The sequence below is a fragment of the Ensifer sp. D2-11 genome, from assembly GCF_054161295.1.
The window spans coordinates 280,582-505,415 of record NZ_CP096435.1 but is presented as its reverse complement, the minus strand read 5'-3'; the positions used below and the strand labels follow the sequence as shown (position 1 = coordinate 505,415).

Sequence of the window (224,834 nt, the reverse complement as noted above, 5' to 3'; positions counted from 1 at the left end):
GTATCATGAAGTGATCCGGCAGGGCGGGGAGTTCATCGAGACCCGGCTGCTGAGTTCCGGCCAGCGAACCAATCCCTGGTTCAACGAGGCAAGCGGCCGCAAGATCAGGCCGGGCGAACTCGTGGCCCTCGATACCGATACGATCGGCTGCTACGGCTACTATTCCGATTTCTCGCGAACCTTCCGCTGCGGTCCTGGCAAGCCGACCCCTTACCAGAAATCGCTCTACCGGATGGCCTACGACCAGGTTCAGCACAATATCGACATCGTCAAGCCGGGCATGGCCTTCCGCGAGATCGCCGAAAAGGCCTGGAAGATACCAGACCGCTTCGTCGATCAGCGTTACACCTCCGTGATGCACGGCGTCGGCATGCACGGCGAGACGCCGTTCATCGCCCATGCGATGGACTACGAGACCTACGGTCGCGATGGACATCTCGTGCCCGGAATGGTCGTCTCGGTGGAAAGCTACATCGGCGAAAAGGGCGGCCGCGAGGGCGTGAAACTCGAAGACGAGATCCTCATCACGGAGAACGGCACGGAGCTCCTGTCGCGCTTTCCCTATGAGGACGAATTCCTGAGCGGGGAGACTTGATGAAGAAACCGTTGCGGATCGACCGTGCGAAAGCCGCCGCCCTTTTTATCGATCTCCAGGAGGAGCATCGCCACGACGAGCGCTATCTCGTCGACGGTTACGATATGGTGCTCGGCAATGCCGCACGCCTTCAGGAGGCGGCCCGCCGAAGCGGCATCCCCGTCTTTCACTGCGCCTATATCGTCGATCTCGCCGACAATCTTCGCCCGTTCCATCCGATCGGACCGGATGGACGTTCCGCCTTTAGCGACAAGGACGATCCGCTCACGGCGATCTGCCCGGAGGTCGCTCCGCTTCCGTCGGAGCGGCTGCTCGTCAAAAACGAAGCGAGCGCCTTCGGCAGGAGCCCATTGATCGGCGAATTGCGGGACGCAGCCGTGGAATGGCTGGTGATCGCCGGCGTCTGGACCGAGGCTTGTGTCGATGCAACGGTAAAGGACGCGATCAACCTTGGGCTGCATGTCTTGCTCGTCAAGGATGCATGCGGCAGCGGCGGCCCTGCGATGCACCAGACCGGCATTCTCAACCTGGCGAACCGGCTCTATGGCGGCGCGGTCGTCGACACCGAAGCCGCTTGCGCCCTTCTGGAAGGAGACACGGTCGAAGCATGGCGGGTCGAGGGATCGGTGCCCCTGCGCTACACTTTCGAGAATGCCGCTAAACTTTACGGCGAACTCTGACGAGCGTTGATAGGGGCACGCATCAGAGCGGAGGGCCGGGTGTCCCGGCGGGATCCCGCTCTGATTTATTGGGATCGGTCACGCGCATGGTTTCAGGTCGGATCGGCCTGAGACATCGTGACCCAGTTTAGGAAAGGCAGGCCGCAACGAATGGAGATCGTACGGTTCATCATCGACAATCTGGACATCATAGGCACGCGGACCATCGAGCACATTTCGATCGTCTTCCTGGCGGTCGGAATTGCGATCGCGACGGCCGTGCCGATCGGGATTGCGATCACGCAGTCGAAGAGCACGGCCGACACCGTTCTCTATCTCGCCTCGATGATGATCACCGTTCCCTCGATTGCGCTGTTCGGCCTGATGATCCCGCTGCTCTCGCCGATCGGGCATGGCATCGGCTATGTCCCGGCGGTCGTAGCCGTCATTCTCTATTCCCAGCTTCCCATCATCCGCAACACCTACACCGCCATCACCAATGTCGATCCGGCGCTTCGGGAGGCTGCGAAAGGGATGGGGATGAGCACTTGGCAACGTCTGCGCCAGGTCGAAATCCCGCTTGCCATTCCGGTCATCATGGCCGGCGTCAGGACTGCCGTCGTCATGAATATCGGCGTAACGGCGATTGCGGCCTATATCGGCGCAGGCGGCCTCGGCACGTTCATCTCGCGCGGCATCAGCCAGTCCGATCCCCGTCAGCTGGTGACGGGGGCGCTGGCGGTCTCGCTGCTTGCGATCGCAGCCGACCTTTTCCTCGCGCTCGTGCAGCGCCTTCTCACGTCTCGCGGTATTCAGGGGGAGGTCACGCCATGATCCGGCTCGAGAATCTGACGAAACACTACGGCCCGGCGCATGCTCCGCTTATTGCGGTCGACAATGTAAGCCTCGACTTACCAACCGGAGAGATCTGCGTGCTGCTCGGTCCCTCGGGATGCGGCAAGACGACGACGATGAAGATGATCAACCGGCTGATCCAGCCCACCAGCGGCAAGGTCTTCATCAACGGCAAGGACACGAGCACCATTGATCCGATCAAGCTGCGGCGGACCATCGGCTATGTGATCCAGCAGATCGGCCTTTTCCCGAACAAGACGATTGAGGAAAATATCTGTGTCGTGCCGGACCTCCTCGGCTGGGATCGCCGCAAGTCGCGCGCCCGCGCCAAAGAGCTCCTCGAGCTTGTCGGCCTCCAGCCCGACCTTTTCCTTAAACGCTACCCGAAGGAACTTTCAGGCGGCCAGCAGCAGCGTGTCGGCGTTCTGCGCGCGCTGGCGGCCGATCCGCCGGTCATGCTGATGGACGAGCCGTTCGGGGCGATCGATCCGATCAACCGCGAAGCCATTCAGGAGGAGTTCCTGAAGATGCAGCGGGAGATTCGCAAGACGATCATCTTCGTCTCGCACGATCTCGACGAAGCGGTGAAGATGGCGGACAAGATCGCGATCTTCCGCAGCGGCAGGCTCGAACAATATGCCGCGCCCGACGAATTGCTCGCCCGTCCCGCCAACAGCTTCATCGAAGACTTCCTCGGCTCGGACCGGGCACTCAAGCGGCTGAGGCTCGTCTCGGTGCGCGACGCCATGGAGACGGGTTTCATCACGGTCCGGAGCGAGGACTCGGTCGAGCATGCGCTCGAGCGCATGCGATCGTCGCGCAGCGCTGCAGTCTTTGTGCTGAACGCCGACGGCGCACCGCAGTCTCTCTTGAGCGAGCAAGTGGCGGAGTTGCGCTCCGGTACCGTGGGCGATCATGCGGAACCGGTAAAGTCTGCCGTCCCGACCACTGGCGATCTTAGGCAGGCCGTATCGATAATGTTCGCCCACGACATGCCGCTGCTGCCCTGCGTTGACGAGAGCGGCCGGATGGCGGGCGTGATGAGCTACCGTTCCATCGTGCACAATCTCGGCCATGGAGCAAAGGCATGAGCGCTCTCGTCAGCCCGGCCGCACCGCAGCAAAGCCGCCGGATAGAGACCGCGCCGTTGATCGTGCTCATCGTGCTGGCCGGAACCGTCGCCTGGCTGTGGTGGAGCGGCATGGCAGAGGAAATCCTCGCCTATTCCGACGACATCTCATATCTCATCGTGCAGCATCTGGAGCTGGTCGCCTGGGCTGGAGGGCTCGCCATCCTTGTGGCCGTACCGGTCGGCATCGTGCTTTCGCGGCCCGCCTTCCGCCTTTTTTCGGAGGCGGTGATGCAGGTCTTCAATATCGGCAGCACCGTGCCGACGCTTGCGATCCTGGCGCTTTCCATGACGCTGCTCGGGATCGGTACGGTGCCCGCGGTCTTCGGTCTCTGGGCGGCCACCCTCCTGCCGATCGTGCGCAACACCTATGCCGGCCTGCGCGCCGTGCCGCCGCACCTTGTGGAGGCCGCAACCGGCATGGGCATGACGCCGGGCCAGGTGCTGTGGCGCGTCGAACTTCCAAACGCCCTCTTCGTGATCTTTGGCGGCATCCGCACCGCGCTCGCGATCTGCGTCGGCTCAGCGCCCTTGGTCTTTCTGATCGGCGCGGGCGGGCTTGGCGAACTGATCTTCACCGGGATCTCGCTGGACGAACTCCCGATGATGATGGCCGGGGCAATTCCCACGGCAATGCTCGCGGTCCTGGTCGATTTCATCGTCGGCCAGATTCAGTACTACCTCGTTCCACGGGGCATCAATCCGCTGCGATAACAAAATGAGAGAGAGGAACTGAAATGAACTTCGCACCGAAAATTGCCAAGACCCTTCTGTCGGCGGCCGCCATCGCGCTCGTCACGACGACCGCCTGGGCCGCCACCCTTACCGTCGGCGGGAAAAACTTCACCGAGCAGCTGATCATCGCAGAGATCACCAAGCAGCTCCTCGAGAGCAAGGGACACACCGTCGACAAGAAGGACGGCATGGGCACGAAGATCGTCCGCGCCGCACTGGAGAACGGCGAGGTCGATCTCTACTGGGAATATACGGGGACGTCGCTCATCACCTTCAACAAGGTGACGGAACGGCTTTCGCCGGAGGAGACTTATAACCGCGTCAAGGAACTCGACGGCGAAAAAGGCCTCGTCTGGCTGGCGCCGTCCGCGGCGAACAACACCTACGCCTATGTCATCAAGCCGGGCAACGCCAAGACGGACGGCATGGAGACGATCTCCGACCTCGCCAAGGCGTATAACGACGGCAAGGATATACTCATGGGCACGACGGCCGAATTTCCGAAGCGTCCGGACGGCCTGATCGGCCTGCAAGAGGTCTACGGCTTCGAGACCGGGCGCGCCAATGTGCGGCCGATGGACCTTGGTCTCGCCTATAATGCGCTGGCCAACGGCGATCTCGACACCATTGCCGCGCAGGCCACCGACGGCCAGATCGCGGCACTCGGCTTGAAGACGCTGAAGGACGACAAGGGCTTCTTCCCCAACTATGCGCTGACCCCGGTCGTCCGCAAGGAAGTGCTCGACGCGAATCCGGATCTCAAGGAAACGCTCGAAGCGGTCTCGAAGAAGCTCGATGACGCCACGATGCAGCGTTTGAACAGCCAGGTCGATGTGGAGAAGAAGACCATCGAAACGGTCGCCGCCGACTATCTGAAGTCGCTCGGCATGTAAAACGCGCCGCATTTATCGACGAACGTCTCGTCCCGCCTGCAGGTTTCCTGCCGGCGGGCGGGAAGGATGCGTGCCGGAGAACCCGGCGCAGATATACCGGCTCGGCCGTGCCGGCCGTCTTTTCGAGGAGCGAGAATGGTCAAAATATCAAGCGTCCGCGTCCGCCCGCTGGTTCTGCCGCTCAAGCAGCCTTACCACTGGTCCTACGGCACCCGCGAATCTTTTGCGGTCAACCTTATCGAGATCGAGGCGGATGACGGCACGGTCGGCATCGGCGAATGCACGGTCGCGCCGGACCAGACCGGTACGGCGGCGATCCTTTATCGCCTCGCCAAACATCTCGTCGGCCATTCGCCTCACGACGTGGCACCGCTCATCGCGCGCATCTTCCACCAGGAATATCTCGGGCATGGCGCCAATATCATGCGGGCGGCCAACCAGATATTTTCCGGCATCGACATGGCCATGTGGGATCTTCAAGGCAAGCTCGCCGGCCTGCCGGTTCACCAGCTGCTTGGGGGCGCTCACCGGAAGGCGGTCGGCTACTTCTATTTCCTGCAGGGCGAAACCGCCGAGGAGCTTGCGCGCGATGCCGCCGTCGGCCACGCCCAGGGCGAGCGGGTCTTCTATCTCAAGGTCGGCCGCGGAGAGAAGCTCGACCTCGAGATCACCGCGGCGGTTCGCCGCGAGATCGGCGATGCGCGCCTGCGCCTCGATGCGAACGAAGGCTGGAGCGTCCATGATGCGATCAACATGTGCCGCAAGCTCGAAAAATACGACATCGAATTCATCGAGCAGCCGACCGTCAGCTGGAGCATTCCGGCCATGGCGCATGTACGCGAAAAAGTCGGTATTCCGATCATTGCGGATCAGGCTGCCTTCACGCTCTACGACGTCTATGAGATATGCCGCCAGCGTGCTGCGGACATGATCTGCATCGGCCCGCGCGAGATCGGCGGCATACAGCCGATGATGAAGGCGGCAGCCGTGGCGGAGGCCGCCGGACTGAAGATCTGCATCCACTCTTCCTTCACCACCGGCATCACCACCTGCGCGGAGCACCATATCGGGCTTGCCATTCCCAATCTCGACGACGGCAACCAGATCATGTGGCAGCTCGTCCAGAAGGATATCGTCTCCTCGCCCGATCTGGCGCCCAAAAAGGGCTGGCTCGATGCCTTCAGGAAGCCCGGACTGGGTTTCCAGCTCTCCGAAGACCTGGTCGCCGAAGGCGAAGGGCGCTACGCGGCAAGCCGATGACGCCGGTCGAGACCTCCCGGGAAGAGATCGAGGCAGTTTGCCTCGAGGCGCTGACGGTCCATGGTGCGGCAGCCGAAAACGCACGCGCCGTGGCGAGCGCGATCGCCACGGCGGAGGCCGACGGCAATCGCGTCTGCGGCCTTTACTACCTGCCGATCTTCTGCGGGCACCTGGCGGTCGGAAAGGTCGATGGAGAAGCCGTTCCTGAGGTGAGGACGTGCGGTGTGACGGTCACGGTCGACGCAAGATCCGGCTTCGCACATCCCGCCATAGCCGCCGGCACGCCGGCCCTGATCGACCTCGCACGCCAGGCGGGCCTCGCGGCAATGGCGGTGCGCAACTCCTATAATTGCCTCGCGCTCGGCCATCACGTCCGGCCCCTTGCCGACGCCGGCCTGATCGGCATCTGCGTTTCGAATGCGCCTGCCTCCGTTGCGCCGCCCGGTGCGACGCGGGCGCTCTTCGGCACGAATCCGCTTGCCTTCGCCGTACCTTCGAAAGAAGGGGCTCCGGCAGTCGTCGTCGATCAGAGCATGAGCGCCGTCACCAAGACGGAGATGATCCTGCGCCGCGATCGCGGCGAGGCAATCCCGATCGGCTGGGCGCAGGACGGGAACGGACAGCCGACGACCGACGCGGCCACCGGGCTGGAAGGTTCGCTGCTGCCCGCCGGCGGTCGCAAGGGCGCCAATGTCGCCCTTCTCGTGGAAATCCTTGCTGGCGCCCTGACCGGTTCGGCCCTCAGCACGGAGGCGAGCGCCTTCGGAAACGACGAGGGTGGGCCGCCGCATGTCGGCCAATTCCTGATCGCCATCGACCCCGGTCACTTCGCCGCCGGTCACTTCTCCGAAGCGATGGATAATCTGGTCGCCTCCCATGAGGCCGCCGGCGTAAGGCTTCCCGGCCACTCCGGACGAAAGCAGCCCGTTTGCGTCGATGCCGATCTCTGGAAGGAGGCCGTTTTGCTTTCGAAGTCGAAGAACCGCCAGGAGCCTGGATCGAGGTAAAAAGTCAGCTCATCATCGATGGGCGGTCGTGTCGGTCTTGCGAAATCGCATACACTGCCATATATTTTGCACAGGAAATATGTTCCTGGATATGACGCACTATGGCTCAGGCTCAAAAGATCCAAAGCGATGGCGGACCGCTGATACTGTCCTACATGGACAAGGGCGGAAAGATCGCGGTTCAGCAGGTCGCGGACGGCTTCGGCATGTCGAAAACGCAACTTGCCGAAACGGCCGGGCTTGCGCGTGAAACGCTCTACCGGCTGGAGCGCAGCCGGGGGACGAAGACGCAGAACCGCCTGCGCGAAATGCTCGAGATCATCAGCCGGGTCACCGACTGGGCGGGCGGCAAGGAGCAGGCAATGGCGTGGTATCGCGCCCAGCCGCTCCCGGCATTCGGCGGGCGAACGGCCGAAGCTCTGGTGAAGGACGGCAAGGCGGCGGCCGTGCGCGATTATCTCGATCACATGGCCCTCGGGGGCTTTGCTTGAGGTTCAGGGGAACCTGCTATCGCGCGCATGACCCTCGCTGGGCTTTCAAACCTGCATCCGGCGAGGGCGCGGCAATAAAGGGCGCGCGCTTCAATCCGAAGGGCGTGAAGACGCTTTACCTTGCACTCAGCATCATGACAGCGGTCAAGGAGGCCAATCAGGGCTTCGCCCATCGTATCGATCCTTGCGTTCTTTGCTCCTACGACATCGATTGCGCTGACATCGCTGATCTTACGACGGAGAGGGGGAGGGCGGAACACGGGGTATCGCTGGAGGAGATGGCCTGCAGCTGGGCGGGCGCGCTTGCCGAAGGGAGGCGTCCGGCTTCCTGGGCCATTTACGACCGTCTCCATCCGCGCGGGACCGCCGGCATCCTGGTTCCGAGTTTCGCACCGGGGAGCGAACCGGGAGACCGGAATCTCGTCCTTTGGACGTGGGGACCGGATCTGCCGCATCGCGTCGACGTGTATGATCCAAGTGGCCGGCTTCCTAGGGATCAGCTCTCCTGGGGTTGAGTGTGGCATTACGCCGGAATTGCGCCGGGGACTTTCCGGTCCATTTCCGGAATGCACGGTGAAAGGCGCTCGGCTCGGAAAAGCCGAGCTCGACGGCAAGCTGGGCCACATTCGTCCGGCCATCAGCGAGGGCTTCCATCGCAAGCGCCCGGCGCAGGTCCTCCTTGATCGATCGATAGGTCTGGCCCTCCTGCTTCAATCTCCGCCGAAGGGTCGGCGCTGCAATCCGCATGCGCGCGGCAAGCGCCTCGAAACCGGGCCAGGCGGATGGAGCCGTGGCATGGAGCCGCTGGCGTATTGCCGCGGACAATCCCGCGTCGTGGCGATAGCGCACGAGAATATTTGCAGGCGCATGCCGGAGGAACTGCTTCAGCGCCCGCTCGTCACGGATGGGCGGCAGTTTCAGGTACTCGGCATCGAAGACAAGCCGCGTCCGGGGCTGATCGAAGTGGACGGGCGCGCCGAAGAAGAGCCGATAATCGGTTCCGGCGGGTGGCGCACTGCAGCGGAAGTCGACCCAGCGGATCGGAAGCCGGCGCCCGATCAGCCAGCAATTGACGCCATGCACGATGATCCAGAAGGTACGGTAGGCGAAGGCGGAGCGCGTCGCCCCGGCGTCCTTCAGGACAATCTGTGCCAGTCCGTTTTCGACGACCAGCTCGCCATGCGGATCCTCGAGGACCACCCTTAGGAAGCGCAGTGCTCGCCGGAGCGCATGTTCGAGCGTCACGGTCGAAAGAATGGCGTGGCACAGCAATGCGAAGCTGCCGGCGCGCATCGGCCGTGCGCCCTCGCCGAAAAACTCGTCATCCATCGCCTGCGCGACCGCATGCCAAAAGGCGCCGTATTGTTCGGCCGGAACTGGCCCGGTGACGATGGATGGCAGGCCGACTTGTGCAAGGAGGGGTCCGGCATCCACTCCGTGGCGCCGGAGGCATTCGAGCGTGTCGTCCATGAAACATGGGGCGATCATCCGGCGTTCCATGGGCGACGGTCCCTTCTCGGCGAATATTGCAAAAGCGATCACATAAGCTGAGCCATTCGGTCATTGCATACCATATTTTTCCTCTGCATCATCCCGGTTGGAAACAGTTGGAGCTGGAGCCTATGCAACTCAAGAGCCGCGTCTTTATCGTCACTGGGGCCAGTTCCGGACTCGGCGCGGCTGTGACGCGCATGCTGGCTCAGGAGGGCGCGACAGTGCTGGGGCTGGACCTGAAGCCGCCACCGGGGGAAGAGCCTGCCGCCGAGCTCGGCGCGGCGGTGCGCTTCCGAAATGCCGACGTGACGAATGAGGCCGACGCCACCGCCGCTCTGGCATTTGCGAAACAGGAATTCGGGCACGTCCACGGTTTGGTGAATTGTGCCGGCACAGCGCCCGGCGAGAAGATTCTCGGCAGGAGCGGCCCGCACGCACTGGACAGTTTCGCCCGCACGGTCGCCGTCAACCTGATCGGGACATTCAACATGATACGGCTTGCCGCCGAGGTCATGTCGCAGGGAGAGCCGGACGCCGACGGCGAGCGGGGGGTGATCGTCAATACCGCCTCTATCGCCGCTTTCGACGGGCAAATCGGCCAGGCCGCCTACGCTGCGTCGAAGGGCGGCGTCGCCGCCCTGACGCTTCCGGCCGCGCGCGAGCTCGCGCGTTTCGGAATTCGCGTCGTCACCATTGCGCCGGGCATCTTCGATACGCCGATGATGGCCGGCATGCCTCAGGATGTTCAGGATGCGCTCGCGGCAAGCGTGCCCTTTCCCCAGCGCCTTGGTCGGGCCGAGGAGTATGCCGCCCTCGTGAAGCATATTTGCGAGAATACGATGCTCAATGGCGAGGTCATCCGCCTCGACGGGGCTTTGCGCATGGCGCCCCGGTAAGCATGGCCATGCAGGGAGGTTCGAATGAACAAGCAGGATCCTGTGGTCATCGTCGGGCAGGCCCGAACCCCGCTTGGCAGTTTCCAAGGTGGGTTGAAGGACCTTTCCGCCGCCGACCTCGGCGCGGCCGCGATTGCCGATGCTCTGAAGCGCGCCGGACTTGCGCCGGATGCGGTCGATGAGGTGATGTTCGGTTGTGTCCTGACCGCGGGACAGGGACAGGCGCCAGCCCGTCAGGCTGCGCTCGGTGCGGGTCTTCCGCCCGGCGTCGGCGCGACCACCGTGAACAAGATGTGTGGTTCGGGCATGAAGGCGGCGATGCTGGCGCATGACCTGATCAAGGCGGAATCGGCCTCGATCGTGGTTGCGGGCGGCATGGAAAGCATGACCAATGCCCCCTATCTGCTCGACCGCGCGCGGCAGGGCTATCGCATCGGGCACCAGAAGGTTCTGGACCACATGTTCCTCGATGGGCTGGAGGATGCCTATGACAAGGGGCGCCTGATGGGCACCTTTGCCGAGGATTGCGCGGAAGCCTATCAATTCACCCGCGGCGCCCAGGATGCGTATGCCATTGCGTCCCTCGAGAAGGCGCAAAAGGCAAGTGCCGACGGCAGCTTTGCGGAGGAGATCGTCCCCTTGAGCATCTCCTCGGGCAAGGGGGAACGGACCGTCAGCCTGGACGAGCAGCCGCAGAAGGCGCGGCTCGACAAGATTCCTTTGTTGAAACCGGCTTTTCGCGACGGCGGCACGATCACGGCCGCGAACGCCTCTTCGATTTCCGACGGGGCGGCGGCGCTGGTGCTGATGCGCCGGTCGGCGGCGGATAAACAGGGCATTGGGCCTCTGGCGATGATCTGCGGTCATGCCACCCATGCGGACGCCCCCAGTCTCTTTCCGACGGCGCCGATCGGAGCGATCAAGACACTCTGCCGGCGCATCGGCTGGGACATCGGCGAGGTAGATCTCTTCGAAATCAACGAGGCCTTTGCCGTCGTGCCGATGGCGGCAATGCGCGAGCTCGGCCTTGATGCGGAAAAGGTGAACGTCCACGGCGGGGCCTGCGCGTTGGGCCATCCAATCGGCGCCTCGGGCGCCCGGGTGATCGTCACGCTCGTCAATGCGCTGCGCCGCCGTGGACTCAGACGCGGCATCGCCTCCGTGTGCATCGGCGGCGGCGAGGCGACCGCAATGGCGGTGGAGATATCGGGCTGATTGGATGACGGGGCGCCCGTGTCGGCCCGGCCACGTGTGGCGGGGTTCACGTTGATCCGGGTTCACCGGCGTCCGGTCGGCTTGCGATCGCTTCTGCCAATGATAAACGTAGGTAACTACCTATATGGAGCTGAGCCGTGAACATTACGAAAAACGGTCCGGTAATCATCACCGACCGCGGCAAGCCTTCCGATGCCCTGGCGACCTATGACGAATTCGGGCGCTTGACCGGCAAGCAACGCAGCCTTGGCGACTCTCTCGCCCTGACCGGCCTGTCGGCAATCGATTTCGTGCTCCACCGCGTCGAGATCTGGCGCCGCGATGTGGACTTGTCTTGAGGTATTTGCTGGACAGCGGGTCGTTTCCAAACTGCGCAACGACGGATATGCCGGTTGATGATGCGGCTGCGGCACGCTGCGGCCACCAGCATGGCCCCGACCCGGCGCAGCAAGGACGAGGTGCTGATTGCAGAGGCTCGCCACCTTGGAGAAAGGTCGAATGACGACAATCACAGTGGACGATGCGCTCGATCGCGCCGGAATCGGCGCCTACCAGCGCCGCCTCATCGCCATATTCGGTCTGGTTTGGGCTGCCGATGCCATGCAGGTGCTGGCGGTTGGCTTCACGGCCGCATCGATCGCCGCCACTTTCGGCCTGACGGTTCCGCAGGCACTGCAGACGGGGACGCTTTTCTTTCTCAGAATGCTGTTCGGCGCCGCGGGCTTCGGCAGGCTCGCGGACCGGATCGGCCGCCGGCGCGTCCTGATCGCCACCGTCCTTTGCGATGCCGTCTTCGGTCTGCTGTCTGTCTTCGCGCAGAACTTTACCGTTTTGCTTCTGCTGCGGTTTCTCACAGGCGCGGCTGTCGGTGGCACACTGCCGGTCGACTACGCGATGATGGCGGAGTTTCTGCCGGCCCGGAATCGCGGCCGCTGGCTGGTCATGCTGGAAGGCTTCTGGGCTGTCGGCACGCTCATCGTGGCGCTCGCCGCATGGGCTGCGAGCCTCGCAGGCGTCGCGGATGCCTGGCGATACATCTTTGCAGTGACGGCGATCCCGGCACTGATCGGCGTCGGCCTGCGTTTCCTTGTGCCGGAATCGCCGCTCTATCTGCTCCGCCTGGGGAAGACGTCCGAGGCGAAGGCCATTGTCGACCAGATCCTCGTGATCAACGGCAAAATGCAACTTGGCGCCGACACATCCCTGGTGTCGCCGCCGCCGGCGGTAAGTGCCGGTATTTTTTCTGCGGATTTGCGCAAGCGCAGTCTGATGATCTTGGCTATCTGGTTTCTGGTCTCGATATCCTATTACGGCGTCTTCACCTGGATGCCTCCGAGGCTCGCAGGCGAGGGCTTCGGCTTCGTTCGAGGCTACGGCTTCCTCGTTGTCTTGGCATTGGCCCAGATCCCCGGCTATGCGCTGGCTGCCTACGGTGTCGAGAAATGGGGCCGCCGGCCGACCCTGATAGGCTTCTGCTTGCTGTCGGCGCTCGGTTGCCTGCTCTTCGTGGCGGCGGAAACGGCCATGCTGATCGGCGTCTCGCTCTTGATCATGAGCTTCGCCCTGCTCGGCACATGGGGTGCGCTTTATGCCTATACGCCGGAACTCTATCCCACCGCATCGCGGGCGACAGGCATGGGCGCGGCAGGCGCCATGGCCCGGCTGGGAGGCTTGCTCGCCCCGTCGCTGATGGGGCTCGTGGTGGCGCAGAGTTTCGGTCTGGCCATAGGCATCTTTGCCGGCCTTCTGCTCGTGGCTGCCGTTGCGGCCTTTCTGATCGACGCCGAGACGCGCCGGGTATCGCTCGCCTGAGATCTCCGCAACGATGTGAGATCTCTTGCGTATCCCAGGATGCCGTTCCTCATGCCCACGGCGGCATCGTGTTGAGGCGGGACCCAAACAAAACGAGGAAGAACGCGATCAAATGGCAACCACGCGTGCTCGCCCGGGGACGCGTCGGCACACAGAGACTTGCTCCCGATTCAGGTACTTTTTATCTTGCCGTTCATTCCATTGGGGTAAAAGCCGCCCTTGCTGGCACCTTCCTTGTCGGAGAGATACACAATGCGTAGGACCTCTTGCGGGGTCCGGGTGAACGCGATCGCATCTGGCGTCGAGGGAACGATGTTGGCCTTGCCATCCACCTGAATGCCTTGATCCTTGTCTTCCGCGCCATCGATTTTGTCCCGGGCGTCGGATACCGCTTGCGCGGCTTTCCAGGCTTCTTCGCCCTTTCGATAAAGGGTGGATCGCGCCATTCCCATGTGGTAGGCCTCGACTGCCAGAATGCCCGCGGCGGCGGCGAGAAAGTCCTTGTTCTTGAGAACGGTGGCTGCTCCGGCATAGGCCTAACGCCAACATCTTCGAATAGCATGCCGCCAAGCACGAAGTTCGTCTCATTACCGAACGGATCAAAGTCCTCGCCGAGCCCCGCCGCTTTCGCAACCGCGGCAAAGCCGGCGTCGAAATCAATGGCCGGCCTCGGCACAGCCTGATCTGCGAGCGTCTTGCGATAGAACCTGACGTGCGCCAGTTCGTTTTCGGCTACCTCCTGCATGAACGCGCCGATTGCAGGGGTATCGAAGGAAACTTGCTTGCCGCCGGTCACCGGGCCGGCGTCAGAACCTGCATCGGAATCATCGATGCCTTTCCCGGTCGTGCCACGCAGATAGTACTCAGCTTCCATGTATTCGAGGTTGAGCGCAAATTGGAATATGTCCTCGTCCTCGATGTCACTCGGCTCGTCGGCCTGCGATATCGAGGGGAAGCCTGCGGTTGAAACGAGGGTCGCCCCGAGGCCAAGCTGTAAAAGGCGACGGCGCGGAAGGAAAATTGAGGGCATTGGACGGATCATGGCTTCCTCCTTGAAGCCCGCCCGGCGTCAGTCTTGGCTCCTCAGGTGCGGGCCAACTCTCTCGAACATTGGACGAGGCGAAATGTTCCGGAACATGCTTGCTGCGCCCCTTATCCGACTTCGTCTCCGGCTTGCGACACATCTCGTCCCCGAGTAGCCGGTTCGAAATCTGCTGTACCGCCGTTCGATAATGCCATAAGATGTCTGCGACAACTATCGGTCGCAGTCGTATGATGATTTAAAATGTGGGGTATGGGAATATTCATGCCGAGTACAAAAAAAGGGGGCGGTCGCCCGTCGCTGTCCTCGCAGGTGGCAGACGCTATAAAGGCGCAGATCGAGGCGGGATACTATGCACCGGGCGACAAGTTGCCGACGGAGCCGGCCTTGATCGACAAGTTCGGCTTCAGTCGGACGGTGGTGAGGGAGGCGATTGCGGCGCTTAGGGCCGACGGTCTGGTGGAGTCGCGGCAGGGGTCGGGCGTCTTCGTGATAGGGCCGCGGCAGAGCGACCCGGGCTTCAAACTTTTCACCGGCGAGACCGACAAGATTTCCGATATCATCGAGGAGCTGGAACTGCGTATCGGTATCGAGGTCGAAGCGGCAGGTCTGGCGGCGGCACGCAGTTCCCCGGCGCAGGAGGCCGAAATCCAGGCTCAGGTCGAGCGCTTTGCCCATCTGGTCGCCGAAGGGAAGCCTACGGACGAGGCGGATTTCCAGTTTCACATGGCTATTGCGACGGCCACCAACAACACCCGCTTCCGCACATTTCTGGAGCATGTGGGGCGCCGCATGATCCCGCGCGTGAAGTTTCGCACGGTCATGGGCGGCGTGGATCCGTTGCCGAGCCGGGACGAGCCCATTCTCCTCGAGCACCGCGAAATCGCCGAGGCGATCCTTGCGCGGGATCCGGACCGGGCTCGGGAGGCGATGCGTCGCCATCTCGTCACCGGGATAAAGCGGTATCGCTCGCTGACGACCTGGCGTCTGAGCGAAAAAACCGACAAGGTCGATTGACTCGTCTTAAAAGTCATCATATGAATTTCCGCGTCTTAAGCTCGCAGCCGGAGGGAATTCATTGTCGCCTGAAGAAATCAAGTCGCGTGTCGGTTCGGGGCTCTTGTCCTTTCCGGTCACTCACTTCACGTCGGACTACAAGCTCAATCTGGAGAGCTACCGGCGTCATGTGGAGTGGCTTTCCGGCTTCGAGGCCGCGGCCCTGTTCGCCGCCGGCGGCACCGGCGAGTTCTTTTCGCTCTCGCCGAACGAAGTGGGCCAGGTCACCCGCGCGGCAAAGGATGTATCGGGCGAGGTGCCGATCATTGCGGGTTGCGGCTATGGCACGTCCCTTGCCGTCGAGACGGCGAAGATCGTCGAGGAGGCGGGTGCCGACGGCATTCTCCTGCTGCCGCACTACCTGACGGAAGCGCCGCAGGAAGGCATCTATGCTCATGTGAAGGCCGTCTGCGATTCGACGGGCCTCGGCGTCATTCTCTACAACCGCGCCAATTCAGTCGCCAATGCCGACACGGTCGCGCGCCTTGCCGAGGCCTGCCCCAACCTGATCGGCTTCAAGGACGGGACCGGCAAGGTGGACCTCGTGCGTCACGTGACGGCCAAGCTCGGCGACCGGCTCTGCTATATCGGCGGCATGCCGACCCATGAGCTCTTCGCGGAAGGCTTCAACGGCGTCGGCGTCACGACCTATTCGTCGGCGGTATTCAATTTCGTGCCGGAACTGGCGCAGCGCTTCTACCGGGCCATGCGGGCCGGCGACAGGGCGGTGATGGAAGGCATTCTTCATACGTTCTTCTTCCCCTTCGCAGCCCTTCGCGACCGCAAGGCCGGCTATCCGGTCTCGATCATCAAGGCGGGCGTCGAGCTTGCCGGTTTTGCGCCCGGCCCGGTTCGCCCGCCCCTGGTCGATCTGACCGGCGAGGAGCGGGAGATCCTGCAGGGACTGATAGAGGCATCGCGCCGCTGAAAAGAAACATCGGGCGGGCGCCAGGAGGATGGCGCCCGCCACTAACGTCGTCGTTCAACTGGGGAGGAGTGCAATGGGAAACAAATCTGTTCGCGTCATCGCGGGCGCAATGGTGGTCGCCGGCTGGACCGGCTATGCCGCTGCGCAAAGTGCTTCGGAAATCAAGATCGTCCTGCCGGAGCAGCCGGCCAATCTTGAGCCATGCGGTACCATCATCACCAATGTCGGTCAGATATTGAGCCGCAACGTGGTCGAGCCGCTGACCATCATCGATCCGAAAAGTGGTCAGCCGACACCCGGTCTTGCGACCGAGTGGAAGCAGACCGATCCGAACACCTGGCAGCTCAAGCTGCGTGAAGGCGTCAAGTTCCAGGACGGAGCCGCCTTCAATGCGGAGGCGGTCAAATTCTCGATCGAGCGGATGACCGGCGGCAAGCTGACCTGCAGCAACATCGCCAAGTTCGGCGATGCCAAGCTGACGGTCACGCCGATCGATGACCAGACGGTCGAGATCAAGTCGGACAAGCCACAGCCTATTCTGCCGACACTGCTCAGCGTGGTCATGATCGTCTCGCCGAACACGCCGGCGGACAAGGCCGTAAACGATCCGGTCGGGACGGGGCCGTTCAAGCTTTCGAGCTTCACACCGCAGACAGTCGTGCTGGAAGCCTTCGACGGCTACTGGGGCGAGAAGCCGGCCATTGCCAAGGCCAGCTATGTCTGGCGTCCGGAGTCCTCGATACGCGCCGCCATGGTGGAGACCGGCGAGGCCGACCTGACGCCGTCCATTGCGATCCAGGATGCGACCAATCCGGAAACGGACTTCGCCTATCTGAACTCCGAAACCACCGCGATCCGCATCGACGCAGGCTTTGCTCCGCTCGACGACGTCCGAATCCGCAAGGCCCTGAATCTCGCGATCGACTGGGATGGTCTCGCGCAGCTCTTCGGCGAGGACGTGCAGCGGGCTTCGCAGATGGTCGTCACCGGCATCAACGGCCACGACGACAAGCTGGCGCCCTGGGCCTTCGATGCCGAAAAGGCGCGTGCGCTCATCGCCGAGGCCAAGGCCGCGGGCGTTCCGGTCGATACCGAAATAGAACTGATCGGCCGCAACGGCATCTACCCCAATGGTACGGAAGCCATGGAAGCCATGATGGCTATGTGGCAGGATGTCGGCCTGAACGTGAAGCTGACGATGCTCGACGTGAACGATTGGCTGCGCTACCTGCAGAAGCCTTTCCCGGAGAGCCGTGGGCCGAACCTGCTGCAGATGATGCACGACAACAACAAGGGTGATGCCGCCTTCACCATTCCGATCTTCTACACGTCGGGCGGAAGCTATTCGACCTTCAACGACGCGGGCCTCGACAAGGAGGTCGCCGATGCCATGGCCGCCACCGGTGAGGACCGTACGACAAAGTTCAAGGCGATCTTCGCGAAGGTGCATGACGATCTCGCGGTCGATATCCCGATGTTCCACATGATCGGCTACACCCGGGTCGGCAGCCGCCTAGAGTGGAAGCCGGACATCACGACCAACAGCGAGATCCCGCTCGCCAATATCGCCCTCAAGGACTGAGTGTCACCATCCGGGCGAGCGCGCGACACATTCGCGCGCTCGCATGAACTGCAAGGGAATCCAGAGGCTCCGCATGATGCTCGGCTATATCGGCCGGCGGGCATATCACAGCGTAATTTCGGTGATCGGCCTGCTGACGCTCGTCTTCTTCCTCACGCGTTTGACCGGCGATCCGTCGGCGCTCTACCTGCCGCTCGATTCAAGTCTCGAGGCGCGCCAGGCCTTCGCCCGCCTGAACGGTCTGGACCAGCCGATTTACGTGCAGTTCTTCCAGTACCTGCAAAACCTCATGTCCCTGGATTTCGGCCAGTCCTTGCGACAGAACCGGTCGGCGATCGAGGTGGCTCTCGAGGCCTTTCCGGCCACGCTGAAGCTCGCTTTGGTCGCGATGACGCTCGCGACCGCTCTGGCCATCGTCGTCGGCGCGCTGGCCGCTGCCCGTCCCGGGAGCCTGTTCGACCGCGTCGCCGGCCTCGTTTCGCTGGCGGGTGCAAGCACCCCCGATTTCTGGATCGCGATCGTCGGCATTCTCGTCTTCGCGGTCGGGCTCGGCATGTTGCCGACGTCGGGTACGGGCACTGCCCTGCACTGGATCATGCCGATCGTCGTGCTGATGCTGCGTCCTTTCGGGCTGCTGGTCCAGGTGGTGCGTGGCACGATGATCTCCGCGCTCGCCTCTCCCTTTATCAAGACCGCCCACGCCAAGGGCATGAAGCGTCGCAAGATCATCTTCGGCCACGCGCTCAGGAACTCGCTGCTGCCGGTGATCACCGTCGCCGGTGACCTGGCGACCGGGTTGATCAACGGTGCTGTCGTCGTCGAGACGATCTTCGGCTGGCCGGGCATCGGCAAGCTGATGATCGATTCGATCATCCAGCGCGATTTTGCGGTGGTGCAATCGACGATCCTCGTCACGGCAATTGCCATCTTCATCGTCAACATCGCGATCGACCTGCTCTACGCAGTGCTCGATCCGCGCATCCGCTACTGAGGAAGGGCGACAATGACCGACTTGGCATTGCCATCCGTAAGATCGCCCGGAGCGCTGCGGCAGCTCGCAATCTATCTCACCCGGGACAAGCTGGCACTCTGCGCAGCCGTATTTCTGCTCGTGCTCATCGTCTGCGTGCTTGTCGGGCCGCTCTTCGTCGGCGAACTCGCCGGCAAGCTCGGGCTCAGGCAACGCAACCTGCCGCCCTTCGCACTGGAGCACGGGTTCATCTACATTCTCGGAGCCGATACGCTCGGGCGGCCGATCCTGGCGCGGCTGATCGTCGGGGCGCAGAACACGCTCGGCATCGCGGCCGCTGCCGTCTTCTGCTCCATGGCTTTAGGCGGCATCCTCGGCCTTGCTGCCGGCTATTCGGAGCGCTGGTATAGCCACGTCATCCTGCGCCTTGCCGATGTGGTGATGAGCTTTCCCTCGCTGCTGCTTGCGCTGATCGTGCTCTATACGCTCGGTCCCAGCATGACGAACCTGGTGATCGTGCTGGCGATTACCCGCATGCCCATCTTCATCCGCACGGCGCGGGCCGAAGTGCTCGAACTGCGCGAACGCATGTTCGTGAGTGCCGCGCGCTCCATGGGCGCGAGTACGGGACGCATCCTGTTCCGGCATATCGCGCCGCTCGTGCTGCCGACGCTGGTGACGATCGCGGCCATCGATTTCGCCACCGTCATTTTGGCCGAATCCTCCTTGAGTTTCCTCGGGCTCGGTATTCAGCCTCCGGATTTCACCTGGGGCGCCATGGTGGCCAACGGCCGCGGTTATCTGAAGACGGCGTGGTGGATCGCATTCTGGCCGGGGCTCGCTATCCTGCTGACGACGCTTTCCTTAAACATTCTCGCCAGCTGGGCCCGGACCGTCGCCGATCCGCTCCAGCGCTGGCGTCTGCAATCGCTGCGAAAGGCCCCGCGATGAACGCGCCGGACAAACCCATACTGCGGATCGACAAACTCACGGTCGACTTCCTGTCTGAAGGCGACCCCGTGCGTGCCGTCGATGACGTTTCGTTCGATGTCTGCCCGGGCGAAACCCTCGTCATCCTGGGCGAGAGCGGATCGGGAAAGAGCGTCAGCACCGGAACGGTCATGGGGCTGATCGATTGCCCGCCGGGCGACATCGTCTCGGGCTCGCTGGTGTTCGACGGCACTGATCTTTCCCGCCTCGATGACGAACGCCGGCGTGAACTGAACGGCCGCCGCATCGCCATGATCTTCCAGGATCCGCTGGCCTATCTCAACCCGGTCTACACGGTCGGCCGGCAGATTGCCGAGGTGTTCGAGAGCCATGGGGAAGGCGAGGGCGCTGCGGTGCGCGACAAGGTCGTTCGGCTGCTCGAGCGGGTCGGAATTCCCGAAGCGGACGAGCGGATCGACTATTACCCGCACCAGTTCTCGGGCGGGCAGAGGCAGCGCGTGATGATCGCCATGGCGATCGCGCTGAAGCCGGACATTCTGATCGCCGACGAGCCGACTACGGCACTCGACGTCAGCGTTCAGGCACAGATCCTGGAACTCCTGCGGGACCTGCAGCGCGAGACCGGCATGGCGCTGATCATGATCACCCACGATCTCGAGGTCGCCGCGGCCATGGCGGATCGGATCATCGTGATGAACGGCGGCAAGGTGGTGGAGAGCGGCAAGGCCGAGGACGTCTTTACCAATCCGAGCCACGCCTATACCCGCCGGCTGATGGCGGCCGTGCCCCATGCCGATGCGCCGAAAGCGCCCCGGAATGCCGCACAAGGCGAGGTCCTGTTGCAGGTCGCCCATTTGAGCAAGCATTACAAGCTGGGGTCCGGCCCGTTCTCGCCCAAGCGGGAGTTCAGGGCCGTGGACGACGTCAGTTTCACGCTTCATCGTGGGGAAACGGTGGGGATCGTTGGCGAGTCCGGTTCGGGTAAATCGAGCATCGCACGCATGCTGCTGAGACTGAATGAGCCGACATCGGGCGCGGCACTCTTTGCCGGCGAGGACATTTTCAAACTCAAAGGCAGGGCGCTCGACGGCTTCCGCCGAAGGGTGCAGATGGTGTTCCAGGACCCGTTCGGGTCGATGAACCCGCGCATGAACGTCCGCTCGATCATTTCCGAACCCTGGGCGATCCACAGGGACATCCTGCCGCGCGAACGCTGGAACGACCGGGTCGTGGAGCTGCTGGAGCTTGTCGGCCTGAAGGCAGAGCATGCTGAACGGCATCCCCACCAGTTTTCGGGCGGGCAGCGGCAACGCATCGCCATTGCCCGGGCGCTCGCCAGCGAACCCGAGCTGATCGTCTGCGACGAGGCGGTTTCAGCGCTCGATGTGTCGATCCAAATGCAGGTCATCGAGCTTCTGGCTGATCTGCGCCGCCGTCTCGGCCTCTCTTATGTCTTCATCACCCACGATTTGCCCATCGTGCGCCAATTCGCCGACCGGATCCTGGTGATGCAGCGCGGCAAGATCGTCGAGGAAAGCGAAACAGAAGCCCTTTTCGCCTCTCCTCGACACGAATACACGCAAGCTCTGCTGCGGGCCGTCCCGCAGCCGAAGTGGTTGCAGCGCGATCCGGCGGTGATTGCCGAGTAGAAAGCTCGAGGCGGCGGGTATTCTTGTCAGTTTCTGCTGGCCTTGACTTCAGGGCGTAGACTGCGGCGCGCCTGAGTTGCTCAAAGAACGTCGGGCAAAACTCATACTGCCAAGCAGTTTCACGCCCTAACGAATTTTTCACTATCGTCTCCTGCAGAATGCCGCGCGCGACCAGTGGATCAATCGACTCCTTTACTGTGTTGCGCGTCATCCCCGTTAATTCCTTGATGTTTGCGAGGGTTAGCCTCTCCCCCCCGCTGGTGCATCATATAGAGCACGGTCATCATTCCTACCTGCTTCAGCCGCGACTGCGGCGTCTCACCTTCGATCGGCTTATCGAGAACTTCCTGCAGCGCGAGCGCGGAAAATTGTTGCTCCTGCAAATCCGGTCTGAGTGTGCTTGCCATCACTCAAACTATCAGGTATTTGATAGTATAATTATTCGTGATTTCGCGAGCTCATCGGCTCCGACGCAAGATCCAGGAACGGTACGGCATTGAGAAGGACCGGGCGCGTCGTGATCTCGATGACTGGAACAATAGCCAAACCTGGTGATTCTCGCCAGGGACCTCCCACTGACTCCCCGCTTGGTGAACTTAGCCCCGAAGGTTGCGTCGAACTTTATGGGTCTCATTGCCATCTTAAAATCACGCCTATGCTGCCGAGCAGACGGGAAAGTCCTGCGACAAACTCGACGCGAGCACTCTGTCCTATGTGGCGCTGAATGCTATCAATATCGTTGGCGTCACATTGCTATGAGGGAAGCTGCTTTGAATGAACCTGCCCACTCCGCCGCCTAGTCCTGAGCGGACCTCCCCAATAGGACTCGAAAGCTATATCAGCGGGACCACGTTGATCAGCGGCGATGGACCAGCGTGGAAAGACGTCTTCGTCCAGATCTTCTCGCGTGATCGCGTTCAACACCCATTCCTGGTTCCCGCCGTCGCGGAGCCCCTTATCGTCTGGGTCGTGTCGGGCAATGCCACCGTTGAGGAACGCGATCTCGGCGGTGAATGGACAGCGAACCGGGTCGGTGTCGGCGATTTCTTCCTGACCCGGTCGCCTGCTCCCTATGAAATGCGATGGCAGGCCGACGGGGATCAGCCATTTCAGGTGATGCACCTCTATGTCTCGGTCACATTGTTCGAAAAGGTGGTGGGAGAGATGCTGGGCAAGCTCGGTGGCAACGTCACCTTGAAGGATGTCTCTGGTGGCCGCGACACGACGATCTCGCGTATCCTGACCCTCCTTCATGGTGAATTGGTCGCGGAAAGCGACGGCAGCGCCCTGTTCGTCGAAGGACTGGCGCAGAGTCTGGCCGTGCATCTCGTGCGACAGTACGTGGTTGCAGATTCCGAGCGGCGCGCCCAAAACGCGTTACCCGGCTCGAAACTGCGGCGGGCGATCGCCTTCATGGCAGCCCAGCTTGATCAGCCATTTGATCTCCGCGGCCTGGCTCATGCGGTCGGTATGAGCGAATTCCATTTCAGCCGACTCTTCAAGAAGGCGACAGGCCTTTCTCCATCGCTCTACTTCATTCGACAGCGGGTGGCCAAGGCCCAGCAGCTTTTGCAGGAAACCGATAAGACGGTCATCGAAATCGGTCTGTCCGTTGGCTATTCGAGTCCCAGCCATTTCGCTCAGATCTTTCGCCGGGAAACCGGCGTATCCCCCAGCCACTATCGCCGCGGCCAAAGTTTTTCGATCTGACGCGTATTCGCGCAAGATCCCGACAGGACGCGCAAACCAGCGGGAGAACGCTCCAGCGCGTGGTCTTAGGTTCCTCCTTGTCAATCGCAACCGCTCCTCCGGAACGGATGGGCGGCAGGACAAGGAGATGAACAATGACAAGCATCACTGGAAAAATCGCACTGGTCACCGGCGCCTCGAGCGGCATTGGTGCGGCAACCGCCCTCAAGCTTGCAGCGGCTGGAGCCAAGGTTGGTATCGCGGCTCGCCGCGCCGACAAGCTGCAGGAGCTCAAGGAAGAGATCGAGGCAAAGGGCGGCGAAGCCATCGTCCTTGAGATGGACGTTGTCGAGCCTGCTTCGATCGAAGCCGGCGTAAAGAAGCTAGTCGACGCCTATGGCTCCATCGACATTCTGGTGAACAATGCCGGTCTCATGCCGCTTTCGGATATCGACCAGTTCAAGGTCGATGAGTGGCATCGAATGGTCGATGTCAACGTGAAGGGCCTCTTGAATACGACAGCGGCTGTTCTGCCGCAGATGATCAAACAGCGCTCCGGTCATATCTTCAACATGTCCTCGATCGCTGGTCGCAAGGTCTTCAAGGGACTGTCGGTCTATTGCGCAACGAAGCACGCGGTAACAGCCTTCTCCGACGGTCTGCGTATGGAGGTTGGTCAAAAGCACAACATCCGCGTCACCTGCGTCCAGCCCGGCGCGGTCGCCACTGAGCTCTACGACCACATTACCGATCCCGACTATCGTCAGCAGATGGACGATCTGGCCAAGCAGATGACCTTCCTTCAGGGCGGCGATATCGGCGACACCATCGTCTTTGCAGCCCAGGCCCCGAGCCATGTCAACGTCGCGGAACTCTTCCTTCTGCCGGTCGAGCAAGCCTGGTAATCGCCCACCCTCTCGGCTTCCTCGCGCATAGCGGGGAGGCCAGCTCAACGGAGTCTAGTGATGAAGGAATTACCCGCTTCTCAGGCGTACCGCTTGTTGGAACCCGGTCCAATCGTTCTGGTGACGACAAGCGACAATGGAACGTCCAACGTCATGACGATGGGCTTCCATATGATGATCCAGCACACGCCGCCCCTCATCGGCTGCGTCATCGGTCCCTGGGATCACAGCTACAACACGATCAGAAAGACCGGTGAATGCGTCATTGCCGTTCCGGCTCGGGACCTTGCCGAGACGGTCGTCGATATCGGCAATTGCTCCGGTGATCGGCTGGATAAGTTCCAGCGCTTTGGTGTGCGAACGCGCCCTGCGAAAGATGTGGCGGCGCCATTGATCGAGGGCTGTCTGGCCAACATCGAATGCCATGTTTCCGATACGAGCCTCGTCGCGAAATACAATCTGTTCGTGCTGGAAGCGAAGAGAATTTGGATCGATGAGCATCGCAAAGAGCGCCGGACCATGCACCACCAAGGGGACGGTACTTTCACCGTCGATGGCGGCATTCTTGATCTGAATGACCGCATGGTGAAGTGGCGCCACTTGCCCTGAGGCGGCTGTAGCCACTGCCGCCAATCCCTAATCATCAACCTTTTAGAGGAGACAGTTATGTCAGCCTTTCTCGTCGTCGATCTCGATATTCATGACCCGGATTCCATCGCCGATTATCGCTCAAAGGCTCTACCACTTGTCGCGAAAGCGGGTGGTCGTCTCATCGCAATTGATGATGCGCCTGTTGGGCTCGAAGGATGGCAGGCCACCAACATGCTCATCATCGAGTTTCCGACCATGGAGGCTGTCCGGCGCCTGTTCGCTTCGCCGGAGTATGCACCGCTAGCACGTCAGCGGCAGGCGGCGGCCGAATCGAGGATCATCGCACTCAATGGCGTGTGAGCCGAACAGCGGGATGCCGACTGGGGAGTCGGCACGTATCACTGCGCTTTGCGATTAATTCGAAGGATGAATGAAATGGCGGAATTGACCAATATAGCGTTCTTCAGCGCAAAACCCGGGCGATCGGAAGAGCTTGGTTTCGAGCTTTTAAGACTCGTGACGCCTTCGCGGCAGGAAGCCGGTTGCCTCCGCTATGAAGTCCATCAGTCAAAGGAGGATTCGGATTCGTGGTTGGTTCTTGAGGATTGGCGACATCCATCCGATTTTGAACTGCATCTGGCGACCGGTTACGTGTCGGCTTTCATGAAAAAAGTCGATGACCTTTGCGTCGAAGAGGTGGAGATCCGCGGCTATCAGCAGCGTTCTCCACAACAGTGCTCTGCATGAGCCCCGTTGACCGTCCCGCATCAAAAACGACGGGCTGGGGCGGCGACAAACAGAAAACGCCCGGAGGTCTGTCCAGGCGTTTTCTTTGCTGGTCAAAGTGGTTAGCGGCGGGCGTCCAAGCTGTAACGTCCAGCGCCGAAAGCGACGACCTGGAGCAGGCCACCGGCCATCGCGACGTTCTTGAAAAAGTGGATGAACTGGTTGAGATCGCCGAGATTATTGTGGAACGTCAGAGCGGTCGCGACACTGAAGAGGGCGAGTCCAAGGGCGACAAGGCGGGTGTAAAAACCAAGGATCAGCGCAATGCCACCAACGACTTCCGTAAGTACCGCTGCGCCGTAGGCGAGCGTCGGGAAAGGCAGGCCGACCATCTGGATATATCCGATTGTACCGACCGGATCCGAAATCTTGCTAAAGCCCGAGAGAACGAAGATTGCGGCGATCAACATGCGGCCGGCGAGCGGCAATGCACCATTGATCAAAGAGGACTGCGAAGGCGTTTGGGCGCGTTGTGCCAGCGTATCGGAATAAGACATTGCCACTCTCCATTGTTTGCTGCGGCGGCCTCCATGACCGCGTCGATGGAGTGAGAGTGACATCGGCGGTCTTGACGAAACAGCTGGATAATATCGGCGATTACGGTCGATGAAATAGAACGAACCCGCAAAGAAAAACCCGCGCTTCTGAGGGCGCGGGCTTTCCGATGTTCACTATGGTGGTGCCTTATATTACCGACAGCAGACCGCCATCAACCAGCAACGCGGTGCCCGTGATGTAGCTGGATAGGTCCGATCCGAGGAAGGCAACCGCGTCGCCGACTTCCGATGGCTGCCCCAGGCGGCGCAAGGGTGTGCGATGGCGAAAGCCCTCGGATGCCTGTGCGATGCCGGGGCTCGTCCGGAGGAGAACCGTGTCGATCGTGCCCGGGGCAACGGCATTGACGCGAATGCCGTCAGGCCCCAGAGCATCAGCGAGCGATTTTGCCATCAGCACGACGCCGCCTTTGCTGGTTGAATAGGCGACGGTGATGCCGGCACCGGCAATTCCGCCCATGCTGGCCATGAGCACGATGCTGCCCTGCTTCCTCAAAGCCTTCATCTGCCGCGCAGCGGCCTGTGTGCCGAAAAGTGGACCGTCCAGGTTGACGGACATCAGCCTGCGGTAATCCTGTTCTGGAACGTCCGCCCCATCGGTCTTGAGGGTGATGCCGGCGTTGGCGACCATTACGTCCACGCCACCAAAAGCCTCGGCGGCTGCAACGAGAGCGTCATTGTCTTCCCTGCGGCTGACATCGGCTTTGACGAACAGTGCTTCGGAGCCACGTCTTCTGACCTCCGACGCCGTCGGCTCTCCGCCCTCTCGTGGTTCCTCTGTCACATCGGAAACAATTACGGCTTCCGCGCCATGTTCGGCAGCGCGGATGGCGATGGCTCTGCCTATGCCGCTTGACGAGCCGGTGACGATAACGACCTTGCCTTTCAGAATATCGCTCATGATCGTGATCCTTCAGAGTTCCGGCACTTTGGGAGCTGACGGCGGCAAGGCTCCGAGTTGCTGCAGCAGGTAGTAGAGGTTGGCCACGCCCCAGTGCTCGATGATACGGCCGTCGCGGATGCGCATGGCGTCGACGGTTTCGAACTTGATCTTGCGGCCGGTCGGCTCGATTCCGAGAACGGGACCATGATGGGTACCGTGGTACGTCTTATAGGTCGTGACGATATCGCCATCGACGGTCTGCCAATGGATCTCGGCATGAAAATCCGGAAACGCGGTTCGAAGAGCCTGGTAGAGCCGCCGCGCGCCCTCCTTGTCAGGAGTGCCGCCCGGCTGAGGCGTATGGTCGAGGAAATCGTCGGCGAAGAGATCGTCGAACAGTTCAAAATTGCCGCCGGATTGCACTTCCATCGTGTTGCGGCGGACGACGGCCATCAGGGCCTCGCGAGAGTCCGACATCATGTACTCCTTTCGTGTGTGTTGAGGGTTTTCAGAATTCGAAGCCACCGATGGTCATCCCGCCATCGACGGTCAGCATGTGTCCCGTAACGTAGCTTGCTGCGTCAGAGCCAAGCCAAAGGGCTGCGGCTGCGATTTCTTCGGGTTTGCCACCGCGCTTTGCGGGGATCGCCTTTCGTGCCAGCTCAGCGAATGCAGGATTCTGAAGACTATTGGCGACCACCATCGGGGTCTCGGTCCAGCCCGGCGCGACAGCGTTCACACGGATGCCATGGGCGGCATTTTCCATGGCCACCACACGGGTGAGGCCCTGCACACCATGTTTGGACGCGGCGTAGGCGCTCATTCCTCCTGGTCCGGTCAGTGCCGCAACCGAGGCAGTGTTGACGATCGCGCCACCACCTGCGGTCTTCATCAGCGGGATCTGGTACTTCATCCCGAGGAATACGCTCTCGAGATTCACCGCAATGACGCGCTGGAAATCCGCGAGTGGATAGTCCTCGATCCGATGTGTCGATCCGGTAATGCCAGCATTGTTGAATGCGAGATCCAATCGGCCGGAAATCTCTGCCACCTGCTCGATCCAGGCGATAACCTGTGCCTCGCTCGATACATCGACTTCTTTGCTGAAAACTTGGCCGGCCTCTTTCCCAAGCACTTTGGCCGTTTCGAACAGCGCATTGGCGTTCAGGTCGGCGATGTGCACCGCGGCACCCTCGCGAGCGAGACCCAGGGCAATCGCGCGGCCAATGCCTGAACCGGCGCCCGTGACGACCGCAACCTTGTTGGCAAGTGATTGAGACATGACTTCTCCTCGCCAGCCGAAGGAGGCTGGCCGGCTTTACTCGTTTGTTTGATGTTGAAAGAACTGGAGAGGATCAGCCGCGTGCGGCAACCAGAGCCGCGGCGGTGCGGGCGACACCCTCGCCCTGGTGGTAGGCGCCGGCGAGGTCAATCTCAGTCGGTTGGCGTGAACCATCGCCGCCGGCAATCGTCGTAGCGCCATAAGGAGCACCGCCCACGATTTCGTCCATGCTCATCTGCCCCTGATGGCTGTAGGGCAGACCGACGATCACCATACCGAAATGCATGAGGTTGGTGATGATCGAAAACAGGGTGGTTTCCTGGCCGCCATGCTGGGTTCCTGTCGAAACAAACGCACCACCAACCTTGCCATTGAGGGCGCCGCGGGCCCAGAGGCCGCCGGCCTGATCGAGGAAGGCTGCCATCTGAGACGACATACGGCCGAAGCGCGTGCCAGTTCCGACGATGATGGCGTCATAGTCGGCCAGCTCCGCCACGGTCGCCACGGGTGCGGCCTGGTTGAGCTTGAAGTGGGCCTTGTCGGCAACTTCGATAGGCACGGTCTCAGGCACTCGCTTGACCGTCACCTCGGCGCCGGTGCTGCGCGCGCCTTCAGCAACCGCGCCGGCCATGGTTTCGATATGGCCATAAGAGGAATAATAAAGAACGAGTACTCTGGTCATTATTTGGTCTCCGTCGGTTGATGATGAACTCGATGGAGACAACTTCCCGTTTTTCGACATTTCGGAATAGACGGATAATCTCTTCTGTTATGTTCGATCAGATTGGCATGTTGCCGCCTGCTAGCCGGTCGCGAGCTTCGGAGAAACAGGCTGGACTGGCCTGGCTCCCTCGACGCCGGGGATGCTCAGCCCGTCTAACCCCAAGGCGTCCGGACCATTGCGACCCGGGCTTCTTTCGACGCGCTGGGTTTCCCAACAATTACGTGGCGACTGCCTTCTTCAGGCCTTGAGCGCTCTAATACGGTGCACGGTGTTCGGCAGTCCATCTGCGTGGCCTAGCGGCTCGAGCGCTACTGACGTCTTAAACTATGAAATCCCGACATTAGGCTTCGTTAGGATGCCCCTTCAGGAGCGGCGATTGCTCCAACGTCTCGATCATGTACTCAATGAAGGCTCGAACCCGATGTGGTAGCGGTCCGCCACCTACATAGATGGCGTGGATCAATTCGAGATCACCTGGATTGCAGGTCTCAAGCAGAGGCACGAGCCTTCCGGCGGCAATATCCGTCGCGACGTGAAACAGTCCCAGCCGGGCGATGCCGGCTCCGGCAAGCACCATCTGCTTCATCGTCTCGCCATTGTTCACGACCAGGCTTCCGGTGACCGGCTGGGCGATCTCCCGGCCCTGCCACAGGAAGGACCAGGACGGGCGTTCGCGGCGAAAGTTAAAGGTCAGACAGTCATGACGATCTAAGTCGGCCGGCGTCGCGGGACTTCCTTTGCGTTCGAGGTAAGAGGGAGCGGCGCATACCACACGCCTGCTCTGCCCGAGCTTTCGCGCGATCAATCCGCTGTCCGGCAGGTTACCCATGCGAATGGCCACGTCCGTCTTCTCGGCCACGAGATCGACGATGCCATCTGTGAAGCTCAGATCGACGATCAAATCAGGGTTGCGCTCGATAAAAGCGGGCATGGCCGGTGCCACAAACATGGTGCCGAATGGAATGGTGGCGTTCACCCGAAGCCGGCCACGAACGGCGCCACCGGACGCTTCCTGATCAGCATCGTCCAGAGCCTGCAAGATCTTGAGTGCGGCGTGATGATAGGCCTCGCCTTCTTCGGTCAGCGTCAGCGCGCGCGTTGTGCGCATCAGAAGGCGTGTGCCAAGCCTTGCTTCCAGACGCGCGATCAGTTTGCTGACCGCCGACGGCGTGATGTCGAGGCTGCGCGCGGCTGCCGAGAAACCGCCCTCCTGTACGACCCGCGCAAACACCTCCATCTCGCCAGACCGTTCCATCATAATTCGCGGCACTGATGATCTCCATTCACAGGTGCATGTCCAACCGGGGCAATAGTTCCGCTAGTTCTCAGATCATAGATTGCGTTCGGACACAATCTGGAGCCACGTTATGGACTTGCAACTGACCGAAAAAACCGCTCTCGTCACCGGCGCCACCGCGGGGATCGGGCTCGCAATCGCTCGCGCTCTTTCCCTCGAAGGCGCAGAAGTGATCATCACCGGCCGCGACCGGCTAAAGCTCGACAACGCCATCACCGATATCAGGATGGCCGGCGGTGAGACTGTCACCGGCGTTCTCGCAGACGCTGCCACCGCTGAAGGCGCAGCGATCATCGCCAAGGCCGCACCGTCGGTCGATATCCTGGTCAACAATCTCGGAATTTACGAAAGCAAGGACTTCGCCGCTATCTCCGATGCGGACTGGAACCACATCTTCGAGGTGAACGTGATGAGCGGCGTGCGCCTGTCGCGCGCTTACCTACCCGGCATGCTGGAGCTGAACTGGGGTCGGATCATCTTTATCTCGAGCGAGTCGGGCTTGGCCATCCCGCCCGATATGATCCACTACGCGACTACCAAGACGGCGCAGCTGTCGGTCTCGCGCGGGTTGGCGCAATTGACACGCGGCACCAACGTGACCGTCAATACGGTGCTGCCGGGGCCGACCCGTTCGGAAGGCATCGAAGCCTTCCTGCGCAGCCAAGCCAACGATCCATCCGCTCCGATCAAAGAGATCGAGGCGGAATTCTTTGCCACTGCGCGCTCCGCTTCGATCGTCCAACGGATGGTGGAGGCAGAAGAAGTCGCGAATCTCGTTACCTATCTCGCCAGCCCGCGGTCATCGGCCACCAATGGCGCAGCCCTGCGCGCCGAAGGCGGCCTCGTCAACACGATCGCCTGAGAGGAGAGCGTTCAATGTCCAACTCCCCGCTTACTATCATTGCCATCACCACCGCCAAGCCCGGTATGGAGACGGCGCTTGGGGATGCCCAGGAGAAGCTGGTCGCCGAAACACTCATGGAGGATGGCTGCCTGCGCTACGAACTGCACCAGTCCCTCGACGACGGCCGCGTGCGCATCTTCGTCGAAAGCTGGGAGAGTGAAGCCCAGTGGCGTGCCCACATGGAAGGCGCTGCCATGCAGCGATTTCTGGCAAGAGGCGTCGGCGACCATTTCGCCGATTTCTCGCTGCACCGCCTGGTGAAGGTCGCGGGCTGAAACAGCCGCATCACTCTTCTTTCACAGCTCGATTTCCAAGTATCCGGAGACAGACCGATGAAGCCTCTTATCAACCTCGCCATCACCCTTGCTCTCAGTTTCAGCGCCGTCAGTGCCCATGCGGCAAACGTGCTGGTGGTTCTTTCCGATACCGACCATCTCGATCTGAAGGATGGCAAGGTCTTCGAGACCGGTTTTTACCTCAACGAACTGATGCAGCCAGTCAAAGCCCTGCTAGATGCCGGTCATGAGATCACCTTCGCCACCCCCAAGGGAACGGCTCCATCCGTCGACAAGACATCCATCGACAAGATGTATTTTGGCGGCGACGAAACGGTCATGAAGGCGAGCCAAGCGCAGCTTGATGAACTCGGCTTGCTGTCTCGCACTGCGTCGCCTGTGATCAGTCTCGCGCGGGTCGAGCAGATCGGCTACGATCATTTCGACGCGGTCTATGTCCCCGGCGGCCATGCCCCGATGCAGGATCTTCTCGTCAGCCCGGAGCTTGGCAAGCTGCTGACGCATTTCCATGAACAAGGCAAGACGACCGCACTGGCCTGCCATGGCCCCGTCGCGCTCATCTCGACACTGCGGGACCCGAAGGCTTTCACCAGTCACCTGGAAATCGCAGCTACGGCGAAAACAGACGGTGAATGGATCTATGCCGGCTACAATCTCACTGTCATCAGCAATGAGGAAGAGGAATTGGCTAAGGGATTGCTCGGCGGCGGCGAGATGAAGTTCTATCCGCAGGATGCTCTCACTCAAGCAGGTGGACGCTTTAGTCAGTCCGATGCACCTTTTAGCGCACATGTCGTCACCGATCGGGAACTGATCACCGGCCAAAATCCGGCATCGGCTCCGGCCGTTGCCCAGGAATTGCTGAAGCGCTTGAAGTGAAAGGCGAGTCTCCGGCCCACGGCGTAGATTAATAACTTGTCCGCGCTTGTCCGCGGGGCTGCCCTCAGCCTCGCGTTGCCCGCTCCTCGGGAAGTCGGACCAGTGCGGGTGTAGTTCGCGACGCAGGCAGCCGTCCTCGACGAGGGTTTCGGCAACCAGACTTTCCTTTGCAGCAAGGAGCGCCCCCTACTTGCCCGGCTTGGCCGTTGCATTGTCTTCAGCCAAGGATTGGGAGCGGCGGCGTTCGACGTTGGCGAGGAGCACCAGGCTCGCCGCCAGCAGAAACGCGCCGTTGACCGGATGGAAGGAAAGGAGCAACGGCATACTGCCCGCTGCCAGGATGACCTGGAGGAGGTACAGCAGGAAGGTCAGGCCTGCCCACCAGCCGAAGCCCCTCAGCCGGGAAACGAAGAGCGCTCCGGCCACAAGGCTGACGGCGGGAAACGACAACGCGCCACCAAGCGCGGCGTGCAGACCCCATAGGCTGCTGTCGCGGAAGAGCGCTAGGCCAGCGCTGAGAAACTGGCCAAGGATGCCGACCGGCAGAATCCGAGCCGCGAACGTGAACCACGCAGGCGTCCCTCGACCCAGATCTACGAACGTGTCAGGGGTTTTCTCCATCGCTCAGACGGCCTCCTGGCGAGTTACCAATGGGGCCGCGATCCAGTTCTTGAGAGTGGCGGCATAGTTGGAGGCCGCCGCCTCCAGCTCTTCCGCCTCGAGTTTGTCGGCCTGGTAGATGATGAACGGCGCGGTACAGCTGAGCCCGCAGCGGTGCGCGGTAGCGCGTAAAGGAGCGAGTAGTGCCTCCATCGTGAACATGTTGCGCCCGCCGGGGCGGTACGATTCTGGCACGTTGCCTGCGGTCGCCGCCAGCATCAGCGGTGTGCCTTCGAGCGCGCGCCCTTCCGTCTCGTAGGTGACGTAGAACATGCGCGTGAGCACAGCATCCTGCCACGCCTTCATCAGTGGCGGGGTGGAATACCACTGGATGGGGAACTGCAGCACGATACGGTCGGCCGCAAGCAGCCTCCGCGCCTCGCGCTCGCCGTCCCGGAACATATCCATGCTGTCGGGATAGGCAGCCTGCATGTCGACGACCTCGACGCCGTCAAGCTTGGCGGCCGCGCCGGCCAGCGCCGCGTTGGCCTTCGAGCGTCTAAGATGGGGGTGGAAAAGGAGGATGAGGGTCTTGGTCACGGTGGTCTCCTGCGTTGCGACTAGGAGGAGGTTGCGACGCATCAATAAATTATTCCAATCGATTGCTGATATGTTCTATTATTTGCCGCATGAATTTACGTTCGCTTGATCTAAACCTGCTGGTCGTGCTCGACGCACTCCTCGACGAGGCACACGTCAGCCGCGCCGCCGATAGGCTCGGCCTATCCCAGCCCGCAGCGTCGGCCGCGTTGCAACGTTGCCGCCACCTCTTCCGCGATGAGCTTCTGGAACGGGGCCGAGGTACGATGCGCCTCACGTCCAGGGCAGAGGCGCTGCGCGCCCCACTGAAGTCGTTGCTAGCCAGTATGATGGGGCTGATCGACCCGCCGGAAATACCCCTGACCGAAATCCGCCAGGTTCTGCGCATCACCATGGCGGATTATCCTGCGCTATTCGTGATCGCGCAACTGCAGCGGGAGTTACAACCGTCAGCACCGGGCATTGATCTCGTTATTCAGTCATGGCACGGGGGGGATGCTGCCCGCAGCGCACTGGTGGACGGCACGGCCGATCTCGCCGTCTCGGTGTTCACCGCACCTGATGACGACCTCCATCGTGAGGAACTCCTCACTGAGCACTACGTCGTTGCCATGCGCGCCGGCCATCCCGCTGCGGAAGCCTTTGATCTTAATGCTTGGCTCAGCTATCCGCACATCCTCGTTTCCGGCCGCGGTGATACGACAACGCCGCTTGATGCCGAATTATCCCGCTTTGGTTTGTCGCGGCGCGTCGGCTTGGTGGTTCCCAACTTTCAAATGGTGCCCTCGCTCCTGCAAGACTCCGACATGATTGCCATGTTGCCTTCACGCGCCACGCCGAGTGGCGGCAGCCTTGTCTCTTTCCTTCCACCGATTCCCGTCCCCGGCTTCCAGCTGCACATGGCCTGGCACAGACGGCGCGCGAAGGATGCTGCCCTCCAGCATGTTGCGCGCATACTTGGCGCCCTCCTGCGCTGAAACGGCAATAACCCTGAAGAGCGCGAGAAACTCCACCCAACAGCTGACGGCTGGTTGACCGTGCTGCCCGACTTGTGACGGTGATCCTGCTTCCCCTGTTCCACGCCTCTCAAGTCCTTTACCCGGGCAGGGGATTATGTCTCAGCGGCGTGCCACGTCATCTGTACTCGCAACGAAGGAGTGCTTTCATCGTGACCATACAAAACAGCCGATAGAAGCTGGTGGAGGCGGCCCCCAAATGCCGCATTCAATCTTGATGAAATCGTCAAGACGGCTCGCCGGTCTGAACACAGGCGAGCCGCGTAACTTCAGTCTTTCAGCAAATTGAGCGCGACGAGCGGCCTTCCAAATTGCTGGATAGGACCGGATGCTGCCAGCGTGCCGAGATCGACAGGGGCAAAGCCGAGAGATGAAATCAACTCCGCAACCTGTCTGTTGGCATCGGAATGGTTTCCGGACAGGAACAGCACGCGACTGCCAGTTCCCTTATCCGGGTCTGCGGCAAGAACAGCGGCAGGCAGGGTATTGAAAGCCTTCACCACCTTTGCCCCAGGCACGAGCTCCGACACGATCTCCGTAGATAGTCGGCCGCCGAGATCACGCGGTTTGAACGCCGGAAAATCAATGGCGTTCGATGCGTCCACGACGATCCGGCCACCCCAGTCGCTGACTTGTGTAACGATATCCGGGATGGAGTCGTATGGAACGGCAAGAATGACGACATCAGCCTGCAAGGCATCCTTCAGCTCCACCGCCTTGACTGAGGCGCCAAACCGGTCGGTGACAGAGGAGAGCGAAGCGGGGCCGCGGCTGTTTGCGATGATGGCCGGGATTTGAACGGCAGTGAAGCGTTCTGCGAGAGCCGAACCACTGGCGCCGGCGCCGATGATTGCATAAGTGGTCATGCGAAATCTCCTGTGGGGTGGTTGGATGGATCAAGTCAGCGGAAGTTTTCAGGAAGTGGTATGAATTCGTCGTCGTCGGGCACGCCGGGAAAGCGGCGCTCGCGCCAGAGATCGGCCGCATGTCGGATGCGCTCCCGATCGGTTGCAACGAAGTTCCAGCGAATAAATCGCTTCTCGGGAAGCGGCTCGCCGCCGAAGGCGAGAAAACGGGCGGGCTCGGTCGCCTTAACGACGATCTCCGACCCAGGCTTGAAGACAAGAAGACGATCCTGGCCGAACTTGCCGTCCTGCCCCACGACCTCGAGGTCGCCGGCGACAACAAAGATCGCCCGCTCGACATGCTCGCCATCGATCCGATACCGGGCACCCGCCTCAAGATGGACCTCAGCGGCGAAGAGGTCGGAGAACACCGTGGCTGGCGACTGACGACCATGCAAGTTGCCAGCCAACAGCTTCATGCCAATGCCTTCGCCGCTAACGGTTGGCAGCGAGCCTGCGTCGAGATGCTGGAAAAGCGGGGCCGTTTGTTCTGATTTCTTTGGGAGGGCAATCCAGCTCTGCAACCCGGCCAGCTTCCCGCCAGTCGCACGTTGATGCTCTGGAGTCCGCTCGGAATGGACGATACCGGCGCCCGCGACCATCACGTTGACTTCGCCGGGGCGGATCGATTGCACAGACCGCTCGCTGTCGCGGTGCGTGAGTTCGCCCTCCAACAGATAGGTCAAGGTGGAAAGACCGATATGCGGGTGAGGTCGGGTATCGATACCTTCGCCCTCGCCGAAGCGTACCGGGCCGAAACTGTCGAGGAAGATGAAGGGGCCGACCATCTGTCGCATCGGCGCCGGCAGTGCCCGGCGAACCGAGAAACCGCCGAGATCGCGGCTTGAGGGTAAGATGACCTGCTCGATATCGGCTGTCGAGACATGAGACATCGTCAGCTCCTTGGCTTGGTGGGTTTGATGATTTGAGGGTAGGAGCACTGGACGTTTCGGAAAACTCAGATAATTTCGCTCAAAACGGTCGAGGAATTCGAAATGTCTGACCCGGGGCAGCCAACGCTTGATCAACTGCGCGTCTTCATCGCGGTCGTGGAGACCGGCAGCTTCGCGGCGGCCGCCCGCAAGCTCAATCGTGCGACCTCCGTCATCAGCTACACGATCGCCAATCTCGAGGCCCAGCTCGGCGTGACACTGTTTGATCGGCTGTCGACAAAGAAACCGCAACTCACGCTCGAGGGGCGGACGGTCCTTGCTGAAGCGCGGAGCGTTTCGAATGGAATCGATAATCTGCGTGCCAAGGTCAAAAGCATGCTGCGTGGCATAGAACCGGAGGTTCACCTTGCTCTCGATGTCATGTTGCCGGCCTCACGCGTGATGGATGCACTGAAGGCCTTCCGTAAGGAATTCCCGAGCGTGTCGCTGAGGCTATACGTCGAGGCACTTGGAGCGGTAACGCAAATCGTTCTGAACCGCACGGCTACGGTCGGAATTAGCGGACCACTGGATGTCGACGTCTTGGGTCTGGAGCGTATTGGCGTCGGCTTCGTCCAGCTCGTCCCGGTTGCCGCGCCTGACCATCCCCTTGCAGGTGGCTCTCATGCCCCGGGTGCTGCCCGCAATCATATCCAGCTCGTGCTCACCGATCGCTCTCCACTCACTCAAGGCCATGAATTCGCAGTGGTCGGCACTCATACATGGCGGCTTGCCGACCTCGGCGCCAAGCACATGCTTCTGAAGGAGGGGATCGGCTGGGGGAATATGCCAGAGCCGATGGTGCGTGACGATCTGGCGGACGGTCGTCTCGTTCAACTCGATCTGCCCGATTGCAAGGGGGGGCCATACCGCCTGCAGGCGATCTACCGAACGGATACCCCGCCGGGTCCTGCCGGCGGCTTTCTGATTGAACATTTTCAAGCTCAGGACGCAAAAACGCCTGTTACGGCTTGGTAGATTGCGCCTTCACCGGGATGGCTAGCTGCTAAAAGGCGCAGCCACGATTAGCGGGCAGCCCGAATGATCCGTGAACGATGGGTCACATCTGATCATCTCGCTGTTGCAATTTCGACTCAGACCGATCAAATCGGGACCAGGGAGGGTAAAACGCAGCAGCGATAGTGGGGTTTGCATGAAGGGTCCGGGGACACCCACGTTTGATCAGCTGAAAGTCTTTCTTACCGTGGTTGACGTAGGGAGCTTTGCGGGGGCTGCTCGCAAGCTGAATCGGGCTACATCCGTGGTCAGCTACACCATCGCGAACCTGGAGGCGCAGCTTGGTTTTGCGTTGTTCGACCGCGATTCCACACGCCGTCCCTGTCTTACGGAGGCGGGAAGGATTGTGCTTTCCGAGACCCGCTCGGTTGCCAACGGAGTGAACCGTCTCCGGGCCAAGGCGCAGGGTCTTTTGCAGGGGCTCGAGCCTAGCTTGTCGATCGCTCTCGACGCGATGTTGCCGGCCTCCCGCGTGCTTGATGCCTTGAAAAACTTCCGCAGCGAGTTTCCTACGATTCCGCTGCAAATCCGCACGGAAGGTCTGGGGGCCGTTACCGATCTCGTGTTGAATGGAGCTGCGTCTATCGGTGTTTGCGGCCCGCCCGACGTGGACATCGACGGGCTCGACAGGATGGGGATCGGCAGTGTCGAACTGATTCCTGTCGCTGCGCCCGATCACCCGCTGGCCCTTGTCAGCGACAAGCGCATCGGTGCTGGCCGAGAGCATATCCAGATTGTTTTGACGGACAGGTCGGAGCGCACGAAGGGCATAGATTTAGGGGTAGTTGCAACCCATACCTGGCGTGTTGCCGATCTTTCGACAAAGCACATGTTGCTCTTGGAGGGTCTCGGCTGGGGCAACATGCCCGTGCCTATGATTCGAGAGGACCTGTTGTCGGGCCGCCTCGTAAGGATCGAATTGCCCGACATCAAAGGTGGGAATTATCGCTTCTTTGCTATCCATCGATCTGATGCGCCACCGGGACCAGCCGGATCATTCCTCATCCAGAAGTTTGCGAAACAGGTCCCGGACTGGGCGTTAAACGCCCGCGATGTTCAGGCTCTCTAGGTGAGTTGGCTGGAGCTCGATGAGAGCCTTTCGGCTCTGGACGTTCGATTTTATCGCACGCGACGAACGATTTTATCTCGCTTTTTCAAAAAGCGAGCTCGTGGCAACTTGCCTCCGCGAAGAACTGCACGCGTAACCCTCTGTCTTGATTAGGAATAGGAATGACAAGCGCATCTTTCTCGAAGAGCGGCCTTAAGGCCCTGCTGACTCCGGACAATTGTGTTCTGATGCTTATCGATCACCAACCTTTTCAGGCTGCGGCGGTCAAAAACATCGACGTCGGTACAATGATCAACAACACGGTATCGCTTGCGAAAACGGCCAAGTCCTTTGGTGTCCCGACCCTTCTTACAAGCGTTCTCAAGGATAGAGGCGGCTTGATCTTCAAACAGATCACAGACGTTTTTCCGGAGCAGACGCCAATCGACCGCACGTTCATCAACACCTGGGAAGACGAACGCTGCGTCGAGTGGGTGAAGGCCACCGGCCGCAAAAAAGTGGTCATCGCCGCTCTTTGGACCGAAGTCTGCCTTGCATTTCCCGTCATCCATGCCCTTGGCGACGGCTATGAGGTCTATTTCGTCACCGACGCCTCAGGTGGCACCAGTGTTGAAGCCCACGAAATGGGCATTGCTCGCATGATTCAGGCAGGTGCCGTGCCATTGACATCTGGTGTGTTCATGGCCGAATTGCAGCGCGATTGGGCGCGTGCCGAGAGCGCTGCCCAGATTGCCGAGATCATCCTCGAGCATGGTGGAGCTATTGGCACGAGCCTGGCATGGGAACTGCAATTGCTCGCTGGACCGCACGGCGCAGAGGTTCCGAGCCATTGACTTAATCGCCCCGAGCCGCGCCGGCAGAGTTTTCTGCCGGTGTCTATGGCTCGGCTCGCGAAGAGTTTAGCGAGAGCGGCGTAAGGCTAACACAAATGCGGATCATTCCCATCTGACAACAACGTTCGCCATGGGCGAACTTGCGCCGTAGCGCGTGCAAGTTCGGATGGCAGCAACGGGTCGAAGGGAGCCGTTCTTCAGTTCTTCACGAGGCCTGCGCACGGCTTGTTGCGAGGATGTTCACGTCTGGGCTGAAAAGATCGCATAATGTATCCACTGGCACTGACCCGCTTCTCCAGGTCTGGTGGCTCTTTTTGAACAACTAAGCGATGGCCGTTGGGCCGTTGGCGATCAGTATGGTGGTATGGTGGGCCGGCAGGACTCGAACCTGCACGGCCCGGATGCTGCTGGATATTTACGAACTTAACAAACTTGACGAACTTCTGCATCTTGCCTAGATTGTAGCGCAGGAGGCTGAAGACCATGCCCACTACGAAAACTGTTGCCAACGAGCCCCGAACCGGTTCTTCCAACATTGCGCTCTCGATGAAGCTACCCCGGAAGGCAGATTTCGAGAAGGCGTTGATCAGGCAATACGCTAAGGCGATTAAGCTGAGCCGAAAGGCCGGCCATCAGGTCAGTTTCCGTGTCGTCGTGGATCCGCCGGCCGGAGCGCAGACGATTTCAGTTGTTGAAGAAGAACCGCAGTCTCATCAGGATGCTTTTCCGGTAGAAGAGGTGCCAGAGCCGAATGACGAGCTCCAGGCAGCGTTGACTGCTGCACGGGAGCGCGGCCGGCGTCGGGTGGCGGAGATTCTCGCGGAGAATGATATGCTGAGCGCCGAAACGTTCGCGGACCTGCTCGGCGTTTCGCGGGTCACGGTCAATACAAAGCGCCAGAACGGGCAGGTTCTTGGTCTCAACGGAGCCAAGCGGGGCTTTCGTTTTCCGTCATGGCAACTCGACCGGGACGGTCGGCCCTATGCCGTACTTCCGAAACTGCACGAGATCCTCGGCGGTGCATGGGCGGTTTATCGCTTCCTTGTCACGCCGCATGGCGCTTTGGATGGCCGGAAGGCTCTCGATGCGCTGAAACGCGGTCAGGACGATGAAGTGGTTGCAGCGGCTGAGAGTGTCGCCCGCGGTGATTTTCTCTGAATGACCGCAATAAAGCCGCCTCCAGGTTTCGAGAATTCCCGTCTCGACATCGAAACCATTCCTGCCGGTCGTCGATTTGGACGTATCTATGCGAGCGCCTTTCCCGACCCGTTAGGATATGGAAAGACGCCGAGCCGGTTCAGTGATGGCGTGACCCGGGAAGGCGGTTTGGCGTCGTCTATTTGGGCGACACACTCAAGGTCTGCTTCCTGGAAGCGGTCCTGCGTGATAGGCGCGATGGTCTCGTGGGCGATCTCCCGATCGAGGAGAAGGAGATCTACACGCGGCGCTGATCCACTGCGAGGAGATGGGACGTGTCCAGATCAGGGGAATAGCCTATCCGGTCGCGACCTATCGCGTCGTCGACCTGAAGGCGAATCTGGCCAAGGGCTGCAGTGCCATTCGAACCGAGCTGCCCCATCTGAGGATCGAGGCGGAACCGGAACTCATGTCGACCGGCGAGCGCGAAGTCGCGGTGACCGCTCTTCGCGAGACACTCGACCGACTCTGTCGTCAGAAATAACTTGCCCCGGGCTACGAACTAGGTTGTCGCTGATCGCGTGCTTGTTCGAAGGACGAAAGATACCTCCACCGGCGCTGGTGCGGAAGATTTAGCCGGCCCGCGGTACGAATCCGGTCAAGGCGAGGGACAGGAGTCGACATCCGGACAGGGTGGCATGTTCCCGACTTCTGATCGTCTCAATCGGGTGGGAACGAGCTGTCAGGTCACCAGCTATCCGACGGCACGAGTGCGCCATGAGCGGACAATAAGCTTACCCTTGCTTTCCCTAAGGCAGCAAGGACGAGTGGATAGCTCAACCGGGTTTCGCCACCCGCTGCGTATTCTCTTCGCAACAGGGCAGCGCTAGTTCTTAAATCCCTGACCCGTCGAGCTCTCGCTCGTCTTCGCCTTCCCAGGGTGAGGGCATAGAGGTGCGATTGAGATTGGCCAAGGGCATCGGCATCCAGCACTTCAATTCCGGCTCGGCGTATTCGATGATGCGGCCGGGCGAGGAATCAGAGGCGCGCCAGCCATCTGCACCGAACTGATCGCCATTCGACCAATATACGAGGTCAACTTCTGCCGCCCCCTGTTCGGACGGGCGGATCGTGACGAGGATCCGACTGCCGTCTTTCGGCGCGCTTGCCATGTGGCGCCAGGGGTCTGGCTCGGCCATCATTCTTCCTCCTGCCTTGCTGCAGTTGCAAGTGTTGCCTCGCCATTTAAAACGGTCAACTCACACTTTGCACAGCCCATCGTCTAACACTGTCCGGTCAGGCGCTCCAGAGGCGTACCATCGCTCCTCGGCGGCATATCGTAGCGTGGGTCCGCCAGCACGTCAGATGCAACAGCAGCAAACCGGTCGATGTGCGCGGGCGAGGGGAACGCGTGCCAGCAGGGACGATCTCGATCTTGGCATGTTCGGGTTTTGTGTTTTCAAGATCGCATGATGGATCGACCGGAACTGGCGGTTGGTTGGTAGACCGCGCGTATCAACCACAGGCCGCGCCACTCTCTATATATTATCCTGCATATTTCGCGACTTGGCGACAAGCGCGCCGACATAGTCTTCGAGCGTGGTCTCGCCGCGGTCGAAGGGCTCCGACATGGCAAAGCCGCTATCCACGCTGACCGCGGTCATTCGCGCATAAGACTCGGCCGCTGCGGCAGAGAAGCCCAGCTCCCTATAAGCCGCGATCCATTGATCGCGCGGCGTAACCTCGACCCTCACCGGATTGCCGAGCGCGGCCGCGAAGGCATTCGCGACATCCTGGGGCGAATACCGCTCGGGTCCTTCGACGTAATGCACATCGTGATCGTGGGGCGGCTCCAGCAGATGGCGCGCGGCCGCTTTGCCAAGATCAGCGGGGGCGACCATTGGGATCTTCATGTCTGCCGGCAACATGGTCGGCAACACGCCATCCTTCGCCGCATCGAGCAGGTTGTCCCAGTTGCTCATGTAGTAGGCGCCGCGCTGAACGGTTGCTGGTATCGGTTGCGCGGCCAGCGCCTGCTCGAAATCGTAGAGGACGTTGAGATCGCCGCAGCGCTCGCCCGGTTGAGCGCCATAGGTGGATGCGACTACGACCTTCTCAAGCCCGGCTTCATCGAGCGCGGCAACGATGCTCCGAACAGTAGCATGTTCCTCACGATCGGTGTCGGTCGAGACATCGGCGTTCGGGTTCAGCAGGAAAGCACGCGTGCCCGTCCTGAACACCGCGCTTAACTCGTCGCTGTCGCGCACGTCCACGACCGCGGTCTGTGCGCCGCGTTTGCGCCAACTGGCAACGCTGCCTCTGCTGTGAAGGACGGCCGTGACTGGATGGCCTCCATTCAGCAACGTCGTCACTACGGCCGAGCCGACATGGCCATTTGCACCGATCACAATGAACATGCAGAACTCCCATAAGGCTGAGCCGAATAAACATTCCGCTTCGCCGATGGTTCCGTGATGAAACAACAGGACGGGCGCAGCCTCAATGCCGCAATGGTCGGCCCGAGCGTCGATTTGTTTTCCGCCTTGAGAACTTCAAGCGCGATTAGCGCCTTTCCTGCCGCTTAATCTTTTCCGATGATCGGTGCCGATGAATCAAAGCGTCGATACTAATCGCCGTGTGGACGCTGGCTATCATGGAGGGCTTTGACAAATTCGCTCCGCTCTTTGTCGGTTGGGAACTTTCCGCCGACGAATTTCCCGCATGTAGCCGCTAAACGAGGACGATGAATCGAGCGTCCGTAAATTGGCAGACTTTTTGATTTCGGCAGCCAACTGCGTTCCCAGAGGCGGGCCAAACTCCGCACTCGCGCCCGCACCAATTACGACAGTCGCGTTTTTTCGTATCACGGCCCGCTCCGGAAGAATTACCGGTGGCAGCATTGCGACTTGAGCACGCGACCGGAATATGCGCGGAATGTTCTCCCCAAGAAAAACCTGAGCTGTGGTGGTCACTGTCACGGCATCAGCCCGACACCAACCATGGCCCGGGGCCACGCTTTGGTCTGGAGCGCTCGACTGCTTGTCGAGATCTCTCTGGACGGATCTTGGAGGCTGAATATTCCAGCAATTGGTCAGACTGCGAGCCTTTGCCGAACTCCGAACCTGCAGCCTGAGTTGTGCACGGCGATGTTCTCGTTCTTTGCTCAAAGGATCGCACAATGTATCGTGCGGAATGCAGCGCTGTGGTCAAAATGTCGAAAATAAGAAAACATCCTGTCGTCTCAGCCATTTAGGGGTGATTGGCAGGTCTCAATCTCTCGTGGCCATGTCCTGTTCCTAGCTTTTCTGGCAATGCTCAACTGAACGCAAGAGAAAGCCAAACGAGCGCACCGGCAGAGATAATGATCATCGCGATCGCTATTCGCTCGACTGCTTTTTCGGTCATCTGTAGCGGCGCTCCGGGAGCTTAGCTTTGCGATGTTCACATGGTCCGAGCTGGAGCTAGGGCTGTTGCCCTCTTATGTCGATAGGACCTTAGTCCGATGCTAAAGGTAAGGTCTTGGGACGGGAGCTGAACGGCCTTCGACGGCTCGGCCACACGCTCGTAGGCCATCGGCTAAGGAAGATCTCACTGATCTCGTTTGGGTCGAAGCTCCGGCTGACCGGCAATTCTTCGGCGACGGTCGAGCCAGCGCATCGTTGGCGTGACGGTCAGCCCATGGGTGATGATGGATATAAGGACGATCAGAGCAACAGCAGACCAGAGCCTGCTCACCTCTTCGAAATTGGCCATCCCCGTTGCGAACGCAAGATAATATATCGAACCGAGCCCGCGAATACCGAAAATGGCGATCGCGGCTCTGTCTTCCTGCGGTAGGGTTGAGGGCATGCTAAGCCAACCGGCGGCCGGTCTGACAATCAATAAGATGAAAAGCGCGAATGAAACCAAGCGCCAGTCGAGTTCGTCGACGAGCTGGCCAACACTGACGGCCGCTCCGAAGCAGACGAGAAGCACCATCATCAGCAGTCTTTCGATTTGCTCGGAGAAGTCATGAAGCTCCTTGTGAAATTCGTGGTGCCGGTCAACGGTACGGAAGGAGAGGGCCGCGACGAAGACGGCCACAAACCCGTAGCCGTGGACGAGTTCGGTAAAGCTATAAGCGAGGCAGGTGATCCCCAAGGCGACAAAACCGTCGCCGGTGCGCACGAGCGCGGCCCCCTTTGGGAGACGGAACGTGGCAAAACCAAGCAACTTGCCGATTATCCATCCCATCACGACGCCTGCGAAGAGCCGCCATACTACGTCTAGAAGTAGCCAATGAGAAAACCAGTCAGGTTCCCCGTGGGCAAGTGCGATTGCGATCGCAAGGTATACGAAAGGGAAGCTGAGTCCATCGTCCAAGCCAGCTTCAGATGTGAGTGCGAAGCGGACTTCGTCCTCTGTGCCAGTCTGCGGCGGCCCCACCTGGACGTCACTGGCGAGCACAGGATCGGTCGGCGCAAGACAGGCCGCCAGAAGGATCGCCGAAGCAGCTCCAAGCTCAAGTATCCAGGAGGCGCCAACGGCCATTACGGCGATTCCCAATGGCATTGCGACACGGAGGAGCCGCCAGATGTGGCGGCCGACCTGGTGGAAAAGGCAGGTATTGCGACCGAACGCGTCGCCGGTTCTCGACGGTACGCGTCTGTTGGAGCCCCTCGCAATGCTGAACATCCAATTCGGCTAAGGACTTGGCAAGGGAACGTCCATCGCCCCCGGCCCGGACCGCCGTCGGGGCCGCTCGTCGGCCCTAAATATGCGCGGAACCCTTCGCACATTACTCTCATAAATGGCGTTTTAAGACACGTTTCGTCGCTCAACGGTGAAATGTACGCAATGTGTGATGTTACTGTTCGGACCGTCGCTGGATGGGTGCGTGTCACCGCATAGGACGCAGGGAGGCACATGTCGCAGGAGGTCCGAGGCCGGGTTTTGATCGCGGAGCGCAACCCACTGGTGATTGCCGCTCTTCGCGGACTTTTCTCCGAAAATGCCCGGTTTTCGATCATCGATACGGCGCGGACATCAGCCGAACTTTGCGAGAAGCTTGCCTCCATCGAGACGGACTGCGTGCTGCTCAGTTGGCAGCTCGACGATGCAGAGGCGCCCGAGGTGCTTGCGGAACTCAGCCGGCTGGGGTTCGATCCACGGATTGTTCTCTTCGCCGATACCAGCAATCCTTCGGTCCTCAACGAGACGATCCGGCTTGGTGTAAACGGTCTCTGCTACCAATTCGAAGATCCTGAAATCCTGTTCGCGACGCTCACCGCCGTAATGCAGGGTCGGATCTGCATTCCCTATACGGTGCTCTCGAAAATCTCGAACACGCCATTCCAACAGCTCACCTCTCGGGAAAGTGAGCTGCTCGGCATGCTGGCCAACGGTTGGACCAATATTCAAATCGCCGCACGAACAGGCATTTCCGAGAATACCGTGAAGTACCACCTCAAAAATCTTTACGACAAGCTCGAGGTGCGCAACCGCGCCATGGCGGTCGCCCTTTACGCCAAGGAACGCCGGCGCAATCCGAAGTGACTACCTGCGGGTAGTCTTTCACTACTCATCTTTTACAAGTGACCACCCGTTAGGGCCGCTCGTGCGCTGCTCGTCGGGCATTCTTTTTTGCCTGAGTGAGTGTTGTGCGGACATGGTCCGGAAGGCAGCTTTGGCACCGAGGAAACGCCGTCCGCGGACGCAGCCATTGGAGGAACGATGTCAGGCTACAATCATCTTTTCATTCCCGGCCCCACCAACATTCCCGAACAGGTTCGCCAGGCGATGAACCTGCCGATGGAAGATATGCGCTCCCCTCGATTTCCCGAGTTGACATTGCCGCTCTTCGCCGACGTCAAGAAGGTCTTCAAGAACCAGAACGGCCGCGTTTTCATCTATCCATCCTCGGGCACCGGCGCCTGGGAAGCGGCGATGACCAACGTGCTTTCACCCGGCGACAAGGTTCTCATGAGCCGTTTCGGCCAGTTCTCGCATCTCTGGGTGGACATGGCAGAGCGACTGGGCTTCGAGGTTGATTGCCTCGACATGGAATGGGGCACCGGCGTGCCGGTCGACCTCTATGCCGAACGTCTTGCCGCCGATAGGACGCACCAGATCAAGGCCGTCTTCGTCACGCATAACGAGACCGCGACTGGCGTGACCTCTGATGTCGCCGCCGTGCGCGCGGCGCTCGACGCCGTCGGTCATCCGGCATTGCTTTTCGTCGATGGGGTCTCCTCGATCGGCTCGATCGACTTCCGCCAGGACGAATGGGGCGTGGATTGCGCCGTTTCCGGTTCGCAGAAGGGCTTCATGCTGCCAGCCGGCCTCGGCTTCCTCTCGGTCAGCCAGAAGGCGCTCGAGGTGTCCAGGACCGCGCGCCACATGCGCTGCTACTTCTCCTTCGAGGACATGATCAAGACCAATGACACGGGTTACTTCCCCTATACACCGCCGACGCAGCTCCTGCGCGGCCTGCGTGCCTCGCTCGACCTGATCTTCGAGGAAGACCTCGAAACGATCTTCGCCCGCCATCATCATCTCGCGAACGGCGTCCGTGCCGCGGTTTCTGCCTGGGGCCTGAAACTCTGCGCGACCGAGCCGAAGTGGCATTCCGATACCGTCTCGGCGGTCCGCCTGCCCGACGGCATTGATGGCGTCCAGGTCATCAAACATGCCTACAGCACCTACAACACCTCGCTGGGCAGCGGCCTCTCCAAGGTGGCGGGCAAGGTCTTCCGCATCGGCCACCTCGGCTCGCTGAATGAGGTCATGGTTCTGGGTGCGCTTTCGGCCGCTGAACTCACGCTGCTCGATTGCGGCTTGAAGATCGAGCCGGGCTCCGGCGTGGGCGCAGCGATCAAGCAGTTTCGCTCTGCCGCCACGGCGTCGACCGCCAAGGCAGCCTGAAGAGACCGGAAGGGGAAAACTCCGTGAGCCACACGATACATCATCTCAGCCGGCTGCGCCTGCAGCGAAGCGAACTCGCCGTCCCGGGCTCTAATCCGGAGATGATCGAGAAAGCCGCCAGTTCCGAGGCCGACTACATCTTCCTCGATATCGAGGATGCGGTGGCGCCGGCGGACAAGGAGCGCGCTCGTGCTAACATCGTCGCTGCCCTCAATCAGATCGACTGGCCCGGCCGCGGCAAGACGATCTCGGTCCGCATCAACGGGCTCGACACCCACTACATGTATCGTGACGTCGTCGATCTTATGGAACAGGCAGGCGACCGGATCGACACGCTGCTGGTGCCGAAGGTCGGCGTGCCGGCCGATCTCTACATGGTCGAGGCCATGGTCAACCAGATCGAGATTGCCAAGGGCTACAAGACCCGCGTCGGCCTCGAGGCGCTGATCGAGACCGCGCTCGGTATGGCCAATGTCGAGGCCATTGCATCCTTTGGCGGCAGGCTCGAAGCGCTGCATTTCGGCGTCGCCGACTACGCCGCGAGCCTGAAAGCCCGCACCGTCAATATCGGCGGTCTCAACCCTGACTATCCCGGTGACCAGTGGCACTTCGGCCTGTCGCGGATGACGGTTGCCTGCCGCGCCTACGGTCTGCGCGCCATCGACGGCCCCTTCGGAGATTTTTCCGATCCCGACGGCTACAAGGCCGCTGCCCGTCGTGCCGCGGCCCTTGGCATCGAAGGCAAGTGGGCGATCCATCCGAGCCAGATCGCCTTGGCCAACGATATCTTCTCTCCGCCGGAGAAGGAGGTCGACCGGGCCCGCCGCATCATCGATGCGCTGAAGCTTGCCGAGAGCCAGGGAAAGGGCGCGGCATCGCTCGACGGCAAAATGATCGATGCCGCCTCGGAACGCATGGCTCGCAACGTGCTCGCCACCCATGACGCAATCACCGGCCGCCGCTGACAGGAGGGACCCATGGACATTCACGAATATCAGGCCAAGGAACTACTCTCCCGCTACCACATCCATATCCCGCGCGGCGGCCTGGCCTATAGTCCCGAGCAGGCGGCTTATCGCGCCAGGGAGATCGGCGGCGACCGGTGGGTGGTGAAGGCGCAGGTCCACTCCGGTGCGCGCGGCAAGGCGGGCGGTATCAAGATCTGCTCGTCTGACCACGAGATCGTCGAGGCCGCCGATTCCATGCTCGGCCGCACGCTTGTGACGCACCAAACCGGGCCGCAGGGAAAGCTAGTCAGCCGCCTCTATGTCGAGGAGGCGATGGATATTGCGCGCGAGATTTACATCGGCTTCGTGCTCGACCGAAAATCAGAACGCATCATGATCGTTGCCTCGTCTTCGGGCGGCATGGAGATCGAGGAGATCGCCGAAGCCGAGCCGGACTCGATCATCCGCGCGACCGTCGATCCGGGGGTCGGCATGCAGGATTTCCAGGCCCGCGAGATCGCGTTCGGACTGGGCATCGACAATGCCTTGATCGGCCGCGCCACCCAGGCGCTGCTCGGTTGCTACCGCGCCTTCGTCGACTACGACGCCTCAATGCTGGAGATCAACCCGTTTGTGGTGACGCGCGGAGGTGACCTCGTGGCTCTCGACGCCAAGATGAGTTTCGACGAAAACGCCCTCTTCCGACGACCGCATATCTCGGAGATGCGCGACAAGAGCCAGGAAGATCCGCGCGAGACATACGCATCGGATCGCGGCCTCTCCTATGTCGGCCTCGATGGCAATATCGGCTGCATCATCAACGGTGCGGGCTTGGCCATGGCCACCATGGACATGATCAAGATCGCCGGCGGCGAGCCCGCGAACTTCCTCGATATCGGTGGTGGCGCCTCGCCCGAGCGGGTGGCGAAGTCTTTCCGGGCCGTCCTGACGGACAAAAACGTCGAGACCATCCTCGTCAACATCTTCGCCGGCATCAACCGCTGTGACTGGGTGGCGGAAGGCGTGATCAAGGCATTACGTGAAGTCGGCGTTCCGGTTCCGCTCGTCGTCCGCCTGTCCGGCACCAATATGGAAGAGGGGCGGCGCATCCTCGCCGATTCAGGCGAGAACATCATCATCGCGGAAACGCTGGCCGAAGCGGCCGACAAGGCGGTCGCCGCCTGGCGTTCGTTCACTGCCGGCAAAGCTGCCTGAGGAAATCCAAGTTATGTCCATTCTGCTTGACAAGAACACCCGCGTCATTGTCCAGGGCTTCACCGGCAAGATCGGCAGCTTCCACGCCGAGGACATGAAGCGCTACGGCACCAATGTCGTCGGTGGCGTCACTCCCGGCAAGGGCGGCCAGACCCATCTCGGCATGCCGGTCTTCAACACGGTGAAGGGCGCCGTGCAGGAAACCGGTGCGGATGCCTCGATCGTCTTCGTGCCGCCGCCCTTTGCTGCCGACTCCATCAATGAGGCGGCGGATGCCGGTATCCGGCTCTGCGTTTGCATCACCGACGGCATTCCCTCCCAAGACATGATCAGGGTCAAGCGATACATGAGGCGCTATCGCTTCGAGGATCGCATGACCCTGATCGGGCCGAACTGCGCGGGGATGATCACGCCTGGAGAGGCGATGATGGGCATCATGCCGGGGTCGATCTATCTGCCCGGCCGCATCGGCATCGTCGGCCGGTCGGGGACGCTCGGCTATGAGGCCGCAAGCCAGATGAAGGCGCTCGGGATCGGCGTGTCGACTTCGGTCGGCATCGGCGGCGACCCGGTCAACGGGTCGTCCTTCAAAGACATGCTGGAACTGTTCGAAAAGGATCCGAACACCGATGCGGTCCTGATGATCGGCGAGATCGGTGGCCCGCAGGAGGCGGAGGCTGCGCTTTGGGCGCGCGACCATATGAAGAAGCCGCTGATCGCCTATATCGCAGGCCTTTCGGCCCCGAAGGGCCGCCGTATGGGTCATGCCGGCGCGATCATCTCCGCCTTCGGGGAATCGGCACAGGAAAAGGTCGAGATACTGAAGAGTGCGGGTGTCGCGATCGTTCCGACCCCGTCGTCCTTTGGCGAGACCGTGGCGGAAGTGCTGTCCGCCATAGGCAAGGCCGCCTGAATGGGAGAACCCTGTCGCCAGCGCGACAAAGCAGGGCGCGGACAGCGATGGGGATCAAGGTCGCCGAGAATATCACGACCGTCGGAGGATCGTATGGCTGGTTCGGCTGCTCGGTAGATGGTGGCCAATAGTTTAACTGGGAGGACCAAAAATGCAGCAATCACGACCTAGTCAAATCGATCCGGCCGTATTCTGGCCAGCCATGTTCATCATCCTGGGGTTCGTCGGCTGGGGCACGGTGTTTCCTGAAAGCCTGTCCTCGAGTTCCAAGGTGGTTCTCAACAGCATCATCGACGGCTTCGGTTGGGGTTTCGTCGTTTCTTCGGCCGGCTTTCTGATCTTTGCACTCTTCCTAGCCGTCAGCCGCTTCGGCAAGATCCGGCTCGGACAGGACGGCGAACGGCCGGAATTCCGAACTGCCTCGTGGATCTGCATGATGTTCAGCGTCGGCATGGGCATCGGCCTGATGTTTTGGGGCGTCGCCGAACCCATCTATCATTTCGACAGCCCGCCTCATGGGCAGGCCGTCCCGAGAAGCCTCGAAGCGGCCCTCGTCGCGATGAAGTATTCCTACTTCCACTGGGCGCTTCACCCCTGGGCCATTTACGCGGTAGTTGGCCTCGCCATCGCCTATTTCACCTTCCGTAAGGGAAAGCCGAACCTGATCTCCGCTGCCTTCACGCCGATCCTCGGCGAGGCCGCAAGCGGGCCAATCGGCAAGGCGATCGATGTGCTTGCGCTCATCGCGACACTGTTCGGAACAGCTACGTCACTCGGTCTCGGCGCGCAGCAGATCAACAGCGGCATTAACTTCCTCTGGGGAACGGGCGTTTCCAATGCCATCGCGCTGACCATCATCGGCGTCATGACGGTGCTGTTCATACTCTCTGCGGTGTCTGGCGTGGGCAAGGGGATCCAATTCCTCTCCAACATGAACATGATCATCGCGATGGTGCTGCTGATTTTCCTGGTGTGCATCGGACCGACGATCTTCATCTTCAACACCTTCACGGAATCGCTGGGCTTCTATCTGAGCGACCTGGTGACCATGTCGTTCCGCACGGCTGCCTTCAGTGACGGCAAGTGGCTGGGGAGCTGGACTATCTTCTACTGGGCCTGGTGGGTCTCCTGGGCGCCATTCGTCGGCGTGTTCATCGCCCGCATCTCGCGCGGACGCACAATCCGCGAATTCATCATCGGCGTGCTGCTGATCCCGAGTGGCGTGACCTTCATCTGGTTCACGATCATGGGCGGTACGGCGCTCCATTCGGAACTGTTCGGCGCCGGCGGCATCGTCGACGCTGTTAACAACCAGGGTGCGGCCGTCTCGCTCTTTGCCCTTCTGGCGCAGTATCCATTCGCCTGGCTGACATCGTTGATCGCCATCTTTCTTGTCGCGATCTTCTTCATCTCAGGCGCGGATGCAGGCGCGGTTGTGATGGGAATGCTTTCATCACGGGGAGCCCTGGAGCCAAAGCCCGGTGTTGTCGTCCTTTGGGGTGTGCTTGCCGGTGCCTCGGCCGCGGTGCTTCTGGTGATGGGCGGGCTTCAGGGCCTCCAGACCGCGTCGATCATTGCGGCCGCACCGTTCCTGTTGGTGATGGTCGGGCTTTGCATTTCGCTATGGCATGCCCTTCTCGATGAGCTCGAAGAAGGAAGCGGGCGTCGGCCGGTGACAGCATCCGCTACGCCGGAAACGGGAAATGTCGAAGCTTCCGGGCTTGTCCCTGAAGTAGTGTCGTGATCTGGGATCGTTCAGCTGCACGGCCGGTCCACGGGCCGGCCGTGCAGAAGTGGTCTCTAACTAAACCGCCAAAGGACCGCCCGTGACAGCCCTGTCGCCGCTAGGGGATTTTATGTCGGGCCTGTTGGCTACTCGCTGCGGCACGATTTGAGTGGAACTGCACTTCAGTCGTGCAGCAACCGTAGCGAGGTCTTTCAGACGGCACAAACCCGGTTCCGGCAATTGCGAGTTACTACAACGGCGTGTTCAGGATCTAGGAATTGTGCAGTCATGCGAGAGACGTCGTCGAGGCACATTATGCGGCCGGCGCACATGCGTCCGAACGCGCCGCCGGCGCTTTCATGCTGCGACCCCGCGCTTCCTGCGGCGAGCACCCAAACATTTCGCGATAGCACTTGGAGAAATGGGAAGCCGACACAAAGCCGCACGCGATAGCGACTTCCACGACAGGTATCGTTGACTGGGCCAGTAGCAGTTGGGCGCGCTCGAGACGGAGCTTCAGGTAGTAGCGGGCCGGGGAACAACGCAGTTCGGTGCGGAACAGTCGCTCGATCTGGCGCCGCGAGAGCCCGATCGACGCGGTCAGCTCCTCCACTTGCATGGGCTCGGTCAGGCTCTTCTCCATCTTTTCGACCAGCTTCATCACGGTGGGATCCTGAACGCCAACGCGTCGGGCGAATGGAAGACGCTGCCGCTCTCCGGGATTGCGCACGCGGTCGACAAGAGCGAGTCCGCATATGCCGCTCACAACATCCTCGTCGAAATCGCGCTCAATGATGTGGAGCATCATGTCGAAGGAAGCGGCCCCGCCGGCGCAGGTATAGATGCTGCCATCGACTTCGTAGATCCCGGTGCTGACGTTTACCGCGGGAAAGCGCTCGGTAAACCCGGGTTGATTCTCCCAATGCATGGCGCATTTTCTCTCGTCGAGCAGCCCGGCTCTAGCCAGAACATAGGCACCCGTGCACAGGCCGGCGACTGCGACGCCTCGATTTCGACACTCGCGCAGCCATGCGTCGGCCCCACGGTCACAATGCCGCTCGATGTGCTTTCCCCCGCAAACGACTGATATGGACGGCCGTAGCCGGCCGTTGAGATGCTGCCTCTCGGCCGCCACAGAACTATCGGCTTCAAGGGTGAGGCCGCAGCTTGCACGGACCTTGGCGCCGTCGGAAGTGACCACGCGCCACGAATAGGCTTCGTAACCGACGACGGCGTTTGCCAAGCGCAAGGCATCGAGCGCCGATGAGAACGCCAGCATTGTGAAATCCGGCACAAGGTAGAATGCGAACAAACGCTGTTCTGCGCTCACCACTTTCATGCACAATCCTCCCTGGACGGCTGAGCAACCTCGCGTTCCGGCAGCGGCGCATGGCAATCTTTCCCAGCTGCTTGGAGTATTGACCCGTAGTTAGAATCCTGAAAAGAATGATTGCGTCATACCGGCAGTAGAAATGAGACATCAAACGATGGCTGCAAACCAGTTTCTCCCGAGGAGCGTGCCGCGCGACCAGAATACGCGTCTGACGGTGGGGTTCGTTCTGGTGCAGCGATTTACGCTTTGCGCCTTCGCCAACTTCGTGGACGTGTTGCGCCTCGCCGCGGATGAAGGCGACCGTAGCCGGCAGATTCAATGTCAATGGAAAGTTCTTGCCCCCGACATGAGGCCGATCACTGCTAGCTGCGGCGTTTCCGTTCAGCCTCAGGAGGTGTTCGGCGACCCCAAACTGTTCGACTATATCGTCGTGGTCGGCGGCCTTATTAGCGAAATGGACCGGCCTGACGACAGGGTGGGAGGTTTCTTGCGGCAGGCTGCCGCCGTCGGAGTTCCACTCGTGGGCCTTTGCACCGGCACATTCATCCTTCATCGTGCCGGATTAATGGAGGGCTACCGCGGCTGTGTGAGTTGGTTCCATCATCAGGATTTTCTCTCGCGGTTCGACGGGCTGAAGCCAGTATCCGACCAGATCTTCGTCGTCGACCGCGACCGCCTGACTTGCTCGGGTGGCACTAGCACGGCTCAGCTTGCGGCATTCCTGGTCGACAGGCACATCGGCAAGGCTCAATCCACGAAGAGTTTGAACATCATGATGATCAGCGGGGCGGAGGAGGGGGGAACACCCCAGCCTGGTCTGACGCTCGACTTCCGAACCAAGGATCCACTTGTCAGGAAAGCACTTCTCCTGATGCAGCAACGTCTGGACGCGCCACTCTCCGTGGCCGAGGTTGCGAGGCTTCTGGACGTTGGGAAACGATCTCTTGAACGGCATTTCAGGAAGGCACTTGGGATCTCGCCTCTGTCCGCGTTCATCGAAATGCGGCTTTCGGTGGCGCGTCACATGCTCGAGAATACCGACAAGTCGATTGCTATGATCGCAGCGGAAAGCGGTTTCTGCGATTCCTCGCACCTCAGCCGGATGTTCCGGAGGCGGTTCGCAAGCACACCGCACTATTTCCGCGCGTCCTTGGAGTCTTAGGGCGGCAAGAGAAAGACTCCCGATTGAAGCGTCGGTTTTGCGTATTGTTTTTGCGCGGCCCACGATAGGTCGCTTACCGCAGTCGCCGAACTTGGGCGTCCCGCGGCGTCCCTTTCCCCATTAGTTCCCGTCGAGGCCGTCGATGCGTTGCCAGCGCCGGCGCGGCAGCAATCCTTGACAGCAGGCAAACCCATGACGCATTCCGCGTGCTGTTCGGCGCATATGAGGTCTTCTTTCTGAAGTGTTCGATCCACTATCCGCGCATCCTCACGCCTCGAAACAGATAGGCAGATCATGATGAATATCGCGCAGATGCAGGAACAGCGACTGAAGGCACTCCAACTGACCAGATCGGGCGCGCCGAGGCTGCCTTCCAATCCGTTCTTCGGCGTCGGCCCGATCACCGATGCGACTACCGACGAAGTGGACAGCCGCCTGCGACGCATCGCCTTCGACGCCTGGATCGAGAAGACCTATCGCAAATTCGACGACAGGGGCAACGACATCGGCGGTTTCACCACTGCCGAGATTTCGCGCAGCATGCACCGCGGCTATCCGGCGGATAAGATTCTGACTGACATGATGCGGGCGATCCATCGCTATTTCGGTTTCCCGAAGACGAATCGCATAGCGGTGGGCCTTGGCGGTGGCCACAGCGGCTTCACCGTCTGCGTCCAGCACCTGATGAACGCCAACGACGCTTCCCAACGCATCTATGTCGATACGCCGCGGCCGGAGAGCGATTCGTCAAAGGCCGCCGGCTTCTTCCGCCAGTCCTGGGCCACTCAGCTGATCGAGATGCAGCGCTTTGCCGAAAACGGCTGCGAGAGCCGCATCCATTTCGCAGTTTCAGAAGGCGTGATCCCGACGGCAGCCGAGCTCTCGGCCCTCGGCGTCTCGATCTTCGTCGGTGTCGGCCACGAGACGACCGGAGCCAATGCCTATACCAGCCGCGAGATCCGCGAACTCTTGAGCTGGATAGACGGTGATCCGGCAAACCGCCACGCGGTGTTCGATGCCACCTCGATGCTCGGCGCCATGCCGTGGGAGCCTGAACTGGTTGCGGCCGTCATGGTGAAGTGCTGCCTTTTCATGCCGTTCCAGAAGGCAATCGGCGGGGTCTCCGGCTATTTTGTCGCCTCCTTCACGCCGCATGCCTTGGCATTGGTCGAGCGGAACCAGCAAGACCCTGCCTGGGCGATCCCGCGCCAGCTGAAGATCGCGCCGCCGATCGATCCCAGGCAGCCGTTTTCGGCCAAACGCTCCGTCGATGCCGGGCCGTTCTACGATGCCGCCGAAGACCGCATGCTTGGCGGCGTTATCAACACGTACAGCGCGCTCGCCTTTGCCGAGACCACCTTTGGCCTGTTGGAGTCGGAGGCGCGCGTAGGCTCCGTTGTTGACCTCAACCGCCGCTCCGCCGCCAACCGCAAGGTGATCGACGAATGGGTCGCGTCGCATCCGCTTCTGTCGCTGACTGTCAGCGATTCCGAGCGGCGCGGCGCGGCGGTGACGCTGCTGAAGGTCGAAGACGACGGCATCACCGATCCCGACATCCATGCCCGCATCATCGCCCGTTCGAAGCAACTGCTCGGGTATGAGGGCATTACCCATCCAAACGGCGAGTACGAGCCCGGCCTCGACGCGGCCCGGTACGTCAATGCCTTTCCAGGCACACCCGGCGACTATCGCGCCTGGGTCGGCGGCATCCGCGAGCCGGAAGATGTCGTCGCGCTGCTGGAGAATCTCCAATACGCCTATCTGCGCGCCAAGATCGTTGTTCTCGAAGAGGAACTGGCGAAGAACGGCGTCACTTTCGAGGCCGCGGCCAGGGCCGACGGCGCTATCCGCAAGGACGATCCCTCCCGCGCCTATACTGTGCTGATCGCCGATCTGGTCGGACTGCGTTTCGGCGCCGACGGCCAGCCGGATCATAGCGAGATTAAAGCCTATATCGAGGAAAAGGGCGGCGTCTTCCATGTCGGACCGCTCGGCGACCGCTCCGCGCTCGAGAAGGGCCGCATCCACTTCTTCTACCAACCGAACCTCAGCACCGAGGCGGAGATCCTGCCGCAGACCGACAAGGGCCAGTACGACGCGCTGATAGCGGCGGCGACCTTCATTCCGGAGGCCTCCCTCTTCCCGCTCGGCGGCGTGCGCATCGGCGCTGGTACCGGCAACATGGGCTCGGCCTCCTGGGGCGGCGGCAACGGCGAGGGCGGGGACGCGCCGCTGATGAACACGCCGGGCATCAACAGCCGGGCGACCGCCCAAATGGCGATGAAGGCGATTTTGAAGGTCGTTCCCGACCTGCCGGTCGACAGGCTGCACCGCATGGTCGCCGAGGGTGACTTCGACACAGGCCGCCAGCTCAAGGATTTTCCGACGGCCAAGCTCGAGGGCCGCAAGATCGCCGTTCTCGGCTACGGCAATATCGGTCGCGAAGTCGCCAAGCTCGCCAAGGCCTTCGGCATGAAGGTGGCGATCTACGCTCGCGAGCGTCACAAGCGCTGGATCGAGGCGGAAGGCTTCCGATACTCCGCAAGCCCGGTCGCGGCGGCGAGGGGTGCCGACGTGCTCTCCGTCCATATCGGCCTCGGCCGCCTTGACGCGGCGACCGGCGTCTATTCCAACGCCGGAGCAGTCGATGCGAAGGTGCTCGGCGCTATGAACGACCGCGCGGTGCTGGTCAACTACGACCGGGGCGAGGTCGTCGATGCCGCGGCCCTCGACGAGGCGCTCTCGTCCGGCAAGATCGCGCACGCGGCTATCGACGCCGACCTCTTCAAGGATGCCGCCACCGGCAAGCTCAGCGGACCGATGCTGCCTTATCTGCCGCTCGAAGAGAAGCACAAGGGCAAGCTCGAACTGCTGCCGCATGCGGCTGCCGACACAGACCATCCTTCGCGGGTAACCGGTGCGAAGCAGGCGGTCGACCAGATCTTCGACGTCATCCGCTTCAAGTCGGTCACCAATCTCAAGGGCGATCTGCCGGACGGTTACGTGTCGGCCGGCAGCCGTGCGCCAGCCGGCATCGGCCGGGTGACGAAGCAAGTCGTGACCGAGGTCGGCAGCAGGGCGGAGCTTTTGGAGGAAGTGCGGCAGACGTCGGAAAAGGTCGCGGCGATCCTGGGGGCGCTCTCTGGCGTTTCCGATCCGAACCACCGCGGCCGGATGATCGATCGGTATACTGGCCTCCTCGTCGAAAGTGTCGACCGGCAGCGGGTGCTGCTGGAGCAGCTCGGTCTCTACGGGCCGGCGGAGGAGTGAGACACGTTGACCCCTGACGAGCGCCGCCGGTTTCTGACCGCACTTTGGTGCCGCCGCGCCCTAAAGGCCGCGCCGCCGTGGTCGGTGCTGGCCAGGGCGGGCGCAACAGCGAGTTCCTTCTATCCTCCGGCGTCGACATAAACGGCAGGATCGACATCTCGGCGATCGCTGCAGTATCGACGGGAACTCACGACCTATTTGCAGTAATCAGGTGCAAGGCAGAATTGCCCCTTGTGACCGTCGCTGTTGACAGCTTGCGATCGAATGTCGCCAGCTGCCCGCCACGCGCCTTGGCGAGCGCAAGCAGGTAGGTGTCAGTCACCTGACCCGAAGTTAAGATTTTCGTGGGAGCGATATCGCCTGACCCGACAAAGCTCACATTGTCGGCCAAAAACTGTGACCGGGGAGCGACCGCAATTTCGGACTGGGCGGCATGTTGCCGGCTTCCGATCGCCTCAGCCGGGTCGGGAACCGTCACCCAAGCTGGCACGCGCGACGGTCGAATTGCGCCACAGGGTCCATTCTGCAAAACGCGGCGACGATGAGATCGGACCTCAGCTCCGCCATCGGAGCCTAAATGGCGCGTTCGCCATCACTCTTTCGTCGGCTCCCAGAGTTCGACCGGATTGCCTTCGGGATCGTGAATGCGGGCAAAGCGACCAACTTCTGAGTTCCACTCGGCCCGAGTTTCCACCGCGATCCCGCTTGCTCTCAGTTTTGCCATGAGCCCAGCAAGATCATCGACGCGGAAGTTAATCATCCACTGCTGTTCCGCTCGTCCAAAATAGTCGGAATTCTCAGAGAACGGCCCGAAAATTGTCGTCCCTGCCTCTTGCTGCCATACGGACTTGTGTAGGTCGTCAATCCCAAGATGCTTCTCGTACCATTCGGCGAGCCCAGCCGGGTCCGCCGCCCTGAAGAACACACCACCAATCCCAACGACCTTCGGCATGGGTTTCTCCTTAGTAGTCTAGGAGAGGACAGTGCCGGTGCAGGCGCTCACATGCAACTCGAAGATCAAGCTTAACGTGACGTTCGCTTAGGACCCATTCGAGCCATTCGTCGTCCCGGGCACCAACGACTGCAACGGGTCGAGAATTCGCCTTCATCAGCGTCGTGGATGGGTGGCGAGCGGTCGCCCGCTGCAGCTGGCACGGGACGGGCTGCCGTGCACGACAAAGCCCTAGTCAGCTCTGAGGCTATAGGCCTCCCTTCATGGCCCATCTGGATGACGTACAAAAGAGACGTCCATTCAATAGCCTAAGCGTGTGGGCTTTTGGCCGTGGCGCGACGAATGCCGGCCCTGAGCTATTCATGAGTTTAGCGGTGGAGCAATTGGCTTGGCGCTTCTGCTATAGTTCAGCCCGGCAGATGGCATCGAACTGTTCCGCCAGCTCGGCGAGTGTGATCTCACCCAATCTGCCGATTAGCAGCTGTTCGGCTCGGTTCAGTGCATCGGCGACCGAGCTGTTGACGACCCGTTCGACTGCGCAGGATGGATTGGCGTTGTCGATGCCAATCGCGAAGATGTGACGACCGCCAACCGCCCGATGAATATCCAGCAACGTCGTCCTGTTCAGGTCGCAGGCAATCGTCCAGCCACCTCCCTGCCCAGTGACAGATCGAACATAGCCGCTGGCGCGCAAGCCAGCCATGGTCCGACGAACGACAACAGCATTCGTCTGGAGCATTCCGGCGATCTGCTCGGACGTATAGGGGCGGTCATGCCGTGCCATGTGCAGCAGGACGTGGAGCATGCGGGACAACCGGCTGTCGGCTCTCATGATACTCCCTGCGAAAGATACGCCAGATCGGCGTTTTTCTGATTGCCCGTTCGCCGCTCTATTTCTCTTTCCAGCAGGTACATGACGACATGCGGTCCGACATTGGTGCCGGCAGCGGATGCGTGAGCCAGATGAGCGGCGGGATCGGCGGCGTTTCCGACGGCAAAAACGCCCGGCCTGCTTGTACGGCCGGCGCTATCGACCCGCGCCAAGCCCATTGCGTCGACGTCGCACAAGATTGCGGCGAGATCTGAGGCCGCGACGATGTCAGCGGCAATCCACGCAGCGTCGCAAGCGATCGATTTCCCCTTGCGCGTCGTCAGCGCTTCAAGGCGCTCGCCGCTGTGGACCAGTCCCGTCACCTCGTCGACTATCACGTCGATATCCAGAAGCCGCAGGCGATGGAGCTCGGCGTCGGTGAACGCATGTTCCGAAACCACGGTCACATCCCGGGACCACATCCAGACCCATGATGCCATATGGACCAGCCTCGTCGGCACTCCGAAGACGACGAAGCGCTTTCCCTGCACCTCATAGCCGTCGAAGCACGGACAGACGCGAAGATCTCTACCCCAGACCTCGGGCAGCCCGGAAAGTGGAGGCAGCTTGTCGATCAGCCCGGTTGCAAGAACAACGGTGCGGGCAATGCTTACCGAATGGCCGTGATACACCTCGAAAAGTCCATCGGCGCGTGGCGTTACGGAGGTTACGCTCTGGGGTTTGATCTCGATCCCATACTTGAGAACCTCGGCGCGGGCTCGGGAAAGGAGCTCCCGGGGCGACAACCCATCGAAGCCGAGATATTCGCGGACTTGCTCAACGCTTTCAATGCGGGTTTTTCCTCCGTCGAATACCATGACCGACCTGCCTGCTCTGCCGAGGAACAAAGCAACGCTTAGGCCCCCAACACCGGCGCCTATGACTGCCGTGTCTATGACAAGTTTCATATCGCTTTCGCCCTGAACTTCATTCGGGTCTCGAGCATAGAGCATGCAGTCTTAATTGCAACATCAGTTGTTACAATTCGTCGCGAGAACTACGGTTGCCAGCGATATCTGCTGCGCTGAGTGAGTCGTGGCTTCCTCCTCCGCAAGTGCTTCGAGACGACGAGCAAGGCCCGCAGGCGCCAGCGCTGCGTCAGAGCAATGAAAACCTTCAACCCGCCAGAAGCCGTGACAGAATCGTTCCTGCCGCAATGCGAGCAAGACCAAACCAGCGAAGCTCCAAGAGCTGCGGAGTTGGTGCGGCGGAAGGCAATTGTTGAGCGCGAGCAATAGCACCGGTCGACGACTCGCAATCGTTTGTTGAACTCGAAGAACGTCCGGACCGAGGAGACTCGATCTCACGCCGACGTCTCCGGCCGGGCGAAAAAGGGGAACGCGTCCGCGTGGGGTCCTCGACCATGCCGAGAGAACGAGATGCCGTGAGAACGCCGCCCCGTCACGAGGCCGTGACCGGCATGCTGGTAGCGCATCCGCCGCGGAACTCGACGTAGGCGAGCACCGCTGTTCCTGAAACGGAAACACCGATCGCTGCCGCAGCAGTCGCTTTGTCGATGTTAAGCCCTGTCATGATTGGGCCTCTTCATGCTCATCCCGGACTCCCGGCTCCGCTCCGGAGGGGAGGGAAGGCTGGGGTCGGTCGACGCGACTTCTCGACCGGTTCCGCCTACAACATTGCGGTTCAGGCTTCCAGCGCCGCCTTCACACGGTCCGGCAAAAACGGATAGTGCCGAAGCCGCACGCCGCCGGTCAGCCGCGCCACGGCATTGGCAATCGCCGGGCCGATGGGCGGCAGGCCGACCTGGCCCATGCCTCCGACCGGACTTCCGGGCGTGGGAACCACCGCCACTTCAATTTCTGGAGCCTCCGACATACGTATCACGCGATATGTGTCGAAGTTTGCTTCCTGCACTTCGCCATCGGTGATGTCGATCCGCTCGAACAGGGCCTGGCTGGTTCCGTTCGTAATGCCCACAATCATCATGGCTTCGATATGAACCGGCTGGATCGCCACGCCCGGATCCACCGCGCACCAGACCTTATGCACGCGGATCTCGCCGGTCTCACGATCAAGCGAGACTTCGGCAATCTGGGCGCAATGGGTGCCGAAGGCATCGGAGTAGGCAAGGCCCAGCGCGCGCCCGTCGCGCCTGCGGTCCCATTCGGCCATTTGCGCAACGGTCTCGATGACCTTGCGCGACCGCGGCTGATCCCGCAGGAGGTCCAGCCGAAGCTGCAGCGGATCGGCGCCTTTTGCCGCCGCGACTTCATCGATCATGCACTCGATGGCAAACCGGGTATAGCCGACCCCGACCGCGAACCAGAAGCCGACGTCGAGGCCATTGTCCTGGCGGATATAGTCGATGCGATGCGCCGGCACGGCATAGTTGACGCGGGCGCCCTCCGTCACGACGTCGTCATGCCCATGCTGCTCCTTGAACAATTCGGGCATGGTCCTGGCGAAGATGGAATCCGCCGCGATACGGTGTCGCCAGCCGACGATGTTCCCTTCTGCGTCGAGCCCGACCTGTATGTGCTGTGATTCGAGAGGCCGGAACTTGTCGTGCCGGATGTCGTCCTCGCGGCTCCAGATCACCTTCACCGGGCGACCTTCAACCGCCTTAGCGAGGGACACCGCGTCGACGATGAAGTCGGCCTCGGCCTTGCGGCCAAAGCCGCCGCCGAGCAGCGTGGTGTTCACCTTGACCTTGTCGGGCGTGGTTCCGACCACCTCGGCGGCAAATGCCTGAGTACCTGTGGGACCTTGCGTCGGGGCCCAGAGCTCGATCGTGTCGCCGTGCACGAGCGCTGTGGCGTTCATCGGTTCCATCGCGGCGTGGGCGACGTGGTCGCTCATATAGTCGGCTTCGATGACTCTTGCTGCGGCGGCGATAGCGTCGGCGGCATCGCCTTCCATGTGGGCGGCTACCCCCGCCCGGCCAAGATCGCGCGCGGCGGCGCGATATTCTTCCAGCAGGCGATCGCTCGTGTAGTTGCGCACCCGGGACGAGGCGCTCCATGTCACCTGGAGCAGTTCCCTGGCCCGCAACGTCGCCTCGACCGTCTCGCCGATGATGCCGACGCCATAGGAAAGCGGAACGATGTGCAGGACGCCACGCGCTGCTCTGGCGTCGGTGTCTTCTATGGATTTCGGCCGCTCGCCCTGAACCGGCGCCCGTAGCACCGTGCCGTAGAGCATGCCGGGAAGCTGCACGTCCATGCCGTAGATCGCGGTCCCGTTGACCTTTGGCGGCACGTCCACACGTGGAATGTCCCGACGTCCGATGTATCGCCATTTGTCCGGCGACTTGAGATCGGCTTCCGTCGCCTGCGGCAGAGGATCGGGAAGGCGGCCCGCCGCCGCCACCTCGCCGTAGTCAAGCACGCGGCCGGAGGGCTTATGCACGACCTTGCCGAGGTCGCTCGTGAGCTCGCCCACCGGCACACGCAGCATGTTGGCCGCACCCGCCAGGATCACCATGCGGGTTTGGGCGCCGACGAGGCGCAGCATTTTGTAATAGCCCCGGGTGGACTCGCTGCCGCCGGTGAGTTGAACCCCGTAAAAGCCTGGGTTGCCGTATTTCTCCGCTTCGGACGGCGCCTGCACGACCCGGACTTTGTCCCAGTCGGCGTCCATCTCTTCGGCGAAGATCAGCGGCAGGGTCGTCATGATGCCTTGCCCCATCTCCGAGGCAGGCGAGACGATGCTGACCGCTCCGTCGCTGCCGATTGCCACCCAGGCATTCGGCCGGTAGTCATTTTCGATCGCGGGCGCGACGGTGGCGCTGAGGGCGGTGCCGGGCAGTCCGCCGAAGGCGACCGTCAGGCCAGCCCCACCGAGGGTGATGAGGAAACTCCGCCGCGAGAGCGCGGCGTCACCAGGTCGGAAACTTCTGGTCATGGTTCAGGCCTCCTGGGCGGCGCGCTCGATCGCGCTGATAATCCGCACATACGTTCCGCAGCGGCAGAGATTGCCGTCCATGTACTCGACGATCTCCTGCCGCGTCGGCTTGGGATTGCTCCCGAGGAGCGCCGCCGCTTGCATGATCTGGCCGGACTGGCAGTAGCCGCATTGCGGCACCTGTTCGGTGATCCAGGCCTTCTGTAGCGGATGGCTGGCGTCCGGCGAGAGGCCTTCGATGGTGGTAACTTCCCGGCCGGCTACATCCTCGAGGAAAGTCTGGCAGGAGCGGACCGGCTCGCCGTCGACGTGGACGGTGCAGGCGCCGCACTGCGCGATGCCGCAGCCGAATTTGGTGCCTGTGAGCTTCAGGTGCTCACGAATGACCCAAAGAAGAGGGGTATCGGGTTCGGCGGCGACATCGACCGCACGGCCGTTGATCGTGAATGCTGTCATAAGGCTTCTCCCTAATTCGGTGCCTGGCGCTCCAGGTAGCCGATAATCGCCGCCCGATCGGCGGCATCGGGCACGCGGACCGTCATCCGCGCGCCGGGGACCAGACGGCCCGGCCCGGCGAGGAAAGTGTCGAGCGATTGCGTGTCCCAGGTGATGGCTGCGGACTGCAACGCGTTCGAATAGCGACCGCCATCGACGCTGGCGGCGGGTCTGCCGAGGAGGCCGGCGAGATGCGGGGCTGCCTTGTTCTGGCCCGACCAACTGCGTGGCAGCTGGCACAACGCTGCCGGAACAAGCGTTCTCCATCGGCCTCCTGGGGCGTGGCGGGGAGTGGCATGAGCAGGCGCGCAGCTGCCGAAAGGGCCGCCAGCAGCGCCCGCACTTGTCTGCCAGGCTGGGGCCTCCCATATGCCGACGGATCATGAAGTCTGCCGTAGATCATTTGATTGCCTCATTGATTTGTGACCACGATAAGCAGCCGCTGGAATACGAGCTATGCTTCGAAATCCAGAATATCTCTTCGATCGTCCAGGATGGCTTTGATGGATCCTCTTTCAGACGTGCTCTCCCTGCTGAAACCGCGCAGCCACATCTCGTCCGGCTTCGATGCCGGCGGGGACTGGCTGATCCAGTTCTCCGACCTGCATGAGCGCATCAAGTGTTACGCGGTCGTCTCCGGCGGGTGCTGGCTGTCGGTCGAGGACGTAGCCGATCCCGTTCGCTTGCAGGCCGGAGATTGCTTCGTGCTGCCGAGCGGCAGGCCGTTTCGGCTTGGAAGCGACATGGGCCTGACGCCGGTCGACGCCGGCACCATCTTCCCGCCGGCGCGGGCGGGCGGCGTCGTCACGGTGAACGGCGGCGGCGACTTCTTTCTCGTGGGAAGCCGGTTCTCTGTCAGCGGGCAGTATGCCCACACCTTGCTGCGAACGCTGCCGCCGATCGTCCATATCAAGAAGGAGTCCGATCAGGCGGCGCTGCGCTGGGCCGTCGAGCGGATGATGCTGGAACTCCGCGAACCTCAGCCGGGCGGCTTTCTGGTTGCCCAGCATCTTGCCCATATGATGCTGCTTCAGGCGCTGCGGCTGCATCTTACGGATGGGGTGAGAAATCAGGTGGGGTGGTTCTCGGCGCTCGCCGACAAGCAGATGTGCGCTGCGATCACCGCGATGCATGCGCAGCCCGCCTATCGCTGGACATTGCAAGAACTGGCCGAACGCGCCGCAATGTCGCGATCGGCCTTCGCCATGAAATTCAAGGCAACGGTGGGAGAGACGCCGATGGACTATCTGACCCGCTGGCGCATGACGCTGGGGGCGGATAGGCTCGAGAACTCGAGCGATCCGGTTTCGGCCATCGCCTTTTCGCTCGGCTACGAGTCCGAGAGTTCATTCAGCGCGGCCTTCAAGCGGATCATGGGCTGCTCGCCGCGGCAATACGGCCGCAACAAAAATGGCGTTCCATTTGGGCCTCGGTCCAAAGCGACGCCGGGCCGACAGATCGCGATGGTCGCGAATTGGGCGACGCTTGAGCAGGCAGCTCTACCGGAGCCTAGGCCCGGCGAGCGACACAGCTGAACAGGCATTCGGCTAGCAGTTACAACTCGGCTTCGGAAAACAGTTTGACGACCCAGTCGATAAAGACGCGCACCCGCGGCGAAAGCTGGCGGTTCTGGGGGTAAAGCGCCGAAAGCGGTGTCGGCGGGGGAGGGAACTCGGCAAGGACCTCGACCAGGGTGCCTTCGTCAAGATCCCGCTGCAGGCGGTAGCGCGGCGCCTGAATCAGGCCGAAGCCGCGGCGGGCGAGATCGGTCATTGTATCCGAGTCGTTGACCGTCAGCCGGCACGGCAAGGCCACGTAGCGGACGTTGCTCCCGACCGCAAATTCGAGCGGCATGATCTGCCCGGTGCGGGATGAGATGAATCCGACTGCGCGATGCCCATCCATCGCGTCAGGTGAGCGGGGTGTTCCGTGCCTCTCTATGTAGGCCGGGCTGGCGCAGGTAATTTCAGTGATCATCCCGAGGCGGCGCATGATCAGGCCACTATCGGCAACCTCTCCGGCGCGGATGACGCAGTCGATGCCCTCCCTGACAAGATCCACCAGGCGGTCGCCCTGACCGATCTGCAGGTCCAGCAGAGGATAACGATCGAGGAATTCGTTAAGCCGCGGCAGCAGGAACGTGCGTGTCAGCAGGGGATGCAGATCGACGCGCAGCAGGCCGCGGGGCTGCATGTCGCGGAAGGCGTTTTCGGCCTCGTCCACGTCGGCAAGAATCGCAATGCAGCGCCGGTAGAAGGCAGCGCCGTCCAGCGTCTGCGCGACATGCCGGGTCGTTCGCTCGAGAAGCCGAACGCCAAGATCGTCTTCCAGCTGCTTGATCGCTTCCGTGGCGGTGGATCGGGCAAGGCCGAGGTCGGACGCCGCAGCAGCGAAGCTGCCCCGCTCGACAATCCGGATGAAGAGCTGCATGCGGTCCAGCCGGTCCATGCCTTTGTTCACCACAGCCGAATTCTTATGTCAATCTTTGCCCGATTGTTCTGACGCGGTGTCGGCAATATCTCCTGTTCGTCAAACAGGAGAGTATGACATGACCATCAAAGGACAACGCGTCGCGATCGTCACCGGAGCATCCAAGGGTATCGGCCGGGCCATCGCACTGCAGCTCGCAAAGGACGGCATCGCCGTCGTGGTGAATTATTCCAGCAGCAGTGAAGCTGCGGCCTCCGTGGTTGCGGAGATCGAGAGCGGCGGCGGTAAGGCCATCGCGGTACAGGCTGACATAAGCAGCCCGACCGCCGCTGCTGACCTGTTCAATGCTGCCGAAGAAGGCTTCGGTGGGGTCGACATCCTCGTCAACAATGCGGGTGTCCTTAAGTTGGCGCAGCTTGCCGATACCGACGACGCCAGCTTTGACGAGCAGATCGCGATCAACCTCACCGGCACGTTCCGCGCCATTCGCGAAGCGGCCGGTCGGCTCCGGGACGGTGGCCGCATCATCAATTTCTCGTCCAGCGTCGTCGGCTCCTATGGGCCGACCTACGGGGTCTATGCTGCCAGCAAGGCCGCCGTCGAGGCGATGACCCACGTTGCCTCGAAGGAACTCGGCCGCCGGGGTACCACAGTTAATGCTGTCGCGCCCGGCCCGGTCGAGACCAAGCTTTTCATGACTGGCAAGTCCGATGAATTAGTCCAAAGGATTGTCGGCACGGTTCCGCTGGGGCGCCTGGGTCAGCCGCACGACATTGCCTCGGTCGTTTCCTTCCTTGCCAGCCCCGAAGGTGGCTGGGTGAACGGCCAGGTGCTCCGCGCCAATGGCGGCATGATCTGAAGCAGACCTCAAGAAGGGAGAATCCCATGCCATTCGTGAACATCAAGACGCCTGAAGCTGCGCTCAGCGGCGCCCAGAAGGAAGAAATCATGCACCGCATGACCGACATGCTCGTGGAGTATTTCTCCGAAGCGGCAAGGCCGCACACAATGGTGCTGATCGAGGAAGTGAAGGATGGTGGATACGGCCGTGCCGATGAGATCTTCATCGTTCCCGACGCCTACCGTGCGGAGGAAAGCGGTTGATTCTGAAGCTCATCGAGAGTCGACGCGGACGTTCCGCGCCGGCTCTCGCGATTGCGAAAGCCCATGGCATCGCCCGGCCCGACTTTTCGGCCTGCCGGAGGTCTGCCGCCTTGAGCCGGCCGGATACGTCGCCCGTCAGGACATGAAGCGGGCGAACCAGTCGAGCATCTGTTCCGGCTCGCGCTGGAAAAAGGTATAGCCGTCCCACCGCCGCGTCGTACCCTCGATCCAGTACAGCTTCTTTTCGGCGATCGGGATATTGTCAAACATGGCCTGGATGTCGTCCGGCCTCGTATAGAGATCATCCCGTACCTGGTATAGGAACGCCGGGATCGTGACGCTCTTTGCCCAGGGAACCGGCGAGAACTGATCAAGCGTAAAGCTCGTCTGCAGCCGGACGCGTTCGTTCAGATCGTCGATATAGCTGGCGGGAATGCCGAACCGCTCCAGCGCGCGACCAAGGGCGACGCCGCTCGACAATGGCTGCGGCGACACCATGCAGCGGACACCGTCGAAAGCTTCGGGGCGGCGCGTCATGGCGAACATCGTGGCGTTGCAGCCCACGCACCGGCTGAAAAGCCCGATGGTCATGTCGCGCGTGTCGGGACGGCTGCGAGCATAGTTCAGCGAACCGATGACATCGCGGGATTCATAGCGGCCGGCTGTGAAGACGCCGCCATTGGCCGCGCTGCTATGGCCGAAATTGCGCAGGTCATAGGCCAGCACATTGTAGCCGGCGTCGTGAAGGATCTTGTAGTCCGGCACGAAATTGACCTCGAAGTCGTTGCCGGCAGAGCCGCCCAACGACTTCCATGGCTCGAGATGTGACGGCAGTCCGGCCCGGTTGAACCAGCGCGGGTGGTTGGCGACGATAATCTTGTCCGATCCAGATCGCGGGATGAACCATCCTTCAAGCGGAATGCCATCCTCCGAGGGAAAGAAGACATCCTCGTATTCCAGGCCCTCCTCGTGCGGCCAGTGCAAGATGGGCGCCCTCGGCCATGTGCGGAAGCCTTCCGCCAAGGCTTGCAGTGTTTTCTCGGTTTCTTCCTGCGTCACACCATCCTCCTGTCGAGTGTGGTCGGATGAATCGGGGACGTCAGGTCCGTCGACCGCCGGAGGTCCGGGTGAGGTTCCGGTCGCTCAGCCGGCGAGCAGGACGCCCTGACTGATTTCGTGGAAGGTATCCGCGACGGGCAGCGCCGACAATGTGTCAAAGTCCAGGTTTCTTTTGCGGCCGTCCAGAAAGGCCACGCAAGGATCCCCGCCGCTGCCGCAGGCTCGGCCGGTACAAAAGGCGGAGCGCCGCGGTCGCCCGAACGCGCCGTGGTCCATTCGCAGGTTCACCTTCAGGCGGGCACCATTCCGTCGAGTTCGGGCATTGCTTCTTCCGGGAGATCGACTTCGGCGGCGGCGAGGTTCTCCCTCAGATGCACGCGCGAGGAGGTGCCGGGGATCAGCAGGATGTTCGGTGCGCGTTTCAGCAGCCAGGCGAGCGCTGCCTGCATCGGAGTCGCGCCGAGCCGGGCCGCCACGTCGGACAGCGTCGAGGACTGCAAGGGCGAAAAGCCGCCGAGCGGGAAAAAGGGAACATAGGCGGTGCCTTCGGCGGCGAGCCGGTCGATCATGGCGTCGTCGGCGCGGTTTGCGAGGTTGTACATGTTCTGCACGCAGACGATTCTCGTGATACTGCGGCCTTCCTCGATTTGCCTCGCGGTCACGTTCGAAAGGCCTATGTGCCGGATCAGCCCCTGCCGCTTGAGATCGGCCAGCACCGTGAGCGGCTCCTCGAGCGAACCCTCGGCCGGGCCGTGCACGCTGAACATGGCGCGCAGGTTCACGACCTCGATGACGTCAAGTCCGAGATTCCGCAGATTATCATACACAGCCTGCGTCAGTTCTTCCTTCGTGAAGGCCGGGATCCATGAGGCATCCGCGCCGCGCCTGGCGCCCACCTTGGTGACGATGACGAGGTCTTCCCGGTAGGGGTGGAGCGCTTCCCGTATGATCTCGTTCGTCACGTGCGGGCCATAGAAGTCGCTGGTGTCGATATGGTTGACGCCGCTCTCAACCGCTTCGCGCACGACGGCGACCGCTTCCGCGCGGTCGCGCGGCGGACCGAAGACACCTTTGCCGGCGAGCTGCATCGCGCCATAGCCGAGCCGGTTCACCACCCGGTCGCCGAGCATGAAAGTTCCTGATTTTGCGACATTGGACATGCGCTGATCTCCGTTTTGAGCCACGAAAACGGGATTAAGCCTGTTTCATTGGCAGGACAATTAGCTACAATCCGGATGGGCTGTACGGCATGCCGGACAATTGGTTGGAGCGGGAATATGGAACGGGACAGGCCCGACATGGCGGATGTGGGCGCTTTCATGAAGGTGGCCCGGGCCGGTGGGTTCCGAGAGGCGGCTCGGGCGAGCGACATTAGCGCGTCAGCGCTGAGTGACGCCGTGCGGCGCCTCGAGGCGGAACTCGGCGTCAGGCTTCTCAACCGCACGACGCGCAGCGTGGTACCGACCGAGGCTGGCCGGGGGCTGATGGAGCGGCTCGGACCGGCATTCGGCGAGATCGATGCGGCGCTCGATTTCGCCCGCGGTTTCCGTGACCGCCCGGTGGGCGTGCTGAGACTGAACGTGCCGGTCAGCGCCGCAAGGCTGGTCTTGCCGTCCATCGTGCCACCCTTCCTTGCGGCCTATCCTGACATCAGGCTGGAGATCATGACTGACGAAAGCTTCGTCGATGTGATCGCCGCTGGCTGCGACGCCGGCATCCGTTACGACGAGCGGCTGCAGCAGGACATGATCGCTGTGCCGATCGGGCCTCGCATCCAGCGCTATGCGAGCGGTGCGTCGCCGGCCTATCTAGACGCGCATGGCCGGCCGCAGCATCCGCGCGACCTGCTTTCTCACAGCTGCATCCGCGGCCGTTTCGCGGGCCGGCCAATCAGTCCCTGGGAGTTCGAACGCGACGGCGAGGCGGTCACGATTGACCCGCCCACGTCCCTCGTGGTGCAGGCGGGCGGCGGCTCCGATCTCGGCATCGCAGCGGCCATTGCCGGAACCGGCATCGTGTCGATCTTCGAGGACTGGCTGCATCCGCACTTCGAAACCGGAGCGCTTGAGCCCGTGCTGGAGCCGTGGTGGCTGAGCTTTTCCGGCCCCTACCTTTACTATCCCGGGCGCCGGCTGGTGCCGGCGCCCCTGCGGGCCTTCATCGACTTCATCAGGGCCATGCCGCCGGGCGACCCAGTTGAGCGATGAAAGCCCCGAGTCGGCATCTTGGAGGCTAAATCAAGCGGTTACGGACGATAACTGATCCAGGGCCATCAGCGCTTGTCAGCCAGTTCGTTGCCGATCCTCAAGGAATGCGGGCAATCACCTTAATCTCGAAATCGAAGCCCGCGAGCCAACTGACGCCCACCGCCGTCCAGTTCGGATAGGGAGGTCCGCCGATCTCTTCAGCCCGGATAGCCATCACTGTTTCGAGTTGCTCGCCCGGGTTGGTGTGGAAGGTGGTGACGTCGACGACATCGTCCAGGCTACAGCCGGCGGCCGCCAGGACCGCGCGCAGATTGGCGAAGGCTCGCCGAACCTGATCCTCGAAGAGGGGCTCGGGCGAGCCGTCTTCACGGCTGCCGACCTGACCCGATACGAAGAGAAGATCGCCGGAGCGAATGGCTGCTGAATAACGGTGGAGATCGTACAAGGCGTGGCGGTTGGCCGGATAGACGGCTTCACGTGTAGGCATCTCATTTTCTTTCTGTGTTGGTTGAGGAAAGATCGGCAGTGGCCGGACTCCTGGGATCGCATTCAGGGCGAAGAGGCTGAGTTGCGCGACGGCGTCGCTCCCTCGTGACAAGCGGGCGCGCAGATCACAGCCGCGCCAACTCCTCGTCCGTGAAATCCGCGGCGATCGCGACGTCCTTCTGCCTGTCGAGCTCCTCGATGCGGCCACTCAGTGCCTTGCGGATCCCCACATAGGCGCCGGCACCAAGCACCAGCCGCTTCGGAAGCGGACCCTCTTGATCGGCAAGCCTGATCATCGCGTCCGTCATGCGGTCGGGATCGCCCTTGATGACCCAGGAGCCGCGGGCGGCTTCGCGAATCCGATCGGCAGGGGTTCCCTCATAGATCGCGAGCGGCTCGGCCTGCGCAAGATTGCGGCCGAAGGCGGTTCGCGCCGGCCCCGGTTCTACCAAAGTGAACTCGATGCCGAAGGGAGCCGTCTCCTGCACCACGGACTCGACAAAGCCCTCGATGCCCCACTTGGTCGCGTGATAGAGGCTGAAAGCCGGGTAGGCGATCTGGCCTCCCTCGCTCGACACCTGCAGAATCCGGGCGCCGCCCTGGTCGCGCAGATGCGGCAATGCCGCCTGGATGAGTGTGATCGAGCCGATGAGATTCGTGTCGATAATGTCCCGCACCTGCGCATCGCTGGCTTCTTCGGCCGCACCGAGCAGACCATATCCCGCATTGCTGGCGACGATGTCGATGTGCGCTGACGCCGCGAAGGCGCGGTCGACCCCGGCGCGGACCGAACGCTGATCCTTGAGGTCCATGGCGATGATGCTGAGCCGTTGCGGGTAACGTGACCGCAGGTCGGCAAGCCCGTCCTCGCTGCGGCTGGCGCCGACGACGCGGTCCCCTCTGATCAGGGCCTTCTCCACCAACAGCCGGCCCAAGCCGGACGACACACCTGTTATGAGCCAGGTCTTCTCCATTTCCATATCTCCAAGTTGATTGCAGACGGGAGATAGGGCGGCCGCATTACGATCATTAGCCCTTGAAATCGGCATGAGCTCATGCAAATTTCCCATCAATGTCCCGCCCGTCGCTCAACGATCTCGCTGCCTTCATGGCCGTCGCCACGCACCGCAGCTTCCGCCGCGCGGCTGATGAGATCGGCACTGCGCCTTCCACTCTGAGCCATGCCATACGGGGGCTGGAGGAGCGCATGGGCGTGCGCCTCCTCAACCGCACCACACGCAGCGTCTCGCCCACGGAAGCTGGTTTCCAGTTGCTTGATCGGCTTCAGCCGGCGCTCGCCTCATTGGATGAGGCGCTCGATAGTATCGCTGGGTTCCGGGGGCAGGTCGCGGGAACGGTTCGCATCAATACGCCACGGTTGCTGGCCGGGCTTCTCGTCCGCAGGGTGCTTCCATTAATGGCGAAACTCTATCCGGAGGTGACGATAGACATCGTCGTCGAGGGACGGCTCATCGACATCGTGTCCAGCGGTTTCGATGCCGGCGTGCGCCTCCTGGGATCGGTTCCCAAGGACATGATCGCGGTGCCGTTTGCGCGTCCTTTGACATTCATCTGCGTCGCGTCACCCGGCTATCTCGACCAGTTCGGCGAGCCAGGAATCCCCGAGGAGTTGCGGCGTCACCGTTTGATCGGCCACCGTATGCCCAGCGGCAAACTTTATCGATGGGAGTTCGAGCGCGCCGCTCAGGAGATCGTCATCGACGCTAACGGGCCCGTCATTCTCGATGACGAGGAGTTGATGGTGGAGGCGGCGAAAGAGGGTCTGGGCATTGGCTATGTGGCCGATTGGGCCGCCGAAGTGGCCCTGTCCGATGGCCGGCTGCGCAGAGTCCTCGCCGCATGGATGCCCGCTCCGGAAGGAGTTGCAGTCTATTACCCCGGACATCGCGCCGTGCCGCCGGCGCTTCGAGCCTTTCTCGATGTCGTGGGCGAGTTGCGGAAGCAAGAGCCTTGACCGGACGGCCGAGCAGCCGCCCCGCCATCTGCGGCTTGGGTGGCCGCGTCTGCTCGCGCCTTGTCGGACACCTAGTCCCGGCGGTACAGGATCATGCCGCCGTGATGCAGCACGCCGTCGGTGAACTCTCCCCCGTTATGAAACCTCAAGCGATGGCAATCCAATCGAAATTGTAGGCTTCGGCTTGCTGCAGCGCCGGGCATTTGTGTCCCTAGCATCGTCCGCGCGATCGCGAGTTGCGCGGCCCTAAGGCGTTCCGGTTCGCAATCAGATCTTTGACTTCCGCCAGCCTGCTGCCAATGCTTCAACTTCCGAGCAGAACCAGCGCTCGCCGAAATGAGGACTGATCTTTGTTGGCGAATAGTACAGTTGCCCGGGAATGTGGAAGATTCGCTCCCGGTTGATGTCAATGTTCCCCTTGATGTTGCAGGTGCCGCCCGCTCCGCCCCCTGAGGCGAGCAGATCGCTCAAGGTCATGCCGCCGGCCGCACCAACAGCAAGAGCGCCGACGACCAATCCCGGTGCCGTGAAAAGCACTAGCCTCTTCTGTAGATTGCGATCACCGTAACGCATGCCCGATCTCCTTCGTTTTCCGCGAGGATTGTAACCGCGCAGACACACGGGAAATATCTAGCCGGATGGACTAGCTCTCCCAGCCTACGATTCCGATCGCGAATGATCCGGGCCCATACACTTCCTTGTGGGAAAGACGGGTATTGGCGGCGGATAGTGGTGGGTCGAATGTTCCCGGCCAGAACGTTCGCCGCGCGTGCCACCTCGCCCCGCTGTGCGCGCCGTCGTATTCATCGGCGAGCCGGCGGCTTGGGGATTTTCTTGCGCGTTGGTCTGGGATCGATGGACGGCGGCGACCAGCGCCTCGATAGGCTTGTGACTTCGGCGGGCGTCGATGGCGCCGCCATGGGCATAGTTCACCGGTTAAAGTTGAACGGTTTTCAACTCTGCTGGAATGGCGCTCGGAGATAGCCGACGGGAACAGGGTGCTCGAACATAAACCTGCCACGCTGGAGATTGGCCGCTCATGATCGGGCTGTATCAGCGCTTTGCGCGTTCGGCCGGCTATCTGCGTCAGATGCTGGAGAAGACGGCATGGAATGCGTTATACGCCAAGATAACGTCGTACCTCACGAACAGGACCAGCCGGTGCCGAGGCACCTCATGCTCGCCATGAAGCGGAGGACGTGTTGAGAGACGCCGCTATAAGAATGATTTGAATAAGGAAACCGAAATTGCGAGCTTGTTCCGCGGCTTGCGTCTAGAAGCTCAGATCGCGACTGAACAATGACGGCTGTGCCCGCAAGCCGTCATTGATGGGGTCACGCTTACACGCCAGGGCTGTGGGAATCCGGCCACAGGCAAAAGCGATAGCCAGTGCACATAAGGGGTAGAATATCCGGGTGGCGTGAGGATTGTCCGGTCCATAGCCGACGAGGAGCATGAAGAGAACCGACAATGCGGGTAGGGCGCCCGCCTGGTTGGCGATTTCCTGTCCCAAAGCAAGTCCGAAGGGCATTCCTATCTGCTCCGGTGTCTTCTTTAATACGGTGCGGATGTGCATAAGCCACTTGCCGAATGTCGCACCGCGTAAGCTTTCCAAGGCGACGACATAGAGGAACAAGAGCGTGACCGCAGGCCAATCGGTCATGAAGGCCGGGTTGAGCCGCCCCTCGGAGGTCGAGAATGTAGTCGCGGTACCCCTCTGGGTAATAGCACCGTTCTGCGTTACCGCTTCAACCCTCGGTCCATTTGCGGTTGGCAGCCCGAAGAGCTCATCGTGCAGACTGTCGCGCGGCTTGCATCGGCAGGCTGTGACGGTTCCAGCACTTTAGGCAAGGAGCTAATCTACGCGCACTGCCGCGTGACAACGCAAGCTGCTCGAGGGGATCGTGGCGAAAGCGCCGGCCGTCGCGCTAAGAGGAAAGGCGCCGTCTTCTTCGATCCGATGGTTGTCGCTGAGGTCGAGTACCGCGCCTGGACAGAGACGGAAAGCTGCGGCACGCATCTTTCAAAGGCATCCGAGAGCGGGAAGACCGGGGGGGGGAGATATTCGACGCCTCAGCAGGATGTGCCTGACTTTTCCTGCTGTGACGACCCATTAACAGAGATGCCGGTCGTCTTGGCGTCTGCCACAGCGGCCGAGAGTTCATGAGCATCCCGTCGACCTGCCTGATAGAGACTGATCAGCCTCGCAGCGAGTTGCTCTGCTTCTTCGCTGCAGCGGGACAGCTTTCGTTTGCGTAACTCAGCCCGAAAGACAGAATCTATCACGTCCAGGTCATAAGGACTGATTGGATTGACGTGGAAAGTTATATCGGAGTGCATAGCGCAATCTCCACCGTTAGGGCGAAAGCGCGATGATCTCCCAGCCATCGGTGCCCGTGGAAATGAGCCGATGATGGAGATAGTATACGCCCAATCTGGAGAAACGCGAGCCTCGGTACGCTGTCGGACGGAACGGTTGCAGTGGGAACAACGCCGCGAGAGAGGACCAGGAGGCGGCGTTGATCCTGAGCTCAGAAAGCCCAAATGCAAATCCGAGTCACCCCGTCCCAAAATAATCCCGAACCGACCTTTTGGGCATGCCGTAAAGCCTAGGGCGTCCAGAAATCAAAACCTCTCTCCTGAGGCAAGGTGTCGTGGTTTCCAATCCCGTCGCTGCGACCGATTTCCCGTGCAAAGAGTGATTGCGCTGGACCGGTGATGGAAAGCTGCCGGTTGACTTCCGTCAAGCGCTTCGCTACCTGTGGTGGATTAATACCCCTAAATTTTACCAGTAACTTATTACCGGAAAGGGCGCTCGATGATCAGAAGCGTCGTTGAGATTTTTGCCGCTGTTTTTATCAATTCGATCGGAGTGGCGTTGGCTGCGATTGGGATCGAGGCAGTGGAATACGGTAGCTTTTTGCAATTACTGCTCGTCATATCTGCCGCCGCTGTTTTGGGCACTATGGCGGTGTGGGTCGCTTTGCGCATTTTCGATCATGATTATCCATATCGGCTGGGCTGACCGAAGGTGAGAAAGTTCGGGGCAGCGCCGCGTCAGGCGGAACTCAGGCGTGCTGACCCATAACGGTGGCAGGCTCAAGGCTGCGCTGATGACCATGAACGCAACATCGAGAAAGCGCTTCCCATCGGCATCGACCACCGGGCGCCGGTGCAGATCGGCGATGGAGGCGACGCTGAAATTCGTTCAATGCTTCAAGCTTCTTCCTGATCGTGTCTCGGTCAGGAAGATGGCGGTCGCTGTGGCGGGCAGTGCCAAGCCGATCATGGAGGCGAACCACCATCCACCAGAGGCAAATGCCCAGGCACCCAAGGCAGAGCCAATGGCGCCGCCAGTGAAGAAGATAGCCATGAACAGGCCGTTGAGCCGGCTGCGCAACTCCGCGCCGAGTTCGTAAATCGAGCGCTACCCGGTCACCAACGTCATGGTGACGCCGAAGTCGAGCAGGATTGCAGCAAGCGTCAGAAGCGTGAGCGCAATGGTTGAACCTTCAGAAGCGATTTGCGTCATCAGAAAAGCGGCTGCGACACTGAGAAGGCCGAATGCCGTTGCCGGCCGAACCAACCCCTTATCCGCGAGGCGCCCAGCGATGGGGGAAGCAATTGCACCCGCAACACCGGCCAGGGCGAAAAGCGCAATGCCATTATGACCCAGCCCAAAGCGCGGGCCTGCAAGATAGAGCGGCGTGACGGTCCAGAAGAGGCTGAATGCGGCGAACTGACAGGCCTGATAAGCGGCGCGGCGCTGCAGGACCGGCTGCGTCGCGAGAAGCTGGGCCATCGACTTGAGCAGCTGGCCGTAACTCAGCCGGGCCGCCGGCATGCGGGTCGGCAGTTGCACCCATAGCAGGGCTCCAAGCCCGACCATGACGATAGCGGAAAGATAGAAGACGGCATGCCAAGAGCTGAGGCCGGCGATCAGCCCGGAAATCGGCCGCGCCATCATGATCCCGACCATCAACCCGCTCATGATATTGCCGACGACGCGGCCCCGAGCCGCATCCGGAGCAAGGTTGGCAGCGAAGGGCACGATCATCTGGACTGCAACCGAGCCTAGCCCGATGGCGAGCGAAGCGGTGAGGAAGGGTCCGGGTGTGGTTGAGAGGCCGGCCGCGATCAAGGCAAGAGTAACCAGGCAGATCATGGTCACGATCAGCCGACGATTTTCCAGCAGGTCACCCAGCGGCACGAGCAGCAACAACCCGAGGCCGTAGCCGATCTGGGTCACGGTCACGATCAGGCCGGTTGCCTCTGCTGGCAGGCCGATGTCGAGTGCGATCGGCCCGGCGAGTGGCTGGGTATAGTAGAGGTTGGCGGCAATCAGGCCGCAGGCGGCGGCCATCAGAAATGTCATGCCGGCAGAGAGCCCGGCCGGGTGCTGCGTCTGGGCGATAGAAGCGGGAGTTGTCATTGAAGATGCCTTGGGAGAAAGGAGGTGGGCGGTTCAATCAGTCGAGAATGCGCAAGACGGCTTCGGCGGAAGGGAGCATCTGGTTCTCCAACTCTCCGGTTTTGCCGGCGATGCGGACGCCCTGTAGATAGGAAAACAGTGCAAGCGCGGTCCCCGCAGGATCGACGTCCTGGCGGATTGAGCCGTCGATGTGGCCATCGCGGATGAAACCTTCGAGCCGAGCGACGAGCATGCGATTGTGTCCGCCGACCCTGTCGGCGATCTCGGCGTCGGACAGAACCAGTTCCACTGCGGCGCCAATGGCCAGGCATCCACGCCTGCCGGTCTCGCCACAGGCGGACAGGGTATAAAAATCGACGACGCGGGCGATCTTTTCGCGACCGGTGGAGGCTGAAGACAGCGCCTGATCCAGAAGATCGGTCCGGATCTGTTTATAGCGGTCGTAGGCGGCGAGGAAGACGTTACGCTTGTCACGAAACGCCTTGTACATGCTGCCGGCGGTCAGTCCCATTTCGGCTTTCAGCTCAGCGATGGAGGTCCCGTGATAGCCCTTCTCCGAAAATATGCGGATCGCCGCATCCAGAGCCTCCTTCATGTCGAATTCGCGCGGCCGCCCGACGGGACGAGGAGAGGTGCTTCCGAAATTCATCTGATAACCTATTAGGAAACGATCATTTCCTATTAGGTTATCAGCTTGATTTGGTCAAGCCGCTCGGCTATCGGCGTCGCAGCTGGTGGCAATGGAAGCTGGAATGGTCTCCCGTTTCGGCGCTGCCGTTTCCGCCGCAGCTCCCGCAAGCCCCGCGATGGCTTAATCCCATTTGACTGCAGGATTGACCAACGGCCTGATTTTATTGCCGATCGGTCGCAAAATGGCCATTGGGAAGGCGATCTCCCTTTCTTCGGGCACGCCCTTGGGAACGCCAATGTCACCTCGCTGGTTGAGCGGCAAGAGCCGCTATACGTGATGATTAAGAATGGCAGCCGCCACTCGTAGCCGATCATCGGGACGGGAAGAGGTCGAACGTGATTTGGCCGTCGATCTGTCGGTAGGGAAGGCCCCCCTGCTTTTATCCGCCGTTCAAGGAGAACGAGATCGATGCCGAGGATTTCAGCCGCTCGCTGCGGTGTGATCTCCCGAAGAGCGCACGGAGGCGGCGGGCCATCCGTGCCGAGCAGCCGTTCTCCATTCCCGAATTCGACCTCAAGGCTTTCGATCAAAGCCCGCTCGCCGTTGGTCAACTCGTCTTGCCAGATGAACCGCCAGTTGGCCCGATACAAACGCCCACGCCGTCTCGCGATCGATGAGGCGAGCCAGGTCCCTATTCCAGCAAAGCCCCGCGGGGCCCGGGAAATCAGCAGGGGCGATTTCGTCTGTCATGGCGTTAGCCTTTGCCGAGATCGTTGACTTCCACGCCGAGGGCGTCTGTCAGGGCCTGTTTGCCGTTATCAGGCATCAGAGCGATGCCTGCCGCAGGCCTTTCCTGCTACGACGGCCCCCGTTCCCATGAGGCTCCTGAGGCAATCCGACAGGTGCTAACCAGTGGTAGGAGATCTCCAGAATTGCAGTTGCACAGCGGTAAGGATCAGACCCGGAAAGATGCCGAGGCCGAGAAAGGTGGTGCCAAACAGGAAGACGCTGGTGATCAAAAAGGATTTGGTTATCCAGTAGGGCCAGTAGGGGTCGTTATCCCAAAAAAGCCCGTGGGCGATGACAGCATCGATGAAGATCGCGCAAAGGCCGACAAGAACGGCAAATTTGACTGTGTCCTTGGCGAGTAGAAACATGGTCGCCACTCCTGTAAGAACTTCGACAACCGCCGCTTGTTCACCTAATCTTTCGGCCGTAGCTTTGTTCCTCCGAGCGCGTCTGCATGAGCCCACGGCTGGGGTGGTCAAGTCTGCTCGCCGCAACAGGCGAATGGCTGAGACCGGATCCGACGTGGCGCACACGTGAGCGGCTGACCGAGAAGCAGGAGCCCGAACGCAGCGTGCGTCGTGCGGCCAATTTTTGATATAGAATGGTTTTCACCAGCGGCTATTGATAAGGGCGCCGCTGGCTAAAAGACGGCGGCTTTCGCCCCAGCACGGGAGCCTCTGCATGTCTGGTTTCGGCGACTTTCACCAGCTACCTCTCCGACCAGAGGACCTCTCTATGCTTCAGAGCAATTTCGACGCGGAGGTGGACGCGAGGCACCTCCGCGTCAATAGCGAACACGCGGAGAATCTCGCACGTAAGCTTAAGAATTATTCCAATCAGGCATCAGACGCGAGGACGCCCTGCGCGAATACATGAAGGCGGCGTAGTTCGGCGATCCCCTGTGATCTGGATGCTCCCTCCTCGCACCACGTCGGCAGCAAACGCCAACGTGGGACCTAGCCGCGTGGTGCATCCTTTCCGTGCTGGTCTTGGTCCGCTTGGAAGGCCTCACGGAGGGGAGGGCGATCACTAAGTTCGCCTCCAGCAGGCTGTCAAGCGGACGACGAGTTACAGTTAACGCTAATTTAGTTATTAGCGTCAATGCTTCAGCGAGTTGTCAATGTGGTGCCGCTCTCGAACCGGAGACCTGAATGAAACGCCCGAGTATCAAGCAGGCCCTGACTGTCGTGCTGTGCGTGATCTGCGCCTTCCTCGTCGGCCTATCCTACACATCTCTCAGCACGATTTCGACACTTAACGCCAACACCGACCAGATTGGTGGTTTCTGGATCAAACGTCTGGTCACTGCCAAGGACGTCAAGGGAGATTTTTCCGATCTGAAACTGGCATATGCGCGCTATCTCCTGGAAACAGGCTCGGAGCGCCGGTTGATGGAGGCAAGTCTCGCGGAAAAAGCAAGCGCTTCGGTTGATCATTCGATCGAGGAATATGTAAGAGGCGTCCGGACGGAGCGGGGCCGCGAGTTGATCACCAAAGTGGAGACGGAGCTCAATAAATACCGGCAGCTTGCTCAGCAGCTGATGCAGCTGCAGGAGAATGGTGGGAGCGCCCAGGCAATCAGTTTCTTCCGAGAGAAGATGGAGCCGCAGGCAGATCTCATGAACAAAGAGATTGCGGAGCTTGTGGCCTTCATTGTCGGGCAAACTGAGGCCTATGTAAACACGAGCAGCGCAACGGCGAGCCACGCTTTCAGAGTGACCGCAGTGATTGCCACTCTTGCGATTCTCGTCGCCTTGGCCGGAACTGCGTTTGCTGTCGGCGGCATCGCCAACCCTATCCGCCGGATTGCGTCGGCCATGAAGAACCTGTCTGATGGGAATTTGCAAAGCGAGGTTCCGTATTTTGGTCGCTCGGATGAGGTCGGCGAAATGGCGGGTGCCGTAGAGGTGTTCCGCCAGAACGCCATCAACGTCCTTCGGTTGGAGCAAGAGGCGTCAGCCTCAAGGAGCCAAACGGAAATGGCGCGCGCGGCCGCACAGGAGCGGGCGCAACGTGAGGCCGACCAGCTGCGGTTTGCGACGACAAGTCTCGGCGACGGGCTGAAACGGCTTGCGGCAGGCGACGTCTCGTTCCAGCTCTCGGAACCGTTTGCGGCCGAATATGAGCCATTGCGTGATGATTTCAATGACTCACTCAAGCAGCTCGGTGCAACGATTGGCAGAGTGCTCCAGACTGTCCACAGCATAGACAATGGAACACGGGAGATTGCTTCCGGTGCTCAGGACCTTTCCAAACGCACCGAACAACAAGCCGCGGCGCTGGAAGAGACGGCCGCGGCCCTCGATGAAATCTCCGCGAACGTTACGACTGCGACCAAACGCACGGACGAAGCACGCAGGGTAGCTGTGGAGGCCAATGCCAGCGCTCAACAGTCGACAATGGTGGTGACGAAAGCCGAACAAGCAATGCGGCGGATTGAGGACAGCTCACAGCAGATTTCCAATATCATCGGCGTAATCGACGAAATCGCCTTTCAGACCAATCTGCTGGCACTGAATGCCGGTGTAGAGGCCGCTCGTGCCGGGGAAGCGGGCAAAGGTTTTGCCGTCGTTGCGCAGGAGGTGCGTGAACTCGCCCAGCGTGCGGCGACAGCCGCGAAGGAAATCAAGGGATTGATCCGGGCATCATCCGCCGAGGTTGCCGGTGGCGTGAAGCTAGTCCTTGATACCGGTTTGTCCCTGAAGTCGATCGGCGATCACGTGGACCAGATTAATCGTCTCATGGATGCTATCGCCACCTCGGCGCGTGAACAATCTTCGGGCCTTGCAGAGATCAACACCGCCGTGAACCAGATGGACCAGTCGACCCAGCAAAACGCCGCAATGGTTGAGGAGTCAACGGCTGCTTGCGCTTCGTTGTCCTCCGAAGCGAGTAGGTTGCGCGACTTGGTCAATCAATTTCAGCTCGACAGTGGTGGCACTCCGGTGGATACCCTTCGAAACATTCGGCCAGTGAGGACAATGCAGCTCGGCTGCCAGACCTGCTGCGTAGGGTAAAAGCGCCTAAGCCCCAATTGGATCGGCTCAAGTCTACAGGAGCGGCTCTCTACCGAACTGGATTTCCCGAGAAGGAAGAAGCTGGAGACAACGATGAAGAAGACACCATGGCGGCGCATCAAGCGACCAGCCGCGGTGACCTTGACGAGCGCACCTGACTGACCAGGGAATGGGAGGGCGGCGACGGCGACGACTTCCTGTCCGGCGATTTTGGTGACGACCGCCTGCTTGGCGGCGCCGGCGCTGACGATCTGCGGGGCGAAGCTGGAGCCGACGATCTGAGCGGCGGCGGCGATGCTGACATCTTCCAGTGGTCCGTCTCGTCCCTTGAGACCGACAGCGTCGACCGCATCGCCGAATTCAGCGCTTTGGCGGGCGACATCCTAAGCTTCGCCATCGACGCCGATGGCGAGATCGCCTCAATCCGCAGCTACGCGGGTTCCTGGCGGCCTCGCATGACACGCAGGACGGCGTTGTCGTCACGCTCGACGGTTCAACGATGCCGGCATCCTGATCGAGGGCGTCACCCTCGCGGAGATTTCGGCCGAGAACCTGTCCTTCACCGAGTTCTACTATTGAGGCGCATGGCGGTGCCCGGCTCCCGCGAAAGAACCGGGCATGTCAATCGGCGTTGGGGCACACTTGCGGTCTTCACGGCTCCAAGCCGCTTCTTCCTCGTTCCGCTCTCGCAACTTTTCGCGATCGTATGATCGTTAACGGAGTTAACTCGGGAGGCTGCGGCTTTGCCGCGTTTGGCTCAGCTCTTGGTTCAAGAGGTTGAACGAGCCAAACGAAGTACATCGCGGTTCAAGGGCTTAGGGCGATTATTCTATCGATTTGGCGCAAGATTTTTGGCTCATGATTGCTGGATAGGCTCCTGTTTGCGCCAAACTAGGGGAGGCTGTAACGTGTACCACTCCGAACACCCTCCGGCTTCAATCTGCCGTCCCTAACCAACTGTTCTACACTTCTTCGAATCCGGGACCGCGGGATCTCCAGGCCAACCCGTTTGTGGATGTCCCTTATCTTTGATTCCGGATACCGCCCGACGTCTTCAATGATAAGGGCGAGCAACCTGTGCGGTTCGATGCGTTTCAGGGTCGTTCCGCCGATGAAATCGTGGCTGCGCAGCAAGGCTGGATCTACAAAGTAGCGCGTCGCTTGTGTTCGCCCAGCGCTTTGCACCAGCTGCCACTCCAATAAGCGCTTAATCCACGGCCGCAGCGCCTCAGTTGAAGGAAGCTCAAGCTGTGCGGCAAGCTCGCGCGCTGTCAGTGCATCATGTTGGGCTAGCAGGCCGAGGGCAATGCGCTCGCGTTCGGTGAGTTGAAAAGCCTCGTCTGCTTTAGCGATGAAGTCGATAATCTACGGCTTCAGGATACGCTTGCGAATGGTACTTGCACACGATCGTGCCCTCGACCAGTTCCGATGGTGTCTCCAGATATGCTGTATTCGGATGCACGCTGTTCACCGCCTTATCGGTCGACCCCAATGCCGCAATATTTCAGGATTGGCGAATAAAGCAAAGCGCCGCCCGGAGTGGACGGGCGGCGTTCGAGACGGGCTGAAACTTGGCGCTTACTTCGTCAGGCGCGCAATCATCGCGGCAGCTTTTTGGCCGATCTTCTCGAATTCCGAAACGAGCGCCGCCGCGTCGTCGGCTTCCTTGTAATGATCCAGCGAAGTAGCGCAGGCCTTCAAAAGATCCTTGCCCCGTTGCGGCGCCATGAAGGCCACGGTGAAGACCGCGATGCCGTTGTTTTTGGCCGTCGTGCAAGCCGCCTTGGTGACGGAGTCCGCCTTTTCCAGGTCACGGGGCGAGGTCTTGCCGTTGTAGCTCGTGTTTTCGCCGTCGGTCATGAACACGATGTACTTTTCCGGAGTTTGCCCGTTCTTGGCCAGATGTGCCTCATTCTCGCCGTCCAGCAGCAATTCCTCCACGGCTGCAGCAAAGGCCGAGCTGGAATCGGTCCCTCCGGTTGCGTCGAGGCCCTGAACGTGAGCTGACGCATTCTTCGTGCCCCAGGTCAATTTCGAGGCCCTGTCCTGCCTGTCGTTGTAGGACGCCGCGCCCGCGCGGAGGTACTCGTTGCCAGGATCCATTTTTGCCAGGGGCGTGAACAGTTTTTCAACAGCCGACTTCAGGGTGGTGATCTTGTCGACGTAGCATGGGCTGGTCGCCCTCACGTTCGAATTTCCCCAGTTCGACGCCGTCCAGTTGATGCATCTGGGGCGGCTCGTATCGACGGTGTCGGTTTTCCATGCCATCGAGCCCGAGCGATCGAGTACGAGGTACATCGAAATGGCGTTCTTGCTCTCGGTTGCGCTTGCTGCCGTCGACCGGGTCTCAAGTTCAATGGATTCCTTGCCCAATAGGCGCGTCATGGCGTTGAACTGCAGCAGGTGCTTGTTCGCCACGGACACCTGGAACGATTTCCCCTTCGTGCCATTCGTCGTTTCGACGATAACCACTTCCGACGTATTGACGTCGTCCCAACTCGGTTCGGTCGATCCTGCGGCGGCCATGGTCCCCACGGCCTCCCCCGGAACGTCTGCCGAACTGGTGGCAGCCATCTGCGTCTTCAGGAACTTGCGTGCGATCGCCTTCGCTTCTTCGATGTCCGGTCTCGCATCGGAAACGAGCGCGGAAGCCGCCGCGAGCGCTGCCGCGTCGGTTGCGTCCTGAAGTTGGTTCTTGGTCATCAGCATGTTGGCGACATCGACGGACACTCCGCCGACGGCCAGGAGCAGCGGCGCGATCAGCGCCGTCATCATTCCGAAATTGCCGCCCCGATCCCGCAGCATCGCCAAGAAGGATCGGCCTATGGTTGATCGTCTTCGCATCTGTGAACCCCCCAGCAAATACATTGCAAGCCCGGGGCGACATTATCGGCGATAGCTTACGGCCAGGTTCAGCCGCTTATTTCAGTTTTAGCGATTCGTCGGAAAACCCGTTGTTATACTGTGAGCCGAGGGCATCCGACCGCCTGAAAATGGAACAGGATGTGCCGCCTCGGGTCATCTGACAGGAATTACACCGACGGCCTGTCGCGTGGTCTGGCTTCCATAGCTCTTGAGCACGCCGATACCGGTGCCACGTCACCATAGTCGCGCCGTGGTCGATGGGGCGCGACGTGTGTTCTGGTAATGGCCGTTCTTTCGTTCACACCGCTTGCTTGACAGGCGATGGGGCGTCCAAATGAAACTTATCCAGAGTTGGCCTACTTAGTTTTCGGTCTGCCGCTGGCGGTTGGGGGTATCAGAAATTTGTTGCAAACATTTCAGTCAGTTCGGGAAAGCGCCGGATTCCTCCAGCCCCCGAAGTAGTTGCTGGGACGTCAGCGGTCGATCTCGCATCAGGTCAAGTAACTTCAACGCGGCAACGACGCCCTCGGCACTGTTTGGGTCTCGTTCGTGCAACGTGCCCAATCGTTCAGCACGTCCCGCATAACGGCAATGTCGTCTGGTCTGTAGCTGCCCTTGAACGTCGTCGTGACCCTCCCTGCCAGACCATAGTTGATTCCAGAAGATTGGGGAGTTCGCAATGACTTCACAGACCTTTATACGCCATCAGATGCTCCCTCGGGCGACCTTTACGGCCACCTCGGGGAACCGAGTGGAGTCCCGTGCGTTCCCGACCATCGAGACGGAAAACTCCCATGCACAATCAAAGATATAGCGTGAAGCGTGAGCAGGATGGGACCTGGACGGTCTTCGACGTCTTCACGGGGGAACCAGCGGTCTTGGGCCCCGACAAGCTCTCCTCGCAGCTCAGCCCTGAGGAGGCCAATGAGGTCGTGGGTCTGCTCAACCTTCTGGATGCCCTTAGGCGGGACATCTTAGAGCCCCCTCCGACGATCCATTAGGGAGGGTCTCGCCTATTCTCGATCTGCCGAACCTTGCGAAAGCCAAACGCGTAAATCACCCACTGAATTGAAACCGAGCGTCTTCATTTCTTTCAGTGAGTCACCTCTGTCGTAGCCAACCAGCGGCAACTTCGCCGCAAAGGCCAAAGCCGTTACCGAAACCGCTTCCCGAATGGCAGGAGCGGTTCCTTCCAAATTGAAGATGTTGGAAATCCCGACCACCTGGGCGGAACGGTTGGCGATGCAGCCAGCATCATAGCCATCGTCCGCCCGCCGGCCAAAGATTGCTACATCTTCATCACTAAGCAGCTCTGGCGGAAAGACCTGCACATCCGTGGGGCTGCCACCATTCTTCCAGGATCGCTCCCAACGAACCAGCGCTTCCGCATCGCGGATTTGGTGCCAGCCCGGCTGCAACGTTATCGTCAAGTCGCTGCGCTCAGCCCAAATCCATTCGGCCGAAAACAACACGTGAAAACCGTAGTTCGCGAGGTCAAGCCGGCCAAAACCGTCCTTTAGTGAGAATTGCCGTCCAAGCGTAGCCTGCAGCCGTAAGATCTCGGTCAGCTGCTTAGCGGCAGCGGCCGGATTGAGAGTGGTCAAATTTGAGTAGTACGGAGGCGCAACCGATTCGCTTGACCACAGGTCGCCATCACACTGATCCGGCAGGTTCCACGCCCTAAATATCGACTTGTACAAGTCAGCGTTATTGGCCGCACACAGCAGCTTCTTTTTTACATCGCCAACCACTCGGTTCATATTGCACCTGTCATCTAACTCGATTTGGAGGTTCCCCCGGTTCCTTTGGACGCCCCCTGGCGACCGATAACTTTCCGATCATCGGCATCGGCGCATCGGCCGGCGGCATACCTGCGATGGAAGGCCTCTTCAAAGGCCTTCCTGAAAAACCGAACATGGCCTTCATTATAGTAACGCATCTGAGCCCCGAGCGCGAAAGCCTGCTTCACCAGGTCGTGAGTCGCTACACGACAATGCCAGTCGCGGTCGCCGCGGACGGGATGGCGACTGAGCCGGACCATGTCTACGTGATGCCGCAGAATGCAATCCTGACGATCCATGAGGGGCGATTGCGGATCCGCCGCCCCAATGTCACAAACCGTGAGCGCAAGCCAATCGATATTTTCCTGAGTTCGTTGGCGGAGGACCAGGGAGAGCGCGCCGTTGGCATCATACTTTCGGGTGGCGACTCCGACGGAACGTTGGGGGCGAAGGCGATCAAGGAGCATGGTGGCTTCACCATCGCACAAGTGAAGGACGATTCGGGACCCCGTAATCCGGTATGCCGCAAAGCGCGATATCGAGCGGCGTGATCGACCTGGAACTGCCAGTCCACAGCATCGGCGAGAAGCTCATCGCCTTGGCGCAAAGCCTCGACGCACTTCGAAATTTTACGCTTGGCAATGGGGTTGAAGAAGCAGAGCTGCAGCGAGTCCGGTCCGAGATCTGTGAACTTCTCAGCAGCCACTCAGGGCATGATTTTTACGGCTATAAATCGAAGACGTTTCTTCGGCGTGTGAAGCGGCGTATGCAGATCCTGCAAGTCCAGAGCTTTGCTGACTACATCGACCGTCTGGAGGGTAGCCGGCGAGGTGATGAACCTGTTTCGAGATCTGTTGATCAACGTCACGAACTTCTTCCGCGACGCCGATGCGTTCAATGCCGTGCAGCAAACGGTCATTCCACGTCTGTTTGAAGGTCGCGGCGCGGGCGATACCGTACGCGTCTGGGTTCCCGGCTGCGCGACGGGTGAAGAAGTGTATTCGCTCGGAATTCTCATGCGTGAGCACATGGAGACACTCTCAAAGGTGCCGCAGGTGCAGATCTTCGGCACCGATACGCATCGATCAGGATGCTGTTGAGTGCGATGACCTGCACTGCGATTGTCGCACTCCGGCGATCATCGTTGAAATCATTCGCGAGCCAGCTCGGGTGACATTGCCGCGCACGAGTTGGGCCCAACGACCAGGATGAATGCGATTTCAGCGGCCCTCATCAAGGCCGAGTTCGCGAACCAAGCTCGGCCGCTCGAGCAGTGCGTCCATGTTTTTTCGCTCAGGGCCTCTGGAAGCGCGCTCAACCAAGCGAACGGAGTCATTCGAAGCGCCGGGCCGACAACGAGCCGGTGGTCAGCGCTGACAGTCGCTCGGCCGTCAGACTTTCGAGCAGGGCGGCTTCCATGCGCTGGCGCGCAATGGTCCGCGCGGCTCGGCCGACACCGCGCCGCGACACATTTAATGCATATACAGGAGAGGTTACGCTCGATCTCCCAGACCAAGACGCTACCTGGGTGTGTGCGGAATCGATCCATTTTGTTACCCTGCGCCGATACGCCGCTTTGACGAAAGGGGAGGGGTTCCGGCAGATTGAAAAATGTGCTACTGAGTAGCAAATCAGACTCAAAGGAGATAAACCGATGAGTGTCAAATCGTCGATCTCGCTGACCGACCAGCAGGACGCGTTTGCCCGTTCGCTGGTGGAGAGCGGCCGGTATTCCAGTATGAGTTCCGTTCTTCAGCAGGGTTTGGAACTGCTCCGCCAAAAGACGGAAACTGAGACCGTCGAAACGGCAGCGCTTCGCGAATTGGTCCAGCGGCGATTGAAAGGCCCCGTGATCTCCACGACGGAAATGGAAAGCCGCGTCGAGGCGATGATCGATCGGAAGCGGCGAGCTGTTCGTGTGGACTCTTGAATATTCCGAGGATGCCGAACGCGATTTCGAGTTGATTTTTGATCATCTCTTCGACGCCTATGTCGAACTCGGAGACTCACGTGCCGAGGCTTTGGAGCGTACCGCTGAACGGATCCGCAAATTGCGTGTCGAAATTGATCGTCTCGTCGATACGCCTTATATCGGGACATTGCGGGCCGATATTTACCCTGGGATGCGGCTTCTTCGGCGGGACAAGGCGGCTATTTGGTTTTTGCCGGTAGAAAGTAGTCGCACGATCCCTATTGCTGCTATTTTCTACGGCGCGCAGGACCATATCAGACATATGCTCGCACGTATGCTGGCGGGATAAGGTCCCTACAGCCTTCGTCAGATTGACCCGAATCTATCCCTTCGCCGCAGGTATCGGTGGGTCATTTCGGCCGAGGCACGGCCGAGTTGTTTTTGCACGTAGCGCTCGTCGACCTCGGCTGACAACCTGCGGATTCGGGGAACGGGCGAAAAGCCCAGGCCACCCGGTGCGATATGGAGTGAGGAAATTTGTCGGAAAGCGCTGCGTACCGATAGCGAGCGATGGGCAAGATACCATGGAATGGAGCTCTCTGCTGACCAGCAAAGCGTCGTCGCAATGATCAAAGTATTGGCTTGCGAGTGGCTTCAAAGATGTCCTTCCAAATATCAAATGTCCGACGCTTGTCGTGCACACATCGAAATGGACACGGCCCGAGAGCCAAATCCGAGATATCGCGAAGCTGATACCCAACAGCGAATTCAAGGTCGTTGATGCCGGCCATTACTCAGCACTCAAATCTCCCGATGAAATTTCCCCAGTGCTTCTCGATTTCCTGAAGCGCAACCGTGCTTGAGACCGCTTGATCGAGCGGAGGGCTACGGGAGCTACGACCGAGATCAGTCTTGCCGAACTCAATTCCGCTCCGCGTGCTCGACAATGTCACGCGCTGCTGCAAATGAGCTGCGACGGCGGATGCGATGCGCTCCTTCCATTGCAAGCCATTGCGAATAACTTCGTTGATCCCGCTGATCACCCGGCGATGGTCAACACGTAGCCTACGGCACTTGGGAAAGACTGATGCAAGACGCTCATCTGCTTACCACGCAGCGTCGGCAACCACGAGATTCAGACTGTCCATTGGCCGTTGAGATTCACAAACCTTCTCACATGCCGCGAGGCCTGAGCCTAGGTCCACCGCACCTTGATTGGAGCATTCTTTCCGCTTTCGTGAGTTCCAAAGAGTGCGGTTTCGGCGGTGAAGCTGGGTGAGTGAGTGAGTGAGTGAAAGAATGGCTCTGGAAAACAGGTACTTGATTGATGTCATCGCCAAACTGCCCGGTGCGCAAGCAAAAGCAGGCTGCTTGTTGCTTTCTGAACGGTCACGACCCATCACAACGGCTGGTCCATCAGGAAAATCGGGAGTGCTTGACCGACGAAAGAGCAACACGTCTCAAATGACCGCTCAGTTCCATAATTATCCTTATGTGATCCACTTGTGTAGCCGCAAAGTTAAACTGTCCTGTTTCTGCAAAGTTGGAATGTCACTCTCCCCGGGTTTTGATGACCTGGGAGATTGCGGATGGGATTGATTGCGATGAGCGAGCGTGATCTGCAGCGGATTGAGGTTTTGTCGAAAGTGATCGCCGGGCGCATGACGTTGGTTTCGGCGGCGCATGTGCTTGAGCTGAGCACCCGCCAGGTTCGCCGATTGCTGAAGCGGATTGAGACGAGCGGCGCGGCGTCGATCCGGCACAAGGCGATTGGCCGGCCATCGAACAATCGGATCAGCGACGGTGTTCGGGATTATGCAGTGACGCTCGTTCGCGAACGCTATGCGGACTTTGGTCCGAGCTTGGCAGCAGAGAAGCTTGCTGAACGCGATGGGTTGCGGGTATCGCGCGAGACGCTGCGCAGCTGGATGGCGAATGCCGGACTTTGGTTGTCGCGCAAGCAGCGACGGACGTTCCATCAGCCACGATTGCGACGCGAGGCCTATGGCGAGCTGGTGCAGATCGACGGGTCGGAGCATCGCTGGTTTGAGGATCGCGGGCCGCCGTGCTCGCTTTTGGTGTTCGTCGATGATGCGACGGGCAAGTTGATGCAGTTGCGGTTTGTGCGCTCGGAAAGCGCGTTCACTTACTTCGAAGCGCTGGCGCTGTACCTTAGGCATCATGGGGCACCTGTCGCCTTTTACTCCGACAAGCATTCGGTGTTTCGGGTGGCGAAGAAGGATGCCAAGGGTGGCCAGAGCATGACTCAGTTCGGGCGTGCACTTTGCGAGCTAAACATCGAGATTCTTTGCGCAAATTCCAGTCAGGCCAAAGGTCGCGTAGAGCGGATGAACCGGACGCTGCAGGATCGCCTGGTCAAGGAATTAAGGCTGGCGGGTATCGACGACATGGAGGCTGGCAATGCATTTCTGCCTGGCTTCATAGAGCACTACAACGCGCGGTTTGCGATCGTCCCTGCCCGACCCGATGATCTGCATCGGCCAATGAATCTGGCGCCCGATCGGCTCAACGAGATCCTGTGCAAACGCGAGCAGCGCTATGTCGGATCGCAGCTGACGTTTTCGTTCGAGCGCCAGCGGATCATGCTTGAGGAGACCGAGGTGACGCGCGGTTTGGCTGGTCGCTATGTCGAGACCTATGCCTATGCGGATGGTCGATTGGACGTGCGGTGGAAAGGCCATTGCCTGCCCTACCGGGTGTTCGATAAGAACCAGCGGGTGACGCATGCGGCGATCACCGAGAACAAGCGGCTGGGTGATGTCCTGGCCTACATCAAGGAACGTCAGGAGCAGCAGACGAAGCCGGCCGTGAAGACGAACAGCGAGAAGATTGGCTACAAACCGCGTGGCCGCAAGCCGGGTAAGCGGACGGATTTCACGAACGATCCAGCGGTCATTGCCCGACGGCGACAAGCGCTCTCTGAGCTCGATGCGGCGGAATGATCCGCCATCGCAAGGTCTCAAAGCTAAAGCCGAAGGGTGCCCTTCACCCGCCCCCTCCCTTCCCTTGCAACCCGATCCAGCCGGTCCGGTCGGGGGCTTGCCTCAGTGCCAGTGGGGATGTCGCGTGTCGCATTTCTAAATGGTTGGTGACGCACTCAAAGTGACATTTCAACTTTGCCCAACGGCGGACATTTCAACCTTGCCGCCACAACTTGTGTAGCAGCAGTTTACAGATGCGACATATGAGCCAGTTAGAGATGCGACAGTCGTCGCCTCTTGGGATGCTGGTCAAACGTCAACGTTTGGAAGGAAGACTGGCGACGTGAAGCGTGGTTGAGACCATGAGCGTTCGGAGTCGTCATGTCTTGTTTGATCACCATGTCGCAGAAAGAATTGCATCGTCTTGAACTGATCCAGCGGATTCGTGGGCGTAGCCTGACCGTCGTCGAGGCGGCCGAGTTGCTTCGTCTTAGCCGCAGTCAGGTCCACCGGCTGTTGCAAGCCTATGACCTGGCCGGCGCCGACGGGCTGGTCTCGAAGAAGCGCGGCCGGCCGAGCAACCGGCGTCATAGCGAGGATTTCCGCAACCTGGTGCTCGACCTGGTGCGTGAGCATTATGCGGATTTCGGACCAACGTTGGCGGCTGAGAAGCTGCTCGAACGCCACCGGATTGCCGTCAGCAAGGAGACGATCGAGGCAAAGGCAGCGCAGAGAAGTATCTGTCGAGCCAAGTTGGAATTTCGGGAGCGACGTTTCATCTCGGTCTGGAAGCTCGCCAGACGCTTGCCCACTGCCCGGTAATGTTCAGACTTCTCCGGGATGACGCTCGCCAAGTCTGAGACGACTGCCCGCATATCCTCAAGAGCGCTGAGGATGTTTTCGTCGACCATGTATTCGCGAATCCAGGGCGACGTAGTAGAGGCCGACCTTGAACCCGGCCACCTTCGCCTCGCGCATCAACCGGAGCGATTGCTGGCTGCTCAACGTCGTCTCGAAAATGAAGGATTGCCGAGTTTCGATCATCTCCGCGATCTGGCGAAGGGCGATCTCGGACGCTCGCCGTTCCTTTGACTTGCCGTCGTCGGATGCAGGAAGTGCCTTGGCGATTTCGTCGGCGTCAATCCAGGCACCTTCGAGCTTGAGCTTCGCGAAGGCGGATGATTTGCCGGAGCCGTTCGGCCCTCCAAGGATGATGCACGACAGTTCCGGCATGAAGCGATTACTGCCTCATGGCAGCGGGAATGCGCTCTTCATGCTCGTGTTCGGCACGGTCCTTGGCCTCGTTTTCGAGATCCTTGGCCGAGATCGGCAGGCCCAAACGACGGCTCTCGGCAAGAGCTTCCTTGCCGATCTGCATCAGGGCTTCCTTATTCTCATGGTATTTCCGCAAGAGCATCGTCAATCTCCTATTCCAGCCTCAATATATGACGTTCGGCCGTCGGCTGCAAATTCCGGTTGTGCTAGGTGCCGCCGACAGGAAAACTGTTTCTCGACAGGCCGCGGGAGACAGCCTTGAAGCCCTCGGGCATCTTCCGTTCCTCTATCTCTGAAACTTGACCCCGCGGCTCACCCTGCGGGGTTCTTTTTTCAGTCGTCCTCGCGGTAATCGTCCAGCGCGCCAGGTGGCATCTGCGCGATGATCTCCGTTCGCCTGCGATGCGTTTGCCTTCAGCGCCGTCTCACAGAGAAACTCGGCTACCTGTTCCCGGGCTTCCTGATCGTCCGAGCCTGACAGCTCGGAGATCAACTCGAGAGTGGACGCGGACGGATGGTGCCCGGCACAAGGCGATTGGCCGGCCTCGAACAATCGGATCAGCGACGGTGTTCGGGATTATGCAGTGACGCTCTATCGGCATCTACCGGAAGGCCGTCGTAAGCGCCGCCCACGCCGCTCCCGCAAGCCCCGCGACGGCTTAATCCCGTTTGATTGCAGAATTGGACAACGCCCTGATTTCATTGCCGACTGCTCGCAGCTCGGACATTGGGAAGGCGATCTCCTGATCTTCGAGCGCGCGCTCGGGAACGCCAATGTTACCTCGCTGGTCGAGCGCAAGAGCCGCTACACGGTGATGATCAAGAATGGCAGCCGCCACTCGCGGCCGCTCATCGAAAAGATCGTCGATGCCTTCGCACCGCTGCCGGCCTTTGCCCGTCAGAGCTTCACCTTCGACCGCGGTACCGAGTTTCGCGATTTCAAGGCTTTAGAAGACGGGATCGGTGCCAGGAGCTGGTTTTGTGATCCGAATTCACCGTGGCAGAAAGGCGCGGTCGAGAACACCAACAAGCGCATCCGTCGCTTTGTGCCGAGCGATACGGACCTGTCCGCCGTCAACCAGCAGCAGCTGGTCGCCCTCGCCCACCATCTCAATTCACTGCCCAGGAAGTGCCTTGGTTACCGCACGCCCGCCGAGGTCTTCATGGCCCATTTGCGCGAAAGTGGCTAACCCTCTACGCTTCACACGTCATTGTTGCACTTGAATAGGATTCTCCAGGGCTATTTAGTAATGCGACAGTTGGGCCAGTTAGAGATGCGACAGTCTCGCCTCTCGACGTTCTGGTCAATGCCAACGTTGGGAGCAAGGATGACGGCCTTCAGCCTGGTCGAGACTATGAGCGGTCGGAGTCGTCATATCCTGTTTGATCACCATGTCGCAGAAAGAGTTGCATCGCCTCGAAGTCATCCAGAATCCGTGACGAGCGCCTGAGCGTTGTCCAGGCTGCCGAACTGCTCAACCTCAGTCGAAGTCAGATCCACAGACTGCTGCAGGCCTATGATCAAGGTCGTCCGGCCGGTCTTGTTTCGAAGAAGCGATCCCGGCCGAGCAATCGGCGTCACAGCGAGGATTTCCGCAATGCGGCGCTGGATCTGATCCGCGAACGCTATCTGGATTTCGGTCCGATACTGGCGCGCGAGAAGCTGATCGAGCTGCACCGGATTTCTGTTGCCAAGGAGACGCTGCGGCAATGGATGACCGAGGCTGGCATCTGGGTGTCGCGACGCGAGCGCAAGCAGCGGGTTTTCCAGCCACGCGGCCGGCGCGATTGCTTTGGTGAACTGGTGCAGATTGATGCGTCGCATCACTGGTGGTTCGAGAACCGCGGCCCCAAATGCGCCCTGCTCGTCTATATCGACGATGCCACCGGCAGGCTCTTGCATCTGCGCTTTGCCGGATCGGAGAATACGTTTGACTATCTGCATGCGACGAAGGCCTATCTGCAGCAATGGGGCAAGCCGCTGGCCTTCTATAGCGACAAGCACGGCGTTTTCCGCTCCACGCATGCGTCGGAGAAGGACCGCACGAATGGCCTGACACAATTCGGTCGGGCGCTATATGAACTCAACATCGACATCATCTGCGCCAACACTCCGCAGGCCAAGGGTCGTATGGAACGCGCCAACCAGACGCAGCAGGATCGCCTGGTGAAGGAGATGCGGCTGCGCGCTTCCACCCTCTACAGGCCGGGCCACAAGCACGCTACGCCGGCGCAATAGCGCTTGGCCGACCGGTAGCCGCAATATTTTGACATCCTAAGGGATTTTCTTGAGACTGGCATACTGCAATTTTGCTTAGGTCGGAGCCGGTTCAAGGAAAAAGCTGGCAGCAATTCAAGTACCACAGCGACCTTTGTAAGTCCGAAAAGGCGCACGGCGCTGTAGAAACTGCTGACTACGCGTCCTTCGAAGGGGGCGCTGTTACCGCGGCTCGCTTCCTGTCCAACCGCCGCATGATCGGGGTCACCGTCGTACCATGCGTGACGACTGATATCAGCACAATCAGGAATACCGTAACCCAGAGCGTTCGCTCGGTCCCGAATTCGACTTGTCCCGTAGCGAAGGCCATATAGTAGAAGGAGCCTACACCCCTGATACCGAAGAAGCCGATGATCGCCTTCTCCGCGGTTGGCTGCGGCTGACCGGCGAGACTCGCCCAGCCGAGGATCGGCCGGATGAGGAAGATCGTGAGAAGTGCTGTCACCACAATCGGCCAAGTCAGCGCCGAGACCACCGCGCCATCGCCGATGATCATGCCGAAGAAGACCATAAGCACCATCATCAACAGCCGTTCGATCTGGTCGGTGAAGTTGTGCAAATTTTCATGGAACTGGTGTTGGCGCTCAACGGATCGCAGCGTCAGGGCGGCGACGAAGACCGCAACGAAGCCGTAGCCATGGACCATTTCTGTCACGCCATAACAGAGGAACGTGAGGCCGATGGCAACCAACCCGTCGCCCGATTTGGCAAGTTGAGTGTTCTTCGGCAGGCTGAAGGTCAAAAAACCGAGCGCCCTGCCCGTGAGCCAACCGCAAAACAAGCCTGCGGCGATCCTCCAAACGACGTCGACAGCAAACCATTCGGCGAATCTGTGAGTATCGAAGGATTGGGCCGAGGCGATCGCGATTGCCAGATAGACGAATGGAAAGCTCAGGCCGTCGTTCAGGCCTGCTTCCGAGGTCAGCGAGAAACGAACGTCGTCTTCCTGGCCGGAGCGAGGAGGGCCTACCTGGACGTCGCTGGCAAGAACCGGATCGGTGGGAGCAAGTGCCGCGCCAAGCAGGATTGCAGAGGCGGCTGGCAGACCAAGCACGGCCCAGCCAACGACAGCGATCGCCGCTATGGTAAGCGGCATTGCAACGCCCAACAACCGCCAGGTAGGCATCCAGCGCCACCACCCGACGGGGCGGTCGAGCTTCAGTCCTGCGCCCATGAGTGCAACGATGACGACGAGTTCGGAAAAGCGCTCGGTTAAGTGGCGGTTATCGAACGGATTGGCAGTAATTGGTGAGAGCGAAGACTGGGCGATGACTATGCCGAGGACAATGCAGAAAATGGGGAGCGACAGCGGGAGCTTCCGCAGCACCATGGGAAGCCACGCGGTCAACAGAATGACGATCCCCAGCAGTGTCAGTATGATGATGTGAGCTTCCACGGGCCATCCCGGTTATAGATGTCGGCCGCTATTGCAGGAGGCCGAGGCGAAGATTGTTACCAGCTGGGCTAAAGAGCCGTGGATCAGACCAATCTTCTCCACGTTCGCTTGGAGTATGGAGTAGAAGCAGACTCCTTCAAGGCCGTTGTTGTCCTTAGATGCGGCTCATTGCATTGTCGGAGAGCCGAGGGACTACAGCGCCCGCGCGTCTTTTCAGCCGCATGGGGTCGCTGTTTATCGAGGACCGCGTCGACGATTATAGCGGCATTGCCTACGACATCAGCAAGGAGCGTCGTCGACGCCTGCGCGGCTCAACTGCCATCCGCAGCTGCGCGAGCTGGTCATCGATCGACTGGATGCACTTTGGTCGCCGGAGCAGATCGCCGGTCGCCTGCTTGCTGATGGTGTGAGCGCAGTCCGCGTCTGCACCGAGACGATTTATCGCTTCATCTATGGCAAGGATGACTATGCGCTGGAGCTCTATCGGCATCTGCCGGAAGGCCGCCGCAAGCGCTGCCGCCGCAGCTCCCGCAAGCCCCGCGATGGCTTAATCCCATTTGACTGCAGGATTGACCAACAGCCTGATTTTATTGCCGATCTACGCAATTTGGCCGTTGAGAAGGTGATCTCCTGATCATCGAGTGCGCGCTTGGGACCGCCAATGCCACGTCGCTGATCGAGCGCGAGAGCCGCTACACGGTGATGATCAAGAATGGCTGCCGCCACTCGCAGCCGATCATCGACAAGATCGTCGATGCCTTCGCACCGCTGCCCGCCTTTGCCCACCATCTCAATTCGCTGCCCAGGAAGTGCCTTGGCTATCGCACGCCCGCCGAGGTGTTCATGGCGCATTTGCGAGATTGCGGGTAATCCCCTACCTTTCACTCGTCATTGTTGCACCTGGATAGATTCTACAAACATAATTGCGCGCCAGGAGTCGGCTTTGCGCCAAGATCGGTCAAAGTACGATCACCCGAGCGCGGAGCGGATTTACGCACGCTGCCAAACACGGTAGAACAGCGTTGAGGGGGAAACCGTGTGGCAAATAGCTATTGCGCTGCTGGACTTGGTCTTGGCCGCAAATTCACCAGCTATTTTGGACCGGTCGGATTAATGGATTTTTATCGAGCGATCGCAGGGTTCCTCTTGCTTGGCTGCCTTGCTGGTTGTGCTACGCAGCGCGTGGAGCTTGCAAGGCCGCCCGTTACCGAGTCTCCAGCGTCGCAAAGCACTCAGGCCGTTCGGTCACACCCGAGTTCCGGAACCTTCGACCTCCTCTACATTACCGACCGCGCACCTGTAACCGCTTCGGACAGCACGTTGTCTTATGGTGCCGAAAGAGCCATGTTCTTGAGCTTCGGATCGGTGTCGATCACCCCGACACGCAACTCGCCCACCAGCAAAAGTGGGTCGCGTGTCAGCGCGGTTTCCGAGACTGGCCGGTTTCCGGCGACACCCTACGGCGTTGAGGCGACCTCAAACGGGCTACGCCGCCCGGTGGCGGCAGTCGCGGCCCACGACCAGGCCGCCGCATCGCTGCAAGCGGAGATCGCTCGTCGTCTCGCAGCAGCCGATCGTAAAGAAGTCGTGGTCTTCATTCACGGTTACGGTAACAGCTTCGACGCCGCCGCGCTCACCACAGGCGAAATTTGCAAGTCGCTGCAGAACCAGTTTGTCTGTGTTGTCCTGACTTGGCCTGCTGGAGGATCCGGTGGTTTGTTCTTTGGCTACAACATCGACCGCGAGTCGAGCGAATTTTCAGTCGCGGACCTTAAGAAAGCCATTCGCATCATCGCCGAAGCTCAGGGTGTCGAGCGGCTTCACCTATTGGCGCATAGCCGCGGAACCGATGTGCTCGCGAGTGTGGTCCAGCAACTCAGCATCGAAGCCTATGTTAGCCGATCCTCAATGTGGCAGCGCTACAAGCTCGCGAATGTGGTGTTTTTCGCTCCCGATATTGATCTCGACGTGGCTTCTTCCAAGATGTTCGCGTGGGTATCGGATCCAGACCTTGCCTTCGGCAGTAAATCAAGGCCAAGCACGGTCCCGCCTCAAGGCCCTCTGCATCTGACTGTTTATTCGTCTCCCAGGGACAAAGCGTTGGGAGCATCAACGCTGCTCTTCGGCAGCGCCTTGCGGCTGGGGCAGCTCGCTGTCGAAAGGCTTCCGAAGGACAAGAGCGAGGCGGCGTCCAGATGGGCAGGGTCTCAGATGGGCGGGTTGGTCGATTTCATCGAGTTTTCAGGTGGCGGCTTCATTGGCCATAGCTATTTCTTGTCCGATCCGGCTGTTAAGGCCGACTTCGTTGCGCTTATCCGCGATAGAGTGAAGGCTGGCGATCCCCGTCGCCAAATCGTCGAAATCAAACGCCCATTCTGGCGCGTAGCGGATGTCCAGCAGGCCTCGCGATGATCGCTTCGGCATTCGAAGCGATCCTGCGGAAGAGCTCGCATGCCCCCACATTCGCGAGCGGCTGCTCGGGCAGTCCCATTCGAGACGTGATCCGACAACTGGCGATCATCATCGCCACGCGTGTTCCGCCTGATCCGCATCGACCGGCTGAGGATTGACTGATGAACACCCCACCCTCTTCAACCGCCTCGTTTCGATCGGCTCTGGATCGCTGGCGGGGGCACCGTCCTCTTCCTGATTGCGCCAATCCTCGCGATCGTACCGCTCTCCTTCAACGCCGAGCCGTTCTTCACCTACCCAATGCCCGGCCTCTCGCTGCCCTGGTAAGGGCAGGTCTTCTCCTCCGAGCTCTGGCAGCTGGCGGTCGGCAATAGCATCAGCGTCGCGATCTTCGCGACGCTGCTTTCGACCGTGCTCGAAACGCTCGCTGCAATCGGCCTCAGCAAGGCCGATTGCCCGGCCCGCGTGACGCTAACCGCCATCCTGATTTCGCCGATAATCGTACCCGTGGTCGTCGCCGCGTCGGCATCTACTATGCCTTTGCGGGCGTCGGCCTGTTCAATTGTCTGACGGGGCTGGTGCTTGCCCATACCATGCTCGACGCACCCTTCGTTGTTGTGACCGTCACCGCGGCCTTGCGCGGCTACGACCACAACCGCATGCGCGCCGCCTGGAGCCTCGGCGCCACGCCGGTCGAGGCGGTCTTCCAAATCATGCTGCCACTGATCGCCCCTGGCGTCGCCTCCGGCGCCCTCTTCGCCTTCGTCACGTCCTTCGACGAAGCGGTGGTCGCCCTCTTCATCTCCGGCTCCGAGGAGCCCGCGTTGCCCCGCCAGATGTGGAGCGGCGTACGCGAGACGCTGAGCCCGACGATCGCCGCCGTCGCCACCCTGCTCATCGTCTTCCATACCCTCTACCTCGCCACTATTCAGTGGCTGCAGAAGCGGGCCGAGGAACAGAAGATGCTGAGCGAGGGCAAAGTTAAGGCCCCAAAATCTTAGAGAACTTCCAGTCGATACATCATGCGATTCTTTTAGCCCAGAACGTGAACATCCTCGCAACAAGCCGTGCGCGCGCCTCGTGAAGAGCGGAAGGCCGAGGTAGGCGACTTCACCACCCGCCTCATAGCCGTTCTACCTCGTCGTGAGCGCGTTCGAGGTCGGAGGCAAGCAACGCCTACGCATCCGTGTTGCGCGATAGGCGGCGACGAGAAGCCAGGCTGCGGAAAGCAGGAAGTAGAATACGCCGAAGGCCACCCGCCACGCCATGCTGCCGAAACAGTTGCCGGTATGCAGTCAATGTTCGCGAGGGGCGCGCCGAGGCGTGGGAGTCGAAAGGCGGGAGACGCGTTGCGCCTCCACTGACCTCCCTATGCGGAAGCGGGACCCGCGGATCGCCCAAGGACTTCCTCATCGTTCTGCGGCAACTGACCGTTCGGAGTCATCTTGTCCACCGCGTCCGGTATCGATGTCGAAAGGCGCTTCAGCAGCTCATCGTAGTCCAGCCCGGTCTTCGCGGCCAATTCCTGAAGGGTATCCTTCCCGATCGATGATTCGACCTGTTCGGCCGAAATACCCTGAGACGGCTTTTCGGCGCTTACCCAGGAGTCTGCCGCCTCCCGGTTCCCACCGTTCTTGAACGCATCGACAAGTTCTCCCAGGCCTTTGCTGAGCGAACCTTCCCCGGAGCCGCCGAACATCTTGCCGAGTTCGCCGAGAATGCCACCGCTGCTCTGAGCGCCCCCCTTTGCGTCCTGAAAGATTTGTCCCAGCTTATCCCGGTTCTGGTAGCCAGCGACCGCGAGCAGCCCCAATAGCGCCGCGAGCGACGGCATGGTGTTGCGAGATGAGGCCATGTCAGTACCTTTCTGCTTGGTGAACCCTTAAGCGCGCCGGGCGACGGCACCCCATACGAGCAGGACGATCACGGCGCCGACGATGGCTCCGATGAACCCGGCGCCCTCGTTGGCGTTGTACCACCCCAGTGCCTGCCCCAGGTATGAGGCGACGAAAGCGCCCACAATGCCCAGGATCGTCGTCAGGACGAAGCCTTTCGGCTCGTTTTCGCCCGGCACGATGAGCTTCGCCACGATACCGGCGACAAAGCCAATAATGATGGTCCAGATTATACCCATTCCAGAAGTCCCTCGTTTTAAGTAGCAGTCTGCTGATTGCATCGGCGAGTTCCGAGGCTCCCGTCCTTGGAAACAACCAAGGAGGTATCAGGAAAACACACATAACACGGCCCGACAAGGAGGATCCCTTGTCTTTTGCCGACTCGTCAGTCCCCACATAGGCGCAGCGACGAATATTCCACCAAGACTGACGGACGGTTTCTTAGTGTTGTAGAGGGGTGGTGAGCGGAGGTCCGCAGTCGGCATGCAGAGCGACTGCAATGCAAACAGATCGGCCATTCTCGTTCCTAGGTCGCCTGGTTTAGTCCGCGATGGTATGCTCTGCATATCGACTATGTCGAACGCCCCTCCATCGGCATGGAGCGGCCAGCGTTCAAGTTTGCCGGTGCTCGGAAACTTGTGGTGCAGGCAGCTATGGATGAGGAGATCGGCAGGCGTCTGCGGCGTGCCGCGGGCTTCAAAATAGCTAGGCGCGGCACTAGGTAGTGCCGGAACGTGCCGATAACACGGGCCATCAGACGGGAATCGCTGACCTCGCCCGTGCGGATTACCGCGTCGAAACCTTCGTCAATGACATCCACAAGCCGATCCGTAAAATCAACGTCCAGTTCAATCTCCGGGTAGGTGCGGACAAAAGCCCCGATTGCTGGCAGCAACAACATACCGACGAGCGGAGGCTGACGCGCAGCTTTCCGCGCGGCGCTTCCCGCCGCTGCGAAGGGATAGTCTTCTTGACAAGGTAAGGAAATTTCCTTACATATGCGTGAGGTCAAATTTGGAGCCAACCCATGGGCGCGCTGCTGAAAGAAGAAAGCACTATCACCGCCAAGGGCCAGACGACCGTGCCCAAGATCGTCCGGCAGGCTTTGGGCGTGGACTACGGCGGACGCATCGCCTTCTTTGTCGACGATCAGCACAGGGTCTATGTCGAGAAGGCGACGGAAGAGGCAAGCGATCCGGTCGTAGATCGTTTCCTCGAATTTCTGGCGCAGGACATGAGCAAACACCCCGGCACATCCGTCGCCGTGCTGCCCGCCAGCCTGCGCGATCGTGTGGCCGCGCTTGTCGGGAACATGGACGTTGACGTCGATGCCGAGATTGACGGGGATGTCGCGCTCTAGCCATGATTACGATCAATGGCTGGACCATTCTGGCGCATCCCCTCTTTCTCGATCAGTTGGAAAAGCTGACCGACGCTGTTGAGGCGTTGAAGGCAAAGAAGCCCGACGAATACCAGAGGAACGCGAGCACGAAGCTCTTGGCCGCTTTGAACAAGCTGGTGTTCCAGACAATCCCTGCCGATCCGGCCGCAACCGTCTATCGGCAAGGCTCGACGCTTGGCGAGGCGCACAAGCACTGGTTCCGGGCGAAATTCGGCAATGGTCGCTTCCGCCTGTTCTTCCGCTATGACTCGACCGCGAAAATCATCATCTTCGCCTGGGTGAATGATGAAACGACTTTGCGGACCTATGGCGCGAAGACCGACGCCTACAAAGTCTTCAAAGGGATGCTTGAGGACGGCACCCCCCCTGACGATTGGGCCGCGCTTCGTAAGGCCGCATCCGATCAGGCCGCAGTTGACCGGCTGGAAAAAGCCTCGCCCCCGAATCCATGACGAATGGTGTTGAACGTCACAGGAATGTGCCCTCCGGGCCGGGGTTTCGGCTGCGCCGTAACCGCGCCAAAGGCGCGTTTCCGCCATTCGGCTTCAATCCCATAACGCAAGGGCGGCGGCGGACACTTCGCGGAAAGCTCCATCCGGCTGGGGAGGCAGTCTCGCGGGGCCGGTCACGGTCGCCACGGCAGCCCCATGATGAGGTTGGGCTTTCCGTCCACTTCGACGGGCGGGCAGATCAGAGCCGGTAAGCTCGGTTATCCGCTTGGCGAGATATTGCATGCCGTCCCGCAGCGGTCTTCTTCCGGCCACACCGGGCACGCCAGCATCGGCAAGGTCAGACGAAGCCTCGTCCGCAAACGCCCCGCTGGCATCATACGAACTGGCCTTGATGGTCTGCATCGCGAACCAAAAAAGCCGTCGCCGGCCGCCTTCCACTTGTGTTCCAGCCCCGAGGGGTGCGGGGCCGATCGTCTCCGGTCTCACGACCACCATCGAGGTCGCAATGGAGCGGCCCGACAGGAAAAGGAACACGACAATGGCGGCCATCGGCACCTTCACCCAGAACGAGAACGGCGCAGGCTTCACCGGCGCGGTCAAGACCCTGACCCTCAACGTCAAGGCCAAGTTCGTCCCCAGCGAGGGCGACAGCGAGCGCGGCCCCGACTTCCGCATCTTCGCCGGCGCCACCGATTATGCAGAGAGCGGGATTATGCGGAGTTATGGTCGCTGAAGTCTGCATTTGCCGGCAGTTGCAGCGGATTCTGCTCCGCATAATTGCGAGGGGGAAGAACTGGGCGCCCCCGCTTTGAGCGGAGCGCCGTGGTGCTGGTCAGCGTGACCAGATGAGCTTGTGCTCGCCCTTGTCACCCTGGACGAGGGATGCGTAGACCGGGGCCCGGAAGGACGGATCGTCGAGCTTGAGCGAGAGGTATTCGGGCCCCCGTTTCCCGCGCGGTCCGGCTCCAGCCTGCTCCGAACTCGACACCCGTTGCTGTGACCCGGAAGTCGGGTGCGCGGTCGTTGTCGCGGTCGAAGGGCTTGATGGTGGCCTTGACGTTGAGGGTTAGCCTCACACGCGCAAGTCGGAATTCGACCGAGCTCACAGCCAGTTACAAGGTCGCCGCCGATAAGGTGCGTGTATGCGACGAGGCACAGTGCTGTGTCCCCGATGGGCAGACCACCATCACGGGTTCAACTAGGGCCGTCACTGCCCCGAGCCGCCTCAATGGCGATGACGGCCGATTTTCTGCATCATAGACCTGTTACGTTCGAGGCTCGATTGGCTGCCAAATGCTTATTCTGCGGGTCTCTGGCATTAAGAAGATGGCGAGCACGAAGCACACTGCAGGAACTGCGATTGGGTAGATCAGCGCGTACGCGATGCTACCCGTCGCTGCGAAAGCCGCCGAGGTGATGAACGGCACCAATCCGCCACCCCAGCCGTTTCCGATGTGGTACGGCACTGATACCGACGTGTACCGAATCCTTCCGGGAAAATACTCCGCCAAAAACGCCCCAACCGGCCCGTAGACCATGCCGACATAACAAACGAGGATGAAGATGATGAGGATCGCGATTGGATAGTTGATGTTGTCAGGCTGCGTGACCGCGCCGAGCCACAAATACAGCGGATAATAGGTGAGCGCGGCAAGCAGCATTCCTCCCAGAATCACTGGCTTGCGGCCGATTATGTCGGAAAGCCAGCCAAAGAGGATTAGGCTCGGCGTTGCAAGAAGCAGTGCCGCCCCGACGATATAGGCGGAGGTCAGCGGATCCACTTTGGAGACCTGCTGCAGAAAGTACAACGCCCAGAACTGTCCGCTGTACCAGACCACGCCCTGCCCGATGAGCACGATGGTGGCGATGCCCACATATTTGATGTTGGAGCTGAGGAAAGCTTCCCTCCAGGGATTTTGGGTCATCTGCCCCTTGGCCTTGATCTCCTGGAAGATCGGTGTCTCCTGCAGCTGGAGCCGGATGTAGATTGCGATGCCTACCAGCAGGAATGACACCAGGAATGGAACGCGCCACGCCCATGCGTCGAAAGCTTCACTGCCGAAATAGGTTCGCGCCGCGATGATCACCGCCAGCGACACCACGATCCCGAGAGTCGGAGAAGTCTGAAGCCAGCCTGTGTAGTAGCCGCGGCGTTCGTCGGGGACGTGCTCGGCGACGTAGGTGATGGCACCGCCATACTCGCCGCCCAAGCACAAGCCCTGGATCATCCGCAAGCTGAAAAGAAGGAACGCAGCCGTCAGACCGATCGACTCGTAGGTCGGGATTAAACCGATCGCACCGGTGCCCAACCCCATTCCCGTTAGCGTAATCAGGAAGGTGTATTTGCGGCCGACCCGATCACCCATCCAGCCGAAAAGGAAAGCGCCCAGTGGGCGGATCAGGAATCCTGCCGTGAAGAGCGCAATCGTACTCAGTAGCGCCGCAACCGGGTGTGATTGCTCGAAGAACTTGACGGACAGAACCGCAGCCAAGCTCCCGAAGATATAGAAGTCATACCATTCGATGATGTTTCCCACCGATGCCGCAACGATCACGCGGCGGAAATCCGTCGGGACTTGAACAGCCATGTTGCTTCCTCCCGTTTTAAGACATGGCTCCAATCCAATACTTTACCACGAAAATCGCTTGGCCAAAATCGAGCTGTGCTCACGGAACGCGGCATTGCGCCGCCAGGATTAGGCATTGAAGACGAAGGGAGTCCCCGTGAACGAACACTCACGCGTGACGATGCCGAGCCGCTGTTTTGGAGTTCCAGGGTGCGGGCGTCATTTTCCATCAAGCTCCTCAGGAGCCGAGCCATGGGTTGCGCGCACCTTCATTGTTCAGGACCCGGATCCTGATCGCATTCTCGGGGCATAGCGTATAGATCTAAGCGCGTTGCTCACTAAGTTCCGCTCTCCGTTGGTGGCGGACCGATGAAGCGACCGCCCTTCGAAAGCCGGCTCTGAATCCCCCGCCTTGCATGGGCCCCAACCGAAGACTTCGAGTGCTTCGGCAAGCTTGCCTCATACGCTCCCACCGCTAATTATGATATTTGATTTAGCAGGAGACGAGTGCGGTGATGATGGCGTTGTCGCGTAGAGGCCTCTTGCTGGCGGCTGCGATCTCGGCCGCTACTGCACGCATGTCACTCACTTTGGCAGGGGAAACGGCTGTGGCGAAAAAGGTCGTGCTTCTGGGCGATTCGGTGTTCGACAACGGGGCTTATGTCGCCGGCGGGGCAGACGTCCTGCAGCATCTTGTGCGTCGGCTGCCGGCGGGGTGGTCTGCCACTTTGCTTGCCGCTGACGGCAGTCTGATGGAGGATGTGCGTCTGCAACTGCAGCGCCTACCGACCGATGCCACCCACCTGGTAGCAAGCGTGGGCGGCAACGATGCACTCCGCGTCTCCGATGTCTTAAACGCTCCCTCTCGGTCGGTCGGCGACGCGCTGCTCAGGCTCGCGTCCGTAAGAGAGCAGTTCTGCTCAAGCTATTTCGATATCCTAGATGCCGTACTAGCCGCCAAACTTCCGACGGCCATCTGCACGATTTACGACGTACGCTACACCGACCCCGACCAAAGGCGTGTTGCGGTCACGGCCCTCTCGATCCTTAATGACTGCATTACCCGTGCAGCTGCCGAGCGAGGGGTTGCGGTAATCGACCTCCGCATTATCTGCGACGAGGATAGCGATTTCGCCAATGCCATCGAACCGTCCGAGAAGGGCGGCGGCAAAATCGCTTCCGCCATCGTCTCTTTTGTTGCCCCGAACCCATCATCAGGTGGGCGCGGCGAACTGATTGTACGCTGACTTCGACAGCGAGCCTAATTCGGCTGCATCGGGCTGCGGCTTGGCCCGGCTTAGACGCCGCGTGTCTTTACGCTCACTCTGCTCGCAACTTCGCACCGCCCGCACGCTCGCGACGAGACCGAGGAAGCACTGACGGCTGTCCCGAACTGCGCGACACGCTCTACATGCGCCGTCGCTTTCCTGCGGAAATCATCAGCCATGCGATTCACCGCGCCAAATCTTTCGACTTTCGGGCCCGGTGCGGGACAAGCTGATGGATCTCTAATCGTCTGACCTTGTCTTCTATCCCTGAAACCCGCCATGCTTGGGGAAATTTGTCTCCTCCGGCGTCGCGACAACGGCCAAGCATGGTATTGCGGTGCGGGAAGTGACGAAAACGCCGGATGACGTCGCGATGATGCCGCCAGGCACGCGGATTTTCGCGCTCGCAAACAAACTCTCGGGTAAACCGAGCAATGGCAATTCAGCTCCGAAGCTCAATCAACCTTGGAGCCGAGCCACAGGGCGCGCCGGCGTGCGGGAAGCGTCCGATCGGCCGTCAGCACCAGGATCGGCAGATAGCTGTGGGCTGGGATCAGAAAGATATGACCAACAGCGCACCTTTGCCTTCGAAGCGGTGCGGCAGATCATCCTCGATCTCATCTACAAAGCTGTTGAAGCGAAAGTGGGACGGGCAAACCTAGTTCGACAACCGCCGAGCCCCTGAGCATCGATAGCAGCACGATAAAGGGCGCTACAGATCCACGGTTGATCTGTCCAAAGCCGCCTTCCAGAGCGTTGGGCTGCATGCGCGGCTCGTCTTGCAGCGCGGGAGACGATGACGCTGTAGAGTGATCGAATACGCGCCGCACCATCCCACCGGAGGCTACATATGGTTGAGGTCTGTTCCACCACAGGCTAACCCCGGGTATCTCGGAGGCGCTTTTCGCCCCCCCGATGAGTGCTTTTCGGATTTCCCATTACCCGCAAGGACTCCTTCAGTGCAAACAGGGTCAGGCGGTGCGACTTCTGCGCCAAGCTTCAAATCGTTCTAGCGTCTCCGCGTTCGGAGGATAGATGCCCAGCGTCGACTTGCCGGAAACGATTTCCAGCTTGAGAAACTCTTCCTGCTCCTCCATCACGACTGCCTCATCGGCGACTTCGTCCACATATTCCCGCGGTATGACAATCACGGCTTCATTGTCGCCGAAAACGATATCGTCCGGATAGACGGCGACGCCGCCGCAGGCGATTGGCTGGTTCATATCCGAAGCGTGGTGCGCGACCAGGTTGGCGGGGGCCGCCGGTCCCATGCAATAGGTGGGAAGTCCGAGCTGGGCGATGTCGGCCGTGTCGCGGACGCCTCCGTCCAGAACAAGGCCAGCGCAGCCGCGGTAGACCAGCCGACGGGCGAGCATCGCACCGATGCCTGCAATCTCGGCCACCGAGCGGCAATCAAATACGAGAACATGGCCTTCCGGAATCGTGTCGATGGCCTTGCGTTGCTGGTTTGACGGATCGGAACTGTAGGTCGAACCGTCGATATCTTCGCGTGCGGGAATGTAACGCACCGTGACGGCCGGGCCGACCATGGGCTTGTCGGCGCCGGCGAGCGGCCGCACGCCGCGAACCGCGGTGTTCCTGAGTCCGCGCTTCAACAGCAGTGTGCTGAGGGTCGCTGAATTTGTGCGCAGGAGTTTTGCGTAAATCGATGGGTCCAAAGCCGTCATGAGATCCTCCGTATCTGCATAGAGGCTTCTAACATAACGAGACGATAGTTCAATATAGAATATTGTACGTCTTATTTGGACAACGGGTGAACCCCATTGATAGCCTTTGTCAACGCCGCGGCTCCTTCTACGACCTCACGCTTGATCGAGCGTGCCCGGTCCGGCGTGGCCTCTCCGATAAACGGCACGCTTATCGTTGCCACCAGATGGCCGCCGGAATCGAACACGGGAGCCGCAAAAGCCCGCAGACCCAGGTTGGATTCCTGGTTGTCCTCAGCAATGCCATTGCGGCGAATGTCGACGAGCGCCTCCTTCAGCGCCTCGGGATCAGTGATGGTATAGGGAGTCCTGGCTTCGAGCCCGCCTGCGCAGTAGAGTTCGACCTCGCTATAGTCGGAATAAGCAAGAGCGAGTTTGCCGGCCGCTCCGACATGCTTTCTAGAACGTCCTCCGACTTTTATGAAAAGTGCGTAGTCGCCCGGGCTGGAGGCTGCAAAGAGCGTCATCATTTCATCGCCTTCGGGAGCAGCCAGCCGAAAAGATTCATAAATCCGGTCGGCCGCAGCCGTCAGGATTGGCCTTGCGGCTTCGACCAGCGTTACCCTATCCGCGCCAGGCGAAATACGGCGCGCAAGCTCCACAAATTTAGGCCCCAGTTCGTAGGAGGCTCCGCCTTTCACCCGGGCCACAAGCCCATGTGCGGTCAGCGAATTGAGGATCCGATAGACCGTCGAACGAGGCACTCCGAGCTGATCCACCAATGCGCCCAGGGAAATGCCCGTTTTGGCATCGGCGACCGCCTGGAGCAGGTGCGCGGTCTTTTCAACAACGGGCGAGCCATGCTTCAGTTCAGACATGAACCACAAATTCCAAATGTGAATTAATCGTCTTGACTTGGCCGGCCCGGTCGCGCATGCTCCGAGCCGAAGTGTCAGATTTGGACACTACGCGCTTACAGGAGGAAGTAAAGTCATTTGAACGCGCTGGAGTGGCGTGCGCGCCGATGGCTTTGAACTGACGGCATCGTGGCGGGCGAGGTGCCGCTCGTCGGAACAGGAGGAGGGCTTTCATGAAAAGGACCAACGCGTTGAGCGTAGGAGTGGCGTTGCTATTAGGCGCCGCAATACCGGCACATGCGGCGTCGGACAAGCTGACGGTCGTTGTCACGGATGAGCCTAAGTCGCTCGACCCGTGCGATACCGACCTTTCGGGCAATTCCCGCGTGATGCACAACAATATCACTGAGGCCCTCGTCAACCTGAGCCCCAAGGACGGGTCGGTGGTTCCGAGCCTCGCCACCAGCTGGCGGCAAGTGGACAGCCTTACCTGGGAGTTTAAGCTGCGCGAAGGGGTGACGTTCCACGACGGCAAGGCGTTCGATGCCCCGGCCGTTGTTGCGGCCCTCAAGCGGGCACAGGACCCGCCACTTGCCTGCGAAGTTGGACTTGCCACGCTGAAGGGCGTCAAACTTACCGCAGAGGCGGTGGACCCGACCACCCTCCTCATCAAGACGGACGTCGTCGAGCCGATCCTGCCGAACAAGATGTCCGCGCTGGACATCGGCTCGCCCGCGACACCGAGCGACAGCAAGACGCGCTCTCCGGCTGGAACGGGCCCTTACAAGCTTAAGGCGTGGACGCCGGGCCAGTCGGTTACTCTCGCGGCCTATGAGGGCTATTGGGGCGACGAGCCGCCGATCAAGCACGCGACGATCATCTGGCGCGCCGAGTCCGCCGTCCGCGCCGCAATGGTCGACACCGGTGAAGCGCAGATCGCTTATGAAATAGCGCCTCAGGACGGCACGACCAAACAGGATCACGCCTTTCCGAACGCCGAGACCTCGCTTCTGAGGATCGACGCGCAGGTCCCGCCCCTCAACGACAAGCGCGTGCGCGAAGCCCTGAACCTGGCGATCGACCGTGACGGGCTTATCGGCACCATCTTTCATGAGGACGCCCAGAAAGCGATGCAGGTCGTGCCGCCGTCGGTATTCGGCTTCAACCCTGACATCCCCATCTGGACATACGATCCCGAAAAAGCGAAGTCCCTGCTCGCCGCCGCCCAGGCCGATGGCGTGCCGGTTGATAAGGAAATCGTCATCTACGGCCGTATCGGCATCTACCCCAACTCGTCGGAAAGCCTGGAAGCCGTTCAGGCGATGCTGGCAGATGCCGGCTTCAACGCAAGACTCGAAATGCTCGAGACGAGCCCGTGGCTGAAGCGGCTGCTGAAGCCGTGGGAGAAGGAGCGCCAGCCGTCGATCCTGCAGACGCAAATCGACAATACCGAAGGCGACGCGGTGTTCACGCTGCCGAACCGCTTCACCAGCGACGGCAACCAGTCGACCATCGCAGACGCCAAGCTCGACAAAATAATCGCCGACGCCTCGAAGGCGACCGGCAACGAGCGCAAGAAACTGTTCCAGGAAGCGTTCAGATACATCGCAATCGATGCAGTCAACATCGCGCCGCTCTTTCACATGGTGGCAATTGCCCGCGTCGCCAAAGACGTGAACTACATTCCAGATGTACAAGCCGGCAACGAAATCAAGCTGAAGTCGGTCAGCTATCGCTGACAGTCGGCCTGACGAGCTGGCTGCCGACTGAGGAGAGCGGATGTCCTTCAAATATTTCCTGAAACGTGCAGGCTTTGCGGTACTTGCGCTTGCAGCGCTGATGACATCCGCTTTCTTCCTGGTGCGGCTGACGGGCGATCCTGTCGATCTCTACCTGCCGGTCGATGCCTCGGATGCGGCGCGCGAAGCCATGCGCGTCCGTCTCGGCCTTGATGGCTCGCTGCCGGCACAGTTCCTCGATTGGGCCGGAGACATGATCAGCCTCAACTTCGGGATGTCGCTCTGGCATAATCGACCGGCCATGGAGGTGGTACTGGAAGCTTTGCCCAACACGCTGGCGCTCGGCGCCATCGCATTGACCCTGGCTTTCGTCGCCGCCATCGTCATCGGATCCATCGCGGCCGTGAATGCCGGGGGCTGGATCGATCGCAGCATCAACGTGCTGTCGCAGGCAGCCGCCAGCGTGCCGGATTTCTGGCTCGGCCTGATGGGCGTCCTTTTGTTCGCGGTGACCTTCCGTATCCTGCCGACCTCCGGCTTCGGCGGACCGATCTACTGGGTCCTGCCGACCGCCTGTCTTTTTGCAAGGCCTTTCGGAACGCTGGTGCAGATCGTCCGCGGCTCGATGATCGAGGCGCTGAACGCAACGTTCGTCCGGACTGCACGGGCCAAGGGTGCTCGCGACGGGCGGGTTACTTTCGTGCATGCGCTCCGCAACGCTCTCCTGCCCGCGGTCACCGTCACCGGCGACCTTGCCGCCCAGTTCGCCGGCGGCGGTGGTGTTGTCGAAGTGGTCTTCGGATTTCCCGGCATCGGCAAGCTCCTAATTGACGGCATCCTCAAACGCGACTTCGCTATCGTCCAGGCATCGATTTTCGCAGTCGCCGTCGTCATCTTCTTCATCAACATCCTGGTCGACATGCTTTATGCCTCGATCGATCCGCGCGTGAGGATCGAATGACCGACGCGTCCGCCGAACTCCTCCCCGCCCGAGAGCGCCGCAGCCGCCGCATCCTGTGGCTCATGCGCGCGCTCGCGGGTGATCCGATGGCGATCGCGGGAACGATCTGGCTACTGATCGTCGTCCTTGCCATTCTCGCCGATAGCCTGTCGCTTCTGGGCGACAACCGCATCTCCCTCAAAGCACGCAATCTGCCGCCCTTCGACTTCGGCCAGTCCTGGACATTGTGGCTTGGGGCAGACGCCCTCGGGCGCCCTCTCCTTGTCCGCCTTATCCAGGCGGCATCGACGACGATCGGGATCGCCCTCGTAACCGTGTCGACGAGCCTGGTTGGCGGGACGCTGCTTGGCGTCATCGCAGCATATTTCGGCGGCATCGTAGGCAACGTTATCATGCGGATCTGCGACATCGTTCTTGGCTTCCCGACGCTTTTGGTGGCCCTCTTCGGCCTCTATCTGTTCGGCCCGAGCGTCAGCAATCTGGTGATCGTGCTCGCCGTCACCCGCATGCCGGCTTATATCCGTGTAGCACGTGCAGAAACGTTGGAGGTCCGGGAAAGGCTTTTCGTCGATGCCGCGCGTGTCTTCGGCGGCGGACCGGCGTGGATTCTGCGCAATCATATCCTGCCAAGCGTCGCACCCACGATGCTGACGCTCGGTTCCGTCAATTTAGCCATGGTCATGCTGTTTGAATCCGGCCTGAGCTATCTCGGCCTCGGCATCCAGCCGCCTGCGGTCAGCTGGGGGCTGATGGTGGCCCAGGGCCAGGGCTACCTGTCGTCCGCCTGGTGGCTCGGCTTTTTCCCTGGTCTCGCGGTTATGTTTACCACCATGTCATTCAATTTCCTCGCCAACTGGTTCCGGATCGTCAACGACCCGTCGCAGCACTGGCGGCTTGTGAGCCGGAGGCGCTGATGGCACTTCTCGAAGTCGAGGACCTGAGGGTCAGTTTCGACACGGCGGCCGGGCGCATCCTCGCCCTCAATGGGGTCTCCTTTTCGCTCAATCGCGGCGAAGTCCTGGCGCTTCTCGGCGAAAGCGGCTCGGGAAAATCGGTTACGGCGTCGGCCATCATGGATCTCGTTCCCAATCCTCCGGGCGCGATCGATCAGGGATCGATCCGTTTCGATGGGACCGAGCTGCTGCAGCTTTCGCGGAAGGAGCGGCGTGATCTTTGCGGCGACCGCATCGCCCTGATCTTCCAGGATGCGCTTGCGGCGCTCAATCCGGTTTATCCCGTCGGCTGGCAAATCGCCGAAATGTTCCGTATCCATGGCCGCACCCCGGAGGGCGGTGTCGAAAAAGCGGTCATTGACCTCCTCACAGCAATCGGCATTCCTGACGCTGAGCGCCGGGCGCGGCAATATCCGCACGAGTTTTCCGGCGGCATGCGCCAGCGCATCATGATCGCCATGGCAGTGGCGCTTGAACCGGACGTCATCATCGCGGACGAGCCGACGACGGCACTCGACGTGACGATCCAGGCGCAAGTGGTCGATCTTCTGGAGGCCGTTCGCAAACGCAGCGATGCCGGCATGATCTTCATCACCCACGACCTGGGGGTCGTGGCCGAACTCGCGGACCGCGTTGCGGTCATGTATGCCGGGCGTATCGTCGAAACTGCAAGCGTCTTCGAGCTCTTCGAGGACGCCAGGCATCCCTACAGCGTCGGACTGCTTGCCTCGCAGCCGCGCATGGATACGGACGAGGACGAACTCATGCCGATCCCCGGCTCCGCTCCAAACCCTATCGCCCTCCCCTCCGGCTGTGCCTTCAGAACGCGCTGTCTGCGCGCAGAGAAACTCTGTGCCGAGGATGTTCCTCACCTTGAAACCGTGGGACCGGGCCGCCAGGTCGCATGTCACTTTCCGGTATCGCCAGCATGACCGAACCTCTTCTTAAAGTCCAAAACCTCTCCCGGCACTTCGGCGGCACGTCGACTCCGGTGCGCGCCGTCGATGATGTCAGCTTCGAGATCGCCCAGGGCGAGACGCTCGGCCTCGTCGGCGAAAGCGGTTGCGGCAAGACGTCGCTGGTGCGCACACTGCTGAAGCTCGGACCGGCAACCGGCGGCAGTGCCCTGCTCGACGGCGTTGACATCACCTCGAGCAGCGGTCGGCAGTTGCACGAGTTGCGCCGCAGAATGCAGGTCGTGTTCCAGGACCCCTACCAGTCGCTCAATCCCCGCATGCGGGTCGACCGGCTCATCTCGGAACCCTGGGCGCTGCACCCGGGTGTCGTGCCGAAGGCCCGCTGGCGGGAAGAGACGGCCAAGCTGCTGGAATCCGTGGGTCTGCGTGCCGAACATGCGGACCGCTACCCTTCCGAATTTTCAGGCGGCCAGCGGCAGCGCCTTGGAATTGCACGCGCTCTTGCGCTCAATCCGGCGCTCCTCGTTTGCGACGAGCCGGTTTCCGCCCTCGACGTGTCCGTCCAGGCGCAGGTCGTCAACTTGCTGGGCAGGCTGAGACGGGAACGCAATCTGGCGATGCTCTTCGTCGCGCATGATCTCGCCGTGGTGCGCCATATCTCCGATCGGGTCATGGTCATGTATCTCGGCAAGATCATTGAGACCGGGCCCAAGCATTCAATTTTCAGCGCGCCGGCCCACCCTTACACGCAGGCCTTGCTCTCCGCGGTACCGACCCCGGATCCGAGGCTTCGCGGGAAGCGCAACCGTATCGTGCTGCAGGGCGACCTTCCGAGCCCCGTCAATCCTCCCAGCGGATGCCGCTTCCGAACGCGCTGCTGGAAGGCGACGTCGATTTGCGCCGAACAGGAACCGACGTTGATGAAGAGGACGCCCGCTCTAGGCCTGCTGACAGCATGCCACCATGCCGATGGGGAAGCTTTCTCCACATCGTAAACTCAGCGGAAGGGTTCACTGCGTTCAAAGGAATCGATCCAGAGCCTTTTCAATGCTGAAGGTCTTGAACAGATGTGAACCGGTGGTCCATGGTCGCGCGCAGATGTGTCGCAAGCCAGAGCGCTCCCTCAGGGCCGGCCCGAGGACGAACCGCCCCGCCTTGCGCCTGATTGCCAGCAGATACAGACGCGAATTCCTGTTGATGCATCTTGCGGTCTTTTGAGAACATCGCTCGACATCATCGCGGCCGCACTGGTCGCTGACCTGTCCGTCGAAGAAGAAGGGCGCCGATGGCTGGCCGTGGCGCAAAGCGACGCCGAGAAAGCTCACCGCTGCGCCAGTGCCCATGCGGGAAACCATACACGCAAGGGCATTCCTCGCCGTTGCAGCTACGTGGACACACCGGCGCCTCTCGCCGGAACGTTCCGAGCCGAAGATTATTTGAACAGTTGCAGCGGAGCGAGGTTAATGCCAGAGGAGGTGCCTTTGAAACGGACCAAACCGGAAGCGAAGACAAGCAAGCGGCGCCCGCCGCCTAGAGTGCCCGGTGAAAGCACGGACAGCGAAGACAACAGCGTCGTCAGCGATCCTCACCCAGGCTCCGTTTCGGATGGAACCCACCCGGAAGCAAGCGAGGAGAAGAGCTGAACTTCTCGCTTCTTGGGCGCCGCCGCTACTGGCTGGTCGCGCCGCGATTGCCGCTGTTCCAGCGTCTGTCAGCGCCTGGCAAGAGTGACCTTCGCGGAGCCGACGCTTTCAACGCGACTTCGTGCGCTCCGACGGCGTCTGCTGCGCTGTGTCTCCATCACCTCGTCGGGTTCGCGGTACTGCTCGATCACCAGTTGAGCAACTGATCTGGCATCGGCCGACCCTGGAAGCTGCTCCGCGTGTCGCGCCTGTCGCTCCTGAGCTGGCAACGCGTCGGGCATGTCCCAAGTCGGCAGAGGTTTAACCGAGCGCGTGGCTTGCGAGTCCATAGAGGCCTGGTCCCGGTAGGGGCTCCGGCCCATTCTTGTGCGACCGGGACATAGCAACGACGGTGTCGAAGACAGCCAAACCGGATTGAGCAAGAAGTGTGGCGAACGGGCCCGCTTCGACGGGTGTGTCGAGTCTGAGGAAGTGATCCGCGTGAGCGACGATGTGCGGTAAGACGACCGCGATAGCGTCCGCATCTGTGTCCGCGGCGACTGGGCCCACGACATAGCCCCTGCCGAAGGGCCGGCAGAGCGCGAAAGCGCATAACTGGCCGAAGCGAAACAGCCCGTAGCCCCTAGAGTGTGTGAAGAGCTTGCCGACAAGCGCCGTCCTCGCTACGCCAAAGGCGCGTGCATCCAACGCCGTGACGGCGGCTAGGTCCCTGTCCTGCAGTCGGCGAATCTCAGACGCCTGCGGCGGGCTAGTCAGATCGAGCGGACGGGCGATGCCCTGACACTGATAGATGGTTCGCACGGGCTCAAAACCGAGCGAGTCATAAAGCCGGCGGGCGGCCCTCGTCGCATTCAGCCTGAGATCACGCCCTTTGCAATCCGCAAGGACGTGCTCCATCAGCCAGCGGCCAGCGCCGTTCGTCTGCAGTCTCGGTGAGGTGATCACCACGCCTATAGTCGCGAAATCGTCACCATGGGGAAACCACATGGCCGAACCTGTCATCCTACCGATTTCATCAAGCGCCACGTAGCCGCGGCCGACCTCGCGCAGGAACTGCAAATCCTCCGACCGAAGCGGCCACCCAACGGAGACCGACAGCGCATGCAATTGCTCGAGATCGGCGCTTTCGATCGGGGCTATGCGCATTTCGAAACTGTCGATCACTTTGGATCCGGCTATTGGTGCGCCCACTCCTTGTCTCCCAATCTGCTCTCGTTTTTCGTCTCTTCCTCGCGCCCGTGCAGTCGTCCAACCGCGCAGCTGCGAAAGTGTTTCTTCTTTAGATTAAGACGGCGCGCCCGGCACAATTCGCTTGAGAAGGCGCAGCACGCACAACAATTCTCCAAATCAGACGTGCTTTCGGCAGGTAAAGCCTGAGCAGGCCTCTAAAGTATGCGGCAAGAAGCGAGCCGGTCCCCCTTCCAGCCGCCCTGAGAACCCGAAGATGTCGCCTCCGGTCAGCCCCATTGCAACTTCGCCGAAGATTCCTCATCAAGCCGATGTCGTTGTCATCGGCGGCGGGATGGCCGGGATCGCTGCCGCCTATGAGCTTGCGCGCCGTGGTACATCCGTGGCCGTGATCGAAAAGGGGGTGGTCGCTGGCGAGCAGTCGAGCCGAAATTGGGGCTGGTGCCGACAACAGAACCGCGATCTACGCGAACTCCCCCTCGCCCAGCTGGCAATCCGCATCTGGGCGGAGCTCAACGAAGAGACAGGCGAAGAGACTGGCTTCCGCCGCACGGGGCTTTTCTACGCCTCTAGCAATCCGGCCGACATCGCCGCCTGGGAGAAGTGGGGCAGCATCGCCCGCGCATTGGGCGTCGACACGCGGATGCTGACCGGCTCTGAGATGGAGGCCCATCTGCCGGGCAACAGCCGCAAATGGCTCGGTGGCGTACATTCTCCGACAGACGGGCGTGCTGAGCCGGCGCTTGCGGTGCCGGCGCTTGCTCGTGCGGCACAACGCGCCGGCGCCACGATCGTGCAGAATTGCGCCGTGCGGACGTTTGAAACCTCGGCCGGGCGAATCTCGGAAGTGGTAACGGAACAGGGTCCGATCCGCTGCTCCGCAGTACTCGTCGCAGGAGGGGCCTGGAGCGGAATGCTGCTTCGCCACCAAGGCTTCCCTTTCCTGCAAGCCTCCGTGAAGTCGACATCCTTTTATACAGAACCGGCTACAGCCGTGACCGAAGGTGGCCTGTCGATGCAGAACGTCGCGTTGCGGCGGCGGCTTGACGGTGGTTATACGGTCGGCCTGAGCGGTCAGGCACAATTGCAGATCACGCCTTGGGGCCTCATGCAGGCGAAAGCCTTCTGGCCGACCTTCCGGACGCGCCGTAAGGGTCTGAGCTTCGCGATCGGACGCCAGTTCTTCGAAGGTCCAGAAGCGTCTTGCCGCTGGCGGGCCGACGGAATCTCCCCCTTCGAGCGCATCCGCGTCCTCGACCCGGCACCGGACAGGCACCTGGTTCAGACAGGGCTCGAAAGGTTGCGAGAGAACTATCCGCAACTCGCCGGCCTCAAAGTCGCGCAGGCCTGGGGCGGCATGGTGGATTCGACGCCCGACGCGATTCCTGTCATCGCCCCGGTAAAGGCGCGGCCTGGGCTCTTCATCGCTTCCGGCTTCAGTGGCCACGGCTTCGGCATCGGCCCTGCCGCCGGGCGACTTGCCGCCGACCTGATCCGGGGCGACCAGCCATGCGTGGATCCGAACCCCTATCGCTACGAACGCATGATCGACGGCACCCACCTCGGCAAGCCGGGAATGCTGTGAGGACGACAATGCAGGCAGTGGAAATTCTCGAAAAACTGGTAGCTTTCCCCACCGTCGTCGGCAGCCCGAACGGTGAGTTGGTCACTTGGATCCGCGGCTTTCTGCAAGGCCACGGCGTCGCCGTCACTGTTCTTCCCGGTCCGGAGGGCGATCGATCTAATCTCTTCGCCACGATCGGCCCGAAAGAGGTGCCGGGCTATCTCCTTTCAGGTCACATGGATGTCGTTCCGGCGGCCGAGAGCGGCTGGACTAGCGATCCCTTCCGGCTTCGCCACCAGTCAGACCGACTCTATGGACGCGGGTCGACGGACATGAAAGGATTTCTTGCCGTCGTCCTTGCCGCCGCGCCCGGGCTTGCGAAGGTGCCGCTTCGCCGGCCGATCCACCTGGCTTTCTCTTATGACGAGGAGGCGGGCTGCCGCGGGGTGCCCCATATGATCGCCCGCCTGCCGGAGCTCTGCCAAAAGCCTCTCGGCGCGATCATCGGCGAACCAAGCGGCATGCGCGCGATCCGGGCACACAAGGGCAAGGCGGCAGCAAGGCTCGCGATTAAGGGTCGCTCCGGCCATTCATCACGTCCGGACCAAGGGCTGAACGCCATCCATGCCATGGCACACGTGCTTGCCTCTGCTGTTGCGGAAGCCGACCGGTTGACCCGTGGCCCATCCGAAGACGTCTTTGAACCATCCTACTCTTCCCTGCAAATTGGCACGGTCAAGGGTGGCCAGGCGGTCAACATCATTCCGGAGTGTTGCGAGGCGGAATTTGAGGCGCGTGCCATTTCCGGCGTCGATCCGGCCGACCTGCTGGCGCCCGTGCGAGAGGCCGCAGAGAGGCTGACGGAGCATGGGTTCGCCGTCGAATGGAGGGAACTCAGCACCTATCCGGCGCTCTCGCTTCCCGCCGACGCGCCGCTAGCGGCACTGCTCGAAGAACTCACCGGCACCGAACCCCTCCCCGCCGTCAGTTACGGCACCGAGGCGGGTCTCTTCCAGCGGGCGGGTATCGACGCAATCATCTGCGGTCCCGGCGACATCGCCCGCGCCCACAAGCCGGACGAGTTCATCCACATTGACGAACTCGTCGCCTGCCAAGCCATGATCGAGACACTCGGCGCCCGCTGCAGCGGCTGACCGGAGGAGATTCGCCATGACCTTCCTCTTCAACTCCGATCCGAAGCGCGGCGCGATCTTCGCGGAGGCCTTCGCCCGCGAACTTCCCGATATTTCTTTCTCGATTGATCCGGCCACCGTCGAACCGGACGATGTGCGCTACCTGATCACCTGGACGATCCCTGAAGACCTTTCCCGCTATCGCAATCTCGAACTCCTTTTCTCCATTGGTGCAGGCGTCGACCAGTTCCGCATCGACACGCTGCCGCCCCATGTGAAGGTGGTGCGGATGGTGGAGGACGGTATCGTCCGAATGATGCAGGAATATGCGACGCTTGCCGTGCTCGCGATGCACCGCAGCCTGCCCGCTTATCTTAACCAGCAGCGGCGCGAGATCTGGCATGCCATTGCACAGGTTCAGGCGGTTGACCGCCGCGTCGGCGTACTTGGACTCGGCATGCTCGGCATCGCCGTCCTGGAACGCCTGAAACCCTTCGGTTTCCAGCTCTCCGGCTGGAGCCGCCGCACCCATGAGATCGACGGTGTCCGATGCCTGAACGGCCAAGAAGGGTTGGATGCCCTGCTTGGCTCCACCGACATTCTGGTCTGCCTCCTGCCCTTGACCGAGGAGACACGCCGCCTCCTCAACGCCGAACTTTTCGCAAAGCTTCCAGCCGGTGCGGCGCTGGTCCATGTCGGCCGCGGGCCGCAGCTCGACCATGAGGCGCTACTTCAGGCGCTCGACAGCGGCCATCTCTCGGGCGCAGTGATTGACGTCACCGAGCCCGAGCCGCTGCCGCCGGGTCATCCGTTCTGGCGCCATCCTAAAATCGTGCTGACGCCGCACATCGCAAGCGTCACTCAGCCGGAAACCGCCGCCGATGCCGTCATCGAAAACATAAGGCGTCATCGCGCCGGACTCGATCCAATCGGGCTGGTCGATCGCGGCCTTGGCTATTAACTTCTCGATCCCGGAAAGGAAAACCATGCAACTCTTGAAGACCATTGACACCAATCCCTCCTTCGCGCCTCGCGAGTCGGGGCCTCTTCCCGAACGTCTGATCTCCGGCGATCCCTCGTTCAAGACCTGGGCCCAGGACATCGCGCGCGGGGAGATGATCCATACCGGTGTCTGGGAGGCGACGCCCGGCGAGACGCGCTCGATCAAGGGTGAAAGCTTTGAGTTCTGCCATCTCCTTTCGGGTGTGGTCGAGCTCACACCAGAGGGTGGCGAGCCGGTTGTTTACAAAGCCGGGGACAGTTTCGTGATGAAGCCGGGCTTCGTTGGCGTCTGGAAGACGATCGAAACGGTCCGCAAGATCTACGTGACGGTGATGTAACGTCCATGCCGTGCGACCCGATCGTCTTCGAGGCGTCATACGGAGGCTATCTCCTGAGCACTGATCGCGCTCGGCTCGATCCTGCCGCCGTCCATAAGTTCCTGACGGAGGAGTCCTATTGGGCGCGCGGCATGACGTCTGAGCAACTCAACCGCGCGCTGGAAAATTCCCTCCCCATAGGCATTTATGCCGAAGACGGCACACTCGCCGCCTTCGGCCGAGTCGTGACCGACTACGCCGTCTTCGCATACCTGCGCGACGTCTTCACCTTGCCGGCCCACCGTGGAAAAGGGCTTGCCTGTTGGCTTGCCCGCGAGATTCGCAACCATCCCGAACTTGCTGCCGTGACCAGCTGGATGTTGGCCACCCGCGATGCCCACGCCGTTTATGAAAAGGCCGGTTACCGTCCGGCGCCCCACCCCGAATATTACATGACCGTTTCAAAGGACGAGACGCAACGGCGGGAGCCATAACCGACGGTTATGGACTTCCATCATCTTCTTCGTGGCCTGCACCGGTGCCATCAGACATTCTTGCTCCACCACGACAGGGAGATGCGCCATGGCCTACCGAGTTGGCGTTGATGTCGGCGGATCCTTCACGGATTTTGCCGTCTTCGACACGAACGCCGAAAATCTCACGACACTGAAGGTCTTCTCGCGGCCGGATGCGCCTGGCGAAGAGATCCTCTCTGCGCTCGACATTCTCTCCCGACTCAACGGCATCGAGGCGGAGGAAATCTCTTATTTCACCCATGGAACTACGGTCGGGGTAAACACCGTCGTCCAGCGTAACGGCCCGGAGATCGCCCTCTTCACCACCAGGAATTTCGAGGACGTGCTTCAGGTCGCACGTCTCAAGATCCCGCAGATCCACAATCTATATTCGACGCGTCCCAAGCCGTTAGTCAGCCGCGACCGCGTCTTCGGTATAGACGAGCGCGTGCTCGCGACCGGCGAGGTTCTCAAGGCCCCGGATGAAGAGGACGTAGCCCGTGCGGTTCAGATGGCGCTCGAAGCGGGCTGCAAAGGTATCGTGCTCGCCTTCCTCCACTCATACCGCAATCCGGTCAATGAATACGCCGTCAAGGCGATGATCGAGCGGCTCGCGCCAGGTACGCCCGTGGTGTCCTCTGCCTCCACATGGCCCATCATCCGTGAATATGAGCGCACAATCACGGCTGTGATCAGCGGCTTTGTCCAGCCTCGTGTCGCCAACTATCTCGATCGCTTTGAGAGCGTTCTGCGGGCGCGCGGTGTCGTTTGTCCGCTTCTGATCACCAAATCCAATGGCGGCGTCATGGGCATCGATCAAGCGCGGGCGGAATGCGCGCAAATGATCCTGTCCGGCACCGCCTCCGGCGTGATTGGTGCCGGCTATCTGGCCAAGGTGAGCGGCTTCCACCGAATCCTGAGCCTCGATATTGGCGGTACCAGCGCCGACGTCGCCGTGATCATCGATGGCGAGGCACAATACGGCACGGGTGAGATGATCGGCGAATTCCAGATCCATGTGCCCTCGGTATCGGTGAGCTCCGTCGGCCAAGGCGGCGGGTCGGTCGCCTGGATCGATCCGCTTGGGGTGCTACATGTCGGACCTGAAAGCGTGGGCTCCACGCCCGGCCCCGTCTGTTACCGGCGCGGCGGTACGAGGCCGACAACCACCGACGCAATGGCCGCCTCCAACCTTATCGGCCATATGCCGCTCGGCTATGGCTCCGTTAATGTCGATCAGGCGGCCTCCAGGGCGGCGCTTGCTCCGCTTGCCGACAGGCTGGGCACCAGCGTCGAGGTGCTTGCCGGAAACATCATCGATATCTCGGTCTCAGAAATGTATGCGGAAGTGAGTGCATTGGTCTCGCGCTTCGCCATCGATCCGCGTGAGTTTCACCTCTTCGCCTTCGGCGGCGCCGGCGCGATGCTCGCCTGCTTCCTCGCCCAGGAACTCGACATGCGCGGCGTCGTTGTGCCGCCGAGGCCTGGCGTCGTCTCGGCTTTTGGCGGCCTGGTGGCCGACCTCAAGAACGATTTTATCCGCACCACCTATTGCGAGGTGACCGCGGAGGCGCTAACCGGCCTGTGCCCCACCTTGGAAGCGCTGGAAGACGAGGCGCGCAGCTGGCTGGAGGCCCAGAGCCATAGTGGGCGCGGCTGGATTCGCCTTTCGGCCGAGATGCGCTACCTCGGTCAGTCCTTCGAGATAGAAACGCCGCTCGAATCTGCGTGGTTGCGCGAGGGGAACGCGACATCGGTGCGGCGCGCCTTCCATCGCGAGCACGAGCGGTTGTATGGCCATGCCGACGAAAAGGCGGACGTCCAGATGGTCGGCCTGCGGCTCGTCATTTCCGGTGCCACGCCAAAGCCGCCGCTCCATCCGATTGCCTCGGCCATTGCTCCCGCGGAGCCACGCCTTGAAGTCGAGGCGTGGTTCTCGGGGCGCAGTTGGTTGACCGGTGTCTACCATCGGACCGACCTTGCCTCGGGCCACCGCTTCCGCGGTCCGGCGATCGTTGTCCAGGACGACACCACAACGGTCGTGCCGCCAGCCTTCGAAGTCCTCGTAGATCGCTTTGGCAACCTTGTGATCACCAAAACGGAGCTTTGACCATGGCTATCGGCCGCCGCAATCTGAAGGTGCTCGCCAATTTCTGCTCGGCTGCTGCCGACGCGATGGCCTTCACGCTGATGCGCACCGCGCATTCCGCCTTCGTCAAGGAGACAGAAGATTTCTCCTGCCAGATCGTCACCCGTGAGGGGCTTGCCTTCGCCAATCCACGCCACTTCGGTGCACCCTGGTATTGCGGCATCGACTATGTGCCGCTGCTTGAAGCGTTCGAGACTTATGAGGAAGGCGACATCGGGATCACCAATGATCCCTATTCAGGCTTTGTCGCCACCCATTCCCCGGACATTCACATTTGGAAGCCGGTTTTCTTCAACGGAGAAATCGCCTGCTTCGTCGTCGGACACATCCACAATACGGATGTCGGCGGCGCCGTGCCCGCCTCTCTGTCGCGCAGCCTGAGCGAGATCGAGCAGGAGGGGCTGCGCATCCCCCCGACCAAACTCGTGTCGAGCGGGGAGATGAACCGCTTCGTGCTCGACATGATCCGCGCTAATGTGCGGATGCCGGAGCAGAATCTTGGTGACTTGAACGCTCAGATCGCGTCCGTCAACGTGGGCGAGCGCAAGGTCCTGGAGATCATTGGCCGCTTCGGCTATCAGACCTTCCTCGAGGGCGTGGCGCAGATCCTCGACTATGCCGAGGCGCAGGCCCGCAACGTCCTCTCGCGCGTGCCGGACGGGGACTATTTCTTTGCCGACTATGCCGACGAGGACTCCGTCGGAGGCCGGCCCTGCCGTATCGCGCTGACACTGAAGGTGCGCGGCGATGAGGTCGTGCTCGACTATACCGGATCCGACCCGCAACTCGGTTCCTCGCTCAACATGCCGACTGGAGGACGCGAACGCCATCCGCTGGTGATGGTCGGGCTCACCTATGTGCTCTTCACGCTCGACAGCAGCGTTTTGCTAAATGCCGGCACTTTGAGGCCCGCGCGGGCCATTCTGCCGGAGGGGTCGGTCGTCAATTGCACCCGGCCGGCTGCCGTCGGCATGCGCTCGCTAACCTGTGCGATGACCCAGATCGTCACGGTTGGCGCCTTCGTGCAAGCGCTGCCGGACCTGATGCCTGCAGCCTCCCCCGGTGGCAACGCCATCATGAACATCAAGACGACCAGCCGCAACGGTCGCCCAATTATGGCCTCGATCGGCCCCGTCGGAGGCGGTGGTGGTGGCACGCCGTTCTGTGACGGCAGCGACGGAGCCGGCGGGGCCACCGGGTTCCTGCGCAACACGCCGATCGAAATCAGCGAAGCGGAGGTGCCGATCCGCTTCTTGCGCTATGGACTGGAGCCGGAAACTGGCGCCCCCGGCCGCTATCGCGGCGGCCTTTCGGCAGTGATGGAATTCGAGATCTCCTCGCCGGAAACTGTCGTCACTGCGCGCAACCGCAACCGGTCGATCATGCCCGGCTGGGGCGTCAAGGGTGGCCACGCCGGCGGCGTTTCGCGCTTCATCCGCAACCCGGGGCGACCCGACGAAGTTTCGCTCGGAAACACGGACGTCGTTCATTGTGGCCCCGGCGACGTCATCCGCGTTGTCGGACCTGGCGCGGGCGGCTATGGCGATCCGAGGAAACGGCTCGCGGAAGAGGTGCTTCGGGACGTCCGCCAGGGGGTCGTCGGCCTCGAAAGCGCCGAAAGGGACTATGGCGTCGTTATTCGTGATGGAACGATCGACGAAGAAGCGACGGCCACGGCCCGGGCGTCCCCAAACGCCGAAATGCGAGAGAGTATCACCCATGGCGCCGAACGCCTCGCCTTCGAGGCCAAGTGGAACCGGGAGCGGTATGATCTCCTGAGCGATTTTCTCGCCTCGCAGCCGATTGGCTGGCGCTATTTCCTGAAGCATCGCCTCTTCGAGGCGGTTGAGCGGCGCGTGGGCGACCAGCGACCCGTGGCTGAAGAGATGCGTGCGCTGTTTGACGAGATGCGAATCCGCTACGCTTTGAAATGAACGAGGAACCCGTCGGAGCCGCCGCGCCATGAACATCCGCCAGCTCGAAGTCTTCCGGGCGATCATGCGCGACGGTACAATCACCGCCGCCGCGAATTCGCTCGGCATTTCGCAGCCGGCAGTCAGCAAGCTGCTCGCCTATCTTGAGGATCAACTCGGCTATCAACTCTTCGAGCGCATCGGCGGCCGGCTCGTGCCGACGACGGAGGCGCATATCCTTTACGGCGATGCCGATCGCGTCTTCCGGCAATTGGAGGCGCTCTCCACTCTTGCCCGCGATGTCGGCGCCAACCGGATAGGCCTCTTGCGCATCGGCGCGAGCCTGCCGATCGCCCATTCAGTTCTGCCGGTGGCGCTCGCAGCCTTCCGCAGCGAGCAGCCAGAGGTGAAGATCCATCTGCACACGCTCCCGAAGCGGGGAATCGCCGAGGCGCTGTCGCTGGGCGACATAGACGTGGGGGTCACGCTATCGCCGATCCTCGCTCCGACGGTGCGTGTGGAAACGCTCTTTGCCGCCAAGATCGTTGCTGTCATGCATGAGAGCGATCCGCTGGCGGCGGAGGAAGTCTTAACTCCTTCGACACTTTCGGGTCGATCCCTCATTTCCTATGGCTCCCATGCCGAGTTCGGCGCGGCGCTCGACGAAGCCTTTGCTTCGCAAGGCGAACTGCGCGACATATCGATTCAGATTGCCTCATCGGTCAATGCCCTGCCTTTGGTGCGGCAAGGGCTGGGCATCGCGCTTATCGACGGTCTCGTCTTGTGGAACCCGGTCGAGAGCATCGTGGCGCGCCCTTTCAGGCCGGCGGTGCCAACGCCCGTATCGCTTTCGGTGAACGAGGCGCGGCCGCAGTCACGTTTCCTGGAAGCATTCACGGATTGCCTGAGGCGCGCCTTTGTCGATACGCCGCACGAACTGGCGCCCACACGGCCGCCGAACATTTGACTGCCGCACCGCTGAAAACGTAATTTTACGCCGTCCCTACGTCTCCAGTCGATGCATGCTGCTCGCCTTCCTCCGGTAGCCTCAGGTCAGCTTAACCGAGGACGTGCGATGACGCTCAGCTTTGATCCCGATACCCTCCCCCTACCTATCGGGCACTTCATCGGGGACCGGCTGGTGCCGGCCGAAGGCGTCATCGAGATGCATCGCCCCTCAGACGGCAGGGCCTATGCGGGCTGCCCGCTCGCAGACGAAGCACTCGTTGACCGCGCCGTCGAGACCGCCAAGGACGCGCTGAAGGCAAGCAACTGGAGCGGCGTCAGGCCGCGCGAGCGTACCGTGGCGCTGCAGCGCTGGGCGGACCTGATCGAAAGCGAAGCGGAAACGCTTGCAAAGCTCGAAGCGCTTTCCTCGACCCGCCCTGTTGGCCATCTCGTCGCCGGGGACATTGCCATCAGCGCCGAGCAGATCCGCTTTTTCGCAGAGTTCGCCGATAAAGAGGGAAGCGATGTCGTACCGACCGACGACAGCCACCTGGGCATGACGATGACGGAACCCTACGGCGTCGTCGGCGCCATCACGCCGTGGAACTTTCCCGTTTCCATGGCTGCCTGGAAACTTGGGCCGGCGCTTGCCGCCGGCAATGCGGTGGTGCTGAAACCCTCGGAATTGACGCCATTTTCGACCGTCTACCTTGCCGAACTCGCCATTCGCGCCGGCCTGCCGGCAGGCTTAATTAACATAGTTCTCGGCGACGGGCCGGTGACCGGCAATGCGATCACCGGTCATCCGGACATCGCAAAGGTGAGTTTCACCGGCTCGACCGGCGCCGGCGCTGCAATCATGGCCAATATCGCCCGTACCGGCATCAAGCCGATGACGCTCGAGCTCGGAGGTAAAAGCCCGCAACTCGTCTTTGCCGATGCCGATCTCGACAAGGCGGCCGCGGCGATCGCTCAGAGCATGCTTTCCAATGCCGGCCAGGCCTGCGTCGCGGGTTCCCGTTTGATAGTCGAGGAAAGCGTCGCCGCCCCGCTCGCCGAGGCGATCGTCACACGGATGAAAGCTGCGAAGCCGGGTCCGACCTGGGATGAGACGACGCAATATTCACCGATCATCTCGAAGCGCCAGTTGAACCGCATCCACGACATAGTCCTGTCGACCGTCGATAGTGGCGCCGAATGCGTCACCGGGGGCAAGCCAATGGACTTCGCCGGCTATTTCTACGAACCGACGCTGATCGTCGGTGTCCACCAGAACTCGCCGGCCGTGGTCGATGAAATCTTCGGGCCCGTCCTGACGTTGCAAACCTTCGCCGAGGAGGAAGAGGCGCTGGCGCTCGCTGATCATCCGACCTACGGCCTTGCCGCCGGCATTTTCACCCGTGACCTGTCACGCGCCGTGCGGGTGACGCGACGGCTCCAGGCCGGCACCATTTGGGTCAACCGTTACAGCCGCTCGCGCGACCACATCCTGCCGACCGGCGGCTACAAGCGCTCCGGCATCGGCAAGGATCTTGGCCGCGAGGCCTACCACGCCAACCGCAAGAGCAAGAGCGTGCTCATCAGCCTGTAGGGAGTCTCAATGAAATCCTATTCGATCGCACTGATCCCGGGCGATGGTATCGGCCGGGACGTGACAGACGCCGCCTGGCAGGTCCTCTCGACCATCGCCAGGCATTCCGGCTTTACGCTTGCCGGTACGCCGTTCCCCTGGTCCTGCGCCTTCCACAAGGAGATCGGAACGATGATGCCGGCAGACGGCATCGAAACGCTTCGTCGCTTCGATGCGATCCTACTCGGCGCTGTGGGCTGGCCCGCGGCGGTGCCGGATTCCGTTTCGCTGCACGGTCTCCTTCTGCCGATCCGCAAGGCCTTTGTGCAGTATGCCAATATCCGCCCGCACCGGCTCCTGCCTGGCGTCCAAGGACCCCTGAGGGCCGAAAACTTCGACATCCTCTGCATTCGTGAGAACACTGAGGGGGAATATTCCGGCGCCGGCGGCCGCGTGCACCAGGGAACGGCAGATGAAGTAGCTGTCGAGACCTCTGTCTTCACCCGCGCCGGCGTCGAACGGATTCTGCGCTTCGGCTTCGAACAGGCCCGCCAACGCCACGGCAAGCTCGCTTCAGTCACGAAGTCGAACGCCCAGAAATACTCGATGGTGTTCTGGGATGAGGTTACACGAGAGCTCGCCGCTGAATATTCGGACGTGGAGGTGACGAGCTATCACATCGACGCCATGGCGGCGCGCATGGTCATGGCGCCCGAAACCCTTGATGTGGTCGTCGCATCGAACCTCTTCGGCGACATCCTCACCGATCTCGGCGCGGCCATTCAGGGTGGATTGGGCTTTGCCGCCTCCGCCAACATCAACCCAGACAGGAACTCCCCTTCGATGTTCGAGCCGGTGCACGGCTCCGCACCCGACATCGCCCATCTTGGCATCGCCAACCCGATCGCCGCCGTCTGGTCCGGCGCGATGATGTTGGACCATATCGGAGAAAAAGAGGCAGCACGCAGGGTCATGGACGCGCTCGAAACAACGACCTCCCGTGGCATTGGTACCGTGCCGGGCAAAGACAGAACCGAAACAATCACGACGGCGATTGTCGCCGCTCTCCACTGATCATAAGAGGAACACATGAGGCTGAACGACAAGGAACTTTTCCGGCAATCGGGCCTGATCGACGGCGCCTGGATTGGCGCGGCATCGGGCGAGATCGTCGCGGTGATCGACCCGGCAAGTCAGACGGTTCTCGGTAGCGTGCCGGACATGGGAGCTGACGAAACGCGGGCGGCCATCGACGCTGCCAACGCCGCTTTTGGGCCTTGGAAGAAGAAGACGCATACCGAACGCGCTGCGCTGCTCGAGCGCTGGTACGCGCTGATGCTCGAGAACCTCGAGGATCTGGCGCTGCTGCTGACTTTGGAACAGGGCAAGCCGCTCGAGGAAGCGCGCGGCGAGATCCGCTACGGCGCCGCCTTCGTCAAGTGGTTCGCCGAAGAAGCGCGCCGCATCGGCGGCCACACCATTCCCTCTCCCACGGCCGATCGCCGTATCCTCGTGCTCAAGGAAGCGGTCGGTGTCTGCGCCATCGTCACTCCTTGGAATTTCCCGAACGCGATGATCACCCGTAAGGTGGCACCCGCTTTGGCCGCCGGTTGTACCGTGGTGATCAAGCCCTCGGAATTCACGCCATTTTCGGCGTTGGCCCTCGGCGTGCTCGCCGACCGCGCCGGGATCCCCGCCGGCGTCATCAATATCGTCACCGGCATGCCGACCGCGATCGGCAACGAGTTCATGGAAAACGAGACGGTGCGCAAGATCTCCTTCACCGGCTCGACGCGGGTCGGTTCGCTCTTGATGCGCGGCGCCGCCGACAGCATCAAGCGGCTCTCCCTCGAACTCGGCGGCAATGCCCCGTTCATCGTCTTCGACGATGCCGATCTCGATCTGGCGGTCGAAGGCGCGATCGCTTCGAAGTTCCGTAATGGCGGCCAGACCTGCGTCTGTGCCAACCGCATCCTGGTACAGGCGGCCGTCTACGACGCCTTCGCCGAAAAGCTCGGCGCCCGCGTCAATGCCATGAAGGTCGGCCCGGGCACGGAGCCCGGCATCGCGATCGGCCCGATGATCAACGCGGCGGCGATCGACAAGATCGAACGCCATGTCGAGGATGCATTGGCCAAAGGCGCGAAAGTGGCGGCACGAGGCAGGTCACTGCCCGAGGGGCGGCAATACACCGCTCCTATCGTGTTGACCGACGCGACGACCGACATGCTGCTTGCCAGTGAGGAAACCTTCGGCCCCGTCGCCCCGCTCTTCCGCTTCGAGACGGAAGAGGAAGCGGTCGCGATCGCCAACGGCACTCCCTTCGGCCTTGCTGCTTATTTCTACACCGAAAGCCTGAAGCGTTCCTGGCGCGTAGGGGAAACGCTCGAGTTCGGCATGATCGGCCTCAACACTGGCGCTATTTCCACCGAGGTCGCACCCTTCGGCGGCGTGAAGCAATCGGGGCTTGGGCGTGAGGGCGCTCAGGTCGGCATCGAGGAATATCTGGAAATGAAGAGCTTCCACATCGGCGGGCTAGAATAGCCCGTCGGTTGTGGGCGCATCGCCTAGCAGTCTGCCGACGTTTATCAGCTGTCGGCACGATGATCTTTGCCGGGATGATCTCTGCCGGGCGGTCCATGACGCCGGCCGGCAGAGTTTTGTCCGCATGGCCCCGGGAGCAGCAGGCCTGTGCGAGGCAGGTTAAAGCAAGGTGAGGCATGCGCGGTTTTCCGACTTGAAATCATCACACACTTCTAGCAAGTTCACGCGGCATCCGGATGCTTGGCGATCTGGCATGGGCATCCTTGAGGGGCAATCCCGACGCCTTGAGCATGCGCCGGGAAAGCGCCTCTGGATATGTCCATCGCGGCTAGCCTACTGAATCTTGTCGAGCATCTTATAATACATGCCGACCAGCGGCAGGAACCAGGGCTTGCCGAAATGCCCCGGTACGGCCGGCCATTCGAGGCCCTTCAACGGATTCCGGTCGGGCCGGTCGAGGATCGCGTCGGCTATCATCATGCCGAGATGGGTCGAAAGCTGCGCGCCATGGCCGGAATAGCCCATGGCGTACCAGACGCCGTCATGGTAGCCGGCGCGCGGGAAACGATCTTTGGTCATGTCGACGAGGCCACCCCAGCAATAGCCGATCTCGACACTGGCGAGCTGCGGGAAAATCTCGGTGAGATTCGCCTTGAGGATGGCGCCGCTCTTGGCATCGGATCGCTGGTCGGAAGTGGCCGAGAAACGGGCGCGGCCGCCGAAGATCAGCCGGTTGTCCGGTGAGAGCCTGAAATAGTTGCCGATATTCATCGACGTCACGCAGGTGCGATTGCCCGGCATCGTCGCGCTGATCTCCGCCTCGGTCAGCGGCCGCGTTGCGATGATGAAACTGCCGACGGCGATGATGCGGCGGCGAAAATAGCCGAAGGTCGAAGGCGTGTAGGCGCCGGTGGCCACGAGCACCGCATCGGCGGTGGCGCTGCCGCGTTCCGTCTTTAGATGGTGGCGGCTGCCCGCCTGTCGATGTTCCGTGACAGCTGCCTGTTCGAACAGCGTGGCGCCGTGACGCTTAGCTGCCTCGGCAAGCCCGACAACGTAACGGCCCATATGCATCATGGCGCTCTTCTTTGACAGCATGGCGCCGAAGAAGGGGGAGCCGACTTCCTCTTTGAGGTCGTCTGCGCTGAGGAGCGCCGTGTCGGAGTCGACCTCCGCATTGACCGCCTCGAAGTTGCGGGCGATCGCGTGGTAGTGCTGGGGCTTTGAAGCGAGTTTCAGCTTCCCGGCGCGCCGGAAATTGCATTCGATACCCTCCTCTGCAATCACCGCTTCGAGCGTGTCGATCGAGTCGTCGAGCGCCTTGTAGAGCGCGATCGCTCGCTCCTTGCCGAGCTCCGCTCTTGCCGCGAGATAGCTGTGCGCCAGCCCATTGTTCAAGTGCCCGCCATTGCGGCCGGAGGCGCCCCAGCCGACCTTCTCAGCCTCCAGAACGACGACCTTGGCGCCCGCCTTTGCGAGCTGGCGGGCGGCGCCGAGGCCCGTGAAGCCGCCGCCGATCACGGCGACGTCGTAGTGCCCTTCGACCGGACCTTGGGCGCCCCCGGCAAAGGCGGGGGCTGTGTCGTGCCAGTAGGAGACGAATTTCATGGCGGACTGCCTTTTCCAAGAGACGCGGGATGCGGGTGGAAAGCCCTATCCCTTTTCCTCGTCCTGCTAGAGACCAACAACACCCGGCAGGCCGGAGATGCCGGCAATCTCAACGTAACCGTAATACGGGTTGGCAGGCTCGTGGCCGCGATTGACCCAGACCTTGTTCTTGATGCCGAGGTCATGGGCCGACATCAGGTCATATCGGAACGAGGACGAGCAGTGGAGAATGTCCTCCGGTCCACAACCAAGCATGTCGAACATATATTCGAAGGCCTTGAAGCGCGGCTTGTAGGCTTGCGCCTGCTCTGCGGTGTAGACGGCGTGGAATGGGGCGCCGAGTTTTTCGACGTTCGAGGAAATCTGCGCATTCATAGCGTTGGAGAGGATGACGAGCGGGATCTCCTTGGCGACCCTGGCAAGACCCGCCGGCACGTCCGCATGCGGACCCCAGGTCGGCACTCGCTCATAGACCATGCGTGCGGCTTGCTCGTGAAATTTAATTCCGTTGCGCTTGCAGGTCCGTTCGAGCGAATTGTGCACCACTTCCGCATAGGGCTTCCAAGCGCCGAGGATCTCGTCGAGACGATAGGCGGCGAAATTCTTGATGAACTCGGCCATGCGGGGCTCGTCCAGCTGCTCGCTGTAAAGATCGCGCGCCGCTTCCGCCATTTGGAAGTTGGTGAGCGTGCCGTAGCAGTCAAAGGTTACGTATTTCGGACGGAAGGTCGTCATGTGCACTATCCTTGAAAAGAGCGGGACCGGGTATGTGTAACGATCATAGGCGTCGACCCGCCCCTCGGCTCGCCTGATTTGGCGGCGATCGAAGCAGATTGTACCGTATCGAAACCCGGCTTTGGCAGAAGGTTGTGCAGGTCCAATGTGCCGGCGCCCTCACGCTCGACCGCAAAAGCCCTCGCGTCCGTGCCTTCCAGCATAAGATGCGGCGGCCGCTGAGAGCAAAGCTATAAGATACCGCCCGGGCGATAACCTTCAGACGATCTGCTGGCCGGCACTCCGTCAGACTTCCCGACAGGAAGTGAAGGAAATGCCATGCAGACAAATCAGATCGACGTAACCACCTTCGGTCCCGAGCATCTGGAAGCCGCCCTTAGCCTCTCGCGGCAAGCCGGCTGGCCGCATCGCCTCGAAGATTGGCAGATGGCGCTCTCGCTCAGTCAGGGCTTTGTTGCAATCGAGGACGGGCGCGTCGTAGGCACGGTACTCGTGACGCCCTACAAGCAGGACTGCGCGACGATCAACATGGTCATTGTAGACGAGTCGGTGCGGGGCCGCGGTCTCGGGCGCAAGCTCATGGAAGAAGCATTGCGACTCGCCGGCGAACGGCCTCTTCGGCTGGTAGCAACGGCGGAGGGCCTCCCTCTCTATGACAAGCTCGGCTTTCAGGAGACCGGGCGAGTGTTGCAGCACCACGGGATTGCCGGCGAGATCGCCGCACCGAGCGAAACGTCGCCCGCGACGATCGGTGATCTTGCGGCGATCACCCAGCTAGACCGGCTTGCCTTCGGCGCCGACCGCGAGGGGCTGATCGCGTATCTCGCTAAGGTCGGCGATATTGCCGTGATCAGGCGGGACGGCCGGATCGCCGGCTTTGCTGCCTTGCGGCCATTCGGCCGCGGCGAAGTCGTCGGGCCGGTCGTCGCCGGCAGTCTCGATGATGCCAAGGCGCTTGTCGCGCATTTCATCGCCAAGCGGCCTGATCGGTTCCTAAGGGTCGATACCACCGCCGACGTCGGTCTTTCCGACTGGCTTGCCAAGCAGGGACTCGCCCATGTCGGCGGCGGCATCGCCATGATGAAGCCGCCGACGCTGCAACCGGCCGACCCCGTCGCCACCACCTTTGCCCTCGCCAATCAGGCGCTCGGCTGATCCGGAGATCGTCATGTACAGCAACTCCCTCATCGAACTCGATCGCGCCCACCTTATCCATCCGGTCGCCTCCTATCGCAGCCATGAAAAGCAGGGCGTGCGCGTCCTCGCCTCGGGCAAGGGCGCGACCGTCACCGATGCTTCCGGCAAACAACTGATCGATGGCTTTGCCGGCCTGTGGTGCGTCAATGCCGGGTACGGTCACGAAAGCATCGTCGAAGCCGCATCCCGTCAGCTGCGGGAGCTTCCCTATGCTACCGGCTATTTCGGCCTCGGTTCTGAACCGGCAATCCGGCTTGCCTCGGAACTTGCCGAGCGCGCTCCAGGCGACCTCAATCATGTGTTTTTCACACTTGGCGGATCCGATGCGGTGGACAGCACGATCCGCTTCATCCGCTACTACTGGAACGCCCGCGGCGAGCCACAGCGCGACCAGTTCATCTCGGTCGAGCAGGGGTATCACGGGTCCTCGACGGCCGGGGCTGGGCTGACGGCGCTGCCAGCCTTTCATGCCGGCTTCGGCATTCCGTTCGACTGGCAGCACAAAATTCCGTCGCATTATGCCTACCGCAATCCCGTAGGCGAGGAACCGCAGGCTATTATTAATGCATCGATCGCGGCACTCCGGCGCAAGGTCGAGGAGATCGGCCGCGAGCGCGTGGCCGCTTTTTATGCCGAACCAATCCAGGGTTCGGGCGGCGTATTGGTACCGCCGAAGGGCTGGATGAAATCCATGCGCTTGCTCTGCCGTGAACTCGGCATTCTCTTCGTCGCCGACGAGGTGATCACCGGGTTCGGCCGCACCGGCCCACTCTTTGCCTGTGACGAGGACGAAGTCGTTCCGGATTTGATGACGGTCGCGAAGGGCCTGACGTCAGGTTACGTGCCGATGGGTGCCGTCTTCATGTCCGACCATGTCTACCAGACGATCGCCGACGGTGCCGGCGCTTCCGCCGTCGGCCACGGCTATACCTATTCGGCTCATCCGGTGAGCGCTGCCGTCGGGCTTGAGGTGTTGAAACTCTATGAGAACGGCCTCCTGGAAAACGGTGTCAGGGCAGGTTCCCGGCTGATGCATGGACTTCAAAGCCTCAGGGATCACCCGCTTGTTGGCGATGTCCGCGGCCGCGGCATGCTCGCTGCCGTCGAGCTCGTCGTCGACAAGGCGAACAAGACCCCCTTGCCGGCTGCCGCAGAGCCTGCGCGCCGCATCTTCGATCGTGCCTGGGAAAACGGCCTGGTCATCCGCGCCTTTGCCAACGGCGTCCTCGGCTATGCACCGCCGCTCTGCTGCACGGATGCCGAGATCGATGCAATTGTCGAACGCACCCTTAAGACGCTCGACGAGACTCTTGATGACCCGGAGGTGCGGTGCGCCCTGAGGACCTGACCGGAGGCGCGCGGGATATATATCGCGGAACGGTCATATTCGCAATTTTGTGCCGCCCCTTGGTCTCTTTTCGAAGACTCCGGTGCGGCATAGCTGCCAAACTCAAAATAGGAGACGGCCCGATCCCAGCAAACACGGCCTTATCCAGCAAGAGCGGGAAAATACCCCGCCGATGGGAACAGAACATTCTTCTTCACGGAGCCGCTCCTCGCCGGACGCGAAAACTGGGGAAACGAAATTGAAGAACCTAGCGGACTTCAAATACATGACCTTCGATGTCGTCGGTACGCTGATCGACTTCGAAGGCGGCCTCAAAGAATGTCTTGCCGGCATTGCCGCCGAGGCTGGCGTAGAGATTGACGGAGAGAGGGCCCTGGCGCTCTACCGCGCCGAGCGCTATCGCGATGACGCCGGACTCTTCCCCGATGACCTCGTACGCGTTTACCTGGCCCTCGCGCCGGCACTCGGGCTCCCGGCTGAACGCAGCTATGGTGAGCGCCTACGGGATTCGGCAAAGAGCTGGAAAGCGTTCCCCGACAGTGCCGAGGCGCTAGCAAGCCTTGCAAAGGATTACCGTCTCATCGCTATGACCAATGCCCGCCGCTGGGCATTCGATTTTTTCGCCAAGGAGCTCGGCAATCCCTTTTACGAGGCCTTCACGGCCGACGACACAGGCGTGGAAAAGCCGGATCCGGCGTTCTTCGAAAAGGTATTCTATTTTGTAGGCTTGGAAGGCAGTTCCAAAGAGGACATTCTCCACGTAGCGCAAAGCCAATATCATGACATCGGCATCTCCCGGCAGCTCGGGATGACCAATTGCTGGATCGAGCGGCGCCACGCCCAACGGGGCTACGGCGGCACGATCGAACCGGCCGAATTCACAAAACCCGACTATCACTTCACATCCATGGCCGGCCTTGCCGATGCCGTCGCCGTCGCACGCAACTGATCGATTCACCGGACTGGGCCGAAGCCTGCAGAAGACGGGCACCCCGCCATCAGACGAAAAGGGGAATGACATGACCGACAGAATCACCAATTGGACCAGCGCAGACGACGCGAGGGTGGAGAGCGCCATCCGCCGCGGCGCGACCCGCCGCGAGCTTCTCCAGATGCTGCTTGCCGGCGGTGTCGCGGCAGCGGCTAGCGGCACGATCCTCGGCCGTGCCGGCCAGGCGATCGCCGCAACTCCCGTCTCCGGCGGCACGCTTAAGGCGGCCGGCTGGTCTTCCTCGACCGCCGATACGCTCGACCCGGCGAAGGCGTCGCTCTCGACCGACTATGTGCGCTGCTGCTCCTTCTACAACCGCCTCACGTTCCTCGACAAGGGCGGCACGCCGCAGATGGAGCTGGCCGAGGCGATCGAGTCTAAGGACGCAAAGACCTGGACCATCAAGCTGAGGAGCGGGGTCACCTTCCACGACGGCAAGCCGCTGACCGCCGACGACGTGGTCTTCTCGCTGAAGCGCCATCTCGATCCGGCGGTCGGTTCGAAGGTCGCAAAGATCGCCGCCCAGATGACCGGCTTCAAGGCGGTGGACAAGCAGACCGTCGAGATCACCCTTGCCGATCCGAACGCCGACCTGCCGACCATCCTTTCAATGCACCACTTCATGATCGTTGCCGACGGCACCACCGACTTCTCCAAGGGGAACGGAACCGGCGCCTTCGTCCGGGAGGTCTTCGAGCCGGGCGTACGCTCGGTCGGGATCAAGAACAAGAACTACTGGAAGTCCGGCCCGAACGTCGATTCCTTCGAGTACTTCGCGATCAGCGACGATAGCTCGCGCGTCAACGCGCTTCTATCCGGCGACATCCATCTCGCCGCCTCGATCAATCCGCGCTCGATGCGCCTTGTCGAGAGCCAGGGGGACGGGTTCGTGCTCTCGAAGACCACCTCCGGCAACTACACCAATCTCAACATCCGACTGGACATGGAGCCGGGCGGCAAGCGTGACTTCGTCGAAGGCATGAAGTACCTCGTCAACCGCGAGCAGATCGTCAAGTCGGCACTGCGCGGGCTCGGCGAAGTCGGCAACGACCAGCCGGTATCCCCGGCGAACTTCTATCACAATCCGGACCTGAAAGCGCGTAGCTTCGATCCGGAGAAAGCGAAGTTCCACCTCGAAAAGGCGGGCGTGTTAGGTCAGTCGATCCCAATAGTCGCCTCCGAGGCGGCCACGGCCTCGATCGACATGGCGATGATCATTCAGGCCTCGGCTGCCGAGATCGGCATGAAGCTTGACGTTCAGCGCGTCCCCTCCGACGGCTATTGGGACAATTACTGGCTGAAAGCCCCGGTCCACTTCGGTAACATCAATCCGCGACCGACGCCGGACATCCTGTTCTCGCTGCTTTACACGTCCGAAGCACCGTGGAACGAGAGCCAGTACAAGTCGGAGAAGTTCGACAAGATGCTGATCGAGGCGCGCGGCTCGCTCGACCAGGAGAAGCGCAAGGCGATCTACAATGAGATGCAGGTGATGGTGGCCCAGGAAGCCGGCACCATCATTCCGGCCTACATCTCCAACGTCGACGCGATGAACGTCAAGCTCAAGGGCTTGGAAGCCAACCCGCTTGGTGGCCAGATGGGCTATGCCTTCGCCGAGTATGTCTGGCTCGAAGCCTGATAGAATGACCTGTCCAGGGGCTGCAGCCGCGCCGCTGCAGCCCATGGCCGATTTTATCTTTGCCTCGAACGACGAAAGGGAGCGCGCGTGAACAACCGGGTCCTATCCCTTGTGCTGAGCAGATTGCTCATCGCCGTGATCACCTTGGTGATCGTCTCCCTCGCCGTCTTTTTCGCGACAACGCTCTTGCCGGGAGACACGGCAACGATCCTGCTCGGCCAGGCCGCCACACCGGAGGCCGTCGAAGGTCTTCGCAAGGCAATGCATCTCGACGAGCCGGCCATCTTCCGCTTTCTGCGCTGGAGCGTTGGACTGCTGCAGGGCGATCTCGGTACCTCCTATGCCAACGAAATGCCGGTCGCCGATCTGATTGCCGGGCGCTTCATCAATACGCTGAAGCTTGCGGGCGTCACCGCGCTCTTCTCCGTGCCGATCGCGCTCACCCTCGGGATTACCGCGGCGATGCTGCGCGGCTCACTCTACGACCGAGTCGTCACCGTGCTGACGATCGGCGTCATCTCCGTGCCAGAATTCATGATAGCGACCTCCGCGGTGCTGATCTTTGCCGTCTATCTGAAGTGGCTGCCGGCGCTCTCCTTCGCCAACGAGGTCCACAGCCTGGCGGACATGCTGCGCATCTACGCCATGCCGGTCATTACCCTCACCTTCGTCATCTCGGCCCAGATGATCCGCATGACACGGGCAGCAGTGATCGAGACGCTCAATACGCCCTATGTCGAGATGGCACTGCTGAAGGGCGCCTCGCGGCCGCGTATGGTGTTTCGCCATGCGCTCCCCAACGCGCTGGGACCGGTCGTCAATGCCGTTGCGCTCTCATTGTCCTATCTGCTCGGCGGCGTCATCATCGTAGAGACGATCTTCAACTATCCGGGGATCGCCAAGCTGATGGTCGATGCGGTAGCCACCCGCGACCTGCCGCTGATCCAGAGCTGCGCGATGATCTTTTGCCTCGGCTACCTGCTCTTGATCACGACGGCCGATATCATCGCCATTCTCTCCAATCCGAGGCTTCGATGACAATGACCACTTCGAGCACTTCGACGGCTCCTGCCCGGACCCCGGGAACGCGGGTTGCCTATCGCTTCAACATCGTCGGCATTGTCGGCCTCGCGGTCATCCTTTTTTGGGCGCTCGTCGCGATATTCGCACCCCTGATCATTCCCTACCCCGTCGGCGAGATCGTCGACCTCGACTACTTCGGTCCGATGAGCCGGGAGTTCTGGCTCGGCTCCGATTATCTCGGCCGCGACATGCTCTCGCGCATCCTGATGGGCGCCCGCTACACCGTCGGCATCTCACTGGCGGCGGTGACGATCGCCTGCTTCAGTGGCGTGGTCCTCGGCATGGTTGCGGCGGTCGCCGGTGGTTGGCTCGACACGATCCTGAGCCGCTTCCTCGACGCGCTGAACTCCATACCGAGCAAGCTCTTCGGCCTTGTCGTCGTCGCCGCTGTCGGCTCCTCCATACCTGTCCTGATCCTGACGCTGTCGGTGATCTACATCCCAGGCGCCTACCGTTTCGCCCGCGCGCTTGCCGTCAACATCAACGCGATGGACTTCATCACGGTCGCCCGGATCCGCGGCGAAAGCACTCTCTATCTGATCCGTTCGGAAATCCTGCCGAATATCGTCGGGCCGGTGCTCGCCGATCTCGGAATCCGTTTCGTCTTCATCGTTCTCCTGCTCTCCGGCCTCTCCTTCCTTGGCCTCGGCGTCCAGCCGCCCTATGCCGACTGGGGCGCATTGGTGCGCGAGAACATCGGCGGTCTACCCTTCGGCGCGCCGGCGGTGATGGCTCCCTCCTTTGCGATCGCCAGCCTCACTATCAGCGTCAACCTGCTGATCGATAACTTGCCCAAGAAGATCCGCGATCGGAGCGAATAATGGCCAGTCTCGTAGAAATCCGCGACCTGAAGGTCGAAGCCACCACCGATTCCGGCCGCCGTGTCGAGATCATCAAAGGCGTCAGCCTGGAGATCGCCGAGGGCGAGATCGTCGCGCTGATCGGCGAAAGCGGTTCAGGGAAGACGACGATCGCGCTGACGCTGATGGGCCACGCACGCCCTGGCTGCCGCATTGCCGGCGGCAGCGTCTCGGTCGCGGGCAAGGACATGGTCAGGCTCACGGAAAAGCAGCGCGCCAAGGTGCGCGGCACCGAGGTCGCGTATGTGCCCCAATCGGCGGCTGCCGCCTTCAACCCGGCCGCCACCATCATGGACCAGGTGATCGAAGTTACGCGTATCCATGAGCTAATGTCGCCCAAAGAGGCGCGCGCCCGCGCGGTGGAACTGTTCCGCGCGCTGTCACTGCCTGACCCCGAGACGATCGGCAGCCGCTACCCGCACCAGGTCTCCGGCGGGCAATTGCAGCGCCTGTCGGCTGCCATGGCCCTTATCGCTGACCCAAAACTCGTCATCTTCGACGAGCCGACGACGGCGCTCGACGTGACGACTCAAATCGAGGTGCTGCGCGCTTTCAAGTCGGTCATGAAGAACGGAAGCATCGCTGGCGTCTATGTCTCACACGACCTTGCCGTGGTCGCTCAGATCGCCGATCAGATCGTCGTTCTCAAGGGTGGCGAAGTTCAGGAAGTCGGAAGCACCGAAGAAATCCTCAATAATGCGCAGCACCCCTACACGCGCGAGCTGCTTGCAGCCTTCGAACCCAGGCCGCGCGGGGCTGCCGGCCCTGCGCAGACCTCTCCGGCTCCGCTTCTGAAGATCGAAAACCTCGTGGCGGGTTACGGCCCAGCCCAGGAGGATGGCCTGCCCTTCGTGCGCGCAGTCGAGCACGTTAGCCTCGAGGTGGAGAAGGGACGCAACCTTGGGATCATCGGCGAGTCGGGTTGCGGGAAGTCGACGCTCGCCCGCGCCATTGCCGGCATCCTACCGGCCGCCGTCGGCAAGATCTTCTTCGACGGCAAGGAGCTCGGGCGTAGCGCCCGCGAGCGCTCGCGCGATCAGTTGCGGGAGATGCAGATCGTCTTCCAATACGCCGACACCGCGCTCAATCCGGCCAAATCGGTGGAGGATATCCTTGACCGGCCACTCGTCTTCTATCATGGGATGAATTCAAAGGAGCGCAGCGCCCGCATCGACGAGCTCCTGGACATGGTGCGCCTGCCCCGCAACCTCCGTCACCGCCGACCGGCAGAACTTTCCGGCGGGCAGAAGCAGCGCGTCAACTTCGCCCGTGCACTCGCCGCTGACCCGAAGCTGATCCTCTGCGACGAGATCACCTCGGCTCTCGATACGGTGGTCGCCGCAGCCGTTATCGAACTCCTCAAAGAGTTGCAGCGCGAGCTTGGACTTTCCTACATCTTCATCAGTCACGATCTTTCGGTCGTGGAGGCGATCTGCGACGAGATCGTGGTGATGTATGCCGGCAAGAAAATCGAAGAAATCACCCCCGCAAAGGCCAAGGCACCGCAGCACCCCTATTCGCAACTGCTCTTCGCGTCGGTACCGAAGCTCGACCCCGCCTGGCTCGACGGCCTCGAGCAGGATCCGGAACTGGTGCGGGCCTATTGCCGACATTAAGGTTCTACGTCACGCGAGGCGTGTCATCCAGCGGCCGTCGGCACACCGGTGGGCGGGATGAAGGAGACGCGCTGCGACGCCCGCGCTTGTAACCCCTAGTCGGTGGTTCCGTAAGTGCGGGATACAGCTGGCCGAAGACGAAGCATCAAAACGCGTCACGTGAATGCGTTTAGACACAACGCGCTTAAAGCGGAAACAGGCTCGTCAGCGGCATGTGCGCTTTAACGATTGGCGATTTCAGGACTACGAAGCTGAAGTACTTATCGATCCCCACGTCCATGTCGGTCAGGCGCTCCATGATGGTCTGGTACTCGCTGATGCCCGCAGTTACGAATTTCAAGAGATAATCATAACCGCCAGAGACCAGATGGCACTCGATGACCTGGTCCACCTTCCCGATCGCTGCAAGGAAGCGCGCGAAGTCTATCTGCCGGTGGTTCTTCAGCGTGATCTCGGTGAAAACCGTCAGCGTCTGTCCCAGCTTGCCGACGTTGATCTGGGCCGAATAGCCCTCAATATAACCCTCAGACTGCAGCTTCTTGACCCGCATGAGGCAAGGGCTCGGCGAAAGATTAACGAGCTCGGCAAGCTCCACATTCGTGATGCGGCCGTTCTTCTGCAGCTCGTGAAGAATCTTTATGTCGATCCGGTCGAGTTTCATCGCGTCACTCCGCTTGCTGAGAGGCCTCACCGACGCAGCAGATCATGCCGCGATATCCGACAATGACGTTAGCACATTGGCCGGCGTGTCGGCTTCGTTTCGCTCGATCGGCGGGAGCAGAAAGGACCGCGCTGCTGCGATAATACGGAATCTTCTGCTGCCCGGTTGACGCTCTCCGGCAACGACGTGGCCATGGAGGCTGTAGACTGCGATGAAATAACGGAGACAGACCCATGCCCGCACCGCTGAGATACGTCGACACAACGCCGGAGCTGCCCGATGCCGCCGACGCAGTAGTGATCGGTGGCGGCATCGTCGGCGTATTTACGGCCTATTATCTCGCCCGGCGCGGATTGAAGGTGGCGCTCGTCGAGAAGGGCCGCATCGGTGCGGAGCAGTCGAGCCGCAACTGGGGTTGGTGCCGCCAACAGAATCGCGACGCTCGCGAGTTGCCGATGGCGACGAAAAGCCTCGATCTCTGGGAGCGTTTCGCTGCCGAGAGCGGCGAAGATACCGGCTTCAGGCGCTGTGGACTTTTTTATCTCAGCAATAGCGAGGAGGAACTGGCCGGCTGGGCGCGTTGGCGCGACTTCGCCCGCACGGTCGGCGTTACGACGCACATGCTCGACAGTGCCCAGGCGACGGAGCGCGGCCGTGCGACAGGCCGGCCATGGAAGGGCGGCGTCTTTTCTCCGACAGACGGCACCGCCGATCCGGCATGCGCCGCGCCGGCTGTCGCCCGCGCGATCCTCAAGCTCGGCGGCACCGTCCATCAATCCTGCACTGCTCGCGGCATTGAGACCGAAGGAGGCCACCTCTCCGGTGTCGTCACCGAGCACGGCACCATCCGAACGAGGACCGCCGTCCTTGCCGGTGGCGCCTGGGCCTCCTCCTTCTGCCACCAGCTCGGCATCCGCTTTCCGCAGGCTGCGATTCGCTCGTCAATCCTTGCCGTCTCCCCAGGTTCCGCCGGCGTGCCGGACGCACTGCATACGGCCGCCGTATCGGTAACGCGCCGCAGCGACGGCGGTTACACGCTCGCGATCAGCGGTCGCGGCCGCGTCGACCCGACTCCCCAGCAGCTGAGATTCTCGCCGCAATTCTTGCCGATGTTCGTCCGGCGTTGGCGAAGCCTCGCGCCGGGCGGCCTTGAAGGCTTCCGTTCAGGCCACGAGAGCTTGAGCCGCTGGCGGCTGGACGCACCCACGCCCATGGAGCGCATGCGGATTCTCGATCCTGCCGTCGACAAGGCCACCATTCGCCTTACGCATTCCCGCGCGCTCGAACTTCTACCCGCCCTAAGGAACACTCAGCTGACGGCCGCCTGGGCTGGCTACATCGACAGCACTCCCGATGGCGTGCCCGCGATCGGCGAATTTGCAGCGTTACCCGGCTTCATCCTCGCTGCCGGCTTCAGCGGCCACGGCTTCGGCATTGGGCCAGGGGCCGGCCATCTGGTTGCCGATTTGATCACAGGCGACGAGCCGATCGTCGGTCTCCGCGCCTATGACCCGGAACGCCTCCAAAGGTCCGTCTGGGGCAAAGTCGCAGACTTTTAAAAAAAGCCGATCAGCGCGGCCCGAAAGGCGATTACCTCTTCATTGGCATGGCCGGGGCATCAGCCGAATATCGGCTAATGGTGGATTTCACCCTCGATGGTCGGGACTTCGCCGACCTCAGGATTAAGATCCGTTTCGGTGAAGGCACACCGGACCTCGAAGCGACCGCGCGGGACCGCGGTTCTCGAACCAAATAATGCGACCCGGTGGTGTGGACACCCCCGACGGCATCAAACGTGCCAGAATGGGGTGTGCTTAGAACCAGCAAGGAGGACGTCCATGAACGAGATGTCCGCTCAGGGACGCTTGGTCCCGACACCCTACTGAAAATTCCGGCTCTTGATCTTCAGGTTGTCGATATGAAGATCTGGCACGAACATATCCCTCGCCCGAACTCCCGGAGGCACTTTTTCGCGGGAATCGGGGCTGCCGGGAGAGCCATGGGCAAACTCGTCGCCGCGGCCAGTCGACGGCCGGAACGTTCCGTCGCGCTCGGCGAGGCTCGACAGATCGGCCGAGAGATCGAAGAGCTGCTGGGCAACGAGGTGTACCACGTCGCCTTCCCGCTGGATCTTGCCGTTGATCGCCATCATGCTGGCGCCGAGGACCACCCGGCGCGAGCGCTCGAAGAGCTTTGGCCAAACGACGACATTGGCCACACCGGTCTCGTCCTCGATGGTGATGAACATCACGCCTTTCGCCGACCCCGGTCGCTGGCGCACTAGCACCAGACCGGCCGTCATCAGCCATTGTCCGTCACGGGCGGTCATCGCCTCGGCACAGGTGACGATCCGACGCTGCGCGAGGTCGCCCCGCAAGAACCTCAACGGGTGCTGCCGGAGCGTCAGGCCGGTATGACTGTAGTCCTCGACGACGTTATGGCCGTCGGTCATCTGCCGCAGTTCGACTGTTGGCTCCTGCTGTTCGGCGATCGCCCGCGCCTCCCGTTCCGCCGCGGCCGTGAAGAGCGGAAGTGGCTCATCGCGCAACGCCTTAATCGCCCAGAGCGCATTGCGGCGCTCGAGACGCAATGACGGCAGGAAGGCATCGGCCTCGGCAAGCTCGACCAGCGATGCGACTGGTACACCCGACCGCCGCCACATGTCGTCCACCGATGCGAAAGGTTCGTCGGCGCGTGCGGCGACGATGCGCGCCGCGTCGGCGGTTGCCAATCCGCGCACGAGACGCATGCCGAGCCGCACGGCATGCCGGTCCGTGCCCTCTATCGGCTCGAGCATGCAATCCCAGCGCGATCGGTTGATGCAGATCGGACGGACTTCGACGCCGTGCTTGCGGGCATCGGCAACGATTTGCGCGGGAGCATAGAACCCCATCGGCTGTGAGTTCAGAAGCGCCGCGCAGAAGACGTCCGGGAAATGGTATTTCACGTAGTTGGAGGCATAGGCGATCAGCGCGAAGGAAGCGGCATGGCTTTCGGGAAATCCATAGGAGCCAAAACCTTCCAGCTGCGAAAATGTTTTTTCGGCGAATTCCGGCGTATAGCCGTTCCGGACCATCCCCGAGACTAGCTTGTCCTTGAACCTCGAGACGCCGCCGGTGAACTTGAACGTTGCCATGGATTTCCGGAGCTGGTCGGCTTCGCCGCCGGTAAACCCCGCACAGACCATGGCAACTTTCATGGCGCTTTCCTGAAACAGTGGCACGCCCAGTGTCTTGTGAAGCACAGCCTCCAGCTCCGGCGTCGGATATTCGACCTTCTCCTTGCCTTCGCGCCGGCGCAGATAGGGATGCACCATATCGCCCTGGATCGGGCCGGGGCGGACGATTGCCACCTGGATGACGAGATCATAGAAGGTCTTCGGCTTCATGCGCGGCAGCATCGACATCTGCGCGCGACTTTCGATCTGGAACGTACCGAGCGTATCGGCGTTGCGGATCATCGCATAGGTCGCGGGATCCTCCTGCGGGATGGTGGCAAGGTCGAGGTCCTGATGTTTGTGCTCGCTGATGAGCGCGAAGGCCTTGGCCATGCAGGTCAGCATGCCGAGCGCCAGCACGTCGACCTTCATGAATTTCAGAGCCTCGATGTCGTCCTTATCCCATTCGATAACCTGGCGGTCGGCCATTGTGGCCGGCTCGATCGGCACCAGATCGTCGAGCCTGTCATGGGTGAGGACGAAACCTCCTGGATGCTGACCCAGATGTCGCGGTGCTCCCATCAACTGCTGGGCAAGTCGTAGCGTCAAAGCGAGACGCCGATCCTCGGGGTTGAGGCCGAGGTCGCGCACCTGCCGCTCGCCGACCGTTTCCGACCAGGACCAGATGCCAGAGGAGAGCGCCTTGATCAGATCCTCCGGCAGGCCCAGCGCCTTGCCCACATCGCGAATGGCGCCCTTGGCGCGATAGCGCGTGACGGTGGAGCAAAGCGCCGCCTTGTCGTGGCCATAGGTCTTGTAGATCCACTGGATCACCTCTTCGCGTCGTTCATGTTCGAAATCGACATCGATGTCGGGCGGTTCGTCGCGTTCCTGGGAGACGAAGCGCTCGAATAGCAGGTCGTTGGTGTCGGGATCGATCGAGGTGATGCCGAGCACATAGCAGACGGCGGAATTGGCGGCCGATCCCCTGCCCTGGCATAAAATGCCCTGCGATCGGGCATACCGGACGATCGAGAAGACAGTCAGGAAGTAGGGCGCGTATTTCATCGTTTCGATCAGCGCCAATTCGTGGTGGATCGTCTTTTCGACATGGGCCGGCAGCCCTTCGGGATAGCGCGTCTTCACACCTTCCCAGGTGTAGTGCTCCAGCGACTGCTGTGCGGTCATCCCCGGGATGAGCGCTTCTTCCGGGTATTGATAGACGAGCTCCTCGAGCGAAAACCTGCAGCGCTCGACAATCTCCATCGTTCGGGCCAGCGCTTCCGGGTAATGGGGAAACAGACGCGCCATTTCTTCCGGCGGCTTCAAATAACGATCGGCATGCCGCTCGCGCTCGAACCCGACATCGTCGATCGTGGTGCCAGTGCGGATGCAGGTGACGACATCCTGCAACTGCCGCCGGCCGGGCTCGTGAAACAGCACGTCGTTGGTGACGACCGTCTTCACCCGGTGCTTCACCGCCAGGTTGGAAAGATCATGCAGCCGCAGCTGATCGTTGGGACGGCGGCGCAGGCAGAGCGAGACATAGGCGCGATCGCCGAAGACCTCGCCCATCTTCCTGAGCTGCACGGCGCAGGCATCATCGGCCAAGTCGGGCACCAGGATGCCAATCAGACCTTCGGCATACTGCGCAACGTCATCGAGACCCAGGATGCATTTCGCTTTCCCTCCCCTGCCCTTGCCCGAGGTCAGCAGCCGCGTCAGCCGTGAATAGGCGGCGCGATCGGTCGGGTAGATGAGTATCGACATGCCGTCAGCCAAATCGAGCCGGCAGCCGACGACGAGACGAAGGCCGGTAGCGCGCGACGCCTCCAGCGCCCGAACGATGCCGCCCAAACTGTTGCGGTCGACGACGCCGAGCGCTTCGATGCCCATGAGCTTTGCGGTTGCGAACAGTTCCTCCGCCGAGCTTGCGCCGCGGAGGAACGAGAAATGCGTTGTGACCTGGAGTTCGGCATAGCGCATCAGGCAAACACCCCGTGCAGGGACCATTTGTGCGATCCGGTCTCAGCATCGACGCCGTCTCCGGATCGGAAAATCCAAAAACGCTCGCCGGTATCATCTTCGACCACGAAGTAGTCGCGGACGGCGACCCATTCGGAGCTGCGTTTCCACCACTCCCCAAAGATCCGCTCCGGACCATCGGCGCGCTTCACCCGCCGCCGCTTGCCGCGCCAGGTAAACGAGACCGGCGGATGATCCGGCAAAAGGGCAATCACTTCTATCGGTTCGGGACGCGCCAGAAGCCGAGGCGGTCTTGACCAATGGAGCGGCCACGTGGCGCCGTCCTCGTCGGCCGTCGGCGCGATCCGCTGGACGCTGCGCTCCGGGACGTCGCTTGCAACCGGGGCAACACGGAAAAGCCGCTGGCCGCCGCGGTTGCCAAGCACATCGATGAGCGGCGCCACATCGGTGACCTGTTCTTCGATCAGGGATGAGGCCGACTGTGTTTCGATGAGCGGCTCGGCGAGGGTTGCGGCCAGGCTAAGTTTCTCGATGCCAAAGCCGGGTTCGATCTTCTCGATGCGATCGCGGAAAAGCTTTGTGAGCCAGGCGATGTCGCGGACCGGCTTCGCCGTCCCGGCCCTCAATGCCTGAATAGTGTTGTCGACGCGGTGAACAATAAGATCGGCGCGCCTCACGCCAAGCCCGCGTTTCTCGAGGTCCTGACAGAGCAGGCGCACAAGGCGGGTGACGTACTTCTCGATGGTCTCCGGCGCTCCGATCGGTTCGGCAAAGGGCTTCTGCACCTCGACGAGGTCGGTCGACCGGATCGGATCTATCGGCTCGGCGACACAGCCGAATATCTGGTCGAGACGACGCCCGACCGCCGGACCGAAGCGCAGAGTTAGCGGCGCCCGAGGTGTGGCAGCCAGATCGCCGACAGTGGCGAAGCCGAGGGTCCGCAGGCCAGTGACGGTCTCGGCCGGCAATCGCAACGACGAGAGCGGCAATCGGTTCACGGCCTTATCGGTCTCGCCCCGCGTGACGATAATCGTCTCGCGATCCGTGGTGCGGGCGAGCGCATGGGCGGCACCCCATGTGTCGGCGATCGCCGCATGGGCAGCGAGACCGCGGCCGCGGAGACGATTGACGAGGCCGGACAGCATCAAGTCCTCGCCACCCTGCAGATGATCCGCGCCTTCCGTGTCCATGACGATACCGTCTGGAGGATCCATGGCGACAACTGGAGAATATTGCGACAAGGCCCACAGCGTCAGCCGTTCCAGCGCGGCGAGGTCGGCGGCCGGATCCGCATCGATCATCATTAGGCCTTGGACCATCGCCTGCGCCTTGGCAGCCGGCATTCCGACGCGCAGGCCGAGTTTGCCAGCTGCCCGATCGACCGCCGCAATCCACCGCTTCGACCCGCTCCTGGCGATCACCACGAGGGGCGCGTCAGGAGACAGCGAAGGATCTGCCCGTCTGATCCGGTCGGTCGGCAGTGTCCGAAGAAAGACAGATACGACCCTGGCCATCGCATGCTCCGATGATGAATTCGCCTCCCTCTCCTGCCCTGACCCTCATGAGTTCCGCTAACCAGCGCGCCCGCCCGACCCCCGGCACGGTAAGCGGCTCTGACGGCAGCACTGAGATCCGCCAGCGGGTCGCGGACGCCGTCGGCATGCCGAAGTCCGAGGCCTCCGTCTGCCGGCGCCAGCGGCGGATCACCAGGCCCAACGCTCCTGACTTTTCCGCCGCAAGCTGCAGGCGGCGCGATGCCGCCATCGGCAGGCGCACGAGTTCGGCAACGACAGCGCCGAGGCCGCCATAACGCAAGGCCTCCTCGAAGCTTGCGAGCACCGTCTCTTCCTTATCGCACTCGACGAAGATGACGCGGTCGGGATGAAGCCCGACCTGGGCGAGCGCCGGAAAGAAAAGATCGAACCGCGTCAGGCACCAGACCACCTTGCCAGTCGTGCGGGCTGCAATGCCGCCGATGAAGAGTGCTGCAGCTGCCCCGTCGATCGCGCCGTTTCCACCACCGGCCACTTCGTGCAGCGCGCCATAAGCGAGCCCACCTCCCGGCAGCTGCGCGTCGATCTCGCTGACGCCGAACGGCAGAACGCTTCGCTTGCGCAAGCTGCCCCCTTCCAAGTTGGCGATTTTATCGCGCAGTTCGTCGAGGACGGCGTTCGAGGTGGCGGCAGTTGGGGTCATGATCTCCTTTACGGCCCGTTTTCGGCCTGAGAAGCAGGAATATGTTCTGTATTTGTTCTCAAAGCGAAAATGAGTCAATGCGAATGTGGCGCGCGGAGGTTGAGCGAGAGGGCCCATTGAAGAATTCCATGAAGAGATTCAAATTGATGGCGGGAATGGGAATTTTTTCACCTGAGGCGACCGGAGCCTGTGAACAATCTGGGTCCGAGACTGAAGGATCACCGCGAGCCGATCATCGAGTTCATCTGTCGCCCATGTCATCGCCACGGCGCGCTTGAGCGCAAGGTGTTGGTGAAAGCATTCGGCGCCGGTGTAAACTTCGCGATACTTCGCCGTCGTATGGCCATGGGCTGCGAGCGCATGCAGGCGCCGGAGGGTGACAAATGCGGCGCGCACTTCCCATGTCTGGACGGTACAGATGGTCCTGATGAAAGCTAGGCCATGACAAACGACGAAGGCAGCGAGCGGCCGCGCAAAATCGTGCATGTGGACATGGATGCCTTCTACGCATCGGTCGAACAGCGCGGTAATCCAGAGCTGCGGGCTCTGCCGGTAGCCGTCGGCTATCCTGCCGCCCGTGGTCTCGTGGCGGCGGCCATCTACGAGGCGCGAAAGTTCGGCGTTCATTCGGGGATGCCTTCGGTGACGGCCAAGCGCAAATGCTCCCCGACCTCATCTTCGTCAACCCCGCTTCGACGTCTACAAGGCCGTCTCGTTGCAGATCCTCACGATTTTCGCCGAGTACACGCCAATGATCGAGCCGCTCTCGCTTGACGAGGCCTATCTCGACGTCACCGAAAACCTGAAGGGCATGGAGATCGCCACCGAGATTGCCGCGGAAATACGCGCGGGCCTCAATGCGTCGGTCGGGATTTCGTACAACAAGTTCCTCGCCAAGATGGCATCCGACCTCAACAAGCGCCCAATGGTCAGGCTGTCATTACGCCGAAGAACGGCCCGGCCTTCGTCGAGGCCCTCCCCATCAAAAAATTCCATGGTGTGGGCCCCTTAACGGCCGAAAAGATGCGTAGGCTCGGGATCGAGACGGGCGCAGAACTCAAGGAGAAGACGCTCGAGTTTCAGGTCGAACATTTCGGGAAATCGGGGCCATTGCTATGGAATTGCGCGCGGCATCGACAATCGCCAGGTCAAGCCGGACCGGGTGCGGAAATCCGTTGGCGCCGAAGACACGTTCTCTGAGGACATCCACTCCTACGGGCCGGGTCCCGAAGGTCTTCAGCCGTTGAGACAGTCTCGGGCTATTGCGAGGCCAATGAGATCGGAGCCAAGACCGTGAGGCTCAAGGTCAAGTATGCCGACCTCAGCCAGATCACGCGAAGCAAGACGGTTGCGGCGCCTCTGCCGGCGCCGATCTTTCCGCCGCGCAAGGGAATCCGCCTGCTCGGCGTCTCGCTGTCATCACTGGAACGGCAGACCTCTGAAGTGGCGGCGCAATTGCAGCTGGCGCTTTAGACCGCCAGCGTCGCCTGGACAGGATCGATCGAATGGCGCTTGACCCGGAATGTCCTTGCCGGCAGCGGGCGGAGGATTTCCTCCTCGGGCACCGGCCCGTCGAGCCACGCCAAGCGCTGATCGCGGGTGAGTACCGCCATCTGGCGGTTATGAAACGGCGCGAGATCGTCATTCGGCTCGATCGTAAGGATGGCATAGGCCTCCGGCCAGTCGTCGGTCGCCGGCCGCCAGATCCCCGCGAAGTAGAACCAGTCACCGTTAGCGAGCGAAAAGCTGAAGCTCCTGTGGCGAAACTCCGAGGCCGGCACCAGGCAGCGGTGGGTCGGAAAGGTCCGTCCTTCCGACCTGACTACGGTCACGGCGCGCGCGCCGCCGTCGCGGGGGCGCAGCCCCCACGGCAGCTCCACCATCTCCACATCGCCGTCATGGCGCCTTATGATGACGCGGCGCTCATCGAACGGGGTGTCGGATTGGAAAACGGTCGCACTCGTCATAAATAGAACATATCAGGAACACTATTGAGAGACAACCAGACCGGAGACGGAGGACGCATGTGCAATGATTATCGGCTGATGGTGGATGTCGCCTCGATCATTGGGGACTTCGCCGACCTCAAGATCAAGATCCGGTTCGGCGAAGGCGCCCCGAACCTCGAAGCACGTGAGGACATCAAGATCACCGACATAGGCCCCATCGTCAGAACGATCGACGGCGTCCGCGATCAGGCCGAGCTCGTGCAGCGGCGCTGGAGCTGGCCGGGGCCGAACAAGCGGCCGGTTTATAATTTCCGGTCGGAGGGACGGGAGTTCAATTCCAACCGCTGCCTGATCATCGGCGACGGCTTTTACGAGTTCACCGAACCGAAGGATCCAAAGAAGAAGCGCAAGGACAAATGGCTGTTCACCAAGAAGGACGAGCCGATCTTCTGCATCGCCGGCATCTGGCGCGACACGCCGGAGGTCGGGCAAGCTTTCACAATGCTGACGACAGAGCCTGGACCGGACATCGCGCCGTACCACGACCGGCAGATCGTTATCCTAGATCGAAGCGTGTGGGCAGATTGCCTCGATCCGACCATCTCAGCCCAATCGCTGATCACACCGCTTGCCGCAGGCACACTGGCAGTGGAGCAGGTCGGCTGACCTCGCACAAACTAGCAGTCGCAGCGCGAAGGAGGTCTCCATGACCCGCGGGTAAATCTTGGGCAGGACGATGTAGTCCGTACCGAGTTCGCGTCCCGCCCAGGCAGTATCTGATGTGCGATTCTGCGGGGATGCTGCGTTGAAGCTCGCCGCATCTCCGCGTCCCCTGCACCAGCTGAACAACTTCCGCTGCCCCTGTTTGGAGAAGTCATTGGTCGCAACCTAAGGGTGGCTAAGCAGTGGACATCGGATGACGGGCTAGTCGCGCTGCTTCTGACCGTAGACACCTCGCCGCCAAATTGGGCAATCTCAGATGTTTTGGCGAACGTGCGCCATGACGCATTCCTGCCTGATGCGCTACCGCGATTTCCGCCTGTGGTGTCAGATAGTCTCGTCGCACCCACTTGCAGGCGGCAATGGGACCTCAAAGTCAGCCATCGCAAGAACCTGCAGTCGTTTCAGTGTCGCGGGGGATCCCGCCATCGGTGCGGCGGTGGCCGTACCTCGTCAGGCCTTTGATATCTCCGCCTACAAATTATATATTCCGACACATCGGAAGAATTAAGATGGAGGCTCCCATGCCCGCAGTTGCCGAAATGCTGAAGGCGAGCGAGGCTGCCGTTGTCTCGCGCGTGAGCCTACGCGACGTCAATCGCGTCATCGACGAGCACATTCTCCCAGAAGCCTTCGTCTCGCTCGACAACGGTCGTCATGTCCTGGCCGGGGCCTGCTCGCTCATCGCCTTCTATTTCGAGAGCGCCCGCCACCTCACCTCGGAAGAACGACTGTTTGCCATCCGGAGGGCAGAGGATCGCCTAACAAAGGCGCGCACGCTCCCGTGGTCCGCCCTGTTGCGCGAGGACTGGACTGTGCATCACGAGTTTCTGACGATCGATCTTATGCCCTTTATGAGAGGTGCTAGCGAACGGCTGGACGACCTTGCCGCAGCGCGAGAGATTGTCACATCCTCGCCAGACATCCTTGGCGGTACGCCAGTCATTCGGGGCACCCGCGTTCCGGTCTATGATGTTGCCGCATCCGTAGTGGCCGGCCGCTCGACGGAGCGTATCCTCGAAACCTGGCCTAGCCTCGACGCAGAGAAGATCAGGCTCGCCTCAATCTATGCTGAAGCCAACCCCTTGCGTGGCCGGCCGCGCGTTTTCGGCGACCTTCCCGAAGGCTCGCTCATTATCACAGATCGTCGCGTCCCCGTCGCAGGAAGACGGGATGAAGTTTCTGATCGATGAGTGCCTCAGTCCTGAACTGGCCAAAATGGCAATGGAAAAAGGTTACGGCGAAGCCAGTCATGTCGTCTGGATGAAACTGGCCGGCCGCAAGGACTGGGAACTCAAACCGATCATCTTAAGGGGCGACTAGGGACAATATGCCGACGTCGCCATCCATGCCGGGTTGATCTGCCTTAACGGCCCACCCGGCATGGACCTCGAACGACCCCCTCGATTGTCGCCCAAGCCTGGACGCCAACCTACCCAACGATCAGTTGGAACTAGCTCTTAGCCGTCTGCGCGAACAGCGTGTCCTCGCCGAAATGCAGGCAGCCGCAAAATCGCTGAGATATCGCGGCCCCAAACCATCGACCACATAGCACACATAGTCAGAAGGAGGCCGCCCGGCTTCTTGAAGAGATCCGCTATCATGCTACGGATCCTTCGAGATGCGGGAGCTCTCCGGCACATTCCGCCTTAAGAAATACCCCCTCGACACCGATGAGCTCGCGGCTTCACTCCCGCGACGATCACGCTCACTTCGTGAAATGTTCGAAATTTTACGAGCGGAGGGGCTATGATCGGTAGAGGTTCGCAATGGCGGCGATGGGAGCCGCACATCCACGCGCCCGGCACTTCCTAAACAATCAGTTCGGAGGCGGCGACCCTTGGACTGCTAGTCCGTGACAGCGACGGCCTCGATCGCAGGAGTGCAGCTTTCCAGAGATGTGAGATACGCCGCTGCAACTCCTTGATGATTTGCCGGAGTCGTGCCCCTCGCGCGAAAGCACCATCGCCTTCAGCGTTCTCCAAGTCATCGGGAAGTCCGCCACCGCGCACAAATTCTGATCGCCGTCGATGTCGTGCGCGGCCCACCGCTCCCAGCTTCTTTGAGCCGGAAGTCACGATGGTTGGCGGCACCCGTATCGACGTTTCCCACCGAGGCCGATGTCGACGGCAAGATTGGTATCGGCAAGGGGCTGGGTCGCCCAGCCGCCTTCATGCGGGAGTGCGTTGAGGTTCGCGGCACGAGAGCCATCACACCTGATAGACTACGGGCCCGGCACACCATCGTGCACAGGGCTCCGCTTTCGCAGAAGTTTCGCCGCTCGCTAAACCGCCCCAGGGTTCCAGCCGCGCCCTCTGTCGCCGAACATTTCGTATCCGTCCTTCGTGACGGCGAGCGTATCCTCGAGCTTGATGAAACCGCGTTGCGGATGAAGCATCGTCGTCTCGACGGAAATGACCATGCCTGCTTCCAGGGGCCGATCCGCATCTACGCCTTCATAGGCGACGGGGTGGTTGGTCATCAGGAATGGTGCTTCGTGGCTGATTAGACCCATGCCGTGGCAGAAGAAGTCGGTAAAGGCGGCCGAAGGCGAGCTTTTCAAAACCTCTCCCGCCGAAGCAATCATCTCACTGCCTGGTGCCCCGGCCTTGATCCTGGCAAATGCCGCCTGCTGGATCGAATCGACTTCAGCTAGCAGGTCCTCGAGCTCCGCATCGGGCTCGCCGAGCACGCCCATCCGGCAAAGGTCACCGATATAGCCCTGGTAGTTGCCGCCGGAATCAATCGAAAGCACCTCACCCTTCGCCCATGCCTGCGGCGAGGCCGCACGGTTGTGACTAGCACCCAGGGTCAGCAGGCAATACTCGAAATGCAGCCCGCGATTGGTCTCTTCTCGCCTGAGTCGTTCAATGATCTCGCCCTTGGTGGATCCCTCTCGTGCAGCCGCGATGGTAGCGAGCATTGAATCGGTGATCAGTTCGGAGGCAACCTTGAGCTTCGCCAGCTCTTGCGGTGTCTTGATCGAGCGCAGTCGCTCGAGCGCGTGCGTCGCGTCCACGAAACGCGCATCTTCGAGGCGAGAAGCCAAGAGATCCCGCGCATCAGCGGGCAGGAAGGGCGGTTCGATGCCGACGCGAGCACCCGCCTTACCGATCTTCCTCAGGTGCTCGGCCGCAAGCGCTGCTGCGTCGAGTGTACCCCATGTCGCCGTATGAACGGCGGGTGTCCAAAAAGGGTTGTTCTGGTGTTCTCCCCCTTCCATGCGGTTGCCAATATACGCCGAGTGATCGGGGGAGCCCTTCTCATAGACGACGATCGGCAGATAACGGCTGTGGCCGATCGCATCCATTGCGGCGAAGAAGATGAATTTGTAACCGCCCAGCAGGTACTGCGTGTTGTGCTTGGATGTGGCGAGCAGAACGTCGATGCCCGCCTCCTCCATGAGCTTGTCGAGTTTCGCCGCATCGAAGGGCGGCCCCGCCGCCCGCTTTTGTCTTGGGCTGGTATCCACGGAATTTCTCCCACAAAGCCGTTGTCGTGCGCCCTCAGGTACCGGGCGGGATTAGACGGAAATCCGGCAGATCCCGAAGCGCACGCTCAGGGCCTGCCGGTGAATAGACCACGAAAAGCTGCATCGGGCCGGGACCCGTGTTCCTTGTCGAGTGGAACCGGCTTTCCGGTACATAAATAGTGCAACCGGGTCCAACCCTCTGCGTCACCGGATCGCCGTTCTCGTCCTCCACCATCTGCTCGCCCTCTCCCGAGATGACGAAAATAATCTCTTCGGCGCCCGGATGATTGTGACGCGTATGCCCCTCTCCGCTCGGCAAATCGACCACACCACCCGAGAAGCGCTCCGCCCCGTTCACCTCCGGCGCGACCGTCAGCGCTAGCCGGCCCCAGTCGAAGCCGAAGCTGTCAACATCAATCGGGTAGAGAAAATATTTGTCCTTTGCCATGCCGCGGCCTCCTCCGCATCTTGCTCGCGTCAGACCACCGTACTGATGGCAAGCGCCTTGAACTCTTCCGTCTGCTTGCGGATCGCCACCTCGGCAGGCAGGCGTTCCAGGGAACTTGCGCCATAAAAACCATTGCAGCCTGGGCAACGATCCAGGATGTAGCGTGCATCCTCCGGCATCGAAATCGGCCCCCCGTGGCAGAGCACAATGACGTCCTTGCGTACCGAGCGCGCGGCCGCTGCGATCGCGTCGATTTCGCTCACGCAGTCGTCGAGCGAGATCGCGGAAGTGGCGCCGATCGCGCCTCCCGTGGTAACGCCCATATGAGCGACGACGATGTCTGCACCCGCCTTCGTCATCGCGATCGCTTCTTCCTCGTTGAAGACATAGGGTGTCGTCAGCAGGTCGAGCCGGTGGGCCTCGGCGACCATGTCCACCTCGAGACCATAGCCCATCCCGGTCTCCTCGAAGCTCCGCCGCATCCGTCCATCGAAGAGGCCGATGGTGGGGAAGTTCTGTACGCCGGAAAAGCCCATGGCCTTCAGTTCCGCAAGAAACTGGGGCATGAAAACGAATGGGTCGGTGCCATTGACGCCGGCGAGTACCGGTGTCGCCTTCACGACCGGCAGCACCTCCAAGGCCATTTCCTTCACGATCTCATTGGCGTTTCCATAGGCGAGCAGACCGGCCGCCGAGCCACGGCCCGCCATTCGGTAGCGGCCGGAGTTATAGATGATAATGAGGTCGATGCCCCCAGCCTCCTCGGCCTTGGCCGAAATCCCCGTGCCGGCCCCACCTCCGATGATCGGCTTGCCGGCGGCGATCATGGCGTGGAACTTTTCAAGAATGGTCTTGCGGGGGATTAGTGGCATCGGTGTCTCTTTCAGGGTTGGCAATGTCTCGGTAGGCGGCGACTGCGGCCTCGGCGAACTGCGGATCGTTGATGTGGAGCGGAAGGCGTTCGATGCGGCGCCGGTCATTGCTATCGACGGTGGCTTCCAATGCCTCGAAGAGCGCCGCATCCGCCGCAGGATCGAAGAAAGCGCCGCCCTCGATATCGAGCGCCGACACGCCTCGCTCCGGGATCAGGAACCGGAGAGGTCCGCTGCAGAGGTTCAGCTTTGCGCCAATCCACCTTCCGATCGCAGCGCATTCGTCCGGAGTCGTGCGCATGAGGGTGACGTTTGGGTTGTGGCGGTACAAGAGCCGGCCGGAATATCGCTCCGGTACCGTCTCTGGCGCCCAGAAATTGACCATATCCAAAGCCCCGACGGAGCCGACATAGGGCAAATCGGTGCGCGCAATGGCGCCGAAACGATCCTCGGTCGCCGGCAGCACGCCGCCGAAGAGAAGATCGCACACCTCCGTCGTCGTGATATCGAGCACACCCGATAGAAGCCCGCTGTCTGCAAGCTTCTCCATTGCTCGTCCGCCGGTGCCCGTCGCGTGGAAAACTAAACAGTCATGGTCGGCCTTCAGTCGTTCAACGATGGCAGTCACACAGGGCGTCGTCACGCCGAACATGGTCAGGCCGAGAGCGGGCTTCGAGGACGTTTCCTGCGCCGGCCTGTTCGCCATGGCGGTAATCGCCTCGGCCGCGTTTTGTAAGATCACGCGGCTCACGCGGTTGAGCCCGGCCATGTCGGTAACCGACGGCATCATGATGATGTCTGAGACGTCAACATAAGGTGCCACGTCGCCGGACGCGAGCGTCGAGACCATGACCTTCGGTAGCCCGAGCGGCAGCCTGCGCATGCCGGCGGTGATGATCGACGTCCCGCCGCCGCCACCCATGCCCACCACGCCGGCGACGTCGCCCCGGCGGGGAAGGAACCTCGCGAATGCCTCGCCCATCGCAGCAATCGCTGTTCCCCGGTCGTCGCCGGAAAGTACCGCGGCGGCACCGCCTGGATGCGCGGCGGCGACGGTTTCGGCGGAGATGTCAACCATAACCGTGGGGCGACGCGTGCCGACATCGACCAAAACAGGCCGGCCGCCCGCTGCCTCGACGCAGGACGCAAGATAAACGAGTTCCTCCCCCTTCGTGTCGGCCGTGCCGACGACGTAGATGTGCTTCATCTCTCCTCCCCGGCGACCCTGGCCCTCCTCTGCCGTGAAAAGCCGCCTCATGCCGGCCGGTTTGCCGGCACTTGCAAATTTATGAGATGCGCGTATCGTAAAGATATGGATGTCTCACGTCAACAGAGCGAATCCTCCTCACGCGCCGAACGCGGTCCCCGAGCCCGCACACGCAAACTCATGTTGGATACCGCCACACGGTTGATGCAGTCCGGTATCACCCCCTCGGTGAGTGAGGTCGCCGAAGCCGCCGAAGTTTCGCGCGCCACTGCCTACCGATACTTTCCGAGCCAGGCGGCGCTGGTTCATGCGGTGGTGCACGAGGCGCTCGGCCCGATCCTCGACTGGAGATCCGAAGCGCCCGATGCGCTCACCCGCGTTGGCGATCTGCTCGCGACCGCCATGCCGCGCATCGACGAGTTCGAGGCGACATTCAAGGCTGCGCTGAAGCTCTCGCTCGACCAGTGGGCCCAGCGCCAGGCAGGCACGCTCGGTAACGAACCACAGCTCACGCGAGGGCACCGCGTCGAACTCCTTCGACAAGTCACCGTTCCACTTGAGGGCAAGGTGTCAGTTGAGGCCCGCGAGCAGTTGGCTCAGGCGCTCTCGCTTGTTTTCGGTGTCGAGGTGCTGGTCGTGCTCAAGGATATTTGGGGCCTCTCGGCCGAACGCGCGCAAGCCGTTGCAGAATGGGCGGCAGCAGCCTTGGTCGAGGCGGCGGTCCGGGATGCGCAAACCGCGGCATGATCTCGCGCACTCTTGCCCGCATGGAAACTGGTTTGACCAATTTAGATGATGCGCGTGCATAACGACTTAGCGACAGCTCTTTCCTGATTGAACTGAGGTAAGGCATGCAGGTTAAATTCCGTAGCGAGGCCGGCATTGTGAGCGGTGATCTGCGGCAGACTGCGATGAAACAGTAATCTTGACGCTCGTCAGCTTTGGTACTACCAGATTGGTGCTGCGTTCGTTTGGGGCTTGATATCTGTCCCAACCGCAAGGGTCGGAGGAGGACCCGCCGCAGAAGCGCCAATCAGGAGGATTTGACAGACGGACCGCCGTGGTAAGGTGGGCGGGATGCAAAAAAGGGGAGGAAAAATTATGCGCAAGACAGTGGCCGGCCTGTTGGCTGGTATCAGCTTTATGTTCGCCTGCGGGACGTCCGCGCAATCACAAGAACTGACGATTTTCTGGGCGGAATGGGACCCGGCCAATTATCTCCAGGAGCTTGTAAACGAATACGAGGCCGAGACCGGCGTGAAGGTCACGGTCGAAACGACTCCATGGGCCGACTTTCAAACGAAGGCCTTTACCGAATTTAACGCCAAGGGCTCGGCCTATGACATGGTCGTCGGCGACTCACAGTGGATCGGCGCCGCATCGGAGGCCGGCCACTACGTCGACCTCACCGAGTTCTTCAACCAGCACAAGCTAAACGAGGTGATGGCTCCTGCCACGGTGAAGTACTACTCGGAGTATCCTGCGAACTCCGGCAAGTACTGGTCGATCCCTGCCGAGGGTGACGCTGTCGGGTGGTCATACCGCAAGGATTGGTTCGAGGACCCGAAGGAGATGGAGGCCTTCAAGGCGAAGTATGGCTATGACCTCGCTCCGCCCAAGGACTGGAAGCAGTTGCGCGACATCGCCGAGTTCTTCCATCGTCCGGACCAGAAGCGCTACGGCATCGCGATCTACACCGACAACTCCTATGACGGCCTCGTTATGGGCGTGGAGAACGCCATCTTCTCTTTCGGAGGAGAACTCGGAGACTACAGCACTTACAAGGTCGATGGGATCATCAACTCGGAGAAGAACGTCAAGGCTCTCGAAGCCTACCGCGAGCTTTACGGTTTTACGCCTCCTGGCTGGGCCAAGTCCTTCTTCGTCGAAAACAACCAGGCGATCACCGAAAATCTGGCGGCGATGAGCATGAACTACTTCGCCTTCTTCCCGGCGCTGGTCAATGAAGCATCAAACCCGAACGCGAAGGTCACCGGCTTCTTTGCCAACCCTGCCGGCCCGGAGGGCGACCAGTACGCCGCGCTCGGCGGCCAGGGCATCTCCATCGTCTCCTATTCGGAAAACAAGGAAGAGGCGATGAAGTTCCTTGAGTGGTTCGTCAAGGACGAGACACAGAAGCGCTGGGCCGAGCTCGGCGGTTACACGGCAAGCGCCAAGGTGTTGGAGTCCGAAGAGTTCCAAAACGCGACGCCCTACAACAAGGCCTTCTACGAGACCATGTTCAGAGTGAAGGACTTCTGGGCAACGCCCGAATATGCCGAGCTGCTGATCCAGATGAACCAACGCATTTATCCCTATGTGACGGCCGGCCAGGGTACAGCAAAGGAGGTGCTCGACGCTCTCGCCAAGGACTGGAACGCGACCTTCAAGAAGTACGGCCGCCAATAACTGTAAGACACTGCGGGAGGGTGCCCGGCTCCCTCCCGTTCTTCAACTTGGCACCGGACAGGGCTCGCGCCGGACGCGGCGACGCGCTCAGGCAATACGCAACAGATGGCGCAAGTGCGCCCGGCGTCGGGCTCTGGGAGGAGGAGCACATTGGCCACCGTGGTTATGACATCGCTGGATTCGAAGTCGCGCGCGGCTTCGCGCGGCTTGAGCGACATCAAAATTCGCAATCTTTTCATTATTCCGACGATCCTGTTCCTGATCGTCTTCAACATCTTCCCGTTGATCTACTCGCTCGGCTATTCTTTCACGGACTTTCGTGCTTCGACGAACGCGCCGGCCACCTTCGTCGGCCTGCAGAACTACCGGGAACTGTTAAACGACCCCTTCATCTGGGCAAACTTCGCCATTACGGCGAAATACGTGATCGTGTCGGTTACCGGTCAGGTTGTCGTCGGCTTCGGCACGGCGATGCTGCTCAACCGTGAAATTCCGTTCAAGGGTTTCATCACGACACTGCTTCTGCTGCCGATGATGCTGTCGATGGCGGTGGTCGGCCTCTTCTGGAAGCTGCTCTACGATCCTTCCTTCGGCATTATCAACTACGCGCTCGGCCTCGGCTCTTTCGAGTGGCTGGCGAACCCCGAAATGGCACTCTACGCTGTCGCCATCACCGACATCTGGATGTGGTCACCCTTCGTGATGCTGCTCTCGCTCGCAGGTCTCTCGGCCGTACCGAGGCACCTTTACGAGGCGGCTGCCATTGATCGAGCGGGACCGTTCTACACGTTCTTCCGTATCACTCTGCCGCTCGTTGCGCCGATACTCATGATCGCCATCATCTTTCGCACGATGGAGGCTTTCAAGACTTTCGATCTCGCCTACATTCTCACCAGCCAACCGACCACGGAGGTGATCTCCATCCGCCTCTACAAGATGGCGTTTCAGGAATGGCAGACCGGGCGGTCCTGCGCACTTGCCTACATAGTGCTGATCATGGTGCTCGCGATCACCAACATTTACGTCAAATATCTCAACAGGGTGAAGGAGCGCTGAGATGGCGGCCGTCCAAACTCGCTCCGAGCGCGCGCTGAACCGGGTAGCGATCGCCGCCGTGCTCGTAATCACGCTGCTGTTCCTCGCACCGATCTATTGGATCACGTCTACGGCCTTCAAACCGCGTAACCTCGCGACGACCATCCCACCGACGGTCATCTTCGAGCCGGAGATTTCGCCCTTCGTCAAGCTCTTCACGAAGCGCTCTCAGTTGCGGTCAGCACCGGAGCCAGAGGTCTATGCTGCCGCTCCCTGGTGGGAACGGTTGGTCTTCGACGGGGGGGAAAAGGTCGTGCGTTCGGGACGCGGTGAGGTGCAGCTATCCGGCTACCCCAACCGCTTCATGAATTCGCTCATCGTGGCGATCACCTCTACGGTGCTCGCCGTTGGCATGGGCACCTTCACGGCCTACGGCTTCTCGCGTTTCAAAGTGAAGGGCGAAGCGGACCTGTTGTTCTTCATTTTATCTACACGCATGCTGCCGCCGGTGGTCGTGGCAATCCCCATGTTCCTGATGTACCGGGCTGTCGGGCTGAACGACACTCACTGGGGTCTTATTATTCTCTACACCGCCTTCAATCTGTCCTTCTCGGTCTGGCTGATGAAGGGCTTCATCGACGAGATTCCGAAGGAATATGAGGAAGCGGCGCTTGTCGACGGCTACACGCGCTTGCAAGCCTTCTTCAAGATTGTGCTGCCAGAGGCCGCCACAGGAATCGCCGCGACCGCCGTCTTTTGCTTCATCACAGCGTGGAATGAATATGCTTTCGCGCTGATTATGACGAACCGGCGCGCGCAAACGGCACCGCCCTTCATCCCAAGCCAGGTCGGCTCTGGCCTTCCGGATTGGACCGTCATCGCCGCAGGTACCTTCCTGTTCCTGCTACCGGTCGCAATCTTCACCTTCCTGCTCAGGAACCATCTCCTGCGTGGCATGAGCTTCGGAGCGATCCGCAAATGACGTTTCGTGCGATAAACCAGAAGTATCTCGCGCCGGGCGCGCAGCTCCTGATGATATTCGGGATCATCGCGCTGTGCCAGCCATGGAACCTGTTCCTTCATCGCTATGGACTGACGATGACGTTAGTTGGGCTGATTGCCTTCATGATCACGTCGAAGGTCCCGCCGGAACAGAAAGCTGACGAGAGCAGGCCATGACGCAGATTGAATTACGCGGGATTGAGAAGCACTTTGGTGCCGTTCAGGTCATCAAGGACCTCAATCTCACCATCGCTGACAACGAGTTCATTGTTCTGCTTGGCCAGTCCGGCTGCGGCAAGACGACCACTCTACGCGCGATCGCCGGGCTCGAAACGATTGATGAAGGCGACATCCTAATAGACGGCCAGCCGGTGCAGCACATAAAGGCGGCGCACCGAGACATCGCCTTTGTGTTCCAGTCCTTCTCGCTCTACCCGCACATGACGGTCTTCGAGAATATCGCCTTCCCGCTGCGCGCAACGCGCGGCAACCGTGCCGATATTGAGCGCGAGGTTCAGGCGGTTGCAAAAACGCTCCAGATCACCCACCTCCTCGTCAAAAAGCCCTCCGCTCTTTCCGGGGGCGACATGCAGCGCGTGGCGATCGGCCGGGCACTCGTCCGGCGTCCCAAGGCGATGCTTATGGATGAGCCGATCGGCGCGCTTGACGCGAAGCTCCGCGAAGAGATGCGCGCTGAAATCAAGCGACTTCACATCAAACAGGGCTCGACAACGATCTACGTAACCCATGACCAGGTCGAAGCGATGTCCCTCGCCGATCGCATTGTCGTCATGCACGAAGGTGTGCTGCAGCAAGTCGGCAGCCCCCATGAGGTGTACGCTCGTCCTGCCAACATGTTCGTCGCGCAGTTTGTCGGGAGTCCGGTCATGAACATGTCTGACGTGACGGTTTCAGAGGACGCGGGGCATGCGCGGGTCGTGGTCCGAGGTGCTCCAACTTCCTTCGATTTTCCGTCGAATCTCACGGCCCAGCTCGCTGTCGCTGGGGCTCAAAACGGCAATCTCACCCTCGGCGTACGACCAGAAGGGGTTCTCCTGTCGAGGGAAGCACGTGAGGGCTACGTGCCCGTCGAGGCCCATATCATCGAACCGCTCGGCTCGCATGACATCATAGACCTGCAGGTTGGCAACCAGATGCTGCGCGCGCGGACAAAAAGTGGTTTCGTGCCCCGGCCCGGCGAGGCCGTCTGGGCTCGCATAGATCCGGCTCAGGCGCATTTCTTCGACAGCTCGACTGGCACATCTTTCGGGATCAGGCTCTGATGGCGCATATCGAACTCAAAGGCATCACCAAGACCTTCGGAACCCACACCGCGCTGAAGGATCTCAGTTTTGAAATTGCCGACGGAGAGTTTTTCGTGCTCCTCGGCGAGACGGGCGCCGGCAAGACGACGACCCTCAGGCTGATTGCCGGGCTCGAAAAGCCGACGGGCGGACAGATCTTCATCGACGGTGAGGATGTCGCCGACTGGGGCGCCGCCGAGCGCGACGTGGCGCTTGTGCTGCAGCAGTATTCGCTCTATCCCCGCTATACCGTCCGCGAGAACCTCGAATTCCCCCTGAAATCTCGCATCCGGCGCGTCGAAGCGGTCGAGATCAAGGAGCGTGTCGCCCGTGTCGCGAGGACGCTCCGCATCGAGCATCTGCTCGACCGCAAAACGGACCGCCTATCGGGTGGCGAGATGCAGCGCGTGTCCATCGGCCGAGCCATCGTGCGCAAGCCGCGCGTCTTTCTGATGGACGAGCCCCTTTCCGCCCTCGACGCCAAACTTCGCGAGGCGCTGCGCACTGAACTCAAAAACCTTCAGATGAATCTCGGCGCGACCTTCCTCTTCGTCACCCACGATCAGATCGAAGCCATGTCGATGGGCGACAAGATCGGCGTACTCAACAACGGCCAGCTCGTTCAGACAGGCACTCCACAGGAGATCTATCGCAATCCAGTCAACACTTTCGTTGCACGTGCAGTCGGATCGCCGCCGATGAACCTGATCTCCGGCAAGCTCGCGGCCAGCGAGGCTATCGCGGACGAAGGCTACCGCTTGCCTTTTGACGCGGCGTTCGGCGCTGCGCTCGACGGGCGGCCCCTCACCTTCGGCATCCGGCCTGAGGATCTCTTCCTCGAAAGCGGCGCACCCGGCGAGGCCCGCGTGCACGACGTCGAGAACCACGGTGTCGAGAAGATCGTCACGCTTCGTACAGGCAACCGCTTCTTGCAGGCGACGGTGCCAGCTCAGACCGACCTCGAGATCGAGGAGTCTGTTCGCTTTTCCTGGAATCCGGAGAAAGTCGTGCTCTTCGACGGCGGAAGCGGGATGAGCCTGCGCCACGCTGGCTGAGGCTTCATTGACGGCAAAAACCGATTCCATCCTGGTCGTGACTTTCCGCTTATTTGCCCGTCATTCACATGGCCACCAGGACGCGTCCATCCGGAATGGGCGAAGCCCTATGCCGGGAACCGCCGCCTGTAATGTTCCACGACCTCAGGGTTGCGGAGATTAACGGGCAATCCCCCTTCCATGACGCGGATCGCTTCGGCCGCAGCTCCTATTCCCATGCGCATCATGCTTTCCTCGGTGATCCCGGCGAGATGAGGCGTCACGATCACATTGTCCTGCCGGAAGTAGGAATGTTCGGGTGGCAGGGGCTGTGTAGAGAACACGTCAAGGGCAGCGCCGCCGATACGCCCCATCTCTAGCGCCTCGATCAACGCAGCATCATCCACGACCGGACCGCGCGACACGTTGACGAGGATCGCGCCCGGCTTCATGCGCGCAATTCGCTCGCGACTTAAAAGCCCGGTCGTCTTGGGCGTGAGCGGGCAACAGAGAACGATGATATCCGCCGTCGAAACCAGGTCGTCGACTGAGAGAAACCGGACACCGTCCGGCAGGCTTTCCGGCGAGCGGCTGTTCGCAACGATCTCCAGCTGGAACCCGTACTTCGCGATACGGAAGACCGCCTTTCCCACATTGCCCATGCCGATGACGCCGATGATGCGGCCGGCGAGATCAAGTGCTCGGTCGGAGTGGGCTCGCCCAGCACTCCAACCCATGTTTCTGAGATCGCGGTCCATAGGACGGAACTGGCGCAGCAACGCAAGCGTCACCATGAAGACGTGCTCCGCAACGGTCGGTGCGTTGACGGCCGGCACGTTGGCGATAAGCACACCGGCGGCCGTGGCCGCGTCATAGGGAATCATGTCGAGCCCCGCACCGTGCCGGACTAAGGCGCGCAGGGCCGGTACATTTCCGAAGAAGGCCGGCGGTATCGGCGCGCGCACGATGACAATCTCCGCACCCTCACCTTCACGAAGCAACGTCTCGGGATCGGGGGCGGAGGCGACGCGGAGATCGCCCGCCGCCTTCAGCATCGCTTCGGCGTCGGGGTGCAGGCGGTGGGTCGAGAAAATGAAACTCATCGGCCTCCTCATTGCCGACCGGGGACTACTCCGCGGCTGTCGCAGGCCCGCCGATGAGGCCCTTCCAGTAGCTTTCCGCGCCCTGAAGATGCGCGTTCATCAAAGCTTGGGCGAGATTGCCGTCGCGTGCGAGCAGCGCCTCGTAGATACGGATATGTTCTTCATGCGAGCGGCGGCTGCGGGCGATATCAGCGAAGTAGATAGGCAGTCGCTGTTCGCCCATGGTGTAATAGACGCTGCAGATCCGGTGGAACACGCTGTTCTTCGTAGCCCGCACGATCTCCAGATGAAAGTCCCGGTCTTCGCGCGCGAGGCCCTCGCCTGCAGCGATCTTCGCCTCGGAAGCGGCGAGAATTTCGCGCAGCCGTTCGTAGTTCTCCTCCGTCGCCCGCGCGCAGGCGAGCTCCGCAGCCTTGATTTCGTGGATCTTGCGGAGTTCCACCGTCTCGTAGATCACGATCGGGTCCAGTGGCACGCCGGCGCGCGCGAAGAGTGCTATGGCCTCGACACTGGCCTCTGTCGTCGTCAGATAGATGCCCGACTTCGGCCGGCGCTCCACGATGCGCATGGCTTCCAGGATTGCCAGAGCCTCCCGGATCTGTCCCCGGCTGACGGCGAAGTGCTCGGCGAGCTCCCGCTCCGAGGGTGTTCGCCCATTGCCGCTCGAAGTCGAAAATAGATGGGCCGCCAGATCCGAAAGCAGATTGTTTTCTTTCATGATTACAGTCTTTGCGCATGAGTCTCCAGGACGCGCTCATTTATCGTAAATCCCAGGCCGGGTTTATCGGGAATCTCTAGCATCCCGTCTATCACGGCGACAGTCTCCTCGACGAGGTCGTGGATCATTGGGTTCGCGCCGACCGAGTATTCGATGACGAAGCTCGCCGGGGAGGCCGCGCAGATGTGCAGGCCAGAGAAGAAGCACGGCGCACCGGCCCATAAATGCGGGGCAAGACGGAGGTTGAAGGCACTGGCGATCGCACCGATGCGCATGGCCTCCGTAATGCCGCCGCAGAACGCCGGATCGGGCTGGAAAATATCGGCTGAGCGCAGCACCGCAAGGTCGCGGAAAGCGAAGCGAGTGGCCTCGCTCTCGCCGGCTGCGATCGGCACGTTTCCAGCGGCGCGCACTTCCGCCATGCCGGCCTTGTCGTCTGCGATCACCGGCTCCTCGAACCAGGCAAGATCGCAATCCCGGACGAGCTGGATGAAACGTTTCGCGTCGGCAACCGTATAGGTGCCATGCGCATCGACCATGATGTCCACCGAGGGGCCAAGCGCCTTGCGGGCAGCACGCACGCGGGCGGCCGAGACATGCGGTGCGCGGTCCATCGCGCCGACCCTCATCTTGACCGCCTTGAAACCGCCACTGGCTAGGTAGGACTGCAGTTGGGTGCCGATCTTTTCGGCACTCTCCCACCCGCCGGAAGCATAAGCAGGCAGCCGATCCGCCTTACGCCCGCCGAGCAGCTTCCATACCGGCACGCCCAGCGATTTGCCGAGGATGTCCCACAATGCGATATCGACCGCACTGATCGCGGCAATCGAGAGGCCCCGGCGTGAGAGCTCCGGCATAGCATGACCCGACATCGCCGCCGTTTCGTGGCGCACGCCATTGTAGAGCATCTCCCAGATGGCGGAGATATCGGCGGCGTCGCGACCGACGAGCCTCGGCCCCACCTCATGGTTGAGCATGTGCACGAGCGTGCCGTAAGTACCCGCGCTGCCCGCAGCATTCTTGCCCTCACCCCACCCCACGATCCCGTCATCTGTTTCTATGCGCAGGATCGCCGCGTCGAAGGTTGTCAGGCGCCCGAAATCGCTGCGATGCTGCCGTTTGGCTTCGATAGGTATGCGAACCCACCAGGCTTGGACGGTCTTGATACGCATTTCGCCTCCCAACCTCGCAGCACGCCGGCCACGGGGCATGCTCGCGACCCGTCCTCACTTGATCAGCGGCAGGATGGTCTCTGCGGTGATCCGCATCTGGTCATCGTAGAACTTCTCGGTCAGCAGGCTCGATCCGTGATCCTGGATGAATTTCAGCTGCTCCGGCGGGATATCGACCGGGTTGCGCTCGACCATGTCGCGGTATTTCGCCGCCGGCGTGCGATCTACCGGAGCCACGAACTCATTGGTGAGCGCGCCGTCGTATCCGATCTCTTTCAAAGTGGCGACGATCTTCGGCCAGTCGAGATGACCGAGGCCCGCCGCAAAGCGGTTGTTGTCCGCCACATGGAAATCGAAAAGCCGGTTTCCGGCGAGTCTGATCGCGTCGTATATGTCCTCCTCCTCGATGTTGAGGTGAAAAGCGTCGAGGCAAACGCCGCAATCGGGATCAACTGCCTCGGCTAGCGCGAGCGCTTGGGCAGCACGGTTGAAGAGATAAGTCTCGAATCGGTTGAGCGGTTCAATCGCCAGCCGGACGCCCTTTTCCCGGGCGTGGGCGAAGCATTCCTTCGTCGCATCCACGACCCATTGCCATTCCTCCTCCTCGGTGCCATCGGGAACAACCTTGCCGACGGTCGCAGGTACAAGGGTGACGATCTCGCCTTCGAGTTCACTCACCATCGTTACAACACTCTTCACGTAATCCACTGACTTTGCTCGCTGGCCCTCATCTTTGGCTGCGAGGTTGCGCTCACCGAGCGTTAGCGTCACCGCGCCCCAGCAGCGAATGCCGTGCTCTTTGAGCAGTGCGCGCGTGTCCTTTATGTCGTACTGGGCCGGCTCGCCTGAAATCTCGATGCTCTCGTAGCCGTACTTCTTGATGCGCTTCAGCGTGACGGCGAGAGGTTCCGCCCGCATCCAGTTGTGCGTCGAAAGGTGCATAAACGTCCTCCCAAACTATCGTTACTGCCGCGGCACTCGAGGGGTGCCGGAGCATCTCCTCCACTCCGTCCGAACCTATTCTGGTTTGGCCAATTCTACTTCCTAAAAGGTCTATCCCAAATTGCCTCTGCCGGCAAGGCGCTTACGCAGCCATGCATTTGCGGGCTTTTCTCCAAGCGTGCGGCGTATCGCTGAGCTTCGGTCCGAAATCATTGACGTTGCCAACTTGACCAGATCGCCGGATTTGGTATTACCAGATGCGGCCGGCGTGGGGAGGCATTACCGCGGCAGTGAGAAACCGGAGGAAGGAACCATGAAGATCGGTATGTGCATGTTTCTTTGGACGACGAGCGTCGGCCGGAAACATGAAAAGTTACTCCGGGACATCAGGGCGACCGGCTTCGACGGGGTAGAAATACCGATCTTCGAGGGCACTCCGGACGATTACCGCCGCCTCGGCGCATTGCTCGATGGCATAGGTCTGGAGCGCACCGCTGTGTCTGCCATGAGCGACCCATCCATGAACCTGATTTCGCCTGAAAATGCGACACGCAAGCGCGGCATCGCTTACATGCAATGGGCTATCGATTGCGCGGCCGCCCTCGGCGCGCAGACGTTAAGCGGTCCACTGCATTCTACGCTCGGCCAGTTCTCCGGTACGGGGCCCACCGCCGCAGAACTGAGGCGGTCCATCTCTTCGCAGCGCACGATCGGCGATTATGCCGCTCAGCGCGGTGTCACCGTTGCGCTCGAGGCGCTGAACCGCTTCGAGTGTTATCTCGTCAACACAATGGACGACCTTGCTGCTCATATTGATGCAATCGGGCGTCCGAATATTCGCGCCATGTACGACACCTTCCACAGCAATATCGAGGAAGCCGATCCCGTGGGGGCCTTCACCCGCAATGCGGACCGCATCGTTCATGTCCACATCTCGGAAAACGACCGCGGGGTACCGGGCCGTGGCAACATTCCATGGCCGGAGACCTTCAAGGCAATCCGTGCGAGCGGCTATGACGGCTGGCTGACAATCGAGGCCTTCGGTCGCGCATTGAAAGACCTCGCGGCCGCGACGAAGGTCTGGCGCGATTTCTCCGAGACGCCGGAAGTGGTCTATCGCGATGGATACTGTCACATCCGGGACGGATGGAAGGCAGCGGCATGACAGACCCGGCCTTCCGGACGAAATCATAGCAGCTCCAGTTGAAATAGCCTGTGTGGCGCCGCTCACCAACGTTACAGCGGACCTGCCGGAGACCGGCGGCCGAGTCGGTCTCAGCCGACTGAGTTGGGTCAGGTTTTCTGCAGCGAGATCGGCTGCTTCACCGCTGCCAGATCAGGGCCGCGGACGACCCGATACCGCGCTTCAACGAGGTTATAGATGCCGAAAGCAGCAATACCGACAGCGACGGCGATGTACAGGATCGAGCCAAACGGCAGTTGTCGAAGCCACTCCAGGGCATCGCTCATGCTGCCAGCCTGTTCCGGGTCAACCCGGAATCCGGCATAGGCGAACAGGATACCGACAATCACGAAGACAGCGCCACGCGCGACGAGGCCGTAAATGCAGATTGAGGTAAGGACGCGGTTCCGGTCGGCAATGCGGAGATATCGCTCGAACTTTCGTGTGAGGCCTTTGTAGGCGGTGACGACGCCACCGACGATGAAGCCGATCCCGACCGCGATTGCCAGGTACGAGCCGAACGGCTTCGACATGATCCATTCCGCCAGCCCTTTCTCGCCTGATTCCTGGTTTCCTCCCGCAAGAAATAGTGCATGTCCGAGGGAGTAGCCGGCCAGCCCAAGGTACACTACGGCGCTGCCGAACAGTGCACTGCGCACAGAGAGCCCCTTGCGATCGGATCCGTGGCCGTCACTATCGGCAAGGGACTGGGCCAATCTCCAGGCGACAAACCCGAGCAGGCCGAGCCCGATCAATCCCACCCAGACCCGGCCAAAGGGCTGTCCGAGCAGCGTCAAGAGCGCTGATTTCATTTCGGGCCGACCGCCTGTCACTCCGGAGAAAAGAGCGAGTCCGGCAACGAGAAGGAACACGACACCACGGGCCGTGTAGCCTGCTTTCGCAAGTAGGCCGAAACGAAATCTTGAGGGCATCGTGCTCTCCGCGCTCCAATTTTCTTCGTCTACTAACGCACGACCTGCCGGAAGGTTGTCGTGGTTCGATCCAAGCTCTCGGCCGGCCACAGGCGAGCACCCGCGACAAGATCGTTTTCGACGCCCGGGCCTTGCCCGAACAGCCGCTTGTCATGGGAAATCTAAGGGTGTTGCCATACGGCACCCCCACCCTCTGTTCCTTGCCATCAATGGCTGAGACATGCCATCAAGTGTGAGACACAAGTGACCGCGAAGACCTTTGCAGCGCAAGCAGACATTGCAAGGCGCGCAGCAGAGGGTACGCTCCGGGCGCATCTTCGTCAGGAAGCCCCACACACTTCAGGAGAACTCATGTTTGACCATGTCAAATTCGGCGTCAGCGACTATGCAGCGAGCAAAGCGTTCTTCCTCAAGGCACTCGAACCGCTCGGCGTGGCCGTAGTCTCGGAGGGTCTGCCGACGTACGGTGTCGAGCTTAGCCCAAAGGGCAAGGCTTCATTGTGCCTGTACCAAACCGAGGAGAAGCCGGCGCATCTTCACTTGGCGTTCACGGCCGAGAACCGGCAGCAAGTCGAAGCTTTCTATCGGGCGGCTCTCGAGGCGGGCGGCAAAGACAATGGCGCCCCCGGTCTGCGCCCGCACTACCACGCGAACTACTATGCAGCTTTCGTCATTGGTCCGGACGGGCACAACATCGAAGTGGTGTGCCACGAACCTGAGGCCTAATCCTGCCGTCGAAAGGCATCCACAAGGGCGCTTCGCCTACCTGCGGCCGCCCTCATGGCAAACGTTGAGCATCGGTTTCCGCCCCGAAAGCCGATCCGCTGGATGAACGCCCTGACTCGGTCAGACCCTCGGTCAAGGTCTCGAATGCGGCCCCAAGTAAAGGCTCTTGAGCAGATCCGAGCCGCAGACCCGCTCATTGCGCAACCCTTGCACCGTTGGCTTTTGGTCCTTGCTTTGACAGGCATCAATGCACTTCAGCGACGGCGTCCAGGGCAAGCTTTGGCGCGCTTGAGCGACACCGTCTCTACCAAAGTTCGTGCCGGGTTGTGGCCGCCGCTCGCCACGCGCCGTCTGGTGATGGCCGAAGAACCACAGCGAGACGTCAACATCGGGCGTTCAAAGCCGGGCCGCAGCGCGCTCTTGGGGACGGGTTTCGAGGCGAACTTCGATCCGATCCCGTAACCCACTGTTATGTTCACCGGGAAGGAGGCTTCCTCAAAGCCAGAAGACTGACTGAAGGCGGCGCACCGAAAGTCCGGCGGAAATCATTGGTGAAATGCGCTTGATCCGAGAAGCCAGCGGTGTGCGCGGCCGTCGTAAAGTTGCTGCCGTTCACGATCTCACTTATGGCCACACGCATCCTGTTCCAAGCGCGGTAGCGACGGAAAGGCACACCCACCTCTCGGGTGAATACGCGCTGAAACTGCGACGCTGACAGGCCTAGGCTCTTTGCGAGCGGCGATACCGAGGTGAGTTCGTCCGAGTGCGTTCGCAGGTAATCAACAGCCGCCGCTATGCGCGTGTCTCTGCTTCTAGAGGCCCGCCGTGCGGAAAAGCCGAGCAAGTCCTCCAGAGCCAAGCCGGCCCATCTGGCGGCGGCACTATCCTCCCACAGCTCGCGCATGACCGAAACCTCGCCGCTACGCCCCATGAGAACACCGTCCACTTCCCAACCATTGCGGGACAGCGGCACCAGTGCTTCTGTGCCGCCATGCGTTGGTTCGATATAAAATACTGCCAGTGGATAGCCGCCGAGATCAAGCTCGTGAAGCACACCAGCGGGAATGACCGCCGTACGGCACGAATGCCAATGACCCCCATGGATTCGCAGCCAGAATTCACTGTAGATTCCAGCCAGGAAAACGGGAGCGCCATGCTGGTGGGGCCTGTTGTACTCGAGGGGTCCTACAAAGAACGTATGCGCTTCATCCACGTGCCAAAAGGGGCGGAGCATGCCGTCCGGAGCAGCACGTTCATACAAGCCATCCGGTGCCGACATAGCTAACCTCACAATGCTTGCGACCACCTAGTCTCATCTCGATCGCGGGACTGCAGTGTAGGTGAACCTCGCAGAAATGGAATGACCTGTGCTGGAGCGTTCCGGAGTCAGATCGGCTGCGGCGGACGCGGCTCATTGCTTCGAGCGCAGTGGGAGCAGCTGAGATAAGTACCCACGTGGAGGAGGATGCCGCATGATGCTTCTACCCCAGTTATCTCGACGACAAGTGCTGGCCTCGGCCGCTGCGCTGATAGCAGCTCCGGCAATAACCGGCCTGTTCGGGTCGGCGGCACAAGGTGCTGGCATGCCGCTCGGCCCGTCAATGCCAACCCACTATCGTTTCAAGCTCGGAAGATTTGAAGTGACCAATATCCTCGATGCCGGCCCCGTGCTCGATGGACCGTGGCCGATCGTCGGGCAAGATCGCCCGCAGACCGAAGTCGAAGAGTTGATGCGGCAGAGCCTACTTCCCGAAAGGAAATTTCGGCCAGGCTTTACCCCCACAATCGTGAACACGGGCAAAGAGCTCGTGCTCTTCGATACCGGCAACGGCGAAAACGGTTTCGTCCCGCGGCCCAATGGCGGCTGGCTCGCAAACCTGTTAGGCCCGGCCGGGTTCACGCCGGAGCAGATCGACGTCGTGGTACTGACCCACGGCCATGCTGATCATATCGGCGGCCTCGTCGAGGGTGGAAGACCACTATTCCCGAACGCGCGATATGCAATCGGGGATGTGGAGTTCGATTTCTGGTCGTCCGAGGACCGTCTCGCGGCTCCTCCCAGCGACAACGAGTATGTGTCGGCAAAGCTCTTCGCCAGCAATGTCGTTCCCTTGGCCGAACGTACAAGCTTCCTCAAACCGGGTGGTGAGGTAGTTCCCGGCATTCGTGCGGTTGAGGCCTATGGGCATACACCTGGCCACCTCGCGTTTCACGTCGAAAGCGAGGGCAAACAACTGCTCGTCTGGGGCGATTGCGCCCATCACGAGGTAGCATCGCTTGCGCATCCCGAGTGGCACGCTTTTTTCGACATGGATAAGGCCAAAGGCGCGGAGACCCGGCGGCACATCTATGACATGGTTGCAACCGATCGGCTTCCTGTCGCCGGATACCATACGTCATTCCCCTCGCTCGGGTTTGTTGAGCGGAAGGATAGAGGCTATCGTTGGCTGCCGATTTCTTATCAGTTCAGTTTATAGGCCCCGTTGCAACACTGTAAGAGTGTGACCTGATCGTCTCGCATCATTCCCACGGGCCGGGGGCCATCACCCCATCCCTTGCAGTGGGGGTTACGATCGGCGGCGTACTGGCCGTCCAAGGGCCGCCGACGATGCCTCGGCGGCTTCTTGCATCGCGCCGCCAGATACCGATTCTTCTGTAAGCGCGCAGCGTTCTCACGATTTTCCTACTATAACTGGTAGTCACGCGCGTTGCGGGTCGCTCATTCCACCGTGTGCATTCATTTCTGCGGCGAAGGCGCTTTCGACCGCGCCCGCTCGAGGCCGGCACCGTCGCGTGAATTGACGTGTCGAGCTAAACCTGTCGCTGTCCGGCCTTAGCGCCGGGTCTTTTTCGTTCGGTGTGCGCCCGGGACGCCCTCGCCCTAACCCTCAATATCTCCACTTAGGAGCGCGTTTAGCGTTGTGAAGCAACTCGCGAGCCGTGGCGAACCGGCCGAAGAGGCGGGTCAAGCGCCGTTTTTCTTCCTCGCACATGTTTTGCCCTCGGCAAAACTCCGTCACTGACCACATTGTGGTTGCAGCCTCTGTGATTGCGGCTTGCGGCTGAATGCGCTCCATAGAAATCCTCCATCCCATGACGCGGAAACACTACCAAAGTCTAATTTAGCTACAAATAAACTAAGACATGTGCTGACTATTTTTTTATCCGCAGTTGGTGTTCGGACATAATACAACGGCAACCGCTCAGTCCCACAGTGCAGGAGAGCATCCGGATGGCTGCGAGAGGACGGGCCGTCCCGCTAAGAGAGATAGAAGCGGGCTTTCAGCCTAGGCTTCCTTTGTGGTCGCGACACACCCGCCTCTAGCCCTTCAGCCGGCTGGCCGCTTTGTCGGCAGCGTCGCGGTCGTTGCCGTGCTGTTTGATGATGCGGCGTGCATCTGCAGCAGCGATGCCGTGCTTCCGCGCGAAGTAGTCGACCTCGTATTTCTGGGTGCCTGATACCAGTCGGCGGTCAGCTGCCGTCTTAGTCTTGTCGTCTGCCATCCAAGGCCTCCTTCCATTGACTGACGAACAACGCAGACGGGAATCGCAGGTTCCGCGCCTCCTGCCATCACGACCACCAGGCTTCTACCCAAACACATCGGCACGCTCGAGCGCAGGCGCGATAAGGAGCTGGCGCTGTGACATTTGAAAGCGTGTAAACAGGAGAGTTTGAATGCAGGGGCCGCGATCGGCCTCGGCGGGGCAGTCTTCGCCGAACAGCAGCTCGGAATGCGGGTCGAGCGGTCGAGCTTTCGGCTGCCCTGGTTCTGCTTGCTTTCTTTTTCTCGGCACTGGTTGGCCTCGTTTCTAGGCTTATCTGGCGATCCGCGCATCGCAAAAGTCGCCGTTGGAAGCACTCCGTTATGAATAAAGCATGTACCAGCAATTCGCACTCCGGCACTCACAAAGGACGGCTGTGGGTTGTATCGCTATGTGGTGCCCTTGGCGAACTGAGTGGAGACAATGTGCCGCTGGAAGAGCACGAAAAGGATAACGACTGGCACGATCGAGATGAACGCACCTGCCAAAACGAGCCCCCAATCACCCTGCACACCCCCGAACGCACGACGTAGGCTGAGAAGCCCGACTTGGACCGTCAGCGCTTCGGGTGGGCTGGTGATGAGGACGAGGGGCCAAAAGAAGTCGTTCCAGGCGCCTTGAAACGCGAGAATCGCGTTAACCAACAAGGCCGGTTTGGCGTTTGGCAGAACGATCTTGTAGAACACTTGAAAACGGCTGGCGCCGTCGACAATTGCAGCTTCCTCTATCTCTCTTGGAAACCCCTCGAAAAACTGTTTCATCAAGAGGACGTTGGCTGAGGCGACGAAAACGACGATTACGCTCCAGGGTGTGTTCAGAAGCGACAGATCCCTGAAAATCAGATAGTTTGACACGAAGGTCACTTGCGCCGGGATCGTCATTGAGAAGAGTGCTGCAGCGAACAGTATGCGGCTACCCCTGAACTTGAGCCGCGCGAGCGCATACCCCGCAAGGCTAGCGACGACGAGCGTCAGGACCAGGCGCCCAGTGGCGATCGCAAGACTATTGCCCAGCCAGCTTCCAAGCAGGCTCTTCCCGGTCTGCAAGTCAGCCGTCTCGCTTATCACCCTCCGGTAGTTGTTGAAGATCAACCCGAGAGCGCCTGGTGTGATGTTGTCCCAGCTCAGCAAACGTCCGCGACGCTCGGTTCGGGATGGCGAAATCGGGCTGTCGATAAGCGTTTGAGAGGTCGGAGCGGTAAGATTGAGGGGCGTACGTTCTATCCAGGGGCCATTCTGGCGGTCGGTGCGGTAGGCGATCTCATAGACGAATGTCCGCGTCTGCCAACCCTGCCGAATTCCCCTCCCGTCACGAGCCTGCACCGTTGCCGAACTGGAGCTTCTCAATGCGATTGACGCATAATCCGCCGCATAATGCCGCATGAGCGCAGCGGCGATGCCCGAGCCCGGGCGGCGGCGAGGAATCTCGGCTCTGGGTTCAACAATCGTAGCATCGGCGGGTGCCGCGTACGTCACACTGAAGTCAACTTTGGCGCCAGGAGCAAGCCCTCCCCACAAAGCGTCACCCGCACCCTCCTGCCCCAAGCGAGCGGCGGCGATCCATGCGGCCGGATTGAGTTGATCGAAATAGATGCGGAACGGTCTCTCGAGTGGATCGACCTTCAAGCTCGCTATAAAGGCAAGAACGAATGTCCCCGCCATGATGGTCGCGACCGCAAGAAAGGCCAAATATACCCAGGCACTCGCCGCAAGCTGCCGCCGACGAAGCGCGCCAGCCGGCAAACGGCGGCGCGAGGGCGGGACTTTGGCAGCCGGCGTGCTCGCCATCATTCGCCCTTTTCCTTCACGCCGACCGTTTTTTGCACGTAGACGGCTGCGATTGTAAGAACGCCAAGGACGAGGGCCGCAGCACTTGCCATACCGATTCTCGAGGAGGCGCCTGCTGGAAAGGCGTTCTCATAAACGTAGTAGGCAAGCGTTACTCGACTTGCGAGGGGAGCCGCATCTCCTAGAATCGCAACCTGGTCGAACATTTGTAGGGTACCAATGACGCCCATCGTCACGACGGCAAAGGTTACCGGCCGGAGCGCCGGCACGGTTATGTGGCGAAATCGCTGGAAAGCGTTGGCTCCGTCGACCTCGGCCGCGTCGTATAAGCTGCTCGGGATCGACTGCAGGCCCGCCAGGAACAACAGCATCAGCGTCGGGACCGTCGTAAAAACGTTCATCAACGCCACCGACCAGAGCGTGACCGGCATGAAAAGGAAGCGGCGCTGCGTATTTAGCCAGGAAATAGCCAGATTGTTGTCGAAAACAGACAGTAATCCCGCGAGGGCACAGGAAACAGCAAGGGCCAGCGCGCCGACGGCGGCGACGAGCAGAAAGAATGGATCGAAGATCGAAACACCTTCGTAGCTGCGTCGCGCGTTGAGAACGAGCGCGCCCTGCAGAGCAGCCATGCCCACGAGGAAGAAAAGGATGTGCTGGCGGTAAGCAAGCACGACGCTGACGATTGCGGTCATGAAGCCATTCCTCTGAAAGAGCCACAGGAAGATAAGCGTCATGGCCGCACTGGACATGATAGATGGCAGGTAAAACACCGTTCGAATGAGTCCCCTCGCCCGGACGGCATGGTTCACGAGAACCGCCAGAGTAAGTGCGAGCGCGGTTTGGGCGGTTGTGACGACGAGCGAGAAGCCGATAGTGTTGCGCAAGGCGAGGAGGAAAAGTTCGTCGGAGACCAGTGCAGTGTAATTGGACATCCCGACAAAGCTTGAAGCCTCGAACAAGTCGAAATCAGTAAAGCTGTAGTAAGCTGTCCGAACAATCGCGTAGACGAAAAACAGCATCATCGAGATTGTAAAGGGCAATACGAAGAGCCAGCCGCTCCTCTCTTCTGACCTTGCTCGTGACATGCATGCTCCTCCCGCGGGCGGCTGCTTCGCGCGTTCCGTTGCTAGCCCGAGAGCAACTTACTTGGCGAGCATCCGATCAAAGGCGCTTTGTGCCGATGGCAAAGCTGTGTTCGCATCCTCCTCCCCGAGGATGACAGAATTGAGCGCAGCATTGATCGGCTGCATCCAACTCCCTCCGACGTCTCTGAAAAAATACGGCGTAACGTGATCGTCTGAGAGGCCTTCAAGGATCACTCGGCTTGCGATCTGTTCAGGCTGGCCGCCCCGCAGCCAGGGGTTGTCAGTCAAACTTATCCGGCTCGGGAGCGCCAGCCCCTGCTCCAAAACCCATTGCTGGGCCTCCTCGGTGGTTAGGAGCTCGGCGACTTTTGCAGCAGCCTTACTGACCTTCGAGGCCGCGTTGACGGTCCAACCGACGGAGAAGACGATATTGCCTCGTTTGCCGCTTTCAGGGTCTTTCGGCATCCGGACAGTGCCGAGATTCATGTTTGGAGCACTATCGCGCAGCGCGCTGAGTATCCAAGCACCCTCTATCGCTACGGCAGCCCGCTCGGACGCCAAGCAACCGCCGGTCCAGCTGTGCCCCGCGTCGGCGGCCATAACGGCGGCCCCGGACTTCACGAGGCCGGTATAGAAATCGAAAGCCCGACGAAAGCGCTCATCCAGTACGGTTTTTCCCCGAGTATCAAAGGGAGACCAGCCTGTCGACAATGCAAAGGCGCCGAACCGGGCATATTCCGGAACAACACAGAGACCGTCGACCTCCGGAAGCGACTTGTGCACGGCCACTAATTTGTCTTGCAGCGTCGTCCACGTGTCGTCGTCGCTCGGATAGCCGACCCCCGCGTCATCGAAGATGTCCTTGTTGAAATGTATGGCCAGCGTATTGAAGTCCTTGGGGATTGAGTAAAGCTTCCCATCGTAGGTGAAGGCCGTGAGGAGATTGGCTGCAAAACCAGAAACGTCGTTTGTTACCGGCGCGGCTTGACCGGCGCTGAATACTGACCGCGCCCAAAAGGTATCGACGTAAAAAAGATCCGGGGCGGTGCCCGCCGACAGGCTGTTGATGATGAATTGCGAATAGTCGCCATCAACAGGCTCGTACTTTACCCTGATTCCCTCTTTCGCCAGCTTTTCGGCAAGAACGTTCGTCAGTAACCCGTTGACAATGGCGACCTCGGACCCACCCCAGCCGGATATCCGCACAGTCTCCTCAGCAGACGCCGGCAAGCCAAGGAGCATGGTCGCTGCGACGAGAGCTCCAGGACGGAACAGCATATCGGTCCTCCCTCCGATCGAAAGGCCACGTAACAGAGCGGCGGTACGGGACATAAGGCGTCCCGCTTTTCAGGAGGTAGATAGCTTCGTATGTGGAAACGTCGAGCAGCGGCCACTTACTTGCCAAAATCGCCGAGCCTATCCGAGTAACTCGCTACGCGTCGGCAACGCCAAGATCGGGGCAAAAGCCACCCCGAAAGTTCCGCGACAAGCCGGTCGGCGCCATCGGCGTGCTCAGGACATTGCAGGGATCCACGAAGTAGGAAGTGGGGCCGCTTCTACTCGTCATCGAACTCGCTGGGCCACATCTGGGCGCCATGCAGGACAGGCAGAATCCGAATCCTATCCGCCAGCATGTAGGCTGCAACATAAGGCGTCAGGGGATGGCAAGCACTCGAGTTCCGGCAATCCGGCCAGGGCGGCCGCTTTCGGAAAAGTCAAGCAGACGACGTGCAGCGCTGACGATCTCCTTGTCGACGTGGACCACCGCCTGAACGACACTCACTTACGTGTTGTGCTACATCGATCGATGTTTTGGGCGCATTTGCGCAAGCATCGGCCGTGATTGCGGCAACAGAGATCGAGCAAGCCGGCGCTGTCGTGCTCAGTTATTCGGCCGCCGCTCATGTGCTACCGGTCAGCGCATCAGTCATCCAATCCGTCTCCGCCGGTCGAAGTCGTTCTCTTAGTCTCGCGGCAGATTCGCCGGGTTCCACACGACCTCCCACAAATGACCGTCCGGGTCGGTGAAATATCCCGCATAACCACCGTAGAAGGATTCCTGCGCGGGTTTCACAATGCGAGCCCCGGCACGACGCGCCTGTTCCATGACCTCGTCTACCTCGCTTCGGCTGGAGACGTTGTGGCCGACCGAGAAAGACGTCGCGCTGGTTGGGGTCATCGGCAGACCGCTGTCATGCGCCAGGTCCTCCTGCGCCCAGATCGCCAGTTTCATGCCGCTCGCGAGGTCGAAGAACGCGACGGCGCCATGCTCGAACTCGCGGCCGACGCTGCCTTGCGTGGGCAGTTTCAGACCGTCGCGGTAAAAGGCGAGCGACCGCTCGAGGTCGGCTACGCCAAGCGTCAGAACAGAGATGCGTGCCTTCACGGTTATTCCTCCAGTTGAGGCGAGAGACGAGATGCCGGTCTCGACTCGTTGTGTTCGCTTACAGTTCAAAGCGGATTTTTCTTAGGCCCTTGACCGCAGCAGTTCTGGCCCGAACCGCCCCTTGCAACCCTCGAAGGCCTCGGACGCTGGAAAGGCTCGACGAAGGGCCGTCGCCTTCGGCTTCAGGGATCACGAGGACCAGCATGAGGCAGGCAGGAAGCCAGCCCCTACCCGCCGAATTGACTGCGTTCGATATTCATCGCATCCGCGCACAGGGACCAGAAACTGCAGCGCGCATGGCCGTCCAAAGCCTCGGTCGCGCCGAGCTCGATGGCTATTTTCGTTCATCTCGACGCCGATGTGCTCGACAACGCTATGATGCCAGCCGAGGATTTTCGTGTGGCGAGGGCTCTTCCCCGCGGCGAATGGCCAGGGTCGCGAACGTCGCGCTCAAGAGCGATGCAGCGGTTGGTCTGGAAACAATCCAACGCGCGACAACAGCGCTGAAACGGGCCGCCTGCTAGTCGAGCTCTTGGGAAAGGCCTCGGCCCCGCTGACTTTTGCGTTTGTTAACGGAAAGAAGTGAGGGGCTTCAATCGCAAGCCACTCCTGTGATCGCAGTGGTCGAAGCGGCTATAAGTGCTCGCAGAAATATTCCGTATGGCCGACGGCGAGGCGCAGATAACGCCCATATAGCGGAGTGTACAGAATGATCAAAATCGGTTCGATCGTGATCCACTGCTACGAATTTGAACGCATGGTCGCGTTTTGGCAGGAAGCCTTGCATTATGTTCCGCGTGCGCCCGCCAGCAGTGACTGGATTGTGCTTTTCGATCCCGAGGGCCACGGTCCAAATATTTCCTTTCAGGCTCGCGATCGCAGGAGTTGGCGGAGAAGCTGGCTGCACATGGACCTTTATACCGATCGCCCGCAGGAGGAGGTTCGCCGTTTGCTGACGATTGGAGCGAAGCAATACCCGTGGCGCTACCCGCAGAACGCCGACTACGTGGTCTTGCAAGACCCGGACGGCAATCTTTTCTGCATTGTGCAGAAATGATAGATCCCATGAACTGGCTTGGTGATGTCAGGTTTTCAGGGCGAGGTGGTCTCGTTGGTACGTCAGGCGCTTGGCCAAATCACGGCCTTCCAATGAGCGACTGCACTGAGACGATGCAGATGAACAGTGATGGGAGTTGCGGGGAGAAGACGAGAGCTTAAGGTCCACGTCGTTATGCGGCCGGTGTCACGGCCGCATTCTCCATGACATAGGCCGCGTAACGATGGTCGCGGATCAGGGTTATCTTTTGGTCCCTCCATTCGAGCAGCATGAAGTAAGTAGGAGCGCCGGACGGCTCGGCCGAGACCAGCAATATTTCCCGGCCTTCCAACCGACCAGGTTCGATCCAGACCCGTGGGTATTCCGCATAGTAGGTAAAGAATCGACCAACTTCCGCGGGACCAGAGACCTCCGGCCGTCGCGCCTGACGAAGCCGGACATCCTCAGCGAGCAGTCGGCGCAGGGCGACCCAGTCCCTTGCATTGAACAACGCCGCGAAGTTCAGGACCTCGGCAGTTGGCGGCAGCGGAACTTCCGACCGCGATTCGGAGACGGACCGCAACCCTGCCCGACCCCGTGACAGATGGGCTTTGACAGCATCGACACTCAATTCCAGCAGTGCAGCGATATCGACGAGCGACTCCCCCAACACATCCTTGAGGATGACGGCACTACGCTGCGGCACCGGCAATCTGGCAAAGTGGGCCAAAGCGATCCGCACCGTGTCCTGCCGGATCAGCGCGTCCTCCGGATCCACCGCGCTGACATCTGCAAGATCAAAGGCCGTCTCCAGCGGCTCTGACCGGCGGGTACTGCGCTGGCGCAGCGTATCAATGGCTCGATTGTGAACAATTCGAAAGAGCCATGGTCGCAGCGGCGTGCCCGGCGAGATCGAGCCGACCATCGCGAACGCGCTGGCTAACGCGTCCTGTATCACATCTTCGCCATCGATCACCGAGCCGACCAATCGGGCAGCATAGCGGTGCAGTTCTGCGCGAACGGCATCCGCCTCTTTGGCCAGCGCCGCGTACAGCGAGTTCTTCGCTTCTGCTTGGAGAGCAGCTTCATCCGTCATTCGATGACCGTCACACCAGTATCGCCACGCACGGCGTAGATCATTGCATCGGCAAGCGCCGTCGTGCCAATCAGCTCGGCTATCGTATCGCCAAAGCCACGTGGTGTCATGTCGGGCCAGGTAGCGGCCTGTTCGGCGAAAGATCGGCCCGCTGCTGCAGCATAGCCGGCAATTCCGGCGTTGCCCACGCCGGTTCCGGCGAACATCTGGCGGGGAACAATGACCCGGAATCGCACACCCAAGTCGAGCTGGGTCGACAAGCCCTCAGCATATTTTGCGATAAACCACTGCGCCCGCTTTGCTCCTGCATAGCCTCCCGATAGCGGCGACCCCTGCACTGCGGCGCCGCTAGAGACTAGGACGACTAGCCCGCCCGACGCCATTGGCAGTGTGAGAGCGGCCTGGACCCAGTGCAATGTGGCTTTGACGTCCACATTCCAGTTGGTCGTGAATGCCTCCCAGTCAACTCGGTCAATGCGTTCCATGTGCGGCTCGGCACCAGCATTCATGATGACGATATCAGGTTGTATCTCTGACATGATCCGTATCGCGGCGTCGGCACTGGTTGCGTCCGCCGATACGGTGGTGACGGCCAGTTGCTCGCCCAGCCCCCACAAGGTCGTCGCGTCGCGAGCCACGACGGTGACATTGGCCGCGCGTGACACAAACGCCTCGGCCATGCCCAGTCCCAAGCCCCGACTTCCGCCGACGACGACTATTCGCTTTCCATCCAGATCCATGTTCTTTTCCTCATGACGATCAAACCGCGCGAAGGCGGTCGCGACAAGGACGTTCGAACGACATGAAAAGAGTCATCGACGTCGCACCAACAGCTGCCAAGACTCCACGGCATGGCAGGGGCCGCTGAACGAGATGAAGGTGCCACTTCTCGTTATTCACGGCACGGCCGGTCCGGTTTTCCCAATTGCCCACGGCGAGGCTCTCGCGCGGACGGCAGTGGATAGAATTGCGCTGGCGTGATCAGCATCTGCGCGCGGCCCGCCAGCGGCTGCACACGAGATCGCGTGCTCGATATCGGCAGCCGGGCAGGACAAACGACGCGTGACGGCCGCCCGTGTCGCAATGGATGGCCATGCTGTCGGCGTGGATACGACGCAGGAGATGCTTGAGATTGCGAGACGACGTGCCAACGAAGCCGGATTGCGGAATATTGTTTTCGAGCAAGGCAATGCCAGTATCACGCATTTCCCGCGGCCGGCTTCGACCTTTGCATCAGCCGGTTTGGCACTATGATCTTTGCCGATCCGGCGGCGGCGTTTGCCAATATCGCCCGCGCAATGCGTCCGGGTGGTCGCCTTGCATGAATGGTGTGCCAGACCGAGGATCGCAACGAGTGGGCCGGGTCCAGATGCGCTGCAGAAGCATTGTAAGTAGAGCCCAGGCGTCACCGACGCCTTGAACCTCACGAGATGAATCCCACATTAAGGCTCCCCTGGTCCGGGCCCCTCTGGCGAATTCTCGGCACATTCGCGATGTCGGACCATTTCCGACATGATTGCCGGACCAGAGAGAGGTTTCATGATCTCAGATATTGCAGCCTGGCTGTTTGCGCTTTTCGTCATCGATCCGCTTCAGGTAGAAATGCGTGAGCGGTTCGACCAGGCCGATGTTCCCATTGCGGCCCTTCAGCAATCGCGGCAGTGTATCGCATCACATGGGCCGCAGCTCCTGCTGCGCGCCGGCGAGGAACCAGGCTGGGCGGTCACCACTGCTATTGGTGTGGCGATCGGCTGGACGGCGCCTGTTCAACTCTTGGACGCGAACGATCCGAACTGCGCTCCCCTCGTTCGGATTTTCAAAACCGATAGCGGCCAGGATAGCGAAGCCTGATCATGGCGGTGGAGCACGGCAAAAAGCGCCTCACGCGCGGCGTGGCATCAACTGCCCTTGATCGACTTGCTGTAACAGCACGCGAACGCGGTGGCCTGACGATCGGCGAAGCGCTGGCCTCGACCGGAGAAGCGAGCTTTGGTTTCATTATGCTCATACTCGCGCTGCCAGCTCTCATACCGATCCCGGGTCCGTTCGGCATGGTATTTGGTTCGGCAATGGCAATCGTCGCCTTGCAGTTCGCTATCGGCGCGGGCTCGCTCTGGCTGCCATCCTTCTTGAGAAACCAGAGGCTTTCCGCTTCCATGTTTGCGGCTCTTCAGCGGCATGCCGATCCGATCGTCAGGCGGATAGAGCGCGTCATTCAACCAGGGCGGATGGCGGTGCTCACCGGGGGCGCATTGCCCTACGTTCTGGCGCTCCCGGTCTTTTCGCTGGCGGTCGCGATTGCGCTTCCCATTCCATTTGGCAATATCGGGCCCGTAGTCGCGGTCTGCGTGATAGCGGTCGGATTGATCGAGCGGGATGGATTGATGGTGCTGCTCGGGCTGTTGCTGACCCTGGTGGCCCTTTTGGTGACCGCCGCTCTTTTCACCGGTGCGGTGTCCTTCATGTCTATGCTTTGAACCACCACCGGTTATGGGGGCAACGACAGCAAAAGCCTGCATTTTGGGCACATGCATTAAAACGCGGACGGTAAGAATTCGGTTTTGAAGCGGTCGCCCGTTTCCGTCGTTTGGGAAGGCGATAAAACCGCACGTTGTTTTTCCGCTCGCATCCCGCGCTCCTGCCTGGTAGAATAATTTAAGAGGCGCACCTGTACCGGGCGCTTCGCTCTATACTGCGTAGACACATTGATGGCCTTGAGCCTTGGATTTTTTATTTTAGCTTTATCATATTGGATCAACATTTTTTGGTCGGTATCGCGAATACCGCCTCAGAGAGGCGAAGATGATGATCGATGTTATTGGCTATGCTAGAGAATTTGAGAAAATTCGGGAAAATTGGAACAGGGTATATCTCTCAGATCCAGAATCTCATCATTTACTGTCCTGGACCCAGCTGAACGAATACTTGTCATGCCGGGAACGGTGGTTCATCCTGGCCTGGCGGGAGCAGACTGACCATCGCTACGACGCTTTTCTGCCACTGGAGGTCACGACTCTCCAGGATAATGACACGGGGCTTTTCTCAGACCAGCTTCTGGTGATCGGCGAGAGTGGCTTCCTCTGCATGCCCGGCCTGGAGAACGAGGCGGCAGACGCCCTCGCCGGCTTCCTCATGAGCGAAAGTTGGACGAGCATTCGGTTCGAGCGTTGCGAGCCCTCTTCCGCCAGGCTCGAACGCTTGCTGCAGGCGTTTCCCGACGGGCCGCTCGCCCAAAGCACCGAGGATCGAGCGAGAGGCGAGGTGGACAAGGATCCGGTTCACAGCGTGCTTATCAGAACCCGGACGGGCCGAAACCTGCATGACAGGCTGAACCGCCGCAGCGTCGGCTTCGTGTTTGAGCGGGCGATAGCGCTGCATGCACAGGGCGAATTCAACGCGGCGGAAGCGGGATATCGTCAGGTGATCCGTACCATACCCGGCCATGTGCAAGCGCGCTACGCACTTGCACAGCTCTGCAGCGATAGGGGCGACCACGCCGCGGCGGAAATTCTCTATCGCGGGCTGTTATCGTTGCTTCCGGACGCCGACGAAATCCTTCATCGGCTTGGCGATACGCAGATGGAGCAGGGGTCCTATGGCGAGGCAAGCAAAACCTTCGAGAAGCTCGTTGGGCGACACCCCCATCGGGGCATCCTTCGCTATAAGCTTGCGGTCACGCTTCTGGCCGCCGGCCGCAAGGATGCCGCCATCGCAGCCTTTATCAGTTTCGACGAGGTCGCGTCCGACGATTCGGACCACATCGGCTGCAAGCGGAAAGCACGCGAGGTCCTGCGCCACCTGGAACCCGTCTGCGGCATGGAGAAGCAACCGGAGGTGCAACAGCAGCGGATTTTCTTCGAGCCGACCGGCCCGCTGTTCCGCTACTCGGACCCGGTCCACGTGCCTTCGGCGCGCTTCCAGACACTTGCGCCGTGGTTGCTGGAGCCTTCTCTTCCCAGCGGCGCCTGGGCGCACCTGCACGCCCGATCATGCGAGCACGACTGCAAGGGATCGCGCCTGAAGCATTGATGCGTGTTGCCCAAAAGTGTGCAGCAGTTTCTATGTTCAAGATTCTGGCCCCGAACCAACCTTATGACCAATCAAATGAACAAAACTCCGGAAAAGTACGTCGTGTTCATGACCGACGGCGAAAACACGAGCTACAACGGCAAGACCTCGCCCCGTGACCTGGAAAAGGCGGACTCCGTCACCAAGGCGGCTTGCACGACGGCCAAAAACAACGGCATCGCGGTCTTCACCGTGGCCTTCATGGCGCCGCAACGGGGCAAGGATCTTTTGAAGGCCTGCGCTACTTCGCTGGATCATTACAAGGAAGCCGACGACGCGGCGGCGCTCGTTTCGGAATTCGAGAAGATCGGCCAAAAAGCTGCCGCGATGATTGCGCGCCTGACGAAGTAAGCGCCAAGTTTCAGCCCGTCTCGAACGCCGCCCGTCCTCTCCGAGCGGCGTTTTCCTTTATTCGCCAATCCTGAAGCCGGCTTATTTGATTGCAGCGATCCACCTGCCGGAAGCTGATTTAGCGAAGCCGACGATTCGCTCGATAGGCCGCGCGTCAGGTCCCAGCTTGACTAAGGTCATGCAGGCGACGCCCGGCCCTGCCCCGGCCTTGTCACATTGGCCGAGCGCTCGGGAGACTTCCGGCAGATTATCCCGATCCCAAACGAGAGGGATCCCGCGTGCGCTTTGCGGTAACTGGCTTATCAGCCTCACGCCCGCGAGGTGCAGGTTCTTGAGGCTGGTTTGATCCCTCGTCTCCGTCGGCAACTCAGCCGGCTTGGTCCCCGACTGTGCCTGTGTCGCGGATTGCTCCACTGAACGGCTGCGCACGGCGCCATACCCCAACAGATGCCAAAGCCGAAAAATGGGTCAGGATCGAGCAAATGATCAGGATCCGGCGCGCGCCGCGCCAGCCCGCCACCTAGTCTGCCTCTATCACAATAGGGACTGGGACATGACTTTAGGACATCATACGAAGCGTCGGACATTCCTGACCGGCTCGGCAGCTGTCGCTGCGACATCGATTTTGGCTGCGGCTCTTCCGGTTCGCCCGGCCGGCGCACAACAGGCCGGCCGCACGCCGATCAGACGCCCAATCCCGAAATCGGGCGAGATGATCCCGGCCATAGGCCTCGGCACTTTCGAGACTTTCGACATCCTACCCGGCGAGCCCCGAGATGATATTCGTGATGTCATCCGATTGTTCCACGAGAATGGTGGGCGGGTCATCGATACTTCCCCGCTTTACGGGATGGCCGAGGTTTGTGTCGGTGATTTCATCATGGACCTCGGTATCGCTGACGACATCTTCATCACCAACAAAACATGGACGACAGGCGACTATCTTTCGGACAATAGCCATTCGGAGCGACAACTGAGGCAATCGCGCGAAAGGCTCTGGCGGGAGCGGATCGACGTTCTGCAAGTTCACAGCCTCGAGAACCACGACCAGGTGCGCCACTGGCTGGCCCACAAGAAAGCCGAGGGCTCCGTCCGCTACATCGGGATCACGCAATGGAGTCCCGAGTATTACGACACGATGGAGCGCCTCGTGAACACGGGCACGCTGGATTTCGTGCAGATCGCCTACACGATCGTGACACGGGCGGCCGAACAGCGGCTGCTTGATGCATGTTCTGCGAACGGCGTCGCAGTCCAGGTCAACATTCCCTTTGAAAAGGCACGGCTGTTCACGCCTGTCGCCGGGCAGCCGGTTCCGGATTTCGCAAGGGAACTGGGTATCGAGACCTGGGCCCAATATTTCCTGAAATGGATTATCTCCCATCCGGCGGTGACCAACGTCATCCCTGCGACCAGTCAGCCCGAGCATGTCGTCGATAACATGGGTGCGCTTTACGGCGACCTTCCCGATCAGGCGATGCGCAAACGGATGGCGGATCACTACACCGGGCTGACAGGCGTCGCGGACGCGCTTAAACAACCTCCCTATCCCGGCAAGAATTATGGAGGCGTCGTCACGTGGCCTTTCCCGCAACCCAAGCGTACCTGACATTGATAATATTCCTAGTCGCACCGCCTGCCGTCCTTGGCGCCAGCGACCGGATCGCCATCGGAGATTTTGCCATAGACCGCAACGAGGTCACCATCGGTGACTTCGCTGTCTTCGCCGAAGCAACGAAGCTGAAGACGGCCGCCGAACAGGAAGGCGGGGGCCATGAATGGGGAAACGGCTGGGAACGCCGTCCCGGCTGGACGTTTCGCACCCCCTATGGTGAACCACCACTAGACACACTCGAACCTGCCGTGCATGTCAGCTGGCACGAGGCAAGAGGCTACTGCGCTTGGGTCGGCGGGCGCCTGCCGACGCGCGAGGAATGGCGGCTGGCAGCCTACCGGGAACATGGCGGCGGGTCGGCAGCAGGCTTCATCACGGGTACTACATATCGGTATCCGACCGGCGCGACGCCTGAAGGGGCAAATACCAGCGATGATGACGCGTGGGCGAGGCATGCGCCACGAGGAGCCACCCGGCAGGGCGTCAATGGCCTCCACGACATGGGTGGCAATGTTTGGGAATGGCTCGCGGACCGGGAAGGCGGCGACGCGCTGACCGCCGGGGGCTCGTGGTGGTACGGTCCAGACAAGATGCGGGAAGAGTCCATGCAGTGGAAGCCCGCCGACTTCTACGTCGCCTATATCGGATTCCGCTGTGCCTATGACCTTAAATCCTAACTGCTGCAAGAATGCTCTCACGGACTATTGAACGATGCGGTGGAAAAACCACCGATATTTCGGATGCGTGTACCTGTAACCAGCCATACGCTCGGCATCCTACCCGCTGGATACAGCATGGCGGGAGGCTAGCCGAGTGGTGTACCAATGCAACAGACGATGAAAACCGAAGACTGGCAACTGACGCAACCGCCCCAGGACCATCTTAAAGCCGAATGGTCCGGTGGCCGGTTTGAGACCGCCCGGAGAGGTCGTACGGGGGAGGTCGAAGGCAAGATCGAGCCGCACTTCCACCTCATTATGGTGACCCTAAACGGCGGCGCCGCCTATCATGCCTTTCGGACGGACGACGGGTATCGGTATGAGGGGCGCGACGCCAAGGGCATGATTTCCTTCTTGCCTGCCGGTTGTCGGCGCGAGCTCATTCTCCGCGACGTCGCCTGGGAATGGGGAGCAATCGCCATCGATCCGGCCATGGCGAGCCCGAGGCTGGCGAACATCAAGTCTTTCTTGGTCGGCCGCGACGACTTCATCTATGGCATGACGGCGCAGATGGGTGGCGTCTTCCATCGCGACGGCAGTCTGGATGCCACCTACGGCTCGACAATGGCGCTCGCCCTTTCCGAATACCTCTCCAACAGAATTGCAGGGCGGCGGCAGGCAGACGCCTCGGCTAGGTACACGCTGACGCGACGGCAACTCAACGACACCTATGAGAGGATCGACGCCATGCTGGCGGCGCCTATCGCCATCGCCGACTTATCGATCCCACTTGGTATTTCAGAGGGTCACTTCTTCCGGGCATTTCGTGGAGCAACGGGCGAGACGCCACTGCAGGCAATTTCAAACCGGCGGATGGACCACGCGGCCCGCCTCTTGAGCGAAACGGATTTACAGATCATCGAGGTAGCGGCGCACTGCGGGATAGAGAGCCCGAGCCATTTCGCGCGCCTTTTTCGCACCCGCAAAGGCCATTCCCCCTCGGAATGGAGAAAGCGATCTAAAGCTGGCTTCCTCCGAGATCGGTAGTCGGCCAGGTTCCCGACGCGACGCACAGAAGCGGCAAACAAGAGGCTTGGGGCGCGATTTGACAGTAATCGCGTCGGCGATGTTCTCGAAAACCACACAACGCCCATGTTGCTGAGAGGAAGTCCATGACCAGATTTGTTGGGAAAAACGTTCTGATCACAGGCGGCACGAGCGGCATCGGACTCGCTGGCGGACGTCGCATCGTCGCAGAGGGCGGAATGGTTATTCTGACCGGGATGAACGAAGACAGACTGGAGGCGACTCGCAAAGAGCTTGGCGACAAAGCAGTAGTTGTGAGAAACGATGCTGCTGATCCTGCGGCGTCTGCAGATCTTGCCGAGATTGTGAAATCTGCTGGAGGAATAGATGGACTTTGGCTCAATGCGGCATTCGCGACACTGGGCCCGCCAGAAGAAATTCAGGCTGGTGACTTCGACAGGATGATGGCTACGAACGTGCGTGGTCCTATGCTTCAGTTGGCGATGCTCTCACCACTGCTAAGGCCAGGCACCTCGATCGTTCTCACCTCGTCCAGTTCGACCTATGAAGGTGCGTCAGCTACCAGCCTGTATGCGGCGAGCAAAGGCGCTGTCGTCGCGATGGCCCGTTCCTGGGCTTCAGCAATGGCTCCGCGCGGCATCCGTGTTAATGTTTTGGTTCCCGGTCCGATCGAAAGCAATTTCCGAAGCTTCTTGCCAGACGAAGCTCGCCGGGAGTTCGAACGCTTCGTATTAAATCAAGTGCCGCTAGGACGAGTCGGAACGGCCGATGAAGCAGCGGCGGTGGCATTGTTCCTTCTCTCTGACGATTCTTCCTACGTCACGGGCAGCCAATATGCAGTCGATGGCGGGTTGATCATGCACTGATAAGCGACAAGCATAATGTGCCGACGGTTTCGCTTGCTTTTTCAGGATCTTGACTGCTGGTGTGGAGAAGATGCATTTATGCGAAGGGCGATGCCCGATCAGCCGAATTTCGCGAGATTGAGCGCCGGAAGTGGCCCGCCCGGAAACTGTACAAGACGTCCGCCGACCGAGATCGACCTTCGATCCGGTGTCATCGCCGCGTAAAACAGCACACGGCGGCCAGCCACCTACGTGTTCCTGGCCCAGGGTGTCTATCGGGCCGTCACCGAGCTCGGCTTTCGGGTGGGGCACGATGAACCGGCGGCTTCGGCGACTCTGCCGCGGGACATCGCTGTCTTGTCAGTTCCTGAGAAATCGATACGATCGACGATCGATCACGTTCAGGCGTGAAGTGACCAAATGACGGCTTAGAAGCCCGAATTTGCCTTTCGACGCCTTCGTTCGTAAGGTGAGAAGTATGGCACCAGCAGCTTATACTTTTCGACCCGCCGCAATCAACGACCTTCCTCTGCTTCAGACATGGCAAAGCCTTCCACACGTCCGAGAATGGTGGGATGATGGCAAACCTTTCGATGGAGCGGAGCTGTGTGATACGCGCGTTACAAGATGGATTGTCGAACTGAATGGCCAGCCCTTCGCATATATGCAGGACTATTCGGTTCACGGATGGGAAGAGCACCATTTCGGGCATCTTCCACCTGGGTCGCGCGGGATAGACCAATATATCGGCGTTCCCGCGATGATCGGGGGTGGCCATGGCACAGCCTTCATTCGGCAACGGATGCACGAATTGTTTGCTGCTGGAGCGCCCGTAATCGCCGTCGATCCGCATCCTGAGAACACAAGGGCAATAACCGTTTACAGGAAGCTCGGATTTCGGATTGCCGGCGCGGAAAGGGTGACGCCATGGGGTCTCATCCTGCCGATGGAGGCCCGCCCACGCCAGCTTGCTGAATGATCGCATTGTCCGTTTCAGCAGCTCTTCTTTCATGCGCCACCGCGCGCCCCTGAACAGGCTTAGCAAACCCGTTCAGCACGCCTGACCGAGGCTGACCTCCCTGCCCCGCGGCGGCTTCTCTGAGCGTCGTCTTAGAGCGCTCCGTGTTCGATTTGCTGGATAAGAATGAGAGCCTTCCCTCTGTCGTTACTAGCTTCGCAGCAAGGATTAGCGCTGCGTTAACACCAGTCGCCCCGCCGACCCAGGGAGATCCTGCATCGGCCTCTGATCAAGTACTGCGCGATCCTGCGCCTGCGACGACACCCTAAAACCAAGTGCGATCAAAATCGGGAGCTCCAAGCGATACGAGCGGCCACAGCGCTGCTTACCTTTTTCTCTGCTGACATCGTGTTGCGATCACTGCACACTTAACGCATCCTTGTGGCTCGGTCATTGCCGATACTTTCGGTGCCCCTGCAGGTATGTCATCACCGGGAGAGCGCCTCAAATACATCCCACCGGTGAATCATGTTCACCGGTGCGCCATGAGGGGTCGAGACCTTACGGAGCCGCGGTTCGGTCAACAATATTACAGCCGGAAGGGCCCGACAACGGTCGTGAACTGATGCAAGCTCAATTTGCACGTTTGTTTAAGCGAGAGACCTGCCGTATGGTGAAGGTTCACGGCATCTCTCGAGCTATCGCATTATGCTGACTTCTTCCCCACCCTCCTCGCAGATCCTTTTGACCAGCGACGGCAGAGCGTGGCGAAGGCTTGAAGCGCAGTATCTCCACATCCACAAGGGAGTCTCACGGGTACCGGGTCGCGCTACACATAGGCTTGGCATGCATTTCGGCCCTCCGGTTAATGCTGACTGTTCATGCGGAGGAAGGCGGATGCGCCGGGTCCAGAAGCCGGGCGACATCGACATCATACCTGCAGGTGTAGACGGTTCCTGGGAAGACGACGCCGACTGCCAGATCTTACGCCTGAGCCTTCACCCGACGCTGTTGCGTGAGGTCGCAGAAGAGCTCGGCCGCGATCAAAAGACCGAGTTGCTGCCAAGACTGCAGGTGCGAGATGCTCGCATCGAGGCGATTGGGTGGGCGATCAAGGCAGATCTCGAGGCAGACATTCCCTCCGATCCCCTCTATGTTGATCTCCTTGCCAATGCCCTGGCAGTTCGACTGATCGAGATCGCGACTACCGGCTCAGCACTGGCAGAGAGCCGCAGTGGTTTACAGCTGTCGGCACGCCAGCTTCGGATCGTCACCGAGTTCATTGAAACCAATCTGGATCAGAAACTTCACCTTGCCGACCGTGCTGCGATTGCCGGTGTCAGCGTCACGCGTTTTAAGGCTCTGTTCCGCAACAGTACCGGCATTCCCGTGCATCAATATGTCATCCGACGTCGCGTTGAATATGCCCGCTCCCTGATCACCACGACAGCAATGACTGCAAGCGAGATCGCCCGAGCAGCGGGCTTTGCCCATCAAAGTCATATGGCCTCGACGATGCGCCGTCTCCTCGGCGTCACACCCGGCGAGATCGCCCGACCAGCCAAAGAATTCCGCCCGATCCTGCTAAGATAAGCCTGAATCTGCGCGACGATGCCTATCCCGACACCGTATTCCTTGCTCCTGCATAGCAAGGAATAGGAGCCGATCACTGTGTCACCAGCCCAAATATCGGACGAGACTGCTTGGACAGTGGTACTCGTCAAGGAATTCTAGGCCGACACCGTCGCAGCATCGTCTAAGCGCTTTTGTCACTTTCGCCTCTGAGGTCGGCAAGCAGACTACTGAAACACAGGGGTAACGATTATGTATGCGATTCTCGGAGCCGCCGGTAAGGTCGGCTATTCCACGTCATCCGCGCTGCGCCAGGCCGGCGTTCCGGTTAAAGCAGTCCTTCGCGACACAACAAAATCAAGCCGTCTTTACGCGCTTGGATGCGATATCGCTGTTGCCGATCTGCAGGACCCGAATGATCTTGCCCAAGCCATAGCTGGGTGTATTGCCGTCCAGGTCATCTGCCCTCCCCTGCCTTACGTTCCGGACACGGCCGACGACATGGTCCGATCGATCGACAGTATCGTCTGCGCCCTCGGGCAGGCGCGTCCGGATCTTGTATTGGCCATCTCCGATTACGGCGCGCATGTGAGCGACGATATTGGAATGCCCACCATTTTCCGCTACTTCGAGGAGCGCCTCGGCGAACTGCCCATCAGGAAGATCTTCCTGAGATCGGCCGAACATATGGAAGGATGGGCCGCCCGCTTTCCCATCGCGAGGGCCACCGGCACTCTCCCAACCTTCCATCACCCTGTTGAGCGCGAATTTCCTACTGTCTCCGCGCACGACGTCGGGATGATTGCGGCCGACCTGCTCCTGCGGCGAGGCCAAGAAACAAACCAGCGTATCGTGCATGTTGAAGGACCACGCAGATACAGCGCCGCAGATGTCGCCGCAGCCTTCACTGGTCTGTTGGGACGCGTCGTGACGGCCTGGGCTGTGCCTCGCGGAGAATGGCTCGAGACCTTGGGCCGAGTCGTGAGCCCGAGTGCCTCTGAGCTTTTGGTGAAGCTCTACGATGCTCACAACCGAGGCGGACTTGTCGATGTCGAACCTGGCGGCGAGGTCCGGTATGGCAACTCGGATTTGATTGCGGCCCTTCGTTCAATGAAGCCCGCAAGTTGACTACCGAATGAACCCCGCGCGCCAACCGGCGGAGCGACCTCACGCTCCGCCGGTTGGCGCATGCTCTACTCGGTGCGTCCGGCGCTGTGATGTCGCTCACGAGCAAGATGCAGCCTTATGATCCACGGTGGCCACAAAAGTATGCGGATGAAGCTGCGCGACTAGACTTGGCGGCAATGTGTTGCGCGTGAATCGAACGCGGTTACGGCCTTCAGACTTTGCCCGGTAGAGTGCTGCGTCGGCATTTGCTATCAATTCTGGCCACCCGTCCTCGCCACGGCGTCCGCACGCGACGCCGAAACTTGCTGTGACACGAAACGGCGCATCATCGGGCGTCGTGAAAGTAGAATTCTGGATTGCGAAGCGAATCTTTCGCGCGATCTGTATGGCCCCCAAAAGATCGTTGCCGGGAACCAGGATGGCAAACTCCTCACCGCCGAACCTGGCGACGAGATCGGATGCACGAAGGTGAGCTCTCAACAGTTCAGCAGTTTGAACGAGGACCCGATCGCCAAAGAGGTGACCGACCGTGTCGTTGACCTGCTTGAAGTGATCAATATCTATGAGAATGAGACACAGGTATTCGTCGGCGGGACTTTGGGTCGACGACGATCGAGCGAAGCGGTCGAGCATTCTGCGATTGAGGAGCGCTGTGAGACCGTCGGTCTCCGCCTGGCTCTTCAACTCGCTCATAAGCATGGTGCGTTCCTGGAGTTTTCCCCGCAACTCTTCGATTGCCTCAAAGAGGCTTCGCATCTCTCCTGCTCGGGCGGCATCGGCCGGCAGAGGGACCTGGCGATCAGCCGCTAAGTGCAGAATATTGGCGTGCGCTTGCAGGAGAGGACGAAAAACCTCGTCCCGCATCGAAAGCATGATCCGGACGAGGAAGGCGAGGACGGCGGTGGTCGCGAGCAGTGTTATTGCGAGCGTTGTTAGTGCTCCAACCTGCGCAGCTGTGAATCGTTTTTCGACGGTATCGAGAAAGGCACTCAGGTAGGTCTCGATTGGCGACATGGCCGGAACATAACTGTTGGTGAACTCCGTTGCTGTCAGAGTGTACGCAGGGGCGCTGCGTCCCTCGCTAATGACTTCATCGACCAGGCCCAGACCATCGCGAAAGAACTTCTGCTCTATTTCCTTACGGCTGGTTAACAGTGCCGGAGCGCTATAGACGGGTGCATGGCGGCTAACCAGTTGCCAGAGCTCCATGAGTCGGCCTCGTGCGACACGACCGTCAATCAAGTTTTGCAGTGGTATTTTCTGGTTTGTTGCGAGAGGCGCGATGATCTCGGAGCCTACTCTGCCACTATGGTCGCGCAGGTCACTAAGCATCTGGCCGATAAGTACCGGCGCTTCGAGACCGGTGCTGTGGTGGACCAGCTCGCTGGCGTTCCACGCGATCAAGGCCCTGAACTTGTCCGAGACCTCGAACATGCTTTCGATTGCGTTCTGGACTTCGTCGAGCTTCAGGCTTGCGCGTGAAACGGCTGCGACGTGGTCAACCTTCGCGCGCGCAACAAATAGTTGCCGGCGGACATCCTGCAATAAATCGGCTGGGACGGGGTGCACGTGCAATCCGAAACGGGCAACAGGAGCCGCTTCGAGCTGGGCCAAGGCACGATCGCTGCGCACCCTGAATTTAGCCAACCGCAGCATGCTTGCGCTGTCGGGCGATGGTTCCTCTGACATCACAGCATTCGCTGGGCCTCGCTCTGCCGCAAGGTAGTTCGCGGTATCAAGTATCAACCGATACTGCTGAACGTCTTGCAGATTTTGACGCGACAAAGTGAAGTCACGATAGGCCGGCACAACGATGGACAGCGCCAGAATCGCCGTGCAAAGAAGCGCAAGGATGATCCGGATGGAAATCTTGCGATCAAAGCTCTGGTGGGAGGCAAGTGCGACTTGGCCAGCGTGATCAGTGCTCTCAGGGTATAATTTGGCAGCTCTGAGGATACTATTATGAAAACAAGAAATTAATATTTTATACATGTCACCAATTCCCGACATAACTGCAATTTTGTTGTCCGCCACCTTTCTCGGAAGAGCGCAGTTTGAGGCGAGCTTCATTTTTCACGAATGTCATTGGTTAGAAGTTAATTGAGTTCGAATAATTTAGATCCCGAGCGTTTTAGGCCTGAACTGCCCCGGCTTTACCTGAGACCGTTTGGTTTAAGTTATGCGGCCATAGCTGGCGCGCCCAGCATGGCAGAAGACGCGGTGGAACCAATCAACCCATTCGGGTGTTGCGAATTGCACTGCCTTGACGTTGCGCCTTGGTCCACGTCGATGGATGACCTCGATCTACGGCGCGATCCGCCCTCGTCGCCCTTGGGACGTTGACAGCCATTAAAAGCGCCCCAGGCGATCATCATGTGCTGTTGAGATCGATCACATGATCTGTTCCCATGATGACTGTCCGTCGATGGGTGATCGCAAGCACGGTTACATCCTCCGCGAGCATCCGGATATGTTCCATGACGTCGCGCTCGGTGGCCGCGTCGAGCGCGGAGCTCGCCTCGTCAAGGAAAAGGATGGCTGGATCGCCGTAGAGGGCGCGGGCGATGGCGATGCGCTGGCGCTCGCCGCCGGAAAGTTTCAGGCCGCGCTCGCCGACCTTTGTCTCGAGACCGTCGGGGAGCGCCTCGATGAAGGGCAGGATGGCGGCCTTCCCGACTGCCAGGCGCAGCCGGGTTTCATCACGCGGACGGCCGAGCAGGATGTTGTCGGCGAGGCTTTCGTTGAGCAAAACGACGTCCTGTGGAACGACGGCGGCGCCGCTATACCAGTCGGCGCGGTCGATCATCGCAAGGTCAACTCCGTCTACTAGGATGCGCCCCTCGTCCGGCTCCACAGACTTCAGTGCCAACTTGAAGATGGTCGACTTGCCGGAGCCGGTTTCTCCGACCAGAAACGTGATGCCGCCGCGTTCGGCCGTGAAGGAGATATCCTTCACGCCGCGTCCGTTGCCATAGGCGTAAGCGACGCTGTCGAAGACGATGCGACCCGCGCGCGGAACGAAGGTCGGCGCATGGGGAACCTGCCGTTCCTCTGGCGCCGCCCACATGGCGGCCAGCGGCGCGAGCGCCGCGCGTGAGCGGACCACGTCGTCGATGGCGTGCGCAATCATCTCGAAGGGCATGTTGAGCTGGAGCAGCAAGGTGTTGAACAGCACGATGTCACCGATCGTCAGGGCGCCGGCCTCGTAGCGCGGCAGCAGCAGCCAGAAAGTGACGGCGAACTGGAGCGTCATGCCCAGTCCGAGCAGGGCGATGTAGCCGACGCGCTGCAGCACATAGGCGCGCCAGTTGTCGCGTACCTTCTCAGCCTTCTCAGTGAAGCGCCGGGTCATCCAGTCATGGCTGCCGAAATGCCGTAGCGTCTCCATGGCGTTCATGGCGTTGCCGACGAAGCGGGCGTTCTCCTGCCCGGCCTCTATCGCCTTGTCGAGGAAGACACGGGCGCGACGAGCGGAGACGAATGTGAGGGCCACCGCGGCGAGCCCATAGGCGACGACGATCGCGGCCACCTGGATATTGATCAGCGCGCCGACGGTGACCAGCGTCAGCAGGATCTGCACTGCACCACATCGGGCGCGGCCGGCGCAGCGCTGACGGCACTGCCGGAGTTTCTCCTGTCATCGGTGCTGCTCGTAATCTTTGCGGCCTGGCTGAAATGGTTTCCCCCCTATGGCTGGCGCGGCATCAACTATGCTGTGCTGCCTGCCCTGGCACTCGGGTTGCCGGCCGGTGGATTGCTCGGACGCCTCTTCAGCGATGGGCTTTCGGCGACGTTTTCCGAGCGATGGGTTGCCACCTGGTTCGTGGCAGGCTTTCCGCGCTGGAAGATCGCCCTCGCCGTGCTCAGGCGAACCCTACCTAGCCTGATGCCGCAGGTCGGTATAGTAATGGTTGGCCTCACAGGAGGCGCTATCGCGGTCGAGCAAGTATTCTCCATTCCCGGTCTCGGAAGAGCGACACTGGGCGCAGCGTCGGCGCAGGATCTCCCTGCGTTACAGACCGGCATCCTCATCCTTTTGACAATTGCGGTCGTTCTAGGGGGCATGGCAAATTTCGGGCGGGCGCTTCTTCTTGGGCGGGCATTGCGTCTCGGCGCTCTGCCCGTGCCGCGGGTCGAGAGTATGTCTCGACGTTACAGTTGGTTGATACCGGTCATCGCGGCGGCGACGCTTTTGGTCCTGATTGTCGCCGGCCTGGCGCGCGATCCCATTACCTCCACATTTATGCGCCTGCAGCCGCCGAGCTTTGAACTACTCCTTGGCGCCGACGCGACCGGACGCGATATTCTTGCTCGCGTCAGTCATGGCGCATTGTCGACCATAACAATGACCGTCGTTGTCGTGTCCCTGTCCCTCACCCTCGGATTGATCATCGGGCTTGCTCCTCGGGTGGCAGCCGGCCCCATAGAAATCACGAAGGCGACCCCGCCCGTCATTGCTGGCCTTATCGTGTCAGGTCTTGCCGGGCCAAGCACTGGCGGAGCCATCATCGCCGTCACGGCTGTCGCCTGGGCGCCGCTTGCCGCCCACACGGCGGCACTCGTCTCGGAAGTGCTGGCGCAACCGCATGTCCGGATCACTCCCATTCTCGGCGTCGGCCGCTTCCGACTAATGACGCGCTACGTCTTGCCGGCAGTGATTGGCCCTGTGTTCCGGCATGCCATGTTGCGGTTACCCGGCACAGCCCTGGCCCTCGCGGCGTTGGGTTTTCTGGGTCTGGGCCCAAGACCGCCCTCCCCTGAATGGGGCCTCGTCCTCGCCGAAGGTATGCCATATCTGGAGCGCGCCCCGTGGGCGGTCCTCATTCCGGCGCTGGCTCTAGTTCTGCTATCGATCCTCGCCGTTTCACTATCCAGTATTCTTGGAACGACAGAATCACCCTCGCGAAAACCGTAACCGCGTTCTCTGACCAATGCCCACGCTCACACCGAAGCCATCCAGCAAGCCATTTCAACGCCTGTTTCGGCGTTAGCATCTTCAAGCAGTTACGTTGGTCCACGCCCCTGCCGTATGCAGTGGCCGGGTCGGCCTGCTGCCCTGCGCCGGGCGCAATGCTGCAATGCAACATCGTCCCTATTAATTCAGGGGGAGTGAATTATTCTCCTCCGTGTCGAAGCGCTGTACCTCCTCCCACGGCGCCAGACGCCGATCGGTTCACTCCTCCTCCCAGGACCGATCTAGTTCAGAGACCCCGATGCACCTCCTCCCGCATCGGGGTCTTTCTGTATCAGGATGTTCCGCGGCGATCTCAGCCCGCTCCGCGACAAGCCGTGGTGGTGAAACAACGGAATTACTCTCGCAGAAACCCCAATCGCGGCATTGCAGGATTGTGCAACTGCCAACACTACTTCGATGGTGTCGGGCGAGATGAGATAGTGCCCCTCCTATTACCGAGCACTGCCGACGCCGACGTGCCCCTATCCGCGGCGGCAGATAGCAAGCTCTTGATCCAACCACCAGCCAGGATGATCAGCCCGGCCATTTCTATGCGGCAAGCCTCTTTACGGCTTCGGCCGCAGACAGGCCCTCGACCCGAATAGCGTAGTCAAGCGCCGTGACCGTCGCATTGCCGAGATGGAGGGCTTCCAGTTCACCAATCGCGGCGGGTGTGATCTGCGGCTCCACATCTCGCCGGACGATCAACGTTGCCGCGTCCGCGACCGCTTTCTCGAAGGCACCGAAGCATTCGGGTGGCCTGCCGATACTGGAGCGCTATCGCGGCGGCCAGACGCTTCCCACCCCGAAGACGATCGACTTTGAGCCGAGCATCCTCCTAGGCTGCGTTTCCGGCGAACTCGTTTCACTTACTCCACGCATTAGAAAGCCGTGCATGGCCGCGCTCGGAGGCGAACCATCGGATGGTCCACAGCTCGCTCACCTCGCGCGAAGGAGCGGGAGCTCCCGCCGACGACATCAGCACGGCTTCTAGCGTTTAGGCCCTCAGGCATCGTGCCTCGAAACAGTTGGCCTGGAGTCCTCGAAGCTGATCTGAACTGTAATTCCGCCGCCCGCAACACCATGGCTCTTGCAATTGAGCCAGAGCCATCCATATACCATCCATAAACCTGGTATTTGGATGGACAACATGAGGGATGATGGCTACAAATTTCGCGAAAGGGGCGGTGAATCAGAGAAGATCACCATCAATCTCGGCTATGTCGATCTCGGTCGCATCGACCTTCTCGTGCAGGAAGGATTCTATTCCAATCGCACCGACTTCATCCGCACAGCGATCCGCAACCAGCTCACGTCCGAGGCCGAGGCGGTCAAGCAGTCGATCGTCCGGCACACGCTGGAGCTGGGTTTGCGCGACTACAGCAGAGCCGATCTGGAATCACTGAAGGCGGCCGGAGAGAGACTTCACATCAAGGTGGTCGGGCTTGCCCGCATCGCTCCCGACGTCACACCGGAACTTGCTCTGGCAACAATTGAGTCCATCACCGTGCTCGGTGCACTCCAGGCCAGTGCCGAGCTGCGATCGGCACTGGCCGAACGTATTCGATAGAACTGCGGCCCGACCAACAAGGACAAGTCGATGAATGAAGATTTTGCCACGGCCATGCGTCGTGCTGTACAGTCCACGCGCGCCCTGAACCTCGTCGAGGCGACACGCGTGATCCAGGATGCACTGGCCGGCCGACCGGCCTCCGATACTCGCACCTCGACACATCCGGAGATCACACCACCGCCGCCAGTTCAGCGTTCCACCCCATTTCCGCTTGATCCGGATGCGGAGATCATCGAACCGTCGGCAAAGCCTGAGGCCGAAGAGCCCGCCCAAGAGGTTGCCCATCGCATCGCGTCGCGAAGGTTGCGGAAATCCTTGGGAGAAACCGTACGGATCTTGCGCGAAAATCGGTTGGTACCCGGCGTTTTCGGATCGCTTCACGGCGCCGGCCTGCCGGGCACCGCCAAACATGCCCGCCAGCCCATCATGCCGGAGGGGGCACAGTTCCTGGCGCGAGCCTTCACCTGCCCTGCGGGCTCTCGAAGCTACAGGCTTTACGTTCCCGCATCCGCAACCGATCGGCCCCGCGGCCTTGTCGTCATGCTTCATGGCTGCAAGCAGGACCCCGAAGACTTTGCAGCGGGAACCGGCATGAACGCGGTCGCCGAGACGCACGGTCTGGTGATTGCCTATCCCCGTCAAAGCAGCGCCGACAATGCGTCGTCCTGCTGGAATTGGTTCAGGCCCGCCGACCAGATGCGCGACCGGGGAGAGCCCTCGATCATCGCGGGGATCACCAAGGAGATCATGTCGGAATTCGGCCTCGATCGCAGCCGCGTCTTCGTGGCAGGGCTATCGGCAGGGGGCGCAATGGCGGCGGTCATGGGCGAGACCTATCCCGATCTCTATTCCGCCGCAGGGATTCATTCCGGCCTGGCCTACGGATCGGCCAACGACGTTATGTCAGCTTTCTCCGCGATGCGTGGCGATGGCGGTCTTGCAGACAGTCCGAAGCGGCTCGCCAATCGGCACCGGCTCCGGACGATCGTCTTCCAAGGAAGCGCGGATCTGACGGTCCATCCCTCCAACGCGGATCGGATCGTCGCGGCGGCAATGCCAACTGGCGCGGGATGCGCCGTTCGTCAGGAACCCGGCCGCTGCGCCAGCGGGCGGAGCTATACAAGAACCATCGTAACGGACCGCGCGGCAGGGCCGGTTGTCGAATACTGGCTGGTGGAGGGTGCCGGCCATGCCTGGTCCGGCGGCCATCCCTCTGGAACGTATACGGACCCGCATGGTCCGGATGCGTCTTCTCAAATGGTTCGGTTCTTCCTCGATGGGCAGGATTGACGGCAAAGGCGATCATCGCCGCCGCCGACAACGACATCATCTGCACGGCGGTGGCGGCTGGCGTTGACGCCGCGCTTGTCGACGACATTGAAAGGAGACTGCCCGTTCCCTGTGTTCGCCCCGACCGACGAGGCCTTCTCGCTGCCGCAGGGCATTCTTGTAAGCCGGTCTGCTACATGGCACTCCGCCCTGCGGCCTTTAATGGCCGCCTCAGTCGCTCCGAGCGCTACTCGCCTTCGAGGGAGCGGCCGCGCCGGCCCGCTTCAGCCCCGCTACCGATGGGTAGCTTGGGCCTCGGGCAAACGATCGGAGGGGCTTTCCTTTGCTCACAAGAGAAACCTGTTCCGCCAGGGCACAGAACAGGTTCGCACTAACCGCAGCTTCAATGCTTTAAGTCTTGTCGACAGCGTCCTTAACTGCGTCCTTTAGCTTTCCCTTGGCTTGCTGGGCACCGCCCTTTGCCTTTTGCGCCGCGCCCTTGGCGCGGAGCGAGTTGTTGTCGGTTGCATCGCCTGCGGCCTGCTTGGCCTTGCCAGCGAGCTCATTGGCCTTGCCGGCCACTTTGTCCTTTGCACTGCCCATGCGGGGTCTCCCGGTTTGGAGGACGCGACTTGCGCCCTCACAGGCGCTCGAACGAGCGGCTCGGCGCTTTGTTCCCATTTGATCTGGATCAGGCGGCACGCGTCAGCACCAGGCTGCGGTCCTCCAGCCTAAGCTTTGGCTTCACCGATATCCTCGCCCTGCACCTGGAATCCGAAGTGGTCAGCTCCACGATCAACTTGCGCCTGCGGGTTCGGGAAGCTTAAACCCAACCGGCCCATCACCGGATTGAAGCGTGGTGGCACCGAGGGCGCTGGCGGTTGCCGCGGCTATTGTGGCTTGGTCCGGCCTACACCGTCCGTTGGCTGGAAGAGCCAACGCCGCGGCGCCGCATCGCGCTTGTCCTTCCCGAGAGGCTTTCCAGATTGATACGGCCAATATACGCAGACGACTACATGGCGGCCGGCCTTCGTAAATTATGAATTACTAAAGTGATTGGACCGGAGGGGACTAGGGGGCTATACCCGGTGCTCCACCAGAAGCTTATCTTTTGATGACGCTCAAGGATGTGATTCATTTTTAGAGAGGAGCCCGCTCAGCGGGCTCCTTTTGCGGGTCGTTACCAAAGTACCCCTCTACGGGTGATTGGGACGACCGTCCCAATGCAAAGTGCGGGCGTTGACCTGATCGCACAATCGATCGGCCTGAATCGATAACCGAAGCGTCCAACGTGAGATCTCATCACTTTTTCACGTCTCCAGGCGGGCTCTTTAAGACCCGCAATGCTCTCGCTGCATTTTTGGGCTGAGCCCATTCATTTTCCAGGCACCTATCGTTGCGACGTTTCCCGCGAAGCCTGCCATCAACCACCACCGCCAGAAAGCGCCGGCAGATGTTCCCTGCCATGGAGCTGCTTTGCCTATTAACCGTAAAAGCCGAGTACCGGCTCCTCGTACCCTCTGGAGGAGAATTGTGGTTTCGGCGACTCTGCGTCTGCTGGGCTGCTCGCGCTCGGCTTGCTTCCAAGCAAGGAGCTTTATGCTCGGCCGGCCTATGCAAAGGCGGGAACCGAGGCCGATTCTCCGGCAAACCGCTCCACTTGAATGAAGTGGTAGAGTTGTGGGAGAGTTTTCGAGAGAAGGCACGTGGCGACAACGCGAATGTCGCTCGCGCCGCGAGCGGCGGCGCTGAACGCGGCACACAACCCTCGCGTCGATGCTTGACCGGTTGGCGGCTGCATATGGCGTCGATATCCTGACCTTGTTTGTTGAGCCGCCAGCTTCGCCTATGAATGGAAGGCAAGCAGCATTGCTGCGTAAGCGCTGGCCGCCATCGACTACGGCCAGAAATCAAGGGGAACATGATGGTCAAGCCCGCCGTAGCATTCAAGCAACCGAGTGGTGATGCATGAGGTGGGCCAGGGCACTTGCGGGGGTCGCTGTCGCGGCGGTGCTCGCTGCCGGGGCTGCGACCCTCCTTGGTATGCCTGCCGGCGTTTCAAGCGAGACGATCCAACTATCGGTGACGAGAACACCCGACCTTTTGCAAGGGGCCTGGTCGCTGCCGGTCGCGCGGACCTTTCAACATCAAATCGTCTGGCAGTCCAATGCATCGCTGTGTGGCCCGGCGAGTGTCGCCAATACATTTCGTTCGATCGGCGAAGAGGAAACGACGGAAGCGGCTGTGCTCGATGACACCGGATATTGCTGGACAGGCTTCTGCCTCATTGGTCTGACGTTGGACGAACTCGCGGAGCTTACCCGACTGAAGACCAGACGCAGCGTAACGGTGCTCCGCGAGCTGACCGTAGACGAGTTTCGGGAACACATGAAGCGGTCAAACGACCCAAGTCGTCGTTACATCATCAACTTCAATCGAGAAGGCATCTTCCGCGCCGGCAGTGGCCATCACTCGCCGATTGCGGCCTATCTCGAAGAGCAAGACATGGTTTTCGTCCTGGACGTCAATGAAAGATTCAAGCCTTGGCTCGTCGAACGGGAACGCCTATTCAAAGCCATGGATACGTTGGATGGCGACCGCAAGCGCGGTCTGCTCTTGATTGAATAGCTGCCGCTCAGCGAGCGAGGCTCGTCGCCAGACCGGCTCAGCGGCCGGTGAGGATAGAGGTTGGCATGGAGCACCCCTACCGTCTCGCTCGCCGTTCTGCCCTTATGCCTCAAATGTCAGACCTGATCCTGGACGGAGAAGCGCAGATGCGAGTGCTGGCCAAGCTTCGTCGCATATGAAGTGGGCGTGACGAGAGGTCGGGTAGGACGACCCTTGATCCCGTTCGATGGAGAACGGCGGACATCGGTTAGTCAGTCCTCCGCCTTCTCCGAGGTATCCTCAACGCTCAGCCCCACCGCCGTGCGCCGCTCCAGCCTCCATGACGGTCGCCCGACGCTTCATTAGCACGAGCACGTTTCCCAGCATGACGAAGCCTAAGCCGGCTACTGAAACTGGGGTAAACCTGTAGTCTTCCAACAATACCGATATGCTAAGCGCGACGATCGGGAACAGCACCGTCATGTATGCCGCCCGCTCGGCCCCAAGGCGATGTACCACTGTGAGATAGGTCGTGAAGCCGATCACCGAGCCGGGTATGGCGAGATAGAGCAGCGAAGTGATATAGGTCGGCGATGCATCAAAGGTGAAGGGCACGCCGCGGAAGAATGCGAAAAGCGCCACAATCGCCGCTCCATACAGCATGCCCCAGGCGTTGACCGTTGCGACCTGTAGCCCGTGGCGTTGATTCCGAGCCGAGACGAGGTTGCCCGCGGAGAAGAACCACGTTCCCAGCAAGGCGAGCGCCAATCCTCTCGCCGTCCCAGAATCCAGTGCGGCCTCAGCCAATGTATCACTGAACAGGCAGGCTATGCCGACGACACCAAACGACGCTCCGACGAGAATACGGCCGGAAGGTCGGCGGCGGTGGAAAAGAAAGCCGTTGATCATGTTGAAGATCGTCGCCGCCGAGAAGACCACCGAAACGACGCCGCTCGGAATATAGCCAGTAGCGACATAGAAGCAGATGAAATTGCAGGAGAACAGGCACAATGCCTGGAGCAAGATCCACGGCTGCTGACCCGGGGGTATCGCGCGCAGGCGGCCCGTCGTCCGAAGTCCGATAAACAGGACCGCGGCGGCCAGCGCGAATCTGTAGACCACCGAGGCCTCAACGGGTACGGCACCAAGTTGGTAGTGGATAGCGATCCAGGTCGTACCCCAAATCAACACTGTCAAAGCATAGAAGAACGCCGTCACTGAAGATCACCCTAACTGGTTCGGTGCCTTCAGAATCTGCCATTGGGTCTTTACGCGTCTTCTCAATCTATGCGGCCGCTTTGCACATTCTTGCTGTTTTTGTCTCCCACTTGTTTGCCCGTATCGCGTTGAGCGGGTAATTTGCGGTGGTTCCTCAGAGAAGCGGTGTATGGATGAAAGCGCATGGTCTCGACGTTCCTATGGCCCTATCGCGCATAGGAGCCCGGCTTGAGCGGTCCGGGGCGGTTTACAAGGGTCTGTCGGTCGCGGAATGGAGCAATCGCGATAGTCGCGCGGCCTACGATCACCCGCAACACCACACGATCAGCCTTTACCTGGAGGGCGGCTTTCAAGTCGTTCGCGAAGAAGCCCCGTCTTCTCGGGGCGCGCCCGGCAAGATCTGTCTTTTGCCAGCAGGCCACGAAAGCCGATGGCTTATCAGGGGCTCCATGCGGATGTTCCATCTCTACGTCGAACCCGAGCAACTCGCCTACCGCGCTCTCACCGGCTTCGACTTGGACCCGCGTCGTATCGACCTTATGGACTTGACCTTCTCGGATGATCCCGCCATCGCGATGCTGATCAAAGGCGGCATCTTGTCCCTTGATTGGAAGGACGCCAGCGACCGCCTGGCGTTGGATTCGGCCTGCCAGCTGGTGATCTATCAGATTCTGAAACGGCACGGCGTCCGGCCGGACACACCGCCGCTGCACGGCGGCCTAGCGACAGCGGCCTGCCGCCGGATAGTCGACTACATCGAAGCACATCTTGACCAGCCGCTGGTGCTGGATCACCTCGCCGGCGAGGCAAATCTCAGCACCTACCATTTCGCCAGGATGTTCCGGGTGAGTTTCGGGATGCCGCCACACCGTTATGTCGATCAGCGACGCATTCACCGGGCCTGCCATCTGCTGCGTGATCCGACTAGAACCATTGCATCTATAGCCTTGTCATGTGGCTATAGCTCCCAGAGCCATCTCACTCGCGCGTTCAAGGCGAAGACAAGCGTCACTCCGGGCGAATGGCGCGCAGCGCTTTAAAAAACAAGGCCGGACCGCGCCCTTGTGGATGTGCCGGCCCTGTGGTTCGGGCGGTTCTTTCCGAAGCCAGATGACGAACGCACGTAGCATCGATCCTTAAGCGGCAATGCGCCTTTCCTGGTTTAGCGCCGAGCCACAGCATACCCGGCTCATGGCAGCGGTGCGTCACGCTCATCGACAATCACGGCAGGCGGTGTTCGATACTGTGCACGCTTTGAACAAAGAAGGTCTGTCCTATTCGGAGATCGCACGTCGCACCGGCTACGGTCGGCGCAGCATCGCGAAATGGCTGACTTCGAGACGCCACCCGACCGACAGAAGTCGGCTTTGAAGCCAACATCCCCTTTATACTTCGAGGCGTTCCTCGGGGCGTGCTGGAAAGATGGCAATCGCTGCGGACGGCATCTGTTCCACGATATCAAACAGCGCGGCTACACGGGCAGTTTCTCGAATCTCGAGCGGCTTCTCGCTAGCTGGCGGCGCCCCGAGCGGCCGGTCGAGGACAGCGCGTCGCCCGCTCCGATCATACCGCGTCACCCGGGCCGCGATGCCGTCCCGATACGCGATCAGGACACCGGCCATGTGATCTCGCCGGTAGTCGCTGCTGCCCTCTGCCTGAAGCCGCGAAGCATGCTGACGATCAGCCAGGCGAGAAGGGTCGATGCTTTGAAACAGAGCTCGCCTGAATTCGCTTCAATGCGCAGCCTTGCTATGCGCTTCCGCGGAATCTTTCGCAGCCGCGACCCAGGTAAGCTCGACAGCTGGATTGACGGTGCCCTTAACTCGGGTTTGGTCGCAATTGCGCGGTTTGCACGCATCCTGCACCGCGATCTTGACGCCGTCTTCAACGCCATCGAACTGCCGTGGAGCAACGGCCAGGCGGAAGGCCAAATCAACCGCCTGAAGACAATCAAGCGTGCGATGTATGGCAGAGCTGGCCCCGAGCTGCTCAGGGCACGCATGCTGCCGCTCAACAATTTTTATCACCACACAAAGTGAGGAAGACCCCCTTTATCAGCCAAGCGACACGAGTTCCAAAACCATCTAGATGCCGATGAGCACCGCCCCTCCGACTAGTCCCGCGCCGGCCGCTGTCAGCAATATCTGTTCCCCGGCTGTGAAAGGCTTGACCCCGTGTGCAACCGAGAGCGAGAGCGGGATCGTCGCGGCTGAGGAGTTGCCGTGGTCCTCAATGGTCCGCACGGTTCTTGATCGGTCGATGCCGAGATTGCCGCAAACCGCGTTGACGATCCGCACGTTCGCCTGGTGCGGCACGAAGCGGCTGACGTCCGCGGCCCCAAGACCGGCATCGGCGAGCGCGCGCTTAGAGCAAGCCGTCATCATCTCGACAGCGCGGGCGAATACCTCCCGCCCGTCGCGCATCGCCATCAAGGCATCCGCCGCCGCCATGCCCGACGCGAAGGGCCGGCTGCTGCCGCCGGCGGGAATCGTGATCAGGTCGTAGCCGCTTCCGTCCGAGGCCAGATCGACGCCGATGAGGCCCTTGTCCGGATCGTCGCAGGGAGCGACGACGACGGCGCCGGCCGCGTCGGCGAAAAGCACGGCGCTCGCCCTCTCCGCCGGGTTGATCCGGCGGCTCAGAATATTGGCGGCCACGACGAGGACCGGTTTTCCCTGAGTGCGGACGAAACCATCGGCGAGCGTCAGCGCGTAAAGAAAGCCCGAGCAGGCGCCGGCAAGGTCGATCGCACCGGAGTTGGAAAGGCCGAGACGATGGACTAGCAGCGGCGCCGATGGCGGCAGCAGGTGATCGGGCGTCGAGGTCGCGAGCAGGGTTAAGGCGATGTCGCGTCGCGGAATCCCCGCCTCCTGAAGTGCGGCCTCTCCAGCTTTAGCCGCAAGGCCGCTCAGCGTATCACCCTCCTCGACCCAGCGCCGCGTGCGGATGCCGGTGCGGCGCTCAATCCAGCCCGGCTCGAGCCCGAGTTGCGTTTCGATCTCGGCATTGTCGACGCGCCGCGCCGGCACGAAATGGCCGAAGCCGGCAAGGCGAGATGACCGGGCGCAGCTCATAGCCGCCCCGCCGCGAAGGCTGATGCCGCCTCGTCGATCGCATCATAGGCCCGGTCGAGATCGGCATCGGTTACGCAATAGGGTGGCATCAGATAGATGACATTGCCGAGCGGGCGGATGAGGAGCCTACGCTTGCGGAAGAAGGCCCGGAGCCGCGGTCCGGCATCCGAGAGATAGCCGCCCGCCGGCGCGGCAAGATCGAGTGCGGCGATCGTGCCGGCCTGGCGAATGTTGCGGAAGCGCGCGTCGGCTTCGACGCGCTGCAAACGAAGGCGCTGCTTCGCCGCGAGCGCCTCGACGCGCGCGCCGACCGGCTCCGCCTCCCAGATGCCGAGATTGGCGAGAGCGGCCGCGCAGGCGATTGGGTTGGCCGTATAGGAGCTCGAATGAAAGAACGTCCTGCGGCGGTCAGTCGAAAGATGCGCATCGAATATCTCGCCCGTGCAAAGCGTCGCCGCCAGCGGCAGCGCGCCGCCCGTAAGTCCCTTCGAGGTGCAGAGGATGTCAGGTGCGATCCGCGCCTGCTCACAGGCGAAGAGCGTACCCGTCCGGCCCCATCCAGTCATCACCTCGTCGGCGATCAGCAGGCTGCCGTGCCGCTCGGCGATCCGCTTCAGTTCGGTAAGCACGGAAGCCGGATATATCTTCATTCCGCCGGCGCCGAGCACCAGCGGCTCGACGAGCAACGCCGCAACCTGACCGGACGCGCAAAAAGCCTCGAAGGCGTCGAGCGTCTGCTGATCGCGGCCGGCTTCGGGAAACGGCAGCCGGTCGACGGCGAATAGAAGCGGCTCATAAGCCGCGTTGAAGACGCCGCGTTCGCCGGTCGACATCGTGCCGATCGTGTCGCCATGGTAGCCGTGTTCCAAGACGCAGATGCGACTACGGGGGGCGCCGACATTGTGGAAGTAGCCGAGCGCCATCTTTAGTGCCACTTCCACCGCGGTTGAGCCGCTGTCGGAATAGAACACGTGCTTCAGTCCGGCGGGTGCCATCCCGATCAGGCCCTTAGCAAGTTCCTCCGCCGGCGCGTGGGTGTATTCGGCGAAGATGATCTGGTCATAAGTTTCGGAGGCGCGGCGGATCGCCTCCATGATCGCCGGGTGCCGGTGGCCATGGGTAATCACCCACCAGGAGGAGATCGCGTCGAGTATCCTCGCGCCATCCTCGTCGACGAGATAGGCGCCGTCGGTGCTGACGACCCGTTTCATAGGCGCTTCGAGCGCATGCTGGGTAAAGGGGTGCCATACGGGGGAACTTCTCATGCCGCCACCTCGCGGAAGCAATCGATGTCGAAATGCGCGCGAAAGGCTTGCCGCAGGGCATCCGGCGTCAAAGGATCGAGCCGCGGCAATCGCCCGAGCACGCGGGCCCGCCCGAGCGCGGCGATGGTGCCTTGAGTGTCCGCCTGCTCGTCGCCGATGAAGGCGACGCCAACGATCGGGATCGCGCGAGCGCGCAGTGCTTCGAGCGATAGCAGCGTGTGATTGATCGTCCCGAGCGCGGTGCGGGCACAGAGGACAACGGGAATCCGCCAGCGCGCGAAAACGTCGGCAAAGACAGTCTGTTCCGTGAGCGGCACCATGAGCCCGCCTGCGCCTTCGATGACGAGCGGCGCGTCGGTCTCAGGCGGCGAAAGACCGTGCGGCAGGATCGTGACGCCGTCGAGCTTGGCAGAGAAGTGGGGCGAGGCGGGTGTCGTTAGCCTGTAGGCCTCCGACAGGATGCGGTCGGGCGCAATCTGCCCGAGCCGCCGCACAGTTTCCCTGTCCGTCTCGCCGTCGAGGCCGGACTGCACCGGTTTCCAGTAGCAGCCCGCAAGCGCATCGGTGAGTGCCGCAGCAAAGACCGTCTTACCGATGCCGGTATCCGTGCCGGTGACCACCATGCGAGGCGTCATGGCCCCTCCTCTGCGATCGCGATCTTGAGTCTCTCCAGCATCTCAGCGATCGTCGGCCGGTCGACATTCAGCGTGATCGCGATCCTGAGCCGCGCCGTGCCTTCGGGCACGGTCGGCGGGCGAATCGCGCGGATATCGAAGCCTTCGGTGCGCAGGCGCGCCGCAATCCGCACCGCCCGGGCATTGTCGCCGATCATGACTGGCAGGATCTGAGATCCGCTGCCCTCGATGCCGAGGGTTGCGTCAAGCACCTCATTGGCGAAGGCCCTGAGCTCATCGAAAGCCGCTCGGCGCTGCGGCTCATCCGCGAGGATCCTCAACGCCTCGCGAACGGCGGCGGCCGTCAGTGGCGATGGCGCGGTCGAATAGATGAAGCTGCGGGCGCGGTTGACGAGGTAGTCGCAAAGGATCGCCTTCCCGCCGATCAGCGCGCCCGAAACCCCCAGCGCCTTGCCGCAGGTATGCAGCACCACGACATTGTCTCGGCCCTCCAGCGAAGCCGAAAACCCGCGCCCACCGGGGCCGAAAACACCGGTCGCATGCGCCTCGTCGATCACCAGGAAGCCTTCATGCCGCTCCGCGAGGGCGGCGAGTTCGGCGAGCGGCGCCCGGTCGCCGTCCATCGAATATAGGCTTTCGACGGCAATCCACGGACGCCCCTTTCCGCCAGCAGTGCGCCACGTCGTGATCGCATCGGCAAAGGCATCGGCATCGTTGTGCCGGACCGCTACTGCTGCCGCCTTGCTCGCTGCCTTGCCCTCATGGGCGCTCGCATGGATCAACTCATCGTGGACGATGATGTCTCCGCGCTGCGGCAGGGTCGAGAACAGTGCAGCGTTGGCGGCATAACCGCTGCCGAAGAAGAGCGCCCGGTCCGTACCAAAAAATTCGGCCGCCTCCGCCTCCAGCGCCTGATGCTCCGGATGATTGCCGCCCAACAGCCGCGATCCGCCGGCGCCGACCGGCACGCCGCGATCGAGTGCCGCGGCGATGGCAGCCTTGAGACGCGGCGAATCGGCGAGTGCCAGATAATCGTTCGAGGTGAAATCGAGACCCCACCGGGGCGCGAGCGCCCGGCACCGCCCCTTGCGTTCAAGCCCCGCCAGCGTCGTTTCGTAACGGACGAGAGCGCGCAGCGTCATTCGGCCGGCTCCGGTTCGGCCAGATGCAGTCCCATCGGCTTCAACCCGAGGCGACGGAACAGCGCCGCATCATCATCCTCGGCGGGATTGTCGGCGGTCAGCAACGTCTCGCCGACGAAGATGGAATTGGCGCCGGCGAAGAAACAGAGCGCCTGCATCTCGGCGCTCATATCCGTGCGGCCGGCCGAGAGACGGACATGGGATTGCGGCATCAGGGTGCGGGCGAGCGCGACTGTGCGGACGAAATCGATCGGATCGACGGGTGGCGCGTCGGCGAGCTTCGATCCGGGGATGGGGATCAGCATATTGATCGGCACGCTTTCGGGGGCGGTTGGCAGATTGGCGAGCGTCACCAGCATGGCGATACGGTCGTCGACCGTCTCGCCCATGCCCAGAATGCCGCCGGCGCAGACCTTTATCCCCGCCTCGCGCACATTGGCGAGCGTCTCCAGCCGGTCGGCAAAGGTCCTGGTGGCGATGATCTTACTGTAGAAGCGCTCGGACGTATCAATGTTGTGGTTGTAGTAGTCGAGACCTGCATTCGCCAGCCGCTCCGATTGTGCCGGCGTCAGCATGCCGAGGGTCATGCAGGTCTCCATGCCGAGCGCCTTGACACCCTCTACCATGGCGACGATCGTTCCCATGTCGCGCTCCTTCGGGCTGCGCCAGGCGGCCCCCATGCAGTAGCGCGTCGCTCCGCCCGCCTTGGCCTTGCGGGCCTCCGCAACGACCGGCTCGACCTCCATCAGCTTCGAGGCCCTGAGCCCGGTCGGGTGGTGCGCCGACTGGCTGCAATAGCCGCAGTCCTCCGCGCAGCCGCCGGTCTTGATCGACAGGAGCCGGCTCATCTGCACGGCGTTTGGGTCGAAATGCGCGCGATGGACGGACTGTGCGCGGAAGAGAAGATCATTGAACGGCAGATTATAGATTTTTTTTGCATCGCCGAGAGTCCAACGCTCTGCAGCAGCACCGGATTTGCCCGAATTTCCCTCCGTTAAAGCGTGTACATCCGGCATTCTTAGCAATCCCTCTGGCCGATCTATATAGATAAATGTGGCGATTATCTATAATCTCTCTCCGGCGACCACGGCGCAACCAACTGATCGGAGAGTTCGCGTGCAAATTCAACCGATGCGGGATGTGGGCTGGCAGTCGGCGACGGCAAGGGTCCGCTCGGAGCCGGGAAATGCTGCAAAGCAATGTGCGGAACGCGCGATCAGCCAATGATCGCGAAGGCGCCGCCAGATACGTTCTTCACCGGTCTTTGCCCGATCCTCTGGACGTGGCGCTCCAGCACGGCTGCGGCGTTCTCGGTCCGGCCCTGGCGAAGGAAAGCCAGAATCGCCCGGTGGTCATGATCAGGCCCGACCTCCCAGTCCGAGCGCCAGCTGGCAAAGAGGAAACGGGCGCTGACCGCATGCAGATCGTCGATAGTGGCGAGCAGGCGCGGCATGCCGCAAGGCGTCAGGATCAGCCGATGGAAGCGGCGATTCGCCGCCTCCCAGGAGCGAACATCGCGCGCATTGTCGCCTTCGACCGTCGCCTGCTCGGCGTGATCGAGGATCGCAGACGTCAGATGCGGTGCTGCATGGCGTAGCGCCAGAACTTCGAGTGCCGCCCGCATCTCGGCAACCTCGCGAACCTGCTCGAGGCCAAAAGAGGCGACCCGCACGCCGCGGCGCGGCTCGCTCACTGCGAGGCCCTGCGCTTCAAGCCTGCGAAAGGCCTCGCGCACAGGCACATGGCTTGTCCCGAACTCCTCCGCGATGTGATCCTGCCGGAGCTTGGTGCCCGGCTCCAGCTCACCCGTCACGATCCGTTCCGCGAGAATGCGGCAAATGCGGTTGGCAATTGTGTCTTCGTTCGTCGCGGTCATGTTTTATAGATAATTTGCGGCGGCCCCATTGTCGAGACAGACGGAGGATTGGCGACGATCTCCCCTCACTAAAGACTACGAGGATGTGGCGGGGACTTCGGCAGGCAGGGATAACCGATCGAGCCATACTACACGCCTTAAAAGGATATAACTGTTGAATACCGGGCGGCGCATCCAAGCGCGGCAGAAAGCTGACAAGCCGCCGATGATGTTGGGGAGCTTAACGGCCTATTGCGTTGACCTTGGTGCGCCAGCCGACCATTCTCCTCTTCGTTTCGAAATAGTTGACCATACATAGGCTGAGGTCGCCCGTTTTCCTTGGCGATGTCGAAGACTCGGCTTCAGAAGTTATCCTGGCTGCCGCCGACATCGCCACGTTGGTGGGGACACCAGTCGCCCGCATTGCGTTCTCGACTGCGACTCGGGCATCTTGGTAACGAACAGAACCCAAGATGTCCCGACACGCATATGCCACCTTCATGTATGCATACGAGGCATGGGCAAGACCAGAAACAGCCCGCTCATATTGGCCAGCAGAAGCTATCGAAGGGGAGAGAGCCAGCGCGACCAGCAGCGACGCCAGCCCGACCGAGTAAATACCGTCCCGTCCCCTCGCCTGCGCCATTGGTATCCAATCCTCAATTCGTCCACCGATTGTTCTCAAGGTTTATCAGCCGTGTCGAGACATTCTCGGCAAGACCGCGGTCGTGGGTGACCAACAGAACTGCAAGGCCGGACTCTTCGACGATCTCCTGGAGGAGCGCAATGACGTCCTGCTGGCTGACAGGGTCGAGGCGAGAGGTCGCCTCGTCGGCAAAGAGGAAGGCAGGATCAAGCAGAAGTGCCCGCAAGAGCGCGAACCGCTGCAATTCACCACCCGACACCTGCCCGGGCATGCGATCGTACAGCGTTTCCGGCAACCGCAACCGGCGACACAGTACCTCGACCTCCGACCAGTCTTTGCCATGCAGACTGGTCAGATCTTTCAATCCTCGGCGGATCGTCTGATGCGGTGCGAAGGCGGCAGGCGGGTCCTGATAAAGCTTCTGGAAACGCAGAGACGACAGCCCTGGCCGACGCTCGATGGCTCCTGCATCGGGCTTCGTCAGGCCGAGCAGAATATTGCCGATCGTGGTCTTGCCGCAGCCGCTCGGACCGACGATTGACACGATCTCGCCAGCCGCAACTTCGACATCGAAGTCGGAAAACAGGACCTTATCGCCATATCGTTTTTCCAGTCCCTGAGCTGCGATGACAGCCTTGCCAAGCGTTGGTCTTATTCGCCGCTCCCATTGCGAAGGATCAGCGGCAAGAAGCGCCTTAGTGTAAGCATGCTCCGGTGCGTCGAGTAGCGTTTCGGCGGGTCCGTACTCAACGAGCCGGCCATCAAGCATCACGCCGATCGTACCGCCGAGCGCCCTGGCAACGGCGACATCATGGGTGATGGTCAGGAGTAATCGCCCTGCATCGACCTCGCTTTTGAGCCGCGCCGTCACCGAGCCCCTTAGCGCCGCGTCGAGACCTTTCGTCGGCTCGTCGGCGATAAACAATTCGCTGTCGGTGGCATGCGCCATGGCGATGGCCGCTCGCTGGCCCATGCCACCCGAGATCTGGAACGGATAGAGCGCCTCGGCTGAGGAAAGGGAAACGTCCGCGAGGTTTTCTTTCGCGTCATTTGCACTTTCGATAGCCGCCTTGCCTTTGACGTAACGATGAACCTCGGCGACCTGCGAAACCACGCGCATTGTCGGATTCATCGCCAGCCACGGCTCCTGTGGCAGAAGGCCAATGCTTCGGCCCCAGCGACGGCGCCGCTCAGCGGCCGTTTCCTTGAGGAGATCCGCCTCCTCGAAGATCACGCGCCCCGTGGCGTGCAGTTCCGGCGGCAGGTTGCCCATGATCGCCTGGGCGACCAGCGATTTTCCAGAGCCGCTTTCGCCAAGCAAGGTCAGTGGCCGGCCTCTGCCCAATGAAAGCGAGACCTTCGAAACAATGGGGCCGTCCGCAGAGTGGATCGACAGATCGTGAACCGCAAGGTCGTTCTTCACCTGGATGTTCATGCACGCTCTCCCTGAGCAAGAAGTTGCAGGCCAAGAACGAGCAGGAAGATCAGGGCTGCCGGAAGCAGCACATGCACCGGCGCCTCGCTGTAATAGGGCAAGAGTTCGACGATCATGCTGCCAAGTTCCGGCGTCGGCGGTTGCAGGCCGACACTGATCGCGCTCAGCGTAGAGACCGCGATAATGGCTGTTGCCATAGCGAAGGCTGAAAGCGTCGCGATCATAGGCGCGATCACTGGCAGGACATATCGCGCGAGGATGTAACGTGAGCCGAAACCAAGCATTCGCGCCGCTTCGATATGGGGCTGGGCAAGGACTGCGTTCGTGGTCGCCTTCGTCACCCGGTAGAACTCGACCCATAAGGTCAAAGCCAGGCCCAGGAAGAGCGGTCCATAGTTACCCGGCGAAAAGGCGAGCAGAAGCAGCACGAGCATAAGACCAGGCAATGCCAATACGACGGTCGCAATGAGTTCCAGACCCTTTTCGGCCCAACCGCCTCTCCAGGCAGCGAGCAGGCCCAGAGACACGCCGGGTATGGCCGCCGCCAGCATGGTGAGGAAGGCCATTCCGAACGAGAGGCGCGCGCCATGGGCAAGACGTGCGAGCAGGCTGCGTCCGTAGTGGTCGGCGCCAAGCAGATAGTCGCTCCCGATCGGAGCAAGGCTGGCGCCGAAATCCTGGGCGGCCGGATCGGAGGGAATGACCGCCGGCCCGATGATGGCAAAACCGCCGAGCAGGATCAGCAGGCCGGCGCCGGCCAAACGCGTCGGTCCGAGACCCGCCTTCGGCCGCTGGTCGAATATCTGGTCCATCGTAGTCATGCGATTTTCCCCATACGCGGATCGAGCCATAGCGTCACAAGGTCGACAATGGCGGCGATGGCGACGAACATCAGTCCCATCGCCAGCGCCGTGCCCTGCACCATGGGAACATCCCGCTCGACAATCGCGTGCACCAGCGCGTGACCAATCCCCGGATAGGCAAACAGCGACTCCACGACCACGACCCCCTCAATCAGGTAGATGGCCTGAAGACCGAGATAGGACACGACGGGAATGGCTGCGTTCCTGAGCCCATGACGCCGCACGACGACCGCCTCCGGAAGGCCCTTGTAGCGAGCGAAGGCGAAGTAGGGCGCGCGTGCCACCACTGCCACCGCGTTGCGGGTGACGCGGCTCGACATGGCCGCCAACCCGAGCGCCAGCGTCAGCGCCGGCAGGAGGATCTCTCGCGGCGAACCGAAGCCCGCCGGCGGCAACCAGCCTAGCTGCCGGGAAAACACCAACATCAGGATCAAGCCCAGAACGAAGGGCGGAATGGCGCGAAAGGTGACCGCGGCCATAAGGCCGATGCGATCCGCGACGCCGCCGGGCCTGAGGCCACCGAAGACGCCCACGATCGGGCCAATCAGCAGCGACAGCAGGAGAGCCGCCGCCGCCAGCCACACAGAAGCACCCAGTTGCACCTGCAGTTCATGCGCCACTGCACGCCCCGTGACCAGCGAGTGGCCGAGGTCGAAGCGCACGAGGCTGCCGAGCCAATCGAGGAACTGGACGGCGATCGGCAGATCGAGCCCGAGTTCGAGGCGTACCTTTTCCGCCGCGTCAGCGATCCGCGCGTCCGGACCGTAGCGGCCGGCCGCAATACGCATAGCGGGGTCACCCGGCAGAACGCGCATTAGAACGAAGCACAGGGCTCCGACCACGATGGCGACGATTCCCGCCTGCAAGAGGCGCGCAATAAGAAAGTTCTTCATCGCAATGCCCGTCATTCTGCCCAGCGAATGGAGGAGAGGCCGTAGTTCACCTCAAGCGGATCAACCCCGACACCGGAAATGCGCTTGCTAGAAACAATAGCCAGCTCCGACCAGGTTACTGGAATGCTCGGCAGTTCCTCTTGCAGGATTTCCACGGCGCGGGCCTGAAGTGGTGCCCGGGCGGTGGCATCGCTTGTCGCCGCAAGCTGTTCGACGATGGCTTGGATCTCCTTGTTGTCCCAGCCCATCGAGCCCCAGTCGCTTCCGCCTGGTCCGTAGTCCTGGAGCAATGTGCCGACCGGGTCTGGCACAATCGAGAAAAGCCGCGAAACCAGTCCCATCTCCAACGTCCCGTCCTGGTGGCGCGCGGGGATTTCCGAGCTGTTTCCGACGGAGACTTTTACATCGATGCCAACCTGCCGTAGTTGTGCCTGAAGTGCGGTGGCAATCGGCGGCAGCTCCGGCCAACTGGCGTAGGTAAGCAGACTGACGCTGAAGCGTTTTCCGTCCTTCTCCAAGATGCCGTCGGTGCCCGGCACCCAGCCTGCCGTCTTGAGCAATTCCTTCGCCTTCTCAATGTCTCTCTCTAGCGGTTGAACATCAGGAGAGTTCCAACCCTTCATGGCGGGCGGGAAGAGCTGCGTCGCCGCGAGATCGGCGTTGCGCAAAATGACCTTGGTGGTGCCGACGCGGTCGATCGCGGCGCTGATCGCCTGGCGCTCCTCGACCTGATCGAAGAAGGGCGATGCTGCGTTGACCTTAAGAAGCCGGGTGCGAGGTATGGTGGCAATCTGCACATCCAGCTTCGGGTTGGCCTTCAGCCGATCGACGGAGACCGGGAGCATGGAAAAGACGAGGTCGGCCTCGCCGCTTTCGGCCATCAAAGCGCGGGTCTCCCCCTGCCCCACGGCAAGATAGTTCACCTCCTCGATGCCCGGCTTGCCGCCCCACCATGCGCCGGAACTTTCCAGCTCGACTCGCGCCGGCGGCGTGAGGCTCTTCACCTTGTAGGGGCCAGTACCAACAATCTGCGTGATCTTTCCGGCCGCACCGAAAGATGATGGCGCAAGGACGATGGTGCTGAAATGCACGAGATAGGCGGGCAATGCGGAAAACGGCTTGCTCATCCGCACCTGGATATCTTTGCCTTCGACACTGATCTCGGCGATGGGCGCCTGCGACAGGACACCGACACCTGCAAGTGCGCGTTGAAGGCTGGCGACGGTAGCCTCGGCTGTCACCGGCGCTCCATCATGGAAGACAGCGTTGCCACGCAATTTGAACGTCCAGACGAGCCCATCTTCGGAGACCGCCCAGCTTTCCGCGAGGCCGGGAACAAGCGCGCCTTGTTTGTCAGTGGTGACAAGCGTCTCAGCGACCTGCAGACGGCTGAAAACATAGCCGGTCTGTGCCGGCTCGATGCCGGTGATTTCCCACGGACCAGCCACCTTCAGGGCCTCGGCCTGTGCAAAAGCTGGCGGCATCGATGCGCCGAGCATCAATGTGAGGAAAAACGCTTTCACAATGCGCATTGAATTTTCTCCATTTCGGGGGTGAAGTTTTGTCGCAAAAGTCAGTCGGGTTTGAATGCAGCGGAAAACGCCTGGGCTACGTCGTCTTCCCTCACGTCCTTCATTGCCTTGTGAATCGAGACATGGATCGTTCCTGCGCCTTGCATCACGAGGATGACGGTTTCTTTCGGAGCGCAACCGGGCACATGGCAGGCAAGCTCGCTCACCGATACAACGGCCTCTTCGGGTAACGTGAGCACCTCGCGCGCCCAGGATTTGATCGCGCGAGCACTGTTGATGACCGACGGACCATTGCGTGCCAATCGGTTGACGAACGCCTCGCTCATGCCGCCCCCCGTTTGTTCCTCGCCGCCCGCGGAGCCAGGACCGCAAACAGATCACGGATGGGTTTGGCAGCCATGCCCTGCCCGATGAGGACCACGCGACTGCGGTGGTCTTCGTCCGGCCAGTATTCGAGGCGCTGCAGCGGATAGAGCCGGTGCTGCACGGCGTGAGCGACCAGTGGACGGGCTGGGTCGTCCGTGAGCGCGAACATGCCTTTCAGGCGCAGGAGACCAGAACCGATATTGGTGGCCACGATATGGAGGAAGGTATCGACTGCCTGGGGCGAGAGGGGCACATTGTGACTCAAGCTGATCGCCTCGATCTCGTCCCCGTGCCGATTGGGATCATGGGTATGATCAGCATGGGGCCCAAGCCTCTCCAGGGCTAGCCAGCCAGGCACATCCTCGGCCTTGTCCGTGACGGAGTAAGCGCCGTCGCCGAATAGCTCGGCCAGTTCAAACCCCTGCCGATGGCGATCATGGTAGACGGCCGCCGGATTGAGAGCCCTCAGCTCCTCTGGCCAGTCGTGACCAGTGCCGGCGATATCGGTCTTGGTCAGGACCACATGATCGGCAAAGGCCAGTTGCTTCCAGCCTTCCAGGAAACTGTTGAGCGTTGCGCGCCCGTTGAGCACATCGAAAGTCGTGACGACACGGGCAAGGTGAAAGTGCCGGGCCACGACATGATCCCTCAGCCCCATTGCGGGCGAGCCTCCGGGAATGATGCTGTTGATGATGGGGGCCGGGTCGGCAAGCCCGGTCGTCTCAATGACGACCCGTGAGACAGGTGGTATGTCGCCACGAAGCCGCGCCTCGTGCAGGTCCGAAAGGGAGCTTCTGATGTCGCTCGTGGCCGTGCAGCAGATGCAGCCCGTGGTGGTCCGGAAGTAGGTTTCGGAGCCCTTACGCACTAGGTCGTGATCAATCGGGACCGTGCCGAATTCGTTGACTATAACTGCTGTCCCTTGCATGCCGTGATCAGCCAGAATCTCGTTCAACAGCGTTGTCTTGCCGGATCCGAGAAAGCCGGTCAGGAGAGTGACCGGCACGGAATCGTAGAGCCGTCTCACATCGTACTCCGTTGTGGCCAGTGGGTTGCGCCACCGCTTGAACAGGCTGCCAATCATGTCACAGGCATCCGTATGGAATGAACGTGGGTCAGCGACCTGCCTGGCATGAGCCGGGCGAGCCATGTGATCAGCTTCCGAGCATAGCGGCCTTCATCGTGTTCACGTTGTAGCGGAACATGTCGATATAGGTGGATGCGGGACCCTCGCTCTTGGAAAGGGCGTCCGAGTACAGTGTGCCACCGATCTTGATGCCGGTTTCTGTCGAGATCTGCTCGATCAAACGCGGGTTGGTGATGTTTTCGAGGAAGATTGCCGAAGCGTTTTCTTCCTTCACCTGATCGATCTACTTTGCCACGTCGGCTGCAGAGGCTTCCGCTTCCGTCGAGATACCTTCAGGCGCGATGAACTTGAGGCCGTATTCGTGCTCGAAGTAGCCAAAAGCATCATGGGATGTGATCACCGTGCGCTTGTCCGCTGGTATGACTTCGATTGCGGCTTTCACCTCGGTCTCAAGTTCGCCAAGCTTTCCAACATAGGGCTCAGCGTTGGCCGTGTATGTCGCGCAACCGGCCTTGTCGGCTTCGCAGAAGGAATCGGCGATATTCTTCACATAGATTTCGGCATTGTGGATCGACTGCCAGGCATGCGGATCGAACTCGCCGTGGTGGTGACCCTCGTGCCCATGATCGTGACCGTCTTTTTCGTGATTATGTCCAGCCTCGGCCTTCTCGTCGGCCTCGTGACCATGCTCTTCTTCAGCGCTCTTGAGCGGCTCAATCCCCTTGGTCACCTCGACCACAGAGGCTTTCGTGCCGCTGGCTTCGATCAAGCGTGACATGAAGCCTTCGAACCGAAGGCCGTTGACGAGAACGACATCGGCCCCTTCCAGAGCAGCGGCATCCGCCGGTCGAGGTTCATAGACATGCGCGTCGCCGTCGGGTCCGACCAGCGTGGAGATTTCCACCCGTTCCCCGCCGACGTTTTTGGCGAAATCGGCGATGATCGAAAAGCTGGCGACGACCTTCAGCTCGGCAGCCGATGCGCTGGAGGCAAAGCCGCCAAGCGTGATGAGGCTGGCATAGGTGGCAAAGCGTAGGGTGTTGAACATGGAGATCTCCTTGGGTGATCAGGCTGTTTTGTGGCGGGGGGCGTGAGGGCACTCGGAAGCATTCCTCGCCGTCCGGCCAGCGCGGACACGACGTAGATGATGCCCGCCGTCAGGATGATGGCGGGACCGGACGGCAAGGACGCGTGATAGGACAGCAGCAATCCACTGACCGAAGAGATGGCTGCGATGACAATCGCAATGGCGCACATCGCGCGCACCTCGTTGGTCCAGAAGCGGGATGCGGCAGCCGGCAGCATCATCAGACCCACCGATAGCAGTGTGCCAAGCGCCTGGAACCCGCCGACAAGGTTGAGGACGACAAGCGTCAGGAAGATGAGATGAACAGGCGTTCCGATGCGACTGACGGACCGAAGAAAAAGCGGGTCGAGACATTCAGCGACGAGCGCGCGCCAGAAGACCGCCAGCGCGACGAATGTGATGACGGCGACGCCGACAATCAGAGTGAGTGCCGCATCATTGAGGGCCAGTACCGAGCCGAACAGAACATGCATGAGATCGACGCTCGATCCTCTCCAGGACACCAGCAACACTCCGACCGCAAGCGAGATCAGGTAGAAGGCGGCGAGCGAAGCGTCCTCCTTCTGGACGGTGAAGCGTGAGACAATGCCTGAGCCGAGCGCCACCAGCAGTCCGACGATCAGACCGCCGATTGTCATGGGAACGATCTGAAGCCCGAAAAGCACAAAGCCTACGGCAGCACCCGGAAGAATGGCATGCGCCATTGCATCCCCTGTCAGGCTCATGCGCCGCAACATCAGAAAGACGCCGACGGGCGCGCAGCTCACGGACAGAACAAGCGATCCGAAGAGCGCGCGCTGCATGAAGCCATAGCGCAGGAACGGGCCGATCAGATCCTCATACATGACCGGCAACCCTGCGATGGTGTGGGAGGTGATCGATATGGCCGCTATCGTGATTCTGACCGGCCTGCTCGGCATGCTCCTCGCACCAACCGGCCTGTTCGTCCCAGGCCTCCTGAAAGCTGCGCGCCATTCGCAAGTTCCTGGAGGTCATGACGTCAGAGGTGGCTCCCCACGCAACGGGTTTGCGTGCCATTAGAAGGGTCTGGGGGAAATGCTCGCGCACGAGCGCATAGTCATGCAGAACGCAAAGGACTGCCCGCCCTTCTGACACCCAGCCTTTAATGACCACGATGAGGTCTGCAATGGTGCGGGCGTCGACCGCATTGAACGGCTCGTCCAGCAGGATCAGATCGGCATCTTGAAGCATGGTGCGCGCAAAAAGCGCGCGCTGCATCTGCCCACCAGACAGACTGTCGAGGGGGCGTTTCTCGAATCCGATCAATCCGACCGCGCCCAGACAGGCGGAAAGCTTGATCTTGTCCGCTGCACTCAGCCGCCCAAGCAGGCCGCGCTGCTGCCAATAGCCAAGGGAGACGAGGTCTATGACGCGCGCCGGGAACGTTCGGTCGAGCTCGGATTGCTGCGACAGGTAGGCAAGGCGCTGAAAGCGAGATACGCAGGCACCGCTCATCGGGTTCAGGATACCGGCGATGCCCTTCATCAAAGTGGACTTGCCAGACCCGTTGGCGCCGACAACCGCGGTCAACGAACCCCGTTGGACCTTCCCACTCAGGTGATGAACAGCCGCGTGGCCCTGATAGCCAAGCGTAAGCTTCTTGAATTCCAGACAGGTGTTGCTCATCGCGTCCTCGGGGATTGACAGCGACTGAATAAGTAATGTTATTACGTTCGTCAATCGGAAACGTAACGTAATAACATTTGCAACATCCGACCCGCCGGCAGACGGTGCCCATGCCGACTTTTCAGGAGGACCATCCATGTCTCAGATTGAGCCCACCCCCGTCACGGTGCTGACCGGATATCTTGGTGCCGGCAAGACCACGCTTCTCAACCGTATTCTCACGGAACCCCACGGCAAAAAGTTCGCCGTTATCGTCAATGAATTCGGCGAGGTCGGCATCGATAACGACCTCATCGTCGAGTCCGACGAGGACGTGTTCGAGATGAACAACGGCTGCATCTGCTGCACGGTGCGCGGCGACCTTATCCGAATCATCGAGGGTCTGATGCGCCGCCGCGGTCGCTTCGATGGCATCCTCATCGAGACGACGGGCCTCGCTGACCCGGCGCCCGTGGCTCAGACCTTCTTCGTGGACGAAGACGTAAGATCGAAAACCCGGCTGGATTCGATTGTCACCGTCGTTGATGCAAAGCATCTTCTAAGCGAGATTGACCGGGCCCATGAGGCACAGGAACAACTCGCCTTTGCCGATACGATCATCCTCAACAAGACCGATCTCGTCAGCGACGACGACTTAGCTGCTGTGGAGCAGCGCATCCGGCGGATCAATCCCACCGCCAGCATCACCAGATCAACGCGTTGCGACATAGAAATTGCCAGCCTTCTGGATCGCAAGGCGTTCGACCTCGATCGCATTCTGGAGGTCGAGCCCGATTTTCTCGACGAGGAACACGAGCACGAGCATGACGACCATGTCACCAGCTTCTCGCTGGTCGAGCGGGAACCCATGGATCCCGGCAAGTTTCTGAACTGGCTGCAGACGACGGTGCAGGCATTCGGAATGGATATGCTGCGAATGAAGGGGATCATCTCGTTTGTCGGCGACGACGACCGCTTCGTCGTCCAGGCCGTGCACATGCTGCTGGAAGGCGATCACCAGCGACCCTGGAAGGAAAACGAAGATCGGGTGACCCGGCTGGTCTTCATCGGTCGCGATCTCCCCAAGGACGTCATCAGCGACGGCTTTGCCAAGTGCCGCGCGGTTCGACAGGCCGCCGAGTAGCCCGCCGCGCACAAAAAATCACAACATGAAGGAACGACCCCGATGAGACTGTCTCTCACCCGAAACCGCTTGCTGGCTGCCGTGGCAGCGAGCGCGGTCTTCGCCGCAACCGGCGCCTTTGCCGAAGATCATGAGACCAAAGAGGCCTGGCGCCT

The 224,834-nt window shown here is 60.9% G+C and carries 203 protein-coding genes and 30 pseudogenes (2 of these 233 only partly in view); 131 read left to right on the top strand and 102 right to left on the bottom strand.

The window, feature by feature from the left end:
* From M1D34_RS28225 to M1D34_RS28180, 10 genes are all read left to right on the top strand, one after another.
* A protein-coding gene (locus M1D34_RS28225; RefSeq protein ID WP_498786046.1) for a M24 family metallopeptidase crosses the window boundary here: on the top strand, positions 1 to 595 show its 3' portion. The gene continues 710 nt to the left of window position 1, outside the view; the window shows 595 of its 1,305 coding nt (coding positions 711-1,305); its start codon lies off the left edge, out of view; its stop codon occupies positions 593 to 595.
* Entirely contained in the window at positions 595 to 1,275 is a 681-nt protein-coding gene (locus M1D34_RS28220; protein WP_498786044.1) for an isochorismatase family protein, read from the top strand. The genes M1D34_RS28225 and M1D34_RS28220 overlap by 1 nt, the downstream gene beginning before the upstream one ends.
* Positions 1,276 to 1,425: 150 nt before the next feature.
* Positions 1,426 to 2,088 (top strand): ABC transporter permease, encoded by a 663-nt coding sequence (locus M1D34_RS28215; RefSeq protein ID WP_003527007.1) that lies wholly within the window; start codon positions 1,426 to 1,428, stop codon positions 2,086 to 2,088.
* Positions 2,085 to 3,200, top strand: coding sequence for an ABC transporter ATP-binding protein (locus M1D34_RS28210; RefSeq protein WP_498786042.1), 1,116 nt, complete (start codon positions 2,085 to 2,087; stop codon positions 3,198 to 3,200). The genes M1D34_RS28215 and M1D34_RS28210 overlap by 4 nt, the downstream gene beginning before the upstream one ends.
* Positions 3,197 to 3,952 (top strand): ABC transporter permease, encoded by a 756-nt coding sequence (locus tag M1D34_RS28205; RefSeq protein WP_498786040.1) that lies wholly within the window; start codon positions 3,197 to 3,199, stop codon positions 3,950 to 3,952. Before M1D34_RS28210 ends, M1D34_RS28205 begins: the two co-directional genes overlap by 4 nt.
* 23 nt (positions 3,953 to 3,975) lie before the next feature.
* Complete coding sequence (locus tag M1D34_RS28200) at positions 3,976 to 4,866, top strand: glycine betaine ABC transporter substrate-binding protein (RefSeq protein WP_498786038.1); 891 nt, start codon at positions 3,976 to 3,978, stop codon at positions 4,864 to 4,866.
* 135 nt (positions 4,867 to 5,001) lie between these two features.
* Complete coding sequence (locus tag M1D34_RS28195; RefSeq protein ID WP_498786036.1) at positions 5,002 to 6,126, top strand: mandelate racemase/muconate lactonizing enzyme family protein; 1,125 nt, start codon at positions 5,002 to 5,004, stop codon at positions 6,124 to 6,126.
* Positions 6,123 to 7,133 (top strand): Ldh family oxidoreductase, encoded by a 1,011-nt coding sequence (locus M1D34_RS28190; RefSeq protein WP_498786034.1) that lies wholly within the window; start codon positions 6,123 to 6,125, stop codon positions 7,131 to 7,133. The genes M1D34_RS28195 and M1D34_RS28190 overlap by 4 nt, the downstream gene beginning before the upstream one ends.
* A 101-nt stretch (positions 7,134 to 7,234) precedes the next feature.
* Positions 7,235 to 7,624 (top strand): antitoxin Xre/MbcA/ParS toxin-binding domain-containing protein, encoded by a 390-nt coding sequence (locus M1D34_RS28185; protein WP_003527013.1) that lies wholly within the window; start codon positions 7,235 to 7,237, stop codon positions 7,622 to 7,624.
* Positions 7,621 to 8,139, top strand: a complete 519-nt coding sequence (locus tag M1D34_RS28180) for an RES family NAD+ phosphorylase (RefSeq protein WP_498786032.1) — start codon at positions 7,621 to 7,623, stop codon at positions 8,137 to 8,139. Before M1D34_RS28185 ends, M1D34_RS28180 begins: the two co-directional genes overlap by 4 nt.
* Here M1D34_RS28180 and M1D34_RS28175 read toward each other — a convergent pair.
* A complete protein-coding gene (locus tag M1D34_RS28175; protein ID WP_498786030.1) occupies positions 8,114 to 9,124 on the bottom strand; it encodes an AraC family transcriptional regulator in 1,011 nt (336 codons plus the stop codon). The genes M1D34_RS28180 and M1D34_RS28175 overlap by 26 nt on opposite strands.
* Positions 9,125 to 9,246: 122 nt before the next feature.
* Between M1D34_RS28175 and M1D34_RS28170 the strand changes: the two genes are divergently transcribed.
* The 4 genes from M1D34_RS28170 (at position 9,247) to M1D34_RS28155 (ending at position 13,041) form a co-directional block, all read left to right on the top strand.
* Complete coding sequence (locus M1D34_RS28170) at positions 9,247 to 10,014, top strand: 3-hydroxyacyl-CoA dehydrogenase (RefSeq protein ID WP_498786028.1); 768 nt, start codon at positions 9,247 to 9,249, stop codon at positions 10,012 to 10,014.
* A gap of 24 nt (positions 10,015 to 10,038) precedes the next feature.
* Positions 10,039 to 11,229, top strand: a complete 1,191-nt coding sequence (locus M1D34_RS28165) for an acetyl-CoA C-acyltransferase (RefSeq protein ID WP_498786027.1) — start codon at positions 10,039 to 10,041, stop codon at positions 11,227 to 11,229.
* 137 nt (positions 11,230 to 11,366) lie between these two features.
* Entirely contained in the window at positions 11,367 to 11,567 is a 201-nt protein-coding gene (locus M1D34_RS28160; protein ID WP_498786025.1) for a prevent-host-death protein, read from the top strand.
* 160 nt (positions 11,568 to 11,727) lie between these two features.
* Positions 11,728 to 13,041 (top strand): MFS transporter, encoded by a 1,314-nt coding sequence (locus M1D34_RS28155; protein ID WP_498786023.1) that lies wholly within the window; start codon positions 11,728 to 11,730, stop codon positions 13,039 to 13,041.
* A 170-nt stretch (positions 13,042 to 13,211) separates the two neighbouring features.
* Here M1D34_RS28155 and M1D34_RS28150 read toward each other — a convergent pair.
* A pseudogene (locus M1D34_RS28150) lies at positions 13,212 to 14,083 on the bottom strand (ferritin-like domain-containing protein).
* 252 nt (positions 14,084 to 14,335) lie between these two features.
* On the opposite strand from M1D34_RS28150, the gene M1D34_RS28145 reads away from it, so the two are divergent.
* From M1D34_RS28145 to M1D34_RS28120, 6 genes are all read left to right on the top strand, one after another.
* The gene (locus M1D34_RS28145) at positions 14,336 to 15,100 is read left to right on the top strand and encodes a FadR/GntR family transcriptional regulator (RefSeq protein WP_498786021.1); all 765 of its coding nucleotides are present in this window, start codon (positions 14,336 to 14,338) and stop codon (positions 15,098 to 15,100) included.
* Positions 15,101 to 15,161: 61 nt separating this feature from the next.
* Positions 15,162 to 16,067 carry a 5-dehydro-4-deoxyglucarate dehydratase gene (gene kdgD / locus M1D34_RS28140; RefSeq protein WP_003527022.1) on the top strand — a complete coding sequence of 302 codons (906 nt, stop codon included), beginning with the start codon at positions 15,162 to 15,164 and terminating at the stop codon, positions 16,065 to 16,067.
* A gap of 73 nt (positions 16,068 to 16,140) precedes the next feature.
* A complete protein-coding gene (locus M1D34_RS28135; RefSeq protein WP_498786019.1) occupies positions 16,141 to 17,649 on the top strand; it encodes an ABC transporter substrate-binding protein in 1,509 nt (502 codons plus the stop codon).
* Positions 17,650 to 17,725: 76 nt separating this feature from the next.
* Positions 17,726 to 18,640: an ABC transporter permease gene (locus M1D34_RS28130; RefSeq protein ID WP_498786272.1), complete on the top strand. Its 915-nt coding sequence runs from the start codon at positions 17,726 to 17,728 to the stop codon at positions 18,638 to 18,640.
* Between the two features lie 12 nt (positions 18,641 to 18,652).
* Positions 18,653 to 19,570, top strand: coding sequence for an ABC transporter permease (locus tag M1D34_RS28125; RefSeq protein ID WP_003527027.1), 918 nt, complete (start codon positions 18,653 to 18,655; stop codon positions 19,568 to 19,570).
* The gene (locus tag M1D34_RS28120; RefSeq protein ID WP_498786016.1) at positions 19,567 to 21,219 is read left to right on the top strand and encodes an ABC transporter ATP-binding protein; all 1,653 of its coding nucleotides are present in this window, start codon (positions 19,567 to 19,569) and stop codon (positions 21,217 to 21,219) included. Before M1D34_RS28125 ends, M1D34_RS28120 begins: the two co-directional genes overlap by 4 nt.
* A 70-nt stretch (positions 21,220 to 21,289) precedes the next feature.
* Here the strand turns inward: M1D34_RS28120 and M1D34_RS28115 are convergent.
* Positions 21,290 to 21,626, bottom strand: a pseudogene (locus tag M1D34_RS28115) (MarR family transcriptional regulator); the annotation flags it as partial.
* 55 nt (positions 21,627 to 21,681) lie between these two features.
* On the opposite strand from M1D34_RS28115, the pseudogene M1D34_RS28110 reads away from it, so the two are divergent.
* The 6 genes and pseudogenes from M1D34_RS28110 to M1D34_RS28085 form a co-directional block, all read left to right on the top strand.
* Positions 21,682 to 21,774: pseudogene (locus M1D34_RS28110) on the top strand (CsbD family protein); the annotation flags it as partial.
* A 219-nt stretch (positions 21,775 to 21,993) separates the two neighbouring features.
* Positions 21,994 to 22,929 (top strand): helix-turn-helix domain-containing protein, encoded by a 936-nt coding sequence (locus M1D34_RS28105; RefSeq protein ID WP_498786014.1) that lies wholly within the window; start codon positions 21,994 to 21,996, stop codon positions 22,927 to 22,929.
* A 134-nt stretch (positions 22,930 to 23,063) separates the two neighbouring features.
* On the top strand, positions 23,064 to 23,813 hold the full coding sequence (locus M1D34_RS28100) for an SDR family oxidoreductase (protein ID WP_498786012.1): 750 nt from the start codon (positions 23,064 to 23,066) through the stop codon (positions 23,811 to 23,813).
* A 60-nt stretch (positions 23,814 to 23,873) separates the two neighbouring features.
* Positions 23,874 to 24,422, top strand: a complete 549-nt coding sequence (locus M1D34_RS28095) for a flavin reductase family protein (RefSeq protein WP_498786011.1) — start codon at positions 23,874 to 23,876, stop codon at positions 24,420 to 24,422.
* Positions 24,423 to 24,479: 57 nt separating this feature from the next.
* Positions 24,480 to 24,764, top strand: coding sequence for a DUF1330 domain-containing protein (locus tag M1D34_RS28090; protein ID WP_498786009.1), 285 nt, complete (start codon positions 24,480 to 24,482; stop codon positions 24,762 to 24,764).
* Between the two features lie 75 nt (positions 24,765 to 24,839).
* A complete protein-coding gene (locus tag M1D34_RS28085) occupies positions 24,840 to 25,151 on the top strand; it encodes a putative quinol monooxygenase (RefSeq protein WP_498786007.1) in 312 nt (103 codons plus the stop codon).
* A 101-nt stretch (positions 25,152 to 25,252) separates the two neighbouring features.
* Here the strand turns inward: M1D34_RS28085 and M1D34_RS28080 are convergent, their stop codons facing one another.
* From M1D34_RS28080 to M1D34_RS28055, 6 genes are all read right to left on the bottom strand, one after another.
* A complete protein-coding gene (locus M1D34_RS28080; RefSeq protein ID WP_498786005.1) occupies positions 25,253 to 25,687 on the bottom strand; it encodes a DoxX family protein in 435 nt (144 codons plus the stop codon).
* 187 nt (positions 25,688 to 25,874) lie between these two features.
* Complete coding sequence (locus M1D34_RS28075; RefSeq protein WP_498786003.1) at positions 25,875 to 26,645, bottom strand: SDR family oxidoreductase; 771 nt, start codon at positions 26,643 to 26,645, stop codon at positions 25,875 to 25,877.
* Positions 26,646 to 26,657: 12 nt separating this feature from the next.
* Positions 26,658 to 27,104, bottom strand: coding sequence for an ester cyclase (locus M1D34_RS28070; protein WP_498786001.1), 447 nt, complete (start codon positions 27,102 to 27,104; stop codon positions 26,658 to 26,660).
* A gap of 31 nt (positions 27,105 to 27,135) precedes the next feature.
* Entirely contained in the window at positions 27,136 to 27,909 is a 774-nt protein-coding gene (locus M1D34_RS28065; protein ID WP_498785999.1) for an SDR family NAD(P)-dependent oxidoreductase, read from the bottom strand.
* Positions 27,910 to 27,982: 73 nt separating this feature from the next.
* Positions 27,983 to 28,591 carry an NAD(P)H:quinone oxidoreductase gene (gene wrbA, locus M1D34_RS28060; RefSeq protein WP_498785997.1) on the bottom strand — a complete coding sequence of 203 codons (609 nt, stop codon included), beginning with the start codon at positions 28,589 to 28,591 and terminating at the stop codon, positions 27,983 to 27,985.
* Positions 28,592 to 28,973: 382 nt separating this feature from the next.
* Positions 28,974 to 29,903, bottom strand: a complete 930-nt coding sequence (locus tag M1D34_RS28055) for a LysR family transcriptional regulator (RefSeq protein ID WP_498785995.1) — start codon at positions 29,901 to 29,903, stop codon at positions 28,974 to 28,976.
* A gap of 97 nt (positions 29,904 to 30,000) precedes the next feature.
* Between M1D34_RS28055 and M1D34_RS28050 the strand changes: the two genes are divergently transcribed.
* From M1D34_RS28050 to M1D34_RS28040, 3 genes are read left to right on the top strand one after another with little or no spacing between them, the layout of a single operon-like run.
* Entirely contained in the window at positions 30,001 to 30,792 is a 792-nt protein-coding gene (locus M1D34_RS28050; RefSeq protein ID WP_498785993.1) for an SDR family NAD(P)-dependent oxidoreductase, read from the top strand.
* A gap of 14 nt (positions 30,793 to 30,806) precedes the next feature.
* On the top strand, positions 30,807 to 31,109 hold the full coding sequence (locus tag M1D34_RS28045; protein WP_498785991.1) for a putative quinol monooxygenase: 303 nt from the start codon (positions 30,807 to 30,809) through the stop codon (positions 31,107 to 31,109).
* Between the two features lie 57 nt (positions 31,110 to 31,166).
* Positions 31,167 to 32,009: a type 1 glutamine amidotransferase domain-containing protein gene (locus M1D34_RS28040; RefSeq protein WP_498785989.1), complete on the top strand. Its 843-nt coding sequence runs from the start codon at positions 31,167 to 31,169 to the stop codon at positions 32,007 to 32,009.
* 186 nt (positions 32,010 to 32,195) lie between these two features.
* Here M1D34_RS28040 and M1D34_RS28035 read toward each other — a convergent pair whose 3' ends face one another.
* Both M1D34_RS28035 and M1D34_RS28030 read right to left on the bottom strand, forming a co-directional pair.
* Positions 32,196 to 32,630 carry a DUF6220 domain-containing protein gene (locus M1D34_RS28035; RefSeq protein ID WP_014528801.1) on the bottom strand — a complete coding sequence of 145 codons (435 nt, stop codon included), beginning with the start codon at positions 32,628 to 32,630 and terminating at the stop codon, positions 32,196 to 32,198.
* 3 nt (positions 32,631 to 32,633) lie between these two features.
* On the bottom strand, positions 32,634 to 33,209 hold the full coding sequence (locus M1D34_RS28030) for an NAD(P)H-dependent oxidoreductase (protein ID WP_498785987.1): 576 nt from the start codon (positions 33,207 to 33,209) through the stop codon (positions 32,634 to 32,636).
* 89 nt (positions 33,210 to 33,298) lie between these two features.
* On the opposite strand from M1D34_RS28030, the gene M1D34_RS28025 reads away from it, so the two are divergent.
* Positions 33,299 to 34,186, top strand: coding sequence for a LysR family transcriptional regulator (locus M1D34_RS28025; protein ID WP_498785985.1), 888 nt, complete (start codon positions 33,299 to 33,301; stop codon positions 34,184 to 34,186).
* Between the two features lie 308 nt (positions 34,187 to 34,494).
* Here M1D34_RS28025 and M1D34_RS28020 read toward each other — a convergent pair whose 3' ends face one another.
* Together M1D34_RS28020 and M1D34_RS28015 are read right to left on the bottom strand one after the other, a co-directional pair.
* A complete protein-coding gene (locus M1D34_RS28020; protein ID WP_498785983.1) occupies positions 34,495 to 35,091 on the bottom strand; it encodes an NADPH-dependent F420 reductase in 597 nt (198 codons plus the stop codon).
* 35 nt (positions 35,092 to 35,126) lie between these two features.
* A complete protein-coding gene (locus tag M1D34_RS28015) occupies positions 35,127 to 36,023 on the bottom strand; it encodes a pirin family protein (RefSeq protein WP_498786270.1) in 897 nt (298 codons plus the stop codon).
* A gap of 102 nt (positions 36,024 to 36,125) precedes the next feature.
* Between M1D34_RS28015 and M1D34_RS28010 the strand changes: the two genes are divergently transcribed.
* The 5 genes from M1D34_RS28010 (at position 36,126) to M1D34_RS27990 (ending at position 40,662) form a co-directional block, all read left to right on the top strand.
* Complete coding sequence (locus M1D34_RS28010) at positions 36,126 to 37,040, top strand: LysR family transcriptional regulator (protein ID WP_498785981.1); 915 nt, start codon at positions 36,126 to 36,128, stop codon at positions 37,038 to 37,040.
* A gap of 175 nt (positions 37,041 to 37,215) precedes the next feature.
* On the top strand, positions 37,216 to 38,148 hold the full coding sequence (locus tag M1D34_RS28005) for a LysR family transcriptional regulator (protein WP_498785980.1): 933 nt from the start codon (positions 37,216 to 37,218) through the stop codon (positions 38,146 to 38,148).
* A gap of 161 nt (positions 38,149 to 38,309) precedes the next feature.
* Positions 38,310 to 38,981 (top strand): hydrolase, encoded by a 672-nt coding sequence (locus M1D34_RS28000; RefSeq protein ID WP_498785978.1) that lies wholly within the window; start codon positions 38,310 to 38,312, stop codon positions 38,979 to 38,981.
* Positions 38,982 to 39,464: 483 nt separating this feature from the next.
* Entirely contained in the window at positions 39,465 to 40,139 is a 675-nt protein-coding gene (locus M1D34_RS27995) for an XRE family transcriptional regulator (protein ID WP_498785976.1), read from the top strand.
* Positions 40,140 to 40,446: 307 nt separating this feature from the next.
* Positions 40,447 to 40,662: a hypothetical protein gene (locus tag M1D34_RS27990; protein WP_498785975.1), complete on the top strand. Its 216-nt coding sequence runs from the start codon at positions 40,447 to 40,449 to the stop codon at positions 40,660 to 40,662.
* A 349-nt stretch (positions 40,663 to 41,011) separates the two neighbouring features.
* Here the strand turns inward: M1D34_RS27990 and M1D34_RS27985 are convergent, their stop codons facing one another.
* From M1D34_RS27985 to M1D34_RS27975, 3 genes and pseudogenes are all read right to left on the bottom strand, one after another.
* Positions 41,012 to 41,317 (bottom strand): hypothetical protein, encoded by a 306-nt coding sequence (locus tag M1D34_RS27985; RefSeq protein WP_498785973.1) that lies wholly within the window; start codon positions 41,315 to 41,317, stop codon positions 41,012 to 41,014.
* Between the two features lie 339 nt (positions 41,318 to 41,656).
* The gene (locus M1D34_RS27980) at positions 41,657 to 42,535 is read right to left on the bottom strand and encodes an NmrA family NAD(P)-binding protein (RefSeq protein ID WP_498785971.1); all 879 of its coding nucleotides are present in this window, start codon (positions 42,533 to 42,535) and stop codon (positions 41,657 to 41,659) included.
* 1,171 nt (positions 42,536 to 43,706) lie between these two features.
* Positions 43,707 to 44,690, bottom strand: a pseudogene (locus M1D34_RS27975) (cation:proton antiporter); the annotation flags it as partial.
* 333 nt (positions 44,691 to 45,023) lie between these two features.
* On the opposite strand from M1D34_RS27975, the gene M1D34_RS27970 reads away from it, so the two are divergent.
* The 6 genes from M1D34_RS27970 (at position 45,024) to M1D34_RS27945 (ending at position 51,840) form a co-directional block, all read left to right on the top strand.
* On the top strand, positions 45,024 to 45,653 hold the full coding sequence (locus M1D34_RS27970) for a LuxR C-terminal-related transcriptional regulator (protein WP_498785969.1): 630 nt from the start codon (positions 45,024 to 45,026) through the stop codon (positions 45,651 to 45,653).
* 177 nt (positions 45,654 to 45,830) lie between these two features.
* Entirely contained in the window at positions 45,831 to 47,021 is a 1,191-nt protein-coding gene (locus tag M1D34_RS27965; RefSeq protein ID WP_498785967.1) for an aminotransferase class V-fold PLP-dependent enzyme, read from the top strand.
* Between the two features lie 23 nt (positions 47,022 to 47,044).
* Positions 47,045 to 47,986, top strand: coding sequence for an HpcH/HpaI aldolase/citrate lyase family protein (locus M1D34_RS27960; RefSeq protein ID WP_498785964.1), 942 nt, complete (start codon positions 47,045 to 47,047; stop codon positions 47,984 to 47,986).
* A 12-nt stretch (positions 47,987 to 47,998) separates the two neighbouring features.
* Positions 47,999 to 49,183: a malate--CoA ligase subunit beta gene (locus tag M1D34_RS27955; protein WP_498785960.1), complete on the top strand. Its 1,185-nt coding sequence runs from the start codon at positions 47,999 to 48,001 to the stop codon at positions 49,181 to 49,183.
* Between the two features lie 13 nt (positions 49,184 to 49,196).
* A complete protein-coding gene (gene sucD, locus M1D34_RS27950; RefSeq protein WP_498785958.1) occupies positions 49,197 to 50,096 on the top strand; it encodes a succinate--CoA ligase subunit alpha in 900 nt (299 codons plus the stop codon).
* A 151-nt stretch (positions 50,097 to 50,247) separates the two neighbouring features.
* The gene (locus M1D34_RS27945) at positions 50,248 to 51,840 is read left to right on the top strand and encodes a BCCT family transporter (RefSeq protein ID WP_498785955.1); all 1,593 of its coding nucleotides are present in this window, start codon (positions 50,248 to 50,250) and stop codon (positions 51,838 to 51,840) included.
* A gap of 295 nt (positions 51,841 to 52,135) precedes the next feature.
* Here the strand turns inward: M1D34_RS27945 and M1D34_RS27940 are convergent, their stop codons facing one another.
* Positions 52,136 to 53,161 carry a GlxA family transcriptional regulator gene (locus tag M1D34_RS27940; protein WP_498785953.1) on the bottom strand — a complete coding sequence of 342 codons (1,026 nt, stop codon included), beginning with the start codon at positions 53,159 to 53,161 and terminating at the stop codon, positions 52,136 to 52,138.
* Between the two features lie 148 nt (positions 53,162 to 53,309).
* On the opposite strand from M1D34_RS27940, the gene M1D34_RS27935 reads away from it, so the two are divergent.
* Together M1D34_RS27935 and M1D34_RS27930 are read left to right on the top strand one after the other, a co-directional pair.
* Positions 53,310 to 54,317, top strand: coding sequence for a GlxA family transcriptional regulator (locus tag M1D34_RS27935; protein ID WP_498785951.1), 1,008 nt, complete (start codon positions 53,310 to 53,312; stop codon positions 54,315 to 54,317).
* A gap of 294 nt (positions 54,318 to 54,611) precedes the next feature.
* The gene (locus tag M1D34_RS27930) at positions 54,612 to 57,587 is read left to right on the top strand and encodes an NAD(P)-dependent oxidoreductase (RefSeq protein WP_498785949.1); all 2,976 of its coding nucleotides are present in this window, start codon (positions 54,612 to 54,614) and stop codon (positions 57,585 to 57,587) included.
* Between the two features lie 187 nt (positions 57,588 to 57,774).
* On the opposite strand, the pseudogene M1D34_RS27925 reads toward M1D34_RS27930, so the two are convergent.
* The 8 genes and pseudogenes from M1D34_RS27925 to M1D34_RS27890 form a co-directional block, all read right to left on the bottom strand.
* Positions 57,775 to 58,007: pseudogene (locus tag M1D34_RS27925) on the bottom strand (PIN domain-containing protein); the annotation flags it as partial.
* Between the two features lie 172 nt (positions 58,008 to 58,179).
* Positions 58,180 to 58,539, bottom strand: coding sequence for a VOC family protein (locus M1D34_RS27920; protein ID WP_498785948.1), 360 nt, complete (start codon positions 58,537 to 58,539; stop codon positions 58,180 to 58,182).
* Between the two features lie 400 nt (positions 58,540 to 58,939).
* Complete coding sequence (locus M1D34_RS27915) at positions 58,940 to 59,371, bottom strand: Rrf2 family transcriptional regulator (RefSeq protein WP_498785946.1); 432 nt, start codon at positions 59,369 to 59,371, stop codon at positions 58,940 to 58,942.
* Entirely contained in the window at positions 59,368 to 60,318 is a 951-nt protein-coding gene (locus M1D34_RS27910; RefSeq protein WP_498785945.1) for an NAD(P)/FAD-dependent oxidoreductase, read from the bottom strand. Before M1D34_RS27910 ends, M1D34_RS27915 begins: the two co-directional genes overlap by 4 nt.
* Positions 60,319 to 60,811: 493 nt before the next feature.
* The gene (locus tag M1D34_RS27905; RefSeq protein ID WP_498785943.1) at positions 60,812 to 60,943 is read right to left on the bottom strand and encodes a hypothetical protein; all 132 of its coding nucleotides are present in this window, start codon (positions 60,941 to 60,943) and stop codon (positions 60,812 to 60,814) included.
* Between the two features lie 111 nt (positions 60,944 to 61,054).
* Positions 61,055 to 63,274 carry a xanthine dehydrogenase family protein molybdopterin-binding subunit gene (locus tag M1D34_RS27900; RefSeq protein ID WP_498785941.1) on the bottom strand — a complete coding sequence of 740 codons (2,220 nt, stop codon included), beginning with the start codon at positions 63,272 to 63,274 and terminating at the stop codon, positions 61,055 to 61,057.
* A gap of 3 nt (positions 63,275 to 63,277) precedes the next feature.
* Positions 63,278 to 63,730 (bottom strand): (2Fe-2S)-binding protein, encoded by a 453-nt coding sequence (locus M1D34_RS27895; protein ID WP_498785940.1) that lies wholly within the window; start codon positions 63,728 to 63,730, stop codon positions 63,278 to 63,280.
* An 11-nt stretch (positions 63,731 to 63,741) separates the two neighbouring features.
* Positions 63,742 to 64,011 (bottom strand): c-type cytochrome, encoded by a 270-nt coding sequence (locus tag M1D34_RS27890; RefSeq protein ID WP_498785938.1) that lies wholly within the window; start codon positions 64,009 to 64,011, stop codon positions 63,742 to 63,744.
* Between the two features lie 261 nt (positions 64,012 to 64,272).
* Here M1D34_RS27890 and M1D34_RS27885 point away from each other — a divergent pair, with 261 nt between their 5' ends.
* On the top strand, positions 64,273 to 65,304 hold the full coding sequence (locus tag M1D34_RS27885) for an AraC family transcriptional regulator (protein ID WP_498785936.1): 1,032 nt from the start codon (positions 64,273 to 64,275) through the stop codon (positions 65,302 to 65,304).
* 19 nt (positions 65,305 to 65,323) lie between these two features.
* Here M1D34_RS27885 and M1D34_RS27880 read toward each other — a convergent pair whose 3' ends face one another.
* Positions 65,324 to 66,217, bottom strand: a complete 894-nt coding sequence (locus M1D34_RS27880; protein ID WP_498786268.1) for a LysR family transcriptional regulator — start codon at positions 66,215 to 66,217, stop codon at positions 65,324 to 65,326.
* A gap of 100 nt (positions 66,218 to 66,317) precedes the next feature.
* On the opposite strand from M1D34_RS27880, the gene M1D34_RS27875 reads away from it, so the two are divergent.
* Positions 66,318 to 67,058, top strand: coding sequence for an SDR family oxidoreductase (locus tag M1D34_RS27875; RefSeq protein ID WP_498785934.1), 741 nt, complete (start codon positions 66,318 to 66,320; stop codon positions 67,056 to 67,058).
* A gap of 26 nt (positions 67,059 to 67,084) precedes the next feature.
* Positions 67,085 to 67,303, top strand: a complete 219-nt coding sequence (locus M1D34_RS27870) for a tautomerase family protein (RefSeq protein ID WP_498785932.1) — start codon at positions 67,085 to 67,087, stop codon at positions 67,301 to 67,303.
* 135 nt (positions 67,304 to 67,438) lie between these two features.
* On the opposite strand, the gene M1D34_RS27865 is transcribed toward M1D34_RS27870, so the two are convergent.
* Both M1D34_RS27865 and M1D34_RS27860 read right to left on the bottom strand, forming a co-directional pair.
* On the bottom strand, positions 67,439 to 68,362 hold the full coding sequence (locus tag M1D34_RS27865) for an alpha/beta hydrolase (protein WP_498785930.1): 924 nt from the start codon (positions 68,360 to 68,362) through the stop codon (positions 67,439 to 67,441).
* A gap of 290 nt (positions 68,363 to 68,652) precedes the next feature.
* Entirely contained in the window at positions 68,653 to 69,492 is an 840-nt protein-coding gene (locus tag M1D34_RS27860) for an aldo/keto reductase family oxidoreductase (RefSeq protein WP_498786266.1), read from the bottom strand.
* Positions 69,493 to 69,639: 147 nt separating this feature from the next.
* On the opposite strand from M1D34_RS27860, the gene M1D34_RS27855 reads away from it, so the two are divergent.
* On the top strand, positions 69,640 to 70,569 hold the full coding sequence (locus M1D34_RS27855) for a LysR family transcriptional regulator (RefSeq protein WP_498785929.1): 930 nt from the start codon (positions 69,640 to 69,642) through the stop codon (positions 70,567 to 70,569).
* A 97-nt stretch (positions 70,570 to 70,666) separates the two neighbouring features.
* Here M1D34_RS27855 and M1D34_RS27850 read toward each other — a convergent pair whose 3' ends face one another.
* Positions 70,667 to 71,056, bottom strand: a complete 390-nt coding sequence (locus tag M1D34_RS27850) for a RidA family protein (RefSeq protein ID WP_498785927.1) — start codon at positions 71,054 to 71,056, stop codon at positions 70,667 to 70,669.
* Between the two features lie 124 nt (positions 71,057 to 71,180).
* Positions 71,181 to 72,029, bottom strand: a complete 849-nt coding sequence (locus tag M1D34_RS27845) for an SDR family oxidoreductase (RefSeq protein ID WP_498785925.1) — start codon at positions 72,027 to 72,029, stop codon at positions 71,181 to 71,183.
* 98 nt (positions 72,030 to 72,127) lie between these two features.
* On the opposite strand from M1D34_RS27845, the gene M1D34_RS27840 reads away from it, so the two are divergent.
* A complete protein-coding gene (locus M1D34_RS27840; protein ID WP_498785924.1) occupies positions 72,128 to 73,030 on the top strand; it encodes a LysR family transcriptional regulator in 903 nt (300 codons plus the stop codon).
* Positions 73,031 to 73,297: 267 nt separating this feature from the next.
* Here the strand turns inward: M1D34_RS27840 and M1D34_RS27835 are convergent, their stop codons facing one another.
* The gene (locus M1D34_RS27835) at positions 73,298 to 73,603 is read right to left on the bottom strand and encodes a sunset domain-containing protein (RefSeq protein WP_498785923.1); all 306 of its coding nucleotides are present in this window, start codon (positions 73,601 to 73,603) and stop codon (positions 73,298 to 73,300) included.
* A 700-nt stretch (positions 73,604 to 74,303) separates the two neighbouring features.
* Positions 74,304 to 74,666 carry a hypothetical protein gene (locus tag M1D34_RS27830; protein ID WP_498785921.1) on the bottom strand — a complete coding sequence of 121 codons (363 nt, stop codon included), beginning with the start codon at positions 74,664 to 74,666 and terminating at the stop codon, positions 74,304 to 74,306.
* Between the two features lie 327 nt (positions 74,667 to 74,993).
* Between M1D34_RS27830 and M1D34_RS27825 the strand changes: the two are divergent.
* Together M1D34_RS27825 and M1D34_RS27820 are read left to right on the top strand one after the other, a co-directional pair.
* Positions 74,994 to 75,121, top strand: a pseudogene (locus M1D34_RS27825) (ATP dependent DNA ligase); the annotation flags it as partial.
* A 727-nt stretch (positions 75,122 to 75,848) separates the two neighbouring features.
* Positions 75,849 to 76,055 (top strand): hypothetical protein, encoded by a 207-nt coding sequence (locus tag M1D34_RS27820; RefSeq protein WP_498785919.1) that lies wholly within the window; start codon positions 75,849 to 75,851, stop codon positions 76,053 to 76,055.
* Positions 76,056 to 76,238: 183 nt separating this feature from the next.
* Here the strand turns inward: M1D34_RS27820 and M1D34_RS27815 are convergent.
* Positions 76,239 to 77,462: pseudogene (locus M1D34_RS27815) on the bottom strand (MFS transporter).
* Positions 77,463 to 77,499: 37 nt separating this feature from the next.
* A complete protein-coding gene (locus tag M1D34_RS27810; protein ID WP_498785917.1) occupies positions 77,500 to 78,111 on the bottom strand; it encodes a TetR/AcrR family transcriptional regulator in 612 nt (203 codons plus the stop codon).
* 117 nt (positions 78,112 to 78,228) lie between these two features.
* On the opposite strand from M1D34_RS27810, the pseudogene M1D34_RS27805 reads away from it, so the two are divergent.
* Positions 78,229 to 78,456: pseudogene (locus M1D34_RS27805) on the top strand (IS30 family transposase); the annotation flags it as partial.
* Between the two features lie 542 nt (positions 78,457 to 78,998).
* Here the strand turns inward: M1D34_RS27805 and M1D34_RS27800 are convergent.
* Positions 78,999 to 79,250, bottom strand: coding sequence for a hypothetical protein (locus M1D34_RS27800; protein WP_498785915.1), 252 nt, complete (start codon positions 79,248 to 79,250; stop codon positions 78,999 to 79,001).
* Between the two features lie 783 nt (positions 79,251 to 80,033).
* On the opposite strand from M1D34_RS27800, the gene M1D34_RS27795 reads away from it, so the two are divergent.
* Both M1D34_RS27795 and M1D34_RS27790 read left to right on the top strand, forming a co-directional pair.
* Complete coding sequence (locus M1D34_RS27795; RefSeq protein ID WP_498785914.1) at positions 80,034 to 81,899, top strand: HAMP domain-containing methyl-accepting chemotaxis protein; 1,866 nt, start codon at positions 80,034 to 80,036, stop codon at positions 81,897 to 81,899.
* A 158-nt stretch (positions 81,900 to 82,057) separates the two neighbouring features.
* A complete protein-coding gene (locus M1D34_RS27790) occupies positions 82,058 to 82,609 on the top strand; it encodes a hypothetical protein (RefSeq protein ID WP_498786264.1) in 552 nt (183 codons plus the stop codon).
* A 181-nt stretch (positions 82,610 to 82,790) separates the two neighbouring features.
* Here M1D34_RS27790 and M1D34_RS27785 read toward each other — a convergent pair.
* Together M1D34_RS27785 and M1D34_RS27780 are read right to left on the bottom strand one after the other, a co-directional pair.
* Positions 82,791 to 83,311 (bottom strand): annotated as a pseudogene (locus M1D34_RS27785) (ATP-binding protein); the annotation flags it as partial.
* A 166-nt stretch (positions 83,312 to 83,477) separates the two neighbouring features.
* Positions 83,478 to 84,710 (bottom strand): vWA domain-containing protein, encoded by a 1,233-nt coding sequence (locus M1D34_RS27780; RefSeq protein WP_498785912.1) that lies wholly within the window; start codon positions 84,708 to 84,710, stop codon positions 83,478 to 83,480.
* Positions 84,711 to 85,558: 848 nt separating this feature from the next.
* On the opposite strand from M1D34_RS27780, the gene M1D34_RS27775 reads away from it, so the two are divergent.
* Positions 85,559 to 85,765, top strand: coding sequence for a hypothetical protein (locus M1D34_RS27775; RefSeq protein WP_498785910.1), 207 nt, complete (start codon positions 85,559 to 85,561; stop codon positions 85,763 to 85,765).
* Between the two features lie 12 nt (positions 85,766 to 85,777).
* Here M1D34_RS27775 and M1D34_RS27770 read toward each other — a convergent pair whose 3' ends face one another.
* Positions 85,778 to 86,524: a hypothetical protein gene (locus M1D34_RS27770; RefSeq protein WP_498785908.1), complete on the bottom strand. Its 747-nt coding sequence runs from the start codon at positions 86,522 to 86,524 to the stop codon at positions 85,778 to 85,780.
* Positions 86,525 to 86,640: 116 nt separating this feature from the next.
* On the opposite strand from M1D34_RS27770, the pseudogene M1D34_RS27765 reads away from it, so the two are divergent.
* The 3 genes and pseudogenes from M1D34_RS27765 to M1D34_RS27755 all read left to right on the top strand — a co-directional run.
* Positions 86,641 to 87,621: pseudogene (locus M1D34_RS27765) on the top strand (chemotaxis protein CheB); the annotation flags it as partial.
* Positions 87,622 to 88,199: 578 nt separating this feature from the next.
* Positions 88,200 to 88,475: a type II toxin-antitoxin system ParD family antitoxin gene (locus M1D34_RS27760; RefSeq protein ID WP_498785907.1), complete on the top strand. Its 276-nt coding sequence runs from the start codon at positions 88,200 to 88,202 to the stop codon at positions 88,473 to 88,475.
* Complete coding sequence (locus M1D34_RS27755; RefSeq protein ID WP_498786263.1) at positions 88,456 to 88,806, top strand: type II toxin-antitoxin system RelE/ParE family toxin; 351 nt, start codon at positions 88,456 to 88,458, stop codon at positions 88,804 to 88,806. Before M1D34_RS27760 ends, M1D34_RS27755 begins: the two co-directional genes overlap by 20 nt.
* A 3-nt stretch (positions 88,807 to 88,809) precedes the next feature.
* Here M1D34_RS27755 and M1D34_RS27750 read toward each other — a convergent pair.
* Positions 88,810 to 88,928 (bottom strand): annotated as a pseudogene (locus M1D34_RS27750) (integrase); the annotation flags it as partial.
* Between the two features lie 828 nt (positions 88,929 to 89,756).
* Between M1D34_RS27750 and M1D34_RS27745 the strand changes: the two are divergent.
* The 3 genes and pseudogenes from M1D34_RS27745 to M1D34_RS27735 form a co-directional block, all read left to right on the top strand.
* Positions 89,757 to 90,056 (top strand): hypothetical protein, encoded by a 300-nt coding sequence (locus tag M1D34_RS27745; RefSeq protein ID WP_498785905.1) that lies wholly within the window; start codon positions 89,757 to 89,759, stop codon positions 90,054 to 90,056.
* Positions 90,047 to 91,420 (top strand): ISNCY family transposase, encoded by a 1,374-nt coding sequence (locus M1D34_RS27740; protein ID WP_498781472.1) that lies wholly within the window; start codon positions 90,047 to 90,049, stop codon positions 91,418 to 91,420. Before M1D34_RS27745 ends, M1D34_RS27740 begins: the two co-directional genes overlap by 10 nt.
* Positions 91,421 to 91,780: 360 nt before the next feature.
* A pseudogene (locus M1D34_RS27735) lies at positions 91,781 to 92,176 on the top strand (helix-turn-helix domain-containing protein); the annotation flags it as partial.
* A gap of 102 nt (positions 92,177 to 92,278) precedes the next feature.
* Here the strand turns inward: M1D34_RS27735 and M1D34_RS27730 are convergent.
* Both M1D34_RS27730 and M1D34_RS27725 read right to left on the bottom strand, forming a co-directional pair.
* The gene (locus M1D34_RS27730) at positions 92,279 to 92,632 is read right to left on the bottom strand and encodes a zeta toxin family protein (protein ID WP_498785903.1); all 354 of its coding nucleotides are present in this window, start codon (positions 92,630 to 92,632) and stop codon (positions 92,279 to 92,281) included.
* 7 nt (positions 92,633 to 92,639) lie between these two features.
* On the bottom strand, positions 92,640 to 92,816 hold the full coding sequence (locus M1D34_RS27725; protein WP_498785901.1) for a hypothetical protein: 177 nt from the start codon (positions 92,814 to 92,816) through the stop codon (positions 92,640 to 92,642).
* Positions 92,817 to 93,181: 365 nt separating this feature from the next.
* Here M1D34_RS27725 and M1D34_RS27720 point away from each other — a divergent pair.
* Together M1D34_RS27720 and M1D34_RS27715 are read left to right on the top strand one after the other, a co-directional pair.
* Positions 93,182 to 93,864, top strand: a pseudogene (locus M1D34_RS27720) (IS30 family transposase); the annotation flags it as partial.
* 184 nt (positions 93,865 to 94,048) lie between these two features.
* Positions 94,049 to 94,862: pseudogene (locus M1D34_RS27715) on the top strand (ISNCY family transposase); the annotation flags it as partial.
* A 226-nt stretch (positions 94,863 to 95,088) separates the two neighbouring features.
* Here the strand turns inward: M1D34_RS27715 and M1D34_RS27710 are convergent.
* Entirely contained in the window at positions 95,089 to 96,348 is a 1,260-nt protein-coding gene (locus M1D34_RS27710; protein WP_498785899.1) for a cation:proton antiporter, read from the bottom strand.
* Positions 96,349 to 96,605: 257 nt separating this feature from the next.
* Between M1D34_RS27710 and M1D34_RS27705 the strand changes: the two are divergent.
* The 3 genes and pseudogenes from M1D34_RS27705 to M1D34_RS27695 all read left to right on the top strand — a co-directional run.
* Positions 96,606 to 97,218: pseudogene (locus M1D34_RS27705) on the top strand (IS30 family transposase); the annotation flags it as partial.
* A 243-nt stretch (positions 97,219 to 97,461) separates the two neighbouring features.
* Positions 97,462 to 98,760, top strand: a complete 1,299-nt coding sequence (locus M1D34_RS27700) for an alpha/beta hydrolase (protein ID WP_498786262.1) — start codon at positions 97,462 to 97,464, stop codon at positions 98,758 to 98,760.
* Between the two features lie 207 nt (positions 98,761 to 98,967).
* A pseudogene (locus tag M1D34_RS27695) lies at positions 98,968 to 99,761 on the top strand (ABC transporter permease).
* Between the two features lie 368 nt (positions 99,762 to 100,129).
* On the opposite strand, the gene M1D34_RS27690 reads toward M1D34_RS27695, so the two are convergent.
* The 3 genes and pseudogenes from M1D34_RS27690 to M1D34_RS27680 all read right to left on the bottom strand — a co-directional run.
* A complete protein-coding gene (locus M1D34_RS27690) occupies positions 100,130 to 100,615 on the bottom strand; it encodes a YidB family protein (protein WP_498785897.1) in 486 nt (161 codons plus the stop codon).
* Positions 100,616 to 100,642: 27 nt separating this feature from the next.
* The gene (locus M1D34_RS27685; RefSeq protein WP_498785895.1) at positions 100,643 to 100,894 is read right to left on the bottom strand and encodes a GlsB/YeaQ/YmgE family stress response membrane protein; all 252 of its coding nucleotides are present in this window, start codon (positions 100,892 to 100,894) and stop codon (positions 100,643 to 100,645) included.
* Positions 100,895 to 101,242: 348 nt separating this feature from the next.
* Positions 101,243 to 101,612 (bottom strand): annotated as a pseudogene (locus M1D34_RS27680) (LysR substrate-binding domain-containing protein); the annotation flags it as partial.
* 70 nt (positions 101,613 to 101,682) lie between these two features.
* Here M1D34_RS27680 and M1D34_RS27675 point away from each other — a divergent pair.
* Together M1D34_RS27675 and M1D34_RS27670 are read left to right on the top strand one after the other, a co-directional pair.
* On the top strand, positions 101,683 to 102,015 hold the full coding sequence (locus M1D34_RS27675; RefSeq protein ID WP_498785893.1) for a type II toxin-antitoxin system PrlF family antitoxin: 333 nt from the start codon (positions 101,683 to 101,685) through the stop codon (positions 102,013 to 102,015).
* Between the two features lie 2 nt (positions 102,016 to 102,017).
* On the top strand, positions 102,018 to 102,509 hold the full coding sequence (locus M1D34_RS27670) for a type II toxin-antitoxin system YhaV family toxin (protein WP_498785892.1): 492 nt from the start codon (positions 102,018 to 102,020) through the stop codon (positions 102,507 to 102,509).
* A gap of 93 nt (positions 102,510 to 102,602) precedes the next feature.
* Here the strand turns inward: M1D34_RS27670 and M1D34_RS27665 are convergent, their stop codons facing one another.
* Complete coding sequence (locus M1D34_RS27665) at positions 102,603 to 103,058, bottom strand: hypothetical protein (protein ID WP_498785890.1); 456 nt, start codon at positions 103,056 to 103,058, stop codon at positions 102,603 to 102,605.
* Here M1D34_RS27665 and M1D34_RS27660 point away from each other — a divergent pair.
* Positions 103,048 to 103,206 (top strand): annotated as a pseudogene (locus M1D34_RS27660) (DUF736 family protein); the annotation flags it as partial. The gene M1D34_RS27665 and the pseudogene M1D34_RS27660 overlap by 11 nt on opposite strands.
* A 135-nt stretch (positions 103,207 to 103,341) precedes the next feature.
* Here the strand turns inward: M1D34_RS27660 and M1D34_RS27655 are convergent.
* A pseudogene (locus tag M1D34_RS27655) lies at positions 103,342 to 103,621 on the bottom strand (DUF736 domain-containing protein).
* A 153-nt stretch (positions 103,622 to 103,774) separates the two neighbouring features.
* Positions 103,775 to 105,097: an MFS transporter gene (locus tag M1D34_RS27650; protein WP_498785888.1), complete on the bottom strand. Its 1,323-nt coding sequence runs from the start codon at positions 105,095 to 105,097 to the stop codon at positions 103,775 to 103,777.
* A gap of 587 nt (positions 105,098 to 105,684) precedes the next feature.
* Between M1D34_RS27650 and M1D34_RS27645 the strand changes: the two genes are divergently transcribed.
* Positions 105,685 to 106,323: a GDSL-type esterase/lipase family protein gene (locus M1D34_RS27645; RefSeq protein ID WP_498785886.1), complete on the top strand. Its 639-nt coding sequence runs from the start codon at positions 105,685 to 105,687 to the stop codon at positions 106,321 to 106,323.
* 205 nt (positions 106,324 to 106,528) lie between these two features.
* On the opposite strand, the gene M1D34_RS27640 is transcribed toward M1D34_RS27645, so the two are convergent.
* From M1D34_RS27640 to M1D34_RS27625, 4 genes and pseudogenes are all read right to left on the bottom strand, one after another.
* Positions 106,529 to 106,708: a hypothetical protein gene (locus M1D34_RS27640; protein WP_498786261.1), complete on the bottom strand. Its 180-nt coding sequence runs from the start codon at positions 106,706 to 106,708 to the stop codon at positions 106,529 to 106,531.
* 100 nt (positions 106,709 to 106,808) lie between these two features.
* A pseudogene (locus M1D34_RS27635) lies at positions 106,809 to 106,901 on the bottom strand (response regulator); the annotation flags it as partial.
* Between the two features lie 414 nt (positions 106,902 to 107,315).
* Positions 107,316 to 108,032 (bottom strand): ribonuclease activity regulator RraA, encoded by a 717-nt coding sequence (locus M1D34_RS27630; protein ID WP_498785885.1) that lies wholly within the window; start codon positions 108,030 to 108,032, stop codon positions 107,316 to 107,318.
* 71 nt (positions 108,033 to 108,103) lie between these two features.
* Positions 108,104 to 108,889, bottom strand: a complete 786-nt coding sequence (locus tag M1D34_RS27625; protein WP_498785883.1) for an IclR family transcriptional regulator — start codon at positions 108,887 to 108,889, stop codon at positions 108,104 to 108,106.
* 212 nt (positions 108,890 to 109,101) lie between these two features.
* Here M1D34_RS27625 and M1D34_RS27620 point away from each other — a divergent pair, with 212 nt between their 5' ends.
* From M1D34_RS27620 to M1D34_RS27600, 5 genes are read left to right on the top strand one after another with little or no spacing between them, the layout of a single operon-like run.
* Complete coding sequence (locus M1D34_RS27620; RefSeq protein WP_498785881.1) at positions 109,102 to 110,607, top strand: ABC transporter substrate-binding protein; 1,506 nt, start codon at positions 109,102 to 109,104, stop codon at positions 110,605 to 110,607.
* Positions 110,608 to 110,647: 40 nt separating this feature from the next.
* Positions 110,648 to 111,568, top strand: a complete 921-nt coding sequence (locus tag M1D34_RS27615) for an ABC transporter permease (protein ID WP_498785879.1) — start codon at positions 110,648 to 110,650, stop codon at positions 111,566 to 111,568.
* Complete coding sequence (locus M1D34_RS27610; RefSeq protein WP_498785877.1) at positions 111,565 to 112,482, top strand: ABC transporter permease; 918 nt, start codon at positions 111,565 to 111,567, stop codon at positions 112,480 to 112,482. The genes M1D34_RS27615 and M1D34_RS27610 overlap by 4 nt, the downstream gene beginning before the upstream one ends.
* Positions 112,482 to 113,453, top strand: coding sequence for an ABC transporter ATP-binding protein (locus tag M1D34_RS27605; RefSeq protein WP_498785875.1), 972 nt, complete (start codon positions 112,482 to 112,484; stop codon positions 113,451 to 113,453). Before M1D34_RS27610 ends, M1D34_RS27605 begins: the two co-directional genes overlap by 1 nt.
* Entirely contained in the window at positions 113,450 to 114,433 is a 984-nt protein-coding gene (locus tag M1D34_RS27600) for an ABC transporter ATP-binding protein (protein ID WP_498785873.1), read from the top strand. Before M1D34_RS27605 ends, M1D34_RS27600 begins: the two co-directional genes overlap by 4 nt.
* A 24-nt stretch (positions 114,434 to 114,457) precedes the next feature.
* On the opposite strand, the gene M1D34_RS27595 is transcribed toward M1D34_RS27600, so the two are convergent.
* Both M1D34_RS27595 and M1D34_RS27590 read right to left on the bottom strand, forming a co-directional pair.
* Positions 114,458 to 114,763: a hypothetical protein gene (locus M1D34_RS27595; protein ID WP_498785871.1), complete on the bottom strand. Its 306-nt coding sequence runs from the start codon at positions 114,761 to 114,763 to the stop codon at positions 114,458 to 114,460.
* Positions 114,764 to 115,381: 618 nt separating this feature from the next.
* Complete coding sequence (locus tag M1D34_RS27590) at positions 115,382 to 116,272, bottom strand: GNAT family N-acetyltransferase (RefSeq protein WP_498785869.1); 891 nt, start codon at positions 116,270 to 116,272, stop codon at positions 115,382 to 115,384.
* A 253-nt stretch (positions 116,273 to 116,525) separates the two neighbouring features.
* On the opposite strand from M1D34_RS27590, the gene M1D34_RS27585 reads away from it, so the two are divergent.
* The 11 genes from M1D34_RS27585 to M1D34_RS27535 all read left to right on the top strand — a co-directional run bounded on the left by M1D34_RS27585 (position 116,526) and on the right by M1D34_RS27535 (position 129,924).
* Entirely contained in the window at positions 116,526 to 117,854 is a 1,329-nt protein-coding gene (locus tag M1D34_RS27585; protein ID WP_498785867.1) for an NAD(P)/FAD-dependent oxidoreductase, read from the top strand.
* An 8-nt stretch (positions 117,855 to 117,862) separates the two neighbouring features.
* Positions 117,863 to 118,987: an acetylornithine deacetylase gene (gene argE / locus M1D34_RS27580; RefSeq protein ID WP_498785865.1), complete on the top strand. Its 1,125-nt coding sequence runs from the start codon at positions 117,863 to 117,865 to the stop codon at positions 118,985 to 118,987.
* 16 nt (positions 118,988 to 119,003) lie between these two features.
* Positions 119,004 to 119,927 (top strand): 2-hydroxyacid dehydrogenase, encoded by a 924-nt coding sequence (locus tag M1D34_RS27575; protein ID WP_498785863.1) that lies wholly within the window; start codon positions 119,004 to 119,006, stop codon positions 119,925 to 119,927.
* Between the two features lie 25 nt (positions 119,928 to 119,952).
* Entirely contained in the window at positions 119,953 to 120,306 is a 354-nt protein-coding gene (locus M1D34_RS27570; RefSeq protein ID WP_498785861.1) for a cupin domain-containing protein, read from the top strand.
* A 5-nt stretch (positions 120,307 to 120,311) separates the two neighbouring features.
* Complete coding sequence (locus tag M1D34_RS27565) at positions 120,312 to 120,779, top strand: GNAT family N-acetyltransferase (RefSeq protein ID WP_498785859.1); 468 nt, start codon at positions 120,312 to 120,314, stop codon at positions 120,777 to 120,779.
* Between the two features lie 88 nt (positions 120,780 to 120,867).
* Positions 120,868 to 122,910, top strand: a complete 2,043-nt coding sequence (locus M1D34_RS27560; RefSeq protein ID WP_498785857.1) for a hydantoinase/oxoprolinase family protein — start codon at positions 120,868 to 120,870, stop codon at positions 122,908 to 122,910.
* 2 nt (positions 122,911 to 122,912) lie between these two features.
* Positions 122,913 to 124,883, top strand: coding sequence for a hydantoinase B/oxoprolinase family protein (locus M1D34_RS27555; RefSeq protein WP_498785855.1), 1,971 nt, complete (start codon positions 122,913 to 122,915; stop codon positions 124,881 to 124,883).
* 28 nt (positions 124,884 to 124,911) lie between these two features.
* Positions 124,912 to 125,829, top strand: a complete 918-nt coding sequence (locus M1D34_RS27550) for a LysR family transcriptional regulator (RefSeq protein WP_498785853.1) — start codon at positions 124,912 to 124,914, stop codon at positions 125,827 to 125,829.
* A 108-nt stretch (positions 125,830 to 125,937) separates the two neighbouring features.
* Positions 125,938 to 127,401, top strand: a complete 1,464-nt coding sequence (locus tag M1D34_RS27545; RefSeq protein ID WP_498785851.1) for an aldehyde dehydrogenase family protein — start codon at positions 125,938 to 125,940, stop codon at positions 127,399 to 127,401.
* A 9-nt stretch (positions 127,402 to 127,410) separates the two neighbouring features.
* Complete coding sequence (locus M1D34_RS27540; protein WP_498785849.1) at positions 127,411 to 128,454, top strand: tartrate dehydrogenase; 1,044 nt, start codon at positions 127,411 to 127,413, stop codon at positions 128,452 to 128,454.
* 15 nt (positions 128,455 to 128,469) lie between these two features.
* Complete coding sequence (locus M1D34_RS27535) at positions 128,470 to 129,924, top strand: NAD-dependent succinate-semialdehyde dehydrogenase (RefSeq protein WP_498785848.1); 1,455 nt, start codon at positions 128,470 to 128,472, stop codon at positions 129,922 to 129,924.
* Between the two features lie 333 nt (positions 129,925 to 130,257).
* Here the strand turns inward: M1D34_RS27535 and M1D34_RS27530 are convergent, their stop codons facing one another.
* The gene (locus M1D34_RS27530) at positions 130,258 to 131,532 is read right to left on the bottom strand and encodes an NAD(P)/FAD-dependent oxidoreductase (RefSeq protein ID WP_498785846.1); all 1,275 of its coding nucleotides are present in this window, start codon (positions 131,530 to 131,532) and stop codon (positions 130,258 to 130,260) included.
* 66 nt (positions 131,533 to 131,598) lie between these two features.
* Positions 131,599 to 132,267: a haloacid dehalogenase type II gene (locus M1D34_RS27525; protein WP_498785844.1), complete on the bottom strand. Its 669-nt coding sequence runs from the start codon at positions 132,265 to 132,267 to the stop codon at positions 131,599 to 131,601.
* Positions 132,268 to 132,585: 318 nt separating this feature from the next.
* Between M1D34_RS27525 and M1D34_RS27520 the strand changes: the two genes are divergently transcribed.
* From M1D34_RS27520 to M1D34_RS27490, 7 genes are all read left to right on the top strand, one after another.
* Positions 132,586 to 133,422 (top strand): GNAT family N-acetyltransferase, encoded by an 837-nt coding sequence (locus M1D34_RS27520; protein ID WP_498785842.1) that lies wholly within the window; start codon positions 132,586 to 132,588, stop codon positions 133,420 to 133,422.
* Positions 133,423 to 133,435: 13 nt separating this feature from the next.
* Entirely contained in the window at positions 133,436 to 134,812 is a 1,377-nt protein-coding gene (locus M1D34_RS27515; RefSeq protein WP_498785840.1) for an aspartate aminotransferase family protein, read from the top strand.
* Between the two features lie 265 nt (positions 134,813 to 135,077).
* Entirely contained in the window at positions 135,078 to 135,761 is a 684-nt protein-coding gene (locus tag M1D34_RS27510) for an HAD-IA family hydrolase (protein ID WP_498786259.1), read from the top strand.
* A gap of 70 nt (positions 135,762 to 135,831) precedes the next feature.
* Positions 135,832 to 137,442, top strand: a complete 1,611-nt coding sequence (locus M1D34_RS27505; protein ID WP_498785838.1) for an ABC transporter substrate-binding protein — start codon at positions 135,832 to 135,834, stop codon at positions 137,440 to 137,442.
* Positions 137,443 to 137,529: 87 nt separating this feature from the next.
* The gene (locus tag M1D34_RS27500) at positions 137,530 to 138,480 is read left to right on the top strand and encodes an ABC transporter permease (protein WP_498785836.1); all 951 of its coding nucleotides are present in this window, start codon (positions 137,530 to 137,532) and stop codon (positions 138,478 to 138,480) included.
* A complete protein-coding gene (locus tag M1D34_RS27495; protein WP_498785834.1) occupies positions 138,477 to 139,346 on the top strand; it encodes an ABC transporter permease in 870 nt (289 codons plus the stop codon). The genes M1D34_RS27500 and M1D34_RS27495 overlap by 4 nt, the downstream gene beginning before the upstream one ends.
* Positions 139,346 to 141,001, top strand: coding sequence for an ABC transporter ATP-binding protein (locus M1D34_RS27490; RefSeq protein WP_498785832.1), 1,656 nt, complete (start codon positions 139,346 to 139,348; stop codon positions 140,999 to 141,001). Before M1D34_RS27495 ends, M1D34_RS27490 begins: the two co-directional genes overlap by 1 nt.
* A 184-nt stretch (positions 141,002 to 141,185) precedes the next feature.
* On the opposite strand, the gene M1D34_RS27485 is transcribed toward M1D34_RS27490, so the two are convergent.
* Positions 141,186 to 141,662 (bottom strand): Lrp/AsnC family transcriptional regulator, encoded by a 477-nt coding sequence (locus M1D34_RS27485; protein WP_498785830.1) that lies wholly within the window; start codon positions 141,660 to 141,662, stop codon positions 141,186 to 141,188.
* 233 nt (positions 141,663 to 141,895) lie between these two features.
* On the opposite strand from M1D34_RS27485, the gene M1D34_RS27480 reads away from it, so the two are divergent.
* Positions 141,896 to 143,221: an NAD(P)/FAD-dependent oxidoreductase gene (locus M1D34_RS27480; RefSeq protein ID WP_498785828.1), complete on the top strand. Its 1,326-nt coding sequence runs from the start codon at positions 141,896 to 141,898 to the stop codon at positions 143,219 to 143,221.
* Positions 143,222 to 143,541: 320 nt separating this feature from the next.
* Here the strand turns inward: M1D34_RS27480 and M1D34_RS27475 are convergent, their stop codons facing one another.
* The 3 genes from M1D34_RS27475 to M1D34_RS27465 are packed head-to-tail and all read right to left on the bottom strand — an operon-like array spanning position 143,542 to position 149,001.
* Complete coding sequence (locus M1D34_RS27475) at positions 143,542 to 146,805, bottom strand: error-prone DNA polymerase (RefSeq protein ID WP_498786257.1); 3,264 nt, start codon at positions 146,803 to 146,805, stop codon at positions 143,542 to 143,544.
* The gene (locus M1D34_RS27470) at positions 146,805 to 148,319 is read right to left on the bottom strand and encodes a Y-family DNA polymerase (protein WP_498785826.1); all 1,515 of its coding nucleotides are present in this window, start codon (positions 148,317 to 148,319) and stop codon (positions 146,805 to 146,807) included. The genes M1D34_RS27475 and M1D34_RS27470 overlap by 1 nt, the downstream gene beginning before the upstream one ends.
* Positions 148,240 to 149,001: an ImuA family protein gene (locus tag M1D34_RS27465; RefSeq protein ID WP_498785824.1), complete on the bottom strand. Its 762-nt coding sequence runs from the start codon at positions 148,999 to 149,001 to the stop codon at positions 148,240 to 148,242. The genes M1D34_RS27470 and M1D34_RS27465 overlap by 80 nt, the downstream gene beginning before the upstream one ends.
* A 171-nt stretch (positions 149,002 to 149,172) precedes the next feature.
* Between M1D34_RS27465 and M1D34_RS27460 the strand changes: the two genes are divergently transcribed.
* Both M1D34_RS27460 and dinB read left to right on the top strand, forming a co-directional pair.
* Positions 149,173 to 149,439 carry a hypothetical protein gene (locus M1D34_RS27460; RefSeq protein WP_498786255.1) on the top strand — a complete coding sequence of 89 codons (267 nt, stop codon included), beginning with the start codon at positions 149,173 to 149,175 and terminating at the stop codon, positions 149,437 to 149,439.
* A 3-nt stretch (positions 149,440 to 149,442) separates the two neighbouring features.
* Positions 149,443 to 150,474: pseudogene (gene dinB / locus M1D34_RS27455) on the top strand (DNA polymerase IV).
* Here the strand turns inward: dinB and M1D34_RS27450 are convergent.
* Positions 150,471 to 150,968 (bottom strand): SOS response-associated peptidase family protein, encoded by a 498-nt coding sequence (locus tag M1D34_RS27450; RefSeq protein WP_498785822.1) that lies wholly within the window; start codon positions 150,966 to 150,968, stop codon positions 150,471 to 150,473. The pseudogene dinB and the gene M1D34_RS27450 sit on opposite strands and share 4 nt — an antisense overlap.
* 57 nt (positions 150,969 to 151,025) lie before the next feature.
* On the opposite strand from M1D34_RS27450, the gene M1D34_RS27445 reads away from it, so the two are divergent.
* The 3 genes from M1D34_RS27445 (at position 151,026) to M1D34_RS27435 (ending at position 152,993) form a co-directional block, all read left to right on the top strand.
* Positions 151,026 to 151,616: an SOS response-associated peptidase family protein gene (locus M1D34_RS27445; protein WP_498785820.1), complete on the top strand. Its 591-nt coding sequence runs from the start codon at positions 151,026 to 151,028 to the stop codon at positions 151,614 to 151,616.
* 578 nt (positions 151,617 to 152,194) lie between these two features.
* Positions 152,195 to 152,863, top strand: coding sequence for a DUF433 domain-containing protein (locus M1D34_RS27440; RefSeq protein WP_498785818.1), 669 nt, complete (start codon positions 152,195 to 152,197; stop codon positions 152,861 to 152,863).
* On the top strand, positions 152,844 to 152,993 hold the full coding sequence (locus tag M1D34_RS27435; RefSeq protein ID WP_498785816.1) for a DUF5615 family PIN-like protein: 150 nt from the start codon (positions 152,844 to 152,846) through the stop codon (positions 152,991 to 152,993). Before M1D34_RS27440 ends, M1D34_RS27435 begins: the two co-directional genes overlap by 20 nt.
* 961 nt (positions 152,994 to 153,954) lie before the next feature.
* Here the strand turns inward: M1D34_RS27435 and M1D34_RS27430 are convergent.
* The 4 genes from M1D34_RS27430 to M1D34_RS27415 are packed head-to-tail and all read right to left on the bottom strand — an operon-like array spanning position 153,955 to position 157,669.
* Positions 153,955 to 155,142 carry a M24 family metallopeptidase gene (locus M1D34_RS27430; protein ID WP_498785814.1) on the bottom strand — a complete coding sequence of 396 codons (1,188 nt, stop codon included), beginning with the start codon at positions 155,140 to 155,142 and terminating at the stop codon, positions 153,955 to 153,957.
* 34 nt (positions 155,143 to 155,176) lie between these two features.
* Positions 155,177 to 155,590: a cupin domain-containing protein gene (locus tag M1D34_RS27425; protein WP_379939744.1), complete on the bottom strand. Its 414-nt coding sequence runs from the start codon at positions 155,588 to 155,590 to the stop codon at positions 155,177 to 155,179.
* 29 nt (positions 155,591 to 155,619) lie between these two features.
* A complete protein-coding gene (locus M1D34_RS27420; protein ID WP_498785812.1) occupies positions 155,620 to 156,462 on the bottom strand; it encodes a phosphoenolpyruvate hydrolase family protein in 843 nt (280 codons plus the stop codon).
* Entirely contained in the window at positions 156,431 to 157,669 is a 1,239-nt protein-coding gene (locus tag M1D34_RS27415; protein WP_498785810.1) for a Tm-1-like ATP-binding domain-containing protein, read from the bottom strand. Before M1D34_RS27415 ends, M1D34_RS27420 begins: the two co-directional genes overlap by 32 nt.
* Positions 157,670 to 157,774: 105 nt before the next feature.
* Between M1D34_RS27415 and M1D34_RS27410 the strand changes: the two genes are divergently transcribed.
* The 7 genes from M1D34_RS27410 to M1D34_RS27380 all read left to right on the top strand — a co-directional run bounded on the left by M1D34_RS27410 (position 157,775) and on the right by M1D34_RS27380 (position 164,474).
* A complete protein-coding gene (locus M1D34_RS27410) occupies positions 157,775 to 158,416 on the top strand; it encodes a TetR/AcrR family transcriptional regulator (protein ID WP_498786253.1) in 642 nt (213 codons plus the stop codon).
* Between the two features lie 354 nt (positions 158,417 to 158,770).
* The gene (locus M1D34_RS27405; protein ID WP_498785808.1) at positions 158,771 to 160,078 is read left to right on the top strand and encodes an ABC transporter substrate-binding protein; all 1,308 of its coding nucleotides are present in this window, start codon (positions 158,771 to 158,773) and stop codon (positions 160,076 to 160,078) included.
* Between the two features lie 150 nt (positions 160,079 to 160,228).
* Positions 160,229 to 161,134 (top strand): carbohydrate ABC transporter permease, encoded by a 906-nt coding sequence (locus M1D34_RS27400; RefSeq protein ID WP_029963124.1) that lies wholly within the window; start codon positions 160,229 to 160,231, stop codon positions 161,132 to 161,134.
* Position 161,135: 1 nt separating this feature from the next.
* Positions 161,136 to 162,095 carry a carbohydrate ABC transporter permease gene (locus M1D34_RS27395; protein WP_498785806.1) on the top strand — a complete coding sequence of 320 codons (960 nt, stop codon included), beginning with the start codon at positions 161,136 to 161,138 and terminating at the stop codon, positions 162,093 to 162,095.
* On the top strand, positions 162,092 to 162,292 hold the full coding sequence (locus M1D34_RS27390; protein WP_018098160.1) for a hypothetical protein: 201 nt from the start codon (positions 162,092 to 162,094) through the stop codon (positions 162,290 to 162,292). The genes M1D34_RS27395 and M1D34_RS27390 overlap by 4 nt, the downstream gene beginning before the upstream one ends.
* Positions 162,289 to 163,398 carry an ABC transporter ATP-binding protein gene (locus tag M1D34_RS27385; RefSeq protein ID WP_498785804.1) on the top strand — a complete coding sequence of 370 codons (1,110 nt, stop codon included), beginning with the start codon at positions 162,289 to 162,291 and terminating at the stop codon, positions 163,396 to 163,398. Before M1D34_RS27390 ends, M1D34_RS27385 begins: the two co-directional genes overlap by 4 nt.
* Entirely contained in the window at positions 163,398 to 164,474 is a 1,077-nt protein-coding gene (locus tag M1D34_RS27380; RefSeq protein ID WP_498785802.1) for an ABC transporter ATP-binding protein, read from the top strand. The genes M1D34_RS27385 and M1D34_RS27380 overlap by 1 nt, the downstream gene beginning before the upstream one ends.
* Positions 164,475 to 164,581: 107 nt before the next feature.
* On the opposite strand, the gene M1D34_RS27375 is transcribed toward M1D34_RS27380, so the two are convergent.
* Genes M1D34_RS27375 through M1D34_RS27360 form a run of 4 tightly spaced genes read right to left on the bottom strand, consistent with a single transcriptional unit; the run spans position 164,582 to position 168,388 of the window.
* Positions 164,582 to 165,556: an NAD(P)-dependent oxidoreductase gene (locus tag M1D34_RS27375; RefSeq protein WP_498785800.1), complete on the bottom strand. Its 975-nt coding sequence runs from the start codon at positions 165,554 to 165,556 to the stop codon at positions 164,582 to 164,584.
* A gap of 25 nt (positions 165,557 to 165,581) precedes the next feature.
* A complete protein-coding gene (locus M1D34_RS27370; protein ID WP_498785799.1) occupies positions 165,582 to 166,274 on the bottom strand; it encodes a FadR/GntR family transcriptional regulator in 693 nt (230 codons plus the stop codon).
* Between the two features lie 2 nt (positions 166,275 to 166,276).
* Positions 166,277 to 167,446 carry a mandelate racemase/muconate lactonizing enzyme family protein gene (locus M1D34_RS27365; protein ID WP_498785797.1) on the bottom strand — a complete coding sequence of 390 codons (1,170 nt, stop codon included), beginning with the start codon at positions 167,444 to 167,446 and terminating at the stop codon, positions 166,277 to 166,279.
* Between the two features lie 54 nt (positions 167,447 to 167,500).
* Entirely contained in the window at positions 167,501 to 168,388 is an 888-nt protein-coding gene (locus tag M1D34_RS27360; protein ID WP_498785796.1) for a sugar phosphate isomerase/epimerase family protein, read from the bottom strand.
* Positions 168,389 to 168,701: 313 nt separating this feature from the next.
* Here M1D34_RS27360 and M1D34_RS27355 point away from each other — a divergent pair, with 313 nt between their 5' ends.
* A complete protein-coding gene (locus M1D34_RS27355) occupies positions 168,702 to 169,553 on the top strand; it encodes a sugar phosphate isomerase/epimerase family protein (protein ID WP_498786251.1) in 852 nt (283 codons plus the stop codon).
* A gap of 128 nt (positions 169,554 to 169,681) precedes the next feature.
* Here the strand turns inward: M1D34_RS27355 and M1D34_RS27350 are convergent, their stop codons facing one another.
* A complete protein-coding gene (locus tag M1D34_RS27350) occupies positions 169,682 to 170,503 on the bottom strand; it encodes a DUF1206 domain-containing protein (RefSeq protein WP_498786249.1) in 822 nt (273 codons plus the stop codon).
* A gap of 351 nt (positions 170,504 to 170,854) precedes the next feature.
* Here M1D34_RS27350 and M1D34_RS27345 point away from each other — a divergent pair, with 351 nt between their 5' ends.
* On the top strand, positions 170,855 to 171,229 hold the full coding sequence (locus M1D34_RS27345; protein WP_498785794.1) for a VOC family protein: 375 nt from the start codon (positions 170,855 to 170,857) through the stop codon (positions 171,227 to 171,229).
* 475 nt (positions 171,230 to 171,704) lie between these two features.
* On the opposite strand, the gene M1D34_RS27340 is transcribed toward M1D34_RS27345, so the two are convergent.
* Positions 171,705 to 172,508 (bottom strand): helix-turn-helix domain-containing protein, encoded by an 804-nt coding sequence (locus M1D34_RS27340; protein WP_498785793.1) that lies wholly within the window; start codon positions 172,506 to 172,508, stop codon positions 171,705 to 171,707.
* Between the two features lie 193 nt (positions 172,509 to 172,701).
* Here M1D34_RS27340 and M1D34_RS27335 point away from each other — a divergent pair, with 193 nt between their 5' ends.
* Positions 172,702 to 173,706, top strand: coding sequence for an MBL fold metallo-hydrolase (locus M1D34_RS27335; protein WP_498785791.1), 1,005 nt, complete (start codon positions 172,702 to 172,704; stop codon positions 173,704 to 173,706).
* Positions 173,707 to 174,117: 411 nt separating this feature from the next.
* Here the strand turns inward: M1D34_RS27335 and M1D34_RS27330 are convergent, their stop codons facing one another.
* The 7 genes and pseudogenes from M1D34_RS27330 to M1D34_RS27300 form a co-directional block, all read right to left on the bottom strand.
* A complete protein-coding gene (locus tag M1D34_RS27330) occupies positions 174,118 to 174,306 on the bottom strand; it encodes a hypothetical protein (protein WP_498785790.1) in 189 nt (62 codons plus the stop codon).
* Positions 174,307 to 174,550: 244 nt separating this feature from the next.
* Positions 174,551 to 174,733, bottom strand: coding sequence for a DUF3606 domain-containing protein (locus M1D34_RS27325; RefSeq protein WP_027992259.1), 183 nt, complete (start codon positions 174,731 to 174,733; stop codon positions 174,551 to 174,553).
* Positions 174,734 to 175,161: 428 nt separating this feature from the next.
* Entirely contained in the window at positions 175,162 to 176,562 is a 1,401-nt protein-coding gene (locus tag M1D34_RS27320) for a carbohydrate ABC transporter permease (protein ID WP_498785788.1), read from the bottom strand.
* Positions 176,559 to 177,647 (bottom strand): carbohydrate ABC transporter permease, encoded by a 1,089-nt coding sequence (locus M1D34_RS27315; protein WP_498785786.1) that lies wholly within the window; start codon positions 177,645 to 177,647, stop codon positions 176,559 to 176,561. The genes M1D34_RS27320 and M1D34_RS27315 overlap by 4 nt, the downstream gene beginning before the upstream one ends.
* A 57-nt stretch (positions 177,648 to 177,704) precedes the next feature.
* Positions 177,705 to 178,925 (bottom strand): extracellular solute-binding protein, encoded by a 1,221-nt coding sequence (locus M1D34_RS27310; protein ID WP_498785784.1) that lies wholly within the window; start codon positions 178,923 to 178,925, stop codon positions 177,705 to 177,707.
* 278 nt (positions 178,926 to 179,203) lie between these two features.
* A pseudogene (locus M1D34_RS27305) lies at positions 179,204 to 179,418 on the bottom strand (type II toxin-antitoxin system RelE/ParE family toxin); the annotation flags it as partial.
* Between the two features lie 192 nt (positions 179,419 to 179,610).
* Positions 179,611 to 180,033, bottom strand: a complete 423-nt coding sequence (locus M1D34_RS27300; protein WP_498785782.1) for a VOC family protein — start codon at positions 180,031 to 180,033, stop codon at positions 179,611 to 179,613.
* A 709-nt stretch (positions 180,034 to 180,742) separates the two neighbouring features.
* On the opposite strand from M1D34_RS27300, the gene M1D34_RS27295 reads away from it, so the two are divergent.
* A complete protein-coding gene (locus tag M1D34_RS27295) occupies positions 180,743 to 181,090 on the top strand; it encodes a VOC family protein (protein ID WP_498785780.1) in 348 nt (115 codons plus the stop codon).
* A 172-nt stretch (positions 181,091 to 181,262) separates the two neighbouring features.
* Here M1D34_RS27295 and M1D34_RS27290 read toward each other — a convergent pair whose 3' ends face one another.
* Both M1D34_RS27290 and M1D34_RS27285 read right to left on the bottom strand, forming a co-directional pair.
* Positions 181,263 to 182,165 (bottom strand): sigma-70 family RNA polymerase sigma factor, encoded by a 903-nt coding sequence (locus M1D34_RS27290; RefSeq protein ID WP_498785779.1) that lies wholly within the window; start codon positions 182,163 to 182,165, stop codon positions 181,263 to 181,265.
* Positions 182,162 to 182,905 carry an SDR family NAD(P)-dependent oxidoreductase gene (locus M1D34_RS27285; RefSeq protein WP_498785777.1) on the bottom strand — a complete coding sequence of 248 codons (744 nt, stop codon included), beginning with the start codon at positions 182,903 to 182,905 and terminating at the stop codon, positions 182,162 to 182,164. The genes M1D34_RS27290 and M1D34_RS27285 overlap by 4 nt, the downstream gene beginning before the upstream one ends.
* Before the next feature lie 103 nt (positions 182,906 to 183,008).
* On the opposite strand from M1D34_RS27285, the pseudogene M1D34_RS27280 reads away from it, so the two are divergent.
* The 6 genes and pseudogenes from M1D34_RS27280 to M1D34_RS27255 form a co-directional block, all read left to right on the top strand.
* Positions 183,009 to 183,128 (top strand): annotated as a pseudogene (locus tag M1D34_RS27280) (alpha/beta hydrolase); the annotation flags it as partial.
* Positions 183,127 to 183,553 (top strand): annotated as a pseudogene (locus tag M1D34_RS27275) (class I SAM-dependent methyltransferase); the annotation flags it as partial. The pseudogenes M1D34_RS27280 and M1D34_RS27275, both read left to right, overlap by 2 nt.
* 151 nt (positions 183,554 to 183,704) lie before the next feature.
* Complete coding sequence (locus M1D34_RS27270; protein WP_498785775.1) at positions 183,705 to 184,016, top strand: hypothetical protein; 312 nt, start codon at positions 183,705 to 183,707, stop codon at positions 184,014 to 184,016.
* A 2-nt stretch (positions 184,017 to 184,018) separates the two neighbouring features.
* The gene (locus M1D34_RS27265; RefSeq protein WP_498785774.1) at positions 184,019 to 184,642 is read left to right on the top strand and encodes an exopolysaccharide biosynthesis protein; all 624 of its coding nucleotides are present in this window, start codon (positions 184,019 to 184,021) and stop codon (positions 184,640 to 184,642) included.
* 325 nt (positions 184,643 to 184,967) lie between these two features.
* Complete coding sequence (locus tag M1D34_RS27260) at positions 184,968 to 186,194, top strand: tetratricopeptide repeat protein (RefSeq protein ID WP_498785772.1); 1,227 nt, start codon at positions 184,968 to 184,970, stop codon at positions 186,192 to 186,194.
* A gap of 75 nt (positions 186,195 to 186,269) precedes the next feature.
* A complete protein-coding gene (locus M1D34_RS27255; protein WP_498785770.1) occupies positions 186,270 to 186,584 on the top strand; it encodes a hypothetical protein in 315 nt (104 codons plus the stop codon).
* Between the two features lie 81 nt (positions 186,585 to 186,665).
* On the opposite strand, the pseudogene M1D34_RS27250 reads toward M1D34_RS27255, so the two are convergent.
* Positions 186,666 to 186,883, bottom strand: a pseudogene (locus M1D34_RS27250) (hypothetical protein); the annotation flags it as partial.
* Between the two features lie 254 nt (positions 186,884 to 187,137).
* On the opposite strand from M1D34_RS27250, the gene M1D34_RS27245 reads away from it, so the two are divergent.
* From M1D34_RS27245 to M1D34_RS27230, 4 genes are all read left to right on the top strand, one after another.
* Positions 187,138 to 188,193 (top strand): aldo/keto reductase, encoded by a 1,056-nt coding sequence (locus M1D34_RS27245; RefSeq protein WP_498785768.1) that lies wholly within the window; start codon positions 187,138 to 187,140, stop codon positions 188,191 to 188,193.
* Positions 188,163 to 188,876: a formylglycine-generating enzyme family protein gene (locus tag M1D34_RS27240; protein ID WP_498785766.1), complete on the top strand. Its 714-nt coding sequence runs from the start codon at positions 188,163 to 188,165 to the stop codon at positions 188,874 to 188,876. The genes M1D34_RS27245 and M1D34_RS27240 overlap by 31 nt, the downstream gene beginning before the upstream one ends.
* A gap of 147 nt (positions 188,877 to 189,023) precedes the next feature.
* Entirely contained in the window at positions 189,024 to 189,905 is an 882-nt protein-coding gene (locus M1D34_RS27235) for a helix-turn-helix domain-containing protein (RefSeq protein WP_498785764.1), read from the top strand.
* 125 nt (positions 189,906 to 190,030) lie between these two features.
* Complete coding sequence (locus tag M1D34_RS27230) at positions 190,031 to 190,771, top strand: SDR family oxidoreductase (protein WP_498785762.1); 741 nt, start codon at positions 190,031 to 190,033, stop codon at positions 190,769 to 190,771.
* A gap of 98 nt (positions 190,772 to 190,869) precedes the next feature.
* Here the strand turns inward: M1D34_RS27230 and M1D34_RS27225 are convergent.
* A pseudogene (locus tag M1D34_RS27225) lies at positions 190,870 to 190,941 on the bottom strand (NADP oxidoreductase); the annotation flags it as partial.
* A 287-nt stretch (positions 190,942 to 191,228) separates the two neighbouring features.
* On the opposite strand from M1D34_RS27225, the gene M1D34_RS27220 reads away from it, so the two are divergent.
* The 3 genes from M1D34_RS27220 to M1D34_RS27210 all read left to right on the top strand — a co-directional run bounded on the left by M1D34_RS27220 (position 191,229) and on the right by M1D34_RS27210 (position 194,408).
* Complete coding sequence (locus M1D34_RS27220) at positions 191,229 to 191,729, top strand: GNAT family N-acetyltransferase (protein WP_498785760.1); 501 nt, start codon at positions 191,229 to 191,231, stop codon at positions 191,727 to 191,729.
* A gap of 876 nt (positions 191,730 to 192,605) precedes the next feature.
* Entirely contained in the window at positions 192,606 to 193,301 is a 696-nt protein-coding gene (locus tag M1D34_RS27215) for a helix-turn-helix transcriptional regulator (protein ID WP_498785758.1), read from the top strand.
* Between the two features lie 231 nt (positions 193,302 to 193,532).
* Entirely contained in the window at positions 193,533 to 194,408 is an 876-nt protein-coding gene (locus tag M1D34_RS27210; protein WP_498785756.1) for an NmrA family NAD(P)-binding protein, read from the top strand.
* A 96-nt stretch (positions 194,409 to 194,504) separates the two neighbouring features.
* On the opposite strand, the gene M1D34_RS27205 is transcribed toward M1D34_RS27210, so the two are convergent.
* Positions 194,505 to 196,400 carry a GGDEF domain-containing protein gene (locus tag M1D34_RS27205; RefSeq protein ID WP_498785754.1) on the bottom strand — a complete coding sequence of 632 codons (1,896 nt, stop codon included), beginning with the start codon at positions 196,398 to 196,400 and terminating at the stop codon, positions 194,505 to 194,507.
* A 379-nt stretch (positions 196,401 to 196,779) separates the two neighbouring features.
* Positions 196,780 to 197,994: pseudogene (locus tag M1D34_RS27200) on the bottom strand (ABC transporter ATP-binding protein); the annotation flags it as partial.
* Between M1D34_RS27200 and M1D34_RS27195 the strand changes: the two are divergent.
* A pseudogene (locus tag M1D34_RS27195) lies at positions 197,986 to 199,323 on the top strand (ABC transporter permease subunit); the annotation flags it as partial. The pseudogenes M1D34_RS27200 and M1D34_RS27195 sit on opposite strands and share 9 nt — an antisense overlap.
* A gap of 588 nt (positions 199,324 to 199,911) precedes the next feature.
* Here the strand turns inward: M1D34_RS27195 and M1D34_RS27190 are convergent.
* Positions 199,912 to 200,070, bottom strand: coding sequence for a hypothetical protein (locus M1D34_RS27190; protein WP_498786284.1), 159 nt, complete (start codon positions 200,068 to 200,070; stop codon positions 199,912 to 199,914).
* 433 nt (positions 200,071 to 200,503) lie between these two features.
* Here M1D34_RS27190 and M1D34_RS27185 point away from each other — a divergent pair, with 433 nt between their 5' ends.
* Both M1D34_RS27185 and M1D34_RS27180 read left to right on the top strand, forming a co-directional pair.
* A complete protein-coding gene (locus M1D34_RS27185; RefSeq protein ID WP_498786247.1) occupies positions 200,504 to 200,932 on the top strand; it encodes a CopG family transcriptional regulator in 429 nt (142 codons plus the stop codon).
* 30 nt (positions 200,933 to 200,962) lie between these two features.
* A complete protein-coding gene (locus tag M1D34_RS27180; RefSeq protein WP_498785752.1) occupies positions 200,963 to 202,225 on the top strand; it encodes an extracellular catalytic domain type 1 short-chain-length polyhydroxyalkanoate depolymerase in 1,263 nt (420 codons plus the stop codon).
* Between the two features lie 390 nt (positions 202,226 to 202,615).
* Here the strand turns inward: M1D34_RS27180 and M1D34_RS27175 are convergent, their stop codons facing one another.
* Positions 202,616 to 202,807, bottom strand: coding sequence for a CsbD family protein (locus M1D34_RS27175; protein ID WP_028004014.1), 192 nt, complete (start codon positions 202,805 to 202,807; stop codon positions 202,616 to 202,618).
* Between the two features lie 1,365 nt (positions 202,808 to 204,172).
* Between M1D34_RS27175 and M1D34_RS27170 the strand changes: the two genes are divergently transcribed.
* Entirely contained in the window at positions 204,173 to 204,832 is a 660-nt protein-coding gene (locus tag M1D34_RS27170; RefSeq protein WP_498785750.1) for a phytochelatin synthase family protein, read from the top strand.
* Positions 204,833 to 205,111: 279 nt separating this feature from the next.
* Here M1D34_RS27170 and M1D34_RS27165 read toward each other — a convergent pair whose 3' ends face one another.
* Entirely contained in the window at positions 205,112 to 206,029 is a 918-nt protein-coding gene (locus tag M1D34_RS27165; RefSeq protein ID WP_498785748.1) for a DMT family transporter, read from the bottom strand.
* A 173-nt stretch (positions 206,030 to 206,202) separates the two neighbouring features.
* Between M1D34_RS27165 and M1D34_RS27160 the strand changes: the two genes are divergently transcribed.
* From M1D34_RS27160 to M1D34_RS27150, 3 genes are all read left to right on the top strand, one after another.
* Complete coding sequence (locus tag M1D34_RS27160) at positions 206,203 to 207,069, top strand: helix-turn-helix domain-containing protein (RefSeq protein ID WP_498785746.1); 867 nt, start codon at positions 206,203 to 206,205, stop codon at positions 207,067 to 207,069.
* A gap of 106 nt (positions 207,070 to 207,175) precedes the next feature.
* Complete coding sequence (locus tag M1D34_RS27155) at positions 207,176 to 207,400, top strand: helix-turn-helix domain-containing protein (protein ID WP_498785744.1); 225 nt, start codon at positions 207,176 to 207,178, stop codon at positions 207,398 to 207,400.
* On the top strand, positions 207,355 to 208,068 hold the full coding sequence (locus M1D34_RS27150; protein WP_498785742.1) for an ISL3 family transposase: 714 nt from the start codon (positions 207,355 to 207,357) through the stop codon (positions 208,066 to 208,068). Before M1D34_RS27155 ends, M1D34_RS27150 begins: the two co-directional genes overlap by 46 nt.
* 45 nt (positions 208,069 to 208,113) lie before the next feature.
* Here M1D34_RS27150 and bioZ read toward each other — a convergent pair whose 3' ends face one another.
* The 15 genes and pseudogenes from bioZ to aztA form a co-directional block, all read right to left on the bottom strand.
* Positions 208,114 to 209,103, bottom strand: a complete 990-nt coding sequence (bioZ, locus tag M1D34_RS27145; RefSeq protein WP_498785740.1) for a 3-oxopimeloyl-[acyl-carrier-protein] synthase BioZ — start codon at positions 209,101 to 209,103, stop codon at positions 208,114 to 208,116.
* Positions 209,100 to 210,368: an adenosylmethionine--8-amino-7-oxononanoate transaminase gene (locus tag M1D34_RS27140; protein ID WP_498785739.1), complete on the bottom strand. Its 1,269-nt coding sequence runs from the start codon at positions 210,366 to 210,368 to the stop codon at positions 209,100 to 209,102. Before M1D34_RS27140 ends, bioZ begins: the two co-directional genes overlap by 4 nt.
* The gene (bioD, locus tag M1D34_RS27135; protein WP_498785737.1) at positions 210,365 to 211,003 is read right to left on the bottom strand and encodes a dethiobiotin synthase; all 639 of its coding nucleotides are present in this window, start codon (positions 211,001 to 211,003) and stop codon (positions 210,365 to 210,367) included. The genes M1D34_RS27140 and bioD overlap by 4 nt, the downstream gene beginning before the upstream one ends.
* The gene (locus M1D34_RS27130; RefSeq protein WP_498785735.1) at positions 211,000 to 212,145 is read right to left on the bottom strand and encodes an 8-amino-7-oxononanoate synthase; all 1,146 of its coding nucleotides are present in this window, start codon (positions 212,143 to 212,145) and stop codon (positions 211,000 to 211,002) included. Before M1D34_RS27130 ends, bioD begins: the two co-directional genes overlap by 4 nt.
* Positions 212,142 to 213,161, bottom strand: coding sequence for a biotin synthase BioB (gene bioB, locus M1D34_RS27125; RefSeq protein ID WP_498785733.1), 1,020 nt, complete (start codon positions 213,159 to 213,161; stop codon positions 212,142 to 212,144). The genes M1D34_RS27130 and bioB overlap by 4 nt, the downstream gene beginning before the upstream one ends.
* Positions 213,162 to 213,361: 200 nt before the next feature.
* Positions 213,362 to 214,021, bottom strand: a complete 660-nt coding sequence (locus tag M1D34_RS27120; RefSeq protein WP_498785732.1) for a GntR family transcriptional regulator — start codon at positions 214,019 to 214,021, stop codon at positions 213,362 to 213,364.
* A 638-nt stretch (positions 214,022 to 214,659) separates the two neighbouring features.
* Entirely contained in the window at positions 214,660 to 216,081 is a 1,422-nt protein-coding gene (locus tag M1D34_RS27115; protein WP_498785730.1) for an ABC transporter ATP-binding protein, read from the bottom strand.
* Positions 216,078 to 216,902 carry an ABC transporter permease gene (locus tag M1D34_RS27110; RefSeq protein ID WP_498785729.1) on the bottom strand — a complete coding sequence of 275 codons (825 nt, stop codon included), beginning with the start codon at positions 216,900 to 216,902 and terminating at the stop codon, positions 216,078 to 216,080. The genes M1D34_RS27115 and M1D34_RS27110 overlap by 4 nt, the downstream gene beginning before the upstream one ends.
* A complete protein-coding gene (locus tag M1D34_RS27105) occupies positions 216,899 to 217,837 on the bottom strand; it encodes an ABC transporter permease (RefSeq protein WP_498785727.1) in 939 nt (312 codons plus the stop codon). Before M1D34_RS27105 ends, M1D34_RS27110 begins: the two co-directional genes overlap by 4 nt.
* A gap of 11 nt (positions 217,838 to 217,848) precedes the next feature.
* Positions 217,849 to 219,369, bottom strand: coding sequence for an ABC transporter substrate-binding protein (locus M1D34_RS27100; RefSeq protein WP_498785725.1), 1,521 nt, complete (start codon positions 219,367 to 219,369; stop codon positions 217,849 to 217,851).
* Positions 219,370 to 219,410: 41 nt separating this feature from the next.
* Positions 219,411 to 219,695 (bottom strand): hypothetical protein, encoded by a 285-nt coding sequence (locus M1D34_RS27095; protein WP_498785723.1) that lies wholly within the window; start codon positions 219,693 to 219,695, stop codon positions 219,411 to 219,413.
* Positions 219,692 to 220,819: a CobW family GTP-binding protein gene (locus tag M1D34_RS27090; protein ID WP_498785721.1), complete on the bottom strand. Its 1,128-nt coding sequence runs from the start codon at positions 220,817 to 220,819 to the stop codon at positions 219,692 to 219,694. The genes M1D34_RS27095 and M1D34_RS27090 overlap by 4 nt, the downstream gene beginning before the upstream one ends.
* A gap of 70 nt (positions 220,820 to 220,889) precedes the next feature.
* Positions 220,890 to 221,870: pseudogene (gene aztC / locus M1D34_RS27085) on the bottom strand (zinc ABC transporter substrate-binding protein AztC).
* 18 nt (positions 221,871 to 221,888) lie between these two features.
* Positions 221,889 to 222,754 (bottom strand): annotated as a pseudogene (aztB, locus tag M1D34_RS27080) (zinc ABC transporter permease AztB).
* Positions 222,747 to 223,556: a zinc ABC transporter ATP-binding protein AztA gene (aztA, locus tag M1D34_RS27075; RefSeq protein ID WP_498785719.1), complete on the bottom strand. Its 810-nt coding sequence runs from the start codon at positions 223,554 to 223,556 to the stop codon at positions 222,747 to 222,749. The pseudogene aztB and the gene aztA overlap by 8 nt, the downstream one beginning before the upstream one ends.
* 136 nt (positions 223,557 to 223,692) lie before the next feature.
* Between aztA and M1D34_RS27070 the strand changes: the two genes are divergently transcribed.
* On the top strand, positions 223,693 to 224,679 hold the full coding sequence (locus tag M1D34_RS27070) for a CobW family GTP-binding protein (protein WP_498785717.1): 987 nt from the start codon (positions 223,693 to 223,695) through the stop codon (positions 224,677 to 224,679).
* A 42-nt stretch (positions 224,680 to 224,721) separates the two neighbouring features.
* Positions 224,722 to 224,834 carry the 5' end (the start) of a zinc metallochaperone AztD gene (gene aztD / locus M1D34_RS27065; protein WP_498785715.1) on the top strand. Its footprint extends 1,123 nt past the window's final position, so only the first 113 of its 1,236 coding nucleotides appear in the window; it begins with the start codon at positions 224,722 to 224,724; the stop codon falls past the right edge of the window.

What these genes read in the sequence shown, in the direction of transcription:
- M1D34_RS28220 (WP_498786044.1), top strand. Translation starts at nt 595, where the DNA reads ATGAAGAAACCGTTGCGGATCGACCGTGCGAAAGCCGCCGCCCTTTTT.
- M1D34_RS28215 (WP_003527007.1), top strand. Translation starts at nt 1,426, where the DNA reads ATGGAGATCGTACGGTTCATCATCGACAATCTGGACATCATAGGCACG.
- M1D34_RS28210 (WP_498786042.1), top strand. Translation starts at nt 2,085, where the DNA reads ATGATCCGGCTCGAGAATCTGACGAAACACTACGGCCCGGCGCATGCT.
- M1D34_RS28205 (WP_498786040.1), top strand. Translation starts at nt 3,197, where the DNA reads ATGAGCGCTCTCGTCAGCCCGGCCGCACCGCAGCAAAGCCGCCGGATA.
- M1D34_RS28200 (WP_498786038.1), top strand. Translation starts at nt 3,976, where the DNA reads ATGAACTTCGCACCGAAAATTGCCAAGACCCTTCTGTCGGCGGCCGCC.
- M1D34_RS28195 (WP_498786036.1), top strand. Translation starts at nt 5,002, where the DNA reads ATGGTCAAAATATCAAGCGTCCGCGTCCGCCCGCTGGTTCTGCCGCTC.
- M1D34_RS28190 (WP_498786034.1), top strand. Translation starts at nt 6,123, where the DNA reads ATGACGCCGGTCGAGACCTCCCGGGAAGAGATCGAGGCAGTTTGCCTC.
- M1D34_RS28185 (WP_003527013.1), top strand. Translation starts at nt 7,235, where the DNA reads ATGGCTCAGGCTCAAAAGATCCAAAGCGATGGCGGACCGCTGATACTG.
- M1D34_RS28175 (WP_498786030.1), bottom strand. Translation starts at nt 9,124, where the DNA reads ATGGAACGCCGGATGATCGCCCCATGTTTCATGGACGACACGCTCGAA.
- M1D34_RS28170 (WP_498786028.1), top strand. Translation starts at nt 9,247, where the DNA reads ATGCAACTCAAGAGCCGCGTCTTTATCGTCACTGGGGCCAGTTCCGGA.
- M1D34_RS28165 (WP_498786027.1), top strand. Translation starts at nt 10,039, where the DNA reads ATGAACAAGCAGGATCCTGTGGTCATCGTCGGGCAGGCCCGAACCCCG.
- M1D34_RS28155 (WP_498786023.1), top strand. Translation starts at nt 11,728, where the DNA reads ATGACGACAATCACAGTGGACGATGCGCTCGATCGCGCCGGAATCGGC.
- M1D34_RS28145 (WP_498786021.1), top strand. Translation starts at nt 14,336, where the DNA reads ATGGGAATATTCATGCCGAGTACAAAAAAAGGGGGCGGTCGCCCGTCG.
- M1D34_RS28135 (WP_498786019.1), top strand. Translation starts at nt 16,141, where the DNA reads ATGGGAAACAAATCTGTTCGCGTCATCGCGGGCGCAATGGTGGTCGCC.
- M1D34_RS28130 (WP_498786272.1), top strand. Translation starts at nt 17,726, where the DNA reads ATGCTCGGCTATATCGGCCGGCGGGCATATCACAGCGTAATTTCGGTG.
- M1D34_RS28125 (WP_003527027.1), top strand. Translation starts at nt 18,653, where the DNA reads ATGACCGACTTGGCATTGCCATCCGTAAGATCGCCCGGAGCGCTGCGG.
- M1D34_RS28120 (WP_498786016.1), top strand. Translation starts at nt 19,567, where the DNA reads ATGAACGCGCCGGACAAACCCATACTGCGGATCGACAAACTCACGGTC.
- M1D34_RS28105 (WP_498786014.1), top strand. Translation starts at nt 21,994, where the DNA reads ATGAACCTGCCCACTCCGCCGCCTAGTCCTGAGCGGACCTCCCCAATA.
- M1D34_RS28100 (WP_498786012.1), top strand. Translation starts at nt 23,064, where the DNA reads ATGACAAGCATCACTGGAAAAATCGCACTGGTCACCGGCGCCTCGAGC.
- M1D34_RS28095 (WP_498786011.1), top strand. Translation starts at nt 23,874, where the DNA reads ATGAAGGAATTACCCGCTTCTCAGGCGTACCGCTTGTTGGAACCCGGT.
- M1D34_RS28090 (WP_498786009.1), top strand. Translation starts at nt 24,480, where the DNA reads ATGTCAGCCTTTCTCGTCGTCGATCTCGATATTCATGACCCGGATTCC.
- M1D34_RS28085 (WP_498786007.1), top strand. Translation starts at nt 24,840, where the DNA reads ATGGCGGAATTGACCAATATAGCGTTCTTCAGCGCAAAACCCGGGCGA.
- M1D34_RS28080 (WP_498786005.1), bottom strand. Translation starts at nt 25,687, where the DNA reads ATGTCTTATTCCGATACGCTGGCACAACGCGCCCAAACGCCTTCGCAG.
- M1D34_RS28075 (WP_498786003.1), bottom strand. Translation starts at nt 26,645, where the DNA reads ATGAGCGATATTCTGAAAGGCAAGGTCGTTATCGTCACCGGCTCGTCA.
- M1D34_RS28070 (WP_498786001.1), bottom strand. Translation starts at nt 27,104, where the DNA reads ATGTCGGACTCTCGCGAGGCCCTGATGGCCGTCGTCCGCCGCAACACG.
- M1D34_RS28065 (WP_498785999.1), bottom strand. Translation starts at nt 27,909, where the DNA reads ATGTCTCAATCACTTGCCAACAAGGTTGCGGTCGTCACGGGCGCCGGT.
- wrbA (WP_498785997.1), bottom strand. Translation starts at nt 28,591, where the DNA reads ATGACCAGAGTACTCGTTCTTTATTATTCCTCTTATGGCCATATCGAA.
- M1D34_RS28050 (WP_498785993.1), top strand. Translation starts at nt 30,001, where the DNA reads ATGGACTTGCAACTGACCGAAAAAACCGCTCTCGTCACCGGCGCCACC.
- M1D34_RS28045 (WP_498785991.1), top strand. Translation starts at nt 30,807, where the DNA reads ATGTCCAACTCCCCGCTTACTATCATTGCCATCACCACCGCCAAGCCC.
- M1D34_RS28040 (WP_498785989.1), top strand. Translation starts at nt 31,167, where the DNA reads ATGAAGCCTCTTATCAACCTCGCCATCACCCTTGCTCTCAGTTTCAGC.
- M1D34_RS28035 (WP_014528801.1), bottom strand. Translation starts at nt 32,630, where the DNA reads ATGGAGAAAACCCCTGACACGTTCGTAGATCTGGGTCGAGGGACGCCT.
- M1D34_RS28025 (WP_498785985.1), top strand. Translation starts at nt 33,299, where the DNA reads ATGAATTTACGTTCGCTTGATCTAAACCTGCTGGTCGTGCTCGACGCA.
- M1D34_RS28020 (WP_498785983.1), bottom strand. Translation starts at nt 35,091, where the DNA reads ATGACCACTTATGCAATCATCGGCGCCGGCGCCAGTGGTTCGGCTCTC.
- M1D34_RS28015 (WP_498786270.1), bottom strand. Translation starts at nt 36,023, where the DNA reads ATGTCTCATGTCTCGACAGCCGATATCGAGCAGGTCATCTTACCCTCA.
- M1D34_RS28010 (WP_498785981.1), top strand. Translation starts at nt 36,126, where the DNA reads ATGTCTGACCCGGGGCAGCCAACGCTTGATCAACTGCGCGTCTTCATC.
- M1D34_RS28005 (WP_498785980.1), top strand. Translation starts at nt 37,216, where the DNA reads ATGAAGGGTCCGGGGACACCCACGTTTGATCAGCTGAAAGTCTTTCTT.
- M1D34_RS28000 (WP_498785978.1), top strand. Translation starts at nt 38,310, where the DNA reads ATGACAAGCGCATCTTTCTCGAAGAGCGGCCTTAAGGCCCTGCTGACT.
- M1D34_RS27995 (WP_498785976.1), top strand. Translation starts at nt 39,465, where the DNA reads ATGCCCACTACGAAAACTGTTGCCAACGAGCCCCGAACCGGTTCTTCC.
- M1D34_RS27990 (WP_498785975.1), top strand. Translation starts at nt 40,447, where the DNA reads ATGGGACGTGTCCAGATCAGGGGAATAGCCTATCCGGTCGCGACCTAT.
- M1D34_RS27985 (WP_498785973.1), bottom strand. Translation starts at nt 41,317, where the DNA reads ATGGCCGAGCCAGACCCCTGGCGCCACATGGCAAGCGCGCCGAAAGAC.
- M1D34_RS27980 (WP_498785971.1), bottom strand. Translation starts at nt 42,535, where the DNA reads ATGTTCATTGTGATCGGTGCAAATGGCCATGTCGGCTCGGCCGTAGTG.
- M1D34_RS27970 (WP_498785969.1), top strand. Translation starts at nt 45,024, where the DNA reads ATGTCGCAGGAGGTCCGAGGCCGGGTTTTGATCGCGGAGCGCAACCCA.
- M1D34_RS27965 (WP_498785967.1), top strand. Translation starts at nt 45,831, where the DNA reads ATGTCAGGCTACAATCATCTTTTCATTCCCGGCCCCACCAACATTCCC.
- M1D34_RS27955 (WP_498785960.1), top strand. Translation starts at nt 47,999, where the DNA reads ATGGACATTCACGAATATCAGGCCAAGGAACTACTCTCCCGCTACCAC.
- sucD (WP_498785958.1), top strand. Translation starts at nt 49,197, where the DNA reads ATGTCCATTCTGCTTGACAAGAACACCCGCGTCATTGTCCAGGGCTTC.
- M1D34_RS27945 (WP_498785955.1), top strand. Translation starts at nt 50,248, where the DNA reads ATGCAGCAATCACGACCTAGTCAAATCGATCCGGCCGTATTCTGGCCA.
- M1D34_RS27940 (WP_498785953.1), bottom strand. Translation starts at nt 53,161, where the DNA reads ATGAAAGTGGTGAGCGCAGAACAGCGTTTGTTCGCATTCTACCTTGTG.
- M1D34_RS27935 (WP_498785951.1), top strand. Translation starts at nt 53,310, where the DNA reads ATGGCTGCAAACCAGTTTCTCCCGAGGAGCGTGCCGCGCGACCAGAAT.
- M1D34_RS27930 (WP_498785949.1), top strand. Translation starts at nt 54,612, where the DNA reads ATGATGAATATCGCGCAGATGCAGGAACAGCGACTGAAGGCACTCCAA.
- M1D34_RS27920 (WP_498785948.1), bottom strand. Translation starts at nt 58,539, where the DNA reads ATGCCGAAGGTCGTTGGGATTGGTGGTGTGTTCTTCAGGGCGGCGGAC.
- M1D34_RS27915 (WP_498785946.1), bottom strand. Translation starts at nt 59,371, where the DNA reads ATGAGAGCCGACAGCCGGTTGTCCCGCATGCTCCACGTCCTGCTGCAC.
- M1D34_RS27910 (WP_498785945.1), bottom strand. Translation starts at nt 60,318, where the DNA reads ATGAAACTTGTCATAGACACGGCAGTCATAGGCGCCGGTGTTGGGGGC.
- M1D34_RS27905 (WP_498785943.1), bottom strand. Translation starts at nt 60,943, where the DNA reads ATGACAGGGCTTAACATCGACAAAGCGACTGCTGCGGCAGCGATCGGT.
- M1D34_RS27900 (WP_498785941.1), bottom strand. Translation starts at nt 63,274, where the DNA reads ATGACCAGAAGTTTCCGACCTGGTGACGCCGCGCTCTCGCGGCGGAGT.
- M1D34_RS27895 (WP_498785940.1), bottom strand. Translation starts at nt 63,730, where the DNA reads ATGACAGCATTCACGATCAACGGCCGTGCGGTCGATGTCGCCGCCGAA.
- M1D34_RS27885 (WP_498785936.1), top strand. Translation starts at nt 64,273, where the DNA reads ATGGATCCTCTTTCAGACGTGCTCTCCCTGCTGAAACCGCGCAGCCAC.
- M1D34_RS27880 (WP_498786268.1), bottom strand. Translation starts at nt 66,217, where the DNA reads ATGGACCGGCTGGACCGCATGCAGCTCTTCATCCGGATTGTCGAGCGG.
- M1D34_RS27875 (WP_498785934.1), top strand. Translation starts at nt 66,318, where the DNA reads ATGACCATCAAAGGACAACGCGTCGCGATCGTCACCGGAGCATCCAAG.
- M1D34_RS27870 (WP_498785932.1), top strand. Translation starts at nt 67,085, where the DNA reads ATGCCATTCGTGAACATCAAGACGCCTGAAGCTGCGCTCAGCGGCGCC.
- M1D34_RS27860 (WP_498786266.1), bottom strand. Translation starts at nt 69,492, where the DNA reads ATGCTCGGCGACCGGGTGGTGAACCGGCTCGGCTATGGCGCGATGCAG.
- M1D34_RS27855 (WP_498785929.1), top strand. Translation starts at nt 69,640, where the DNA reads ATGGAACGGGACAGGCCCGACATGGCGGATGTGGGCGCTTTCATGAAG.
- M1D34_RS27850 (WP_498785927.1), bottom strand. Translation starts at nt 71,056, where the DNA reads ATGCCTACACGTGAAGCCGTCTATCCGGCCAACCGCCACGCCTTGTAC.
- M1D34_RS27845 (WP_498785925.1), bottom strand. Translation starts at nt 72,029, where the DNA reads ATGGAGAAGACCTGGCTCATAACAGGTGTGTCGTCCGGCTTGGGCCGG.
- M1D34_RS27840 (WP_498785924.1), top strand. Translation starts at nt 72,128, where the DNA reads ATGTCCCGCCCGTCGCTCAACGATCTCGCTGCCTTCATGGCCGTCGCC.
- M1D34_RS27835 (WP_498785923.1), bottom strand. Translation starts at nt 73,603, where the DNA reads ATGCGTTACGGTGATCGCAATCTACAGAAGAGGCTAGTGCTTTTCACG.
- M1D34_RS27820 (WP_498785919.1), top strand. Translation starts at nt 75,849, where the DNA reads ATGATCAGAAGCGTCGTTGAGATTTTTGCCGCTGTTTTTATCAATTCG.
- M1D34_RS27810 (WP_498785917.1), bottom strand. Translation starts at nt 78,111, where the DNA reads ATGAATTTCGGAAGCACCTCTCCTCGTCCCGTCGGGCGGCCGCGCGAA.
- M1D34_RS27800 (WP_498785915.1), bottom strand. Translation starts at nt 79,250, where the DNA reads ATGTTTCTACTCGCCAAGGACACAGTCAAATTTGCCGTTCTTGTCGGC.
- M1D34_RS27795 (WP_498785914.1), top strand. Translation starts at nt 80,034, where the DNA reads ATGAAACGCCCGAGTATCAAGCAGGCCCTGACTGTCGTGCTGTGCGTG.
- M1D34_RS27775 (WP_498785910.1), top strand. Translation starts at nt 85,559, where the DNA reads ATGCACAATCAAAGATATAGCGTGAAGCGTGAGCAGGATGGGACCTGG.
- M1D34_RS27770 (WP_498785908.1), bottom strand. Translation starts at nt 86,524, where the DNA reads ATGAACCGAGTGGTTGGCGATGTAAAAAAGAAGCTGCTGTGTGCGGCC.
- M1D34_RS27760 (WP_498785907.1), top strand. Translation starts at nt 88,200, where the DNA reads ATGAGTGTCAAATCGTCGATCTCGCTGACCGACCAGCAGGACGCGTTT.
- M1D34_RS27745 (WP_498785905.1), top strand. Translation starts at nt 89,757, where the DNA reads ATGGCTCTGGAAAACAGGTACTTGATTGATGTCATCGCCAAACTGCCC.
- M1D34_RS27740 (WP_498781472.1), top strand. Translation starts at nt 90,047, where the DNA reads ATGGGATTGATTGCGATGAGCGAGCGTGATCTGCAGCGGATTGAGGTT.
- M1D34_RS27730 (WP_498785903.1), bottom strand. Translation starts at nt 92,632, where the DNA reads ATGCCGGAACTGTCGTGCATCATCCTTGGAGGGCCGAACGGCTCCGGC.
- M1D34_RS27725 (WP_498785901.1), bottom strand. Translation starts at nt 92,816, where the DNA reads ATGCTCTTGCGGAAATACCATGAGAATAAGGAAGCCCTGATGCAGATC.
- M1D34_RS27700 (WP_498786262.1), top strand. Translation starts at nt 97,462, where the DNA reads ATGGATTTTTATCGAGCGATCGCAGGGTTCCTCTTGCTTGGCTGCCTT.
- M1D34_RS27690 (WP_498785897.1), bottom strand. Translation starts at nt 100,615, where the DNA reads ATGGCCTCATCTCGCAACACCATGCCGTCGCTCGCGGCGCTATTGGGG.
- M1D34_RS27685 (WP_498785895.1), bottom strand. Translation starts at nt 100,894, where the DNA reads ATGGGTATAATCTGGACCATCATTATTGGCTTTGTCGCCGGTATCGTG.
- M1D34_RS27675 (WP_498785893.1), top strand. Translation starts at nt 101,683, where the DNA reads ATGGGCGCGCTGCTGAAAGAAGAAAGCACTATCACCGCCAAGGGCCAG.
- M1D34_RS27670 (WP_498785892.1), top strand. Translation starts at nt 102,018, where the DNA reads ATGATTACGATCAATGGCTGGACCATTCTGGCGCATCCCCTCTTTCTC.
- M1D34_RS27665 (WP_498785890.1), bottom strand. Translation starts at nt 103,058, where the DNA reads ATGGCCGCCATTGTCGTGTTCCTTTTCCTGTCGGGCCGCTCCATTGCG.
- M1D34_RS27650 (WP_498785888.1), bottom strand. Translation starts at nt 105,097, where the DNA reads ATGGCTGTTCAAGTCCCGACGGATTTCCGCCGCGTGATCGTTGCGGCA.
- M1D34_RS27630 (WP_498785885.1), bottom strand. Translation starts at nt 108,032, where the DNA reads ATGACGGCTTTGGACCCATCGATTTACGCAAAACTCCTGCGCACAAAT.
- M1D34_RS27625 (WP_498785883.1), bottom strand. Translation starts at nt 108,889, where the DNA reads ATGTCTGAACTGAAGCATGGCTCGCCCGTTGTTGAAAAGACCGCGCAC.
- M1D34_RS27620 (WP_498785881.1), top strand. Translation starts at nt 109,102, where the DNA reads ATGAAAAGGACCAACGCGTTGAGCGTAGGAGTGGCGTTGCTATTAGGC.
- M1D34_RS27615 (WP_498785879.1), top strand. Translation starts at nt 110,648, where the DNA reads ATGTCCTTCAAATATTTCCTGAAACGTGCAGGCTTTGCGGTACTTGCG.
- M1D34_RS27610 (WP_498785877.1), top strand. Translation starts at nt 111,565, where the DNA reads ATGACCGACGCGTCCGCCGAACTCCTCCCCGCCCGAGAGCGCCGCAGC.
- M1D34_RS27605 (WP_498785875.1), top strand. Translation starts at nt 112,482, where the DNA reads ATGGCACTTCTCGAAGTCGAGGACCTGAGGGTCAGTTTCGACACGGCG.
- M1D34_RS27600 (WP_498785873.1), top strand. Translation starts at nt 113,450, where the DNA reads ATGACCGAACCTCTTCTTAAAGTCCAAAACCTCTCCCGGCACTTCGGC.
- M1D34_RS27585 (WP_498785867.1), top strand. Translation starts at nt 116,526, where the DNA reads ATGTCGCCTCCGGTCAGCCCCATTGCAACTTCGCCGAAGATTCCTCAT.
- argE (WP_498785865.1), top strand. Translation starts at nt 117,863, where the DNA reads ATGCAGGCAGTGGAAATTCTCGAAAAACTGGTAGCTTTCCCCACCGTC.
- M1D34_RS27575 (WP_498785863.1), top strand. Translation starts at nt 119,004, where the DNA reads ATGACCTTCCTCTTCAACTCCGATCCGAAGCGCGGCGCGATCTTCGCG.
- M1D34_RS27570 (WP_498785861.1), top strand. Translation starts at nt 119,953, where the DNA reads ATGCAACTCTTGAAGACCATTGACACCAATCCCTCCTTCGCGCCTCGC.
- M1D34_RS27565 (WP_498785859.1), top strand. Translation starts at nt 120,312, where the DNA reads ATGCCGTGCGACCCGATCGTCTTCGAGGCGTCATACGGAGGCTATCTC.
- M1D34_RS27560 (WP_498785857.1), top strand. Translation starts at nt 120,868, where the DNA reads ATGGCCTACCGAGTTGGCGTTGATGTCGGCGGATCCTTCACGGATTTT.
- M1D34_RS27555 (WP_498785855.1), top strand. Translation starts at nt 122,913, where the DNA reads ATGGCTATCGGCCGCCGCAATCTGAAGGTGCTCGCCAATTTCTGCTCG.
- M1D34_RS27550 (WP_498785853.1), top strand. Translation starts at nt 124,912, where the DNA reads ATGAACATCCGCCAGCTCGAAGTCTTCCGGGCGATCATGCGCGACGGT.
- M1D34_RS27545 (WP_498785851.1), top strand. Translation starts at nt 125,938, where the DNA reads ATGACGCTCAGCTTTGATCCCGATACCCTCCCCCTACCTATCGGGCAC.
- M1D34_RS27540 (WP_498785849.1), top strand. Translation starts at nt 127,411, where the DNA reads ATGAAATCCTATTCGATCGCACTGATCCCGGGCGATGGTATCGGCCGG.
- M1D34_RS27535 (WP_498785848.1), top strand. Translation starts at nt 128,470, where the DNA reads ATGAGGCTGAACGACAAGGAACTTTTCCGGCAATCGGGCCTGATCGAC.
- M1D34_RS27530 (WP_498785846.1), bottom strand. Translation starts at nt 131,532, where the DNA reads ATGAAATTCGTCTCCTACTGGCACGACACAGCCCCCGCCTTTGCCGGG.
- M1D34_RS27525 (WP_498785844.1), bottom strand. Translation starts at nt 132,267, where the DNA reads ATGACGACCTTCCGTCCGAAATACGTAACCTTTGACTGCTACGGCACG.
- M1D34_RS27520 (WP_498785842.1), top strand. Translation starts at nt 132,586, where the DNA reads ATGCAGACAAATCAGATCGACGTAACCACCTTCGGTCCCGAGCATCTG.
- M1D34_RS27515 (WP_498785840.1), top strand. Translation starts at nt 133,436, where the DNA reads ATGTACAGCAACTCCCTCATCGAACTCGATCGCGCCCACCTTATCCAT.
- M1D34_RS27510 (WP_498786259.1), top strand. Translation starts at nt 135,078, where the DNA reads ATGACCTTCGATGTCGTCGGTACGCTGATCGACTTCGAAGGCGGCCTC.
- M1D34_RS27505 (WP_498785838.1), top strand. Translation starts at nt 135,832, where the DNA reads ATGACCGACAGAATCACCAATTGGACCAGCGCAGACGACGCGAGGGTG.
- M1D34_RS27495 (WP_498785834.1), top strand. Translation starts at nt 138,477, where the DNA reads ATGACAATGACCACTTCGAGCACTTCGACGGCTCCTGCCCGGACCCCG.
- M1D34_RS27490 (WP_498785832.1), top strand. Translation starts at nt 139,346, where the DNA reads ATGGCCAGTCTCGTAGAAATCCGCGACCTGAAGGTCGAAGCCACCACC.
- M1D34_RS27485 (WP_498785830.1), bottom strand. Translation starts at nt 141,662, where the DNA reads ATGAAACTCGACCGGATCGACATAAAGATTCTTCACGAGCTGCAGAAG.
- M1D34_RS27480 (WP_498785828.1), top strand. Translation starts at nt 141,896, where the DNA reads ATGCCCGCACCGCTGAGATACGTCGACACAACGCCGGAGCTGCCCGAT.
- M1D34_RS27475 (WP_498786257.1), bottom strand. Translation starts at nt 146,805, where the DNA reads ATGCGCTATGCCGAACTCCAGGTCACAACGCATTTCTCGTTCCTCCGC.
- M1D34_RS27470 (WP_498785826.1), bottom strand. Translation starts at nt 148,319, where the DNA reads ATGGCCAGGGTCGTATCTGTCTTTCTTCGGACACTGCCGACCGACCGG.
- M1D34_RS27465 (WP_498785824.1), bottom strand. Translation starts at nt 149,001, where the DNA reads ATGACCCCAACTGCCGCCACCTCGAACGCCGTCCTCGACGAACTGCGC.
- M1D34_RS27450 (WP_498785822.1), bottom strand. Translation starts at nt 150,968, where the DNA reads ATGACGAGTGCGACCGTTTTCCAATCCGACACCCCGTTCGATGAGCGC.
- M1D34_RS27445 (WP_498785820.1), top strand. Translation starts at nt 151,026, where the DNA reads ATGTGCAATGATTATCGGCTGATGGTGGATGTCGCCTCGATCATTGGG.
- M1D34_RS27440 (WP_498785818.1), top strand. Translation starts at nt 152,195, where the DNA reads ATGCCCGCAGTTGCCGAAATGCTGAAGGCGAGCGAGGCTGCCGTTGTC.
- M1D34_RS27435 (WP_498785816.1), top strand. Translation starts at nt 152,844, where the DNA reads ATGAAGTTTCTGATCGATGAGTGCCTCAGTCCTGAACTGGCCAAAATG.
- M1D34_RS27425 (WP_379939744.1), bottom strand. Translation starts at nt 155,590, where the DNA reads ATGGCAAAGGACAAATATTTTCTCTACCCGATTGATGTTGACAGCTTC.
- M1D34_RS27420 (WP_498785812.1), bottom strand. Translation starts at nt 156,462, where the DNA reads ATGCCACTAATCCCCCGCAAGACCATTCTTGAAAAGTTCCACGCCATG.
- M1D34_RS27415 (WP_498785810.1), bottom strand. Translation starts at nt 157,669, where the DNA reads ATGAAGCACATCTACGTCGTCGGCACGGCCGACACGAAGGGGGAGGAA.
- M1D34_RS27410 (WP_498786253.1), top strand. Translation starts at nt 157,775, where the DNA reads ATGGATGTCTCACGTCAACAGAGCGAATCCTCCTCACGCGCCGAACGC.
- M1D34_RS27405 (WP_498785808.1), top strand. Translation starts at nt 158,771, where the DNA reads ATGCGCAAGACAGTGGCCGGCCTGTTGGCTGGTATCAGCTTTATGTTC.
- M1D34_RS27395 (WP_498785806.1), top strand. Translation starts at nt 161,136, where the DNA reads ATGGCGGCCGTCCAAACTCGCTCCGAGCGCGCGCTGAACCGGGTAGCG.
- M1D34_RS27390 (WP_018098160.1), top strand. Translation starts at nt 162,092, where the DNA reads ATGACGTTTCGTGCGATAAACCAGAAGTATCTCGCGCCGGGCGCGCAG.
- M1D34_RS27385 (WP_498785804.1), top strand. Translation starts at nt 162,289, where the DNA reads ATGACGCAGATTGAATTACGCGGGATTGAGAAGCACTTTGGTGCCGTT.
- M1D34_RS27380 (WP_498785802.1), top strand. Translation starts at nt 163,398, where the DNA reads ATGGCGCATATCGAACTCAAAGGCATCACCAAGACCTTCGGAACCCAC.
- M1D34_RS27375 (WP_498785800.1), bottom strand. Translation starts at nt 165,556, where the DNA reads ATGAGTTTCATTTTCTCGACCCACCGCCTGCACCCCGACGCCGAAGCG.
- M1D34_RS27370 (WP_498785799.1), bottom strand. Translation starts at nt 166,274, where the DNA reads ATGAAAGAAAACAATCTGCTTTCGGATCTGGCGGCCCATCTATTTTCG.
- M1D34_RS27365 (WP_498785797.1), bottom strand. Translation starts at nt 167,446, where the DNA reads ATGCGTATCAAGACCGTCCAAGCCTGGTGGGTTCGCATACCTATCGAA.
- M1D34_RS27360 (WP_498785796.1), bottom strand. Translation starts at nt 168,388, where the DNA reads ATGCACCTTTCGACGCACAACTGGATGCGGGCGGAACCTCTCGCCGTC.
- M1D34_RS27355 (WP_498786251.1), top strand. Translation starts at nt 168,702, where the DNA reads ATGAAGATCGGTATGTGCATGTTTCTTTGGACGACGAGCGTCGGCCGG.
- M1D34_RS27350 (WP_498786249.1), bottom strand. Translation starts at nt 170,503, where the DNA reads ATGCCCTCAAGATTTCGTTTCGGCCTACTTGCGAAAGCAGGCTACACG.
- M1D34_RS27345 (WP_498785794.1), top strand. Translation starts at nt 170,855, where the DNA reads ATGTTTGACCATGTCAAATTCGGCGTCAGCGACTATGCAGCGAGCAAA.
- M1D34_RS27340 (WP_498785793.1), bottom strand. Translation starts at nt 172,508, where the DNA reads ATGTCGGCACCGGATGGCTTGTATGAACGTGCTGCTCCGGACGGCATG.
- M1D34_RS27335 (WP_498785791.1), top strand. Translation starts at nt 172,702, where the DNA reads ATGATGCTTCTACCCCAGTTATCTCGACGACAAGTGCTGGCCTCGGCC.
- M1D34_RS27330 (WP_498785790.1), bottom strand. Translation starts at nt 174,306, where the DNA reads ATGGAGCGCATTCAGCCGCAAGCCGCAATCACAGAGGCTGCAACCACA.
- M1D34_RS27325 (WP_027992259.1), bottom strand. Translation starts at nt 174,733, where the DNA reads ATGGCAGACGACAAGACTAAGACGGCAGCTGACCGCCGACTGGTATCA.
- M1D34_RS27320 (WP_498785788.1), bottom strand. Translation starts at nt 176,562, where the DNA reads ATGATGGCGAGCACGCCGGCTGCCAAAGTCCCGCCCTCGCGCCGCCGT.
- M1D34_RS27315 (WP_498785786.1), bottom strand. Translation starts at nt 177,647, where the DNA reads ATGTCACGAGCAAGGTCAGAAGAGAGGAGCGGCTGGCTCTTCGTATTG.
- M1D34_RS27310 (WP_498785784.1), bottom strand. Translation starts at nt 178,925, where the DNA reads ATGCTGTTCCGTCCTGGAGCTCTCGTCGCAGCGACCATGCTCCTTGGC.
- M1D34_RS27295 (WP_498785780.1), top strand. Translation starts at nt 180,743, where the DNA reads ATGATCAAAATCGGTTCGATCGTGATCCACTGCTACGAATTTGAACGC.
- M1D34_RS27290 (WP_498785779.1), bottom strand. Translation starts at nt 182,165, where the DNA reads ATGACGGATGAAGCTGCTCTCCAAGCAGAAGCGAAGAACTCGCTGTAC.
- M1D34_RS27285 (WP_498785777.1), bottom strand. Translation starts at nt 182,905, where the DNA reads ATGGATCTGGATGGAAAGCGAATAGTCGTCGTCGGCGGAAGTCGGGGC.
- M1D34_RS27270 (WP_498785775.1), top strand. Translation starts at nt 183,705, where the DNA reads ATGATCTCAGATATTGCAGCCTGGCTGTTTGCGCTTTTCGTCATCGAT.
- M1D34_RS27265 (WP_498785774.1), top strand. Translation starts at nt 184,019, where the DNA reads ATGGCGGTGGAGCACGGCAAAAAGCGCCTCACGCGCGGCGTGGCATCA.
- M1D34_RS27260 (WP_498785772.1), top strand. Translation starts at nt 184,968, where the DNA reads ATGATGATCGATGTTATTGGCTATGCTAGAGAATTTGAGAAAATTCGG.
- M1D34_RS27255 (WP_498785770.1), top strand. Translation starts at nt 186,270, where the DNA reads ATGAACAAAACTCCGGAAAAGTACGTCGTGTTCATGACCGACGGCGAA.
- M1D34_RS27245 (WP_498785768.1), top strand. Translation starts at nt 187,138, where the DNA reads ATGACTTTAGGACATCATACGAAGCGTCGGACATTCCTGACCGGCTCG.
- M1D34_RS27235 (WP_498785764.1), top strand. Translation starts at nt 189,024, where the DNA reads ATGCAACAGACGATGAAAACCGAAGACTGGCAACTGACGCAACCGCCC.
- M1D34_RS27230 (WP_498785762.1), top strand. Translation starts at nt 190,031, where the DNA reads ATGACCAGATTTGTTGGGAAAAACGTTCTGATCACAGGCGGCACGAGC.
- M1D34_RS27220 (WP_498785760.1), top strand. Translation starts at nt 191,229, where the DNA reads ATGGCACCAGCAGCTTATACTTTTCGACCCGCCGCAATCAACGACCTT.
- M1D34_RS27215 (WP_498785758.1), top strand. Translation starts at nt 192,606, where the DNA reads ATGCGCCGGGTCCAGAAGCCGGGCGACATCGACATCATACCTGCAGGT.
- M1D34_RS27210 (WP_498785756.1), top strand. Translation starts at nt 193,533, where the DNA reads ATGTATGCGATTCTCGGAGCCGCCGGTAAGGTCGGCTATTCCACGTCA.
- M1D34_RS27205 (WP_498785754.1), bottom strand. Translation starts at nt 196,400, where the DNA reads ATGTATAAAATATTAATTTCTTGTTTTCATAATAGTATCCTCAGAGCT.
- M1D34_RS27185 (WP_498786247.1), top strand. Translation starts at nt 200,504, where the DNA reads ATGGACAACATGAGGGATGATGGCTACAAATTTCGCGAAAGGGGCGGT.
- M1D34_RS27180 (WP_498785752.1), top strand. Translation starts at nt 200,963, where the DNA reads ATGAATGAAGATTTTGCCACGGCCATGCGTCGTGCTGTACAGTCCACG.
- M1D34_RS27175 (WP_028004014.1), bottom strand. Translation starts at nt 202,807, where the DNA reads ATGGGCAGTGCAAAGGACAAAGTGGCCGGCAAGGCCAATGAGCTCGCT.
- M1D34_RS27170 (WP_498785750.1), top strand. Translation starts at nt 204,173, where the DNA reads ATGAGGTGGGCCAGGGCACTTGCGGGGGTCGCTGTCGCGGCGGTGCTC.
- M1D34_RS27160 (WP_498785746.1), top strand. Translation starts at nt 206,203, where the DNA reads ATGAAAGCGCATGGTCTCGACGTTCCTATGGCCCTATCGCGCATAGGA.
- M1D34_RS27155 (WP_498785744.1), top strand. Translation starts at nt 207,176, where the DNA reads ATGCGCCTTTCCTGGTTTAGCGCCGAGCCACAGCATACCCGGCTCATG.
- M1D34_RS27150 (WP_498785742.1), top strand. Translation starts at nt 207,355, where the DNA reads ATGGCTGACTTCGAGACGCCACCCGACCGACAGAAGTCGGCTTTGAAG.
- bioZ (WP_498785740.1), bottom strand. Translation starts at nt 209,103, where the DNA reads ATGAGCTGCGCCCGGTCATCTCGCCTTGCCGGCTTCGGCCATTTCGTG.
- M1D34_RS27140 (WP_498785739.1), bottom strand. Translation starts at nt 210,368, where the DNA reads ATGAGAAGTTCCCCCGTATGGCACCCCTTTACCCAGCATGCGCTCGAA.
- bioD (WP_498785737.1), bottom strand. Translation starts at nt 211,003, where the DNA reads ATGACGCCTCGCATGGTGGTCACCGGCACGGATACCGGCATCGGTAAG.
- M1D34_RS27130 (WP_498785735.1), bottom strand. Translation starts at nt 212,145, where the DNA reads ATGACGCTGCGCGCTCTCGTCCGTTACGAAACGACGCTGGCGGGGCTT.
- bioB (WP_498785733.1), bottom strand. Translation starts at nt 213,161, where the DNA reads ATGCCGGATGTACACGCTTTAACGGAGGGAAATTCGGGCAAATCCGGT.
- M1D34_RS27120 (WP_498785732.1), bottom strand. Translation starts at nt 214,021, where the DNA reads ATGACCGCGACGAACGAAGACACAATTGCCAACCGCATTTGCCGCATT.
- M1D34_RS27115 (WP_498785730.1), bottom strand. Translation starts at nt 216,081, where the DNA reads ATGAACATCCAGGTGAAGAACGACCTTGCGGTTCACGATCTGTCGATC.
- M1D34_RS27110 (WP_498785729.1), bottom strand. Translation starts at nt 216,902, where the DNA reads ATGACTACGATGGACCAGATATTCGACCAGCGGCCGAAGGCGGGTCTC.
- M1D34_RS27105 (WP_498785727.1), bottom strand. Translation starts at nt 217,837, where the DNA reads ATGAAGAACTTTCTTATTGCGCGCCTCTTGCAGGCGGGAATCGTCGCC.
- M1D34_RS27100 (WP_498785725.1), bottom strand. Translation starts at nt 219,369, where the DNA reads ATGCGCATTGTGAAAGCGTTTTTCCTCACATTGATGCTCGGCGCATCG.
- M1D34_RS27095 (WP_498785723.1), bottom strand. Translation starts at nt 219,695, where the DNA reads ATGAGCGAGGCGTTCGTCAACCGATTGGCACGCAATGGTCCGTCGGTC.
- M1D34_RS27090 (WP_498785721.1), bottom strand. Translation starts at nt 220,819, where the DNA reads ATGATTGGCAGCCTGTTCAAGCGGTGGCGCAACCCACTGGCCACAACG.
- aztA (WP_498785719.1), bottom strand. Translation starts at nt 223,556, where the DNA reads ATGAGCAACACCTGTCTGGAATTCAAGAAGCTTACGCTTGGCTATCAG.
- M1D34_RS27070 (WP_498785717.1), top strand. Translation starts at nt 223,693, where the DNA reads ATGTCTCAGATTGAGCCCACCCCCGTCACGGTGCTGACCGGATATCTT.